The following is a 211,594-nucleotide window of genomic DNA, read 5'->3' as shown; positions in this document are numbered from 1 at the left end:
GCGACGGGGCGAACGGGCGCCATCGTTGCGATGGCCGTGACGGCGCTTGCCGTTGCCGCTGCGGCAATTGAAGTCATGCGCACTGCACTGCCCGGATTCTCGCATCTGCTCTTCGATTCGCTAGCGGTGCTAATCGGTCTTTGCGCGGCGCTCGGCATTATCTATACGTGCACGGCCAGCGCGCTGGTCGGCCGTTTCTTCGCGCGTGAGGTGGCTGCGCCGCGCGACTTTCCGGCAATCACGATCGCCAAGCCGCTGCACGGCGACGAATGGCACCTCGAGGAACATCTCGCCAGCTTCTTCGAGCAGGATTATCCTGGACAAGTCCAGTATCTCTTCGGCGTTCACGACGCGCGCGATGAAGCCCTCGAAGCCATCGAGCGGCTACGCGTGCGCTACCCCGGCGCGCACATCACGGTCGTCGCCGACTCGCGCCTGTACGGTCCCAACCGCAAGATCGCGAATCTCGTGAACATGCTGGAGAAGGCCGAGCACGACGTGCTGTGCTTTGCCGATAGCGACGTGCTCGTCGATCGAAACTACCTGCGCCAGGTGGTCGGGGCGCTGCAGCAGCCCGGCGTCGGTCTCGTGACCGCCGTCTATCGCGGCCTGTGCGCGCCCGGATTCTGGCCTCGCGTGGCGGCGGCGTTGACGAACTATCACTTCCTGCCCGGCGTTGTCACGGGGCTCGCAATCGGGCGCGCGCGGCCGTGTTTCGGCCAGTCCATTGCCATGACGCGTGACACGCTCGAACGCATTGGCGGTCTTGCGCAATTCGCGCATCACCTCGCCGAAGATCATGCGATCGGCGAAGCCGTGCGCCGTGCCGGCGCGGAAGTTTCCGTTCCGCCCATTCTCGTGCGACACGCGTGCGTGGAAAATACGTTCGCCCAGCTCTTTGCGCATGAACTGCGCTGGAGCCGCACCGTGCGCGCGGCGGACCGCTCGGGGCATCTGGGCGCCGTGCTGATGCATCCGTTCGCGCTCGCCATGCTGGCGGTGGCGTTGTCCGGCGGGGCCGCGCCGGCATGGATGCTGGCCGCCGTGGCGCTCTGCGCGCGCGCGTGGCTGATCTGGAGAACCGATCGCGCGACCGGTGACAAGTCCAGCGGACTGTTATGCTTACCCCTTTGGGAAATGGTCCAGTTCGCGATCTACGTTGCGAGCTTTTGTTCGTCTGGCGTCGTTTGGCGCGGCACGCGCTTTCGCGTCGACAGGAATGGCATGCTTTCGCCAGTCCACGAGACCTGAGCGTCACAGTTGAGGGGGGCACAATGAGACGGGAGCAGAGCCTGGAGAGCACCCGCAGATGAAGCACATGGGACGTATCGCCGCCCTGGTCGGTCTCGCGATCGCCGTGTGGCTCGTATGGCGCGAACATCCTGCGGCGGTGCTGCAACTGTTGCGCGGCGCGGGCATGGGCCTCGTGCTGGCGGCCGCCGTGCATATCCTGCCGATGTGCGCGAATGCGTGGGACTGGCGCAGCCTGATTCGCGCGGCGCAGCGTCCGTCGTTCGCGGCGATGCTCAAACTCGTATGGATACGCGAGTCGATCAACGGTTTGCTGCCCGTTGCGCGTGTGGGCGGAGAGCTCGTTTCGTTTCGCCTGCTCGGCCGTGCGGGCGTGCGGCCGGCCACGGCGGTCGCGAGCCTGATCGCCGACATGCAGCTCACGCTGATCAGCCAGGTTCTCTATGCGCTGATCGCTGCAGGCTATCTGCTCGAACATTCCTCTTCCGATACCGCGCGCTTCGTGGGGCGTTTCGCATGGGGCCTCGCGGGGTTCATCCCATTGCTCGTGCTCTTTGCGCTCGTGCAGCACGCGCGGCCGTTCGAGCGGGCGGCACGCACGCTCAACCGCGTCACGAGCGGCAAGGTCGTGGATCTCGTGGGCAAGTCGGTACGCGTCGACTTATCGCTCAAGCTGATCTGGCGGCAGACCGGCGTGGTCGTGCGCTACGTGCTCATCTGGCAAACGCTTCAATGCCTCGGCTACGCGCTTGAAATCTGGATCGCGTTGCGTGTGCTCGGCACGGATGCGACCTTCATGCAGGCGTTCGTAATCGAAGCGCTGATCCAGATGCTCAGCAGCATTGCGTTTCTCGTGCCCGCCGGCCTTGGCGTGCAGGAAGGCGGTTTCGTCGTGATAGGCGGACTGCTGGGGTTCGACGCGCCCACCTGCCTCGCACTCGCGGGCGCAAGGCGCGTACGCGATCTGATGTTCTATTTGCCCGGGCTGCTTGCCTGGCAGGCCGCCGAATATGGCTGGCCGTCAAGGCGCCGCACAGAGGGCGCGGCCACACGCGCCCGGCGCGTCCAATAAGGCACTGGCCGCCGGGCGAGGGTGAAGGAACGCCGGATTCGGCGTGCGCCGCGCAGTCGACGCGCAGTCGACGCGCAGTCGACGCGCAGTCGCCGTTCAGTGCGCTTCGTACACGGTCAGCTTGCTGGTGACCGACTGAACGCCAGGCACCTTCGCCGCGGCGTCCTGCGCGATCTGTTCCTGCGAAGCGTCCATGATCATCCCCGCGAGAATGACCTTGCCCGTACGCGCTTCGGAAAACACGGCGATGTCCGTGTCTTCCAGACCCTTCGTCTTGTAGACGGCGTGCCAGACGGTTTTGGAGAAGGCCTTGTTCGCTGCTTTGTCAGCCTTCATTTGCGCGCGAACCTGCTCCTTCGTGGGAGCCGCGGGCGCCGCGGTTTGCGCGAGAGCGGAAGTAGAAAGCAGCACGGCGAATACGCCCGTGAGGGCCTGGTTACGAAGGTTCATGGTTCACCTCTTGACGTTGCGGTTGGACTAACGTGTTCAGTCAAACGACCTTGGGAAAGCGTGATCAATGTGGAATGCATTAGAACTGCAGGACGTATCGCGCATGTGTCGAGAAAAGTGGCCTGTGCAATCTTGCGTATCAAAAAGGGCCTTATATACACTGGGATACAAATCAGACTCACGCGCTGAGCCTCAAAGCCCAACCCGATAGCGATGGAATAGTTTTCCGCGCCGGGCTGTTGAGCAAGAGCGCACCGCACTGGGTCGGCCGCGCAGCCTAAAGGAGCCTCTCCATGAATCACCTTTCACGCGGGAAGCCGATTGCAATCGGGGCAGGGCTGGTTTTGATCGTGAGCGCGGCGCTCGCGCAAGCGCAATCGTTCGATATCCCGGGCGCACAGCCGTTTCTGACCGCGAATGCTGCGGGCGTGCAGATTTACACCTGCGAATACGGCGCGGATCACACGCTCGGCTGGGTGTTCCAGCAGCCGCGCGCAACGCTCTACGACGCGCACGGCGCGGCCGTGATCGAACATTCCGCCGGACCCGCGTGGCAAGCACGCGACGGCAGCCGCATCGAAGGAAAACTCGTCGCGCAAAAGCCCAGCGATACGCCGGATAGCGTGCCGCAACTTCTGCTCGCGACGCACTCCACAGGCGCGCAGGGCCTGCTCGAAACCGTGCGCTACGTGCAGCGGATCAGGACGGTTGGCGGCGTCAAGCCCGCTGCGCCGTGCACGGCCGAACACGAGTCGGGTAGTTCGCCTTATCTCGCGACTTACCTCTTTTATCAGTAAGACGGCTCATCACTGAACGGTCTTGCTGGCATGACGCGTTGCCGTTATCCGTTACCCGCTGCGCGTCGGCCCGGCTTGCTGCGCCTCGCTGAATAGCGCCGACGTATCGAGGTTGGAAATGCGTTTGCCGATTTCCGCCAGATCGACGTCGCTTGTCTGCCCGATGAGTGCGTACGTCAACTCGTTCTGCCGCCATGTGGTGACGCCCATCGAGTCGACGGTGCGGGACGCGACCGCTTCGTCCGGGCGCGCGTCCTTCATCACGCACAGCGCGACGGGCGGCCCGCTGCGCGGCAGATAAACGATCTGCACGAGCGGCTTGTTGTGAAAATGCAGGCGCTGCACCGATTTGAAGGTGAGCCCGGCGCTGCTCAGGTCGGGCACGCGCAGCGCGAGACGGTCGTCGCGGCGGATGTCTTCCACGACCTTCGCGGCGAGCGCTGGATCGTCCTGCCAGTACGCAACGGTCTCGCGCGTATAAAGCCTCTGGTAGCCAACCGCCGCCTGCACCCACGGCGACATCTCCGAGGCGCTTGCCAGGTGTGCGGAGCCGGAGCCCGGGCCCCCAGGCCCGAGCAGCGAGTCGAAGCGCACGAGCTGGCCGGCCACGAACGCACCCGCCACGCACGCCGCCGCGAGCCAGACCGGTACGCGGCGCAGGCGCGATTTCACGGGCGCGGAAGCTTGCTGTTCGGAGAGCGGCGTCGTCTTGTCGTTTGCACTCGCAGAAGGTTGCGCGCGCACCATTTCATCGATGCTCAGGCGCAGCGATTCGGGCACGGGCGGCAGCGCTTGCTCAGCGAAGGCACCTGCGAAATCGACCTGCGAGGCGCGCAGCAGCGAAACCTTCTTGCGCGCCTCGTCGGACTCGCGCAACTGCGCTTCGATCGCGGCGCGCTCGTCGGGCGACAGGCGGCCGTCCACGTAGGCGAGTAACTGGGCGTCGTCGGCAATCATGCGATTGAGTCCTTTTGCTGCGGGGCGGGCGGAGCCTTGGGCGCTCTCCCACTGAACATGACGCCGACCGATTGGCGCGCCCGCGAAAGCCGGCTCATCACGGTGCCGATGGGTACCTTGAGCACGTCGGCGGCTTGCTGATACGTCATGCCTTCGACCGCGACGAGCAGCATCACCACGCGCTGAGCTTCGGGCAGGCGCTCGACCGCCTCGATGATCTGGCTGTGCATCAGTTGCATTTCGGGGCCATTATCGACGGGATTGGGGAGATTTTCGAGGAAATCGTCGTCCCACTCGAAGCTCGCGCGCTTGCGCACACTGCGGGCTCGCAGCTCGTTGATCCATGTGGAATGCATGATGGAGTACATCCAGCTCAACGCAGCCGTGCCTGGTTGAAGCTGATGCGCGCGTTCCAGCCCGCGCAGGCAGGCGCGCTGCACGAGATCTTCCGCGTCGTGCTGATCCCCGCAGAGGCGCAGCGCAAACGCCCACAGCCGCGGAATCATCGCGGGTAGCATGGCCGGTAAGTCTGTACCGCTCATCGAAGGGTTTTCTCCACGATCCCCGTTCAATCCGGACTGGCGCGCGCGATGCGGTCGTGTGCGACCGTCTGATCAGGGGGCGCGGCTCGGGCCTTTTGGGTGAACTTGTAACGAAACACGTGGGCGACGCGCTTTATTCCATGCCGGCGTTTGCGTTGTGAAGGGGCGACGCTCAACGGCCTTCAGTGGCCTTTCACGCCAGCTTGCGTTTCTTCGCTCGTACGCCGGTCGAACGACACTGCGTAAGCGGCGGCGCGCGCGGCGAGCAGCGGGTCGTCAGAGGGCGCAATGCCCACCGGCAGCACGGTTGGGTCGAAATTGATGTCGCGGCAGGCGCCATCGATCTGCGCTTGCGCATGATCGATGACGATCGTACCCGCGTCGACACGATGCCGCTCGCGTTCGGCGGGCCAGGCGCGTGTGGCGTCGTCCACCGGGTCGCCCGCGCCCGCAGGCGTCAGCATGAGATGCCAGCTGACCGGCCCCGACTGCAATCGCACCCGCAGGCCGTGGGCGAGAAAGTCGGGGTCGCTTGCGTTCGGACTGCGCGTGTCTACCGGCGCGTAGAGCGCATCGGGCACGACGCTCCAGCGCACGAATCGCACGTCGCCGCTTGCGCTCGTGAAACGGAACGCATCGATGCTGTAATAACTCGCGTTATAAAACTCGGAAGCCGGCGGATGCGCGGCGAGCCAGTCGCGCAGCGCGTTGGTTTCGGGGTGCTGCGCGAAGAACGCGTTGAGTTTCGCTGCGTCGGGGCGGCCGGTGCGCTCGTCGTTCTGCATGGCTTCTTGCAGTTCGTACACCGCTTGTGGCGTGCGCACCGCGAATACTGGCGCGGAATTCATGCCGGTGCGCCATTGCTCGCCGTCGCGCATCGCGAAAAGCAGTGCGAAACTGCGCACGGTCGTGTTTGCGTCTTCTTCGGCGGGATTGCCGCCGGGCGCGGAGAAGCGGCCAATCAACGGCGTACGTCCACGCTCGAATACGCTCGCGCGGGACAACGCGGCGCCATTGCCGTTGCTGTCGAAATAGCCGCTCACGCAGATACCTTTCGCGTGGTTGCGGCGAAAGCCGGGGTGCTTGCCCGCGCTGCGTTCGAACGCGTCGATGAGCCGGCTGGACGTGAGCGCGGCCTGGGCGCCGGGCCAATGTATCCAGCCCGCGGTCCAGGCGAACGCCGCGGCAAGCGCCGCAAGCGTGAGCGCAATGCATGCGTACCGGAAAAGAACTTGCGAATGCGAAAGACGGGACATAAATCGGCGCAGGAGCCTCGCGCAGCCGCCGGCGAATTGAAAGGCCCGCTATGCATCTCGTGCTTTGCCGTTGTGCGGCGAGGCCGATATGTTAATCCGCTTCCTGCTATTCAGTGCGTACTGAAGGTTGAATGTATACCAAGGTATGGGGTCGCCATCCAAAAGCGTCACTAAGTCTATGCGTGGGAAGAATACCTGATTGCCGCGCTTCTCCTTAAGCTTCAGCTATTAGAAATCGGTCGGCGCAATACACAGGACGTTTCGGCTTCGCGAGACGGGGCACGCGTGACAGTCACGCTCATCCAGAACATGGGAGTTAGCCGTGGTGAGATTGGATTCGTGGAGGTCGACATACGCGGGAACCGCGCTCGATGGCGCAGGCCCGGGCGAAAGCATGCGTCTCGCGCGGCCCCGTGGTGTGGACGATGCCAACGACGAAACCCATGCACCACGCGACTGCGCGGACGCGGCAACGCCCGACTGCCCGCACAATCCGTGGGCGCACGTGGTCTCCGGCTTGCTTGCCTCGCCAGCTTCGCGGACGAGCGTTTCGCGCCGCGCAAGCGCGACGCGCACGCGAAACGACCTCCGGCCCGCGGATGACAACACCTACGCAAGCTGCACGGTCACAATCGAAGAGCGACTGGCCAATTCTTCGTTCACGCTGTCGTGGAGCGATCCGACGCGCTGCAGCTACCGCGAACAGGTCTGGAAACGGGCAATCGCCAGAAAATCGGGCATCTGCGTACTTTCCGGCGAGCGTATCAAGCGAGGCGATGTGGTTTTCCGGCCGTTAGCGCGGCGCTACATGGTCCCTTTGAATTCTGGAGCGATGATACTGGCCGTGTCGCTGGAAGCGTTGAGCGCTCGCCTGGCCGACCCCGAATAAGCTCAAATAGCGAGCATTGCGCCGTATAAACAATAAAACCAGCCGCCTGAAACTCATTATTTGGGATTTCTTCTTCCCGTCAGTGTTTCCCGCCAGTGATCGGGCTGCATCGCCGCAGCCGGACTTCCCCAATACCAAAGTACTACAGCCTCGCATGAACGCGCGATGTAAGCTTCAGGCTTGGCATTGCAAGGATTGCGCTAGCTAGCGGCTGACGTCGGCCGCTCGGCTGGCGTTTCAGCGGGTGAGCCGGCCATTGGCGTCCCATGGGTATTGGGCGGTGTCCATGTTGGTTCAATTCGCACAACGTAACACTGCAGAACACTATCGTAGATGCTAAACACTGTGACCGACCGGTCGGCTGCCCTTTGCGTCAACACTCCTGCCGGAGTCGTCTATATCGTGGACGACGACGATTCGGTGCGCGGCGCACTCACGAGCCTGCTGCGCTCGATCGACCTGGACGTTCACGCCTTTCACTCCGCCGAAGCGTTCCTCGCGGCGCCCAGGCGAGCGGGGCCATCGTGTGTTGTGCTTGACGTACGCCTGCGCGGTCAAAGCGGCCTGGCGCTGCAGAAGTCGCTCCTCATGCAGGAACGCTCGCCCATGCCGGTCGTTTTCATGACGGGCTACGGCGACATTGCCATGACGGTCGAAGCGATGAAGGCGGGCGCAATCGACTTCCTCACCAAGCCCTTTCGCGATCAGGACATGATCGACGCCGTGGTCGCCGCGCTGCAGCGCGACGCGCAACGTCTCGAAGCGGACAGCTCGCTCGTCGAAACGCGCGAGCGCTGGGACGCACTGACGCCGCGCGAGCGCGAAGTGCTGCTCAACGTTGCGGCGGGGCTGATGAACAAGCAGATCGCTTCGAGAATGGGCATTGCGGAGGTCACGGTGAAGATCCACCGCGGACAGGCCATGCGCAAAATGAATGTGCGCTCCGTTGCCGAGTTGGTGCGCAAGATCGTCGCACTCGGGATCGAACCGTCCGGGGAGTAAGTAATACCACGGTTTATATTCTCCCAATCTTCTGGATGCGTTCATCACCCAATGATCTAGCGTTTATTTTCTGCCTTTGCCGTTATCTTTTGCACTCCACCTTGAAATTATCCAATTGGAGAGAGTGCGATGGAAAAGCGTGACGTCTACGAGACGATCAAGTCAATGGGCATCGAGTTGCCGCAGGTCAGTTCGCCGGCTGCGGCCTACACCATGAGCGTTCGCAGCGGAGGTACCGTCTATCTGGCAGGCCACCTTGCCCGCGATGCCGGCGCGGTCGTGACCGGCAAGCTGGGCGCCACGCTGAGCACCGAAGCGGGCCGTGAGGCCGCGCGCAAGATCGCCATCGATCTTCTCGCGACGTTGCATGCGAAAATCGGCGACCTGAACCACGTCAAGCAGATCGTGAAGCTCACGAGCTTCGTCAATTCGGCGGCGGGATTCTCGGAGCAGCATCTCGTGACGAACGGCGCTTCGGAATTGCTTGCGCAGGTGTTTGGCGAGGCGGGCGTGCACGCGCGCTCGGCGGTGGGCGTTGCGGAGTTGCCGCTCAATGCCTGCGTCGAGATCGAATTGACCGTCGAAATCGCCGACTGAGCAATCAGGCCATTGCGGCCCCGAGGCTGCGCCGCGTGGCGCGGCGTCCGTCCGATGCGTGCGCAACGAAATTAGCCGGCTTTTCCGGAACAATGGGCGGTTGCGACGCCTGTTTTCGCATGCAATAATCCCAAAATCCTCTGGTCAGACCGGATAATCCGCGTAAAACATGCCTAAGCGCGAGCTTTTGCGTATGTTTGAAACGCTGACGCCTGCTCGTAATTATCAGAAAAATGATGGGATCGGCCCTTGATCCCGGCCTCGTGCTGGATGCGCTGTCTGTTATGGCATGGACTGCGCTGCCCGACGGCCGGATCGACTTCGTCAACCGGAAGTGGTCCGAATACACGGGCCTTGGCCTTGCGGCGTCATCGGGCTCGCAGTGGCTGGACGCGGTAAGCGCCAACGACTTGCCGGAACTGCTCGAGCAGCGCCGCGCCATTCTCGCTTCCGGCGAGCCTGGGGGCATCGCAGCGCGCCTGCGGCGCTTTGACGGCCAGCATCGCTGGTTCGATATTCAAATCAGTCCGGTTCGCGACGCCGAAGGGCAAATCGTTCGCTGGTGCGCGACGTGCAGCGATATCGATGACTTGCGGCGCGCGCAGGAAGCGCTCGACCGGCAAGCGCTCGATCTGCAGTTGGTCGTCGAATGCATTCCCGTACCGGTTACCGTGACGTCGCCGACAGGCGAGGTCGAAGGGCAAAACCAGCTCACGCTCGATTATTTTGGCAAGTCCTTCGAGGAACTCAGGGACTGGCGCAATCACGAGATCGTTCATCCGGACGATCTCGACGAGGCGGTTGCGGCGCAGGAAGCCTCGCTTGCCAGCGGCAAAACGTACAACGTCGAAAGCCGCCATCGTCGCGCAGACGGCGTGTACCGCTGGGTCAACGTGCGCGGATTTCCGCTGCGCGATCGCACCGGCAGCATTCTGCGCTGGTTTCTGCTGTGCATCGATATCGAAGACAGAAAGCGAGCCGAGATCACGCTCGCGGAGAGCGAGCGCCACCTCAACGAGACCATCAACGCACTGCCCGCGCTCGTCTGGTCAGCGCGCCCGGATGGGACGGGCGAATTTTATAACCAGTACTACCTCGACTATCTCGGGCGAACGCTCTCGCAGGTGAAGGACCACGAGTGGACCAAGGCGGTTCATCCGGACGACCTGCCGGGGCTCATGGCCGCGTGGACCGACATCATGGCGAGCCGGATGCCGGGCGCCGCGGAAGCGCGCATGCAGCGCTACGACGGCCAGTACCGCTGGTTTCTGTTTCGCACGAGCCCATTGCGGGACCAGGATGGAAACGTCGTCAAGTGGTATGGCATCAACATCGACATTGACGATCGCAAGCGCGCCGAGGAAGAGTTGCGGCGCAGCGAGGCCTTTCTCGCCGAAGGTCAGGCGCTGGCCAGAATGGGCAACTTTTCGTGGGACGCCGACACGGATGAGATTGCCTGGTCGGAGCAGATCTACCACATCTTCGAGTTCGAGCCCGGCACGCCCGTGACGCTCGCGCGTATTGCCGAGCGCGCGCACCCGGAGGATATGGGGTTCGTCGCGCAGTTCATCGAGCAGGGGCGGCGCGGCGAAAGCGATATCGAATGCCAGCACCGGCTATTGATGCCGGACCAGCGCATCAAGCATCTGCATCTGATCGCGCATCGCGTGACGGACCGCCCGGGTCGCAAGGAATATAGCGGCACGACGCTCGATATCAGCCAGCGCCGCAGTTCGGAAGAGGCGCTCGACCGCGCACGCGCGGAGCTTTCGCATGTCGCGCGGGTGATGAGCCTTGGCGCGTTGACCGCTTCGATTGCCCATGAAGTCAATCAGCCGCTCGCCGGTATCGTGACCAATGCGAGCACCTGCCTGCGCATGCTGGCGGCCGTGCCGCCCAATATCGAAGGCGCGCAGGAAACGGCGCGGCGCACGATCCGCGACGGCAACCGCGCCGCCGACGTCATTACGCGGCTGCGCGCGCTTTTCACGAGGCGCAGCGCCACGATTGAACCGGTCGATCTCGCTCACACCGCGCGGGACATCATCGCCCTCATGCAGAGCGATCTCGACCGCGCGCGTGTCGTCATGCGCATGGAGTTCGCAGAGGGCCTGCCTTGCGCGGGCTGCGACCGCGTGCAGGTGCAGCAGGTCATCATGAACCTGTTGCGCAACGCGGCGGACGCCATGCGCACGGTGGACGACCGACCCCGGCACGTGACGGTGAAGACGGAGGCCGGTTCGGACGACACGGTCCGCCTGAGCGTGCGGGACTCGGGAATCGGCTTCGACCCGCAAGACGCGGAGCGGCTTTTCGATGCCTTCTATACGACGAGGCAAGACGGTATGGGCATTGGTCTCGCGATTAGCCGGTCGATCATCGAGAGCCAGAACGGGCGTCTTTGGGCCGAGATCCCGACGGATGGTCCCGGCGCAATCTTTTCGTTCTCGCTGCCCATCTATGGCGCGTAAATGACGCCTGCGCGCCCGCGAGCGGCGCGTATACATACCTCCGTATGATGGACGCGTACGACGGGATCGGGCATCGTGCGGTGTTTGCTTCACGGGCGTCTGGCGCCTTTACGTATATGGGGCGCGGAGATTAGCGAGGAGGCCATGCAAAGACCTGGCGAAACTGAAGGACAGGTGTGCGCGAACGTCTCGCAGGCGCTTCCGGTCGTGTTCGTGGTGGACGACGACGTGTCCGTGCGCGAATCGCTGGAATTGCTCATTCGCAGCGCAGGATGGCAGCCGCAGGTGTTCGGCGCCGCGCAACAATTCCTTGCTCACCCTCGCGTTTGCGGGCCGAGTTGCCTGCTGCTCGATGTTTCGCTTCCGGATCTGCACGGCCTGGATCTGCAGCGCCGGATCGTGGCCGAGCGTGCGGACATACCGATCATTTTTATCACCGGCTACCCCGATGTACCGGTGACGGTGCGGGCCATGAAAGCCGGCGCCATTGAATTCTTCACCAAGCCGTTCAACAGCGAAGCGTTGCTGGACGCCATTCGCGACGGTATCGAACGCAGCCGTGAGGCGATCGACACGCAGAGCGAAAACCGCGTGCTGGAGGCGCGCTATGCCGCGCTCACGCCGCGCGAACGGGAAGTGATGTCGCTCGTGGTGCGCGGTTTGCTCAACAAGCAGGTGGCGGCGGAACTAGGCATTAGCGAGATCACGGTCAAGGGGCATCGCGGCAGGCTGATGGAAAAAATGGAGGCAGGGTCCTTGCCTGAACTCGTGATCATGGCCGCGAAGGTTTGCCCGCAGGCCCCGGCTGCGTGGCAGCCCGGCGGTACGCGTGCAAGGGGCCGCCTTGCGGCAGCCGTCGCTTCAGCGCGGCTTTGACGCGGTGCATGGCGAGTGTTAGCGCTCCTTGCGGACAGATTTTGAGTTGAGTGATACCAAGGTATCGTAGATTCCCCACGCGGCCTGGTGCATCCTCAGAGGGCGGAGTAGTGGTCTCAACGAGACTTGATTGCGGGCAATCATGCTGGTAACGTTGGTCGATGATGACGAAGCAGTGCGGGAGTCGCTTCCAGATCTGGTGAGAGTGTTCGGCTATGCCGTGAGTGTGTTCTCGTCTGCCGAGGCTTTTCTTGCGTCTGAAGCCGTCGATCAAACCCATTGTCTGGTTCTCGACATCAACATGCCCGGTATGGGCGGCCTGGGGCTTTTTCGCGAGTTGAAGCGTCTTGGCAAGAACGTGCCGGTCATTTTCATTACTGCTCACAAAGACGCAGCCGTTCGCGACCGTCTGATCGCGCAGGGCGCGTGCGATTGCCTGTTCAAGCCCTTCAGCGATACTGCGCTTCTCGCGGCGCTCAAGGTTGCGCTGGGCGAGAACTGAGCGCGATTCAGTGCTTCGGGGCATTAAAGAGGAATAACGTGCCTCAAGGTCACGCAGGTGGAGCAGGTCAGGGCGCCATGCCGTCGGGCGGTTCGCAAGCCGAGCCCATAGTCTTCGTTATCGACGACGACATTTCCGTGCGCGAATCGCTGGAATTATTGCTGCGCAGTGCAGGTCTGCACGCACAGATATTCGCTTGCGCCGAAGATTTCCTCGCCCACCCGCGCGTTTTCGCACCCACTTGCCTCGTTCTGGACGTATCGCTGCCGCAGGTCAACGGTCTGGAACTGCAGCAGCGCATTGCCGCCGACCGGCCCGATATGCCGATCATCTTCATCACCGGTCACGGGGACGTGCCCATGACCGTGAAGGCGATGAAAGCCGGTGCAGTCGAATTCCTGACCAAACCGTTCAACGGCGAAACCTTGCTCGACGCCATTCACGACGCCATCGCGCGCAGCCGTGAAGCCCTCGAAAGCTATCTGGCGTTGCGCGCGCTCCACGACAGCCATGCAACGCTCACGCCGCGCGAGCAGGAAGTCATGGCGCTCGTGGTTTCGGGGTTGCTGAACAAGCAGATAGGCGCGGAACTCGGTATCAGCGAAATTACCGTGAAGATGCACCGCGGCAAGGTCATGCAGAAGATGAGCGCCGATTCGCTGCCGGAACTCGTCAATATGGCGGCGATGCTGCGCTTGACGCCGCCGCGCGATCGCAAGCGCTAGCAAGCCATTGCGCAGATATACCTGCGTATAGTGCGCTAAACCGATCGCCGTATCGTGCGGTCTCTTGCCGGGGTGGTACGCTATCGCGTCTCTTGTTTCCCCGCTTCGAGCTGCGCCGCGCGAGTAAGCTCAAGGAAATTATTGGGGACAACGAATGAGTCGCCAGTTAGCTTACGAGCGGCGAATTTGCGTGAGCACGCGCAAGAGTTTTCCCTTGACTTCGATTATCAGGAGAAAAGCGATCATGTCGGAACCGATCAACGAACGCCGCCGACGTATTCTCGGAACGGGCCTTGCGGGCGCTGCGCTAGTGGGCGCGGGTTTGAGCGAACTGGCCCGTGCGCAATCGGCGGCGGGTGCAGCTTCATTCGGCGAGATCAAGCAAGTGCAGGCAAACGGCTTGAGCATCGGCTACGTCGATGCCGGGCCGAAGGACGGGCCGCCCGTTGTGCTATTGCACGGCTGGCCCTACGATATCTACAGCTTTGCCGAGGTCACGCCAATACTCGTGGCGGCCGGGCATCGCGTGCTCGTGCCGTATTTGCGCGGCTATGGCTCGACGCGCTTCCTGTCCGCCGATACGCCGCGCAACGGCCAGCAAGCCGTTGTTGCCGTCGATATCGTCGCGTTCATGGACGCATTGAAGGTCAAGCAGGCCGTGTTCGGCGCGTTCGACTGGGGGGCGCGCACCGCCAACATCATCGCGGCGCTGTGGCCCGAACGTTGCAAGGCGCTCGTTTCCGTAAGCGGTTATCTGATCGGCAGCCAGGCCGCCAACGCGAAGCCGTTGCCGCCGCAAGCCGAACTGGCATGGTGGTATCAGTTCTACTTCGCCACGGCGCGCGGCGTGGCGGGCTACGAGCAGAATCGACACGATTTCAACAAGCTGATCTGGCGCCTCGCTTCGCCGCAATGGCATTTCGACGACGCCACCTACGATCGCACGGCCGCTTCCTTCGAGAACCCCGATCATGTTGCGGTGGTGATTCACAACTATCGCTGGCGGCTGGGTCTCGTCCAGGGCGAGGCGAAATACGACGACATCGAAAAGAAGCTGGCGCAGTCGCCGGCAATTTCAGTACCCACGATCACGATGGAAGGCGATGCCAACGGTGCGCCGCATCCGCAGCCGGCGGCTTATGCCGGAAAGTTCACGGGCAAATACCAGCATCGCGACATCAGCGGCGGCATTGGCCACAATCTGCCGCAGGAAGCGCCGAAGGCGTTTGCCGATGCCGTGCTGCAAGTCCAGCATCTGTAGCGGCTCGTGAAGCGCTGTGGGCCGCGATGAGGGGCTCGACGTACCGTAAGGAGGCAAGGTTTTGGGTATTCGCAATCTGCGTTTGCATCGCTATCCGGGATTGAGCAGTGCGCGTGCGGCGTGGAACGCTGGCGCCGGGCGAGCGCGGCGACCGCACGATTCGGCGCAGTTCAGGGAGCGCGTATGACGAAGCTGATTCGGCGCGTCGTCAAGACGTCGCATGGCGATATCGCGCTGGAGGAGAGCGTGCAGGAAGGCTTGCCGGTACTGCTCATTCACGGAAATTCTTCGTGCCGGGGCGTTTTTCGCCATCAACTGGACGGTCCGCTTGCTGCGCGCCATCGTTTGATCGCATTCGATCTGCCCGGTCACGGCGAGTCGAGCAATGCGCCGGACCCGAACCGAACCTATTTGCGCGGTGGATTGGCTGACGCTGCGGTCGAATTGCTTGGCGAACTCGGCATTGACGAAGCGGTGGTGCTGGGCTGGTCGCTGGGCGGTCATATCGGCATCGACATGATTGCGCGTTTTCCGGGCTTGAAGGGCTTGATGATCAGCGGCACGCCGCCGGTTGGGCGTGACACCATGGCACAAGGCTTCACGGGTCTCCCGCAGGCGGGCGCGGCCAGCCGGGAACACCTGTGCGGCGCGGAAATAGACGCGTTTGTTCAGGCGATTTTCGGCGACTCGGCCGAGCCATTCCTGCGCGACGCCGTAGCGCGTGCCGATGGACGCATGAGAAAGCGCTTGTTCGAGGGCCTGCGTGCCGGGCTCAATGCAGACCAGCGCGAGATCGTGGAAACGAGTGTGATACCGCTCGCGGTCGTGAACGGTGGCGCAGATCGAATCGTCAATCTCGACTATTTCGATTCGGTATCCTATGAGAACCTGTGGAGCGGCCAATGCGTGCGCTTGCCCGGGCTCGGTCATGCGCCGTTCTGGCAGTCGCCGGAGACATTTGACCCTGTTCTTACGCGTTTTCTGGCGGACATTGAGGCAAACCGGGCCGCCGGGTAGCAAGCGATTGCAGCCCGGCGCACGGTACTGCGTCAGCGCGTGTGCACGCGCAAGGACGTCACGCCGCGCAGGTTGTTGCGGCGATGCCAGACCAGTCCGTCCAGATTCACAGGACGGATCTCGGGGAAGCGGGCAAGCAGGGAGCGCATCGCGACATCCATTTCGAGTGCGGCGAGCCGCGCGCCCAGGCAATAGTGAATGCCCGCGCCGAACGCGACCGCTGGCGTGCTCGTGCCGCGCGCGAAGTCCAGTGTGTCGGGCGCGGGAAACGCGGCCGGATCGCGGTTCGCCGAGCCGATCAGCATGAACACGACGGAGCCGCGCGCGAGCGAGGCTTCGCCAAGCGTGATGTCTTCGAGCGCGGTGCGAACCAGCATTTGCACCGCGCCGTCGTAACGCATGCACTCCGCGATCGCCCGGGGCAATAGCTTCGGGTCATGCTTTAACGCCTCCATTTGCTGCGGATGGCGAAAGAGCGCGATCATCATATTGCCAATCATGTTCGACGTCGTTTCGTGCCCGGCAATGAAGAGCAGCACCGCATTCGACACGACTTCTTCGTCCGTTAGCCGCGAACCTTCGTCTTCCACGCCGAGCATGGCGGAAATCAGATCGTCGCCGGGGTGGGCGCGGCGACGCTCGATCACGCCGTGAAGGTAACACTCGAGCGTGAGCGCGGCTTCGTTGGCCGCGCGCAAGCCGTTTTCGTCGAGCGGCGCGAGATCGAATGCCGCGACGAGCTGGCTTGCTGCGCCGCCTAGCGCGGTCGCGTCCGCAACGGGCACGTCGAGCAGCCGGCAGATGATCTGCACGGGCAACGGGAACGCGTAGTCGCTGACCAGATCGAACTCGGCGTGCGAGGCCACGCGTTCGAGCAGTTCATGCGTTGTCGCCTCGACAATCGATGTGAGTTTCTCGATGCCGCGCGCGTTGAAGGTCTTCATCAACAAAGCGCGTAACCGTGTATGCGCGGGCGGATTCATCATCAGCAAGGTACGGCTGAGCGACTGGAACACCGGTTGCGCCGTCGCCTCGGCGCCATAGCGCGCGGCCACGCTTTGCAGATAGGTCTTGCCCATGCGCGGGTCGCGCAACAGGGCGTCGACGATCTCGAAGCGCCCGGTCACGAAGGCTTTGGGGCCAACCGGCAGAATCGGCCCTGCTGCGCGAATCTTTTCGTAGAAGGGATACGGATTGGCGAAGAAGGCAGGCGAGGAGAAGTCGGAAAATTGCATGGGTGTGAGAGGCCGTCAGGCGTGAGTGGCGGGTTTTTCGAGCAGCTTGACGAGCGTGTGGAGTAGGCGATTGGCAGGCGTCGCGATGCCCGCGATCATACCGCGATCGCACGATCGCGCCGGCGCCGAGTACCGCAAACCGCATCATGCCTCCCATCGCGCCCGAATGCGCCGATCTCACTGGAACACGCGAGCCCCGGCGTTTATTCCGTGCCGCGTTTGCAGCGGGCGCAGCGTCGGTCAGGCGTGCGCGTAGATCGGCTCGAGCCCGACGACGTCCGGCCAAGCGGTTAGGGCCGCTAAACACAGAGCGCTTCGCTTTCAACGCTTGCCCGGTTGCCGGGCGAGGCTTCGTGCGCGTCGTGGTGAACCGTCACTGGCGTGGAAAGAATATAGCCCTCGTTGCGCAGTGTCTTGATGTACCGGGCCGCGCGTGCCGTGTCGTTCAACTTCTGCCGCAACCGGCTCACCAGCAAATCGATCGAGCGGTCGAACGGGTCGGCGTTGCGCCGCTGCGTGAGATTGAGCAACTGGTCGCGCGTCAATACGCGTTGCGCGTGGTCGAGAAACACGCGCAGCAAGCGATATTCGGCGCCGCTGAGCGCGACAACCGTGTCGTCGGATTCGAGCAGATGGCGCGCGGTGGTGTCGAGGCGCCAGTTCCCGAAGCCGAGCACCGGCGTGTCGTCCACGGGCTGCAGGTCGGGCGGCAGCATGCGCGTGCGGCGCAGCACCGCGCGGATGCGGGCGAGCAGTTCGCGCGCCTGAAACGGCTTGGCCATATAGTCGTCCGCACCCATTTCGAGCCCGACAATGCGGTCGGTGACATCGCAGCGGGCCGTGAGCATGACGACGGGCAGTGCGCGATGGCGGCTTTCGCGCAACCCGCGGTAGAGCGCGAGGCCGTCTTCGCCGGGCAGTATCAAGTCGAGCAGGATGAGGTCGGGTGTATGTCTTCCCAGATACTCATGCAGCTCCCTGCCGTTGCACGCGGTCGCGACCTGCATGCCGTTTCGCTGGAGATAACCGGCAACCAGTTCGCGTATGCCGCGGTCGTCGTCAACAAGCAGTATGTGATCGATTTTTTCCATGATCGTCATAAGCGGAGCAGCGGCGCCTATTTACCGCTGCCAGCAGCGTAACCGGATGCAGACGATCGGACCATTCCATTCTGGATTGAGTCGACAGATGATTAGGGATAGTAGGTCATATACCTTGGTATATGGGGTATTTCACCGTAATGAAAAATATAACCGGGCGGACTGCGTTGATGTGCGGCTTACGAATGATTACATTGCCGACATACACGAGATACATTGCCTGACTTTAATGAGGGACGATTTTCCGGAAACGATCGTCAGCGCGAATAAACATGCGTTGCCGTGTCGCCGCGTCAATTTGACTATCCCTCATGAACAGGAAGCCAACGATGTCTTCGAATGATTTTTCTCCGATGCGACGCCACCTGCTAGCCGCATCGGCGGCGGCTGGTGCATTTGCGCTCTTTCCCAAGGCAATTTACGCCGACACGCAGAACGCAAGAATCCGTCCATTCAAGGCGAACATTCCTGACGCTGCGCTGGTCGATTTGCGGCGGCGTCTTGCCAATACGCGTTGGCCCGGAAAAGAAACCGTGGCGGACGAATCGCAAGGCGTTCGCCTCGCGCGCATGCAGCAGCTGGTCGAGTATTGGGGCACCGATTATGACTGGCGCAAGGGCGAAGCGAAACTCAATGAATTTCCCATGTTCGTGACGGAAATAGACGGGCTCGATATTCAGTTCATTCATGTGCGCTCGAAACACGAGAATGCGTTGCCGATGATCATGACGCACGGTTGGCCCGGCTCGATTCTCGAACTAACCAAGGCCATCAAACCGCTGACCGATCCCACGGCTTTCGGCGGCAGCGCCGACGACGCTTTCCATGTGGTCGTACCGTCCTTGCCCGGCTTCGGCTTTTCGGGCAAGCCGACCACGCCGGGTTGGGGCTCCGATCATATTGCGCGGGCCTGGGGTGAGCTGATGGCGCGCCTTGGCTACGCACGTTTCGTTTCCCAGGGAGGCGATTGCGGCTCGGTCGTCTCGCACCGTATGGCCATGCAGCACGTGAAGGGCTTGATCGGCATTCACGTGAACATGCCGGCAACCGTGCCGCCGGATATTGCGCGGCTGCTTGCGCTGGGCGAGCCCGCGCCCGCGAACCTTTCCCCGGACGAGACACGTGCGTACGAAAAGCTGAATGTGTTCTATCGCGACAACTGCGGCTATTCGGCCATGATGGTGACGCGCCCGCAGACGGTGGGCTGCGCGCTCGCCGATTCGCCCGTGGGCCAGGCGGCATGGATGTACGACAAGATTTCCCAATGGACTTATAGCGGCGGTGTTCCAGAACGTTCGCTGACCCGCGACGAGATTCTCGACGATATTTCGCTGTACTGGCTCACCAACAGCGCGACGTCGTCCGCACAGATTTACTGGGAAGATCACTCGAATAACTTCAACGCGGTCGATATCAGCTTGCCAGCGGCGATTACCGTGTTTCCGGGAGAGATTTATCAGGCGCCGCGCAGCTGGGCGGAGCGCAGTTATCACAATCTCGTCTACTTCAACACAGTCGATAAGGGCGGTCATTTCGCGGCCTGGGAAGAACCGCTCCTGTTCGCACAGGAGGTTCGCGCCGGGTTCAGGCCGATGCGCAAGCTCGCGTAAAGGCCGCCGTGTCCCGCACGCTCGTCGCTCCTGGCGCGCGGGACGCGAACCGCGCCGTTTTACCCATCCGTAGGTTTGAAGATATACGTTCATATAATGGCGTCGTACGCCTGAGGTGGCCTATTCTGGCGCTGCCGGGCAGGGCGTACCGCGAAGCCGATGTTTCCAGGCAGCGTGCCGGCTGTCTGTCTAATACGCGCGTTCCCCTGTGGTGCAAAGTGGGCCGGCCGGGTGAGGCCCGGCCAGTACAGGAGAACGAATATGAACGCGCACGTCATCGACCCATCGAATACGCCTAAGGCGCCGCTGCACGCAAGCGCGGTGCGCGCTCCGTCGCCCGGCGGCGCGTGGCGCTCTTTCGAGGCATGGTCGCGGCCTTTATGGGTGTTGCTTGCGGCGGCCTGCGCCTACGCCTCGTACGCAACGCATGCCGTGCCGTGGCAGGAGCTTGCGCGCTACGGCTTGCCCATGATGCTGCCCGCCATACTCTTGGCGGCGCTCGTGGCGCTGAAGTTCGCCGAGTTGCAGGTAGCCGTTCAGCGCATGGCGGCCATGGTCGAGCGCGGCCTCGGCGAAGATGCTCAAGCGGTCCTGCCCGAAGACGCGGGGCCTGCTGTCATTGCGCGTCTCGCTCGCGCGTTCAATGTGTGCGCGCGCCATCGCGCGCGCCGCCAGGCCGAGTTGCTTCACGTGCTTGCCGCCTATGCGCACGATTTGCGCACGCCGCTTACGCGCATGACCATGCGCTCGGAACTCGTGGAGGAAGCGGCAGTAAGAGACGCGCTCGCCCGCGATCTTGCGGAGATGACCGAGCTGGTCGAGGGCAGTCTTTCTTGCGCGCGCATGCAATGCAGCGCCCAGGAGCCCATGCGTTCGGTCGATGCGGACAGTTTGCTCGGCGCGCTGATTGCCGACTATCGGGACGCCGGGCGCACCGTCGAACTCGAGGGGCAGGTGGGGCGTCCCGTGGTGACGTGTCCCCATGCGCTGCGCCGCGTGCTTGTGAATCTCATCGACAATGCGCTGCGCTACGGCGTGGATGTCCGCCTGAGCGTGAGAGTCGAGGCGCAGCGTCTCGTGCTGGCCGTACTCGACTCGGGGCCGGGCATCGCGCCCGCCCGCCTGGAAACGGTGTTCGCCGCCTGGTATCGCGCGCCCGAAACGGCGGCTTCGGCGTCGGGATCGGGGCTCGGGCTCGCGATTGCGCGACGCCTCACGCTCGCCATGCGCGGCGAGCTGGAACTCGAAAACCGGCGTACAGGCGGCCTCGAGGCGCGCCTCACGCTGCCGTTGACAGCAGCGTGAGGCGGGCAAGTCGAATTGCCGGGGCATCGGCGCTGTGTTGCACATGTCTAGGCAGACGCCAGCGTCACAGTAACGATGGTCGTTCCGCACAAGCGCTCGGCGAGATCGACATGAGCGGGACGTACGCTCCACCACCGCGAGCGGCCGGCTCTCGAGCGGTGGCCGAGCACGATGAGGTCGGGGTTGAACGTTTGCGCGTGGCGCGCCACGACATCGGCGATTCGCCCGAATTTGACAAAGCCGTTCGCGGTAATGCCGATATTGGCCAGCCGCGTGACGGCGTCGCTGAGCGTGTTGCGGGCCATTTCCTCGAGGTGGGTATAGGCAACGTCGGTAAGCAGGCCAGCGCAGCTTGCGTTCACGCTTTCGGAATCGACGACGGCGACGACATCGACGAGAGCGGACAAGGCGAGCGAGAGTTGCGAGCAGCGTTGCAGAGCGGCCTGGGCCTCGCTCGTGCCGTCGTACACGAGCAGCATGCGGGAAAAGGAAGACATGGTGTGCCGATAACGTAACGGAGCCGCTGGCGGCGCCTGATTGAACATGAAGGTCGGCCAGCGCAATCGTCCCAAAGGGTGAATTGTCCGGCCGCGCAATCAGAACAGTCCGTTATCGGTGTTTATTCCCGGCAGCGTGCTCGTTCGCGTGACGCCGAGATGTTTGCGGCAACAGGATTATTTCGGAATATTTCGGAATCCAGAGCGGTCGACAAAACGTGCAAGCCGTCAACCCGAAGCATGGCCAGCAGGCGCAACCTGGCCCACGGTTTCGACCCTCTGGCCCTTTGCAATCTCTGTGCCGATTGCGAGCAGCTGATCGTCGTCGAGCGACGCAATTAACGCGTAGCTGAGGTTGGCGCGCCGCCATGTCAACACATTCATGTTTTCAACACGCTCGTGCGTCATGCTCGCGTCCGGCTTTGCGTCCTTCATCACGCACAGGGCAACCGGCAAACCCGTTTTGGGTAGATACACGATCTGCACGAGCGGTCTGTTGTGAAAACGCAATCGTTGAATACGCGTGAATGTAAGCCCCGCTGGACGCAGGTCCGGCACGCGTATCGGTACGCCGTCGTCGACGTGAATCTGCGCGATCACCTGCGAGACCACTTCCGGCGTAAGCGCGTCGAAGGCAACCGTATCACGCGTGTAAAGCTGTTGATAGTTCACCGCCGCGGCAACCCATGGCGAGACGCTCGCGGCCGCGGTGTGCAACGCGCCGGTGCCTGCACCACCGTCGCTGCGCGCCCAGTCTGTTGCATGGCGCAGCACGAGCGCGCAACTCAGCACGCCAGCGGCGAATGTCATGGCTAAACCCGGCAGCGAGAGGTTCGGCGCAACGCGAAACGGCCAACGCGAGAGAAGCCGCGCAAACCAGGCAGATTCCGTGGCGCCGCGGCGCGCGGTGTCCGTGCTGCTCGCCGCCTCGGGCATGCCCGAATGCGCGCGGCTGAGCTGCTCGATCTTGAGCCTGAGCCGCTTGGGAACGGGCGGCAGTTTCTGGTGTGCGAAGGCGTGCCGATACCTCAGCGCCGACGCCGTGAATAGCGCCATGCGCTCCGCGATCTCGGGCGACGCGCTAATTGTCTTCTCCACATCTTCGCGCTCACGCGGCGTGAGTTCGCCGTCGACATAAGCCATGAGCAGGATGTCATCCATAGTCATGCCCCAATTTCCTTGCTGTTCTCCGCGCTTGGCGCGCGCTTTTCTTTTTTCTGATCGTTGAACAGGGCGCCGATCGCCTGGCGTGCCCGCGAAAGGCGACTCATGATCGTGCCGATCGGTACGTCCAGCACCTCGGCGGCTTCGCCGTAACTTAACCCTTCCACCGCGACAAGCAGCATGACAATGCGCTGCGCCTCGGGTAATCGCTCAACGGCGCGGATGATCTGTCCGTTCATGACCTGTTCTTCCGGCGTTCTCGCGGAGGGATCGGGAACGGTTTCGAGAAACCCGTCATCCCATCCCATGCCCGAACGGTTGCGCACATTGCGGGCGCGCAGTTCGTTGAGCCACGTGGACTGAACGATGGAGAACATCCAGCTGAGCGGCGCGGTTCCGGGTTCGAGTTGATGCGCGCGTTCGAGCGCGCGCACGCATGCCCGCTGCACGAGGTCTTCGGCATCATGCTGATCGCCCGAAATGCGTAGCGCGAACGCCCACAATCGCGGAAGCATCGAAGGCAGGAGCGCCGACAATTCGGCGACAGTCATCGTCTCGGTAGCTTTCATTTTTCGACGATAGGGTTAAGCGGCAAAACCGTCGCCTTGACGAGAACACCCGGCGGGCGATTGAAATTCCATACGCGCAGATATCGCCGGCCGCCTTCATCTTCTTGACGGGCCGGGCGCCTCGCGGGCAGGAGACAAGACGAATTACAACCGGAGAAGGTATCTGCCATATTTCCGGCCGGATGCTGATTGAAAGTGTTTGTATCAATGCCGGAAGCCATACACACTGCGACACAAAACGTCGTGCTGATCGGCGCATGCATCGTGGAATGCGGCGTGCTTTACAGGTGTTCTTGTTGGGGAAGCGATTGCGTTCAACGTTTCACTCCCTTTTCAAAAACACGGAATTCACATGCGAAATCAGCAAGCGGATAGCGAAAACACCATGAAACAGGAGCCCGCTTGGGTGCGGGCGCTTGGCGGTACGGAACACTTGTTCTGGCTGCTCGACCGCAATCGGGCGATTCATTTCGCGCTCGTCGCGGAAATCGACCGCGTGTTCGAGCCCAGCGCGTGGCATGCGGCATTGCTTGCGATCCAGCAGCGGCATCCGTTGCTCTCCACGCGTATCGTCGCCGGCCGTGACGGCGCCCCTGAGTTTCATCGCGATCCCGATGCGCGAATTCCCCTGCGCGTAGTGGAGAATGCGAGGGCTTCGTGGCAAGTCGAGGCGGCGAGCGAAATGAACGCACCGTTCGACTGGGCAACTGCACCGCTTGTGCGTGCAACCTTGCTGCAGGGTGAGCGCGGCTCGACTGTCATTCTCGCGGCGCATCACTCGGTGCTCGATGGCATGGGCGGTGCCTATGTGATGGAGGATCTGTTGTGCGCGCTTGCGGGCGGCTCGCTCATGAGTCTGCCCCTCGTGCAGCCGCTGGAAAGCCTGTTGAGAGCACAAATGGCAACGGCCACCGTGCCTGGCGCGATGGCGCCGGCGCCCGAGGCCAAGGTGTTCCGCGCGGCTTCGGGCGCGCGTGCCGAGGTTGCTGCGCTCGCGCTCAGCGCGCCGCTCACGCGGGCCGTTGTGGAGCGATCGCGCATGGAGCGCACGACGGTGCACGGCGCGCTCGCGGCGGCGGTCAATGAAGCGGGGCGGCGCTTGTCGCGGGCGTGGCGCGAGCGTCCCGTACGTACCGTTTCGCCGATCGACGTGCGCCGAACCGTGGGCGGCATGGGCCAGGCCAACGGCGTGTACATCACGCAGACCGTGACGGTCGACGATCGTCCGCAAGGCGCACCGTTCTGGGACGCGGCACGCGAGGTCAAGGCACTGCTCGCACCCGCGCAAACGCACGCATCGGTCGTACAGGAAACGAAAGCGCTGGATGCATTCATGTCGTCGAATCCTTCCGTTGAAGACACCGCGGGATTTCTTTCGCACATGCTGGCGTTCGACGTGCTGCTTTCGAACCTGGGCCGCGAGCCGGTCGCTTCGGCCTACGAAGGTTTTGCGCTGAAGGCGCTATGGGGGCCGATCGTGAGTTCGGGCTTCAAGGACGATCAGGTCGTGGGCGTCTGCACGCAAGGGGGGGTGTTGCGTCTCACGCAGGCGAGCTACACGGCCATGCCAGGACTGCTCGATGAAGTGTGCGTCGTGCTGAGCGAGGCCGTTGCTGCCTAGTGTTGCGACCGAGGTGAAACCTGAAGTGCGCCGGCATGGCCGGCGCACTCGCTTACGGTGAAACCGGGAGCGTTGGGGTAGTGCTTATCACGGTGCTGCGTACAGCGTCAGTTTGGTTGCGACCTGCTGAACGCCCGGCACTTTCGATGCGACGTCCTGAGCAACCTGGTCCTGCGATTCGTCGAGAATCGTGCCCGCCAGGATGACCTTGCCCGTACGCGTATTGGCGAACACGGCGATGTCCGTGTCGTTCAGGTCGTGGTCCTTGTAGAGGGCTTCGCGGACCTTTTTCGCCAATGCGTGATTGGCGGCGCGGTCGGCGCGCATTTGCGCGCGGATCTGCTGCTTGGTCAGTGCGGGCGTGTCGCCGGTCGTGGTGGTTTGTGCGAGAGCGGCGGAGGAGAGCAGCACGGCGAGCGCGGCCGTAAGCGCCTTGGAGCGAAGCGTCATGGAATCACCTGTTGACGTTGAGTATGAACGAGGAGTTGTCGATGCGGGTCTTGCCCGGTGGGAAGCATAGACCGCTGGCCGTCCTGGCTCTATCAGACGTTAGGTGGTTCGTCCTATACGAATGTCAACGGCGCACTATACCTTGGGATGCTCCGGCGATCCGCGACGATTTACGCTGCGCTACCGGCTGCGACGGCGACGGCGGCGGCGAGATCTCTGGCCCTGACGGGCTTGATGAGGAATGCGCTCGCGCCATTGTCCAGCGCCAGGCTCTGGAGTTCGGGCATGGGGTAGGCCGTGACGAAAATCGTGGGTATGCGAATGCCCGCGCCAATCAGGCGCAAAAACATGTCGACGCCGGTCATGCCGGGCATCTGGACATCCGAAATGATGCAGCGCGGGTGCCGCTCGCCCACGGCGGCCAGCAGATCCATGCCGGACTCGAATGTCACGACGTCGTAATCGAGCGAGCGTAGCAAGCTGGAAAGGCCGGAACGGACCGAAGGGTCGTCGTCAACCACCCAGATGACTTGTGGCGTACACAATGAATATCTCCCGTGGCGTGCTGGAGGCGGTATGGCTGTGATCCGTCGCGTGTACGCGGCATAAGCTTACCGGAGCCCCCAAGCCGCCGAAATCATACGGAGGTATAGATAGGGTTTGCCGCAATCCGTAGGTAAGATGCAAGGGGGAAGTGAGGGTTCACCCACCGCACGCCCCTCGCCGAGCACACAACGCTTACCAATCATTGCGCAATCGCGCGCCTCGCGCGCGGCATTCCCTTTGGGTTGACGCCTGAAATCAGCAACCGGTGGAGTTTGGCATGTACCAAATCGAGAGCGATCGTGGCGAGCGTGCGTCCGTGGAGGCGAGCCGGGCTTGCACGGAGCACGCTGCATCGAAAGTCTTTGTCGTCGACGACGACGAAAAGCTTCGGGAAGGACTCAAGAGCCTGCTCGAATCGGTGGGGTTTCATGTCGAGACCTTTCCGGCCACGGCGCAATTTTGCGAGCGCGTGCAGGCCGATATTCCGAGCTGCCTGATACTCGATGTGCGGTTAAAAGGCGAGAGCGGTCTCGAGTTTCAGGCATGGGCGGCGGAAAATGAAATCGTCATGCCGATTATTTTCATGAGCGGATATGGCGATATCGAAATGTCGGTTCGCGCGATGAAAGGCGGCGCCATCAATTTCCTGACCAAGCCGTTTCGCGAGCAGGACATGATCGAGTCCGTGACCGAGGCGTTGCAGCGCGACGCGGCGCGTTTGATGAGGCTGAGCCAGTCGAGCACGCTCAGAGAGCAGTTTTCGACCTTGACGCCGCGAGAGCGCGATATCGCCGTGCTCGTTGCAGCGGGGTATATGAACAAGGCGGCGGCGAGCAAACTCGCACTCAGCGAGATGACCGTGAAGATTTACCGCGCGAGAGCGATGAAAAAGCTTGCCGCGCGCACGACGGCGGACCTGGTGCGAAAAATCCGGACGCTGCAGATCGAAGGCGATACCGGGTCGATAGCCGATCCGATTACCCACGATTGATGAACGATTCGCCGGAGATAACGTGCATGGTTGCAGGGGAACGGTAATGGAGAAAGACGCGGTTCGTATTGCGCCAGGGGGGGAGGGTGCGGTTGTCTATGTGATCGACGACGACGAGTCGATTCGCGCGGCGCTTTCGAGCCTGCTGCGCTCGTCCGGCTTCGCCACGCGCACGTTCACGCGCATCGACGAATTCCTGCTGGCGCCGAAAGAAGACGTGCCGGGCTGTTTGCTGCTGGACGTGCGCCTGCGCGGCGAGAGCGGCCTGACCTTTCAGCAGAGCGCGCACCGCTATGAAGTGGACATGCCGATTATCTTCATGACGGCGCACGGCGACATTGAAATGTCGGTGCGGGCCATGAAGGCGGGTGCGATCGACTTTCTTACGAAACCTGTGCGCGAGCAGCGCGTGATCGACGCCGTAACGACTGCCATCGCGAGCCATGCCGCGTGGCGCGAACGCGCCCGCTCGGAGGCGGCGCTGCGCGCGCGCTACGACCAGTTGACCGCGCGCGAGCGCGAAGTCGTGTCGTACGTGGTGGAAGGCTTTCTGAACAAGCAGATTGCGGGCGAATTGAAGCTGAGCGAGATCACGATCAAGATTCATCGCAGTTCCGCCATGCGCAAGCTCGAAGCGCAGTCGGTCGCCGATCTCGTGAGGAAGATGGAGGTCATAAGCGCCGCCGGGCACGCGCGCAATTAATGGCGCACCGGCACGACATGGATGGGGAGAGGCATGGTAGCTAGAGCGGGGCGGCACTCGACGGCAGAGATCCCGGGCTGGGAGGCGACAGGCGCCGCGGAAATTCACGGGCGCATTACCTGTGCGCAACGGCTTCATCGCGACGACGACCTGGTGCTATACCGCGTGAGCACCGAGGCGTGCGAGCAGCCGCTCATCGTGAAAGCGCCGTTCGAGGCACGCGCTTCGCGTGAACTCCTCGCATCGTTCGAGAAAGAATACAGCCTGCGCGAATCGATCGACGCGCAATGGGGCATTCGTCCGCGCGAGTTGTTTCGTTCGGGCGGCCAGTTTCTGCTCACGCTGCACAATTGCGAGGGTGCATCGCTCAGCGGCGACATGGCGCATGGCCGCTCGCTGCGGCGCTTTCTTGCGCTCGCGGTGTCGCTCGCCTCGGCGCTCAAGGACATGCACTCGCATGGACTCGTTCATCACAACCTGAGCCCCGCCAACCTGTTCGTGGATCGCGAGCAGCGCGTGTGGATCACGGGCTTCGGCAGCGCTTGCGGTATCGAGGGCAGCTATGCGGGCGGCGGCGAGATCGGTATCGTGCCCATGAGCCAGCTTCCGTATCTCGCGCCCGAGCGCACCAGCGCCGCGAGCCAGCGTAACGATCCGCGCAGCGATCTGTATGCGCTGGGCGTGCTGCTTTACCAACTGCTCTCCGGGCAGTTGCCCTTTGACGCGCGCGAGCGCGAGGAATGGGTCTATTCGCATCTCGTGAGTACGCCGCGGCCGCTCGGCAATCTCGTTCCTGAAATCCGTCCCGAGATCGAATTCATCATCAACAAGCTGCTGGCGAAAGCCGCCGACGACCGCTATCAGAGTGCGGCGGGCGTCGAGGCCGACCTGCAGCTTTGCTTTGATGAAGTCACATACGGCGCGCAGATTTCGCCCGCACTGCTCGGCCGGGGCGACCGTCAATCGCAGGCCGTGTTTCCCATGCGTACGTACGGGCGGCAGCGTGAACTCGAACAGCTGCACGGCGCGCTGGAACGCGTGCGCCAGACCGGCGACGCCATGGCGGTGATCGTCGAGGGCGAGCCCGGCGTCGGCAAGACGTTTTTCATCGAGGAATTCAAGCGCAATATCGGGTCGGCCGGCGTGCATTTCACGCTCGGAAAATTCGATCAGTACAACGACAATGTGCCGTATGCGGCGTTTGTCCAGGTGCTGCGCGGGCTCGTGCGCCCGCTGCTCAGAAAGACCGGCCCGGAAATCGCGCTATGGAAGGGGCGCTTCGAGGAAGCCGTGGGCAAGGGCGGCCAACTGATCGTCAATCTGGTGCCGGAAATCGGCGCGATGGTGGGGCCGCAGCCCGCAATCGAAACCCTGCCGCCGCAGGAAGCGACCAACCGTTTTCTGCTGATCGTCAAGCGCTTTCTCATGCTGTTTTCGGACAAGCAGCGGCCGCTCGTGCTCTTTCTGGACGATGTGCAATGGCTCGATTCCGGCACGCTGGAAATCATCGATGGCCTCGCAACGGACGCTGAGCTGAAGCACCTGCTGCTCGTGCTCGCGCACCGCAGCATCGATCTGGGCCGCTCGCGGGTGGCGAGCGAACGGCTCAACGGCATTCTTTTCGGCAGGAAGGTGACCGAAAAGATCGGCCTGTTGCCGCTCACGCTCGCGGACATCGTGACGATGATTGCCGAAACGCTGGTCGAGCCGCCCGAGGCCGTCGCGCCGCTCGCTTCGGTGATCTTCGAAAGGACGGGCGGCAATCCGTTCTTCACGATCGAATTCCTGCGCGAGTTGATGCAGGATCGGCTCATCGTGCCGGACGCATACAGCGTGGGTTGGACGTGGGACATCGACAAGATTCGCGACAAGGGCTACACCGACAATGTGGTCGACCTGCTCACGCTGCGTCTCACGCGCCTGAACGATGAAACGAAGCATGTTCTGGCGGTTTTCGCGTGCGTGGGGGGAACGGCGCGCGTGGGGGCGCTCTCCCGCGTGCTCGGCACCGATAGCCGCCGCGTGCTGGCGACGATGCGCGAAGCGGAGACGGCAGGCCTCGTTTCGCGCAAGGGGGAAGCCTACCGCTTCGCGCACGACCGCGTGCAGGAAGCCTCGTACGCGATGCTCGGCGAAACGGCACGCGAACTCGCGCACGCGCAGATCGGCACCAACCTGCTCTTTGCCATGCCAACGGCCCCGAGCACGGCCGAAGTGTTCGAGGTGGTCGGCCACCTGAACCGCGCGCAGCGCATTCTTTCGCAAGCCGACCGCACGCGACTTGCGGAGCTTGACGTGCTGGCGGGCAACGCGGCGAAAGCGGCGGCTGCGTGGAGTTCCGCGCGCGAGTATTTCGCCCAGGCGGAAAAGCTTATCGAGCAGTACGGCGTGAGCGGGGCGCGTATCGACGTATTCCGGCTGCTGCTCGACATGGCGGAGTGCGAGTATCTCACCGGCGGTTTCAGCCAGGCGCTGGAAACGGCGCGCAAAGCGTGCGATCGCGCGGGCGGCCTGCTCAAGCGCGCTAGCGCGCTGCGCATGGAAATTCGCATTCACCAGGCGTCGGGCGATTATCGTCAAGCGGTCGAAACGACGCTCAGCGCGCTTTCGTTGCTGAATGTCGAGGTGCAGGGCGAAGGCATTGACGATGCGCTAGTCGCGCAAAAGCTCGCGGCGTTGCGCGAATTGTGCCCGCCGCACCGGGTCGCGGCGCTGCTCACGCGCGGCTGCCTCGACGACCCCATGCACGAGGCCGTGATCGGCCTCATCATCGACGCGATTCCGAGTGCGTATATCGGCGTACAAAAGCTGTTCCCGATTCTCGTGCTCAAGGCCGCCGAGTTGTGCCTCGCGCACGGCAACACGCGGCTGGCAGGCTATGTCTACGCCATCTACGCGCTGCTGCTGGTCGGCACCACGCGCGACTTCGATCTTGCGCTACGCTTTTCCGAGCTTGCGCTTGCCGTGAACGAGCGTTATGGCGAACCGCGTTTGAGCGGCACGCTGCTGCATTTGCACGGCGACCATATCCTGATCTGGCGGCGGCCGTTTCGCGCGGCCATTCCCGTGCTGGGCCGCGCGATGAGCCAGTGCGTCGAAGCAGGCGACTTCATCTACGCAGGCTATATCGCGTTCGAGAGTATCTGGCAGGCCTATGAGCGCGGCGAGCACCTCAACGAGGTGACTAACCTGTGCCGCGAGAATCTGCGTTTTGCCAACGAACTGCGCAACAAGACTATCAGCGTCACGATCGAACTCGAATTGATGTTCCTGTTGCGCTTGCAGGGCGTCGATGCGGCAGACCTGGGCATTGCCTCCACGCACGAAGCACTCGTCTCGTTCGTGCGTGAGAGCCAGTTCGGCTGCGGTATCGCCTATGCGGCGATCATGGAAATGAAGCTGGACTTCCTGCACAGCCGCTTCGCTGCCACGATTGCGCGCGCAAGAGAGATCGAGCCGCTGCTCGGCGCGGTGATGGCCATGCCGATCGAGGTGACGTACTACTTTTTGCGGGCGCTTGCGCTCGTGCGCGTGATCGACGAATTGCCGCAGGAAGCCGGGCAGGAAGCCGCGCACGAATTGATGGAGCGCGAACTGATCGGCGCCATCGAGCGGCTTGAATCGTGGGCACATAGCGCACCGGAGAACTTCGGCAGCCGCTGCGCGCTCGTCACGGCCGAATATGCGCGGCTCGTGGGCGATTATGCGCTGGCCGAGCAGGAATACGAGCGCGCGATCGAACTGGCGCGTGAGAATGGGCAGCCGCACTACGAGGCCATGGCGCGCGAATGCTCGGCGCACTTCTACCAGCAACGCGGTTTGAGTTCGGTGTCCCAGGCGTGTTTGCGCTCGGCTCGCGACGCCTATGCGCGCTGGGGCGCCGACGCCAAGGTGCGCAGTCTCGAGCAGGCCTTTCACCATCTGCGTGACGGTGCGCCTGCCGCGCGCAGTTCCGGCGCTCACGCGGCGCCACAGGGCACGGTCGATGTCGCCGCAATGGTCCAGTTGTCCCAGGCCGTTTCAAGCGAGATCGACCTCGACAAGCTGGTGCAGGCGTTCATGCAGATTGCCGTGCGCCACAGCGGCGCGCAGCGTGCGCTGCTCATTCTCTGGTCGGGCGAGAGCTTTCGCATCGTGGCCCAGGCCGGTTCCAGGGAGAACGGCATAACCGTGGAAGCGAGCGACATGGGCCTGTGCGAGTCCGTGGTCCCGCTTACCGTGATTCGCCATGTCATGCGGGTTCACGAGAACGTCGTCATCGACGACGGCGCGGAGCCGAACGACTTCCGCGACGACCGTTACCTGAGCGAGGGCCGCTGCCGTTCGCTGCTCTGCCTGCCCCTGTTGCGCCACGCGGGGCTGGTTGGCGTGCTGTATATGGAGAACAGCGTCACGCCGTATGTGTTCGATCTCGCGCGCATCAACCTCATGAACATGCTGGCCGCCCAGGCCGCCATATCCATCGAGAACGCGCGGCTCTATTCCGCGCTCAAGCGCGAGAACGTGGAGCGCCGTCAAACCGAAGCGCGGCTGCGGCGCAGCGAGGCGTTCCTCGAAGAGGGCCAGCGCATCAGCAAGACGGGTACCTGGATCTGGAACACGACCTCGGGTCAATTGCTGTGGTCGCGTGAGAATTACGAGCTGTGGGGCGTGGAATTCACGTGCGAGCGGCCGACCATCGAAATGTGCCTCGAGCGTGTGCTGGAGGCGGACCGGCTGCGCTTCAAGGAAGTCTTCGTCAACGCAATTTGCGAAGACGGCATGCATAGCCACGAATTCTCGACACGGCAAGGCGACGGCAGCGTGCGCCGCCTGCAGGTGATTTTCCGGCCGTGGTCGAGCGACGAGAGCGGTGCGCGCGAATATATCGGCGCGACGATCGATGTCACGGACCGGCGCGCCTTCGAAGACGCGTTGCGGCGCGGCGAGATGTATCTCTCCGAAGCCCAGCGCCTCAGCAATATCGGCAGCATTGGCTGGAATGTCGAATCGCGCGACTTGACGTGCTCCGCGCAAACCTACCGGATCCTCGAAATGGACGAGCCCTCGCGGCCGCATATGGATCTCATGCTGGAACGCATTCATCCCGACGACGTCGATCAGGTGAGGCGCGCGCTGTGCGAGGGGGAGGCAGGCGCGTCGATCATCGAGGCCGAGTATCGCGTGCGCGTGGAAACGGGCGCGGTGAAGTACCTGCGCATGGTGGCGAGACCAATCGCTTCGGCGAGCCGTGCCGTGGAATACGTCGGCGCCCTTGCCGACATGACCGAAATTCACCAGGCGCAAAACGCGCTGTTGCGCGCGCAGGCGGAACTCACGCACGTCACGCGCGTGTCGACGCTGGGCGAATTGACGGCATCGCTTGCGCACGACCTCAAGCAGCCGCTCATGGCGATCATCACGCATGGCGAGGCGGGCATGCGCTGGCTGGACCGCGCGGTGCCTTCGGTTGCCGAAGCGCGCAACAATCTCGCGCGTATCGTGAGCGACGCGGACCGCGCGAGCGAAGTGATCAACCGCCTGCGCGCGCTCGCGCGCAAGGAGCGCCCGAATCGCGCCGCGATCGATTTGACGCAAACCGTCAGTGAAGTCGTTGCACTCGTTCGGCAGGAAATGGAAAAGAACAACATTCGCCTGCGTGTCGTGTCGGAAGACGGTTTGCCCAAGGTGGCCGCCGACAAGATCCAGATCCAGCAGGTGGTCATGAACCTGATCTTCAATGGCATGCATTCGATCCTGAAGTGTCCGGGCAGTACGCGGGTGCTGAAAATCTCGGCCGAATTCGCTGGCGCGGAGTCCGTGCGCGTGTGTGTGTGCGATTCGGGCACGGGTATCGATGCCGATATCGTCGAGCGGCTATTCGAGCCGTTCTTCACGACGAAGTCGGACGGCATGGGGCTTGGCCTGTCCATTTGCCGCTCGATCATCGAGGAACATCGCGGTTCGATCTGGGCGTTCAATAATCAGGACGCGGGCGCGACGTTCTGCTTCGAGCTTCGCGCGGCAGGAAGCGGCGCCGAAGGCACTGTCGCGGCACGCGCGAACGGAACGACCGCATGAGCCATTACGCGCCCATTCTCGACCAACTCGCCGATTACGATGTCACGCAACTGGTCGCGGGGCCGCCGGCGCTCTATCGCGGCGTGAACAAGGAAGGCGCGCACGTGCTGTTCATGGTGACGGAGGACGGCCCGAAAGAGCACGAGCGGTGCGCGCGGTTAGAGCACGCTTATGCGTTGCGCACGCGCCTCGCAGCGCCGTGGGCTGCGCGGCCCTACGCGCTATTGCGGGAAAACGGCTTCGTCGCGCTCGCGCTGCGCGACCCCGGCGGCACGCTCTTGCGCGCGCGCTGGCGTTCGCCGCAAAAGCTCGAGCGCTTTCTGCGCGCCGCAATGGCGATTGCAGCCGCCGTGGAATCGCTCCATGAAGCCGGGCTGGTCCATTGCGACCTGAATCCCGATTGTATTCTGCTCGATAACGCCGACGAATCGGCGTGCCTCCTTGGCTTTGGTCACGCGATGATGGCCGATCGTTCGGACCGCGAAACCAATCTTCACCGTGCCAGCAGCGGGGCGATCGAATACATGGCGCCCGAACTTTGCGGCCGGATGGAGCGCCTGCTGGACTGTCGCGCCGACCTCTATTCGCTGGGCTGCCTGTTCTACGAAATGCTCACCGGCGTGCTGCCGTTCACGGGCGTCGACAGAATGGCGCTCGCGCATGCGCAGCTCGCCAAGCAACCCATGCGTCCTTCCGCTTACGCGCCTGGATTGCCGCGCCAGGTCGAAGCGGTCGTCATGAAACTGCTCGCCAAGAATCCCAACGACCGCTACCAGTCGGCGGCCGGGCTGCTGGCCGATTTTTTGCGCTGCCTGAACGCCGGGCCGGAGCGCAACGCCGCTGCCGTGTTTCCGCTGGACTTGCACGCAAGCGTTGCGATCAGCCGGCACGCCGGGGCGCTATACGGCCGCCGTGGCCAGATGGATGTGCTCGACGCAACCTTGCGCCGCGTGAGCACGAGCGGCGCGGTCGAGCTGGTCTTCGTCGCCGGCTATTCGGGTAGCGGAAAGTCCGCGCTGGTCGATCAATGGGCAAGCGCAATCGGCACGACGTCGATCTCGTATGCGCGAGGCGTGTGCGAACAGCTCGATTCGACCCAACCTTATGGGGCGCTGGCCCGCGCGTTCGAGCGGCTCATCCGCCCGATTCTCGGTCAGGAAGACGCGAGCTTCACCGCGACGCGCAATCGCCTCACGGCGTGCATGGGCGCTCGCGCGGAAATTCTCTATGGTCTTTTGCCCGACCTGAAACTGATACTGGGCGAACTGTCGAGCGACGACGAAACGCAATTCAATGTCGACAGAGCGGTTTACTTGCGCACGATTGCCGATCTGCTCAAAAGCGTGTTGCAGCCCGAGCGCCCGCTCGTGCTGTTTTTCGATGACATGCAGTGGGTCGATGAAGGCACGCTGACGGTCCTCGACTATCTGACGCGCGACAGCGACCTCTCGCATGTCATGCTCATCGCAGCGTTTCGCAGCAACGAAGTGACGCCGGGGCATGCGCTCGAGCGGCTCATTACCGAGACCAAAGACCGGCATCAGGTCATTGCAGTCGAGCCGCTTGACCGCGGCGACATGGCGCGCCTCGTTGGCGACACGCTGGGCTGCAAGCTCGACGCTTCGCTGCCGGTGATCGACATCATTCGGGAAAAGACGGGTGGCAATCCGTTTTTCACGATTCAGCTGGCTGCGGAACTCGCGAGCGAAGGGCTGATTGAATTCGAGGAAAAGGGCGCGTTGCGCCTGCGCGACGTCGATCGCATTCGCGCCAAGCTGTATTCGGACAACGTGGCGGACCTCATGCTGCTGCGCTTCGCGCGGCTGGGCGAGGCCGCGCGTGACGCGTTGCAGGTCTTTGCCTGTCTGGGAGCCGCTGCGAAGATCGCCGATCTCGCGGCGGCGGCGAGCCTCACGAAACAGGCGCTGGAGGCGAGCCTGCGCGAGGCCATCAACGCTTCGCTCATCGACCGCGATGCGGACAGGCTGCGCTTTACACACGACCGCATTCGCGAGGCCGCCTACGCTTCGATGCGCGAAAGCGAACAGGCGGCCCTGCACCTCGAGATCGGGCGCAGGCTCGCCACGCGCTTGCGTGAAGACGAGCCGAGCGACGAACTTTTCGTCGTCGCGAATCAGATCAATCGTGGGGCTTCGCGTGTCGTTTCGCCCGAGGAGCGCAAGCGCTTTGCCTACCTCAATCTGCTCGCGGGGGAACGTGCGAAGGCGGCGACCGCGTACACGTCGGCGCTGGTCTATTTCGAAACGGCTGCGGCGCTGATCGACGAAAGCACCGACGAAGACACGGCACAATGGACGGAATTTCACCGCGCCGACGTGGAATGCCTGATCGGCACGCTCGCGCCTGCCGAGGCGCGGCTCGCGGCGCTCGGCCGCAAGCCGGTGAGCATGGCGCTGCGGGCGGAATTGACGCGCTTGACGGCGAGCCTGCAAACCGCGCAGAACCGGCAAATTCAGGCGCTGACCACGGGGCTCGACTTTCTGGCCCGGCTCGGTGTCAACATCGAAGAGCGCCCGTCGGACAGTGAAGTCGATCGCCTTTATCGGCAGTTGCGCAGCGAGTTGGGCGACAGGTCGATTGCCCAGCTTGGCGAAAGCGCGTGGGTCGAAGACCCGGTGTGGCGCTGCGCGCTCGACGTGCTCGCCGATCTCATTCCGCCCGCGCTCTTTTTCAATGCCAATCTGCTCGACGTGATTCTGCTGAACCTGACCTTGCTGAGTTTGCGGCACGGTCTTTCCGATTCCGCGGCGTATGGTTTCGTTTGCCTGAATCTCGTGTTCGCCGAGCGCTATGGGGACTACAGGACGGGCTATGAGTTTGCGCAACTGGCCGTCGACGTGGTCGATCGTTGCAAGCGCTCGCGCTACAAGGCGCGCATCTACATGCGCTTTGGCAGTCTCGTGATTCCGTGGAGCCGGCCGGCCCAGGACGCCATGCCGTATATCGAGCAAGCGAAGAAGGTGGCGAAAGCGGACGGCGATCTGGTATTCGACGTGTCGGGCGCGCGTAATGTCGTGAGCGTGCTGCTTCTTGCCGGCCGGCCGCTGGACGAAGTTCTCGCGGAGGCGAAGAACGGTCTGAACGTCGCGAGGTTGTCGCGTTTCTTTTTGTATTCTGGCGTTTTCCGCGCACAGATCCAGCTCGTCGAACAACTCGGCGACGCGGGGCGGCGCGACACGGCGGATCATGCCGGCGACGAGGAATACCAGCGGGATATCGACGCGGTGCGCGCGAACAACACGAGCGTTGGCTTTGCCTACTGGACGTGCATGCTGCAGGCGAGCTTCATTTCCGGCGATTTCGAAGCGGCGCTCGAGGCAGAAGTGGCGGCGAGGCGATCGATCGGCGCGTCGAGAATGTTCCTCGAATTGATCGAATATCGCTTCTTTGGCGCGCTCACGCGAGCGAAGCTGTGCGAAATGGCCGCGACGCAGCACGAACGGGCCGCGCACCGTGAAGCCCTCGACGCGCATTGCGCGGCACTGAGCGCATGGGCGCACGTTGGTCCCGCGAATCTCACGGGCCGTGCCGCGCTCGTCGATGCCGAAATCGCGCGGCTCGACGGCCGCGCCCGCGAAGCGGAGCACCTCTATAACAAGGCGATTCGTCACGCCCACGAACGGCGGATTCTGCATGTCGAGGCGCTGGCGTGCGAACTCGCGGCGGCATTTCATCGCCAGCAAGGGCGCGGCACGATTGCCGACGCCTACTTGCGCGATGCTTCGCATGCCTATGCATGGTGGGGCGCGAACGCCAAGGTGCGCGCCATGACGGAGCGCGGCCTGAAAACGGAGCCGTCGGCCAGTGCGCCGATGCCGGCTTTCGACTACCCGTCGCAACAGCTCGATATTGCTGCGATCATCAAGGCTTCGAGCGCGTTGTCCAGTGAAATCGTGCTGAGCCGCCTGATCGAAACGCTCGCGCTCGTGACGCTCGAGCACGCAGGCGCCCAGCGTTGCGTGCTCGCGCTGAACCACGAGGGCGGCTTGCAGATTCATGCGGAGGCCGTGACGCGCGCCGAACTCGCCGAAGTCAATGTCGTGCGGCGCGAGATTTCGAGCGAGGACTTGCCGCTTACGCTGGTGCGCACGGCGATCCGCACGGGGCAGCCGCTCGCGCTCGGCAGCGCCGCGACAGAGGGCGGCTATACGCGCGATGACTATGTGCGAAGGACCCAGGCGAAGTCGGTACTCTGCCTGCCGCTGCTCAAACAAGGCGGTCTGGTGGGCGTGATCTTTCTGGAGAACCGGCTTAGCGAAAGCGCATTTACCGAGGACAAGATCGCCGTGCTTTCCGTGCTCGGCGCACAGGCCGCCATCGCACTCGAAAACGCGCGCCTCTATCAGGATCTCGTGGAGCAGAATCGGCGCATCGCGCATACGGAGGAAGCGTTGCGCAACGCCATGGCCGAGCTTGCGCGCGTGACGCGCCTTACGACCATGGGCCAACTTGTGGCATCCATTGCGCACGAAATCAGTCAGCCTGTGAGCGCGATTCATTCATCGGCCTCGGCGGCCGTGCACTGGCTCGAGCGCGAACCGCCCGCACTCGAGGAGGCGCGCAAGATGCTGACGCTCGTGGCGGGCGAGAGCCTGCGTGCATCGAGCATCATTCACGGCATACGTGAATTGGCGAAGAACGCGCCGCCCACGCTAACCGTGTTCGATTTGAGGCGCGCGGTCGCCGAAGCGCTGCTGCTTGCGGGCGCGGAAGTCGAGAATCACCAGGTCGAAGTCGATAACGCCATCGCGCCGGAGTTCTTCGTGAAGGGCGATCGCGTGCAGGTTCAGCAGGTCGCGCTCAATCTCATTGTCAACGCCGTGGAGGCGATGGCCGGCGTCGATTCGCGTGCCCGCGTACTCGAACTTTCCAGTCGCCATGTGGGCGGCGGCCGGGCGGAAATCACCGTGGCCGACTCGGGGCCTGGGCTGCAAGCCTGCGTCGAGGGGTCGCTGTTCGAGCCGTTCGTGACGACCAAGGCAACGGGCATGGGTTTGGGCTTGTCGATCTGCCGTTCGATTATCGAGCGGCATGGCGGCACGCTGGAGTTCGAGCCCAACACGCCGCATGGCGCGCGTTTCGTTTTCTCGCTCGCCGCCGCGTTTGAAGCGGCGGGGGGAAACGCGGTGCTCGAGCGCTAGCCGGCCCGATTCACCGCCTGCTTGACGTGCATGGCCAGCGCCTGTGCGCTGACCGGTTTGGTGAGGAACGCGCGAACGCCGATCGACATGGCCCGCGCCTCGGCTTCGGCAGTCGGATACGCCGTGATGAGCACGAACGGCGCATCGACGCCCATGTCGATCATGCCCTCGAACATTTGCAGGCCGGACATGCCGGGCATCTGGAGATCGGAGACGACGCACGCAGTGCGATTGTGCGCAAGCCATCGCAGGAGGTCATTCCCCGATTCGAAGGTTTCGACTTCATAGCCGAGCGAACGAAGCAAGCTGGCAAGTGCAAGCCGAACTGACTGATCGTCGTCGACCACACAGACGTGATGAGCGGCGGACACGCATGATCTCCTGAGCAACAACGGCGCGATGGACCAGCACTCCAGCGCGGGTCGACAGCGCTGATAGTAATGACGGAATTCGCCGGGCGGAATCATACGCTTGTATAGCGGGTGTGATTATTTACAACACCGGCAACCATGCGTGTGCTTGCTGGAGAGAACGCTGCGCCGTGCACGTAGTGAGCGTGCAGGCCGCGCAGGTTACCGGTGATTCATTTCGAGTCATTTCGGAATGGAAAGTTATTTTGCCGTGGCGCCGGACGCGCGAGGCAGCGCAAGACTCGTCAACGCGCCGATGACGCACAGCGCGGCCACATAGAGCTCGGGGGCGGACGGGTTCCACTTCAGCATCAGCGAAACCAGAACGGGCGTGAGGCCGCCAAATACCGCGTAGGCCACGTTGTACGAGAACGAGATGCCGGAAAAGCGCACGGCGGGCGGAAAGGCGTTGACCATTGCCACAGGAATTGCCGCAACCGCGCCGACAAAAAAACCTGCTACGGCATAGAGCGGCAGCAGCGCGCCCGGATCGACGGCAAGATGCCGGAGCATCGCGAAGTACGATGCGCCGAGCAGCAGGCATCCAACGAAGATCGTGCGCCGCGTGCCGATGCGGCCCGCAATCGATCCCGCCACCATGCAGCCGATAGTCAGGCAGAACGTTGCCGCCGAATTCGCCTGTAGCGCGGTGGCGGCGTCGATATGAAAGCGCCTCGCCACGAGCGTGGGTGTCATCAGGATCACGACGACGATCGCGGCGGTGAGCGTCCACGTGAGCAGCATCGAGACGACTACAGCGCGGCCGTGCTTGCGCAGCACGGTCTTGAGCGGCACTTCGGTGGCGAGCGAGCGGCGTGCCTTCATTTCGACGAATACCGGCGTTTCGTTGAGCCAGCGCCGCAAGAAGGCCGCGAGAATGCCAAACAGGCCGCCAGTCACGAAGGGAATACGCCATGCGTAGGCGGCGATTTCCGCCTGCGAATAATGTTGATTGATGCCTGAGGCGAGCAACGAGCCGAGCAGGATGCCGAGCGTCAGGCCACCGGTGAGCAGGCCGCACGCATAGCCGATATAGCGCGGCGGCACGTGCTCGGAAACGAAGACCCATGCGCCCGGCACCTCGCCGCCCACGGCGGCGCCTTGCAGCACGCGGCACAACAACAGCAGGACAGGCGCGGCAATGCCGATGGCATCGTAGGTCGGCAGCAGCCCCATGAGGAGCGTGGGCAGCGCCATCAACATCACGCTCAGCGTGAACATGCGCTTGCGCCCGACCAGGTCGCCGAAATGCGCGAGGATCACGCCGCCGAGCGGCCGCGCGAGGTAGCCTGCCGCGAAAATGCCGAACGTCTGCAGCTGGCGCAGCCAGTCGGGAATCGCGGGGGGAAAGAACAATTGGCCGATGGCGGCGGCGAAAAATACGTAGATGACGAAATCATAGAACTCGAGTGCGCCGCCAAGCGCGGCTAATGTGAGCGTGCGGTGATCGCTACCCGCCAGCGGGCGGTGCGGCACAAAGGGAATTTGAGGCGAATTTAGGGAATTCATCGGCGAGGCCAGGTTGGGTTGATGGAGGGCACGTTCGGTGCGCGCGGGCGCAATGGGCGAGCAATGAACCGACCTCGGCTCCGATAACGTCCCAGGCCATCAAAACACCTGAGCGATTCGCGCTATTCCCGCCGCGGGACAGGCGGAGTTGACGCTTTGTGTTGTGTACAAAAAGCAGAGAAGCGCATCGAGCGAGCGCGCATTGTTGCGCGACGGCGCAGTGCAGGTTGATGGAGTGGAAAAGTGGCGGGACGTTGCGTTTCAAAACGCCTGCGCCGAGCGCGTCGGGCTGCGTCTGCGCGAACAGGGAACGCTCAATGTCGTTGCGCTGGCAACTATCGGCAATGGTGCGAAAGGCGGGGATGTCTAGCGCGCGACGTTGTTATCGGCAACTTCGCGACACAGGCGTGGCTCATTGAAGGCGACCGCATCCGGCATGGCGGACAGATCGAAGCGACTTCGCAGATTGGGCAGGGGACGTGCTTGCGGTTTTCACTACCGTAAGGCAAGGACAAGTGCGCCGACTTGCTGCCTTGATCGCAGGCGGATGGCCCGCCTGGGTGCTGGAGCGGGAGACGAGTCTCGAACTCGCGACCTCAACCTTGGCAAGGTTGCGCTCTACCAACTGAGCTACTCCCGCATGTGTGGCTCCCCGACCTGGGCTCGAACCAGGGACCTACGGATTAACAGTCCGGCGCTCTACCGACTGAGCTATCGGGGAATCAAGGAGGCCGGATTGTACAGGAGATTTTTCGAAGTTGCAGCTTTTTCCTGACAAATTTCAACACGGGCCTTTACGGGCAATTAAGGTAGGAATCTAACGGTTTATGGTGTATTACCTACTAACAGAGAAAGTTCGGCCCGCTTGTGGCTCCATTACGCAATGGAAGTCTGGATCTACCCATGGGGCCACAGCTTGTCTATCGTAGACGGCATCTCAACCCCAACCGTAGAGGAAGCACAACGATGTCCCTCGCCGATGCCGTCAACGAATCCGCCGCCGACACCAGCGCGGCACCTTCGCAACGCACGCGCGTGCGCCGGGTCGCGCAACGCGCGCACTACGACGCGGCAACGTTGCACGCGATTCTTGACGAAGCCTACGTCTGCCACGTGGCGTTCGCCGACGAGCACGGCGTGCATTGCATTCCCACCGCATGCTGGCGCGAGGGCGATCATCTCTACATTCACGGTTCGAACGGCAGCCGCATGTTGCGCCTCGCAGCCGAAGGCGCCCAGGTTTGCGTGACCGTTACGCATCTGGATGGGCTCGTGCTCGCGCGCTCGGCGTTCAATCATTCGATGAACTATCGTTCCGCGGTGATCTACGGCGTGTTCGAGGTGGTGGCCCATGAGCACAAGGCTGCCGTGCTCGATGCCTTCATGGGGCACATTGCGCCGGGGCGCAGGCATGAAGTGCGGGCGGGCAATAGCAAGGAGCTGGCGGCGACCACGGTCATGCGCATTGCGCTCGCGGAGTCCGTGACGAAGATCCGCACGGGCGGCCCGAAAGACGACGAGGAGGACATGGACCGGCCCGTCTGGGCAGGCGTGCTGCCGCTCACGCTCGCACCGTTGCCGCCCGAGGCCGACACGGCAGCACCGGAGCGTGAGGCGCCTGCGTATGTGAAGGCCTGGGCAACGTGAAGGCCAGGGCAAACGGGAAGCGCGCGGTCGCGCTCAGGCGATGGCGGACCAGAGCATGCTGGCAATGGCGAGGGCGTAGATCACCGCCGTGATGATGGCCGCTACGCGTAGCGGCCGGCCAACTGTCGAAGTGCTGGTGATAATGACGAGGCTTATCCCGATGCCGATCAGGGCGAGCACAAGGAGCCGCGGCAGAAGACTCCAGCCATCCAGCCCAACCTTGAAGATCGACCAGACTACGGCAGCGGCGAACATGGCGAAATACCACCAGAGTCCCGCGGAGCGGTTCCAAAGCATGAGGATGCCGGCGCCGATCAATGCAACGCCGGCAACGAAGTAGTAAGGCGCGTGGCCCATCCAGGGGATCCACCCGCCCAGCACGGCGAACGCTGCGCCGACGAGAATGATCCATTCTGCCGTCTCGGCAGGAGAGGTCCAGCGGCGGTAAGACATAAAAGTCCCCCAAAATGCGGAAAAACCGGGCTTTGCTGCGAGCATGGCTGGAGTCTGAATCTGACTGCGCGGCCTGACCAAGTGGCTCATTGATGAAGAACCTGAGAGCAAAGTCCCTCGTCGAGCGTAAGCAGCCCCTGTGCCCGGGTCAAGGGAGATAAGTCCTTGAATTTGTAAGCACTTCGCAACGTATTCACATTTAATTCTCTCGCGCGAAAGAAATGCGCCCCGACGACATGGGCGATAGTCGACATTACCGGATCGTGGCAATTAACCCGGCAAGAGTTGCGACGCAAGTCACATGTGTGACGAGGCGTGCGTCAACATTACTTGCGCTTCCTGTAGAAAGAATCGGGTCGCAACGTCGCTATATCCCTGTGCTTATAACGTGGCGCCCCCCACGAATGCAGCACTGTCCCAGCGGTCCATATCGCCAGTAGCGCTTTCGATCTGAGAAATGCTTGGTTCCTTCGTGCGCGTCATACCGATAGCCTGCGTACTTCGCCAGCGCGAATATTCAGTGGCAGCGCAAGGGCAACAAAAGAAGAAGGAAACTCAATAATGAAAAGCAGCATCTGGGGCGCAGTGCCAGGCGCACTGTTGACGGCACTTCTGGTCGTGGCATCGACCGCCGCGCATGCGGATCGTCTGGACGATATCAAGCGCGCGGGCGTATTGCGCGTGGCTGCATTCGACAGCAATCCGCCGTTCGGTTTCGTCGATCAGAAAGACAATCAGATCGTCGGGCTCGACGTGGACTACGCGCGCGCCGTGGCCAAAAGCCTTGGCGTGAAGCTCGAAATCCAACCCACCAACCCCGCCAATCGCATTGCGTTTCTGAAGTCGGGTAAGGTCGATCTGGTCTTCGCCAACTTTACGATTACCGACGACCGCAAGAAGGAAGTGGATTTCAGCACGCCGTATTTCGCTTCCGGCACCCAGTTCATTGCGAAGAAGGGCGTGCTGACGTCTGCGGAACAGATCAATGGCCTGCGCATTGGCGCAGACAAAGGCACGACCAACGAACAGCAGGTGCGCGCGAAATTCCCGAGCGCGACGATCGTGGCCTACGACGACACGCCTTTCGCTTTCGCCGCGCTGCGCACGGGCAACGTGCAGGCCATTACGCAGGATGGTCCGAAACTCGTCGCGCTGCTTGCACGCGCGCCGGACAAGGCGAACTACGAGATTTCCCCGTTCACGATCTCGAACGACTACGAAGGCGTTGGCGTGCCCAAAGGCGAAACGCGTTTGCTCGATGCGGTGAACAGCACGCTGACGCACCTGGAAACCGACGGCGAAGCCGCGCAGATTTATGATAAGTGGTTCGGCCCGAAGAGTGCGGCGCCGCTGCCCCGTCTCTTCAAGATCGGCGATCCGCAAAAGAACAGTTGAACGCCGCGGTTGATTCATGCATAACTGGCTTGAACCGAAGTATCTTGCGTGGCTCGAACAGGGTTTCTTCGTTACGTTGATGCTCTCCGCCTGCGCGGCGTTGTTCGCGACGCCGCTGGGCTTTTTGCTGGCGGTCGCGCGCAGCGCCCATACCCGTGCAATTGCGCGGGTGGCGGCGCTCTACGTGTTCGTCTTCCGCAATTCGCCGCTGCTCGTTCAACTGCTGTTCTGGTATTTCGGCGCCGCGGCTGTGTTGCCGTCCGGATTGATGGACTGGCTCAACACGCCGCACCTGGCAACGTTCGGGCCGCTCACGCTGCGCTGGCCGAGTTTCGAACTGTTCGCGGGCTGGGTCGGACTGACCTGCTACACCACGGCGTTCATCGGCGAAGAGTTCCTGGCCGGCATGCGCGGCGTGAACCCCGCACAGTGGCATGCCGCTGCGGCGCTCGGCATGAGCCGTTACGCGACCCTGCGCTATGTGATCCTCCCTCAGGCGTTGCGCATTGCGACGCCGCCGCTCGCCGGCCAATACATGAACGTGATAAAAAACTCGTCGCTGACGATGGCGATTGGCGTTGGCGAACTGTCGTACATGTCGCGCCAGGTCGATACGGAAAGCTTCAGGACGTTTCAGGCATTCGGCACCGCCACTGTGTTCTACGTGCTGGCTATCGCGGTGATCGAGGTCGCGCTGGTGTTGTGGCAACGCGCCGGTCTGCGCGGTTTGCAGCGAGGTCGCGCGTGAACGGGTTCGAGTGGTTGCCCGCGTTGCGCTACCTGATGCTCGGCGCGTTTCCGGCTGGACCGCTGGGCGGCATTGCGCTGACGATCGCGCTCTCCGTGATATCCGCGCTGCTCGCGGCGTTGATCGGACTCGTGCTTGGCGTTGCGCTCGCCATGACGCGAGGCGCCGTGCGTCTCGCACTGACCGCCGGCGTCGCGTTCTTTCGCGCGATACCTGTGCTCATGCTGATTTTCTGGACTTTCTTTCTGATGCCGATCCTGCTGCACGTCGACGTTCCAGGCCTCGCGACTGTCGTGTGTGCGCTGGCGCTGATTGGCGGCGCGTATCTGTCGCATTCGGTTTATGCGGGCATCACGTCGATCAGCGAAGGGCAGCGGCAGGCCGCGCTTTCGCTTGGCTTGACGCGCTGGCAGGCATTACGCGAAGTCATCCTGCCGCAAGCGGTGCGCGTGATGATGCCGTCGTTCGTCAATCAGTGGGTCGCGTTGATCAAGGATACGTCGCTCGCCTATATCGTCGGCGTGCCGGAATTCACGTTCCTCGCCAATCAGCTCAATAACCGGCTGCTGGTGTATCCGGCGCAGATCTTCCTGTTCGTCGGGCTCGTTTATCTGCTGCTGTGCGGTGCGCTGCAGTGGGGTGCCAATGCGCTGCTCGTGCGGCGCAAGCTGCCGGGACTGCATGGGCGTAAAGGCGCGCCATTGTAGTTCGCCGGGTTCAAGGCGCTCGCCCTATGAGGGGTGAGGAGGGCGGCACGCCAAGCTCGCGATCCAATACTCAACGATTCCGGCGGCGCGGAAAGCCTACGGTCAGCGTCTTTGCCGCTATCCGTAAATTTCAGTTTAATTGATACGTAAACGCGGCGAACTAGAATACCAAAACCACTTAGGATAACAAATAATAATCCTGTCCGATGCATGCTCAACGGTCAGGCCATCGCCGGACTACTCAGGTCTTTTCTCCCCATCGTTGTTAATGCAGTGAATGGCGAATACGCCGAGGGAGGCTACCGTGAACGTCCAGACCACGCAGCAGTGGGCTATTCCAGACCCGCGTCCTTTTACGCATTTCCCGATTAAAATTGCGGCGCAAATAATGGCAGCCGCACTGTATCTCACTGTGGGTTGTGCTTTTGCTGCCTGCGAAAAAGAGGCCGCAGCAATGTGCTTACAGGGTGATGCGCGCTGTCTTGATGGCGCAGCAAAATCGGTTGAGCAAGCAGCCAACGACTGCAAAACTCCGGAAGGGCGAATTCAAAGCGCCTCCTTGTGGCAGGCAACGCCAGGCTTCTTCGACAACGCACCGCACGAGCACGAGTTCTGGCGATGCGTGGCCCGGCTATGTGACCCGCCGCAAGCCCCCGGGCAATAGCGTCAAGCGTGGTTTTGCGGATGCGCTGACAGAAGTCGCTTGTCGGCGCTGGCGCTTCCATGTCGCGCGATTGTGCAGGTCATCCGTCGAGTTCGCTCAGGAAGGAGAGCAGCAACCGGTTCACTTCCTCGGCGCGCTCGCGCTGCAGCCAGTGGCCTGCGCCTTCCAGCACGTGAGCGCCGCGCAAACCCGGCAGCACTTGCGGCAACGCGGCGACGCGCTGCTGCATGCCGGGAAACTTGAGTACGTCGTCCCGCGAGCCGCCAATGAAGAGCGAAGGCTGACGAATAGGGCAACCATACCAGGGGGCGAGCAATTCCGCGCTCCTGCGGATCGCGCGGTACCAGTTCAATCCGCCACGGAAGCCGGTGCGCCGGAACTCCCCGACGACATAGTCGAGGTCGTCCTGAAGAAGCCAGTCCGGCAAGACGTCGGGGTCCACGGTGTTCTCGAGGAGGCCGGCGCCCGGCGCGAGGATGCCTGCGACCATGCGGCCCGGGCCGTCGCCCGACATGCTGAACGTGACGCGGCGTAGGGTCGCTTCGACATCGGCTTGAAGCTCCTCCTCGGCCACACCCTCTTGCTGGAAGTACTGCATGTAGAAGGTCGTCACATCCTGCCGTTCGAGTGCCGTCAGCAGGTCGATTTTCGCGGGCGGGACATACGGTACGCTCAGGCCGACGACGGCACGGAAGACATCGGGCCGTAGCAACGCACTGTTCCAGGCTGCAGGCGCTCCCCAGTCGTGGCCGACGATCACCGCCGTATCGGCACCAAGGACGCAGACCAGTTCCACCATGTCGCCTGCGTGGTGCAGCATCGTGTACTGTGCGGGGTCCGCCGGCGCGTCGGTGCCGCCGTAGCCGCGCATGTCCGGCGCCGCGGCGCGATAGCCAGCGTCCGCGACCGCAGCCATCTGCGCGCGCCACGATACCCACGACTCCGGAAATCCGTGGCAAAACACCACGAGTGGCCCAGCGCCCTGCAGCGCGACACGCATGCGGATGGCACCGACCTGTAGCGTTTCGAGTTGCAGCTCGCGGGGGCCGCTCACGCTGCCTCCGCTGTTGCCAGCAATTGCGCAATGCACTGCGCCGCATCCGAAGCTTTGGCCCCGACGGTCTTGAGAAGGTCCTGCACGGCAGCGTCTAACTCCACACCTTTGAGAATCACAACCTGCCCGTTGAGGCGACACTGTCTGAGCCAGGCGCTCAGGTCGGGGTTCTGCTGCCAGTGCGCGGCATTGGCGAGAGTCGGCAGCCACATCCGTAGGTAATCGATCGGCAGTTCGGGCACGGGCACGGGCATGCACATCGCGTTCTGTTCCTGCAGATTTTCCATGTGCGCCTCGACCCAGGCGATCACGCTGCCTGAGAAGAGCGGCTGGCACCAACGGACCATCAGGAGGTTGATGGCTTCTTCCTGGAACACCGGTACGCCCGGCAATGGCTGGATCGCGCAGGCAGTGCAGTCGATGTACAGCGTGTCAGGATCGGCGCTGAGTTCGCCTTTCTCCAGCACGATGCGCGACGGCTCGATTGCGCGCACACGGCCCAGCCGAACGATTTCACCAACCTTGCGCAACTGGGCCATCTCGCCTCGCGAAACGAGTGCGCAGCGGTAGGTCGTGGGTTCGATGGCCGGGTCGATCCGCATGAGCGCGCCGCCCGCTTCGAGTCGCCGGAACAGGTCGGGGACGTCGCGTGCGTCGCGGATCGCATCGAACTGCACCACGCTGTTCTCGAAATAACGCCGCCAGCCGGTCGGGCCGGGCTGCATGTTGGCACGATCCATCACCCATGCGTCGCGCGGCATGATCCAGCGGATGCGTTCGTGCGGCACACCGTTCTCGACCAGCCAGATGCACGCATCCATGCCGGTCTTGCCGGAGCCGACGACGGTATAGCACGAGTACGGCCGCGTAACCCTCGGCAATTCGTTGCAGGCAATGCACTGCACACCCGCGGCCAAGGTGTATTTTGGCGGGTGAGTGGACGGTACCTCGGTTTTCGCATGCGTGGCATTCACCCATTTGCGCCGCGCACGCACCTCGTGCTCGGCGCCGGTCAGCAGCGAGCGGAAGCGGTGCGTGCGGCCTTCGCTCGCGAAGTGATCGCATTTCGGGAACCACTGCACGCGGCCAGAGGGAATGAAGCGCTGTTTCATTACCTGCTCAAAATGCGCGAGCACCTCGGCTCCCGAGGAAAGCCCAAGCATCCCTTCGTTAAAGCCCGTCGCTTCATGCGACCAGTCGCTCAGTTCACGCGAGGCCACGCCATACCAGGCAGACGGCTGGTGCAGCCGCACGTACGAATAAGTGTCATTCCAATGGCCGCCGGGACGGTGGTGGCGATCCACCATCACGACTCGCGCATCGGGCGACTCGGTGAGCAGCGTGTCGACGAATGCCATGGCGGTAGCGCCCGTTCCTGTCACGAAGTAATCGGACTCGATGCATGCCATGTCACTCTCCTAAATGGGAGACATTGATGTGGATTTCCGCGCCAGAGGCTTTCTGCCGGCTGTCAACCGACTTGGTCAAACAGGTGGGAAGCAATGGGCGTTCGACGTAAGGGTGGGAAAACTGGGCCGCCGGCTTCTCGAGCGTTCAACGGGAGAGCGTTTGAATTTTTAAAGTCGCGGGATGCTCATCCAAAGTAGAATTGCGCCAACGCATTCGTCAAGGTTTCCTAACGATATCTGTTATCGAATGAGGTCCCTGCATTGCGCGCAGCGATCTTTGCAAAATGGAAAGTCCTTGGGATGGTTATAACGCCTTATACGGTTGCCGGGGTGCCGGGGTTACATCGTGTCTGTACGCTACCGCACACACTTTTGATGTGCACGCGTTCATTCGATGGTCTGGGGCAAGGTGCCGGGCTCGTTACTGCGCGTCGCCATATCTGGAGACACGTGACTGCTTCCCCGCACGGCGTAGGCTCGAACCCGGATTCATGAAGGAGACGGTGTGCCGTTCAGACGAGCGTCGCCTTTTGGGGGAAAGCGAATGGGTCTTGTCGACCCGTTGCGGACGGTTGACCTATTGCGGTTGCAAGGGAGGGTACTGGAGTCGAGCAGTCAAACGATTCGTGAGCCAGGAATTGAGGGCAGTGTTCGCTGCCGCACACGTGAAGTCGCTTCGTTCGCGATACGTTGGGTCGCGCTTTGTCAATCTGATCCAGAATTAAGTAGCCGACGGCAGAATTTATGAGCTTCGCTTATTTGGCAAGCATGTCTTAGCAACGACCTGGTTTGAATGGCGAGGAATAGTCAATGTCCGACGGCGAATTCGAACGCGCAACGGATTTTCATTTTAGAGAGGTCGACGCGCTAAGGGATGAAATTCAGAACCAGCTTGAATATAGCCGGAAGATCACACTATATGTTGTCGTTGGAATGGCCGCTTTCCTGGCATGGTTCTGGAAAGATGGCTGCTCGGTACAACACGGAAATTGGGTCCCTCTACTGATCGTAGTCGGAGGAGCAACTCGGTCCCTGGCCGCATCTTACGGGACAAAGCAAATTGCCAGCTATCTGAGAGCGCTGGAAGCCGAATTCACCTTGCATGCGCTAAGGGGGCGCGGGCCGGCGGGTTGGGAAACGTATCTTAATCCGCGTGGGAGGACTGGTCTGATTGCTAACGTGACTCGCCCGCGAACTTTAGTTAATGCGATCTTCTGGCTTTTTGTTACTGGTGTGGCGATTTTCGTGGCCTTCGCTCCGATAACTTCATCGTGCGGCGGCGCCTCACTTCAGTTCCATAAATGATGTCTGCGGCGGATTCTGTGGGCGCAATTGACAGACTGCCGCTGTGATTGCCCTGTCAAGCCGAATCTCTGACTGCAGGCTGGTGCATTCCCTGGACCCCAGTTGCGGCGTTTGAACCGCTGATGCGAGAAGCTGCCATCTGGCTGCTCGGTGCCGCCAGCGTCAGCAACCTGCCACATTGCTGACGTAGAATCCAGCCCGCCGCAAGCAAAGGCCGATATGAGCGTCACGTATCGGGCGGGTTTCGTAGTGGATCAGCCGTTCGAGCAATCACTGCCTGGCTTGCTTGAGCGGCGGAAACTGGCCGACCACTACCCCACGCGGTCGCAGGAAATCGAGCCATCTGGGACGTTCGCGAATTCGCCGTCCAGGCGGCAAATCATGAGCCCATACCGCCGCTGACTCGTAGTAGGCGGGTTCGGTCTCGCCTCAGACATGGCCCTCGGCACCTTTCCCGCATACAAGCGAATCGTCTCAGCAGTTTCCTTTCTTGGCCTGTCCGGGCGGACAGAACCCGTTGCCAGGACCGCCTTGCGGCGGCGGGGCCACGGCGGGTTCGCCCGGCACGTACACGGCACACCCGGCCAGTGTGCCGGAAGCAATCGCCAAAGCGATGATGATTCTTTTCATGACCGTCCCCCGAAGAGAAGAGGCGATTCGCCCCTTCGTTATTCCTGCCGTTATCAGAAAGTGAAATTCACGCTGGTCTGACTGCCGCTCGTCACGTTGACGGCCGTCGATTGCGTGGTGCCGGAAGCCGCATCCGCTTCGATTGTGTACTGGCCCGCCGCTGAGGTCACCGCGGTCAGGCTAACGGGCAGTGTTCCGTTATAGGCGCCGGCCATCGGCGCCGCAACGGGCAGGCTCGTTGTATAGACGCCCGTGTCCAGGTTGGCATTCGCCGCTGCGATTTCGTAGACGCCCGCTGATGTGGTCTGAATCGCACGCACACTGGCATCCGCCGACACCGTGACGGTGCCGCTCACGGTATTCATCGCCGAGGCGGGAAGCGCAATGGGTTGGCCTGCCGTTGACACGTGGGTCGTAGCGCCTACGATGACAGGCACTGACGAAATGATCCCCGTTGTCTCGTTGGGTTGCACGATCACGATATCGTAGTTGCCGTTGGTCGAACTCTGGACCAGCGTCGAAAACACGAAGTGGCCTGTGCTGTCCGCCACCGTGCCGCTCACCACCTTGCCGTTCTGCTCGGCATACACCGTAGCGCCAGCTTCGGCCGCTGCGACGTAGCCATCAATCAAGCCTGTGACGGTCGTCGGCGTGGCGGTAATCACCGGCTTCAACGCATACGAGCCGTTGCCCTTCTGAACGACTGACTTGCAGGCGTTGAAGTCGAGCACGAGATCGACGGTCGAGTTCGCGGCCACGTCGAAGGGGCGAATGATCTTGAGGCCGCTTTGGGTTGCGCTTGGCGTCGCCAGTGGCTGTTCGTTGGTCGTTCCCGACACCACGACCGAATTGGCCACCGTGTTCCCCTGGTTCTGGGCAAGGACAAGCCGTACCTGCTGATATTGGCCCGCGGTCAGGGTTGCTTGACCGAGCGTCGCCATCGTGCCGTTCGTCAGCGAAAGTAGATCGATTTTCTGCGGGGCAGCGAGCGTGATGTTGGTCCATCCGCTGTCGTTGTCGCCGGCGCTCGAGCTTGCGTTAATGCCGACCTGGCTCACCGTTACGTAGACGTGGTCGAAGCCGCACGATGGGGCGTCGGTCATCTGGACGTTCACGGTGCCGGTCGGGTTGCCGCCGCTACTGCTACTGCTGCTGCCGCCTCCACCGCCGCAAGCCGTGAGAGCGGCCGCCCCGAAAACAGCGGCCATTAGTGTTTTATGCATGCCGTTCATATCGAGCACCTTTTGTTTTGTCCCTGGTGCGCGAAGCATACGCTCGACGGGTTGCAAGTTATCTTGCGACATTGAAACAATTGGTAATTTTTGTGCTCGCTGTTTAAAGTTCGTTGCGAGCCTTTGTACAGCACGAGACGTGTGCTCGAGATCCGTCGTCGCGACCCGCAACGACGGCCGACTGTCACGGCGAAGTCGCCGCGGACAAACGCATTACCAGTTGAACCGGTAACCTGCCTGCCCGAACACGTTGTGGCGATAGTCGCCACCCAGGCTGTGTCCGTATTTCACGTTCGCGTACACCTGCGAGTGCTTGCCGAATCCGCCCATGATGCCAAAGCCAACGGCATACCAGGTCTTTTGCATTGCGTTGTCAAAAGGCGTACCGCCGACCGTGGTCTGCCCCGGCGAGAAGAAGTCGTGCAGCACGTCGGCGGTGAAGTAGGGCGTCACGCTCGACGTCTTCGAGTCATTGCTCAAATTGGCCTTGAACAACCGCAAGCCGAGGCGGCCTCGCAACGCGTTCGTCGTGTCGAGCCAACAGGCGCGATGCCGTCGGTCGAAGCCATTGAGGTGCAGATATTGATAGAGCAGTTGAGCCTGCGGCTCGATCGCCACGCCACTCGAGCCGAGCGCGAACGGCTTGCCCACTTCACCGGAAGCGCCTGCGCCGAAGCCGTTCTGGCTAGCGCTGCCGCCGTAAATGTCGCCGTACCGGTTGTGATAGTGCGTGAGTTGACCCACACCGTCGAAATAAGTGCCGTCCCGCAAATACTTCGTCCAGTAGCCGCCAAACGATTGGGCCTGCGTTTCCACGCTGCCCGTTGAACCGGACGTCCCCATCACGCTTCGCGCGCTGTCGGCGAAACTCGCGGACGTGGAACCGATCGTGATCGTTGCGCCGGCGTGCGTGCTGGCGCCACTGGCGTGGCGCGAGAGCGTCCAGTCTCTGCCGAACTGCGCGAAGAACGTACGCTCGTCGGTGGAGAATCGCTCGCCTGCGTCGGCGTCGAGATGCTGTCCGCCAATGCGGCCTCACACACCGTTGCCGTGTGCAGGTTCCGCCGAATCGACGCTTGCCACGTCTCCAACGCGCTCCTGCAGGCGGTCGAGAATGCTGAAGCCATAGTCCGCGTTGAGCAGCGGCGTGACGGAATAACCGACCACTGCGGGACGGTACGCAACCGGACCTGTCGTGGCCGGTGCCGCGGCCGGGTCGCCGGGGTTCGACGATGCCGCCTGGGCCGTCGCGAACTGCGAGCGCAGGTACCAGCCGTTCGCGTCGGTCGCGCCGCCCTGGTACAGCAGGTATTGACAGGCACCGGCCTGAACGGGCGCCGCCAGGCGGAAGCTGTTCGCCGCCGACGTGCCGTTGACCTGGACGCGCAGAATGCCGTCGCCCGTGACCGTGCCCGTGCCCGTGCCGGTCACCGTCACGTCGGCCGTGGCCTGCACGCCAGCGCCGCCGCCGCCATTGCCGCCGTCGCTGTTCACGTTCGCGACAGCGGCTTGACCAGCCTGTCCCGTACCGCCACTGACGGTTGTCGAGATACTCGTTTGTGTAGTGACGACCATCCCCACGGTGCCGGCAGCACCCGCTGTGCCGAGAACGACGCCCGTTCCATAGACGCCCCGCGCGCCACCCGCGGCGCCGTCCTGACCCGTGGCGCTCGATGGACTGCCGTCCGTGCCGCCTGTACCACCCAGTCCAACGCCCAGGACAGTGGCGCTGTTACCGCCGTTCGCTCGAACTGAGCCGCTGCCCAATGCGAAGCTCCCTGCAACGTCCAGCATGATCGCGATGGAGATTCGGCTGCGCGAGAGGAGGAAAAGCTCACCTCGCTTGATGCCCCAGCCAGTTTCCACCGGCGGATATTGTTTCACTCCATTTCTCGATGCGGCCGCATTGACGCCATTTCGCATCTCCAGAAACTCCAATTCGCAACCTCGTGCACGATTACTTACGTTAATTGTCTTAATACTTTCGGCACGAAAGATATAAGAGGAATTGGTAATTTTTAAGCGAAAAATGAGCTTGCGGCGGCTGCACAACAGTGCATGCGCAATGAATTATTGATTGGGGGATTTTCGAGCGCTTTGCTGTTCAGGCCCGTCGCAGCAAGGGTGGCGGCCAACATCTGGTTCGCGGATCAGGCCACTTTGGCGGTGCCGGGCATGCGCGACTGGTTGAACGCATTCGTGGCCAGTCAATACCGCCGTTTAAGATGGGATTTAAGTTTTTAACTTCTTTTATCGTCCGGTGCACGCATGTTAAATGGAGTGAACAGCCAGACTAACGATCGTGCTAATTTAATCATAACTTTCGTTGCGCGAACAACTGACTATATTTAAAGATTGTCAATTCAAATTTGCAGTGGACAAATGTTTAGCGTTGTGAGGTGGCCCTATACTTCCAGTGGTCGCTGAACGACCCATTGCCGCTATTGCCCGCGATGTGGCTCGTGTGACGGCTTCGCGGCACTAAGCGGCCGTCCGGCGAATTCTTTGAATTGACGATCCGCTAAGAAGCACCGGGTTTCCGCCGTGCAGGACTGTGCAACATGTCGCGACAGGTGCAGACGCCATTGCCAACGAGGGGGCTGCTGGTGTAAGTTCGACAGCTTGCTGATACGGGAACGTCCCGCAGGCCCTGAACGCCTGATATCCAGGATCCAATGAATTCAATCTCCCTGGCGTTGTTCGACATGGACGACGTTCTCTGTCACTACGATAGATCGTTGCGGGTCCGCAGGTTGGCCGCGCTCTCCGGCCGAACCGAGCGAGAGGTTGCGAATGCGATCTGGGATTCCGGGCTCGAAGCAAAGGCCGACGCTGGCGCGGTGACCGATGCGGAATACCTGATTGCGACGGGAAAACTGCTTGGGTGCGAGATCTCGGAGAACGACTGGTTGAGCGCCCGCAAGGCAGCGATGTCGCCCAATTACGAGGTCTTGAAGTTGGCGAAGGAAGCAGCGAATCGTTGTCAGATCGCCGTATTGACAAATAATCCGGAGATCGTGTCGTCAAACATCGAGTACCTTTGCCCGGAAATCGCCAGCGTATTTGGCAATCATGTGTACGCATCTGCATCGTTCTCGGCCGCAAAGCCGGACGTCGAGGTATTCCATCGATGTCTCGAGAAGCTTCGTGCTTTGCCGCACGAAACGCTTTTCGTCGACGACCTTCCGGACAATATTGCAGGCGCCGGGCTAGCTGGCCTTAACGCTCATCACTTTACTGGTCATCGTTCACTTGCCGACGCTTTGGCACTTCGTGGACTAATTTGCGCGGCATGAGGTCCAGCGGACCTCACTCACCCCGTTGCTCTGCCCGCAAACCAAGGGCGGCGATGACATCGGCGAAATCAGACGTAACAAGCGCGCCCACCTCGCGGGCTACGGGCTCAGGGCCATCGACCTCGCAGCGATACGTGATCCGGGTGCCGCGTTCGGTCGGCGATAGCTCGTGACGAACGCGAACCACCACGCCAGCGTCGGGTACTTCAGTGATATCCTCGAAACCCTTGTCAGCCTCAACCCACCCGAAGCGGAACGGCAACCTCGTCAAGTCTGGCAGAACCATCACCGCAGTTGTGCCAGCCTGGAACGGTCCGTGCATTTCGATTCTAAGGACACCTTTGTTCCACTCCGACCACTTCTCCGGTTCCGCCAGGACGCCAAAAACCTTTGCTGGTGTCGCTGTACATTCACCCGTGACCTCGACTGACCACATGCCAGCTCCGTTCAAAGAATAATATGTGCGCATATTATTCTTTGAAAAGATACGTCGTCAACATTGCAATGGCCAGGATTGCGAAATGAAAGTTCCCGCCGGCCGAGTCCGATACCAAGCAATGGAAATCCGCCGTCGTGGCCGCGGCGCGTTATACCGTTGTGCAAGTAACCATCAAGCTTGCACAAACAATCAGAAATAACTGGACTGGCTGCTGTCGGCAGTGAGGCAGGAATCATACAACCGGCGAATCGATAGGCACGTGCTGTAGTTCACCGTCGCGAATGGTTCGGTCGCTTGCTTGATGCGGAGCGGACATCTGAGTCTCTGGGCGACGGTGCCGGTGAATGACGTCTCCTGGCCGCATCGCGCGCCGACCTCATGCGTCCATTGCGTGTGCCTTTGTAGAGATTTGTACAGATTTGTACAACGTCTAAAGTTAGATGAAATGCAATCGTAATCCAGAATGAATGTCTGCACGCCCGTACGGCATTTTGCGGCCCACCAAACACAATTCGTCAAAGGATTCTGTGATGTCCATGTCCTCAGTGAACGGTTCGACTTCTGCGCTCGCGGTTGCATGGGCGCCCCAGATGTTCGTGCAGGGCGACAAGAACAACGACGATGCCCTGTCGCTCGACGAATTCCAGGCTCAACTTTCGCGCGCCGGCGTAGGGGCCGACGACGCAAAGCAGTTTTTTAGCAGCTTCGACACGTCCGATGACGGTCAGGTATCGCTTACCGAGTTCGTGACGGGCGTGAGCAAGAGCATTTCGAGCGGAAGCCAGGTGTTCAACGATCTTCCGGATTCCTATACACGCGATGCAGACGGCAATCTGGATCAAACCAAAACCGATAATTTCCTGAGTGCCGGCCTGAGCCTGGCCGAAACGTTCTGGAAAAATCTCGGCTAGCCACAAAAACGCGCCGGCCGCATACCGACCCGGATCGCGCGCAATAGACATTGCGATGCCGTTCGAGCCGGCGCAGCCTTAAATGCAACCGTAAAATCATTGCCGAATAACGACGATCGCGCCTTGTTGGGCTTCAATGCAGATTCAAGCGCTTGTCAACGTTGGTAACTGGGCGAACGCGGGCCGACGGCGACGCACCAAGCCGACCCGATAAGGCCGCACGGGTAGTTGCGGCCTCAAGGACGATGCGAGCGACTTCAGATCTTCAGCCGGGAGACCTTGGTGCCGGACAGCGACACATCGCCCATCAGCCCGGCGTTGGTCATCACAATGGCTTGAACCGGTGCGCTAGCCGTTGTCGTATCGATCTGGCCGTTTGCTCCAACCTTCAACAGCGCAACCGATCCTTCGCCACCGACTGACCAGCCTTTCGAGTTGCGGAAGCTGTTAAGCGAATCATGGGTCATGAAAAGGAAGATGACAGCCTTGGATTGCGCACCTGCCTGCAAGCCGAATGAGCCCGCCGCGGTGCTGTAGTAGCCAACCGTTTTCCCGCCCACCCGCAAAGCGCCTTGACCGTATTCTCCCCCGGCGACGAAGCCAGCCTTGATCACAGCCGGGAAGACAAGTACGCCATCCGCCTTGGCGACAAGTTCCTTTGAGCCTTTGACTGTCTCGTACAGCCTCGACAGCGTCGCGTTGACCTTCGCGTCGATTTCGTGACGCTTCGCTGCATTGGACTCTGCGGCAACGGCCTCAGTCATTGCCGCCGGGAATCGGGTCAGCGACAGTCCCGCAATGGCTAGCGTTGCAGCACCGGTCTTCAGAACAGAACGTCTGCGCATCATCACCTCCAACAAGGGTTACGGTCGAATTCGCTGCCTCCGGCAATCATCCGGCGTGGTGCAAGCAATCCATGCGTTGGCTATGTCGAGAGCATGACATGGTGGAACCTGCTCGTCATTTTTCGTCGGGAAACGAGTCACGCGAAGCTCGCTGGTTGACCGGCGGCTAGCGGCCTGCGCCGAACAGAACGGTCTTGTCACGGATTTCGGCGAACGACGGCTTCGGGTCGAGCGCAACGACCATGGATCGAGCTGGAACCTTCAATTCTATTCGCTTCACAACGTTCGGCAACCCTCCCGTTGTTTCGAACGCAACACCCGCCTCGGTCGCCCTGCAGGCTTGCTCTGGATATGCAACGATAGACGTGCAACTCGCACTTGTCTGAAGACTCAAGACAACCCAACGGGGAGGGAAGATGAGAGAAAACGCCGAGACGCTATTCGTCGCTTCCGAGGACATGGCAACAGCGCTGAATCTACTGGAGAGCATTGAGATCGAGGTCGGTTTCGATAGCGATGACCCTGAGAGCATCGAGCAGGCGATCCTCGCCGTCGAGGAGGCGATCGATACTCGCCTGAAGGGCTATCGCGGCGACGCTCGTGTTGAATCGGCGATCCTTCGCGTCAAGTTCGACTTTAGGTGCGCGATCCTCGATCAAGCCGCGTCCGATGACGCCGATGGGGAGGCCGTCAGCAGCGTCCAGACGCTGCATTGATCATTTCGAGCCGATGTCGCGTTTGCGGGAAGGCGAATGGGCCATGTCGACCCCGCCCTGATGCCGGCGCTCGGCTGGGTCGTCGGCCAACCCGCATTCGCGCCACGGGGGGATCACTTCTTCCAGGTTATTGCAAGCGCCATCCTGACAATTCCGTCTAGCGACGATGTCAAGAAGGCAACGTAGCAGAGTGCGCCTGGTCGTGCGGAGGAGGGGAGCGGCTGTTGACGAAGGCGGTGAGACCTGGAAGCGGCCGAGCTGTCGTGCTACCTGGCGACCGCAATGGCCAACGCCTCAATCCCGGTCCAAACGAATTCGGTGAACGCCATTCGCAAGAATTGCCGAAGCCTCTCGCACGGTCCTCTCGACGACCTCCTGGGCAGTCGGGATATCCTGAATCAACCCGGCGCTTTCGCCCGCAATCACGGCGGCGATGTCGAAATCCCCAGCATCGCGGGCGTTCGCGTATTTCGCTGACTCCTCGTCGAGGTGACGCAGCAACTCAATCTCCCGGCCATACCAGCGCTCCAGATGCCCATTGCGGAGGCAACGGCCGGTGAACGGAGCGGGCCAAACGTTGCGACGGGAAACGTCGAATACGATGCTTCGCAAGGTGTCGTCGCCAGTCGCGGCGAGAATTCTCGCTTTCCCACCATCTTTTCCTGCGGACTCCCGGGTTGCATAGAAGCGGGTACCCATCAGCACGCCTGACGCGCCAAGGGCTAGCGCGGCCGCGAGGCCCCGCCCGTCAGCAATGCCACCTGCAGCTACAACGGGAATCGTCGTGCCAAGCGCGTCGACGATTTCCGGCACAAGCGAGAACAGCCCACGTGAGGCGCCGTGACCACCGCCTTCCGTGCCCTGTGCAACGAGGATGTCCGCGCCCGCCGCGAATGCCTCCTTTGCATAGGCCAACGACTGAACCTGGCAGATGAGGATGGATCCGGCGCCTTTGATCTTCGCTGCAAAGGGCGCCGGGTCCCCGAAGGAGAGCACGACCGCCAAAGGCTTGTGTTCCAGGGCAAGCTCAAGCAGATGCGGACTTTTCGCGAGGCTCCACGTAATGAAGCCAACACCGAAGCGCGTCCCGATGTGCCGTAGCGACTCCAGTTCCCGGCGTAGCCACACCTCATCTCCATACCCGCCGCCCAGAATCCCCAGCCCGCCGGCAGCGCTGACCGCCGCGGTTAGACGCGCGTTGGCAACGAGGTCCATTGGCGCCAGCAGAACGGGGTGTCGAATTCCCAGACGTTCTGTCACTGCGGTGGCGATTGACATATAGCACCCCACATCGATGAGGAAGCGGCTCCTGTCAATGGTGGAACATCGAAGCTTCAAGCGTCAAGGTCAGTCGACTAGCCGGCGCTACCCACTCGTTAGCCGTCCAGACACGCGCGCAACGTCCGCGCGAGACTGGCCGCTTCACCCGGATCGGCGATGTTTGCGAAGCCCATCACAAGGCCGCGCGGCGTGCGCCGCGTGCGGCCGTTCGCGTACCAGATCGAAAGCGGCAGTACGGCCAGTCCTGCTTCGCGGGCGCGCGCAGCAACGGCGACGTCGTCGACCGGGCCATCAGGGCCTTCGGCGAACTGCGCCGCGAACTGGATTCCCCCTGGCGGCAATTCGACGATCAGCCGTTCGCCGAATGCCCGTTCCAGTGCGCGCACGATCAGCACGCGCCGCTCGGCGTATAACGCACGCATGCGCTTCAGATGCCGTGCAAAATGCCCCTGCTCGATGAAGTCCGCCAAAGCGGCCTGCAACAACGTTGGCGAACCAGCGTTCATGCTGCGAGCCACGCGCCCGACACGCTCGACGGCCCGCTCCGGCACCACCGCGTAGGCCAGCCGCAAGCCGGGGAACATTACCTTGCTGAATGTGCCGCAATAGATCACATGATCGTGCCGGTCGAGGCTCTTCAAAGCCGGCAACGGCCGGCCCAGATAGCGGAACTCACTGTCGTAGTCGTCCTCGACGATCCAGCTAGATGCTTGCTCAGCCCAGTCCAGCAGCGCCATACGACGGGCGAGCGACAACGTGTGGCCGAGCGGGCTCTGGTGCGACGGCGTGACCAGCGCGAAGCGCGCCTGCGCGGCTAGCTGTGTGCCGCGCTCGACGTCGATCCCTTCGTCATCGACCGGCACCGCGACGAGCTGTACGCCGGTTTCGGCCAGAAAGCCGCGCGCGAGAAGATAGCCTGGGTCTTCGTACCAGACGCTGTCATTCGGGCGGGCGAGACTGCGCAACACGAGTTCGAGCGTTGCACGGTAGCCGCTGGTGACGAACACCTGGTCCGGCAGGCAGGTTACGCCGCGCGACAGCCCGAGATACGTGGCGATGTGTTCGCGCAGTGGCCGGTAGCCGGCTGGGTCCGGGTACGCGAGCATCGCGCGCTCGCCGCTGCGAGCGCGATGCGCAACGAGCCGGTTCCACGCCTTGACCGGAAACGCGTCGAGCGCGGGCAGCCCCGGTTGCAACGGCCGGGGCTCGCCACTCATCGCGGCCGCAATGGCAAGCTGGCGCGGCGGAGGTTGAACGCCGCCCGATTCGCCTGATGTTTGAGGGGTGATGGCGCGCTTGATACTTTGCGTCCCGCTCGAATCCTTCGCGCCTTGTGCACGTGAGCGTGTTACCGATGGCGGCAGCGAGGGCGATACGAACGTGCCGGCCGCACCGCGCATCTGGAGGTAGCCCTCGTCGACCAGGATCGTATAGGCCAGCTCGACCGTGCCGCGCGCCGTGTTCAGCTGTGTGGCGAGACTGCGCAGCGCGGGCACGCGATCGCCTGGACGCAGATGCCCTGCGGCGATCGCGGTTCTGAAGCGCGCGCAGATCTGCTGGTAGACCGGCAACTGCAGTTGCCGATCGATGTCGACGGTGAATGCGGTGGGCGGCGCGGTCATGAAGGTTTGCCGGCGAGCGGAGCGGAATTGGGATGTCCTGGTCCAATCGCCATTTCTTGGCACTTTTCGGTAGTTCATGATCTTCCCACAATAGCCTCACGCAATGCGATGGCGGCGTGTCCTTCACGCGATTCGACACCCGCCAGCCGCTCTTTCGCGTGTCGACTGACTCTCATCTGGAGAATGTGTCATGAAGATCGTCGTAATCGGTGGTTCCGGCCTGATCGGCTCGCGTCTCGTCACGCTGCTTCGCGAGGCGGGTCACGAAGCGCTCGCTGCGTCGCCGCGTAGCGGCGTGAACGCCGTGACGGGCGAGGGCTTGAGCAACGCGCTGGCGGGCGCGGACGTCGTAGTGGATGTGGCGAATGCGCCTTCGTGGGAGCCTCAGGCGGTGCTCGACTTCTTCCGTACCGCGACGCGCAACCTCGGCAAAGCCGAAGTGGCCGCAGGGGTACGCCATCACGTCGCGCTTTCCATCGTCGGCTGCGACCGCACGCCGGAGAACGCGTATTTCGTCGCCAAGGTCGCGCAGGAAGAGGGGGTTGAAGCCGCGGGCGTGCCCTACACGATCGTGCGCGCGACCCAGTTCATGGAATTCATCGGCGCCATTGCGGACTTCGGCACAGAAGGCGGGACGGTGCGTGTTGGCGACGGACTGTTTCAGCCGATAGCCGCGGATGACGTCGCGGCGGCCCTAGCGCAGGTCGCGCTCGCCGCGCCGCTGAACGGCACGATCGATATTGCGGGCCCGGACCGTGAGCCGTTTGCCGGGATCGTCAGGCGCTATTTGAAGTCGGTTGGCGACCCGCGCCCAGTGATGACGGATCAGGATGCGCTGTATTACGGCGGTCGCGTCGAGGAGCAGTCGCTAGTCCCGCTCGGCGACGCGCGAATCGGCCGTCTGAGTCTGGACCAGTGGCTGGCGCAAGCTAACCAGGGTTGATTTCGGAGCGATACAAAACCTGAATCAACATGTTCGCAACTGCCGTGGCCGGGACCGTCGAATCGACAGGCGTCGAAGCCAGGAGAAAAAGCTTTGGGTGAAGCATGAGCACATCAAGAAAAGTTGTCGTCGTAACCGGCGCCTCACAAGGCATAGGCGCTGAAATCGTCAAGGCGTTTCGCAAGCTCGACTATCGCATTGTCGCGACCGCACGCTCGATCAAGCCGTCGCACGACCCGGACATTTTGAGCGTCGCGGGCGATATCGGTGACCCGGCAACCGCCCAACGCGTGATTTCCGAGGGCATCGCCCGGTTTGGACGGATCAACACGCTGGTCAACAACGCCGGCATATACATCGGCAAACCGTTCACCGAACACACTGCCGAAGACTACGCTGCGGTGATGAACGTAAATATGGCGGGCTTCTATCACATTACACAACTCGCCATTGCTGAAATGGAGAGGCATTCTGGCGGCCATGTGGTCAGCGTGACCGCCAGCGTCGTCGATGCAGCGCACAGCGGCGTGTATTCGGTACTGGCGGCGCTGACGAAAGGCGGTCTGAACGCCGCCACAAAGTCGCTGGCGATCGAGTATGCGAAGAAAGGGATACGCGTGAACGCAGTCGCACCGGGGATCATCAAGTCGCCGATGCACGCACCGCAAACCCATGAGGCACTGGGCGCCTTTCATCCACTGGGGCGCATGGGCGAGATGAGCGATATCGCCGATGCGATCCTCTTCCTTGATCGCGCACCGTTCATCACGGGCGAAATTCTGCACGTCGACGGTGGCCAGAGCGCAGGCCACTGAAGTCTGCGGGCCTCGCAAGCCGGTATCGCTTTTCGATAAGGCCTGCTGATCAATTGTCGTGACGCCGCCAAAGTCAGCCCAGTTCGCTGTCGCTCTCCGCGCGCAGCACTTCGACGAAAGTCTGCTGGACGGCGGTGCCGAGCCAGTCGGTGCGCACCGTATAGCCGACCTCGCGGCTTGCTCCCGGCAACGCCAGGTCCAGCGCGACCAACTCGCGCCCCGGGTAAGCGTCGCGAATCTGCGCGCGCGAGAGCAGCGTCAGGCAATCGCTTTCCATGAGCATGGCCAGCATCATGGCGAGCGAACTCGTTTCGAGCACCGGAGGCGGCTTGACCGGCAACTGCGCAAAGATCGAATCGATCACCGCGCGGCGCGGTACGTTGTGCTGCGGCATGACCCAATCGTGGTCGGCGAGATCGGCCAGGGCAACGGTCTTGCGCCGCGCCAGCCGGTGCCCCTTGCGCACAGCTACCACATAGGGGTCGGCAAAGAGCTCCGTTTCCTGCACCGAACCCGCGAGGCGAGGCTCGCGCAGCCCGCCCACGATAATGTCGATCCCGCCGCCGCGCAGTTCGCGCAGCAATTGTGCGTGGGAGCTTTCTTCGACCGTGACGCGCGCGGCGGGGTAACGCTCGCGCAGCCTCTGGATGGCTCGTGCAACGAGGCGCGGCGGCAACAACGGCAAGACGCCAATCGCGACCTTGCCGGTCAGTTGCCCGCGGGCGTACGCCAGTTCGTCCACCGCCTGTGCGACTTCATAGAGCGCAAGGCTCAAACAGCGGGCGAACTCGATGCCCGCGGGGTTCGCCGACACGCTATGCACGCGCCGCCGGTAAAGCGCCACGCCGACGTTCTGCTCGATTTGCCGCGCGGCCCGATGCACCGCGGGCTGCGAGATCCCCAGTGACAGTGCGGCCTCGGCTGCCGAACCCGCCTCGGCGATCGCGATGTGACAGCGGACCTGCGCGTCGGTCAGGCGGCGGCAGATCTTTGCTGCGCTCGCCTGTGGCGCATCGGTCAGGTTCATCACGGCGCGCTCCATCTGATCGAGCATGCGGCGCACGCGCCGCTGCACGATGAGGCCCTCGCCGGTCAATTCGCTGCCGCCGAAGCCGCGTTCGAACAGTTGACCGCCAAAGCTTGTCTCGAGCTTGTTGATCGCCATGCTTACCGCCGGCTGGGTGCGTCCTGCGCGCACTGCAGCCTGTCCGATTCCACCGGCTTCGCACACCGCATCGAACAGAAAAAGACGCCTTAAACGCGCCAGATCATCGTCCGATGATGCCTGTCCGTCCGCCCCCATCGCGCCTCCCGATTCACCATTCCAAAACCCTTAGCTTAACGCAAATTTATGGGCTGGGCCTTACTTCCAATTGAGGTCTCGGACCCGATCGCGATTACAGTTACGTTCAATTCAGCAGGGCATTTCCAGCCAGGAGCACTTCATGTCCGTCGTCATCGACACGCACACGCACGCAATTTCCCCGGATAATCAACGCTATCCGCTCGCGCCGGTCGGCGGCCACCAGTCCGAGTGGTCGGCGAAGCGCCCAGTCAGCTTTGAAGGTCTGCTCGCATCGATGGACGAAGCGGGCATCGGCCGCGCCGTGGTGGTGCAAGCGTCGACGGTCTACGGCAACGACAATAGTTATGTGGTCGAGGCGGTGCGCAGCCATCCGGACCGGTTCGCCGGCGTATTTTCGATCGACGTGCTGGCGAGCGACGCCGTCGCCCAGATGCAGCGCTGGCTCGACGCGGGTCTCTCCGGTCTGCGTCTTTTCACGACCGGCAGCACGATGCCGGGGCAGGCGGGGTGGCTGGACGACGAGCGCTCGTTCCCGGTTTGGGACTACGCGCAGCGTCACAATGTGTCGATTTGCCTGCAAATGACCGCGCAAGGCATTCCGGCGCTCCTGAACATGCTCGCGCGCTTTCCGGACATCCGCGTGCTGCTCGACCACCTCGCGCGTCCCGAACTCGCCGGGGGCCCGCCCTATGAAGCCGCCGCGCCGCTCTTCAGCCTCGCCTCGCATCACGGCGTGTACCTGAAGCTCACGAACCGCACGATCGCGGAAGCGGGCCGTGGCGCCTCCACGCCGGCCGCGTTTTTCCCGCGCGTGCTCGACGCATTCGGTGCGAACCGCATTGCGTGGGGTTCGAATTTTCCGGCTGCGGAAGGTGCACTGCCGGAGTTGCTCGCCCAAGCCCGCGAGAGCCTCTCCATGCTGCCCGCCGACGCGCAGGAGGCGATCTTCGGCGGCACGGCGCGAACCGTCTATCCGGCGCTCGCCGCTTGATTCGCCGATTTCGTTTGCAACAGGAATACCCGATCGTGAGCACTCCAACGCAACCGCTGGTCTTGAAGGCCGCGCTGAAAACCTATCCGCATACGCGAGCGCTGAAAGCGGGCGAATTGACCGATCCGGCCGTCGACCTTCGTTTCGAGGACGTCGAGCCCATTCATCGCGCGTTCGCACCGATGGCGCGCCGCCAGGTGTTCGATGTCAGCGAATTGGCCATCGTCACCTATCTTCAGGCGAAAGCGTACGGCAAACCGGTTGTGCTGCTGCCCGCCGTGGTAGCCGCGCGTTTCCAGCAAGGCTGCCTCATTTACGATGCGCAGCGGGCCAAACCGGACATCGCCCAACTCGCAGGGAAGCGCATCGGTGTGCGTACCTATGCGCAGACCACGGGCATGTGGGTGCGCGCCATTCTCGGCGAAATGTACGGCGTGCCGCTCGAGAAGATCGAATGGGTGACAATCGAGGGCGGGCATCTGGAAGAGTATGCTGATCCCGCCTTTGTGCGCCGCGCCGAAGCGGGCAAGCAGTTGTTGCCGATGCTTCGTGCGGGCGAGATCGACGCAGCGATCCTCGGCAACGATCTGCCGGAAGGACCGGAATTCAAGCCGCTGATCGACAACGCCGCCGCCGCCGACCTCGAGTGGTACGGGCTTCATCGCTATGTGCCGATCAATCACGTGGTCGTGGTGACGCGTGCGCTGGCGGAGTCGAACCCGCAAGCCGTTCGTGCGGTGTACGACCTGCTCAAGCGCGGCAAGGAATCGGTCGCCGCGGAAAACGCCGGGAAAGCCGACAAGCTGCTGTTCGGCTATGACGCACTGCGCGGGCCGCTCGAAGAAACCCTTGGGTTTTGCGAGCAGCAGGGGCTGCTGCCGCGCAAGCTGACCGTCGATGAAATATTTGCCGACAGTATGGCCATTCTGGGCGACGCCGCGTACTAATGCATTGTTCGTCCGCTTCACGAGTTTTGAGCGAATCTGAATTCGCCGCAGTCTGTCAAGGAGACACCATGAGCCTGCCGGGCAAATCCACCGCCGCGAAAACGGGGGAATCCAGGGAACGTCGTCCGTTCTATCTCGACCTGTCGTTCCAGGTGCTGGCCGGCATGGCGCTGGGTGTGGCCACGGGGTACTTCTTCCCGAAGTTCGGCATCAATCTGCAACCCGTAGGCGACGCCTTTATCCGCATCATCCAGATGCTGATCGGCCCGATCATTTTCTGTACCGTATGCAGCGGCATTGCGGGCGTGAATGACTTCAAGAAGGTCGGCCGTGTTGCGATCAAGGCGCTTTTCTACTTCGAAGTGGTGACCTCGCTCGCACTGGTGCTGGGCCTCGTGGTCGTCAATGTGCTCAAGCCCGGCGTGGGCATGAATGTGGATTTGCACGGCATCCACTCGGCCGCTGTCGATACCTACGTTGCCAAGGCGCATCACGTCGTCACGACCAGCGAGTTTTTGCTCAACGTGATTCCGCACACGGCGATCAGCGCTTTCGCCGGTGGCGACGTGCTGCAGGTGCTGTTCTTTTCGGTGCTGTTCGCGTTTGGACTGGCCGCAATCGGCGAACGTGCGCAGCCCGCGCTGAATCTGATCGAGTCGGTGTCGGGCGCGCTCTTCTGGATCATCGGGCTGACGATGAAGATCGCGCCGCTCGCGGCGTTCGGTGCGATCGCATTCACGGTCAGTAAATTCGGATTCGGCACGCTGATCTCGCTCGGCAAACTCGTGCTCGAGTTCTATCTGACCTGTGCGCTGTTCATTCTGCTCATTCTCTGGCCGATCGCGAAGGTCAATGGCTTCAGCCTGCTGCGGCTGATGCGCTATATCGGTGCGGAGTTGCTGCTCGTGATCGGTACGAGTTCGTCGGAAACCGTGTTCCCGCAACTGATCGACAAGCTCGAACGCCTGGGCTGCGAGAAGTCGGTGGTCGGTCTGGTTCTGCCGACGGCATACACGTTCAATCACGACGGCACGTGCCTGTATTTCGCCGCAGCGGCGGTGTTCCTCGCGCAGGCTACCAATACGCCGATGAGCTGGCACGATCAGCTCGTGCTGCTCGCTGTGTTGCTGCTCACGTCGAAGGGGGCGGCAGGCGTGTCCGGTGCGGCCATTGCGGTGCTCGCAGCGACGCTTACCGCATCGAACACCATTCCGGTCGAGTCGATCGCATTGATTCTCGGCATCCATAAGGCGCTTTCCAGCGGGTTTGTGTTCACCAACATCGTCGGGAACACCGTGGCGACTATCGTTGTCGCGAACTGGGAAAAGGCGCTGGACCGCGTCGCACTGCGCCGGGAACTGAAAACAGGCTTCAAGCCCCTTGTCGCCTCGTCGGGACGCCTGAATCAGACCAGCAGCGGTCACGCAGGCAATTAGCCGCGTGTGAGCGCGTGCGCTGGTGGAGCCGGCGAGCCGGTGCCGCCAGCGCAAAGTCACCGTAACGAAGGGTAGAAGTCATGTTATGTAGTTAGTTATACGAATCGTATGGGAGATTTCGCGTATCTCATGCGATGCAAAAAAATCACAATCTTGGAGACATACGATGAAAATAGCCGCATGGAGAAGCGTTGGGGTTGGACTGTCACTGGCCGCGGGCGCGGTGCCTGCCTATGCACAGAGCAGTGTCCAGATTTATGGCACGGCAGACGGCGGCGTGCGTTACCAGACGAACGCGGTAAAGGGCGGTGGCACGGTGGTGACCATGAATTCGAACGGCTACTACAGTTCGAACAAACTGGGATTCCTGGGCACGGAAGACCTGGGTGACGGGTGGAATGCTCACTTCCGGCTGGAAAGCGGCTTCAACCTTGGCAATGGACAACTGGACAACACGACTAATACCTTGTTCAATCGCCAGTCCTATGTCGGCATCGGAAACAGAAAATACGGGTCGATCGACCTCGGGCGCCAGTACACGATTTCGCACGACATCATCAGCATTTACGACCCGTTCGGCTTTCACTACACGCCGATTCTGCCGCTGACCCAGGCGTCGGACGGCACGCGCAACAACAACGCCATCAAGTACAAGAACGACTTCGGGCCGCTGTTGTTCGAGGTAGACAATTCGTTTGGCGGCGTGGCGGGAAATTTCGCCAGCGGCGCAACGCGCTCGGTCGGCATGAGTTATAGCGCGGGCCCGGTTAGCGTGGGCGGCGTGTACGGACATCGCAGCATTCTGACCGGCACGGCTTATGTTCCGGACAGCTACTACATGGGCGGCGTGGCCTACAGCATCGGCCCGGTTCGGGTGTCGGGCGGCTTCATGTCCGAGGACCTGCAAAACCCCGCCGCACCGCATCAGGTGACAAACAACGCGTTCGGCGGTCTGTCCTGGACGATCTTGCCGAACCTGATTTTCGACGGCGGCTACTACCAGACCACCGTGTCGACCGACAAGGCGAGCCGCCGCGGCATTTCGATCATTTCGCTCGCCTATCTGCTCTCCAAGCGCACGACGCTTTACAGCGCAATCGACTACACGTCGTACAAGCACGCGGTGGTCAGCACGTTGAACCCGGCCGGCGCGTCGAGCCAGACCGCCGTGACCGTTGGCCTGGACGTGCTGTTCTAGCCGCGCAGTGACACAGCAGGGCGCGTGTGAGACACGCACGCGTCGAATTCCCCAGGAACCCATCATGATCATCGACATCCACGGCCACTACACGACCGCGCCCAAAGCGCTGGAAACCTGGCGCAACAGGCAGATCGCGGCAATCGGTCAATCGTCGCGCGGCCCGAGTCTCTCCGAGCTGCATATCAGCGACGACGAACTGCGCGACTCGATCGAAACCAACCAGTTGCGGCTGATGCGCGAACGCGGGCTCGATCTCACCGTGTTCAGCCCGCGCGCGAGCTTCATGGCGCATCACGTCGGCGACTTCGAGGTGTCGAGCACCTGGGCGGCGATCTGCAACGAGTTGTGCTATCGCGTGAGCGAGTTGTTTCCGCGGCATTTCATTCCCGCCGCGATGTTGCCGCAAAGTCCCGGTGTGGATACGGCGACATGCATTCCCGAACTCGTGAAATGCGTCGAGCAGTACGGCAACGTCGCGATCAACCTGAACCCCGATCCTTCCGGCGGGCACTGGACGAGCCCGCCGCTCTCCGACCGCTACTGGTACCCCATCTACGAGAAGATGGTCGAGTACGACATTCCGGCCATGATTCACGTGAGCACGAGCTGCAACGCGTGTTTTCACACCACCGGTGCGCACTATCTCAACGCGGATACGACGGCATTCATGCAATGCCTGACGTCGGACCTGTTTCACGATTTTCCCACGCTGCGTTTCATCATTCCGCATGGCGGCGGTGCGGTGCCTTATCACTGGGGCCGTTTTCGCGGCCTCGCGCAGGAAATGAAAAAGCCGCCGCTGGAAGCGCATCTGCTCAACAACGTGTTTTTCGACACCTGTGTCTATCACCAGCCCGGAATCAATTTGCTTACCGAAGTGATTCCCGTCGACAACATCCTCTTTGCGAGCGAAATGATCGGTGCGGTGCGCGGCGTCGATCCGTACACGCAGCACTATTTCGACGACACGAAACGCTATATCGAAGCCGCCGACATGACACCCGATCAGCGCTTCAAGATTTACGAAGGCAATGCACGCCGTGTCTATCCGCGGCTGGACGCCGCCCTCACTGCCCAAGGACGTTGAACATGTATGAACCCGGAGTGGTGTATCGCAACATCGCGCGTGCGGACAGCCGTGCCGTCGAGGCGCTTGGCGCGCTCGGCAGCGCCACGGTGCACGAAGCCATGGGCCGCAGCGGCCTGCTCAAGCCTTATATGCGGCCGATTTATCCCGGCGCGAGCGCGTCGGGCACCGCTGTCACCGTGCTGCTGCATCCCGGCGACAACTGGATGCTGCATGTGGCGGCCGAACAGATTCGGCCTGGCGACATCGTAGTGGCCGCGCTGAGTGCCGATTGCACGGACGGCTATTTTGGCGATCTGCTCGCCACCAGTTTCAAGGCGCGTGGCGCGCGCGGACTCGTCATCGATGCGGGCGTGCGCGACGTCAACGTGCTGACCGACATGCGCTTCCCGGTATGGAGCCGTGCGATCTCGTCGAAAGGCACGATCAAGGCCACGCTGGGCTCGGTCAATGTGCCGGTGGTTTGCGCGGGCGCGCTGGTCACGCCCGGCGATGTCGTCGTGGCGGATCATGACGGCGTGGTCGTGGTGCCGCAAGCCATGGCGGCGCAAACGCTCGAGAACGCAAGCAGGCGCGAGGCGAACGAAGGTCAGAAGCGCGCTCTGCTCGCCTCCGGTGTACTGGGACTCGACCTATACCAGATGCGCGAGCCGCTGGAAAAACTGGGGCTGCGCTACATCGACTGACCCGCACGGCCAGCAGGCGCAACAGATCCTCCCGCCGTGACGAACAAGAAAAAAGGAAGCAGGAACATGACTGGCCGACGCAAGTTTCTGAAAGAGGCAATCGTTACGGGCACGGCTGCCGTGCTGGCAAAGCCTGGCGCCAGCGCTGCGCAGACCGCGGCAGACAAGGCTCCGGCGGTGGAGCGCCCGCACGCTGCGCTGGCCGCGGCCGAGACACTGGCGCCTTCGCTCGATGAAGCGCCGGCCGCCGATTCCGCGCACATCGGCAATCCGGGCTCGGATTTCATGGTGGATTTGCTGCGCATCGCCGGTATCGACTATGTGGCGGCCATGCCGGGATCGACCTTTCGCGGCATCCACGAGTCGATCGTCAACTACGCGGGCGACACGCGTCCGCAATTGATCGTGTGTACGCACGAGGAGGCGTCCGCGGCGATCGCGCATGGTTACGCGAAAGTCGCGGGCAAGCCCATGGCGTGTCTCGTCCATAGCACGGTCGGGTTGCAGCACGCCTCGATGGCGATCTACAACGCGTGGTGCGACCGTGTGCCCATGATGGTGCTCGCGGGCAATATTGCCGACGCCACGAAGCGCCGCCCTGGCGTGGAGTGGTATCACACGGCGCAGGACCTTGGCGCGCTCGTGCGCGACTATACGAAGTGGGACGATTACCCCGTGTCGCTCCAGCACTACGCGGAGTCGTTCATGCGCGCGTACACGATGTCCGTCACGCCGCCGATGGAGCCCGTGTTGATCGTCGCCGATACCGAACTCCAGGAGCAGCCCATTGCCGATCCGCGCGATATGCGTGTACCGCCGCTGCGCGAAGCCACGCCACCCGTTGGCAGCCCGGATGCGCTCGCGGCGGCCGCGTCGCTCCTGTGCGGCGCGAAAGCGCCGGTCATCGTGGCCGATCGGGCGGTCAGAACGCAGGACGCGATGGACACGCTCGTCCAGATCGCCCAGGCGCTGAATGCACCCGTGATCGATCTGCTCGGGCGCATGAATTTCCCGACCAACCACTACCTCAATCATTCGTCGCATCAGGCGCGGCTGCTCGCTCAGGCGGACGTCATTCTCGCGCTGGAAGTCGCCGATGTCTGGGGATTGACGGCAACGGTGCCCGACACCATCAGCCGCCCCTCGAAGCCGCGCGCGAAGGGCGACACCCAGGTCATCAGCATTTCCACGGCCTACCTGTACGGCAAGTCGAACATGCAGGACGCGGAGCGCTATTTCGCGGCCACGCTACCCATAGCCGGCGACGCGCAAGCGTCGTTGCCCGGATTGTTGCGCGCCGTCCTCGCAGCGATGACACCGGCGCAACGCAGCGCCGCCGCCGCACGCGAACAGCCACTGAAACTGGCGTTCGAAAAGATGCGCAACGATGCACGCGAGGCCGCGACGCGCGCATGGGATGGCAGCCCCATCAGCACCGCACGGCTGTGTCAGGAGGTGTGGAATGTGATCCGGCATGATGACTGGGCAATGGTCTCGCCGCCCAACCCGATCAGCATGTGGCCGCAACGGCTATGGGATTTCACGAAGACCTGGCAGTTCATCGGTTCCGGGGGCGGCTACGGCGTTGGCTATGGCGCGCCCGCCGCCGTCGGCGCAGCGCTCGCGCATCGCGACGCTGGCCGTATAGCGGTCAATATCCAGACCGACGGCGATCTGATGGTGCTGCCGGGCGCCCTCTGGACGGCAGCGCATCATCGCCTTCCGTTGCTCACCGTGATGCACAACAATCGCGCCTGGCATCAGGAGACCATGCATATCCAGCGCATGGCGAGCCGCCGCGACAGGCATCCGGAAAGAGGGGTCATCGGCACCGTGCTTCACGATCCGCCAATCGACTACGCCGCAATGGCGCGAAGCATGGGCATGTGGGCCGAGGGGCCGATATCGGAGCCCGCCGATCTCGGACCGGCACTCGCGCGCGCGATGGAACAGGTCAAAAGCGGCAAGCCCGCACTCGTCGATGTGCTGACTCAACCCAGATAACCGAGGTGCCGATGAAAGTGCATGACCGTTCAACCGTGCGCGCGGCAATGACACTTGCAGCAGCGATTGGCTGCGCATGGCCGATTGCGTCGCGTGCCGATTCAAATGCCGAAATCGAGGCCGGGCGCGCGCTATACATGCAGAAGGGCTGCTACGAATGCCACGGCATGTTCGGGCAAGGCAGTATCACGACCGGACCTGCGCTGGCGCCGCATCCGATACCGCTGTCTGCCATGCAGGCTTATGTGCGCAATCCCAAAGGCCAGATGCCGGTCTTCAGCGCAAAGATTCTCTCCGATGACGATATTGCACGCATTCACGTATATCTCGCGTCGCTTCCGCAGAATCCGCCTGCCGACAGCATTGCGTTATTGAGCAACGGAGCGTCTATAGCAAGCCGCCCCGGCAGCGAAGCATCGGTTGCCAAGCCGTCTGAGCGAGGCCCATCGATCTATGCAGCGAATTGTGCCGCGTGCCATGGACAGAGCGGAGAGGGCGGAATCGGTCCTGCGCTGATCGGCATTTCGCGCCGTTTTCAAATATCGGATATCGAGGCGCGTATTCGGGAACCATCCGGCATCATGCCCAGATTGTTTCCCGCGCCTCTCAATGCTGGAGATGTTCGGGAGGTCGCACGTTATGTGGCGTCCTTGAAGGGCTCGCAATAAGGCACCCGGTACCGGGAATGTGCGCCAACGTCGCCGCGTCGTGATCTTGCCGGTGCTGCGTGCCGCACGGCAATTGAGTAAACTGGCTCCAGACTTAACCAGAACGTAAAAGCGGAGGTGAGCGACGTGTCGGAGCTTGACTGGTACCTGCAGGTCAACCTGAAGGCACGGCATTTACACCTTCTTGCGGCAATTGATACCTACCGCAATCTGACTCAGGTGGCAGAAGTTACCCATGTGACAGTGCCAGCCGTTTCGAAGGCGCTGACCGAACTCGAACGGGGGCTTGGACTCACGCTCTTTTCGCGCACTGCGCAGGGTCTTGTCCCCACGCCGTATGGCGAATGCCTCATTCGCCACGCGCGGGACATGCTGGCCATCCTCCATCAAGCTCGCGACGAGTTGAAGGCCCTGAGTTCCGGGACCGAGGGCAAGATCCACATCGGCATGCTGCCTGCCTCGGCTTCCGTATTGCTGCCACAGGCGCTCAGCCTGCTCAAGCAGCGCTCGCCCGGCACCAACGTGGTGGTGGTCGAAGGCACGACGGCTTCGCTCCTGCCCGAACTCTGGCAAGGCCATCTTGACCTGGTGGTGGGCCGCCTCCCCGCGCCGGATACGCTCGGCAGTTTCGAGGAGAAGGAATTGCTCGAGGACCCGGTCACGCTGGTGACAGGCCGTCATCACCCATTGGCACGCAGGAACGCCCTGAATTGGTCGGACCTGCATGCTTATCCGTGGATCTTGCCGCCGCCTGGCTCGATATTGCGAGACCCGCTGGAACGCGCGCTCGAAGCGCACGGCGTGCCGTTGACCACCAATTACATCGAAACGCTTTCGATTCACGTGGTGCGCGCGCATTTGCAGGTCTCGGATTTCATCGCCGTGATGGCCGACACGCCCGCCAACGATCCCGCGCAGCCGCTCCATACGCTGCCGCTGAGCTTGCCGCGGCTCCTGCGTCCGGCAGGCGTGCTTTGGAACCGCAATCGCGGCCTCACGCCAGGCGCGCAACTCATGGTGGCTTGCCTCGAAGAGGCCGCGCAACGTCTCGCCGCGAAGGGTTCCGCTACACAGTAGGCGTCTTTCCAAGGATCCCGCCTTGAGCCCGCATTGCCACGCGGGCAAGCCCGACTCCAGCGCTAACCCCCGCTGCGCCTTAACCAATTGCTCAAACTCAGCGCAGATTTTCTCAATTGACCCACATCGGTGGGCTGGCAGAATTTCACTGCGTTCACTCGATCATGCCGATCGTCTATGTCGGCGCTTTCCGGGGCCAGCGCAACTGGGGCGATCATTCGTTCTGCTGCATGACGCTGCACGCGCTCGAGCCAGGGACTCACGCGAAGGATCGGACGGGGCGCGCATCGCACAATGTGCCGCCGCCCGCGAACGTTGCTTCCATGAAATCGCGCAACCGCGGAGGTACACGACGTGTCAGCTCTCGACTGGTACCTGCAGATCAACCTGAAGGCGCGCCACTTGCGCCTGCTCGTGACGATCGACACCTACCGCAACCTGACCCAGGTCGCCGATGTCACGCATGTGAGCGTGCCGGCTGTCTCGAAGTCGCTGGCCGAACTCGAACGCGGCCTTGGCCTCACGCTGTTTTCGCGAACGGTGCAGGGGCTCGTGCCCACGCAGTATGGCGATTGCCTCATTCGTCATGCGCGGGAAATGCTGACCATCCTGAATCAGGCGCGCGACGAGTTGAAGGCGCTGAGTTCGGGATCCGAGGGCAAGATCCATATCGGCATGCTGCCCGCCTCGGGTTCAGTGTTGCTGCCGCAGGCGCTGAGCCTGCTCAAGCAGCGCTCGCCGGGCACCAACGTGATGGTGACGGAAGGAACGACCGCGCTGCTGCTGCCGGAACTCTGGCAAGGTCATCTCGACCTCGTGGTGGGGCGCCTGCCGCCGCCGGACACACTCGGCAGCTTCGAGGAGAAGGAACTGCTCGAGGAGCCGGTGACGTTGATGACGGGCCGGCACCACCCGCTCGCTCGCAGGAAGACGCTGACATGGGCGGATCTGCGGCCCTTTCCCTGGATATTGCCGCCGCTCGGTTCGATACTGCGCGACCCGCTCGAGCGCGCGCTCGTAGCGCATGATGTGCCGTTGACCAACAACTACATCGAAACGCTCTCGATTCACGTTGCGCGCGCGCATTTGCAGATTTCCGACTTTATCGCCGTGATGGCGGGTACGCCTGGCGGCGACAACGTTCATGCGCTGCACACGCTTCCGTTAAGTCTGCCCCGCCTGCTGCGGCCGGCCGGCGTGCTGTGGAATCGCATTCGCGGATTGACGCCTGGCGCGCAGCTCATGCTGTCGTGCCTCGAGGAGGCCGCCGAACGGCTTCAATCGGACCTTGGCACGGCTGCACGCGCGGTGACGGCGCCAACGGCCAGGCAGGGCAAACCCCATGCGCCTGCGCAGGCGCGCTGAGCGCGCCGTGTGGCTTAGCCGCTCAGTCAACCTAACCGAATCATCAAACAATGCGCAGGCGCGGCAGGCAAGGACGACGCACGCGCATCGTCAACCCGACGTACCTCACGCTCCACGCCAGTCAAGGCAACCCGCCGCCGTTTTACCGAATGGTTAATGCACCCGCAGGTTTATTCAATAGACGGAAAAGCGGCACGGAAAGATCATTCACTGAACGAGATCGCCTGAATCGCCATGTAACGGCCCCGCAGTGGGCATGACGCAGCGATAAGAGGCTGATTCGATTGCCCAGGTCCAAGGAGACTAAATTGACCAAGAAGGTCCACCTCAAGCTCGCTATCGCCGAGCATCCCCATACCGCTGCGGTCCGTGATGGTTCCATTCCTATCGAGGGCGTGGATCCCGAATTCATCACGGTGCACCCGCAAATCGGCGCGTTCCGCCGCATGGTCCGCGACGTCGAGTTCGATGTATGCGAGCTGGCGCCGACAACCTACATCATCGCGCGTGCCTATGGCGCTCCCTTTGTCGCGCTGCCGATTTTCGTGCTCCGCCGTTTCCATCATTCCGGGCTGCTGGTGCGTCCGGGCGCCGGCATCAAATCGCCCAAGGACCTCGAGGGTAAAAAGGTCGGCGTGCGCGCGTATTCGGTGACGACCGGTGCATGGACGCGCCAGATGCTGATCGACGACTTCGGTCTCGATTCGTCGAAGGTGACGTGGGTGGTGGACGACGAGGAGCACGTCACGCAACTCGAACTGCCGCCGAACGTGATCCACGCTCCAAAGGGCACTTCGCTTGCCGAAATGATGGCCAAGGGCGAACTCGTCGCGGGCTTTCACGGCAACGCGGGCATCGGCCGAACGGGTGACCCGAATGGCGGCTGGAAGGAAGTCGAGGCCGACTATCCCGACATGTTCCCGAACGCAGCCGAACTGGAAGCCGAATACTACGCGCGCACCGGCATCTACCCGATGCACGGCACCATCGTCGTAAAGGACTCGGTGCTGGCCGAGCATCCGTGGGTGGCCAGGTCGATCTACGACGCGTTCGACAGGGCCAAGAAGGACTGGCTCGCCAGGCTCAACGCGGGCGAGCTGACCGACAAGCAGAACATGAAGTACGTAGAACTGCAAAAGATTGTGGGCAACGATCCGCTTCCCTACGGCATCGAGGAAAACCGCAGGACCATCGAAGCGCTCGAAGCCACGGCGTTCAAGCAGGGCCTTACGCCGCGCCGCATGTCCCTGAGCGAGCTGTTCGTCGATCCCCGCGCTTGAACATCCGACGGAAGAAAAAATGATCGTCGATTGCCACGGTCACTTCACGACCGTTCCCGCGTCGTTTCGTAACTGGCGCGCCAAACAGATCGATTCCGCCAACGATCCGGCTAATGCGCCGCCGCTCTCGGGCGCGCACGTCAGCGACGACGAGATCCGCGAAGGCGTGGGCAACGGCCAGTTGCGCCTGCAGAAAGAGCGCGGCGGCGATCTCACGCTGTTCTCGCCAATCGCGGGCCTCATGAGCCACCACCTCGGCAACGAGCGCACGAGCCTCGAGTGGGCCGAGGTCTCGAACAACCTCGTGCGCCGCGTATGCGACATCTACCCGGACAACTTTGTGCCCGTATGCCAGCTGCCGCAGTCGCCTCTCGCGCCGCCGAAAAATTCCGTGGCCGAGCTGCGCCGCTGTGTCGAGGAGATGGGCTTCGTCGGCTGCAATCTGAATCCAGACCCGAGCGGCGGCTACTGGACCGGCAAGCCGATGACAGACCGCGAGTGGTACCCGCTTTACGAAGCGCTGTGCGATCTCGACGTGCCCGCCATGATCCACGTTGCCGCTTCGTGCAACCCGTGTCATCACGGCACCGGCGCGCACTACCTGAACGCCGACACCTCGGTTTTCATGCAGTTGCTGCAGGGTAATGTGTTCAAGGACTTCCCGACGCTGCGCTTCGTGATTCCGCACGGCGGCGGCGCGGTGCCTTATCACTGGGGCCGTTATCGCGGCATGTCGCTGGAAATGATGGATCGTCCTCTCGAAGGACTCTTGAACAACATCTTCTTCGACACCTGCGTGTATCACCATCCGGGCGTGGAGCTACTCACCAAGGTCGTGCCGACGGGCAATGTCCTGTTCGGCTCGGAAATGATCGGCGCCGTGCGCGGGCGCGATCCGGACACCGGCGAATACTTCGACGACACCCGGCGCTATATCGACGCCTGCTCCGCGTTGAGCGACGCCGACCGGCACGCCATCTTCGAGGGCAATGCGCGCCGCGTCTATCCGCGCCTCGACGCACTTCTCAAGTCAAAGACACTGTAATGGAGCCGATAGCCGGAAGGACGCAATGAACTTCATCGACATTCATCCTCACATCATCTCGGACGATGAGAAGCGCTACCCGCCCGCGCCGCTGTTCGGCAAGCGCTCGGACTGGTCGCAGGAGCGCCCCAATACCGTCGAAGCGCTGATCGAGGCGATGGACGAAGCGGGCGTGGCGAAAGCGGCTGTCGTGCACTCGTCGACGACCTACGGCTTCGACAACAGCTACGTGGTCGACGGCTGCAGCCAGTACAAGGACCGTCTCGTGGCCGTGGGCTCCGTGGACATGCTGGCCGACGACGTGCCCGCCGTGATCCGGGGCTGGACGCACAAGGGGCTTGCGGGCCTGCGTATCTTCACCGGCGGCTCGACCCGGGACTTCGATCCCGGCGAGCTCGACAACCCGAAGTCTTTCAAGGCGTGGGAGAGGCTCGCTGAACTGAAACTGCCGATGTGCATCCAGACGGGGCCCATCGGGCTGCCGCAGGTGCGCATGCTGGCCGAACGGTTTCCGGGCGTGAACATCATCCTCGATCACCTGGGCCGCCCCGACGTGCTCGACGGGGCCCCCTATGCGAATGCCGCAAGCCTCTTCGCACTGGCCGATCTGCCCAACATCTACCTGAAGCTCACGCCGCGCATTTTCGGCGACGTGAAGAAGGAAAAGGCCAGCGCGGAAACGTTTTTTCCGCGTCTCGTCGAAACCTTCGGCGCGCAGCGCATGGCGTGGGGCTCGAACTTCCCGACTTCGCCCGGCACGCTCAAGGAGATCCTCGCGACGGCACAAGCGGGCCTCGCATGCCTTCGCGAGGAAGACCGCGCCTGGATCTTCGGCAAGACAGCGCAGAAGCTGTACCCGGCCCTGAGCTAGCCGAACATTGCTAACCGCGCGAGCGGGCGCCAGACGCGCCGCCGCGCAGCGAGAAAGAGAGATTCACATGTCCACGAACCGCCTGAACAGCATCATCCGCGCGTTCGAGTCGGGAAAGGCCGCGCACGCGGCCTTCTCGAAGCTCGACAAGCAGACCGCCATCGAGATGAGCGACTCGCCCTATGACGGGATTGTCTTCGAGATGGAGCACAACCCGTACGACGTGGCCGCGCTCGGCGATGCGCTGCAATACATGCTCAACCGCAAGCAGATCGCGGAGTCGGGCTCGGTGGCGACACAGGTCACGCCGGTTGCGCGCATTCCGGCCAACGGCGTCGAGATGAACCAGAGCTTTGCCAAGCAGGTTCTGGATCGCGGCGCCTACGGCGTGATCTGGCCGCACGTAGCGACCGTCGAGCAAGCGTATAACGCGGTTGCGTCGTGCCGCTATGCCCGGCCCAAAAACGCGCCGCTTTACGAGCCGAAGGGGGTGCGTGGTGACGGCCCTGCCAACGCGGCGCGCTACTGGGGCCTCAGCATGGCCGACTACTACAGGAAGGCAGACGTGTGGCCGCTCGTTCCCGAGGGCGAGATACTCGTGGGCCTGATGTGCGAGAGCACGCAGGCAATCGAGAACCTCAACGACATTCTCGCCAACGTCCCCGGTATCGGTTTCATCCTGATCGGTGAAGGCGACCTCAGCCAGGAACTGGGCTTCCCGCGTCAGTACGAGCACCCTGAAGTCATCGACGCCATGCGCCGGATCATCGAGACTTGCAAGAAGCACAACGTGATCGTGGGCCATCCGCACGTCACGGCCAGGAACCATCGGCGCTTGAGCGAAGAGGGCTACCGCTTCCTGATATCGGCGCCGCAGCGCACTTATGGCGTGGTCGGCCTCGCTCGCGACATGGCAGGCTATTGATGAACGGCGCCGAAAGTCTCGTTGCGACGCTGGTCGATCAGGACGTCGACATCTGCTTTGCGAATCCCGGCACGTCGGAGATGCATTTCCTCGCCGCCCTGGGCAACAATCCGGGGATGCGCAGCGTGCTGTGCCTGTTCGAAGGTGTGGCGACCGGCGCCGCCGATGGCTGGTACCGGATGAAGGACAAGCCGGCCTCGACGCTGCTGCACCTGGGCCCGGGCCTTGCGAACGGCCTCGCGAACATCCACAACGCGAAGCGCGCGTCGTCGGGCATGGTCAATGTCGTCGGCGAGCATTCGGTGTCGCATCTCAAGTATGACCCGCCGCTGACCTCGGACATCGAGGGCCTTGCGCGGCCGCTGAGCCACTGGGTGCGCCGCGCCGAATCGGCGGACACCGTCGCGTGGGATACCGCGCAGGCGGTGGCGAAGGCCAGCGAGCATCCGGGGCAGATCGCCACCCTGATCCTGCCCGGCGACACTTCATGGCAGCGCTCGGCGGTGCAGCCCGTGTTGCCGCCAACGGGCGCGACGCGTCGCAGGACGCCGTGCGCTGCGCGCGTCGAACATGTCGCCCGCGTGCTGCGCTCCGGCGAGCCGACGCTGATCATCCTCGCCAACAAGGCAACGCGCGGCGTGGCACTCGAGAAAGCAGGCCGCGTGGCTGCGGCAACCGGCGCGCGGCTGGGCTCGCAGTTCTTCACCGCACGCATCGAGCGCGGTGCGGGTCGCGTGCCAATTGCGCGCATTCCTTATGCAGTGCCGCAGGCCACGGCGTTTCTCAAGGACTTCAAGCACATCGTGACGGTCGAGACGACCGAGCCCGTGGCCTTCTTCGCATATCCGGACAAGCCGAGCCTGCTCAAGGCCGAAGGCACGTTGGTGCACGCGCTCGTCGAAGCCGACGAGGACAGCGAACTCGCATTCGACATGCTGCTGCAGGCACTCGGCGCCGCCGGCGCCACGGCGCACGTGCAGGCGCACATCGAAACGCCGGTGCCGACGGGCGCGCTCAACCCCACGAGCATCGCCCACGCGCTGGCTGCCGCCTTGCCCGAGGACTGCATCGTCGTGGACGAATCGCTCACCACGGGCCGCGAGTCCATGAGCCTGACGATGGGCGCGCGGCCGCACGACCTCATCAACAACATGGGCGGCTCGATCGGCTACTCGACGCCGGTGGCGACGGGCGCCGCGCTCGCTTGCCCGGACCGGCGCGTGTTCTGCATGGTCGGTGACGGCAGCGCGATGTACACGATCCAGTCGCTGTGGACCCAGGCGCGCGAGGGCCTGAACGTTACGACGATCATCTTCGCCAACAACAGCTACGCCATTCTCAAGGCCGAGTACGCCAACATGGGCGCGGGCACGCCGGGCGCGCGCGCGCTGTCCATGATCGACATCGACAAGCCACGCATCGACTGGCTGGCGATGGCAAAGAGCATGGGCGTGCCGGGCATTGCCGTCGAGACGGCGGAAGACTTCCACAAGGCAATGGTCGATTCGACGCGCGAGCCGGGCCCGTGCCTCATCGAGGTTCGGCTGTAACGGGTTTCCACGCGCGATTCACACGATACAAGCATCAGGAGAGCCATTCATGACAACGACGCTGAGAGGCGTGCCGACCTTGCGCACCAATCTGGCCGAATACGCGGTAACGAAGGCGATGCGCGATGGGCGCGTAGCATCGGATCTCGTGACGCTGGACTTCTGCGGGCCGACGCCGGCGCACAATGGCTTCAAAGCGATGGTGCGCGAGGACAAGTTCGACGCCGGCGAACTCGCCATCGTCACGTTCCTGCAGGCCAAGGCCTACGGCAAGCCGTACGTGCTGCTGCCGGCGCCGATTTCCGGACGCTTCCAGCACCACTGCGCCGGCTACAACATCGACTTCGGCCACCTCGATCCCAAGGATATCGAAGGCAAGAAGGTGGGCGTTCGCACCTACACGCAAACGACCGCATTGTGGATTCGCGGTATTCTGCGTCACGAATGCGGCGTCGACCTCGACAAGGTGACGTGGATGACGCTGGGCGACGGGCATCTGGCCGAATACAGCGATCCGCAAAATTGCCAGCGCCTGCCGGCAGGTTCGTCGATTCCGGAAATGATGCTCAAGGGCGAGCTTGCCGCCGCGCTGCTTGGCGAAGACATGCCGAAGGACGACCGCGTGCGCACCCTGGTGCCGCACGCGCACGCGGCCGCCAAGGACTGGTTCTCGCGCACGGGTGTCGTGCCGATCAACCACATGTTCGCGGTGCACGAGGATCTGTCGGTAGCGCGGCCGGACATTGTCCGTGAGCTGTACCGCATGATCGTGGAAAGCCGCTCGCTTGCTGAAGGCGTGCCGGCGATCTTTCCGCCGATCGGGCTGGAGGCGAACCGCAAGGGTCTGCAACTGGCGATCGATTGGGCGCTCGATCAGAAGATCATTGCGCGCCGTCTGTCTGTCGACGAGTTGTTCGACGATGTGACGGGCAGCCTTGGCTAAAGCGTCGAACGTTTGGGTCGAGTGAAGCAGGGCAGTCAACGGAGACGATCAGGTGGACATCACAGTACACAAAGCAGCACGCCAGGAAAATCGCTGGGGCATTCTCTTGCTGCTCGCGCTTGGGTTGATGATTTCCTTCGTAGACCGAACCAGCATGTCGGCGGCGCTCGCCGACCGCCAATTCGTGCACGAGTTCGCGCTGACGCACGTTGAGCGCGGCTGGCTCGGCTCCGCCATGTTCTGGTCCTACGGGCTGCTGCAGATGCCCATGGGCTGGGTAGTGGACCGCTATGGCGTGAAATGGCCGTACACGGTCTGCTTCCTGCTGTGGTGCCTCGCCGCCGCGGCGACAGGCATCGTGACCACGCTGTCCGCGCTGATCCTCGTGCGTCTGCTGATCGGCGTGGCCGAGGCCGTGGTGGTGCCCGCCACCTACCGCTATCTTGCCAATAACTTCGACGAGGCGCACAAGGGCACGGCGCTCGGCATTTACTCGATTGGCGGCAAGATGGGCCCCGCGCTCGGCGCGCCGATTGCGGCGTGGCTGATCGCCATCAGTTCGTGGAAGACCATGTTCGTCGTGACCGGGCTTGCCGGCCTGGTGTGGCTGCTGCCGTGGCAGGTGATGCTCAACAATGATTTTCCGTCCAGGGCCGAGCTTGCAGTGGCCAAGCGCCGGGCGGCCTCGGTTCCGCTTGGCAATCTGTTGTCGAGTCCGGTGGTGTGGGGCGGCTTGATCACCAACTTCTGCTACAGCTATTTCGTGTTTTATTGCATGACGTGGATGCCGGCGTATCTGGTCGAACAACGCGGGCTCTCACTGCAGCAGTCGGGACTTTACACCTTCTTTAGTTTTGCTGGCATCGCCATTGTGGCCGCGCTGGCGGGCTGGGCGGCGGACCGGTTGATCGCGCGCGGTCATGATGCGGTCGTGGTGCGTAAGTCGTTTATCGTGGCTGGCTTTATCAGCGGCACGACCGTTTTATTGGGCGCTTATGCGCCCTCGCCGCAAATGGCATTGTTCTGGAACATCGTCTCCCTTTCGCTTCTGGGCCTCGTTACCGCGAACAATCTTGCGCTCGTCAAGCTCACCTTGATCCCCAGGCAGGCGGTGGGTTTGAACACGGGCTTGCAGCAGGTGGCCACCAGTCTTGCAGGTGGCGTTTCGGCCAGTCTCTCGGGCTGGTTGCTGCATGTCGGGCGCAGTTACACGCTGCCCATGTTGGCCATTTTCGTATTCCTCCTTCTAGGGGCCACGAGCACCGTGGTGTTGCTCCAGCGGAAATGGGCGCCGAAAGTCAACGAGGGTGTGCGCGAAGCGTAGCAGGCGGATGCGGCGCACTATCAGAGCGATTCGTGAGGCCCGGAATTGCGCAGCATCTGCATTTCATTTGACTTGCTTGCGTCATGTTTTGCGTCATGTTTGGCGGCGCCGTCGCACTCTTTGCGCGGCCAGCCACCGACGATGAGTACCGTACTGACTTCCCCAGTTGAAGAGAATATGAGCGGTGTTATGGATTGAACCGGTTGTTCGCCAAGGCGGCGCGCTATGTGACGCCGTTCAAGCTTTCCGTGCGGTTTCACGCCAACGCGAACGGCGCCAACCGCGCAGGCGCGCGTGCCAGTTCCGTGCACGCTTCATCGGCCTCCTGGTCTGTCGTGAAGCCGTTCACGATTTCGCGCAACTTGCTCGCCTGGTCTTCCAGCGACATGGCGGCAGCCGCGGCTTGCTCGACTAGCGCGGCGTTCTGTTGAGTGACGCTGTCCATCTGCGCAATCGCTTGATTCACCTGCTCGATGCCGCGACTTTGCTCCTGCGAAGCCGCGGCAATTTCGCCGACGACGTCATAAACGCGCTGGATGGTTAGACTTATCTGCTCCATCGTATTGCCGTTACGAACGACCAGTTCGCTACCCATTTGCACACGCTCGACCGACGTGCCAATCAGGTCCTTGATTTCCTTTGCCGCCGTGCTCGAACGTTGCGCCAGCGAGCGGACCTCCGACGCCACGACAGCGAATCCGCGGCCGTTTTCGCCGGCGCGCGCGGCTTCCACCGCGGCATTCAAGGCAAGGATATTGGTCTGAAATGCAATGCTCTCGATCATGCTGGTGATATCGTTAATCTTGACCGCGCTATCGCTAATGCCGCTCATGGTCTCGATCACTTGTGCCACTAACCGGCTGCCGGCCAACGTCACGTCACGCGCGGTGGACGCCATCTGTCGCGCCTCGTGCGCGCTGTCACCATTGTGCTTGACGGTAGCGGTCAATTCTTCCATGCTCGCCGCGGTTTCCTCCAGCGAAGCGGCTTGTTCTTCAGTGCGTGCTGACAGGTCCTGGTTGCCCGCCGCGAGTTCGCCGCTGGCCAATGCGATGGCCTCGCTGCCCAGGCGCAGGCCGCGAACGGTCTGGCGCAAGCGCTCTCGCATGTCCGCGATGCCGCGTAGCAATTGGCCCATCTCGTCGTGCGATTTGACCTCGACGGCGCGCGTCAGATTGCCCTGTGCAATGTGCTCGAAGTGAGCGAGCGCCTCCGCGAGCGGCTGAGAGATGGCGCGACGCAAACTCAAAAAACTGCCGACGGCAGTTGCCAACCCTAACGCCAGCGAAGCCATGGCAACGACACGCAACACGGCATACCAGTGCTGCTGGGTTTCGAATGCTTCCTGGGCTTCCTTCACCTGCAACTCGCGCAAACTGGCGCTGCTGCTGTGATATTTGCCGTATAGGGTGTTGTTTTCCAGCGCAGCTCTCATAATGCGAGCGCTATCCTTGGCCATCAGAGCTTGCGCAAACTCGTCGAGGCCCTGGTCCATTGCCGTGCGCTGAACCATCAACTCGCGCGCGAGTTCGGATTCGCGTGCGGAGTGCGGCAACTTCATGTACCCATTGAGGGCCTTGCGAGCCATGGCGCGAAAGTTTTTCTCGTGCTCGACAGTCTGCCGGATGTTGTCATCCGAAGAGACGTCGCTGGCGCCTCGCAGCAGTGCCGTGCGCTCACGCTGCAGGCTGAGTTCGGCGTCGCCAATGAAATTGGCACTCGGTAGTTTGTTGGTGTAAGTATCGAGATTGCCGTCGTTACTGTAGGTCATGCCGGCAATGCCAATGATCCCGACAGTGAGCAGCAACGCGGATAACAAACCCATGGTCGCTGCCAATCGCGATTTTATGGAAAGACCCATCACGGTGTTCCTTTAAGGCTGGTTCTGAAAACCCAACTGTTTCGAACGGGCCAGGCGTGGCCGACCGTTCAAAACGTGCCTCGAATGGATATTCGTCGTCGTTTCCCGGTGGGTGAAGCGTATCGACGATAGCGGACTTGCCGTGTCTCCAGACGTCAAGCTTTTTGCAGGTTGTGCGCTAGCTTACGTGCGCCGCAAGCTAGCGCCCTAATATGAATTGCACCACCGGACATAAATTTTGACTAAGTTAAGGGTTTTCACATGATGGTTTTCGAGGCGAACGCTGAATGGCGTGCGCCAGTCGATCCGTTCACGTGGCAGCCAGCGTCTTTAGCACGCAACGCGAAGTTCACGGCGTTTCCCGATCAGTACTTTACCTGGCGCGCCGCCGTTTCCCTCAGTGCGCCGGATGCCTGATGCGCGCCTGCACAAATTCCGCAAGCGCTTGCTGGACGGCGCAAAGGGGCTGAATGCATTGCACGCGTAACGACATCAGAGTTTACCGAACGGTTAACTCGGCGCGGTTTTTATTCAATGGACGCTGCAGAGTCCCGATGAGAGGATGTTTCCACGGAAAGCAGTCCTGCAACGGGATAGCGCCGCGAAACTTCATCGGCAATATGAGGTTATCCGTGCGCAATCCCCTTCCGGCGACGTTTAATACGTTGCGTAAAAGGAAGCGGGATCGTGCTGCCGTGCCGGTACTTCAGGTGAAAAACAAAAGTGCGGGTCCGAGACGGCCGCACCCACAGATCAGGAGACGACATGCCTCGCGAGATAGCGCGCTATCTGCGGCTGTGTACTGCCGTGCTGTGCATTTCTTCATCACTCAACGCGTTTGCCGACGACTACCCAAGCCGCACGGTCACGATTGTCGTGCCCTACGGACCCGGCGGCGCGGGCGATCTCACCGCCCGCGTCTTCGCGCAGAAAATGACGCAGCTCACGAAAGCGAACGTCATCATCCTCAATCGCCCCGGCGCGGGCTTCGTCAACTCGGCAACACTGGTCGCGCATGGCAAGCCCGACGGCTACACAGCGTTTCTGCTCGGCAACGGAACCGCAGTCGCCACGCAGCTATTCAAAAGCCTGCCGTACAAGATGAGCGATTTCAAGCACGTGTCGACGATCTCTACCTTCGATCTCGTGCTGCTCGTCAACGCAAATTCGCCCTACAAGTCGGTTGCAGAGTTGATTGCCTACGCAAAAGCGCACCCCGGCAAGATGAATATCGGCACGATCGCCACCGGCAGCACGCAGAATCTTGCTGCGGACTTATTCAAGTCGATGGCGGGCATCGACGCCCAGGTCGTTCCCTACGACTCGACGAGTCAGGTTGTCACGGCCCTGCGTGGGGGTGAAGTCGAGGCTGCATTCGAAATCATGCCATCGGTGATTGGACAGATTACCGCGAAGGCGCTGGTTCCGCTCGCCGTGACGAGCAGCAAACGCTTCTCTGGCCTGCCGGATGTGCCGACGCTCAATGAAGCGGGCTTGAAGGGTTACGAAGCGACCTCATGGAATGGCCTGAGCCTGCCCGGCAATACGCCAGACGCTGTTGTCAATGCGCTGGCCAAGGACGTGGCCACCGCGGTTTCGTCGCCCGACGTGAGGAAGAAACTGCTCGATCTCGGCGCAGAAGCGCAGGCGAGCACGCCTGCGGAAATGACCGCCCGCGTCCAGTCCGACGAGGCGAAGTGGAAGGGCGTCATCGAGAAGGCAGGCATTCCCCGTCAATGAACGCCTGAAAGATGCTGGTCCGCCGAAAACGAACCGGCCAAAAATGATAGTACTCCGTATTACTTCGAGCGAAATCGACGCAGTGTGCCGCGAATCGGCATACCGCATTACTCATTCCTGATAGAGGAACAAACATGCCCAACGGAACGACCGAAAAATTACCGCTAAAGATAGCGATCGCCACATATGGACACACGGCAGCGCTGAAAGACGGTCGCGCGCCGATCGAAGGTGTCGCGCCCGAATTCGTCGAAATCAATCCGATCATCGCTGCGTTTCGCCGCATGGTGCGGGACGTCGAATTCGACGTGTGCGAAATGGCGCCCGCAACCTACATGATCGCGCGTGCAGCGGGTGCGCCGTTCAAGGCGTTGCCGGTGTTCGTATTTCGTCGCTTTCATCATGGCGGCTTCGTGTATCGGAGCGATGCGGGCATTGGCAACCCCAAGGATATCGAAGGCAAAAAGGCAGGCGTGCGCGCGTACTCGGTCTCGACCGGTATCTGGACACGCGGCATCTTGCAGAACGACTGCGATGTCGATATTTCGAAAGTGACGTGGGTGGTGGACGACGAGGAGCACGTGACGTCGCTGCGTTTGCCGTCGAACGTCGTGCATGCGCCGCCCGGACAGTCGCTCGTCGGCATGATGGCCGAGGGTGCCTTGCAGGCCGCCTTCACGGGACCCGCGGGCATCGGCCGTTCAGGTGCGCCCAAAGCAGGCTGGGACGCGGCGGAGCCGGCACCGGACTATCGCGAGATGTTCCCGGACACTGTGGCCACGGAAAAGGACTGGTACCGGCGCACCGGCATTTATCCGACGCACGGTTTGATCGTCGTGAAGGATGCGTTGCTCGCAGCGCACCCGTGGCTAGCCAAGTCGCTCTTCGACGGGTTCGTCAAAGCCAAGGCGCTGTACCTCGACCAGCTCGATCAGGGCATCGTCGAAACGGATATCGACCACCACTACCAGGCGATGGCGGAAATAGTGGGGGACCCGTTGCCGCTTGGTATCGCGCCGAACCGGCCGGCGATCGAGGCGCTGATCAAGTACTCATATCAGCAGGGTCTATTGCCCAGGCATTACAGCGTCGACGAGTTGTTCGTCGATCCGCAAGCCTGATCCAGGCACCTGCATTCAGCGGCTCCAACCAGAAGGACAGACTGGCATGATCATCGATTGTCACGGGCACTACACGACGGCGCCCCATCAACTGGACGACTTTCGCAAGCACCAGATTGGCTGTTTGTGCGGCCAGCACCCTGAGCCCGCGAAAGGCGACCTCAAGATCAGCGACGACGAGATTCGCGAGAGCCTCGAAAACGCGCAACTGAAAATCCAACGCGAGCGCGGCACGGATCGTACGATCTTTTCGCCGCGCGCCGTCGGCATGGGCCATCACATCGGCAATGAAACGACGAGCCGCCATTGGACAGAGCATTGCAACGAGCTGATTCATCGCGTGTGTGAGTTGTATCCGGAGAACTTTGTCGGCGTATGCCAGTTGCCTCAAAGTCCCGGCGTGAAGCCCGACACCTGTATTGCGGAACTCGTGCGCTGTGTCGAGGAGTTCGGATTCATCGGCTGCAATCTCAATCCCGACCCCTCGGGTGGCCACTGGTCAGATCCGCCTCTTTTCGACCGCTGGTGGTATCCGTTGTTCGAAAAGATGGTGGAACTCGATGTGCCTGCCATGATTCACGTGAGCGGCTCGTGCAATCCGCATTTCCACGCAACAGCTACGCACTATATCAACGGCGATACGACAGCATTCGTCCAGTTCCTCACGTCGAACATCTTCAAGGACTTTCCAACGCTGCGCTTCGTGATCCCCCATGGCGGCGGCGCGGTGCCCTATCACTGGGGCCGCTATCGCGGCATTGCGCAGGACATGGGACTTCCCCCCTTGAAAGAGTTGCTGCTCGAGAACGTCTACTTCGATACCTGCGTGTATCACCAGCCAGGCATCGACCTCCTCACGAAGGTCATTCCGGCGGACAACATCCTCTTTGCATCCGAGATGGTGGGTGCGGTACGCGGCATCGATCCGGAGACCGGCCATTACTTCGACGACACGCGCCGCTATATCGACCAGGTTCCGTGGCTCTCAGGCGAGGACAAGGAAAAGATTTTTAGCGGCAATGCGCACAAGGTGTACAGCAGGATGAAGGTGTAGCGAAACCGTCATGGCTGGCAGCCATGCATGGCGCGCAGCGGATGCACGATGGGTGGTCTTTCGCCCGCAAGCTCGCGCTTACAACGAAAAGAACGATCTCGGAGACAAACGATGCAGAGCGCGACGACGAGTACGGAGCAAGCCGATATACCGGCCGGGAGGCCAAAAATGCGCAGGATTGCGCTCCTTGCGGCCCTCGCGCCGCTTGCGGGTGCAGCCCACGCGCAAACGAGCGTCACGCTCGCGGGTGCGATCGATGGTGGCATTCGCTATACGAATTCGAAAGCCGGCTCCGCATTCTCGATGAATTCCAATGGCCTCTTCACGTCAAACCGCCTCGACTTCGTCGGCAGGGAAGACCTGGGCGGCGGCTATGACGTGCACTTCCAGCTGGAAAGCGGCTTCAACCTTGGCAACGGCGCGCTGGACAATACCTCGGGAGTGCTGTTCAACCGGGGCGCGTATTTCGGCATGAGCGGTTGGTTCGGTACGGTGAATCTCGGGCGTCAGTACACCGTCGCGCACGACATCATCTACGACTACGATCCGTTTAACTTCTCGTATCCGTCGATCACGCCGGTCACGCCCGCCACGGACGGCTTCCGTTTCAATAACGATGTGAAATACATCGGCAGTTACGGACCGGTGAACTTCCGTGCGGAAAACTCGTTTGGCGGTGTAGCGGGTGACTTCAACGCGGGGTCGGCACGCGGGGTGGGCATGCAGTACAAATCGGGCTGGCTGAATGTCGGCGGAGTGTACGAATATCGCACCGTCCAGGTGAACAACGTCTATCAACCCGACAACTTTGTCGCATTCGGTGCGGAGTTGGTGTTCGGCTCGCTACGTTTTGCAGGCGGCTATATGAACGAAAACCAGAACTCGGCTGAACCGGCTGCCGATGTCCGCACACTGAACTATTGGGGTGGCGTGACGTACGACGTGAATCCGTTCATGCGCCTGGGCGGCGCTTATTACATTACCGATCTGCCGAATTCCGGCGGCAAACGCAGTCAAGGCATTGTGAGCGTGACGTATTCGCTGTCGAAGCGAACGCGGCTGTACGCCGAAGCGGACTACACGAAATTTTCGGGCAGCTACATCACGAACAAGACGCTCAATCCGAACAACATCCCCCATCAATCGGCATTTTCAGTGGGTATCAATCACTTGTTCTGACCTTCTATTGCGGTACCGATCAGGAGCGTGAACGTATGAAGTACGTCAATTTCGGCAACAGCGGTTTGCAGGTGTCGCGTTTGTGTCTTGGGTGCATGAGCTTCGGCGATCCGCAGTCCGGCACGCATGAGTGGACGCTCGATGAGTCACGAGCGCGGCCCATCTTTCAGGCCGCCCTGGAAGCGGGCGTCAACTTCTTCGATACGGCCAACAGCTATTCGGCGGGTACCAGCGAAGCGATGCTCGGCAGGATGCTGCGCGACTACGCCCGACGCGATGAAGTGGTGATCGCGACAAAAGTATATTGGCCGATGCGAAAGGACGCGAACGGACGCGGTCTTTCGCGCAAGGCGATCATGACCGAAGTCGACGCGAGCCTGCGTCGTCTCGGTACCGATTACATCGACCTCTACCAGATGCACCGCTGGGACAATGCGACACCGATCGAGGAAACGCTCGAAGTGCTCCATGACGTCGTAAAGGCGGGCAAGGTTCGCTACCTTGGGGCGTCGTCGATGCATGCGTGGCAGTTCAGCAAAATACTTTACCTGGCGCGCTTGAATGGCTGGTCGCGTTTCGTTTCGATGCAGAACCACCTGAATTTGCTGTATCGCGAGGAAGAGCGCGAAATGCTTGGCCTCTGCAGGGACCAGGGCATTGCGGTCATGCCGTGGAGCCCGCTTGCGCGCGGCAAGCTCACGCGGCCGTGGCACTCGGAGGCCACGATACGGGAGCGCACGGACGCGTTCTCGAAGAAGATCTATTCCGCCACCGAGGAGCAGGATCGCAAGGTAGTCGAGGCGCTCGGCGCGGTGGCGGACGCACGCGGCTTGCCCTATGCGCAAATCGCGCTCGCGTGGCTGCTGCACAAACAGGGCGTGACGTCGCCCATCATCGGCGCGACAAAACTTCAGCATTTACAGGACGCGATCGCCGCGCTCGACATCGAACTGTCGGGTGACGAAATCGCGGCATTGCAGGCGCCGTACGTACCCCACGAGGTAAGCGGATTCGGATCGTGAAAGCGGCAGATTCGGTATCCAACGTCAATGTGCTTCGGCGAGAACACATGGCGCAGGAAAAGCGCTCGCGGGAAGGAGACATCGAGATGAGCACGACGAGTGAGCGTCGTTGGTTTGGCGTCCGCGCACGCGAGTATTACGGCGGTGCGCTGATGATGCTGATAGGCCTTGGCGCGGTCGTTCAAGGGACGAGCTATCAAATCGGCTCGCTTACCGCGATGGGCTCGGGCTTTTTCCCGGTCGCGCTTGGTGTGATTCTCGTGCTGCTCGGCGTCTGGATCGCGGGCACGGCGCACCGGGTATCAGCCGAAGAGGAAGCGAAGGAGAGGCGTTCGCCGCTGGAATGGCGCGGTTGGGTCTGCATACTGGGGAGCGTGGTCGCATTTGTCGTGCTCGGCAAATATGGAGGACTGCTGCCCGCTACGTTCGCCGTTGTGTTCATCTCGGCGCTTGGCGACCGGCAAAACTCGTGGATCAGTGCGCTGCTGCTCGCCGTTGCGATGACTTGCGTGTGCGTGGTGGTGTTCTGGTGGGCATTGCAGGTGCAGTTTCCATTATTCACGTGGGGGTGAGCCATGATTGGGCAGTCGCTTGCTGCTTTGTGGCAAGGTTTTGGCGTGGCCTTCGAGCCGCACAATTTCATCTGGTCGTTCGTGGGCGTGCTGATCGGCAACCTGATCGGCGTGTTGCCGGGCATGGGCCCGCTTTCGGCTATTTCCATCCTGCTGCCGCTCACGTATTCGATGCATGCGGTGCCGGCCATCCTGATGCTCGCGGGCATCTTCTACGGTTCGCAGTACGGTGGCGCAATCGGCGCGATTTTGCTCAATCTGCCGTGCCATCCGCCGCACGCTGTGACTTGCGTGGATGGCTATCCGCTCACCCGCATGGGAAAAGGCGGCACCGCGCTCGGTATCACGATGGTGGCCTCGTTCGCGGCGGCATCGTTCGGCATTGTCGTGATGGTGTTTGCGTCGCCCCTGCTCGTGAGCGTCGCGTTCAAGTTCGGGCCGCCCGAGCTTTTTTCGATCATGCTGCTAGGGCTGATCGCGGGTGGCACGATGTCGAGCGGGTCGCGCGTGAAAGGCATTGCGATGACGGTGGTCGGCCTGCTGCTCGGCGTGGTCGGCGCGGATTCGACTTCGGGTACGGTGCGCTTCACGTTCGGATTCACCGAACTGGCCGACGGAATCCAGCTGGTCGCGCTGGCACTGGGCTTGTTCGGCGTGGCGGAGTTCCTGCGCAACGTGAACCGCATGCAGGTGGTGGGCACCGGCATGAAGCTGCGCCTGCGCGACATGCGGCCAAGTAAGGCCGAACTGCGCCAGGCGTTTTGGCCCATCGTGCGCGGCACCGGCGTCGGCACGCTATTCGGCGCCATGCCGGGCACCGGGCCGACCATCACCACGTTCATCGCCTATGCGCTCGAAAAGAGGATCTCGAAGCAGCCTGAGCGTTTCGGTCATGGCGCCATAGAAGGCGTGGCGAGTCCGGAGGCGTCGTCGCATGCGAAGACGCAGATCGATTTCATCCCGACGATGAGCCTCGGCATTCCTGGCGATCCTGTGATGGCGCTGTTGCTCGGTGCACTGCTGATTCAGGGCATTCAGCCTGGCCCGCAACTGCTGGGCGACCACCCGGATATCTTCTGGGGCTTGATTGCGAGTTTCTGGATCGGCAACGTGCTGCTGGTGCTGCTCAACGTTCCGCTGATCCATGTCTGGGTGCGCGTGCTTCGCGTGCCGTATCGCTTTCTTTTTCCCGCCGCACTGTTCTTCATCGCGGTCGGTGTGTACAGCACCAACAACATGTTGTTCGAAGTCGGCGAGGTGCTCGTGTTCGGGCTGATGGGCGCCGTGTTCGTCGCGCTGAAGTTTCCCATCGCGCCGATCATGCTCGGCTACGTGCTGGGGCCCATGGTCGAGCAAAACTTCCGCCGCGCGCTGCTGCTTTCGCACGGCAGTCTCGGCATCTTCGTCGAGCAACCGATTAGTGCGGCTTTCTTGCTCGTTTCGTTCCTGTTGCTGTGTTTGCAGGCGTGGTTCGCGCTGCGAGGCCGCTCGGCTGGCAGGCCTCGCACCGTTGCATTGCCGCGCCCGCCAAAGATGGCGGAATCGCAGGGTGGTGAGCGGGACGCCTATTGCGCGGCGCCGGCCGGACGCCACGAAAAATAGCGAGCACGCGGTTCGGCCCGAATCGGCCCCGGAGGGACAATGAGCCAACTGGACTGGTATTTGACGGTCAACCTGAAGGCGCGGCATTTGCGTCTTCTGGTCGCCGTCGACGATTTTCGTAATTTGCGGCAGGTCGCGTCCAACTCGTATATCACCGTCCCCGCGGTGTCGAAGGCGCTGGGCGAAATTGAAAGTGCGCTCGGTGTGAAGTTGTTCGAGCGCACCGTCAACGGGCTCAGGGCGACTGCGTATGGCGAATGCGTCGTGCGCCAGGCGCGCACCGTGCTGAGTCATCTCAGTCAGACCGCCGAGGAAATCAAGGCGCTGCAAACCGGCAGCGCGGGCAAGGTCCATGTCGGCGCGCTGCCCACGCTGATCTCGACGATCATGCCCAAAGCGCTCGCGTTACTCAAACGCGATTCACCGCACACCAATGTTTCCATTTCCGAGGGGCGCATGGTCTCGCTCCTGCAGGACTTGCGCCGCGGTGACCTCGACATGATCGTCGGCCGCCTGCCGAACCGCGCCGACACGGTTGGCTTGCAGGAGAAGGCGCTGCTCGACGCGCCGCTGAAGCTCGTGACCGGCCCGCACCACCCGCTCGTGAAGAGAAAGAAGGTCGAATGGCGCGATCTCGACGGCTTTCCGTGGATCCTGCCGCCGCCCGGTTCACTGCTGCGCGAGCCGATCGAGAATACGCTCGCGCGTCACGGACTATCGATACCGCGCAATTACATCGAAACACTTTCGACGCACCTGATACGCGCTTATATCCAGATCAACGACGCAATTGCGTTGCACACGGCGGACATGCTGTATTCGTACGAGGACGTGAGCCCGATCCACGTGTTGCCCCTCGACCTGAGGGTTGTTACGCGGCCGCTTGGCGTCGTGTGGCGTGCCGACAAGTCACTTGCGCCAGGCGCGAGCCTGCTGCTGCGCTGCCTCGAGGAGGTCTGCCCGGCCTTGCCTTCCAGCGGCGACCTCGACGCTGAGCTGCTAACGGGAAAAGACGAATGATTCATGTATTCGCCGTTAAAAATAATTTGGAATGCGAAGTCATGATTTGCCACGTTATCCGGAATCGTCTTCGAATCGGGCGGATCATTAACTCGCTGGTTAACGCGTCAGAGCGTTATTTCAATAGACGAGCGTGCTTATCGGCAGGATGATGAAGATACGCAAATCCTCCGAGTCGTACAGGATCGGGATCGTTGATATTAGCCTGTCGCGCGCGATGCGCGACAGGTGAGGCCGGCAGGAACAAGAACAGGAGACACAGCATGCAGACCAGGATCAGGAAGCTGCTGCATTGGGCGGCGGCCCATTGCCGAACGGTAATTGAAGCAGGCTTGACTTGCTTGGAACATATCCCGGAACACATCGTTGTATTGAACGATATCTATGGCGTCGTAGACCTGGGACAGGTCCGGCGCTAAGGCTTCGCCTCGCGCGCGGCGCACGCTTCTTTCATCCGATAGCCGTCTCTCCAATTCCTCGAGAACGAACTCGCTGTGTTCATGCGGGAATGGTGCGCGCTGTCATTTCGAAACTGTCCAGGAGACACACTATGCCGACCAGAATCATCGATATTCATCCACACGTCATCTCGACCGACGAAAAGCGATACCCGCGTAATCCACTGGGCGGGAAACAATCGGTCTGGTCCAGAGAGCGCCCGGTGTCGTACGGGCAACTGCTCGCGGCGATGGACGACGCGGGCGTCGCGAAAGCCGCCATCGTGCATTCGTCGACCTGCTATGGCTTCGACAATTCATATTGCGCCGACGCAGTCGCCGCCCATCCGGACCGCTTCACAGGTGTGTGCTCGGTCGACATGCTAGCGCCGGATGCGGCCGAGAAAATTCGCTACTGGGTCGGGCGCGGAATGACGGGGCTGCGCCTTTTCACGGCGGGCAGCACGATGGAAGGACAGGGCGACTGGCTTGCCGATCCGAGTTCGTTTGCGGGTTGGGAGTGCGCAGCAGAACTGAATATGCCGGTATGCGTGCAAGCGCGCATTGCGGGAATTCCGCAGCTGAACGTGCTAATTGAGCGCTTCCCCACGGTTCGTATCATCGTCGACCACCTGATGAGCCCGAATCTCGAAGGAGGCGTGCCGTATCCGGATGCCGAACCGCTCTTCGATCTTGCGAAGCACAAGAACGTCTATCTGAAACTGAGCAGCGTGATCATTCGTCTTGCGCGCGCCGGCAAGGCCACGCCCGAATCGTTCTTCCCGCGCGTCGTGGAGGCGTTCGGTGCGAACCGCATTGCGTGGGGATCGAATTTTCCGGCATCGCCCGGTTCGCTGAAAGAGATTGTGACCGACAACCTGCAGGCAGTGGAATGGCTGCCGGAGGAAGACAAGGAATGGATCTTCAACCGCACTGCAGCGGAACTCTACCCGGTCCTCGCATAAAGGAGCCCCCAGTGAACGCCAGGCAACCGATTCCCCTGCACATGCTGCTCGGCACGTATCCGGGCACCGAGGCGCTGATCACAGGCGCGGTCAAGTCGGAACTCGTCACGTTGGACTTCGCGAAGGTGGCGCGCGCGAACAACGGCTTCAAGCGTGTCGTGCGCGACATGGAATTCGACGTGGCCGAGCTCGCAATCGTCACGTTCCTGATGGCGAAAGCGCGCGGCAAGCCGCTCGTGCTGCTGCCGGCCGTCATGATCGGCCGCTTCCAGCATCCGTACATCGTCTACAACGCCGCGCGCGGCGAGCTTTCCCCCCATGAGCTCAATGGCAAGCGCATCGGCCTGCGCTCGTATTCGGTGACAACCGCCACGTGGGTGCGCGGCATTTTGCAGAACGACTTCGGCCTCGATCTGGCGAGCGTGCAGTGGACTACGTTCGAAGAGCCGCACGTGAAGGAGTTCGTCGATCCGCCGAATGTCAGCCGCGCCGCCGAGGGCAAGGACCTGATTCAAATGCTGCTCGACGGCGAGATCGACGCGGCGATCGTCGGCGACGGCGCCAAGGCCGATCCGCGCATCAAGACGCTGTTCCCCGATCCCGCCGCGCAAGCACACGCCTGGCAGGCGCGCAACAACGCTATCCAGATCAACCACATGATCGTGGCGAAGCAGTCGCTGGTCGATACGCATCCCGATGCCGTGCGCGAGGTGTTCCGTCTGCTGGAGGAAAGCCGCCGCGCGGCCGCGGCGAAGGGCGGCAAGGCCGAACCCGCGTTCGGGCTCGAGGCGAACCGACGCAACATCGAGGTGGCAATCGACTACTGCGTGGATCAGAAACTGATCGACCGGCGTTTGACCGTTGACGAACTGTTCGACGATACGACGCGTGTTTTGGGAGCGTGAGCCAGTGAGATCCGTTCCAGTCAAACGAAGACGGCGTGCGCTGGCTTCGCTCGCCGTTTTCGCGCTGTGCTTCGCGCTGTGCTTCGCGTTTGGGCAGCAGGCGATTGCGGCCGATGCCGATAGCGACTATCCGTCGCGCACGATCACGATCGTCGTGCCGTTCGCGGCGGGTGGTGCGGGGGACCTGACGACGCGCGTGTTCGCGCAGAAGCTTGCACAGGTCGTCAGTCATCCTGTGATCGTGCTGAACCGGCCCGGCGCGGGCTTCGTCAACTCGGCGACGATGGTGGCGCACGCGCGACCCGACGGTTATACGGTGTTTTTAAGCGGCAATGGCGCGGATATTTCATCGGTGCTCTTTCGCAATCTGCCGTACAAGCTGAGCGACTTCAGACACGTGTCGTCGGTGGCGTTTTTCGACCTGGCGGTTTTGGTGGACAGCCATGCGAAGTACAGGTCGATGGCGGAATTCATCGACGACGCGAAGGCGCATCCCGGCAAGCTGAACATCGCAACCGTATCGACCGGCAGCACGCAGAATCTTGCGGCGTCGTTGCTGAACATGAAGGCGGGGATCGACGTACAGATCGTGCCGTTCGAAACGACCAGCGAAGTGCTGTCGGCGCTGCGTGGCGGTTCGGTGCAGGCCGTGGTCGAGGTGATACCGTCGGCGCTCGGCCAGGTGTCGTCCGGTGCGCTGCGCGCCCTTGCGGTGACGTCGCCCGTGCGATTCGCGGGCTTGCCGCAAGTGCCGACGCTCGCCGAAAGCGGCTTTCCCGGCTTCGACGCGACATCCTGGAGCGGCCTGAGCGTGCCAGCGAAAACGAGCGACACGGTGGTGAGCCGCCTTGCCGCCGCAACGGCGACCGCGCTCAACGATCCCACAGTCAAGCAGAAGATGCTGATGCTCGGCGCGGACGCGCGCGCGGACACGCCGGAGCAGATGACGCGACTCGTGCAGAGCGACACAGCGAAATGGCAGCAAGTGATTCAGCAGGCGGGCATACCGCAACGTTGAGTCCGCAACGAACCGGGTGCACGAATCGAGCACCACGGTCATGTGTACAAACCTGACTACTCGAAAGATTGGATTCGCGATGAAACTGACCAGTTTTCGCCACGCCGGGCGCGCCACGTACGGCGTCGTAACCGATGATGGGATCGTCGACGCTGCGCCCTTCGCGGCGGAATGCGGCGCTACACTCAAGGAAGCGCTCGAGCGCGATTCGCTGGAGGCCGTCGCCAGGCACGCTGCGCGCGCGGGCCGCACGCTCGCGTGGCGCGATGTCGAACCACTGCCGGTGATTCCTGACCCCTCGAAGATTCTGTGTGTCGGCATCAATTACCTCTCGCATGTGAAGGAAACGGGACGCGAGGTGCCGGACAAGCCAATGCTCTTTACGCGGTTCGCGCAATCGCAAACGGCGCACGAAGGGCCGATCACGCGGCCGCGCGCGTCGGAGCGCCTGGACTTCGAAGGCGAGCTTGCCGTGGTGATAGGCAAGCCCGCGCGTCATGTGCGTGCCGCCGATGCGTTCGGCGTCGTCGCCGGCTACGCGTGCTACAACGACGGCAGCGTGCGCGACTGGCAGCGCCACACGTCGCAATTCACGCCCGGCAAGAACTTCCCGCAGACCGGTGCGTTCGGGCCCTGGCTCGTCACCGCGGACGAAGCAGGCGATCCGTCGAAACTCGCGCTCACTACTCGGCTCAATGGCGAGATCGTGCAGCAGGCCACGATCGACGATCTCATTTTCCCCGTGCCGCAGCTCATCGAATACTGCTCGACGTTTTGCGAGCTTTCGCCGGGCGACGTGATCATCACCGGCACCACGGGCGGCGTGGGCGCATTTCGCAGTCCGCCGCTGTGGATGAGAGCAGGCGACGTCGTGGAAGTCGAAATCTCGCGCATCGGCATACTGCGCAATATGGTCGTCGACGAGGTATGAACGCACTGTTGCGCCACGCGTCGTTCACGCGCTTCTGGGCGGCTCGTGTCAGCTCCATCGCCGCGCAGCAGATGCTGATGCTCGCAGTGAGCTGGCATATGTATGACCTGACGGGCAGCGCATGGGATCTCGGTCTCGTTGGGCTATTCCAGTTCGTGCCCGCGTTCGCCACGACTTTTGTCGCCGGACATTGTGCGGACCGCATGCATCGCGGGCGGCTCGTTGCGCTGTGTCTTGGCGCTCAGGCGGCGGTGGCGACGCTGCTCGCTGTTTCGACAGCAATGCACACCGTGTCGCGCGATGTGCTGCTGGGGCTTTCGCTGCTGCTCGGGGCGATACGGCCATTCCAGATGTCGGGGCAGCAGGCGCTGCTGCCCATGCTCGTGCCGTCGTCGCTGCTTGCCAAGGCGACGGCGTTGAGCACAGTGGGCCAGCAGGTTTCGGTGATTGCGGGGCCGGCGCTGGGCGGACTGCTGTTCGCGGTTGGCGTGAATGCCGTGTACGGAACGTGTGCGGCGCTCTTTTGCGTGAGCGCGGCCATGTGTGCGTTCGTGCACTACGAGTACGTGCCGCCGCCGCGCGAGCCCGTCACCGCGGAAACGATACTCGCGGGCCTGCACTTCGTATGGCGTAATCCGTTGTTGCTCGGCGGCGTGTCGCTCGATCTTTTCGCGGTGCTGTTCGGCGGCGCGACGGCGCTGCTGCCGATCTACGCGAGAGAGATCCTGCAAGTCGGCCCACAGGGCCTAGGCCTGCTGCGCGCCGCGCCCGCGGTTGGCGCATTGGGTGTTGGGCTCTACCTGTCTCGCCATTCGATTGGCGACGGCGTGGGCAAGAAGCTGCTAGCGGCGGTGGCCTTATATGGTGTGTGCATCGTCGCGTTCGGACTGTCGCGTGTGTTTCCGGTTTCACTGCTGCTGCTTGCCATTGCAGGCGGCGCCGACACGGTCAGCGTCGTCGTGCGGCAGACACTCGTACAACTCGAAACACCGGATCGCATGCGCGGGCGCGTCGCTGCCGTGAATGGCCTCTTTATCGGCGCGAGCAACCAGCTTGGTGAATTCGAATCGGGCGTTGCGGCAACGGCGCTTGGGGTGGTTGGCGCGGTGGTGTTCGGTGGATGTGCGACGATTCTCGTCAGCATTGCGTGGAGCCAGCTTTTCAAGCCGCTTGCGCAGCGTGAGACGTTGTAGCGAACGTCGCGCTCCGCGCCCAGGCTACGGCGAGACAATGTTTTAGCGAGGAATGCTAGTTCTCTTCGCAGAGTGAGTTATGACGACCCGGCGCGAAACGTCGGCATTCTACGAATTTCGTTCAGCACCCAGATCGCGCGTGACGAGAGCGGCCACTCGGCACGATGGATCAGCCACAAGGTATCGACGACTGGCGCGCCACATTCGATCACGCGAATGGCGCCTGCCTGTGCGAACGCTTCACGCGCGTGCCGGGGAATCACCGTAAATCCCAGTCCGCGCGCGACAGGTTCGAGGATCAACGAGATCTGGTTGCTGAACCCATGCTGCGGCAGGCTCAGCACACCCGGATTGGCGGGAAAGTGGCGGGCCAGGAGTCTGGTGGCCATGGCTTGTCCGTCCGGATGATCGATAAAGCCCAGCCGCTCGAGATCCGCCCAGCCTTTCACGTCCTCACCGGCGGGAACCACGAGTTCGAGCGGCTCCTCGGCGAAGGGTTCGGCGGCAAGGCGTGCGTCGTCGGGCCGGAGCGTCACCAGGCCGAGTTCGTATCGCTTGTCGAGCACCGCTTCGCGCGTTTCGGGATCGGGTGCGAAACGATGGCGGATCACGAGGCCCGGATGGGCCCGTTGCAAATCGAGCAGCAACGGATAAAGCGCCAGTCCCACGCTGCCCGGCGTGATGAGGCTGACTTCACCGCTGTCGACCGTGGCGTCGGACAGCCGCGCCTGCAGACGCTTATGTGACGCCTCGACCTCGTTACAGTAGTCGAGCAGCGCGGCCCCGGCCGGCATCAGTTCGAACTGGCGACCGCGCCGGATCAGCAGCGGCCCCAATTGTGCCTCGAGGTGCTGCACGTGCTGGCTGACGGCTGCCTGCGTCAGTCCCAGCTGGTTGGCGGCGCGCGTGAAGCCGCCCAGTTCCGCCACGCAAGCGAACGAGCGCAGCCATTGGGGGTTGAGCATAACGAATTCTTATCCAATCGATAAGAATGCATTAGAGCAGATTTTGGCGGGCAGGGGCTACGCTTGTTGAATCGACGTTTCAGGAGCTTTGATCATGTCTCGACCCTATCCGCGCAGTTTTTCCCACATTGGTCTTTCCGTGACCGACCTCGACGCCGCCGTCCGCTTCTATACCGATGTCATGGGGTGGTATCTGATCATGCCGCCGACCACGATCACGGAGGACGACAGTGCGATCGGCGTGATGTGCACCGACGTGTTCGGTGCGGGCTGGGGTTCGTTCCGCATTGCGCACCTTTCGACGGGGGACCGTATCGGCGTGGAAATCTTCGAGTTCCGCAACGCGCAGAAGCCTGAGAACAACTTTGAGTACTGGAAGACGGGCGTCTTTCACTTCTGCGTTCAGGACCCGGATGTGGAGGGGCTGGCCGCAAAGATCGTCGCCGCCGGCGGCAAGCAGCGCATGCCGGTGCGCGAATATTTCCCGGGCGAGAAGCCCTACCGGATGGTCTACATGGAAGACCCGTTCGGCAACATCCTGGAAATCTACAGCCATAGCTACGAGTTGACCTACTCGGCCGGCGCCTACCAGCAATGACAGCGCCGGGCATGCATGGCGCGATTGAACGCGCGGAGCACCGCGCGTGGACCTGGCACACCAGTCCGGAGCCGCTGAGCCTGAAACTGGAACGGGTTCCTGTGCCGGTGCCTGCGGCGGGCCAGGTGCTCGTGCGTAATGCGGCGATCGGGCTGAATCCGGTGGACTGGAAAGTGCTGGGCGGCGCGCTCGTGAACTGGCGGGCAGGCCACGTGCCGGGCGTCGATGGCTCGGGCGAAGTGGTGGCGCTCGGCGAGGGCGTCAGCGCCGAGCGGCTCGGCCAACGCGTGGCCTATCACACGAGTCTGCATCGCGACGGCAGCTTTGCGGAGCACACGCTCGTGGACGCGCGAGCGCTACTGTGTCTCCCCCATGCGCTCGACTTCGAAACGGCAGCGGGCTTTCCCTGTCCGGCGCTGACCGCCTGGCTCGCGATCGACAAGGTGCCGGTGAAGCCCGGGCAGCCGCTGCTCGTGAGCGGTGCAGGCGGCGCGGTCGGACAGTACCTGATTCAACTCGCCGCCGCGCGTGGCTTTGCCGTGACCGCCATGGCCAATGCGCGGCATCGGGACCGTCTGCTTGCGCTCGGGGCGAAAGATTGCGTCGACGGGCCGCTACCCGATGGTGAAGCATGGACGGGTGGCCGGCGTTATTTCGCAGTCCTCGACACGGTCAGCGGCGATCACGCCACGCGTATGGCGGCCGCGCTGCGGGCCAACGGTCATCTGGTCTGCATCCAGGACCGCGTGCCGCAATGGCCGTGCGAGCCATTCGGTTTGACGTTGTCGATGCACGAAGTGGCATTGGGTGCGCTGCACGTGCATGGCGACGACGGTGCATGGTTGCAGTTACGGCGCGCGGGCGAACGGATGCTGGGTGAAGTGTCCGAGGGACGCATGCAGCCACAGGGGCGCGTCGTGCACACGTTCGACGAGCTGGCCCAACTGCTCGATACGCTGAGGAACCGGAATTTCTCCGGCAAACCGGTGATCCGCGTGTCGTAGTCGCCATCACTCGACCGCAAGGAGAATTCGATGGATGTTCGAGTCACAGAAGTTCTGGCGCTGTACCACGCCCGTATGCAGCAAGAGCGCAGCCAGCCGAGAGCCGAAGCGCCTGGCGGGCGCGACGGTGGTCACGACCAGCGCATGCGGGCCGTTTCGCCGGAAGCCGGGCAACTGCTCAACACTCTCGCGAAGAGTCTTGCTGAACCCGTCATCCTCGAACTCGGCACCTCGTTCGGTTATTCCGGCATCTGGCTGGCCGAAGCAGCGCGCGCCAGCGGTGGCCGGCTCATCACGATGGAGCTGCACGACTACAAGTCGCACTACGCCCAGGACATGGCGGCGAGAGCGGGCCTCGCGGACTGGATCGACTTCCGGATCGGCGACGCCGTGCAGTTGATTGGCGAGCTTGCGGGTAAGGTCGACTTCGTGTTCGTGGACCTGTGGAAGGATCTCTACGTGCCTTGCCTCGAAGCGTTCTATCCGAAGCTCAATCCCGGCGCGATCGTCGTCGCGGACAACATGCTGCGCCCCGGGTCCGAGGACGTGCGCGCCTACGGGCAGGCAGTTCGCGCGAAGCCCGGCATGCGCAGCGTGCTGCTGCCTGTGGGCACTGGCATGGAGGTCAGCCGCTACGAAGCCGGCTTCTGACGATAGCCGGCATGCCTCGATGTAGCGATCGGACCCGTTCTCCGCCGTTCCTAATTTCTTGCGAATTTGATTTGCATAATGCCGCAATCGGGCGTGGACCGCGCTCTCGGTATTAAGGCCTTTCCTATGCAAATCCTGCTTTCCGTGCCTCGTTGGACCAGCGTTCTGTTTCTGGCTTGTGCGTTGGCGGCGTGTTCGCACGAGCAAAAGAGCGCTCAGAAAAAAGTTCAGACGGTGTCCGTGGAAACGGTCAAAACCGTGCCTTTTGCGCAGTCGGCGTCGCTGCCGGGGCGTGCGACGTCGTTCCTGACCTCGCCGGTCACGCCTCAAGTGACCGGCGTGATCCAGAAGCGTCTGTTCACCGAAGGCAGCGTGGTGCACGAAGGCCAGGTGCTCTATCAGATCGATCCCGCGCCGTATCAGGCGACCTACGACGCCGACAAGGCCAACCTCGAAAAAGCGCAGGCGGCATTGCTGTCGGCCCGGCCGATCGCCGAGCGCGACCGCTCTCTGGCCGCCATCGACGCGATCAGCAAGGAAACGCTCGAAGACGCGGAAGCGACGCTCAAGCAGGACGAGGCGACGATCGACGAGGACAAGGCCGCGCTGGAAAGCGCGCGCATCAATCTCAACTACACGCGCGTGACGGCGCCCGTGACGGGCACGATCAGCGCGTCGACCTATACGCCCGGCGCACTGGTGACGGCGGACCAGACCACGGCGCTCGCGACGATCTACGCCTACGACCCGATGTATCTCGACGTCACCGAATCTAGTACGGACGTGCTCGCGCTGCGCAAAAAGCTCGCGAGCGGCACCTACAAGACCGACGCGAACGGCAACGCCAAAGTCCGGATCACGCTGGAGGACGGCACCGCCTACGCACACGAAGGCACGCTGCAATTCGCGGGCGTGGGCGTCGATGAAACCACGGGCACCGTGACGTTGCGCGTGATCGTGCCGAATCCGGAAAAGCTGCTGTTGCCGGGCGAGTATCTGCACGCCGTCATCGATCAGGGCATCAACGAAAACGCAATCCTCGTGCCGCAACAGGCGGTGGCCCACGATCAGCGCGGCAACGCGACGGCGCTGATCGTCGACGGCGAGAACAGGATCGAGCAGCGTACGCTGATGCTCGCGGGCACGGCGAACAACAACGAGTGGGTCGTGACGGGCGGCCTCGCGGCGGGCGAGCGCATCGTCGTCGCCGGGTCGCAGTTCGTGAGCGTCGGCGATACGGTGAAGGCGGTTGAGGCATCCGAATCCAGCCAGGAAGCCGCGGCCGACGCTGCGTCCACGCCCGTGGCGAACTGAGGAGCGAAAGCATGCGTATCGCTCATTTCTTTATCGATCGGCCGGTTTTTGCGTGGGTGCTCGCGATTCTGGTGTCGTTGGCCGGCGCGTTTGCGATCACGCAATTGCCGCTCGACCAGTATCCGGACATCGCCCCGCCGACCATCCAGATCACCGCGACCTATAACGGCGCGTCTGCGCAGACCAATCAGGATGCGGTCGTGCAGGTCATCGAACAGCAGATGGTCGGGCTCGACAATCTGATGTACATGTCCTCGTCAGCGAATTCCGAGGGCAATATCTCGATCAAGCTGACGTTCTCGGCGGGCACGAATCCGGACACCGCGCAGGTGCAGGTGCAGGACCAGCTCCAGTCGGCCAATGCGCTGCTGCCGGAAGAGGTGCAGGAAAGCGGCGTGACCGTGCGCAAGGCGTCGCCCGATACCTTCCTCGTCTTCAACCTCGTGTCCGAGGACGGCAAGATGAGCAAGGCGGCCATTGCCGACTACCTGTACAGCAACCTCGAAGAGCAGATCGAGCGCCTGCCGGGCGTCGGCCAGGCGCAGCAGTTCGGTTACGAATACGCGATGCGGATCTGGCTCGATCCGAACAAGCTGCAAAAGTACGCGCTGATGCCCTCCGACGTCGTCACCGCGATCGACGCGCAGAACACCGACGTGGCGGCGGGCGAGGTCGGCAATACGCCGGCGGTCAAGGGCCAGGAACTCGACGCGACGATCACGGCGCGCAGCCGCCTGACGACCGCACAGCAGTTCCGGGACATCGTGCTCAAGACCGAGACCAATGGCTCGCAGGTGCTGCTTGGCGACGTCGCGCGCGTCTCGCTCGGCCCGCAGGCCTACACGGTGGAAACCAACTTCAACAACAAGCCTGCTTCGGGTCTGGGTCTGCAACTCGCGCCGGGTGCGAACGAAGTGCAGGTCGACAAGGAAGTGCACGCCTTCCTGAACAAGCGCGCGGCAAGCTTTCCGGCGGGCCTGAAGGTCGAATATCCTTACGAGATGGTGCCGTTCATCAAGACCTCGATCGAGGAAGTGGTGAAGACGCTCGCCGAGGCCATCGTGCTCGTGGTCGCGATCATGTTCCTGTTCCTCCAGAACCTGCGCACCACGCTGATTCCGGCCATTGCGGTGCCGGTCGTGCTGCTCGGCACCTTCGGCATCCTGGACGTGCTGGGTTATTCGATCAACATGCTGACGATGTTCGGCGTGGTGCTCGCAATCGGTCTGCTGGTGGACGACGCGATCGTCGTGGTCGAGAACGTCGAGCGCCTCATGACCGAAGAGCACCTCTCGCCGCGCGACGCGACGAAGAAGTCGATGACGGAAATCAGCAGCGCGCTGGTCGCCATTGCGATGGTGCTGTCCGCCGTGCTGTTGCCGATGGCGTTCTTCGGCGGCTCGACCGGCATCATTTATCGTCAGTTTTCGGTGTCCGTGGTTTCGGCGATGGCGCTTTCCGTGGTGGTGGCGTTGACGTTCACGCCCGCGCTGTGCGCAACGATTTTGAAAGACGGGCACGAGAAGCCCAAGGGCCGGTTCTTCAGCGGCTTCAATCGCGGCTTCGACGCCTCGACCGGCAAGTACCGCCGCGCCGTCGACAAGATGCTCCACCATCGCAAGCCCGCGATTATCGTCTACGCGTTGCTCGTTGTGGGCGCGGGGCTGCTGTTCGTGCGGTTGCCGACGTCGTTTCTGCCGACCGAGGATCAAGGCGTGCTGATGGTGACGGTGACCGCGCCCGTTGGCGCAACGCGCGAGCGCACTGAAGCGACGATGGCGAAAGTCGAAGACTATCTGCTCAAACAGCCGGCCGTGTCCGAAGTGTTCAACGTCGCCGGTTACGCGGTCGGCAGTAACGGCCAGAACGTCGGCATGATGTGGGTGAAGCTCAAGGACTGGAGCCAGCGCACAGCGGTCAACGACACGGCGCAGGGCTTCGTCTCCAAGGCTTCGCGCGATCTGTCACAGCAGATTCGCGACGCCAAGGTGTTCGTGCTGCAACCGCCGACGGTGCGCGGGCTGGGTATCAGTTCGGGCTTCGATATGCAGCTCGTCGATGAAGGCGGTCTTGGTCACACGGCGCTGGCCGCCGCGCGCGACAAGCTCATCAGGATGGCGAATCAAAGCGGCGTTGTGCGCCAGGTGCGCTTCAACGGTCTGGCCGACACGCCGCAACTGTCGCTCGACATCGACGACCACAAGGCGAGCGCAATGGGACTCACGCTCAGCGACGTCAACACGACGATCGAAGACGCGCTGGGTGGCGAATATGTCGACGAATTCCTCGATAACCAGCGCATCAAGAAGGTCTATGTGCAGGGCGACGCGCCGTTTCGCATGACGCCGGAGTCGCTGGAACAATGGTACGTGCGCAATGCGTCGGGCACGATGGTGCCGTTCTCCGCGTTCGCGACTTCGCACTGGACCTTCGGGCCGCCCGAACTCGACCGCTACAACGCCGAATCGTCGTTCGAGATCGTCGGCGATCCGGCGCCCGGCGTGAGTTCCGGTCAGGCAATGAAAACCATGGCGGATCTCGTGGCCAAACTGCCCAAGGGTATCTCGTACGCGTGGACGGGGCTGTCGTATCAGGAGCAGTTGTCGGGCGGCCAGGCGCCGTATCTTTACGCGGTTTCCGTGCTGTTCGTGTTCCTGTGTCTCGCAGCGCTCTATGAAAGCTGGTCGGTGCCGCTGGCCGTGCTGCTGATCGTGCCGCTCGGGGTGTTTGGCGCGGCGCTCGGCACGACGCTGCGCGGTCTGTCCAACGATGTTTACTTCCAGGTGGGGCTGCTCGTGACGGTGGGCCTGTCGTCGAAGAACGCGATTCTGATCGTTGAATTCGCCACGATGCTCGAAAAGCAGGGCGCCAGCACGCTCAAGGCGGTCGAGCAGGCGGTCGCATTGCGGATTCGGCCGATCATCATGACCTCGCTGGCATTTCTGCTTGGTGTCGCGCCGCTGGTCGTGGCGACCGGTGCGGGCGCGGCCGCGCGCCAGTCGATCGGCACGGGTGTGTTCGGCGGGACACTGGTTGGCACGGTACTCGCCATTTTCTTCACGCCGCTGTCGTATTTCATGGTGCGCAAGCTGAGCGGCAAGGGCGGCTCGCCAGGCGGCCGCGGTGGTCCGGGTAGTCGCGGCGGGGCCGGTGCGCCCGAAGGCGATTCGGGTTCGACGGGCGCGCAAGCTCAGGCGGGCGTCCCCGAGCACGCCGCGCAGGAAACCGAAGACGGCGAGGCATACGCGTTGTCGGTGAACGGAGGTGAGGCATGAAGCGCGCAGTCCACTGGATGCTGGCAGGCGCGGCCGCCGCGGCGCTGAGCGCGTGTATCGACCTGTCGCCCTCGTATCAGCGGCCCGCCGCGCCGGTCGCGGCGGCGTGGCCGGATGCCGCGTCTGCGGCAGCGTCCGGTACGCCCGCCGCCGATATCGGCTGGCGTACGTTCTTCGTCGATCCGCGCCTGCAACGCACGATCGCGCTCGCGCTGACGAACAACCGCGACCTGCGTATCGCGATTCTCGACATCGAAAAGGAGCGCGCGGAGTACCGGATCGAGCGGGCTGCGCTGTTTCCGGAAATCGACCTAGGCGGCTCCGAGGACGCTGGCCGCACGCCCACCTCCGTGAGCCGGGCGCAATCCGGCGAGTCGGCCACGACGAGCGGCGCGACGGGCAAGACCTCGCACATCTACAGCGCGAATCTGGGCTTCACCTCGTACGAACTCGATCTGTTCGGACGCGTGCGCAATCTGAGCCAGGCTGCGATGGAGACTTACCTCTCGTCGATCGAAACACGCCGCAGCACGCAGATCAGCCTGGTTTCGGATGTGGCGAGCGACTGGCTGACGCTCGCCTCGGACAAACGCCTGCTGGTGATCGCACAGGAAACCCTGACGAGCCAGCAGCGCACGTTCGATCTCGTGGATCGCGAGCATGCACTCGGTGCGGCGAGCGCGCTCGATGTCGAGCAGGCGCAGGCGAGTCTGCAAGCCGCGCGCAACTCAGTCGCGCAGGCGCAGACTACGGCGGCGCAGGCGCGCAACGCGCTCGAACTCGTCGTCGGCGCACGCGTGCCGGACGCCGATCTGCCGGATGCGCAGGTCGATCCGGTCTCCAGCATCACGACCATTCCCGCGGGCATTCCATCGTCCGTGCTGCAACGTCGCCCCGACGTGCTGGCCGCCGAACACACGTTGAAGGCCGATAACGCCGACATTGGCGCCGCGCGCGCGAACTTTTTCCCGACCATCAGCCTGACTGCCGCGCTGGGTTTCGAAAGTCCCGCGCTGGCGCAGCTTTTCACGGGCGGCAATCGCAGCTGGTCGTTCGAGCCTTCGGCGGTCATTCCGATCTTCAATGCCGGCGAGAATCGCGCCACGCTCGACGCCGCCAAGGTGACCGTGAAAATCGATATCGCGACCTACGAGAAGACGATTCAAACTGCCTTCGAGGAAGTGGCGAATGCGCTGGCCACGCGCGCGACCATCGACGAACAACTCGACGCCCAGACGCGCACAGTGAAGGCCGATCAGCACGCCTACGACCTGACGATGGCGCTATACCAGCAGGGCGGCGACAGCCTGATCGACGCGCTGACGCAACAGCGCTTGCTGTATTCTGCGCAGCAATCGCTGGTTGCCACGCAGCTTTCGGCGCAAACCAGTCTCATCACGCTTTACGCGGCGTTGGGCGGTGGTCTCGATCCCGCGGATTCCGGTGACGCGACGGCCGCTGCGGGCCAGCACTAAGGAGCATGAAGACGCACTGAGTGGCGTCTGCCGAGGTAGGTATGATGTCCGGACGTTTCCAGAAAGAACGGTGGGGTAGCAAGGTCATGTGCCAGGAGTCGATGTCATGCCGCAAGCACTGACACGCGTGATGCGCGCGATTCGCCGGGCGAGCCTCACCGGCAAGCTGTTTGCCGCCATGCTCGTCGTCAACGTGCTCGTGATCGGCGCGATGACGGTGGGCGCGCGGCTGAGCTTCGAGCGCGGCTTCCTCGGTTATCTCGAACAGCAGGAAATCAAGCGGCTCGAGTCGAGTGTCGGACCGCTGGCCACGGCGTATCGCGACCACGGCAGCTGGGATTTTCTGCTGCAGAATCGCAGCCTCTGGCACGAGATCATGCGGCCGTATGCGCCGGCATCGTATCCGGTTTCGAGTCGCGCGCCACTGCCGCGCCTTCCGGTGTCGTCGCTGATCGGCACCAACACGCGTTTTACCCTGCTCGATGCGAACGGCGCGTATGTGTTCGGCAATCCGGCCTTCGCGGCGGCTTCGCCGCGCCGTCCCATCGTCGTCAATGGCAAGACCGTTGGCTGGCTGCTGATGGTGCCGTTCGAGCGCGCCACGGAAGCGGGCGACCTGCGCTTCCAGAAGACGCAGCGCGAGTCGAGCTGGATCATCACGATTGTGGCGACGCTGCTGGCGGTGCTCACGACCTTGTGGATGGCGCGCGCACTCGCGTCGCCGCTGCGCCGCATCGCGAACGCGACGCACACGCTGGCGGGCGGCGATCTGAGCGCGCGCGTACCGACGGTCTCCAGTGGCGACATCGGCCAGCTCGAGCACGATTTCAATCATCTTGCGCAAACGCTGGAAAGCACCGAGCGCATGCGCTCCGCGCTGGTCGCCGATATCTCGCACGAACTGCGTACGCCGCTCGCGGTGATGAGCGGCGAGATCGAAGCGATCGAAGTGGGCGTGCGGCCCGTAAGCGTGGAGGCCGTGCGATCACTCGGCGGAGAGGTCAAGCGCCTGAGCCGCCTCGTGGACGACCTCTACGATCTTTCGCTCGCCGATGTCGGCGCGCTGCGCTATCACCACGAGCGGATCGACGTGTGCGAAACGCTCAGATCGGTGTTGCGCCGTAGCGCACGGCGGCTCGACGATGCGGGTCTCGTCCTGCGCACCGATCTGCCGGATGCGCCGTTGTGGGTGCGCGGCGACGAGCGGCGGCTGCAGCAGGTCTTCACCAATATTCTCGAAAACGCGGTGCGCTATGTCGATGCGGGCGCCTTCGTCTATGTGACAGCCCGCGAAGATGCACACACGGTGCGTATCGATTTCGACGACAGCGGCGCGGGCGTACCCGACGCGACGCTGCCGTCGCTCTTCGAGCGTTTCTATCGCGTCGAGGCGTCGCGTAGCCGCGCGACCGGCGGCGCGGGTCTCGGCCTGCCGATCTGCCGCGGCATCGTCGAGGCGCACAACGGCCGTATCGAAGCCGCGCACGCGCCGCTGGGCGGTTTGCGCATTGCCATCGAATTGCCGCGCCTGAAGGACAGCATCAGGAACCGACTTGATCATGAGTAACGAAACGCCAATCGACATTCTCATCGTCGAAGATGAGCCGAAGCTCGCGAGTGTGATGGCGGATTTTTTGCAGGCGGCCGGCTTCACGACGCGTTGCGTGAGCGACGGGCGCGAGGTGGCGAACGAAGTGGCGCGGCAGATGCCGGGTCTGATCGTGCTGGACCTGATGCTGCCCGGCCGCGACGGGCGCGATATCTGCCGTGATTTGCGGACCTATAGTGACGTGCCGATCATCATGGTGACGGCGCAGGTCGAAGAGGTCGATCGTTTGATCGGCCTCGAACTCGGCGCGGACGACTATATCTGCAAGCCCTTCAGCTTGCTCGAACTGGTCGCGCGCGTGAAGGCGATCCTGCGCCGCGCGCGCTTCGAGCGCTTTCCCGAGAGCGCGCCGCTCACGCTCGACGAAGAACGTTTTCAGGCGACGTTTCGCGGCGTGGCCATCGAATTCACGCCGATCGAATTCCGGCTGCTCAAGACGCTCGCGGGGCGGCCAGGCCGGGTGTTTTCGCGCGACGTGCTGATGGACCGGCTTTATCCGGACGGCCGCATCGTAGAGGATCGGACGATCGACAGCCACGTCAAGAAGATCCGCCGCAAGTTCGAGGCGGTTGCGCCTGGCGAGGACGTGATCCAGTCCGTGTACGGCGCGGGTTTTCGCCTGGCGTTATAGGGTGCTCGCGCACCGGTCGATCGTGCGGAAAGGAGCGCAGTCGAAGTTCGCCGGACTTTCTCCTGACCCGCGCGACTACCGCAGTGCGCACTACACCCAGGTTGCGTACATGAAATTGTCGTGATAATTTTTCATGAAATTAAGCATGATAATTTTCACGTACGCGCTCCATGTTCGCCGAATCGACCCGTCATATCGAAAGCTATTACGCGCGTCACTACGCCGAAAGCGGCGCGCTGCCCGAGCGCCCCGCGCTGGCGGGCGACTACAGTGCGGACGTCCTGATCATCGGCGCGGGTTTCAGCGGGCTGCACACGGCGTTGCGGCTGGCGCTAGCCGGGCGGCGCGTGGCGCTCGTCGAGGCGAGCCGTGTGGCGTGGGCCGCCTCGGGGCGCAACGGCGGTCAGGCGCTGCTCGGCTGGTCGTGCGACATGCCTCCGTTCGAACAGGCGCTGGGCTTGGCGGGCGCGCGCGAGTTGTGGGACAGCATGCGCTGGGCCGCCGCCGAAGTGCGCGAGTTGCCCGCGCGGCACGGCTTTGACATCGACTACCGGCCAGGCAGCCTGTGGGCGGCGGTCCGGCGCTCGCGTGTCGCGATGCTGGAAGCCGCGCGCGACGAGGCTGCGCAAAAGTGGGGTTACGAGCGCCTGCGGTTCATACCCGAAGCGGAGATGCCGGAGTGGATCGGCAGCCGCCGTTATCGCGCGGCGCTCTACGATCCCGAGGCGGGGCATCTCGATCCGCTCAAGCTTGCGCTTGGCCTCGCGGACGCCATCGAGCGCGCGGGCGGCGCCATCTTCGAGCAAAGCCGTGTGCTCGCGTATCGCGAAACGCCGAGCGGTTATGTGGCGGCCACACGGGAAGGCACGGTGCGCGCCGGCACCCTGGTGCTCGCCTGCAACGCCTACATCGACCGGCTCGATAGCGATCTCGCGGGGCGCGTGCTGCCCGTGGGCACCTGGCAGGTCGCCACGCGCAGGCTCGATCCTGAGCTTGCTCGCTTGCTGCTGCCGCGCAACAGTTGCGTGATCGACAATCAGTTCGTGCCGGACTACTTTCGGCTGAGCCCGGACCATCGCCTGCTTTTTGGCGGTGCGTGCACCTACCTTGGCGGCATCCCGAAGGACATTGGCGCGGCGATCCGCCCGAGCCTCGAGCGGGCGTTCCCGCAGTTGCGCGGCGTCGAGTTCGACTATGCGTGGGGCGGTCATATCGACATCAGCATTCGCCGCACGCCCGACGTTGGTCACGCACGCAATCGCTACTGGCTGCAGGGCTTTTCCGGGCACGGCATCCTGCCGACGCTCGCGGCGGCGCGCGCCGTTGCCGACGCCATCCTCGGCGAGCCGCGCTTGCTTTCGCTCTATGAGCGCATTCATAATCCGCGTTTTCCGGGCGGCGAGCGCTTCGCCGCGCCGCTCGAAGCGCTCGGCAAGTTGTGGTACCGCCTGCGCGACGTCGTGTGACAGAGAGAAACGCATGGACCGGCAGGACGAAATAGAAGGCCTCGCGATCCTCATTCGCGATCTGCGCAAACACAAGAAGGTGACGCTCACCGATCTCGCACGAAAAATCGGCCGTTCGGTGGGCTTTCTTTCGCAGGTCGAACGCGGTCTCTCGCGGCCCACGGTGGCGGATCTCACCGCTATCGGCGAGGCGCTGCAAACGCCTACTACGTACTTCTACAACGTGAGCATGCCGCGCGAGTTGCCGTGGGTCACGAGGCCAGGCGAGCGGCGCACGCTCTACTATGGCGGCGGCATTACGGACGTGCTCGTGTCGCCCAGCATGTCGTCGGGGTTCTCGATGCTGGAGAGCCGGCTCGACCCCGGCGCGACAAGCGGCGAGCGCCCCGTGGACGACAGCGACGAGCAAGGCGGCTTCGTGCTCGAAGGCGAGCTGACGATCTGGCTGGAGGATAACGAAGAGCCCGTGACGCTGCGGGCCAACGACAGCTTCCAGCTGCCGTCGCGCTGCCGTTTCCGTTATGCCAATCTCGCCGATGCGCCCGCGCGCGTGCTATGGGTTTTCACCTGAGCGGCGACTCGATAGATAATCAGTATGACTGAGCAATATATCGATTGATTATGCCGTAAAGTTACGCGTTGACGACACGCTGGGCGAAAGGCGTTTATGCTGCCTTACGTTGCGCAATTGAAAGACAGGACGCGATTCGGCCGGGCGCCTGGAACCTTGCTGGCGGCGTTCCCGCAGGGGAAGTATGACCGGCGGTTGCTCCGGCGAGGCATTTTTTCTGGCCTGGTCCAAATCGGAAATATCGCTGATTTTCGTTATCCGCCAGCGGCCATCTGCACGAATCGTTCCTGTATAAACCCGCTTAAAACCGCCGTAATGTCGTTTTTGTGCAGTTTTGCCAATTTTTAACGTAATTTTGTCTACACAGTGACTCCGCGTTGTGCTATTGATTCGGCTTTCGCCCTCATGCGCGGCAACCGCAAAACACGTGCCGGGCGGGCGATCGAGGCGTTTCCATATGCAACGCGATTTGCCTGTTTTGCCCGCGTGAGGTAGGGTATGCAGGTTTTCTCAACTCAACACAGGTAGCAGATGAACAAACAGGAACTCATTGACGCAGTCGCCGCTAGCACGGGCGAGACCAAGGCAGCCACGGGCGCCGCCATCGACGCGATTCTCGACGTCGTCACGCGTGCGGTCACCTCGGGTGACTCCGTGCAACTCGTCGGCTTCGGCTCGTTCTCGACTGGCCAGCGTGCCGCCCGCGTGGGCCGCAACCCGGCCACGGGCGCGGAGATCCAGATTGCCGCTGCCAAGACGGTGAAGTTCACCGCCGGCAAGGCATTCAAGGACGCTGTCAACGCGTCGTGATGCCAGGTCCGCCGTCATGGCGGATACGCGCGCTGCTGGCTCCGCTGGCTCATTGGCTGGTGCGCGGCGCAGTATCACGCCAGGGCGGTGGCACGCGCTTGGGCACGTGGCGTCACGCCGCTCGCCCGAGTGTGTGAGACGAGGGCGCAAAGCCTTCGGCAAGCCGGCATGCTCACATGCCGGCCGCTTTTTCTTCCCCGATTCTCCTACGGTGTCCGAAGCGTTTCTCACGCCTCGTGTGTCGAAGCTCACGCATCGCGCGCTGCGTCGGCTTCCATCGACGTGCGGCTCATTTCGTTGCGGCGGCGCTTGGCCTCGTACATCGCCGTATCGGCTTCACGCAGCATCGCTTCCACGCTTTCGCCTTCCTCGCAGCTCGCAAAACCCATTGAAAAGCTCAGTTTCGGTCCGCCGTAAAACTGGTTGTTCAACTCCACGAGTTTAGTGATGCTGTCCGCCACGGTTTCCGCATCGCGTGCGTCGGCGCCGGGCATCAGCACGGCAAATTCGTCGCCGCCGATGCGCGCGGCCTGATACGGCTTCTGAATCGCTTTCGCGAGCACTTCGCCCGCGCGGCGCAGCAACGCGTCGCCGGCCGCGTGGCCAAGCTGGTCGTTCACCGTCTTCAGGTTGTCCATGTCGACGACGATCGCGCTCACCGGGAACGGCCCCTTGCGATGCAAACGATTGAGTTCGTCCACATAGAACGAGCGGTTCTTGAGCTTCGTGAGCACGTCGTGCTTGCCGAGGAATTCGAGGTAGGCCTCGGCTTTCTTGCGCGCCGTGATGTCGGTGAGCGCGAGCAGCACGAGGTCCCATTGCGCCTCGTGACCCGGAAACACCGAAAACTGCAAGTGCACGTTGACTTCACTGCCGTCGAGCGCATAGTTCACCACCTCGCGCTGCTGGAAAAGCCGGCCTTCCCATAGATCGAGCAATTGCTCGCGGAAATGCGGGCGCATTTCGTCGCGGAACACCTCGGGCAGGCGCGCGAGCAGCGTGGCTTTGTCCGGTGCGCGAAACATGCCCAGCGTGTAGTGATTCACATCGAGCACCTCGATCTCGCTCATGCAGCGCTCGACGAATTCGGGGTGGACGTCGGTGAAGGTGCGAAAGTCGATGATGCCCTGTTCGCGAACTTCATTGAGCAGTTCGCGAATGGCGGAGAAGTTTTCGACCCACAGCGAAACCGGCGCGTGCTCGAAAATGCCGAGCGCGTATTGCTCGCTCGCGGCCGCGCGATGACGCGCTTCTTCGAGCGCCGAGACGTCTTCGATGGCCACGAGCACGCGACTCCAGTCGGCTTCGTGGCCCGGCAGGATCACGCCGCGCAACAGGATGTCCATGCGCCGGCCGCGCAGCGTGTAGTTCACGCTCTTGCTCTCGAACGTGCTGTGGCCCTCCCACATCTGCTCGAGTTCGCCGACGTGCGCCTGGAACATGTCGTCGCGCAGCACCTGCGCCAGGTGCGCGGCGAGTTCTTCATAATCGCGCGCACCGTAAAGATCGAGCGTATGGCGGTTGACCTTGAGCACGCGGATGCAGGCCGAGCATTCGGCCACGCGGCGCGGATCGTCTTCGAGGAAACTGCGCAGGTTGGTCACGCCTTGCGCGCGCCAGCGATCGAAGAGCGCACGCAACTGGCTATAGTCTTCGAGCCACAAGGAGGTGGGCGTCACGTCGAAGAAGTCGAGCAGATCGACGCCCATGTTGGCAAAGCTGGCCGCGGTGGCCGGGGTGCCTTGTTGCATGTCGGTTGGATGTAAGGGAGCAGGGCGCGGCGGGCTGCGCCGCACGAATAACCGAATCCTGGCACACCTTGGGGCCCGGGTGGGCATCAGCGCTGCAGATGTTACGTCGCTGCGGCGTCGGTTGTGTCCGATTCGTTGTCCAGTATGCCAACATGCATAACGGCCGGTGCGGGCGAAAACTTGAGCGGATCGCTGCGCGCGCCAATGTGTTTCGCATCGCAAGGTCGGCGCGCTTAATCGGACGTTTCGATCGAATCGACGCGATCCGGGTAGAACGCAAGGTGATCCTTGATCGCTGACACCGCTTCATGCGGCGTTTCATAGGTCCATATCGCGTTCACGGCTCGCGCGCCGCCTGGCGTGATCGAGTAGTACGAAGCCTCGCCCTTGTATGGGCACCAGCTTTTATGTTCCGTGCGCGAGAGCAGCGACAGGTCGGCGTCCTCTCGCGGTATGTAAAACACCGCCGGATAGCTCGCCTCGCGCAGCGTGAGCGCGCGGCGCGTGTCGGCCACTACGCGCCCGCCTGCTTTCACCACCACGCGCGTGGGCGCCGGTTCGACCGTGATCGGATGATCGGGGCCGGGAATCTTGACGGTCCGTGTGTCCATGACTGTGTTCCTCGCGCAAGGTGTGGAACGGGGGGAAGGGTTGAAGAGGCCGGCGTTTAGCCGAATACATGATATGCAATTGCAGATTAACTGGTAGGGGAAAGCGCTGCAGGCTGTTTCAATGAGGGCGCGACTGAATTCGACGCACGGGCGGCGATAGTCACGCGATTGCGCCGCCAGCCTGCGCGCTTCAAGTCACCAGCCGCGCCTTTATTTACCCGCAGCAGGATCACTGATGAGCCTCGATATTTTCTGGTTCTTGCCGACTTCCGGCGACACCCGCTACCTCGGCAAATCCGATTTCGGCCGCGCGCCGACCAACGCCTATATGCGCCAGATTGCCGTTACCGCCGAAGAACTCGGCTACGACGGCCTCCTTATTCCCACCGGCAGCAGTTGCCTCGACCCATGGGTGACAGCAGCGAGCCTTGCGCCCGTCACGCAGCGCATCAAGCTGCTCGTCGCGCTGCGCACGTCGCTTGGCGGTCCCACCGCTTCGGCGCGCCAGGCGGCCACGCTCGATCAGGCGCTGAACGGCCGTTTGCTGCTCAACGTCGTGCCGGGCGGCGACGCCACCGAACTCGCGGCAGACGGCGTGTTCCTCGGGCACGACGAGCGCTACGAAGCCGCCGACGAATTCCTCACGATCTGGCGCGACCTGCTGCGCGGCGAGACGGTGAACTTCGAGGGCAAGCATTTGCGCGTGCAGGGCGCGCAGAACTTTCACGCGCCGGTCCAGACGCCGCATCCGCCGCTGTATTTCGGCGGCTCGTCGCCGGCGGCGCACGAACTGGCGGCAAAGCATGTGGATGCCTATCTCACGTGGGGCGAACCGCCCGAGGCCGTGGCGCAGAAGTTCGCCGATATCCGTGCGCGGGCGGCGCGCCACGGGCGCACGCTCAAGCTGGGCGTGCGCCTGCACGTGATCGTGCGCGAGACCAACGACGAGGCGTGGGCCGCCGCTGAGCGCCTCATCAGCAAGCTCGACGACGACGATATCCGCCGCGCCCAGGAAAACTACGCGCGCATGGATTCGGTGGGGCAGCGCCGCATGGCCGAGCTGCACGGCGGCAGCCGCGACAAGCTCGAGATCAGCCCGAACCTGTGGGCCGGCGTGGGCCTCGTGCGCGGCGGCGCGGGTACGGCGCTGGTGGGCGACCCGCAAACCGTGGCGGCGCGCCTTAAGGAATACGTGGACGCCGGCGCGGACAGCTTCGTGCTCTCCGGCTATCCGCACCTCGAGGAGTCGATCCGCTTTGCCGAACTGGTGTTCCCGCTGCTGCCGGGCAAGCAACCGGTGACGTTACGCGATCAGGCCTTGACGGGCGGCGCGTTCGACGTGCGCGCGCGCTAGCGGGCGCAGGACGCCGCGCGCGTGAGGGCCGCCGTGCGCGGCGACCGGTTCGCATACCGGAGGCTCACCGGCCAATTATTCGTGTGAGCGATAATTCGGTTTTATTCGTGTGAGTGATATTGGCGAAATATTCCCCACAGGCATATAATCGGTTTATGCCTCACAGGAATATGCCATGAACATCATCGTCCAGACACCCGGCGGGCTTGGCGAAATTCTGCAATCGGCGCGCAAGGCGCGCGGCATGACCCAGGCGCAGGCCGCGGCGAATCTCGGCATCGGCCAGCCGCGCCTCTCCGCGCTCGAAACCACGGGTGCCGCCAGCCTCTCGCTCGAGCAGATGCTCGCGCTTTTCGCGCTCTACGGGCTGGAACTCTGCGTGCAGTCGCGCGACGCGGCAGCCGGCACGCCGGAGTGGTGACGATGGGCCGCAAATCGCATTCGCGCGCGCTATCGGTCTGGGCCAACGGCGAGCGTGTGGGCACGTGGGTCATGACGCCCTCCGGCGACACCGAACTGCGCTACGACGATGCCTGGAAGCGCTCGGCCCTGGGCCGCCCGCTTTCGCTCTCGCTGCCATTCGGCATTGGCGATGTGCCATTGCGCGGCGAGCGCGTGCAGTACTACTTCGACAATCTCCTGCCCGACAGCGAGCCTATCCGCCGCCGCATCGCCGCGCGTTTTCGCACGGATACGCTCGACGCCTTCGACCTGCTCAAGGCCATCGGGCGCGATTGCGTGGGCGCGGTGCAACTGCTGGGCGAGGACGAAATGCCGGGCCGCGTCGACCGCATCGAAGGCACGGCGTTAAGCGATGCCGTCATTGAACGCCTGCTGCTCGAAACGGCTGGTGCGCTGCCCGGTGGCGCGCTGGAGGCCGACGATCTGCGCATTTCGCTGGCGGGCGCGCAGGAGAAGACCGCGCTCTTGCGCCACCGCGGCAAGTGGCTGCTGCCGCGCGGCGCCACGCCCACTACCCACATTTTCAAGCTGCCGCTGGGGCTGATCGGCCATCGCAAGGTGGACTTCAATACCTCGGTCGAAAACGAATGGCTTTGCCTGGCACTGCTGAGGGCCTACGCTTTGCCCGCTTCGCAGGCGCAGATCCTCAGGTTCGGTGCGCAGAAGGTGCTGTGTGTCGAGCGCTTCGATCGTACGCGTTCGCGCACGGGCGGCTTGCTGCGCCTGCCGCAGGAGGACTTCTGCCAGGCGCTCGGCGTGCCGCCGCATCGCAAGTACGAAGCGCATGGCGGTCCCGGCGTGCGCGAGATTGCGGGTCTCTTGCGCCAGTCGCAGCAGGCGCGGGAGGACCTCGACACGTTTCTCACGGCGCAAATCGTCTTCTGGATGCTCGCGGCACCAGACGGACACGCGAAGAATTTCAGCATCCGCCTGTTGCCGGCAGGGCGCTTTCAGCTCGCGCCGCTCTATGACGTCATGTCGATCTGGCCCGTGGAGGGCGACGGCGGCAATCAATGGTCGTGGCACAAGGCGTCGCTCGCGATGGCGGTGTGGGGCAAGGCGCGCCACTATCGCATGCGCGACGTGAAGCGTACGCATTTCGACGCTACCGCGCGCCTGTGCCACTACGGGCCGGACGCAGGGCCGCTGATCGAGCGTGTGCTGGCGCGTACGCCCGGCGCAATCGAAGAAGTCGCGGCCGCGTTGCCTGAAGGCTTTCCCGAGCGGGTAGCCGCGCGTCTGTTCGACGGCCTGCGTTTTTCCGCGGAGCGGCTCGCGGCGCAATAACGGCGCAAATAACGGCGCACCCAGTTCACGCGTTCTTTTTCTTCGCCGGCAGCCACGTTTGTGGCTCGGCATACATTTCCTTGACCAGTTGCTTCACGAGATCGACGTAGACCGAGTTGTCGTTCACACGATGATTCAGGATGATCGGCGAAGTCGCGTGGTCGCTGTCTATCAGCCGGTAGTGCACGTCCTGGCGCAATTGCCGCGCCGAAGCCGGGATCACGCATATGCCGAACTCGGCCGCGACGAGACCCAGCGCCGTCTGGATTTCCCGCACCTCCAGCACTTCGCCCGGTTGCACGCCGTCGCCGTGCAAGATGCTGAGCACCTGGTCGGCGAAACTGGGGCGGGGCTCCTTGGGATAAACAATCAGCTTTTGCCCGGCCAGTTGCTCGATGGGAATCGGCGTCGACTCCTGTGCCATCTCGCTGCCGGTCGGCACCACCACGGCCAGCGGCTCTTCGCGCAGGATGATGCCGGCCACATTGGGGTCGCTGTGGCGCACGCGTCCGAAGCCGATGTCGATGCGGCCTTCCTTCAAGGCCTCGACCTGCTGCACCGACATGAGTTCGACCATCTGGATGTCGAGTTCCGGCGCGTTCTGGCGCAGCTTGCGCATCAACGGCGGCAGCCCTGAGTAGAGGACGGAGGCGACGAAGCCGATCGACAGCACGGTGCGGTGATGCAGCCCCACGTGCTTGGCGGTCGCTTGCAGTTGCTCGACGCGCCCAAGGATCTGCATGGCCTGCTCGTAGACGAGACGCCCCGCATCGGTCGTGCGCACGGGCCTCGTATTGCGAATCAGCAGAGGCACGCCGATCTCCTGTTCGAGCAGTTGAATCTGCCGGCTCAGGGGCGGTTGAGCGATGCAAAGCTGTTCCGCCGCGCGCGTGAAATTGCGCTCGCGGACAACGGCAACGAAGTAACGAAGCTGGCGAAGATCCATGGTCTGTTCCCGGAAAAAGCATCCAATTTTCAATACTCTGAAAATATGATGCACCGCAATATTGGCCGATTTATCGGCGATTGCGGGTGCTTCATATTATAAAGGTATGGAATTGGACGCAAATAGTATTGGATCTTGCTCAGGCGCGGCGTGTATAAAACGACCATACCTTCTTCACTTACGCAGCATCCGACATGACTTCCGCGACGATCGAACGTATCGAAACCCGCCTGGTAGATCTGCCGACGATTCGCCCTCACAAGCTATCCGTCGCCACGATGTACGGGCAAACCCTGATGCTCGTAAAGGTGTACTGCAGCGATGGCGTGACCGGCATCGGCGAAGGCACCACCATTGCCGGCATGGCTTACGGCCCCGAAAGCCCGGAAGCGATGAAGCTGGCAATCGACGCTTACTTCGCCCCCGCGATGATCGGTCAGGACGCCACGCGAATTCAGGCGCTCATGGCGCACCTCGGCAAGCTCGTCAAGGTCAATCACTTCGCCAAGTGCGCGCTGGAAACGGCGCTGCTCGACGCGCAGGGCAAGCGCCTTGGCGTGCCGGTGAGCGAACTGCTGGGCGGCCGCCGCCGCGAGCGCCTGCCGGTGGCATGGACGCTGGCATCGGGTGACACCGCCAAGGACATCGCCGAAGCCGAGGCCATGCTCGAAGTGCGCCGCCACAAGATCTTCAAGCTGAAGATCGGCGCGAAGGACCTCAAAACCGACATCAAGCACGTCGCCGACATCAAGAAGGCGATGGGCGAGCGCGCCGCCGTGCGCGTGGACGTCAACATGGCCTGGAGCGAAACGCAGGCGGCGTGGGCGATTCCCGCGCTGGCCGAAGCCGGTTGCGAACTGGTCGAACAGCCGGTCGCTTCACCCGCGGCGCTCGCGCGCCTCATGCGCCGTTTCCCGGTGGCGTTGATGGCCGACGAAATCCTGCAGGGGCCGGAAAGCGCGTTCGAGATCGCGAAGAACGAGGGCGCCGACGTGTTCGCCATCAAGATCGAACAAAGCGGCGGGCTGTTCGCGGCACAACGCGTGGCCACGATCGCGGATGCCGCGGGTATCGAGCTGTACGGCGGCACGATGCTCGAAGGCGCGTTCAGCACGGTGGCATCGGCGCACCTGTTCGCCAGCTTCGCGAACCTGCAGTGGGGCACCGAGCTGTTCGGCCCCTTGCTGATCACCGAAGAGATTCTGACTACCCCGCTGGACTACAGCGACTTCGAGCTGACGGTGCCGAACGGCCCGGGTCTGGGCATCGAACTGGACGAAGCGAAGGTCAAGCGCTTCACCCGCGATGGCCTGCTGAAAGTGACGAAGTCATCCGGACACCTGACAAACGGAATTTGACGATGCTATTCCACGTACGAATGGATGTGAACATCCCGGCCGACATGCCCGCCAACGTCGCCAATGAAATCAAGGCGCGCGAAAAGGCGTACTCGCAGGAGCTGCAGCGCAGCGGCAAGTGGCGCCATATCTGGCGACTGGTGGGCGAGTATGCGAACTACAGCATCTTCGATGTAGAGAGCAATGCAGAGTTGCACGACATTCTCACCGCCTTGCCGCTTTTCCCGTACATGAAGATAACGGTCACGCCGTTGTGTCGCCACCCGTCCTCCATCAGGGACAACGACGCTTGAGCTGATTTCCCCCCAATACCAGGAAGCACCAGCCAGTATCAGGAGACAAATACCATGAGCGCAAAAGTATTCGAAACGAAGGAAGTGCAGGACCTGCTGAAGGCCGCTGCGAATCTCAATGGCGGCAGCGGCAACGCGCGTTTCCAGCAGGTCGTCTATCGACTGCTGGGGGATCTGTTCAAGGCCATCGACGATCTCGACATCACGCCCGATGAAGTGTGGGCCGGCGTGAACTATCTGAACAAGCTCGGCCAGGACGGCGAGGCTGCGCTGCTGGCGGCCGGCCTTGGTCTCGAAAAGTACCTCGACATCCGCATGGACGCCGCAGACAAGGCGGTGGGTCTCGAAGGCGGCACGCCGCGCACGATCGAAGGACCGTTGTATGTTGCGGGCGCACCGGTGCGCGAAGGCGTTTCGCGCATCGATCTCAACCCGGACGCCGACGCGGGTCCGCTCGTCATTCACGGCACCGTCACGGATCTCGACGGCAAGCCGCTCGCGGGCGCCCTGGTCGAATGCTGGCACGCCAATTCGAAGGGCTTTTATTCGCACTTCGACCCGACGGGTGCACAGGACGACTTCAACCTGCGCGGCGCGGTCAAGACCGGCGCAGACGGCAAGTACGAATTCCGCACGCTCATGCCGGTGGGCTACGGCTGCCCGCCCCAGGGCGCGACGCAGCAGCTCCTGGACGGCCTTGGCCGCCACGGCAACCGTCCGGCGCACGTGCACTTCTTCGTCTCGGCGGATAACAGCCGCAAGCTCACCACGCAATTCAATATTGAAGGCGACCCGCTCATTTGGGACGACTTCGCCTACGCGACCCGTGAAGAACTGATTCCGCACGTGACGGAAAAGTCCGGTGGCACGGCGCTCGGCCTGAAAGCCGACACGTACAAGGACATCGAGTTCAACGTCACGCTTACCCCGCTGGTCCAGGGTAAGGACAACCAGCTCGTTCACCGCCTGCGCGCCGAAGCTACGGCGTAACCGTCCTGCGAGGCGGCGGTGTGAAGACACAGCCGCCGCCAGTTTTACCGCGATCATCATTCGACACCGATGCAGGAACTCCGTACCGCGTGTGGAGTATGCATAGGAGAGCTAATATGTCAGCCATCATCGACAAAGCCAGTGACCTGGATCACCTGCTGTCCACCGCCGTGCAGGACGACAAGCAAAACGGCGTGTTCCGCTGCCGCCGGGACATTTTCACCAATGCCGACCTGTTCGAACTGGAGATGAAATACATCTTCGAGAAGAACTGGGTGTACCTCGCGCACGAAAGCCAGATTCCTGAAAACAACGACTACTACACTACGTGGCTGGGCCGCCAGCCGGTCGTCATCACGCGCGACAAGACCGGCGCGCTGAACGCCGTAATCAACGCCTGTGCACACAAGGGCGCCATGCTGTGCCGGCGCAAGCACGGCAACAAGGGCAGCTTCACGTGCCCGTTCCACGGCTGGACCTTCTCCAACACCGGCAAGCTCCTGAAGGTGAAGGACGAAAGAACGACCGAGTACCCCGTGCAATTCAACAAAGAGGGGTCTCACGACTTGAAGAAGGTCGCGCGCTTCGAGAACTATCGCGGCTTTCTGTTCGGCAGTCTGAATGCCGACGTGCAACCGCTCGAAGACTACCTCGGCGAAGCGAAGATCATCATCGACCAGATCGTCGACCAGTCGCCGAACGGCCTCGAAGTGCTGCGCGGTAACTCCTCGTACATGTACGACGGCAACTGGAAGATGCAGATGGAGAACGGCTGTGACGGCTACCACGTCAGCACCGTGCACTGGAACTACGCCGCGACCATGGGCCGGCGCAAGGAAGACGGCACCCAGGCGGTGGACGCCAATAGCTGGAGCAAGTCGGTGGCGGGCGTGTACGGCTTCGACCATGGCCACATCCTGCTGTGGACCAATACGATGAACCCGGAAGTGCGGCCGGTGTACAAGCATCGCGAGGAAATCAAGGCGCGCGTGGGCGAAGTGCAAGCGGATTTCATCGTCAATCAGACGAGAAATTTGTGTGTCTACCCGAACGTGTTCCTGATGGACCAGTTCAGCACGCAGATTCGCGTGGTGCGCCCGATCAGCGTGGACAAGACCGAGGTGAACATTTTCTGCTTCGCGCCGAAGGGCGAGAGCGCGGAAGATCGTGCAACGCGCATTCGCCAGTACGAGGACTTCTTCAACGTCACGGGCATGGGTACCGCCGACGACCTCGAAGAGTTCCGCGCATGCCAGACCGGTTATGCAGGCACCACGGCCATGTGGAACGATCTCTCGCGCGGCGCGCCGCTGTGGGTCGAAGGTGCGGATGAAAACGCGAAGAAGATGGGCCTCAAGCCGGTCATTTCCGGCGAGCGCAGTGAAGACGAAGGTCTGTTCGTGGTCCAGCACGAGTACTGGGTGCACGCCATGCGCGACGCCCTCAAGCAGGAGCTGCATCACGAACAGGCAGGAGTGCAGGCATGAGCAACGACTACCAGAAAATCTGCGCCGCGCTGTACCGCGAAGCGCGCCTGCTCGACGATCGCCAGTGGGAAGAATGGCTCGCCTGCTACGCCGAAGACGTCACATACTGGATGCCCGCGTGGGACGACGATGACCAGCTCACCGACGACCACCAGTCGCAGATCTCGCTGATGTACTACCCGGATCGCGGCGGCCTCGAAGACCGCGTGTTTCGCATCAAGACCGAGCGCAGCGGCGCCTCGATGCCGGAGCCGCGCACGAGCCACAACGTGACGAATGTGGAAGTGCTGGCGGATCGTGGCGACGAAGTGGAGGTGCGCTACAACTTCCACACGCTCAGTCATCGCTACAAAACCACGGACAGCTTCTTCGGCACGATGTTCGTCACCTTGCGCAAGCGCGGCGACGACTTCCTGATTGCCAGCAAAAAGATCGTGCTGAAGAACGATTACATCCGGCAAGTACTCGACGTTTATCACGTTTGAAGTCTCGTTTAAGTCTTATTTGACATCGAGACCCGGTTTCAACATGGGTATGAAGGAGACACCATGTCCAGCTACAAGATTGCACTGAATTTCGAAGACGGCGTGACCCGTTTCATCGAATGCAAGGCAGGCGAGAAGGTCCTTGACGCCGCGTTTCGCGCGCGGATCAACCTGCCGATGGATTGCTCAGATGGCGTGTGCGGCACCTGCAAGTGCCGCGCGGAAAGCGGCAACTACGACCTGGGCGAAGACTATATCGAAGACGCGCTGACCGAAGACGAAAAGGACAGCGGTCTCGTGCTCACCTGCCAGATGGTGCCACAGAGCGACTGCGTGATCGCGATTCCCGCGTCTTCAACGGTGTGCAAGACCGGGCAGAGCAAGTTCGCGGCCACGGTGACGAAGGTCGAGCAACACAACGACGCAGCGGTCGTGCTCGAACTGGACGTCGACGCAACGGGCCCCGTGTTCCTGCCGGGCCAGTACGTCAACATCGACGTGCCGGGCAGCGGCCAGCATCGTTCGTATTCCTTCTCTTCTGCGCCGGGCGAATCGAGAATCAGCTTCCTGATCAAAAAGATTCCAGGCGGCGTGATGAGCACCTGGCTCGAAGCCGCGCAACCGGGTACGAAGCTCGATTTGACGGGGCCGCTCGGCAGCTTTTATTTGCGCGACGTAGCGCGTCCGCTGCTGTTCCTCGCGGGCGGCACGGGTCTCGCGCCGTTCCTCTCGATGCTGGAAGTGCTCGCGCGCACCAACGCGCAGCAGAAGGTGCACCTCATTTACGGCGTGACGCGCGACCTCGACCTGGTGCTGGTGGAAGCCGTCGAAGCCTACGCGGCGAAGCTGCCGAACTTCAGCTTCGCGACCGTTATCGCCGACGCGGATTCGAATCATCCGCGCAAGGGCTGGGTCACGCAGCATATTCCCGCCGACGCCTTGAACGATGGCGACGTCGACGTGTATCTGTGCGGGCCGCCGCCGATGGTGGACGCCGTGCGCAAGTATTTCGATGACGAAGGCGTGAAGCCCAACAGCTTCCACTACGAGAAGTTCACCCCCAACGTCGTTCCGAAGGCGGCATGATCATGCAACGATTCGCAGGCAAGGTCGTCGTCGTCACTGGGGCGGCGCAGGGAATTGGCCGCGGCGTCGCGCTGCGCGCGGCGGCCGAGGGCGGCAAGGTCGTGTTCGTCGATCGCGCCGATTTCGTGGCCGAAGTCGCGGCAGAGGCGAAGGGCGCCGAAACGGCGGGCTTTGTCGCCGACCTCGAAACGTATGAAGGCGCGAAAGCGGCCATGGACTTCGCCGCGAAACACTTTGGCGGCATCGACATTCTCATCAACGGTGTGGGCGGTGCCATCCGCATGCGCCCGTTCGCGCAATTCGAGCCCGCGCAGATCGATGCGGAAATCCGCCGCTCGCTCATGCCTACGCTCTACACGTGTCACGCCGTGTTGCCGCATTTGCTCGCGCGCGGGCGCGGCACCATTGTCAATGTTTCCTCGAACGCCACGCGCGGCATTCGCCGCGTGCCGTATTCGGCGGCGAAGGGCGGCGTAAATGCGATCACGCAATCGCTGGCGATGGAATACGCGGAGCACCATATCCGCGTGGTCGCCACGGCGCCAGGCGGCACCGAAGCGCCGCCGCGCCGCATTCCGCGCAACGCCGCCGGTGACAGCGAACAGGAAAAGGCGTGGATGGGCGAGGCGGTGCGGCAGGTCACCGAGTCGACATTCTTCAAGCGCTACGGCACCCTCGACGAACAGATCGCGCCGATCCTGTTTCTCGCTTCGGACGAGGCAAGCTATATCACCGGGTCGGTGTTGCCGGTCGCCGGCGGCGATACGGGCTGAGCGAGGCGCGCACAAGCGGGGTGCGCGGCCGGGGTGATATGCTCGAAGGCTCCTGATTGTCGTGCCGCCATCGCCATGAATATCGATCCCGCTGTCGTCAAAGCCTTCGCGCCCACGGGCACGTTGCGCGCCTCCATCAACCTCGGCAATCCGATTCTCGCGAATCGCGATGCGGCGTCGGGCGAACCGTTCGGCGTTTCCGTCGATCTCGCGCGCGCGTTCGCGCAGCACCTGGGTGTGCCGCTCGAACTCGTCGTGTTCGACGCGGCGGGCAAGTCCGTCGAAGCCGTGAGCGACGAGCGCGCGGATTTCGGTTTCTTCGCCGTCGATCCCAAGCGAGGCGAGACGATCGCGTTCACCGCGCCTTATGTGTTGATCGAAGGCTTCTATCTGGTGCGCAACGATTCGCCCGTGCGCACCAATACCGAAGTCGATCAGCCGCATAACCGCGTGGCGGTGGGCAAGGGCAGTGCGTACGATCTCTTTCTCACGCGCGAATTGAAGCAAGCGGAGATCGTGCGCGCGCCGACTTCGCCAACCGTCGTGCAGACCTTCCTCGATCAAGGGCTTGAAGTGGCCGCGGGCGTGAAGCAGCAACTCGAAGCCGATGCCGCGAAAGTCGGCGGATTGCGCCTGCTCGACGAACGCTTCATGGTGATTCGCCAGGCGATGGGCGTCGCGAAGAGCCGCGGTCCGCAGGCGGCCGAAGTGCTCGGCGCGTTTGTGGAAAGCATGAAAGCGTCGGGATTTGTGGCAGAGGCATTGAAGCGTCACGCAATAGCGGGCGCATCGGTTGCACCGGCTGCCTGAATGAATGACGTCAAGTCAAAATGAGCGCGCATTAATACAAGAATCAACGCGCTCTGAGGGCCGATTTCGGCGACAGTTCTCAATGCGGTTAATCGGTCTTTCTCGCCGGCTTTAATGCTTCACATCGAAAGCATTATGTAATTTGTCCGGCAATATTCACGCCCCGCACATTCCTCGACGCGCGTCGAGCCTTGCCCGGCGCGGCTGTGCCATCGACGCCACGCCGCTCGAATTTCGACACCATTTTTATTTTCTACACCCTATGATGCGGGTGTTCGATTCGCGCCGTACTCGCCGCTCGATTCCCATTTCGTCATTGCATTATCAACATCGATGAATTGCTCAATTCGCAATAATCATCGACGGGTAGATTTTTTCTTTTGAATCTGCACCGAAATGGAATGCGCGCGTATGAGATTGCACGCCGATGGTGCCGGCTGCCTGAATTCGATGCATTAACCCACCGCCCAATCCGGAGCTTGAAAACATGAAAAAATCGCTACTCGCCGCGGCCCTGCTGAGCGCCTTTGCCATTTCGGCACACGCGCAAAGCAGCGTGACCCTGTACGGCCTGATCGATACCGGTCTCGTCTACACGAACAACCAGTTCGGCCACAGCAACTGGCAGCTCAACAGCAGCTCCACGCAGAACACGGTATTCGGCCTCAAGGGTTCGGAAGACCTGGGCGGCGGTCTGCATGCGATCTTCAAGCTCGAACAAGGCTTCCTGCTCAACAACGGCGCGCAGGCGTTCTCGGGTCTGGGCTTCGGCTCGCAAGCCTGGGTTGGCATGCAAAGCGATCCGTACGGCACGCTCACGTTCGGCCGCCAGTTCGACGTGATGAACGACCTCGTGGGCCCGCTCACGGCGGAATTCAACACGTGGGGCGGCAGCCTCGCGGCTCACCCGTTCGAGAACGACAACCTCGCGGCGAACTCGGTGGTCATCAACAACTCGGTCAAGTACGCGAGCCCGACCTGGTACGGTGTGACGTTCGAGACGATGTACTCGTTCAGCAACAAGGCCGGCGACTTCGCGAACAACCGTTCGTACGGCTTCGCCGTGTCGTATAGCCAGGGCCCGCTGAACCTCGCGGCCGGTTACCTGCAGTTCAACAACGCGGGCACCGGCAGCGGCGCGGTCACCACGAGCGACACGAGCGCGAACTTCCTGGCTGAACGTCAGCGTGTCTGGTCGCTCGGCGGCAACTACACCTATGGCCCGGCCACGGTGGGTCTTGTCTGGAGCCATTCGCAGATCGACAACGCCGCTGGCGTCTACTCGTTCGGCACGGGCACCTACCTCGGCTCGAACGACGACTCCGCAGGCTCGCTCGCCGGTTCGCTGCGCCTCGACAACTTCGAAGCGAACGTGAAATACGCGCTCACGCCGGCATGGAGCGTGTCGGGTGCGTACACGTACACGCACGGCGCGTACAACGGCTCGAGCCCGGGCTGGAACACGGCAATGCTGCAAACGGACTACGCTATCAGCAAGCGCACCGACTTCTACCTGGAAGGCGTGTACCAGAACGTGCATGGCGCACCGGAAGGCTCGGTGCTCTCGCATGCCATGATCAACACGCTCTCGCCTTCGTCGACCGATACGCAGGTCGCCGTCACGGTGGGCATGCGTCACGCGTTCTAAGTCGGTTCAGCGAGGCTGACCTCGGCGGGCATCTGTCCCCGCCGAACGTTTTCCCCTGCGCGGCGGTTCTCCTCTCAAAAGGAAGCCGCCGCGTTGTCACATCTGCGCCCGCTCAATCGTGCTTACCGGTTCTAGATAGTTGAAATTTTCAACTATTTGACTATACTGGCGTCCAGTTGGCGCACTGGACGGGAGCACGCATTTGTATTCAGATTTCCTCACATTCAGGCTCGATCAAACGAGTGCCCTGCTGATGGATCGCGCCAACGCGGTCTACCGTGAGCGTTGGGATCTCGACGTGCGTGCCATGCGCGTGCTGCGCATCATCCGGGCCGAACCGGGCATCACGCCCAAGGCCGTTTCTCAGCTCGCGCTCATCGAAAAAACGCTGCTTTCCAAAACGCTCGGCGAACTCGAGTCGCGCGGTCTGATAGGTCGTGGCGCGCACGCGACGGACCGGCGCAGCGTTACACTGCGCGTCACGCCAGAGGGCGCGAAGGTGGCGAGCGCCTCTGAAAAAGCAGGCTCGAAGCTCGAGTCCGAACTTGCTGCCGTGCTCACCGACCACGAGCGCAAGACGCTCGACCAGTTGCTCGCCAAGCTTGCGCAGAGCCTGATCGAGCGCGGTTGAGACCGCGCCTTGCCTACCTGACGAAGTGATTGAATCAAGCATGAAGGAGTCGTCCATGCCGAAGCTGGTCGAAACCGTGGCGCCCGCCATCGGCGCGCTGCTACCCGAACTCGAAGCGCTCTACAAGGATCTGCACCAGCATCCCGAACTCTCGATGCAGGAGTTCCGCACGGCGGCGCTCGTGGCGGAGCGCATGGAAAAGCTCGGCTACGAAGTCTCGCGCGAAGTCGGCGTGACGGGCGTGGTGGGCGTGTTGCGCAACGGCGAGGGGCCGGTCGTGATGCTGCGCGCCGACATGGACGCGCTGCCCATGGCCGAAGCCACCGGCCTGCCGTATGCGAGCACCGTGACGGCCAAAGACGAAGAGGGCGTGCAGGTGGGCGTGGCGCACTCGTGCGGGCACGATCTGCACGTGACCTGGCTGCTAGGCGTGGCGCAGTTGATGGCGGCGCATCGCGACGCATGGAGCGGCACGCTGCTTGCCGTGTTCCAGCCCGGCGAAGAAGTGGGGCGCGGCGCGCGCAGCATGATGGACGATGGCATGATCGAGCGCTTTCCGAAGCCCGACGTGATTCTCGGCCAGCACGTGATGGTGGGCCCGGCTGGCACCGTGGGCTATCGCAGCGGCGCGATCCTCTCGGCGGGCGACAGTCTCAAGGTGAAGCTGTTCGGCCGCGGCTCGCATGGCTCGCAGCCGCAAACGTCGATCGACCCGGTGATCATGGCGGCTTCCACCACGCTGCGTCTGCAGACGATTGTCTCGCGCGAAATCGCTCCGAGCGAGCGCGCGGTGCTCACAGTGGGCTCGCTCCAGGCAGGCACGAAGGAAAACATCATTCCCGACGACGCCACGCTCAAACTCAACATGCGCACGTTCGACGAAGACGTGCGCGAGTACATGCTGGGCGCGATCCGCCGTATCTGCTGCGCCGAATGCGCGGCTTCGAATGCGCCGCGCGATCCGGAGTTCACGACGCTGTCGAGCTACCCGCTCACGGTAAACGACGTCGCCACCACGGCGCGCCTGCGCAAGGCGTTCGAAGCGTGGTTCGGCGAGCGCGCTTACGAAACGCCGCCGGCCGCCGCCAGCGAGGACTTCAGCGTGTTCGGCCGCGAATGGGGCGTGCCGTACGCGTTCTGGTTCGTGGGCGGCACCGACCCCGAGGTCTACGCGCAAGCGAGGGCCGCGAAGAAGCTCAACGAGATCCCGAGCAACCACTCGCCGAAGTTCGCGCCGGTGCTCGATCCCACCTTGCGCGCCGGCCTCGAAGCGATGCTGTGCGCGGCCGGCGCGTGGCTCGGCCGCGAAAGCGAGGCGGCGTGAGCGTGGCAATCGGCGCGGAAGTGGGCGCGCATCTCAACGCTCACACGGCCTATACCGCACTCGACCTGATCGGCACGTTCGCCTTCGCGATCTCCGGCGCCGTGGCCGCGCGGCAGCGGCGGCTCGACCTGTTCGGCATCGTCGTCGTGAGCTTCATGGTGGCGTGCGGCGGCGGCATCATCCGCGATCTGTGTATTGGTGCGGTGCCGCCGGCAGGGCTCGCAAACTGGGCCTATCTCGCGGTGACGTTGCTGGCCACGGGGCTCACCATTGCCGCGTATCCGCAGGTGCGGCGGCTGCGTCACCCCGTGCTGCTGTTCGATGCGATCGGGCTAGGCCTCTTTGCGGTGGCGGGCGCGCAGAAGGCGCTTGCGTATAGCCAGAGCGCGGAGCCGGCCATCATCCTTGGCATCGTGAGCGCGGTGGGCGGCGGCGTGATGCGCGACATGCTGCTCTCGCGCGTGCCGGCCATTCTCGATCGCGAGATCTATGCGTCGGCGGCGCTGCTTGGCGCCGCCGTGCAGGTGGGGCTCACGTATGCGGGCTGGTCAACGTTCTGGACGCCCTGGGTGGCCGTGATTTCCTGCGTGGCGTTGCGGCTGGCTTCGCTCTATTTCGGCTGGCGTTTGCCGGTTTTCCACACTGGGCGGCCGGCTCAACCGCAGCCGACACAGGGCGGCGACGCCGCGAAGGCAGACTCGCGGCACGACGCGCGCTAACTTCAGCCGTCTTGTGCGGGCGTGCCGAATGCAATTTCGGCGGTGCGCACCGCGCTGATCTTCGGGCCGAAGCTGCGGATATTCGACAGCGTCGCGTTGTGGTGCGCGCGGATCGACGCCGCATTTGCGTGGGCCTTGTCGTGGGTGGTGTGGGCGTCGGCGGCGAGCGTGACCGCGAGGCCGTTTGCAGCGGCGCGCCGCACCGTCGTGTCCACGCAGAATTCGCTCGCATAGCCGCAGATCACAACGTGGTTCACCGCTTGCGCGGCGAGCAGGGCGCCCAGGCCGGTGCCGAGAAACGAATCGGGCGTGCGCTTGCCGATGAGGTGATCGGCCGGGTCCGTCACAAGCGTGGCCGACAGCGCCCACGCGTCGGACCCGCGAACGAGCGCCGCGTCGTCCTCATGCTGGATCAGCACGACCGGCGCACCCGCATGCCTTGCGCGCTGCAGCAGCACGTTGATGTTGGCGCTGACCATGGCGATGTCGCCGGGCAGCGGTTCGGTGTCGACAAGCGTCTTCTGAAAATCGATGACGAGCAGCGCAGTGGTCATGGGGAAACGTCCATGAAAAGCGCTGATTCTATCGCGTGGCCGGCCCCCCTTCGCGAGCCCTCGCAATGGCAGGCGCGCCGATACGTCGCCCTGAAATCCAACGGCAATCGTGCTGAACAGACCACGCATGCGTCGCGCATGGTGCCGCGCGGCACGCAATATGCTTTGCGCCCCGCGCCGTCGCGGGCGTGCAACTGTGCGTCATTCGCCGTCCAGCCAAAATACGGGATTTCTCACCACGCGCTATGCTTTTTAGTGCGCGATGTGTCCGGCATGCAACCGGGCGCGCCGGCTTGTCTGCACGTTAAACCACGTTATCCGCCCCGGCACGGACCGGACCAAGAAAGAGGACTCCACAAGGGAGCCAACGTGAAAACGACTCTGGGCGCAGTGGTGCTGCTCGCCGCCAGTTCGGCCGCGTGCGCACAATCAAGTGTCACGATGTACGGCCGCGTGGATGGCGGTATCGAGTACCTCAATCACATCGCGAACGGCAACGGCGGCAGTTCGAGCCGCTGGAGCGCCGAAGGCGGCGACTGGGGCACCAGCATGTTCGGCCTCAAGGGCACCGAGGACCTGGGCGGCGGCAGCGCCGCGATCTTCAACCTCGAAACCGCCGTGCAGATCATGAACGGCACCACGGGCGGCGGCCGGCTCTGGTCGCGCCGCGCGTACGTGGGGTTGAAGAACGATACGTGGGGTCAACTGCAAGCCGGCCGTAATCTCTTCATCGACAGCGACGGCGTGTGGGCATTCGATCCGTTCGTGCAGCAGGCGGTGTCGTCCGCCTCGCTCGTGCGCGGGCGCAACTGGCAGCAGACGAGCAACAACGTCGAATATCACAGCCCGGTGTGGAACGGCCTCGACGTGCAGGGGCAGTATTCATTCGGCAATCAGCCGGGCAACTTCAATGCCGGCGCCGAAGGCGAGTTTGGCCGCTCGGACGGCATCATGCTTTCGTACCACTCGACGCTTTTCGACCTGCGCGGCATCTACGACGAACTGCGCGATTCGAGCGGGCGCTTTTCAAACATCTTCACGGCCTCGAAAGAATACTTCGTGGGCGGCAACCTGCGCGTGCAGAAGTTCAAGATCCAGGCTGCGTACACGCATTATTCCGCGCCCGATACGCCGCCCGGCATTTCCGATACTGCCGACCACTACTGGCTGGGCGCGACCTACCAGGCCACACCGAAGTGGGCCGTGACGGCCGCGGGTTTCTATATTCACGTAGGCGAGGGCGGCGGCGACGCCTCGCACGACCCTGCGAGCCACGCCATGCTCTACGCGCTCGGCACCACGTACAACCTGAGTGCGCGCACGTTCCTGTACGGCACGCTCGCGTATGTGAGCAACAGCAAGAACGGCACGTTCTCCGTGTTCGCCACGCCGCGCGACTCGAGCACGCCGACCAGCCCCTTGGCGGGCCAATCGCAAACGGGCGCCTACGTCGGGATGATGCACGTGTTCTGACGCCACGTTTTTCCGCCATCGCAGACGACATTCTTCGAGGAAGGTTGAGATCATGGCCAGACTATCGAAACCGCTGGGCTTCATCGGAGTCATCTCCGTGCTGTTCACCTTGCTCACGGCGGTCTATCTGCTGGCTGGCGGCGCGTGGCTCATTTCGCTCGGCGGCTCGCCGTATTACGTCGTGACGGGCGTGTTGCTGCTCGTGTTCGCGTGGCTGTTGTGGCGCGCGAGTCCCTCTGCGTTCGTGCTCTACGCGATCGTGCTGATCGGCACGGCGATATGGGGGCTCTGGGAGTCGGGGCCGGACTTCTGGGCGCTCGTGCCGCGCTCGGGCGTGCTGGTGGTGTTCGGCATCTGGCTGCTCGTGCTCATGAGCTGGCACCTGGAGCGTCCGCGCCAGTTCGGCGTGCTTTCACTCGTGGTCGGGCTGCTCGTGTGGGGCGGCGTGCTGGTGTACGCGCACTTCAACGACCCGCAGCAGATCAACGGCTCGCTCGCGGCGGTGAGGACCACGCCCGCGCCGAACGTCGATGGCATCGAGCCATCTGAATGGCCCGCTTACGGACGCGACCAGCAAGGCACGCGCTATTCGCCGCTGCAGCAGATCACGCCCGACAATGTGCACAATCTGCAGGTGGCCTGGACCTTCCGCACCGGCGACACGAAAGGACCCAACGATCCGGTCGAGATCACCAACGAAGTCACGCCGATCAAGATCGGCGACCTGCTTTACCTGTGCTCGCCGCACCAGATCCTGTTCGCGCTCGACGCGCAAACCGGCGAACTCAAATGGAAGTTCGATCCGAAGCTGCAGGCCGATCCCTCGTTCCAGCACGTGACCTGCCGGGGCGTGTCGTTCGTGGATCTTTCGGCGAGCGCGAATGCGAGTGCGGGTGATGCCGCAGCGGCGTCGACGCCCGCGGCCGCATCGGACCCCGCGGCGGCTTCCGCAACCGAGGCGGCCGCGCCCGCGAGCGACGCGGCCTCGGCGACAGAAGCCGCCGCGCCGGCGAGCGAAACCACGGCCGTCGCGATGCCTGCCGCCGTGAACGGCGCCTGCACGAAGCGCATTCTGCTGCCCGTGAACGACGGCCACCTCTACGCACTCGACGCGCTCACGGGCGAGCGCTGCGCGGGCTTCGCCAAAAACGGCGATCTCGACCTGCAGCACGCCATGCCGGTAACGACGCCGGGCATGTATGAGCCCACCTCGCCGCCCATCGTCACGAGCAAGGTGATCGTCGTGGCGGGCGCCGTGGAAGACAACTTCTCGACGCGCGAACCTTCGGGCGTGATTCGCGGCTTCGACGTGCGCACGGGCGAGCTGCTGTGGGCGTTCGATCCGGGCGCGGCGGACCCGAACAAGATTCCGGGCCCAGGGGAGCACTACTCGTGGAATTCGCCGAACTCGTGGGCGCCGGCGGCTTACGATGCGAAGCTCGACATCGTTTATCTGCCGATGGGCGTGAAGACGCCGGACATCTGGGGCGGCGACCGCACGCCCGACATGGAGCGCTACGCAACGGGCCTGCTTGCGCTGCACGCGTCGACGGGCAAGCTCGCCTGGTTCTACCAGACCGTGCACCACGACCTGTGGGACATGGATCAGCCCTCGCAGCCCACACTCGCCGACATCACCGACAAGGACGGCAAGACCGTGCCGGTGGTGTATGCGCCCGCGAAGACGGGCAACCTGTTCGTGCTCGACCGCCGCACGGGCGAACTCGTCGTGCCCGCGCCCGAAATGCCGGTGCCGCAGGGCGCGGCGCCGGGCGACCACGTTTCGCCCACGCAGCCGTTCTCGCAACTCACGTTCCGGCCGTCGAAGGACCTCACCGACGCCGACATGTGGGGCGCCACGATGTACGACCAGCTCATCTGCCGCGTGATGTTCCACCAGCTGCGCTATGAAGGCACGTTCACGCCGCCTTCACTGCAAGGCTCGCTCGTCTTCCCGGGCAACCTCGGCATGTTCGAGTGGGGCGGCCTCGCCATCGACACCGACCGGCAGATCGCCGTGGCGAACCCCATCGCGCTGCCGTTCGTCTCGCGGCTCATTCCGCGCGGGCCGGGCAACCCGATGGAGCCGCAGCCGGGCGCGAAGGGCAGCGGCACGGAGGCGGGCATTCAGCCGCAATACGGCGTGCCTTACGGCGTGACACTCAATCCGTTCATGTCGCCGCTCGGACTGCCGTGCAAGCAGCCGGCGTGGGGTTACATCTCCGCTGTCGACCTCAAGACCAACCAGATCATCTGGAAAAAGCGCATCGGCACGACGCGTGACAGCTCGCCGATTCCGGTGGCCTTCCGCACGGGCATGCCGATGCTCGGCGGCCCGATGGTGACGGCGGGCGGCGTGATCTTCATCGGCGCGACGGCGGACAACTACATCCGCGCCTTCGACGTGAACAATGGCGCCCGGCTCTGGCAAGCGCGGCTGCCCGCGGGTGGTCAGGCCACGCCGATGACCTATGCGGTGGGCGACCGTCAGTTCGTCGTGATCGCGGCGGGCGGGCACGGCTCGTTCGGCACGAAGCTCGGCGACTACGTGATTGCCTACGCGCTGCCGAAGCAGTGAAGCGCGCGGGAGCCGCCCGGCAGCACAGGGCGGCCGCGGCTAGCGGGTTTTTCAGGCGGCGGCAGGGACTCGCACAGCACCTGCCGCCTCTCATGCAGCATGCGACGCACCGCTCGTGCGCCTCACCCGTTTTTCCTCCATGAATCGAACATTGCGCGCCGCGCGCGCCTGGGCGGTGGTGTGTGCGGCAACCTTCGCCACGTTGCATACGACAAGCGCACGCGCGCAAAGCTCGGTCACGCTGTACGGGACGCTCGACACGAGCATCGAAGTGACGAACCCGGGCGCGGGCTGGGTCGCGCGCATGGACTCGGGCGCGTATCGCGGGTCTCGCTTCGGACTGCGCGGCGTGGAGGATATCGGCGACGGCATCAAGATCCTGTTCGAGCTGGAAAACGGCTTCGGGTCCAACGACGGCACCTTTGCCGTGGCCAACACGATCTTCAATCGCCAGGCGTGGATTGGCCTCGGCACACAGTGGGGCACGGTGCGGGCGGGGCGGCAATACTCGCCAATCTATATTCCGTTCAAGGGGCAACTCGACGCGTTCGGCGCGGGCACCATCGCTTCGGGCCTGAACAATCTATCGAAGATCACGCCTTACGAATCGAACGCGATCACGTATCTGTCGCCCGATATCTACGGTTTCTCGACCACGCTGATGGCCTCGCTGCGCGACCCCGCTACGGGCAGCAACGGACTTGCCGGCAACATTGAAACCGTCGAATGGCGGCACGGACCGTTTCGCATTTCGTACGCGCATCAACAGCAAAACGGCGCAGGGGCACTACGCGCGAATCTCGGAGGCATGTCATATGTATTAGGGCCTGTGACAGGCTTTTTCGCGTATTTCAACGGCGACGGCGGCACGCCGCGCAACCACAACAACGGCTTTTCAGTCTCCGCGCGCTACGCGATCACCTCGCAATTTCGCGCATCGCTCGGCTATGCGTGGGTGCACGACCTCTCGGGCGCCGACAACGACGCCGACCAGTTCAGCGCCGCGTGCGAGTACGACCTCTCGAAGCGCGTGCTGCTCTACGCGAGCGCTGGGTGGCTGCGCAATCGTAACGATGCGACCTTCACGCTGCGCGGCGTGAACGTGACCGGGCTGCCGCCTTCCTGGCCAGGCGCGCCAGTGCGCGGCGTGCAGTTTGGCATGATCGACCGCTTTTAGAAGGCGTTTTCTGGTAGATCGATCCGCTGGCGGCGTGGTGCATGGCCAACAATTCGGCCGGCGTATGGCTTGTGCCTGGCATCTCTCGTTGTTATCATGCGCCTTCCAATCCTGCATACCGGACTCCAGCCAAAGTGGACAACTAAGCTTTCCCCAAAAAATGTTTTCGCGTCAGCGTCGAACACGTTGCGCGAGAGGTTTCATACATTCGGGAGAAGCTTATGGCTCGAGTCACGCCAGCCGCGGCGCTTGTCGCACTCCATCACGTCTCATTGCGTTTCGATAGCGGCATTACGCTATTCGATTCGCTAGAACTCATTGTCGATCGCGTGCCCACTGGTATTGTCGGCCGAAACGGCATTGGCAAAAGCATGCTCGCGCAACTGATCGCGGGAAAAATAGAGCCGACGTCCGGCACGATCGATCGGCACGTGCGTGTCGCGTACGCGGCGCAGCAACACCTTGACGCGTCCCACGATACGCGCACCGTTGCACAAGTCATGGGGATCGACGCGCCGCTCGCCGCGCTGGCGCGGCTGGGAAACGGTGCGGCCGACGCCGTCGATTTCGACGTGATCGGCGAGCGCTGGGATCTCGCTGCGCGCCTGCGTGCTGCGCTCGACGCGGCGGGTCTCGATCATCTGGAGTCCGACACATCAGCGCACGCACTCAGTGGCGGTGAACTCGCACGCGTGACCATGATAGGCGCGCTGCTGAGTGAAGCCGGTCTGCTCGTGCTCGACGAGCCGACCAATCACCTCGACGCGGCTGGCCGCGCATGGCTGCGCGGCGCGCTTTGCGCATGGCGAGGCGGCCTCGTCGTGGTGAGCCATGATCGTGCATTGCTTGGAGACATGCAGCGCATTGTCGAAGTCACGCCCACGGGGCTTCGAACTTATGGCGGCAACTATGCCAGCTACCGCACCCAGCGCGATGCGGAGCACGAAGCGGCGAAGAGCGCGCTCAGCCATGCGCGTACCGAACGCGAGCGCGCCACGCGCAAGCTCCAACGCGAACACGACACGATCCAGCGGCATGCCGCTGGCACCTTGCGTTACGCGAAGACGGCCAATTTATCGTCGATGGCGAAGGAGGGGATCAAGGGCGGTGCGCGCAATGTGATGGGGCAGGTCAGGGCCGAGCAGCGCGAGCACAAGGAGGCGCTCGACGAGCGCGTTACCGAGGCGGCGGCACGCGTCGAACCCGAGGCGCCCGTGCTCGTGGCGATGCCAGGCGCAGAAGTCAGCGCGCGCCGCCAGGTCTTCACGCTCGAAGAGGCCCGGCTGCCGTGGCTTGCCCACGACGATCCCGCCGCCACGCTCACCTGGTCGTGCAGCGGCCCTGTGCGCGTGGCGCTGAAGGGGCCAAACGGATGCGGAAAGTCGACGCTGTTGCGCCTCCTTGCTGGGCAACTCGCGCCCCATACGGGGCGCAGCGTGACGCATGTTCGCTGTGCCTACCTTGACCAGAAGCTCGTACAGCTCGATCCCGACTGCTCGATCGTCGAGCAGCTTGGGTTGCTCGAAACACCGCTCGCAGAAGGGGCGTTGCGCAGCCGGCTCGCGCTGCTGCAGCTCGACGCCAGGCGCGTGACGCAACCGGCGCGCTACCTGAGCGGCGGGGAGCGGTTGAAGGCCGCGCTCGCCTGTGCGCTCTGGCGCGGCACGCCGGCACAGTTACTATTGCTCGACGAACCGACCAACCATCTCGACCTCGAATCCGTGCGTGCGATCGAGGGGGCGCTAGCGGACTTCCCGGGCGCGCTGATCGTGGCTTCACATGACGCGGATTTCATCGCCGCGCTGGCGCCGACGCATACCATGCAATGGAGCCGCGAGGGATGGCGCTACGATCCTGTGATCTGATCCGACGATGCGACCGAACCTGTCGTCGTGCGGCATGCGGCGAGGCGGGCTGTGACCGTGACAACGGACAGCGAGACAAATGACTACGGCGAAGCGCTGGCGCGCAGCGATTGCATGGCGGATGTCGGCGTTACCTAGTCGAAGGCTGTGCAGAGGCGTTCGATCGGAACTGCAATCAATATGCAGATCGAAAAGGCGAGACCGAAGGTGAAGGCCACGGAAGCCGTCGCGCCGCACCACGCGATGAATCGCCGTGCATCGCGCTTTTCCTTCGCGACGTAGGCAGTCTTGCGCCAGGCGCGGCCTGCGGCGTAGGTCATGACGAGCGCAAGCACGAGCGCGCAGACCGAGGCGATGCCGAGGATCCATTGCGTGCCGTGCCAGCCCGGCATCGGGTCCTGCTTGACGGCGTCGGCGCAGGCCGTGGAAACGAGCGTAACGCCGAGTGCCAGATGCAGCAGCCAGATGAGCGGCACTGCGCACAGACCGAGCCAGCCGGCGACGCGCTGCGCGAGCGTGGGTTCTGGATTCGAACTGGCGCGGGTTGGTTGCCCGGATGACGGGGCGGACGTCATGGGTTCCTCCTGCAGGACGCCATCGGATTGGCGGCGCAGGAGGTGTGCCTGAGGTGGCTATCGAATTTGACATAATACTAATTGCCGAAATTTCATCTTGTTCAGGCTATTTTCAGATGTCCGCTTCGGACATCTGAAAATAGCTTTGACAAATTTCGTATTATTACGGGTGGTTCGAATATATTCGAGCTACTTATCTTCTTGCACATCAAGCCCATAGCACCTCCACCCACGATACCGAATGCGGAAAGATTGCGACGTCAGACGGCTGAGCGCCCCGAGGTCAGATCTCGTCCTCAGCGAACACGCTGTGCTCGGCAAGCACGGAGTCCTTGTCGACGCACTGCACGTGCCAGTGCCCAACAACGCTTGATCCGCTTTCGCGTTCAGTGCAGCACCAGAGTGCCTCGCCCGATTCCCCCTCGAACGGGCCAGTTTGGGCTTCCATGGCGAGGCCGTCGAGGATGAACAGGGGGCGCGCATCATGCTGATCGCACACCACCGTACCGCGCTCATCGACCCGCAGCTTGCCCCAGTCGGGAAATTGGAGGCCGGCATGACCTTCGCGCGACCACTTGTGGGTGTCGTTGTCGAGCCAAAGGATCGCATAGGCATTCGGGTCAAGACGGTCGAAAGTGCCGAGATGGAGCGTGATTCGCATGAATTTCTCCGGTCGTGTTCGCGGCTTCGTGATCTGCTGCAGCAGTCGGCGGACATATCGACTGTACGTGCAGCGGCAAGCTTGTACATGCGTCAGGGTGTCGCTTTTTGCCGCTTTATACTTACTAGGGCGCCGCGGCGGTTCCTCGTCTACCGATTTGAATTCGGCAGGGCTCACGATTTTGATGTACTCGATGTCTGGCTCGTGTTCGAAGAGGACGGCGCCTGATGCACGCAATCGCCCGCTTCGACGAGCGTTTCCTTGTCGCCGTACACGAAGCGCGCCCAGTCTTTGAGCATGCTGACGATATGAAAATCTGCCTCATGCCGGTGCCAGCCCGCGCCCAACTTCGGCGCAAGATTTGCCCTAAAAAGTTGCGTGACCACCTGTGACCCTCACGATTTCCAGATCACGATAGACAAAGAAATAGCGCAGCCCAGTGCGCGTGAATGACGTGTCCTGCGGCTTGACGTGCGAAAAACCCGTGGTAAGTCCGGTTTGCATGGCAGATCTCCCGAGTGCGATGGAAGAAGAGGCACCAGGTTTGGCAAGCACGACGCGTTCCAGCATCCTAATTTTGGCTTGGCACCGGGTGGTGGGTGCCCTGTTTCCCGATTTGTGACAGAACTAGATCGGCTTCGAGCTATCCGTGGGCTGGCTCGCATCGACGCCTCGCTTCTGGCTGACGTACACCGTTTCCGCGAGAGCCAGCCCTCGTGGCACTTCGCCTCATATGTGATACGTGATGAAAGTTCGCGAGAGCGCCCCGGTCAACGGCGGCAGAGTACGAGCGCAGCGTCCACCGTCCTTGCTGGCGCAGGGCGCTTCGGGCGGCATATCGACTGCACTCATTCAGGTGGGCCGTACTGCTTGCTTCGCGGTGTGGGTCACGACGCGCAATGGCGGGGGTGCCGCGATCGGCGAGCGCCTCGGCGCCAACCGTATATCCCACCACGGCGATCAGTTGCCGCGCCGCGCTGGGCAATCGTCGACAACATCGGGACCGTGACCTGGACGGACAGCCTGAGGGCGGTCACACGCGGCGGCGTCGTGGTGGTCAACGGGGTGACGACCGGCCGTGCAGCGGAAACCGATCTGCTTCGCATCTTTGTCGAGCAGATCGGCATGTGCGGCGCCATCATGAGCACGCTTGAAGAGATGAAAGCCATGACGCAGTTCATCATCTGTAAAGACATCTAACCGGAGGAAGGCGCTGTCGTGCCGATGACGGAGGCTCGTGCGGCGATCGCCGAGATGATCGACGGCCGCACGCGGGGAAAGGCCGTCTTCACACGATGAGCGCTCGGTCGGATGCCGCGTGATACTCTGCTTGACCGCGCGCGACAGCGAGTGCGGGGCGCCGCCGCTGACGTACTGAGACTTATTCATGTCCATCGTGAAGACACATTATCTGGACCTGCCTGTTGTACTGGAGCCAGCTCACCAACTCGAGATTTCACATCAGCGGTTCGATGTATGCGCGCTGCCCGCTCATCAGCAGCTCGGCGCATGGTGCGATCGAATGATCGGTGTCGTCGACCTGCTAACAACGCGCGATAGACGTGGACAGCCGTTTCGCGGCCGGATCGACCGCTATGCCGTGGGCGAATTCCTTTTCGCGGACTGCTACACTGATCGCATCACGCAGGACCGCACGATCGCGAGAATTTCCAGGGACGACGCTCGCAGCATCGTGTTCCACATATTCTTCGACCGCGCGCCCGACAACGAGCTTATCTACGCCGGCAAAAAGCGCACTGACCCGGCGCTCGAGGGCGGCATCTTCGCGATCGACCTCGACCAGCCAATGCAGTTCAGGCGAGCCGCCTGCCGGCACGTGACAATCTTCCTTCCAGGCCTGTTGCTGTGCGACGTTTTTCCGGACCCATCGGCGCTACATGGGCGCATGCTCTCGCCCCTCCTGCCGGTCGTGCGCTTTCTCACGGACAGCGTCATGTCACTTGCTGCGCAGATCCACCACATGGCTGCAGGTGATGCGCACCGCGTACTGCGGGAACTGGTGCTACTGATCGCGGATGCGTTCGCCGACCAGGCGGGGTTGAAAGGCAGCAAGTCGTCGCTTGGACGTGCGATCGCATTCGATCAGGCGCGGCGCTACGTACGCGAGAACCTGCATGATGACAGCCTCTCGCCTGACAACGTCGTGGAATCGCTTGGTCTTTCCAGACCAACGGTGTACCGACTTTTTCAGCATGACGGCGGCCTCGCCGCGTACATCAGACACGTCCGCTTGCGCGCTGCCGCCCGCGAACTGGTCGCGTGGCCGGGAGTGCCCGTCAAGGACGTCGCGTATGCCCACGGCTTTACGAGCGCGTCCGACTTCACACGTGCCTTTAGACGCGCCTATGGTATGGCACCTCAGGACGTGCGGGTGCATAACTCCCGAGCGAGCGAGGATGGATTGATCGATTGATCGATTGATCGCGCGGAGACCGTCATTAGCAGATTGACTCAGTGGTGCATTGGCGGCGCCGCGAGCTGGTGTGCGGAGAGCCAATAATGTTCACAAACATTCGTACGAATGCGATAAATAACCTTATGTTAAATGATAAAAATTGACGGTCGGCATCGTTCGCCAGATGTTCCCGCGCCTCGTCGTCCCGGTTCTGATAAGCGCTCAATCATCGCCGCTATAGAACGGCGCACCGCCGCCCTGAAGAGCACATACGCCTCTGCTACCGCTAAATCGCATTGTTTCTGCGTATTAGGCGCGGGACGCCCACCAGGCGTTCGCTTGTTCAGGGTGTGCGCCGCGTTTAGGGTCCACTGATGGCTTGCGCCAGCACTCCACTTCACGATTTCCTTCTGGCGTCGTCGTATGCCAACAGCGCTTCACCAAGGGCAGAGGTCTCAACTTCCTCAGTACCACGTGGCTCCATTAGGCCTAGACGTATTAGCTTTTTGGCCCTTGCCTCGGCACGCTCCTTCGATTCCTTCTCCCAAATCTCTCCGAACGGCGCTTTCTCTACCGTATCGTCACTTAAAACCCAGTCGTACGTGGCGCGTTTCTTCCCCACGCGAAGAAAGATGACGTCGCGCTCGGTCGTTTGTTGACGGAGCAAGTTGAGGGTTTGATCGTCGGCAACTTCTGCGGGGGGCGCGTCTATGCTGCAATCCCGAATGAAGTCAACGAGCGAAATGTGAATTTGTTCGCGGCGATTTTCCGGCTTGCAAATTGAAAGGTGATCTGCCTCAATTGGAATCGGTTTTTCCCCGGGCACGTGGGGATCAGCGCTCCCGGACTTGACTACCATGATTCCGTGGGTGGGTTTGGTTTCCACAAAGGTACGAACATGGAACCCGCGCCATTTAAACTCCCCAAGAAACATATAGTCGAGGATCGGCAAATACGGGTTGTCGGCGTTGAGATCACCTACCTGCGGATTGGTGCGTGCCGATTTAAGAAAGGAAATTGCATTCGCGATTTCTGATCCATTATGTGGTGTGGCGATAAACACAACACCTCGAACCCTGCCCGCAAGGTTGGCATATTGTTGAAGCTTCATTGTCGACGGCTGAATGATGGCGGCCTTGATGACAAGGCCGCCCAAGCTGTGTCCGACGAGAACCAGCGGGCGTCCCTTCAGTTCTGGCTCTGAATCCAGGCGGTCCAGCACACTCGTTCCTTGAGTCGGTAATGCCATCGCGGTATCACTCCAGCGGGAGATCTTGGCGCCGTAGCCCAACACCCAAGTGTCGCAATTGCAATCCTCACCCACCCACGTTGGCCAGAAGGTGGCTTCGTTCTTCGGATCGCACATCCACGTCAATCTGGGATCACCGCCCAATCCGTGGATAAAAACGATGGAAAAGCGCCCTCGCGTTTGGGGACGGTAGGTGCATTCGAGAGTCGCCATGGTTCATCTCCGATTGTGTGCCCAGCTACTACCAGCCTTCGGCGCAACCCGGTTGGTGCCGGGCTCCAAGTACCAGCGATCAAGCAAAGGGGGGCACGCGCAGGCGCTGCGCGTAAGGCTTCTGGCCAGTCGACGCACCCGCCGCCGTGCCACTTCACCCTCGGTAAGTTGACAATGCCCGACCGCCATATCCTGGGGTTCGTCGGCACAGTTTTCATCACGGAGACGCGACTCCTCGCTGAACTTGCGCACAGGCGGATCGCGCAACGGAACCATTAGCCAACTGCATCGGTTATCGCATCAATAAATCCGTTGGCGCGAGCGGCCGGTAGCCGAGGGCGCCGCCCAAGCCCCCCGCCCACCCGATCACGGCTTCTTCGCCATGCAGGAGTTCAGAGTGAGCCCGCCGTCCGCCGCTGTAATCAGCGCCAGCGGTGCATAGTGATGCCGAACCCCACGCGGTGGCATGGCGACTGGATTGGTCACGCGATTGCCCTGCGAGTCGACTGCGCCTTCCTGCGGCCACAGCACGTCGCCTGTCGCAACACGCGCGGGAATCAGCCAATAGTCGCCCGTTCGATACACAACGCCCGGCACTTTGTCGAACAGGATTTCAATGCCGTCTTCAAGCGTCAGCCACGCGGCGTCGCCGTCCGCGAGGGTGTCCGGCTTGACGATCGCCGCGCCGTCCTTGCCGATCGTCAGGCCGCCCTGCGCTGGGTCACCCGCGCGATGATCCCAGCGGCGCAGCAGCGGATGTAGCGCCGGATCGGTGCCGACGCCCTGCGTCAGGCCACCCGCGAGCACGACAACACACTGCTGACGGTCGATCGACTGCACCTGCAGCAACTGGCCCGGCGTCTGGCTCAGTGCCGAGTTGTCGTCCTGGATTTCGACGTAGTCGCCTTCGACAAGGCCGAAGCGCGCGTCGCGGCCGAGGTCGCCGAGCGTCACCGTCGTCGTCGCGGCTGCCAGCTGCACGCTCAGCACCGGAAAAATCGCAACGCCGTTGTCGCGCGACCACTTGAAGGTCGGCCCGTTGTCCGACGCGTCGTCGCTGCTCGTATTGATTTCCACCCGGTAGAGCTGATTTTCCGCACCACGGTAGCTTGCATCGGGCGACACGGTACAAGGATCGGTGATTGTCGCACCCTGCTTCGCCCGCGCACGCAGCAGCGGCGCGATGCCGCCTCGGATGGCATTGGCCAGTTGCTGTTGCGTCATGCACAAGGCCGCCGCATTCTCGGTAACCGACAGCGCCTTCACCTGCCAGACGACATGCGCGCGCGTCGCGGTGTCGGCACCCGCTAGCGCGACTTCGCGGATCGTGTCGTCTTCAAGGGGCGTGAGGAGCCTCTCCCAGACGTCGAGATACAGCTGGCAAGGCGGCTTGGGCAGCGTGGGCGGTTTCAGCAGGTCGCGCTGCGTCAGATACGTGACGAGCCGCCGTGCCCGCAAGGCGGCCGTATCCTTACTGAACTTTGAAATATCGGTATCGAGCGTCAGCGTGCGCGAGTCGTAGTCGGCGTTCGTGATGCGCGCGACGACCGGCGACGGCGACGGCGACGACGACGAAGCGGGCGCGTTATCGTCGATGAGCCGCAGATACTGGCCAATCTGGCAACTCGTTCCATCCACAGTCCACTGCGCGAGCGTGATGGTCCTGGTCGGGGCGTCCCATGAAACGACCGGCACCGGCGTCGCGTCGAGTTCGCACAGGATGCCATCGACGTAGCAGTTGCCTGGGGCGATCTCGAAGTCGTCGGTGTGGCCTGTCAGCGCGGCGATATCGAAGCCACCGGCCGGGCTTGCCACGGCACCGAAGCCGTCGGCCGCCATCGTACGCAAGACATGCAAGAGGATCTCAGCCTGTTCGTTCCAGTCCGCGTCGAGTTGCACGCGACCCTGTTGCATGACGACACGGCTGAAGTGCTTGAGCGGATCGAAACTCACGCGGGTCAGGTCGGCTTTCACGGCGATCTCCTCAGCTTGCGAAAATGAGGCCGGCATCGGTCTGCGCCGGCGTATATTCGGCCAGACGCTGGCGCAGATTCGCGGCGCGCTGTGGCTCGTACAGGTGGTGCAGGACGCCCATCTCCGATCCGTCGTCCGCGCCGGTGCGCAACTCGATCGCGCAGGTGTCGGCGAGGCGGCCGTAGCGCGGCGAACCATAGCGCACGTTCGCAAACTCGGGCGCGACGCGCAGCCGTTCGGCCTTCAGCAACGCATCGCGTTCGGCGAGTGTCAGGTCGCCCGCCAGATATTGATCGCCGACCGCGCGCGCCACGCCGTCCGGCTGGCACTCGTAGCGGCGCGGCGTGCGCGAGCCGGGCGGCACGTAGCAAAAGCGCAGACAACCGGTCTGGCGCCGGCAGGCGAGCACGACGCCGCCAAAGAGCGTGTTGAGCGCGAGATCGATGCGCTGGGCCTGGACCCTGCCGATCACGGTGCTGCAGCGAATCTCGAGCACCGCGTCGGCGCATGGCGCGTCGCTCGCACCCAGTGCGACACGTTCGGGGCCGAGGGCGTCGATAATGCTGTCGCCGACGACGATCCGCAACGGATCCTCGTGCACCGCGTCACGCTCGACGCGGATGGCTCCGACGATGCTGCGCTCGACGCGCAGGCAGCGCACCCCGCCCGCGACGACGATGCTCGGCTCGCTCGACCGCTTCGGTCCGCAATCGCACGCGATCCCCCAACCGGGGACGAGCGTGCTGTGCCGGATCGTCACGCCCGATACGCTACCGCCCGCCTGCAGCCCGCGGCCCGTGACGGTCACACCGTCGAGGGCGAACCAGCTCGGCCCGTCGCCGCTCACGTCAAAATAATCGGGCGCCGACGTCTGCCAGTCGAGCAGTCGCAGCACGGGCCGTCGACGGCTCGCAGCGCGCAACTGAAGGCTCTGCCCGGCGCGCAGCGTGATCGAGATCGGCTCGACGTAAACACCGCTGTCGACGATCTCGATGACCGCGTTGACGGGTGCATCCGTGCGCCACTTCGCGAGCGCCTCGCCGATGCTGCTGAATTCACCGCCGTCGCCGACGGAGTACGCCGACGCGTCTGGCGGATCGTCGAGCGTGCGCGCGTATTCGCCGCCGCCCAGGTCCGCGCTGAAGGCGTAGGTGTAAGACACGCGCACCACCTGCTTGCGCGCCTCGCCGGGCGGGAACACGATGCGCCCGAGCACCGGGTCGAGAGCGACGTAGCCAGGCTGCGGCCGGTAGCGCCAGTCGGTCAAATCCGCGGACACGATGCGGCTCGCGTCCACCAGCACGGCTGGCGTGCCGGTCCAGATCGAAAGGCTGGCGTCCGGCCCGTAGAGTGCGGGTGATGCACCGGCGGCAACCGTGTCAGCGGCAACGAGCGCGTCCCGGCCAATCGGCATCGGCAGACGTGTCGTGCTCGCCGGCGCGGCCGGATCGACGTGCAACGGTGTATCGTTGCCGAGCGCGCTGAACAGAAAGCAGTTCGGGGCTTCCTCTTCATAGCAGTACGCGCTCGACATCGTGACCGTGTACGCGCGCAGGCGCCAGACGAACACGCCGACTTCGGGGATGTTGTCCACGCCACGCGTGCGCGCCGAATCGACGCGCCTCACGTCGATCGTGCGCGCGCGCCGGTCGAACGCCGGCCCGCGCCAGTCCGGCCTCGCGCGCAGATCCACGACATGGCCGAGCTGCAGGTGCAGAAAGTCGATGTTCTGCGTGAGCGCGAGCCGGCGGTAGAACTCGACCGCCTGCGCGGGCCAGCCGCCGACGGCCACCGCGATCGCGTCGAGCACGCCGAGCGTACCCTTGCGGCGCCGGTAGCGAATCGTGTTAGCGACTTCGCGGCGCGCGGACGGCAGCGGCGACGCTGTCGGCGCCCCACTCTCCCCGCCGCAATCGCAGCCACAGCCGCAACCGTTGCCGGGCAGGTCGGCGGCATGCGCACCCGCGAGCGGCGCGTAGCCGATCAATGCGCCGAGGTACGGCACGACCCAGTCGTCGCAGGTCTCGATGAACCAGTTCTCGTACAGGCCGTCGATGTCGCGCTCGATCACCGCGGCCTGCTCGGCGACGATGCGCAGCAGCGCGCGCAGCGGATAGCCCTGGTCCGCGTCGCGAAGCCGGTACACGACCGGCACGCGCTCGTAGAGGAAATCCGGGTCGTCGTTCATGATCGCGTCCTCATGCGTCGAGTTGCGTGAGCAGCAGCGTGTCGGGGATGTCGGGTGTCAGGATCACGAGCTCCGCCGGCAGGATATCCGCACGTTGACCAGGTGCGGCGCCCGGCTCCGGCTGTGCGAGCGATGACGCGACATAGGGATGGAGTGCGAGCGTGTCACCGAGCGCCGCCAGCTCCGTGGCCGTGATGTCTTCCGCCACGCTGTCGAAACAGGTCACATTGAGCCAGGCTACACCGGGCACGCGCTGCGCAGCCGCGAACGCCTCCGAAAGGTACGCGCTCTGGCCGAGCGCACGTGCATCGAAGCTGAACAAGTCGAGCAGCGCGGTGCGCACCGCCGGCGCGACGTCTTCCCACGCGTAGTCGGTCAGCAGCCCGACGCCCGCGGCAATTACGAGCAGCCGCACGCGCCGCACCGCCAGCGCGAGCGCGAGATGCGGGTCGCCGTTGCGCTGCAGCGACGCGAGCAGGTTCGCGTACGCGTCGGACGTCGGGTCGATCGGCGTGTCGGCAGCGCCGGCGACCGTCACGTGGACGAGCTCGCGCGTGCCGTCCGACAGCTTTAGCGCGGACGCCTTGCCGACACCGGCGAAGGCCCGGGCGAAGTCCGCGTAGTCGCGCACGGACACGAGCCGGTCGAGCGCCATCACGGCCGCGGGTGCGTTCGTACGCGCGTCGCCGATGCTATCGGCGTCGGCGCCGCCCGTCGCCGGCAGCGGATTGATGACGCCTTGCGCGCCGAGCGGATGCGTTGCGAGCTGGCTGATCGACCAGGCGTCGACGTTGCCGGCCTGGCCCAGCCCATAACGGTAGGTCGCCTTAACGTTCGCGGTGCCGGTCGGCAAGCGCGCGCCGTGCGCGCCGTTGCCGAACGTCAGCGACGTGACGCCGTCGTCGCTCTCGTCCGTCACGTAGCTTCGCTGCTGCGCGGCGGCTTGCGACAGATTGTCGACCTCATGCCAGAGCAGATCGTTGACGCGCACGTTCAGCGTGCTGGTGACGCCCGACGCGCTCGGCGCGCTCACGTAGGTGAGCGGCGCCTGATGCAGCGCAAAGTCCGCAAAATCGACCGTCGCATCGCCATTGCCGAGCACTTCGCCAGTGCTCTGCCCGTGGGTCGCGTCGGCGACGTTGCCGTACACGGTTGCGGTGCCGCGATCATATGTATAGGCAAGCGGTATGGCCAGATCGAGCACGGTGTGTGGCGCCTGCGTCGCGATGCGCCACGCAAATACGCCGTCCTTCTGCCAGTTCAGCGTGCCGCCCGGATACGGGAGCTGCGTCGCCGGATCGACGAGCAGGCCGTCGAACGACGAGAAGCTGCCCGCGCGCTCGCCGGCCGTCGGCACGTAGGCGTTAACGTAGAAGCCGCGCGCCAGCTGCACCTGATCGCCGAACTGCTGATTGAGCGTCCTGGGAAGTTCAACGCCGCTGAAGAGCGGCGGTTCGGTCGCCTGCGTATTGAGCGCCTGCGCGACCATGGCGTCGGGCAGTTGTCCGACGACGAGCCGGTCGCCATACACGTCGGCGTCCGACGTGTACCAGATCTTCACGAATGGCGGCGACGCGAGCGGCCAGTCGGCGCTGCCGGGCGCTTCGATCCCCTGACGGATGCCGGCGATCATCGCGAGCTCGCTCGTCTTCACGCCCGTCGTATGCGGGATATCGGTGCGCTGCCCGGACACGATCACCCAGCGCCCTGCCTTGAGCCCGTCGTAGAGCCCGTTGAGATCGATCGAACGCGCGCCGACGTCCACGTCGAGCGGCTCGTCGGTGAGGGTCATCGCTTCGCTTTGCGCGTACACCACGGTCTCGCGCAGCAGCGGCGGCGTGGCGAGGCCCGAGCGGTCGGCGAGATCGCTGAGCCACGGCGGATCGAGCCGCAGCACTGTCACCTTCGCCGCGAAGCCGCTGCTGGGCTGCGTCGCACCCGTGCCGGTAGACAGCGCGCTCGTGCGCAAACCGGTGACGATGTGAAACGTCGTCACCGGCGCATCGCTCGCCGCTCCCGGCGCGGCGGGCCGGCGAATCGCGACCCAGCTACCCGGCTTGATCTGGTCGTACACGGCGTCGAGCGGCACTTCAGGGAGCGGCTGCTGGTGCAGATTCGGGAACGTCGCGCTCCACGCGTTCTCGATGGTCGGCTGCGTGTACGTCGTTTCGAAATCTTCGTGCGCCCCCCTCCTGGTGGCCGGCGTGCCCGCCCAGTTCGCGGCGAACAGCGAGGCCTTCACGCGCGCCGCGTATACGTCGACGCGCCCACCAGGCATCGCGGCCGCCGCCCAGCCCTTGTACACGCCGGCTGCGGCCGGCCGTAGCGTCGCGAGCAGGCGCGGCGCGAGATCTGATTGCGGCCCGAAGGTCGCGGACACCGTGCGCGGCAGCCGCAGTGCGTTCGCAAACTGCACCGAGACGGGCTTCGCGAGCGCGTCGGCAATATCGCCGAGCGTCTGCAGCGCCGAAGCCGGCGCGCCAGCGGGCAGCCCCTGCAGTTGCTTGATCTTGCGCACACCGCCAGCTGCGCCGAGCGCTGCTGGCGTGATCCCGATCGTCCCGATGCTGATCCACTGCATGCTCTGAATCAGCATGTTGAGCCACGCGGCGAGCCGCGTGAAGCCACGCTGCACGGCAATGTCGCGCTTGAGCGCGACCCGCGAGATGGCCGGTGCAACGAGCTGGCGTGGGCTCACGACGGCGCCGTTCAGGCCGACGGCGCCAGCGTCAAGCAGATTCCTCGCGACCCGCGTGACGATCTCGATCACATCCGCGCACAGCGCGCTGCCCGGAAACAGCAGACTGCCCTTGTCGATGTAGAGCAGCAGTTGCCGGACCGCGTCGCGCTGTGCGGGCACCTCGAGGCCCAGCGTGACTTCAGTGCGCGCGAACGGTTGCTGTTCGTCGACGTCGGCGGCAACTCGCAGATACTGCAGTGGCGGAGAGGTTGCGGACGTGTCGGGCGCGAACACGAAGAAGAGCGCGTCACCCGCCCTGATGTGCGTGGACACGCCATCCAGATAGACGGCGTCGATCACGTCGGCGCCCGTCACGAGAATGCCGCTTGAGTCAGGCAGCGGCGGCCCTTCTTTGAACGCGTCGGCCGTGGCTCCCGGCGTGATGACCTGCGCGCGCGTCAGGCGAGGCTGCAGCGTGTTCCACTCGGCGCGCGTGTCGAGATCCGCTGATGTTTCGTAGAACTGCGGCAGCTGCCCGGCCCCCGGCACGCTTTGCGCGCGCGTGCCGGCCGGAAGCGCGCCTTCGAACCCCGCCGCGACCGTGAACGCGAGCCGCACGCTCGCGGCTACGCCGGGCCGCGGCCGATAGCCGATCAGCCGCGCGAGCTCGAGCACCGAGCGCCGTTCGAGCGCGGTATCCAGATAACCTTCGTTGGCCGTGCGCTCCTGATAGAACGTCAGCACGTCCGCGACGACCGCCCAGGCGTCGAGGAGCGCAATGCTCGGGTCCGACGGATCGCGCGTGGTGAGGCCCGCCAGCGGCCGCAGCGTGTCGGTTCCCGTGCCGTTCGCCGACGGCACGTCGATCGTGATCTGGCCAAGGCGCGCGAGCATCGTTTCGTAGAACGTCGAGTAGCGGCCAACCCGGTACTGCAGCGACGTCATCCCCGGCGGATTCGACTCGGGCTCGGGCACCGCTGGCTCGATGCCGGTGCAGCAGTCGCAGCTTGCGCCATCGTGCGTCGGAGCATGCTTCATGGCTGGACTCATAGCCGATCTCATAACCCACCTCGCACCAGCACCGTCAGCCGGCCCTGGCCAGGCGCATCCGGATCGTTGTCGAGACGCGCGATCTGCGACGCGCCGAGCGCCAGCATGCCGCTCGCCGGCACGTCGTCGGGCGTCGCGCTCGGGGCGTTCGTGCCTGGCACGAACGCGCGCAGCCGCGTCACCTCCGCTTCGATCACGCCGGACACCGCCTGGGCCGCTGCGACGATCTGGCTCACGAACACGCGTTGCCCGAACGTCTGGTTGTCCGGGTTGAACATGGCGAGCCGGCCGCCGGGCAGCGTGCCCGTGCCGAACACAGCCAGCAGCGCCGCCTTCACGTGCGCACGCTGATAGCCGGGTTGCACGCACACCGATAGCCCCAGGTCGAGCGGTACATTGTCGGCACGGACAATTCGCAGGTCGTGGCCGATCCGCCGGTAGGGCGTCAGGTACGCCCCCATCTGCGCGGTCAGCGCGGCGTCGACGGTTTCGCTACCAAATGGATCGAGAGCCACGCGCGCTTCGTACCAACTGCCGTTCCAGCACAGCGTCGCCTGCGCGCCCTGCACGCTGGTGAATGGCGTGCCGCACAGCGCGGCGGCGCGTTCGGCGAGGCGGCGCGCGTTATCGTCGGCGAGCGTTGCGTAGTCGTCGGCGGTAATCGCGCGCTCCAGCTTCGAGCGGAACGCATGCGGCGCGAACATCCGGACCTCGGCCGCGGTCTCGGGTGCCGTGCCGCCCGTTGCGGGTAGCGGATTGCGCGGCGCGAGCCCGTCGTCGCCGGGCTTCTGTGTGTACACGAGATAACGGATCGACTCCGCGCCCACGTTGCCGGCCGGGCCGTTGCCGATCCGATAGCCTGCTTCGAATGTCGTGCCCGCGTCGGGCGCGCGTCCTTCGGTGCCGTCGCCGAAACGCAGATGTGCGGTGCCGATGTCGTCGATCTCGACGACGAATCGGCGATCGTCGGGTCCGCAGTCGAGCAGGTCGGCGGCGGACGTCCAGATCAGCGCGAGCGGTGCGGAGCCATCCCTGACGTCCGCCGCGCTCGCGAGCCACACATACGGTAGCGCCCCGCGCGGGTCCTGCGCGATCAGGTCGACCGCGCAGCACGCACCGTTCAGCGGCTCGGTGAACGTGAGCGGCGCGCCATCGAGCGACGGCGCGAAGCGCACCGGCACGCGCACCACGCGCGGCGGCCCGCATTCGCTTGCGCACGTCACGCTGCCGGGCGCTTGCGGCACGGGGCCGAGCGTCTGCCCGACGTGCGCGCCGTGATCGACGAGCAGGACGTTGCCGCGTGCGACGCTTAAGCCATCGCGGCACGTGCAATCGGGTGCTGGCATCACGGCCGAGAGGCACAGCGCAAAGCCCAACGCATCCTGCGTGCACCATTCGATCTCGACGACGGGCCGCCCGCCCGTCTCGGGTTCGTAGAGCGGATCGACCGCCGGCGTGACGCGCGTGAGCCGCACCGCCTGCCGGTGCGTGGGATCCGCGTCGGCTGCGTTGCCCGTACGCGGGCCGATCACCTCCTCGAAGATCAGCACGTCGCCGGCTTTCAGGTTCAACGCGCGAGCGCGTGCGCTGTCAGCCTGCACCCAATGGTCGAGCAGCGTCGCACGCGTCGCCCCGGCGGGCAGGCAGCACGCGCAGTCGCCCCACGTGTAGAACGCGATCTCGTTGCATGCCTCGCGCAGGCCGAGCGTCTGCGACCGGTCCGGCCAGAGTGGCTCGAACCACTCGAAGCTCTGCGCAGGGACGCTCGCCAGCTGCGCGAGTTGCAGCACGCGCGTTTGTGGCGCGCCCGGAAACCCGGTGCAGAACGCGACGCCCGACAAGTCGAGCGGCATGTCGTGCGTCACCGCAATGCTGACCCAGGCGCGCGCGTTGCAGCCTTCATGCATCGCATAGTCGACGAGCCGCGCATGGCGACGCAGCGAAATGCGTTGCCGCGCGGTGTTCAGGTACGCCTCGGTCGCAACGGCATCCTGGTAGTAGCTGAGCTGGTCGCCAGCATACGCGAGCAGTTCGACGAGCATCACGCCGATGTCCGGCACGTGCGTTTCCTGCCAGGCAGGCATCGTGAGCGCGAGCCGGTCGAGGATCAGCCGCCGGAAGCTGTCGTAGTCCTTCGCGAGATAGTCGATGTCGGGGGCCGGGCGTGCGGGAGGCGGACAAACTGGCGTCGCGCAGCAATCGAGATCGGACGGGCACGACGCCTTGAAGCTGAACGTCACGCAGGCGAAGCACGGATCGAATCCCGTCATGCGGCTGCCGTCTTCCGGATTCACGACTGCCAGCGTGTAGGTCGACCAGTCGCCCGGACGGCCGACGTCGATTTCGAGCCAGTCGTCGAACGCCGGATCTGGCTCACGGTTCAGCCGGATCGCGGAGATGCTCACCGGCGCGCCGCCCTCGATGCGCAGATTCGTCGCGTTAAGATCTGCAGGTGCCTTACCGAGAAAATGCACGTCGAGCGTGGTCTGGCTCGCGCCCACTTCGACGAAGTCGATTCCGTAGAGCGCGGAGCGTCGAACGTCTTCGCGACGGCGCTCGAGGTCGCAACCTGCTGCCGCCCCGTTCATCATGCACTCCTCACGAAGGTTTGCGTCGCCGGCTGCTGCGTCGCGTGAATCACATAGTTGACGACCACGGTGAGCGTCGCATCTTCGGCGCTTACCGTCAGCTGCTGCAGATCGATCAGTTCGCCGAGATAGCGCTGCAGCGCGGCTTGCGCGGTGAACTGTAGCGCGGCCGCCAGCTCGGCGCTGTTCGGCGCGAACACCATCTGCAGCAGACCGCTGCCGAAGTCAGGCCGGTTCACGCGCTCGCCCGGCGCGGTGAACAGCAGTTGCTCGATCATGTCGCGAATGTGGTCCGCATCGCCGGTCGCGGCGGTACGGCCACACGCATCGATGCGAAACGGAAAATCAATGTTCATTGTGTCTCTCCCGTGGCGTGGCAATCGGGCCTCTGGTGCTATTCAGGTATCCTATATTTTTACCTCACGTGACCTTCACGTGGCTGTCACACGGGTCTGCGTCGCAGCGACGACGAGCGGCGTGCCGGTCGGCGCGCAGATGGCCTGACTGTCGAGCAGCAGCAGAGGCTGGCCGGTCGACGTGACGCGCACCGCGCTCGTGACGAACTGCGCGCTCACGCACGGGCCGTTGCCCGAAGGCGGCGGCGGGAATGCGCAGCCCGCGACGACGTAGGGCGCGGCGATCGTCACGGTCGGCATACCCAGCACCGTGACGCGCGGATTCGGCGTAGTCGGCTGCGCCTGTCCGCCGTGGCTGCACGTGATCGTCGCGCCGACATGGAGCAGAAAGCCCGGCATCACGTCACCACCAGTGCGCCGGCATTGATCGTCACCGAAGGCCCGACGAGCGCAATGCTCGCGCCCTTGCCGTTCTGGATGTAGATGCCCGTATCGTTGACGATGATCGTCGCGCCGGTCGTGCTCTTGAGCATGATGCCGCCCGTCGGCCCCGGCACATCGCTAACGACGACCGCGTTCTGCAGCGTCGTTTGCATCACGATGTTCGGGTCGCCCGGCACGCCGGCGAGCGCGAGCGCCGGCACCTCGGCAGCGTTGCCCCACCAGCCGCCGATCCACACCGGGTAGTCCGGGTCGCCGCCTTCGAACTGCAGCCAGACGCCCGCGCCGACTTGCGGCACCATGAACGCGCCCATCTGCTTGCCCGCGAACGGCGCGCACGGCATCGCCCACGTCGAGGGCGTGACGCCCCCCACGTCCGGCACGATCACCATGATGCGGCCCATCTGCATCGGATCGACGTTGTTCATAACGGTGCCGCGATAGACGCCGTAATACCGGTTTTCCTTGCCGCTCATACGCTCACCCTGTTCACTGAGGATCCCGTGCCGCCACGCGCGAGCGTGAAGCTCTGCTTGTACTGGCCGCGCTTGATGTCGTGCGTGACGCTTTTCACGTAGTAGAGCCCGTCGTAGTACTGGCCGCCGCCGCGCACCGCGCACAGTTGGCGCGCCTTGAATACGCGACCGTAGCGCAGCACATCGAGTTGACCGCTCGCGGTCGCCACATCGGTGCTCTCGAACAGCTTGCCGAGTGCCGCGAGTGCCGCACCGATCGGATCCTGGTTCGCGATCGGCTTCAACTGCACGTACTTGAGCGGCGTCGGCGCATGCGCGGCCTGCGACGCCTTGATGAGATCGATGCTCGGCAGCGGGATCGGAATCGGCAGCTGCGAGTTCTGCTCGATGATCGTCACGAGATAGTTCGTCGCGAGCGTGCCGTCGTACGAGAAGTTCAGCGAATCGAGCGTCGTGCTCGAATCGAAGTCGATGCTGAGCGCGGGCTGCGTGCCGCCCAGCAGCTTCGTCAGGTCCGGGCCCCAGTACGCCAGGCTTTTGCCGGGTGTCGGGCCGGGGTCGAGATAGAACACGGCGCCCACCTTGCTCGCGAGCGTCGTCACGTAGCGGTAGTCGGTGCCGTCCTGCTTCATGAAGCGCTCGATCGGGTTCTGGATCAGCGCGAGCAGCGGCGGCAGCGCGAGCGGCACGACGCCGAGCACCGCATACTTCGCGAGGATCAGCTCGACGATCACGAACATCGGCAGCGCCGGATACGGGATGCCCGTCAGGTCGATGAAGTCCATCAGCGCGGTGAGGTCGAGGCCCGTGACGGTCAGCGTCGACTTGCCCGCCGCGTTGCCCGGCGTCAGGTCCTGCTTCGTGACGATGCCGTCCATCAACACTTCGGTCGCGCCGTTGACGGTGACCGCGATGATCACGCGCTGGCGCGGGTCGAAGAAACCACTCGCTTGCAGTTGCGCGAGCGGCCCCACCTGGCTCCACGTGAACTTGAGCTGAAAGCCGCCCTGGCTGCCAACCGTCGTGCTCACCTGCACTGAGACGAGCGCGTCGATTACCGCCTGCGGCACCGGACTGGCCGAGAAGCCGCCCATCATCAGCGTCAGGTAAAAGCCGCGATTCATAGCGCTGCCCCCGTGACGCCAGGCGGCAGCGTGATGCGCAGCACGGCGCCCGGCGTTTGGGTGAGCGTCCACGGCCGCATCGCGCGATTCGCGTCGCACAGGCGCCAGAAGAGTGTCGGGTCGCCGAGGAACTGCGCGGCGAGAACGTCGAGCCGGTCGCCCTGCCTGAGCGTGTACTGCTGCACGGTCTGCATGGGCTCGGGCGGCGGCACGAAGCGGCGCTTCACATATGCGAGCGGCAGGCCGTTCTGCTCGATTGTCGCGATGTCGATGCCGCAATAGCGGCTCGTAGGCGCGAACAGCGACGTCGCCAGCGCCGTCTGCGCGAGCATCGCCTGCACCGGGTCGAGACGCGGATCGCTTCCGTTCATGGCAGCCCCCTGATACCGAGATCGCCCAGCGTGCCGTAGCGGTACAACTGCGCGAGCGCTTCCTTCTGCCGCTGATAGGCCATGTACAGGCCGCCGCCGCGATCGGAGAAGAACAGGTCGTCGATGCTAAGCACGCGAAGCCCAAGGCTGACTTTCGCACGCAGCGGATTGAGCTGCGGATCGAAGGCTTCCTCAGTAATACTGAATTCTGTGAGCCTCACCGGCACGATGCGCGTCGCGCTCCAGACGAACAGGCTCATGGGTGCGAGCACCGGCATGATCTCGAGTGTGCCCTGCTGCGACAGCGCGAAGTTGTTCTGCAGCGCCGCGCTCGACGGATACACGAGCATCTCGAGGGCGGCGAGCTGCGGCGTGATGCCGTAGCGCGCGGTGGTCTGGTTCTCGTCCGGGTGTTCGAGCTGGTCGGCCGCGTCGATCTCGGCTTCGAGCTTGAAGGTCTCGACGGGCGGCCCCGTGAGACGCAGTGCCTCCGAGCGGTCGCCGCCCTCTTCCACGCCCTTGATTTTCAGCGTGCGCGTTAGCGTGTCCGGGTTGTACTGCATCACGATGATGCCGTTCGCAAGCACGGTGAAGCTGTCCGGGTCGAGCAGTACGATGCCGCCCTTGAGCACGCGCGGGGAACCGGGAAAGGCGCTCATGTCTGTTCTTTGCCGAGATAGCGTTTGATCACACCGGCGCCGATGCCAGCCGCCAGCCCCACGCCCGCGCCGATCAGCGCGCCGACGCCACCGCCCGCGAGCGCCCCGATGCCCGCTCCGAGCGCCGCGCCGGCGGCGCCAAACAGCAGCTCCGGCGGCACCTTCGCAAGCGCTTTGGCGAACGCGGAGGCGCCCCGTCCGATCACGGTGCCCGCGCGCACGATGCCCTTGCCGATCCACGTCGCCGCTTCCGCGAAAAAATGCCCGACCGCCGCCGCGAGCTCGCCGAGTGCCTCGAACGTGAACGTCGCGCTCACGGCGACCTTGCGCTCGGGCGTGCCGGGCGGCTCCGCCCGGTCGTGAACGAGATCGCGCAACAGCAACGGCAGCTCCGATCCTTTCGCTGACACATCGAACTTGAGCGTAATGCCGTGGCCGACCGGAATATCCGGCACGCTCGGCAGCTTCGGATCATTCGCGGCCAGAAACGTCGCGCCCACCGTCGTCACCCAGATCACGAGCGGAATCCCGTCCTTGCTGAACACGTACTCCTTGACCGCCTTTTCGAGTTCGCGGCCGAGGCGCGTCTTGCGGAACGTTTCGAACGCGGCGCCGAGCGCTTTCATCGCCGCCTCGTCATAGTTATCGCCATGCGGCGGTGGCTTGCGCGGATCCGGAATCGGCGCCGGTCCCGGCGCGGGCCCCGGAAAAATCGGCGCGGCCGGTGTGCCGGCCAGCGCCGTGCCGCCATGCGCAAGCGGCTTCTCGCCCGCAACCAGCTTGTCGAGCGCCGCGGGGGCGTTCAGGTCCGGCGCGCCCGACTTGAGCAGCGGGCGCAGACGCGCGATGAGTTCGCTGGCCGTCTCGAACGTGGCATACGGGCTCACAGGGGCATCCATCCCGAGAATCAGGTGCAGTCCGTCTAGCACATTCGCGCTCAGACGCAGCGGCTGCTCGCGGCTCGATTGCGCGTCCCACATCCGGTTCAGGAAGCTTTCGAGCACGAGCTCGGACGCGGACTGCTGCGAGGCGATCGCGGCAGACGGGAACAGCGAAGGGCGCACGGGCAGCAATGGTGTCGGCGCATCGCCCGCGCTCTGCCGCTGCACGCCTGCGTGCGCTGCGCCGAGCCTCGGTATACGGGCTTGGGCGACATCGTGAATGGCTTGCTGCGCGGCGCTTTCATCGCGATCGCCGGGCGCGCTGACCCGGTTCGGATCGCCGCGCCCGTGGCGCTGCTGCACGACGTGCGCGAGCTCGTGCGCAACGAGGCCGCGCCCAGCGGGCGTATCGGGCAGGTAGTGGCCGGGCGCGAAGGCGATGTGCTCGCCCGCCGTCAGCGCATGAGCGCCGCTTGCGCGCGCCGCTTGCGCGTCGGTGTGCACTCGCACGCCGCTGAAGTCGTGGCCGAAGCGCGGCTCCATGTACGCCCGCGTCGCGCTGTCGAGCGGCCGGCCGCCCGTCTTGAGCGACAGTGCCGGATTCGCATGGGGCGCCGTTCGCGATGCGCCGGTCCGCCAGGTTCGATTCCGCGCGCTCATCGCTTCGCCTCGCGGGATTGCGCGCGACGCCTGCCGTCGTGCTCGCGCTTCACGGCCGCGAAGTCCGCGTCGCCCCAGCGCAGCCGCAGCGCGAGCAGACATGGTTCGACCCAGCTGCGCGCGACGTCGGGGCCCAACAGATCCGACAGCGTCGCACAGGCGGTCGCGAGCGACGTGTAGGCGTCGACGCGCTGCCCGAGTGCGTCGAACACCTCGGCAAGCTCGACGCTCGACGCGAAATACGGCACGGGCGCCACCGCCTCGAGCGCCTTCGCACGCGCTTCGCCAGCGGCGAGCCGGGCCGCGTCCCAGTGGCCGGCCGCGCGTTCGAGCCGCGCGTGCTCGACAGCGACTTCGGCGGTCAATTGCGCATCGTTCGGATCGGGCAGCGGCAGCACGTTGCGCACGGCGTCGAACGCGCCGGCGTTCGACAGCAGGCGCGCGTGCTCGGTCTGCAGGAAAGCCGCGATGCGCGGCCCGGCGAGCGCGCACGCGGCATCGAAGTCGGCGGCGGCACCGGCGAACTCGCCCTCGGCGATCAGGCACGCAGCGCGCAATCGCAGCAGCGCAATCTGCGCGTCGGCGCCCAGTTGCGTTGGTCGTGCCTCGCGTATTTTGGCGAGCGCATCCCCGTAACGCTGCGCGGCGTCGCGCCAGCGCGCGGCAGCCTCGTCCTCTTCGGCTTGCCGCGCGAGTGCCGCGCCTTCGGACGGAACGTCGCCCGGCAACACTGCCGCCGCCTGCCCGGCCAGCGCGCTCGCGGCCTGCGCCTGCCCGAGCGCGCTGCGCAACGACGCCGCGAGCTGCAGGCTGCGCGCGCGGTCCAGCGGACTCGCGGCCTGCGCGCCGGCCGCCTGCTCGAGCGCGCGCGCGGCGCCTTCCAGATCGCCCTGGCGCAGTTGTGCGATCGCGGCGGCGAGCCACGCGTCGGCGCTGTCGGGCGTGCTCATCGCTCGCGCACCTCCGTGATCCGGTAGCCCATAGCCGCGAGGCGCTTGCGCGTCTGCTCGAGCGCATCCGCGCGGGCCCTGGCATGACCTTGCGCCCAGAACTGCATCGCCGCAGCGAGGCTCACCGCCTGCTGCTCTTTTTGCTTCGCCTGCGTCGAGAGGCTGTTCGACGTCTGCTGCGCGCCTTTCTGCTGGTTCGCCGCATCCTCCTTGCGCGCGAGGTTGTTCTTGTCGAAGTCCTCGGTCGTGTCCTTCGCGTCGTGCAGGTCCTTCGACGACCGTTCCGCCTGATCGCCCGTCTGCTTGATGGTCCCGGCGTCCGCCTGTATGCCATTATCCCGCTCGCCCTGTTGCGTCTTCTGGTCCTGCATGGTCTGGTCCATCTGGTCAAGCTGGCCCAGGAACTTCGTCGCGTCGCTGTTCACTTTCAATACACCGTTCTTGAAGCGCTGCACCGGGCCCGGCTCGTTCGGCAACGATTGCGCGAGGCCCGTGAAGCGCGCGAGCCCCTTGAGCGGCAGGGTCAGCGACGTCAGCTTGCCGGCGCGGCTCGCGTAGTCGTCGATCTTGCCGCGCGCGTCGCCTTCGCTCTTCTTCTTGCGCTCGTTCGCCTCATCCCGCTCGGCGATCGCCTTCTGATGGGCTTCGGTCGCGGTGATCGCGTCGCCCGTGCCCTGCTTCATATCCGCGAGCGGCTTCTCGTTCGCTTCGTGATGCGCCTTCTGCTTGCCCATCATCTGCGCGAACTGCTCGGTCTGTGCGCGTGCCGCGAGCGTGTCGATGATCTGGTTGCGCAGGCTGACGAGATCGTCGGGCGTCGCGGGCGGGGGCTGGTAGGCGGGATTGACATGCTCGACGATCGGCCCGCCGCTTTCGGCCGCAGGCTCGGGTGGATGCGGTTGCGCGGCGGATTCGGCGGCGGGTGGCGGTGTGCCGGGGGCGCCCTGGGCCGATGGGGCGGGTTCGTCGGCGGTGGTTGGGGTGGCAGGCTCCTTGCCCGCCTCGGCACTCGCCGATGACGGAGCGGGCGCCTTGCTCGTGGTCGATGCCGCGCCCTGGGGCGCGGCCCCGGATGGTTTTACGTCACCCGCCCGAGGCGCTTCGCCGGCAACGGCCGGCGTCGCCGCTCCACTCATGGCGGGCGGCCTGTCAGCTGAGGACCCGGAGACCGCGGCCGGTGTTTGCGTCATGGCCGCAGCCGAGCCAGGGGCGGGAGTTTGCGCTGCGGTAGCAGTTGGCGGCGCCGCGGGCTCCCCAGTTGCGGTGGCGGCTTGCGACACCTTTGGCGCCAATGGCGTGAGACTCGCCGGTTCGCCGGCGGGCTTGTCGGTCGCTACGGCCGGCGTGGCTTCGGCGGGCGGCACTGCGCTCGCTGCCGCGCCGCCGCCCGATACGCCCTTGGGTCCCGGCGCGGCAGGCGCCGAAGCGGGGCTCGCGGGCGGCCCGCCGCTTTTCTTTTGCGCGATCAATTGCTCCATCGTCGAAACCGCGTCTTCCCATTGACGCAGTTTTGCGATGTCCTTGGGTGTCGGGTTGGGTTTGCGCTTGAGCTCTTTGATCGTATACCGGTATTGCTTAAGCAGGTCGGCATCGACCCCGCCTCGCTTTTCCGGCGTCTGCCACGCACCTTCGGCGATGCCCTTTGCCGTGGCCCGCTCCCGGGTTCCCTTTTCGGCGCGCTTGTCGATCGTGAATCCGGGCCTGTCGTGCGCATCGTGATCGACATACGTGGCCGCTTCGACCGGGCGCGTAGTGTCGCCGCCGTGCCCTGCGCGAAGATGCACGTCCTTCGGCAAAGCGAGTCCGCTTTCGGCGAGATGCCCGAACTCGGGGTAATCGGCGATCGTCATCAGGTGATGGAACTCGAATCCTTTCGGCATCTTGCCGGTCCGGCGCACCTGTTTCTGCTGCGCCGGACTCAGGTGAGAAAGTGTCTCCTGGGTAAGCGGCGTGTGTTTGCCCTCGTCCTGCAACACCTCGCGCATCTGGCGGCCGAACGCCTTCGCGGCTCGCCGACGCAGCGACTTCTTCACCGGGTCAGCGACCTGCGAACGGTCGAGCAACTTGCTTTCGCCGGGTCGCAGCGCCTTTGGGCGCTGGGTTTCGATACCCGCCGCGACTTCCCGCTCGACCGGTGGACCGCCGATCATGGCGGTCTTCTCGGCGACCTCTTCTGCGAAGGCTTGCCGGGCCTCGCTGACTTCTGGCGCGCTCTCGGGAGCCGCGCTACCTGCCTTTGCTGGCGCTTGCGGGGTCTCGCTGGGTGGCTTGGCAGCGGCGGATTTTTCGGCAGCGCCGGTTTGCGGCTGTGCGACCTCGGGAGCCGCCGCGCCTGCGGGCGTGGATGCAACTGGATTCGGGGGCTCAGGTGTTGGCGTAACGGGCTCGAGTATTGGCGTAACAGGTTCGGGGGTCGGCGTAACGGGTTCAGGTGTTGCCGGCTCAGTCGCAGCCGGGGTTGTCGCTTTGGCCGGTTCAACGCTACTGTGCGCTGCGGGCATTTCCGCAGCAGGTGGCTGTGCAGGGGCCTTCAACTTCTTTGTAAACGGCGTAAGCTCTGTGGCCGATACACCGCCCGACTGCTTCTTGAATCCCGGTTTGTCGGGAATCCGGCCACCGCCCAGCTTCAGGTCGAGCGCCTGCTCGAAAACGTCAGACCCGCCCTTGCCCTTCAGTGATTCCCATTGCTTTGGCGAAAGCGGCTCTTTGGCAATAGTCACATCGGCGGTACGGGCTCCTTTCGGTTGCCCACCCGGCTCGACGCCCACCGTGATGACCTTGCCCTCGTGGAAGCCGACCTCCGGCACGAGGCGGCGACTCGCTTCGCCAAAATGCCCGCCCTTCGCGCCCGTGCTTGCCGCCTCGGACCGTGTCCTCACGTTTGCAAGCAACGCCTTGCCCGCTTCGCTGCCCTGCTTCGTTGCGTACTTGAGCCGCAGTTCCTTTGCTTCCTTCGAATTGCCGGTCAGCTTATCCAGAACCTCTCCGGTCGGCGGCGGCAATTCCTCACCGCCACGCGTCGCCTTCACTTTCCCGGTTTGCAGTTTCTTTCCTGCCTCGAACGCAGCTTCGCGCGCTTCGAACTCCGCGACGTCTCGCGGATCAGCGCCCGGTGCTGCCGGTCGCTCGCCCCGGACGGGCGGCTCTTGCTTACCTCCGCCACCCTTTTTTTCCGCCGACCGCTCTGCCGGCTCGGGTCCAGCCTTCGCTTCGGGCTCCGCCGCGGCCGGCTCAGGCGCAACCTTCGTTTCGGGCGCCATTGCCGCCAGTTGAGGCACGGCCTTGACCTCGAGTTCCGCCGGCGTGGCGGACGGCCCGCCATGCGCCGCGATTTCCGCAGGCGGTTTTGCCGCGCTCGCCGGCATCTCAACCGGCACTTCTGTCGGCTTTGCAGCCGGCGCTTCCACCGGCGCGGCGGCCGCTGGCTTTGCCGCCACCGGAGCCTCGGCGGCGGCCCCCGCACCCAGCGCCGGCTTCGCGGCGTCGGGCGCCCCCGGTGCCGCTTTCGGCGGCTCCGCGTTCACGACCGGCCCTTCCCCGCCCGCAGCCGGCGGATTCGGATGCCCGGGCAGTTTGGGCGGCGGCTTCGGCGTCGCGAGGTGCATGCCTTTCTCAGCCGCCTTCGCGCCAACGAGCCCGCCGACGAAGCCCACGGCCCCCCCTGCGGCACCCTTGATGGCCTCGCCCTGCTTGACGACGTCTTGCGGGTCCGCGTCGCTCGCGAACGCGTGCAGCGCCCGGAACGTCGTGATCAATTCCTTTAGCACAACAGAATTGATCGCATCGAGCACCATCGTGCCGCCGCCGATCGCGAGCGAGACCGTCGTGAGCGTCGCGGCCAGGGGTGAGATCACGCCCGCGGTCGCCACGGCCACGATCCACATGATCACGGTGATCAAACCGAGAATGCCGACGATCACGTTCGCGACCTGCGACGCCACCTCGAGTACCGTGCTGATCGCCTCGATCGAATTGGCCAGTTGCTCGTAGAGGTCCGCGCCTTTTCCGAAGCCCTCGATCGTCTTGCCGGTTGCCGACCAGTCGCGCTTCGCGAGATCGATGCCCGCCATCACGCCGCCGATCACCGCGCCGATGCCCGGCAGCGGTGTGAACTTCGCCGCCTGCGCGCCGAGCCGTGTCGCGATCGCGACCGCGGCCTTCTCGACCGCCTTCTCGGCGATCTTCATCGTGACCGCCATCTTCGCGCCCTGCACGACGCCTTCCTCGAAGCCGTGCGCCGCGCCTTCGCCCGCGCTCTGCGCGATGAATGCGGCGCGCTCTTTCGTGGCCGCCGTACCCACCTGCTTCGCCGCGGCGCCCCAGCGCTCGTGTTCGGCCAGCTCGTCGTCGATCAGCGCGAGATCGCCCGTCGGCAGCTCGCCGGGCGTCTTCGGCTGCGCCTTCTTTTCGGCTGCGGCGCCCGCCGCGGGTGCAGACTTGAGCGCCGTCGAGCCGGGCGCGGACGCGGCAGCCGCACCGGCGGTGGACGGCTGCTGAGCGTGAGTCGGGCTCGGCGCGGGCGGTGTGCCCTGACCCACCGAGGGTCCCGCTTCGGCAGCCGCGCCAGGCTGCGCGAGGTCGGTCGGCGCCGGCAGGTCCTTGTCGTCGAGCTCGCTGTCGGCCGCGGTCGGCGGCAAGTCCTGCGCCGCGAACGCCTTGCGGAACAGCAGGCCCTTCGCACGCTGCGCGACGTGCGCGATTTCGTGAGCGAGCAGCCACAGGCCGTCCTGCGTGCCCGGCCGGTAAGCGCCTTCGCCGAACACGACGTCGTCGCCCAGGGTGAACGCCCGGGCGCGCAACGCACGCGCCGCCGCGCTCGCCGCCGGGCCCGCGTGCACCCGCACGCGGCTGAAGTCGGCCGCGAACGCGGGCGCCGCGAACGCCGAGGGTGTCTGCAACGCGCGATCGGCAGCCTGGTCCGCCGCGCGCTCGTGCGGATCGTCCGTGCGCGCGATCGCGAATCGCGCCGGCGCGCGCAGCGCGTCGACGACGCCCGACGCCGAACCGGCCGCGCCGACGCGCCGTTCCAGAAAACGCCGCGTCGCCGGATCGAGCGGCCGCCCCGAGCCGCGCAGCGCGCGCGCGACAGCCTCGCCGAGCGGATGCTCGCGCAGCGGCGCGTCCGCGTGCCGGGCGTCCCGCAAGAGTGTGCGCCCGTCCTTCGCGAACGCCGCGTTGCGGGCGAGCGCCGGCGCGGCGGCGCGCTTGAGCGTGCTCATCGCCGCCCCAGGATGCCCGCGTACACGCCCTCGGCGATGCGCTGCCCGCTCGACTCGGGGGTGTCGCCGCGCGCGGTACGAACGTTCGGCGCGCGCACCACGGGCGTCGCGCGCGAGCGCCAGTCGGCCGCGCGCGAATCGCTGGCGAGCCGCGCGAGCTCGCTCTCGAGCGCGGCGCGCAGACGGGCCGGCTCGCCGGGTTGGTCCGCGAAAGTGTCTAGCACGAGACGCTCGATGCGCACGACGACTTTCATACGGCCGCCCCCGACCAACGGAAGTCGGTCTCGTTGACGGGACGATCGAGCTTGCGAAACTCGACGCGCGCCGCGTTGAAGACGATCGGCATCGTCACCGGCGTGCCGGCCCGGGCGGCCTGAAATGCGGCGTTCACCGCGATCACCGCGATGTGCCCGCCCGTCAGGTTGAGCCGCGCGAGCCGTGCGTAATCGAGATCGGCGATGGGCGTCTCGCCCGGAAATGCCTTGCGCCACATCTGCTCGCGCTCGGCCGTGCCCGGAAACGAAAAATCGACGACAAAGCGCAAGCGGCGCAGGAACGCCTGATCGAGCGCGGCTTTCATGTTGGTCGCGAGGATCGCGAGCCCGCTGTAGGACTCCATGCGCTGCAGCAGGTAGTTGATCTCGATGTTCGCGTAGCGGTCGTGGCTGTCCTTCACTTCAGTGCGCTTGCCGAAAAGCGCGTCGGCTTCGTCGAAGAACAGGATCGCGCCGCCGCCCTCGGCCGCGTCGAACAGGCGTCGCAGGTTCGCCTCCGTCTCGCCGATGTACTTGCTAACGACGGCCGACAGATCGATGCGGAACAGATCGAGCCGCAGGTGATTCGCGAGCACTTCGGCGGCCATCGTCTTGCCGGTGCCCGTCGCGCCCGCGAACAGCACGCTGATGCCGAGTCCGCGGCTCATCCGCTTGGCGAACCCCCAGTCGCGATAGACGGTGCCGCGATGACCGACCTGATCGGCGATCTGGTGCAGCAGCGCTGTCTCGGCCGATGGCAACACGATGTCGTCCCACGTCGATTGCGAGATGAGACGCCGCGCGAGCAAATCGAGGCCCGGCCGCGTCAGCGCGCGCGCCGCGTCCCACAGGCGCCGCTCGAGCGCCGGCGCCTCCGCCCCCTGCGTGGCGCTCTCGCGTTGCGCGAGTTCGCGGATCGCGTTCGGGTTCAGATCGAACTGGTCGGACAGCGCATGGGCGAGCGCCTCGCCGATCGCGGGCGACGCCGCGCGCCAGCACGCATTCTGCTCGGCGGTGCTCGGCCGCGCGACTTCGATCGCGAGCGGCGTCTGCGCGACGTTCGGCCAAAGATGCCGCGTCGCGAGAAACACGACGCCGTCGAGCCGGCTCAGCAACAGATCGACGACGGTCTGCACGCCGTCGGCATGCTCGGCCTCGATGTAGAGCGCCACGGGCAGCAGCAGGCTTTCGCGCCGCCACAGTCGCGCCAGCGCGTCGAGCTCGCCTAGTGCGGCGGGGAGCATCGCGCTGTCGAGCCGGTACGCGTGGCGCTCGAGCGCCTGGGCGGCCGTCGCGGCGACCTCGCGCTTGCTCGCCGTATCGCTGCCCAGCAGCCAGATCACGGGGGTCGCGCCGTCGTCGGCCTGGCCGATACCCGTGACGATCGCTTCGACCGCCGCGTGCTGCGACGCCGGCAGCGCGGCGCCATCGCCGGCAGAGGCGGCCGGTTCCAGCGCCGGCAGCGGCATCACGAGCGGCGCGAGACGGTCATCGAGGCACATGACGCCTTTGATGAAGTTGACGATCCGCTCGTCGGCCCGCAGCGGGCTCGAAATCAGCGTGCCGCCTGGCGCGCCGAGCTCGACGAGCCGCCAGTAGCGCAGCGGACGATCGGGGGCAAGCGCTTCCCATCTGCCGCCGTCGAACAGATCGAGCGCGAGCGCGAAAGTCGGCCAGGCGAGCGCGCGGTCGCCTTGCGCCTGCGCGCACAGGCCCGCGATCGACGTGTCGATCTCCATCGCCGCGCACAGCAGCATCACGTCGCGTTCGAAGTCGCTCAGGCCGAAGCGCTGCACGATCAAGCGCAACGCGGGCGGCGGCGTCATGTCCTTGCCGAGCTCGTCGAGCTCGTCGAGCGTGGACGGCGCTGACGCCGCCGGCGGCCGCGCGTCGCGCGACGCCGGATTATCGTCGGGCTTGCGCCGATGCCAGAAACCGAAGGCGGAGCCGCGTTCGTCCGCGCGTTCGCCGGCTTGTGCGCCGCCTTGCACACCGGCTTGCGCGCCCTGCTGTCCGGCCGCGTACTGCTGCAGCCGCGCGCGCACACACGCGAGCGCATCGCCCAGATAGCGCGCATTCGCATTGAGCCACTCGCTCTCGGTCATGTCACGCTCACCTTTTGCGTTTTGTCGAACACGGGCGGCGTCTTGTTGCGATCGACGAGGAAGCTGTCGACGCCATCGACACGCAGCCGCACCCAGTAGTCGCCCTTCACGAGGGCGCTCGCGTGAAACGTCAGCGTGCTGGTCTGGGCCAGATGCGCGTCGGCGACGACTTCGTTCATGCCGAGCAGCAGCGAGGCGCGCTGGCTGGGCCAGACCTGCGGCGACACCGTCACCGTATAAACGACGTCGCCCGCCGGGGCGCTCGCCGGCGTGATCGTGATCGATGGCGCGATCGCCAGCACGAGCTGATTGGTCTGCCGCCGGAATGTCTCGCCCGGGCGCTGCACGAACACACTGAGCGCATAGAAGCCCGCCGGCCAGACGGCGGGCTGCACGGGAAGCGTCACTTTCACGGACGTCGCCGTGCCACCGGCGGCGGGCGGCACTTCGACGGGCGCGCTCCATAGGGGATGCATGAATTGCACGCCGACGTTCGCGCCGTCCAGATGCACTCCGCTCAACGTGAGCACCGCGCCAGGCAGCGCGGAGGGCTGCAGGTCGGGCAACGCGAGCGCGTCGAGCGTCGGCACGGGCGGCATCAGGTCCGGCTGCGAAGCAACGCCGTCGTCCTTCGGGCCGCGCGTCAGCACCGGCAGCCCGGCGCGCGTCGCGCGCGTGCTCTCGATCAACGTCACGCCGACTTCATAGGCGGCCGACAGCCGGTACTGCATCGCGAACCCGGTCCACAGTTTCGAGAGCTCGTCGATCGTCAGCGGATGGAACGTCACGCGCACGTGCTCGATCTGCTTGTCGAGGTCGGAGCCTGGCAGCGACGCCGTCGCCGCCACGATATCAGCCGCGCTCAGCACCGCATGGTCATGCAGCACGCTCATCGCCTTGCCGAGCAGCACGTGGCCCGAGGGCGCCGTTGCGTCGTCGTTCGCGCCGAATGCGGTGATCAGGTAGTAGAGATTGAGCGGCAGCGGCGGCATCGCCATTTCGCCGGAGCGGACCTGGCGCGGCATGTCCGCGTTCACCCACGCGGCGTTGCGCACGACCATGTAGAGAAACAGGTTCAGCTGATTGTTCGTGTTGCTGCCGCGCGCCTTGTCGAGCGGCAGAATCGTCACCGTCGTGTCGTTGAGACCTTGCTCCTGCGTCGCGCCTTGCTGCAGTATCGACTGCAGCGTGGCGGTGACGGCGGCGATGGCGTTCGAGTTGCTCATGGCGGCGGGCGTCTGGGCGACGAAGCGTCAATAGGACGTTAGTGCTGCGCGTGATGCCGCAGGTACTCGTCGAGCGTCATCACGTGCGGCCCGCCGTCTTGCGCGCGAGGCCGCGCGTCGCGCGCGTCCGACATGGCGCGCACTTCGACGCGCCCGATGCTGACGACCACCGTGGTTTCGGTGCTCGCGGCACGGCGACGCTCGATCACGCCCTGCGACGCGCGCGCGAACAGCGTGGGGCTCGTGGGCGGCGTGCGCAATGCGGCGGGGTCGGGCAGGCGCGGACGCAATGCGGCGGGGGCCGGCTCGTTACGCGTGAAGCGCCGCAGCATGGAAGGCGGCGCAGAAAGTGACGGCGCCGCGGCGCGCGAATTGCTGCCCCTTGTCTCGCCGGCGGTTGCCCCATGCGGTCGCGCTGAATGGAGCGGCGCTCTCATCGCCGCGTGCTCGTCGTAATCGCCGGCGTGACGTGCTCGATGTTCGGCCACTTCCCTCGCGGGCGCCACCGGCGTCGCGGCCCGTGCAATCGCCGCGCGAAGCGCCGGCAGCGCCCCGGCGGCGTCCGGGATCGCGTCCGACTGTGCGACCGATGCTGTCGCCGCAAACGGATTCGCGGCATCTTGCGCATGCCGATCGCCATGCGGTGCGTGCGCGAACGATTCGAACGATGCGCTCGACAGGGGCGCCGCATCGCGGCCGGCCACGTCCGTCACCTGCTGCGACTCGAACTCATTCGCCGCGTCGTGCGCGCCCGGCACCAGCGCGTCAGGCCAGGCTTCGAACAGCGAAGGCAAACGCGGCCGGACCTCAGCCGGCGTGGCACGGCCGCGCGCGCGCGACACCAGTGTGGCGAAATAGCCGTTCATCCGAACACCATGCTCAAGTAGGTTGCGCGACGCATAGGGCCGAGCGCGAGCACGTCGCACTCGCGCCAGCCATATGCGGACGCGAGCGTGTGGATCTCCCAAAGCATCCGCCCGGCCCAGGCGTCGAGTTCCGCCCACAGGTACGCAACGATGTCGAGCGGTGCATGCCACTGTGTACCACACGCCGCGCAAGTCAGCGCGAGCTTCAGATCCGCGTGCGAATCCGCTTGCATAATGCGCCGCGCGGCTTCCTCGACCAAGTCGCCGGACAACGCGGGCACCTCGACCGGCTCGCCCGCCCGTGACGCCGAGACGACACAGCGCCGCATCAGCATCGGAACCGCTGCGTCTTCGTCGGCTTGCGCCGCCGCGCGCAGATCGCCACTGTCGGGCACGCGCATGCGCAGCTCGAGGCCGTCGTCGCACCGCCAAGTCAACGGATCGCCGCCGTTGCGCCGATCCGGCGCGACCAGCAGGTCGTCGATCGGCACGTCAAGTTCGAGCTGCTCGCCGCACGCGTCGCACGACACCAGCGCCGCGAGGCGCACGCCGAACATCGCGCCGCGCAGCGCGAGCAGCCACCGGTCGCGCTCGCCGATCGTGGCCGCGCTCAAGGCGTCGGCCGGCCAGTCGGGGCACGCGAGCGACAGCAGGATCAGCCCGCGTTCGACGGGATCCTGCGCGTGTCCGTGCTCCCACGCGGCGAGCATGGCGGCCGCGCCGGGGGGGCGCGTGGCAAGCGCCACGGTTGCGCCGTGCCGCTCGGCTGAGAACTGATCGAATTGCGCCGACTCCATCGGATACTCCGTCTTCGACGATCGGTTGCCGCGCGTTTCAGCCCGTGACCGGCGGCGTGAAGCTCGGTTCTGTCGGTTCGGATACCGAAATATCGCGCTCCCACCCTTCGTTTTCGAGTTTGACATGCTGGATCGCGACAGCATTCGCGTTCGCGTCGAGATCGGGCAGCGCCTGATATTCGGACACCCAGCAGCGATACACCTTGTACGCGATCGCGAGCTGGCCGGCCTCGTTGTAGACCTCGATCAAGATGTCCTTGCGGAAATCCTTCAGCGACACTTCCGTGCCGAGCCCATTGTTGACACTCCAGACCTTCGACGCCCACGCTTCGAATTCCGGATCGTGCGTGACGCCACGCTCGAGCGTGATCGCATCGAATTCGGTGCGCCCCGGCGACTTGCGGCTGCTCGACGGATCGCCGCCTTCGCGATGCTTGACGACCTCGGTCGTGCGCTTGAGCATGCCGACCTTGCTGATGCCCGCGACGTACTTGCCGTCCCACTTGACCCGGAACTTGAAGTTCTTGTACGGATCGAAGCGCTGCGCGTTGACAGTGAATTCGGCCACGATGGTTCCTCCTCAGGTCGCCAGTTGCCCAGCGAGCTGCTGGATGGTGATCACGACGAACTCGGCCGGTTTGAGCGGCGCGAATCCGACGACGATGTTGACGATGCCCTGATCGATCGTCGCCTGCGGATTCGTCGTGGCGTCGCATTGGACGAGGTAGGCCTGCTGCGGTGTGGAGCCCTGGAACGCGCCCTGCCTGAACAGCGTCTGCATGAACGCGCCGACGTTGAGACGGATCTGCGCCCAGAGCGGCGCGTCGTTCGGCTCGAAGACGACCCATTGCGTACTGCGGTACAGCGTCTCTTCGATGAAGAGCGCTAGGCGCCGGATCGGAATGTACTTGTATTCATCGGCGATCTGGTCCGCGCCCATCAACGTGCGTGCGCCCCAACAAACGGCTCCGTAGACCGGGAACGTGCGCAGGCAATTGATCGCGAGCGGATTGAGCACGCCGTTTTCCGGATCGGTCAGCGTGTATTCGAGTTTGCCCACACCCGCGAGCTGTGCTTCGGTGCCGGCCGGCGCCTTCCACACGCCGCGCGACCCGTCGGTGCGCGCCCATAGGCCCGCGACCGTGCCGCTCGGCGACACCTTCCGCGCGCGCAAGCCGTTGATCGGATCGGAAACGTCGATACGGGGAAAGTACAGTGCCGCATTGCGACTGCGCAGCCCCGCATTCATGTCGAGCCACTTCATGATCGCAGGCACCGTATCGCGATTGACGTCGGCCTGTGGCACGTCGAGCAGGTACATCGCGCGCCGCGTCGTGCACAGGCTGATTGCTGCGGTTGCGACCGCGAGCGCACTGTCGTCCGGCAGATTCATCGTCGCCGGCAAGCAAAGGATGTTGAACAAATCGACGTTGAGCAGCGCGTACATGCCACTCTTCGCGTTCGGATCGCCGATCAGACCACCGGCAAATCCGGCCGCATCATCTTTCATGTCGATCGTGCCGTCGCTGCCGGCTTGCTGCGCGCGCGCGGGCGGCTTGGCCGTCGATGTAGGATCGACGGGCAGGAACTGATCCTGGCTGGCGGCGCCCGCACCAAGCGCGTACTGCTGAACGTTCTGGCCCGCGGCCGCAAAGCCCAGTTTCTTCGCGATACCATCGGCCGTGTTCGACAGCCCGACCACGTCGCTTGCGGCCGACGTGCCGGACTTCACGACCAGATACTGCTCGGTCGCCGACACGCGCACCACGCCGACCGTCGCGCTCGCGAGCGGCGTCGCCTTGTTCTGCGTCACACCGCGCAGCAGGGTCTGCAGTGTTTGCGCGATGGCGTCGACGGTCGCGGGCGGCGGATCACCGAGTGCGGTGGTCGTGCCAACCAGGGCGCCGTTCAGGCTCACGTCGACCGTGTCGTCCTTCGTGAGCTTGAGCGCGCTTACGTCGCCGATCGGCGTGCTCACTGTGCCCGTGCATGCGGGACGCTTACCCTGCCCGCTCGCCGTCGCGGCGAGGCTCACGAGCTGCGATGTGGCGTTGACGGTCGCGACCGCGTCGTTCGGCTTGCCGGCCGCGACGATCAGATTGACGAACGCTTCCTTCGCCGCGACGCTACCATCGGGATTGAGTTGAGTGATCGTCAGATTGAACTGCGTAGCCGGATCGACCGTTGCGTAATCGACGGCGATGCGCAGTCCGTTGCCGCTGGCGCCCGCGTTCGCGGCGGTGGCGCTCAGCACCTCCTCCGGATCGCCGGGAAGCGCCGCCATCGCAATCGCCGCCTTCGTTGCCGCGTTGCCGGCAGTGCTCGACGAAACTCGCACGACATACGCCAGCGTGCCCCCGTTCAGGAAGAATTGCTGGATCGCGTAGCTCGCTTCGCTGCGCGTATCGAGTCCGCCGAACTGGCGCTCGAAATCGGCGAAGCTGAAAATCTGCACGGCCGTGTTCATGGGGCCCGTAGAAAAGAAGTCCACAAACGCAGCAATCGATGTCGCAACACCGACGATCGTGTGCACGCCGCTCGAGAGTTCCTGCACGTAGACGCCCGGATACGAAACTGCAACAGGCATGACGCACCTCCATTCAAAGCCGGCGTCCATCCACGTCGAAGCGCGGATGCCGTACGGCGACTGACGATTCAATCCGACTCGGCGCCGGCCGGCTTGCGCCGATCGATGCCAGATAGTGCGTACTTGCGAAGCGAAGAAACCGGCCGGCATGGTGGCACCGCACCCGCTCGCGCCCGGACGTTCTCCGTGCGGCGAAGCAGTGGCGCCGACGCGAATTGCCGAGACGGCATGCCAATACGACTGGCGTGGCAGGAAAGCATCACTCGGTGAGCAACACGATTGCCTGACGACGCTGCGACCGTCAAACGCGTGATGCACTCCTCACCAGCCCGCCAGATGTCGACCGATGAAGTCGATACTGACAATGAAGCTTTTGGTTTTGAGATTAAGCTAGGTGGCATGCTTTAAATAGTCAAGAACGAGCTGATAAAACAAGCAGCTATCGATCTGCTACGTCATGGATTCGATACGCATACAGGTGGAGTCATCCCATTGATGAACGTTGAATAAATGATCGGAAACGATCATGACGCAATGGAAGCGATTTCTCCGGTCGCGTCGTTTCTGGTTCTCATTTTTATTCATCCATCATCTAGCGTTTTGATTGGCATTTGATAACAAGTAGTTTGGGTGCCTTACAATGCGAATTCGGTTTTTTCAACCGATGCTCCCTTCACATCCGAGATGAGTGAACCTAGTCCAAATGCTGCTACTTGACGCCTTGCGCGAAATTCTGACTCTATCGAACCACGGGCACCTCGACCAAAACGCCGGCACAGAATGGGTAACGTTAGCAACGTTTCCACTCGCTGCTACGGCGCTCCGTCAGTGAATGTGCGCAAGCGCACGTAGACCGCTTTGAATCGGTGCATTTCGTTTATACGATTTTCGATATGCTGAACTGAAGCACACAAAGAACGACGATAGATTCCTTGATTTGACCTTCTCGCGCCTCCACGCAGAAGCGCCGATAGTCCATACCCGCCAACGTCGAACCTATGCTGCGTCGAGCATTCCGTGCATCCTCCTGCATCAAGTGCGATCCACGTACCACCTCGTCCGCTAAAAGGTTCCCCCGCACCAGGTGTCCCGCTTGTCTGTCGACATCGTTGAAGGAGATCCTGTCATGGCTCGCTATGTCCCACTGCCCGGAAGTCGGAAAAGCCTGTTGCCCGATTCGCGGCCGGCAGGTCCCGTCGATCCATCGGAGCTCGCTAGCGTGACCGTGCGTCTTCGTTCGGCGGGCGACCCCGCGGCACCGGTTCGAAAGGCGTATGAACTCGGCAATACCGCGCTCGCGAATCGCAGTTACCTAACGCACGACGAACTGGCAAACCAGTACGGCGCAACCAAAGAGGACTTGGACAAGATCGAGGATTTTGCACAACGGCATGACCTGACGGTGGTTCATCGCAACGCAGCCGAGCGGGCCATCGTGCTGCAAGGAAAACTGGGAGATCTGTTGGGCGCCTTTCACGCTGATGTGCAGATGTACCACCACGCCGCTGGCACGTATCGCGGAAGACGCGGCGAGATTACGTTGCCGCAGGAGCTCAGCGGCATCGTAACGGGCGTGTTCGGTTTCGACACACGCCCGAAGCACCCCGCACCGCATCGGCAAAAAAAAACGGCGCAAAACGGGCCGGGTGGCGGCAATGGCCTCGCGGCAACCGAATTCGCGAAGCGCTACAACTTCCCGCAACAACTCGACGGCAGCGGGCAAACCATTGCCATCATCGAACTCGGCGGCGGCTTTCGCAGAAGCGATCTCAATGCGTTTTTCGACGAGATCGGCATGCCAACGCCACAGCGGGGCGCGGCATGCCGGACACTGCGATGAGCACGACGAACTATTTTACGCGTGTCGATACTGCCGTGGGGCCGTCGGGCGGAACGAGCGCCGTCGCACCGTCGATGGCTGCTCTGGTCGCACAACTCAATCAGGGCAAAGGAAAGAACGTGAGCTTCCTGAACCCGTTCCTGTATGAGAACGCATCGAACGGTATCTTTAACGATGTCACCCAGGGCACCAATGCGCTCGCCAATACCATTAAGAGCTACGAAGCGGCGCCTGGCTGGGACGCCTGTACCGGGCTCGGCACGCCGCATGGCACAGCGATCCTGAATCAATTGCCGTAACGCCTGTATCACGATCAATGCGACGAGCGTTTCGAAGATGAACACTGATACCTCTGCACCAGGCACGACTGGCTCAGGCACCAACCATGCCCCAGGTGCATCTTGTGTCTATGGTCTGGCACGCGACGTCTCCGCCTGCCGGCGGCTGCTTTCGTTTGCTGCACAGCATGGCATCGAGATTCGGAAAGAGCATCTCGGTGCAGTGGGACGCGCAGTCGATGCACGTTCAAAAAATGCTTGGGATGGAGAAGATATCGCTTCTTTTTATGCTGCCTATGCGGCGATCGCGAAGGCAGTTTCTCCCGTGACGCGGGAGACACTCAACCGTCAAGCGCCAGTCATAGCGCAAAGATCGATGTATTGGTACGGCGGCGTTACCACCTTCATTGCCCTTCTGGTGATCGCTCTGTCGTGCCTTATGCTGATCTTCAACCAGTTTGCTGCTGATATCGACAAGCAGGTTGAATCGAACGACAAACTTGCCCTATCGATCCACGACGAAACACAAGCCTTCATTCTGCAGGTCTGGGACTCACGCGAGGACGTAAATGACAAGGAGCACGCGATCGATCACCTCGTCGACTCACAGAACGCGCGCGAACTTAAGGAAAATGTCCAGAAGTTCGCCATTAGCATGCGCCAACTCTATTCGGATATCGGCGGCCTGAATGCCGTGATGAATTTTCTAGGTTACTTGCGGTTCGACAAAAAGACGGAGATCTGGGAACGCGCCGCATACTTGGGCGATTGCAAAAACAGGGATGTCGGTGCAGTGAAACCCGTACCAAACCCGAATGCAAACTTCTGGATGTGCACCGCAGATGGCCGGCGAGCCGGGCTAGAGATCAAGTTACCGCTGCTGCATGTCGGGACCACTGAAGTGCCGGACAATCAAAAGAAGTCCGACGCGCGCCCTGCGCCGACACCGCCCGTGGATCAGGTGCAGGAAGGGTTCCAAAAAATAGCCGTGTATCAGGATATCCGACAGATTGCGTTGAAGCTCAAGTCGGAGGCGGATAACTTTGGCGGGGCGATCGTCGGTTTTGTTCTTCCGGTGCTATACGCGGCGCTCGGTGCTTGCGCAGCTGTCTTGCGGCGAATCTGGTCGGAAACCGCGACGAGCACGTATCACCTTCGCAAGTCGCCGGTTGCAAATCTAGCGCAAATCGCAACAGCCGTAATCATCGGCATCACGATCGGACTGTTCACCAGCTTTCTGGAGGGCAGCAAGACGCTTCCGCCCCTAGCATTGGCATTTGTCGCAGGCTATGGCGTCGACAAGTTCTTCGAATTCATCGAGCGCATTGTTGATGCGATCTTGCCTTCGGAGAAAACACGTTCTTCACCGGACGCAGAGTCGAACAAAGGGTGAGTGCGAGCGCCCAACAAAAAGGTCTCATGGATTCGGCGCGCGGCGTGACCCTCGTGCGAGAGCCGCCTCGCAGCAGGGCAGGCACCGGGCCGTCGTAGAGCTCGCGACAGCCGACTCGTCGAGCGTCGATATGTTCACCCGGCCGACCCGTAACGCAGCAACGGAGAGTCCCATCTCGGCCACGAGCGCACACCCTTCACACCGGCCGGCCCTACCGCATAGAGCAGGCGCTCGCCGCGCGTACTCGTGTGCGCGTCCATCGATCTCCAGTTTTCTGAAAAAAGGTGAATCAATATGTGACTATTTGGATAAGTATTCTTATCACAAGATATATTTTTTATCACTTAACTCCACTCGCACAACAATCGCCCACGCCTGAGACTTTCCCGTTCCGCTCAAGCCTCTCGTTCGGGCAACGCTCTAAACGGAATGGCTATCCAACCACTAACGCCAACCGGTAATCCCGAACCGGCGTTCAGCATTGAACACCACGCGACAATGACGAGATGTTTTCAGTTGTTGCTCGCCTTCGTTACAAGCGACAAATGCCAATGCAGTGTTCGGTATCAGACATACAAATACCGCCTGCGGTCATAACACTGCAGTCCAAAGTACCGGTGTGGGACAGTTGTGAATGGGTTTGCGTTAGTTTGCAAAAGTCAATCTGCTGTGCCGGACAAAGCTCGCGCACTTCACGGTGAGGAGACGCAAAAATGTCTGAGGACGAAATCGCACTGCCGGTCGCCGTCAGCGAGGCGTCAACCGAGACCCAGGTCAACACGACCGATCCAGTCGCTGCCTATGTTTCAGAAGAGAGCGCTCCACAAGATGGCGTGTTTGAAATAGGGCTCGTGCTTGCAGGCGCGATATCCGCAGGGGCGTTTTCCGCCGGGGTTCTCGATTACCTCATCGAAGCGCTCGATGAATGGGAGGCCATGAAGGCGCAGCAAGGCAGCGAGTCCGTGCCAATGCACCAGGTGCGCTTGCGGGTTATCGCCGGCGCCTCTGCCGGTAGCATGAACGGCGCAATCGCTGCAATAGCGCTTCAATACGACTTTGAACACGTCCGACCGACTACACCTGTCAATAACTACACCAATCCATTTTACGAATCGTGGGTCAAACGCATTGACATCAGGAATCTTCTCGAACACAAAGACCTTGACGCCTCACCGGTCTTGCAGTCGATCCTGGATTCGACCGTGCTCAACAAGATTACCGCTGACGCATTGAATGCGGCTGGCCAATTGAAGTCGCGGAGCTATCTCGACGGTCGGGTCCGCTTCATTTTCACGCAAGGCGGGCTCCGCGGAATCCCGTACTACATTTCAATGAAAGGCCCTGCCTACGGCGGACTAACAATGACGCTCCACAAGTCGTTTCGCAGTTTCTCTGTGGGATACAGCGGCAAGGTTTTCGCACGCCGACCAGACGATATGAGACTCGACGCAACCGTCTATCCAAAGGTATCTACGAGAGGCTGGAGCGAGCTTGGCAATGCAGCGCTGGGTTCTGGCGCATTTCCGATCGGACTGACACCCAGATTCGAGAGTCGAAGCGTCTCTGACCTGGATTACCGATATGTTGCTATCCCTGATGACCGGACAGGAAAACTCAGGTACTGTCAAATTCTTCCTGCGTGGACGCAAACGGTCAACGGCGTCAACCATCCAGCCCCGGATCCTTATTGTGAGTATGTAGTCGACGGAGGAACAATGGACAACGAGCCATTAGATATGGCTCGTACAGAATTAGCGGGTCTCGTCGGCTTCAATGATAGAAACGGTGAAACAGACTTGCGAGCGCACGGGCCAAGGCCACACGCTGTTGCTGCCCACCGGACAATTGCCACGGATAGCGCCCGGCGAGATCCGGCAATTTGATGAGTTCCAGCATCTCTGCAACACGCCCGCCCGTCTCCTTCTCTGAACGCTTTGCGACCTTCAACGCGAAGCCGATGTTCTGCGCCACCGTCATGTTCGGAAACAACGCATAGGACTGGAACACCATGCCGACGGCGCGATTGCGTGTGCGCACACGCGTAACGTCACGACCGTTCAGACGGACCGCGCCGCGCGTGGGCGTTTCGAATCCGGCGATCACGCGCAGTACGGTCGTCTTACCGCAGCCCGACGGGCCGAGAAAGGTGATGAATTCGCCTTGGGCGATGCTCATGTCGAACTGATGCACCGCAACATTCGCCCCAAACGCCTTGTGGAGATTGTCGATCTCGAGAAGTGCCATGGGTTGCGGCCTCACCGGCTCAAGTTTTATGGCCGGCCAGCGCGCGCGCCGAGCCGAACACCTGGATCAAACCCATCGATCCCCACGTGACAATGAAGGCGATGATCGCCAGCGCCGAGGGCTCGTAAGCGTGGTTCGCGCCGATCAGCTGCAAATACGGTCCGAACGCCGGGCGATCGAGCAGGCTGGCGATCGTTAACTCGCCGATCACCACGGCGAACGTCAGGAACGCGCCAGACAGAATTCCCGAGCGTACGTTAGGGAAAATCACGCGGAAAGGATCGTGGTCCAGCCCGCGCCGAGACCACTCGGCAGCCTCGGTCAGCGAGCGTACATCAACGGCGCGCATACCCGAATCGACGGCGCGGTACATAAAAGGCAGCGATAGCGTGACGTAACCGAATACGAGTAGTAGATCGGTTGCGCGGACGCCAGGACTCCAAGCTGGGCCGTCCCCGGCACCTCGTGGCTCAGGTAGAGCGGTGGCCTAAACGTTGACCAACGCGGCCAGACCAGGAAGATTGGCTGAATTTGACAAAGGCGGAGGCCCCTTGACTTGATATTCAGGCCAAGGCCAGCGCATCGTTTCCTGCGCTACGAACCCGCCTGATGCCATGCTGTGCTGGCACCCAACAGCTTGCGATGAACAAGGACGAGAAGTGGCGTCGTTGCCATTGATAGTGCAACGACGACAGTGACAATCGACAGTTGCTCGGCATGGATCAGGTTGGCCGACTGTGCCACCCCCATCACGACAAAGGCGAACTCGCCGCCCTGCGAAAGCAGGATGGCGAAGGGGGTTCGAGACTCATTCGGCAGGTTGACCCGCTTCGCCAGATACCTGAGTGCCAGAAACTTGCCTCCGATCACGGCAATCACCAGTAGCGCCACAAGCCATGTCTTGTCCGCCAGGACACCAAAATCGATCGTCATCCCGACAGCAATAAAGAATAGCCCAAGGAAGATGCCTTTGAAGGGCGCCATATCGGATTCGATCTCTTCGCGGCATTCGGATCCAGCCAGCAACAGTCCGGCCATAAAGGCGCCAAGGGACATCGACAGTTGAACGACGTGCATCAGCAGTGCGATGCCGATGACCCAGAGCAGCGCAAAGATGGTGAAAATCTCGCGCGTTCCGCTCCGCTGAATCACGCGCAGGATATATTTCAGCAGGAAACGGCCGCCGATGAGCACCGCGGCGATCATGGCAAGTGCCTTCCCGGCGGCGAGCCAGCCGCCCGACGTGCTAGCTTCCTCTGGGACCGGCGCCAATAGCGGCAACAGGGCAATCATCGGAATGGCCGCGATATCCTGGAACAGGAGGATGCCAAAGCACGCTTGCCCAAGCGGCGAATCCATCAGGCGATTCTGTTCGAGGATTGCGATCACCATCGCAGTGGAAGACAGCGACAAGGCAAATCCCGCTGCCACACCCACCCGCCAAGCGACGCCAAAGGCGATGAAGATCGCTGCCAGCAATGTCGCACACAAGACTACCTGGGCCGCGCCATAGCCAAAGATGGCGCGGCGCATCGCCCACAGTTTGTCAGTTTCCATCTCGATGCCGATGATGAACATCATCAGCACGATGCCCAGTTCGGATATGTCCAGGGTAGAGCGGACATCCGTGACGAGCCGCAGCCCCCACGGGCCGATCACAGCCCCAGCGACCAGGTAGCCAAGCACCGAACCGAAGCCGCAGCGAACGGATAGCGGCACCGCGATTAATGCCGCCGCCAGGAATATCACCGAGTCAGCCAGCAATTCTTCCATCACTACGCTCCTCATTGGGCCGTAGCCGAAGGCGTTCCCTCGCCCGATACCGCTTTCTGCATGCGGTTGTCCTGAGTGATCCTAGATCATTCTTTATTCGAGCGCGCACTAGTGTGACGCTTCCCGCGCGATGGAGGCTTGTCCAACGGCCTTGTCGGCGTGAGCAGCGGTACTCGCGTTCAGCGATGATCGTCGATCACCAATGCCGAGTATGATTTTTTACAGAACGAGACCATGGTTGGGACTGCTTCACCACGTTGATGGGATTGCTTGAAGTTGCTTTTTCAAAAGCGCATCAAAATGCGCTTTAAGAAAAAAACTTGATGTGCGTTCGGGATCTTTCGTAACTCCCTCTCCATCCATGGCAGACACAATAGTCTACGGCGTTCATCGTCCTCGCCAGTGCTTGATACGTCGCGTCACCCGCGGTCAACTTCATTATGCTGGGCTACGCGCCATTGGCATGTCAAAGCAATGGCACATGCTTGGCCAAGTCGAAGCTGCCAACGGCATTCTTATGTTCGGAGTTTCTGCCTCGGTGATGGCGGCTGCGATCATGGATGTGATTGAGTACCATCATGCCCGGCCGCAGAAGGAGTAGCCGCGAAAGCAAGTACACGCCGGGCGCCGGGACGCCAAGCTGTGCCGTACCTGACGACTCGCGGCTCAGGTGCATCAGTGGCCTAAACGTTGGCCAACGTGGTTCGAAAAAAATTCGCGAAGGGCCGAAGTGGCCGCGCAAGGCCGCTACCTCCCTGCATGCTGTAGGACCAAGGTCCAATTGACACCGAATCCGCGCATGACATCATCCATTCATCGTCTTTTCGGCCTGCTAGCGGGCATTGTGTCGAGCGAGCGCCATTTCGGCATTATGCTTGACCGCGAACTAACACTCTCAGCCAATGCGTTCCAATCGCAGAACGAGGCTGAATGCGTCGACATGGATTGCACTATTGTTACCGCATTGATTGGTCTTGTCTCTGCACCCTCTTCGGTCCGGGACTTGACGCTTTACAGGGCGCCGCGCAGCGACAGCTGATCGTGGTTTCAACCAGGCGCGAAGGAGAGTGACAATGGTCGAATCAGGAAACGGACTTTGGAAGCGGGCGGGCGCAATGCTGGCTACCGCCGGACTCATGGCGCTATCGAGCGCTGCTTTGGCCACCACACAGTCGCAGCAGCGCCAACAAGGCAGGAACGTCAACCAGGCTGCCAAACAGCAAGCGCGAGCGGGCAAGGTCGACTGCCGGGCTGCAAACCAGAAGAGCAACTCCCAATGCCGGCAGGACAAACGCAACGCGAAGCAGGAAGGTCGCCAGCAGAAACGGGACATCAAGTATTAGCGCTGGTTGCGTGAGTATCCAGCAGCAGTGTGGTCGGGTCCTGGACGACGAGAAACGGCAACGCGACCGGAAACGTTCCCAGAACAACAAGCAGAAAGATGCCCAGCACGCCGACAAAATCCCCCTGACGAAATTCGCCCGAGGTGGCAGCGTCGAGGCGGCCGCGAGGCGCACGCGGAACCGATCAAGGTCGGCATCTTCGACGAGCGATGCCAGTTTCTCGGTCAATGCATCGCGCAACGCCCATACGGCGACCGCCTGGTCCTGCTCGCGCTTGACGGTCTGCGCGAGTTGCAGACGCTGCCCCCGATCAGCGAGCGTACGGACGAGATACATCACAGCGTCGGCGAGGCCCCACGCAAGATTGCATCCGAGTGCGGCGAAGAACATCTTGTACCCCTCGTCTTCGCCTGCGGTGACCGCCTTGACGGCGTCGACGAACGTCAGCGCCATGAACAGATCAAAACATATTTCGCAGACACGGTCGACCGTATTGAGAATCGGTTCGCGCCGTTCGGGTTCGGCACGACCCGCCGGCATGATAGTGCTCATATGGCCTCGACTCGATGTAGACAACGAGACGTCGCGCTAGCTGCCAACGAGGGATGTTGGTGCGAGCTGTATATGAAAGAGTCGATAGTTCGGTACCCAAGTTTTGATGGACTGGCAGCGCCGGGGGGCAGCGCAAGGGCCCCAATGCCGGCTGGATACTGCCGCACGTCGGCCGCATACGGGAGTGGATGTTCGCAAGCACTTCACGCTTCGCCATATGACCGTTGCGCGTCCTGCGAGTCGCACAGTGTGCTTTCTCCGATCCTGAATTTAGCCAGTAGAGAGAATCCCCGGCAGCCGGCCATTCGACATCGATATGCGAGCTTTCCTATGATTGGACGCGTTTGCGCGTTTCAAACTTGCGATCTCCGCGTCCCGAACGGGGCGCTTTTTTTCCTGCACGCTTCCCCTGAAGACGGAGTCAACCATGCTCCACAATATACTGGCCGCCGCTCCGGCCATGATCCTGTGCCTGCTGTTGCAAGGCGTGGTGGTAGCCATCTGCCTGCGCCGGTACGCGCGCTTCCGGCGCAACGTCAAAAATCAAGACCTGCTATGGGTGGACGTTCTGCTATTGATAAGCGTGATGCTGCTGACCTTGCTCTGCAATTTCGCCCAAATGGCAATCTGGGCTGCGCTGTTCATGTTCCTGGGTGAGTTTTCCGATTTCGCCACAGCTCTGTATCACTCCGCGGTCAATTTCATCACGCTGGGCTACGGCGACATCGTCATGTCCAAGCAATGGCGCATGCTGGGCCCAATCGAAGCTGCCAACGGCATCCTTATGTTCGGAGTCTCGACCTCGGTGATGACGGCGGCGGTCATGGATGTGATCAAGTACCATCATGCCCGGCTGCAACAGGAGTAGCCACGAAAGCAAGCCTCAAGGCAACCGATGACATCAACGTGGCGATTTGTCGTGTCGCCGCGCCCCGCAGCACCAGTCGTCAACAGGGCAATCCGACCAAGGTCCTATTCAACCGTGTGTGCAGCACTGCTATGCTTGCGCCGACTTTTCGGGTTCGCGGTGCAAGTGCGCCACGCGCAATGCACGCTGCTGGCACATCGGACTCAACCACCATGAGCAGGCGATTGGCTCACGGATGTCAGCCTTCACGTCCCTATCGTGCTGACTCGTCACGTTGAGCGTATGAAAATTCCCTGCCCCAGTGCAATAGCTGGCGCGATCCCGTCCGACCGCATGGGGCAGCAGGCGGCCAAATGGCACCGCTCACCTGTGCAGTCGCGCAGTCATGCGCGTGAGGTTCCGCTCGCCTGAGCCGGCCTTCATGCGTGAATGCGTTGGTCAAGCTGTTGACCAGAGCCGTCAGTCGCGCAGTGGACCACCCTCACGACGGTGCCGCTTTGCACGGCGCACAAGCATGTTCATGCTTTCGACGAATGCGGAGAATGCCATTGCCGCGTAGATATAGCCCTTCGGGACGTGCGAGCCGAATCCTTCGGCAATCAACGTCATACCGATCACCAGAAGAAAACTCAGCGCGAGCATCACAATGGTTGGATTGCGGTCGATGAAACGCGACAACGGACCCGCTGAAAACAGCATCGCGGCAACAGCCACGATCACAGCAACATACATGATTGCCACGTGCTCGGTCATCCCGACTGCTGTCACGATGCTATCGATGGAAAACACCAGATCCAGCATCAGGATCTGGGCAATGGCTGCTCGCTCGGTGAGTCCGGAAAGCGCGGCGCCACTCGGGTGATCGTCCTCATCTCCAGAGACGTTATGGTGGATCTCTCTCGTCGCCTTCCAGACAAGAAAGAGGCCCCCGCTCAGCAGAACGAGATCGCGCCAGGAAAAAGCATGGCCAAACAGCGAGAGTGCAGGCTGCGTCAAACGCGTAATCCATGCCACAGTGCCAAGCAGCGCCAGGCGCATCACGAGGGCAAGGCCGATGCCGATCCGCTGGGCCCTCGGGCGCTGCGTCACCGGCAACTTGTTGGTGAGAATCGAGATGAATACGAGGTTGTCGATGCCGAGCACGACTTCCATGACCACAAGCGTCACAAGTGCAATCCAGGCAGCGGGGTCGGAAATGAGGGTGACGAGGGAGTCCATGGCTACGAGATTCTCCGAAGAACGGGTATCACGTCTTGTAGGGCCGTCTGCTGATTGCAAGGCTCCTTGCACTCGGGGAGCCGACTATTGAGCATCAATTGGGGGAAGCGGTTCGCCACAGTGCCTGCAATACGCTGCATCCACTTCGTGCCCTTCACTATGGCATCGCAGGCAGACGCGGGGATGCCGCCGTGGTTGGCGCGTCGCCGTCGCCACTTCGGCACCAACCATGGCCGCCGGGAAGGCTATTACGCCGTACCCCAGCAGTATGGCCAGCGAAGTGATGAATTGCCCGAGCGGCGTCTTCGGATGAATGTCACCGTAGCCTGTGGTGGTCATCGTAACCACCGCCCAGTACATGCTGACCGGGATGCTGGTGAATCCGTTCGATGGTCCCTCGACAAGATACATGACAGTGCCAAGAACCACGATCAGAATCAGCACGACGCCAAGGAATACCATGATCCTGTGCCGGCTCCTGACGAGTCCGCGCCAGAGAACCTGGGACTCGTTGAAGTAGAGCGGCAGCTTCACGATCCGGAAAATGCGCAGCATGCGCAACAACCTGACGTCGACAAGGACATGGAAGCCTGGCAGGAGTAAGCCAAGATAGGTTGGCAGGATCGACACGAGGTCAATGATGCCGAAGAAGCTCAGCGCGTAACGCAACGGACGCTCCACGCAGAGGAGCCGGACAATGTATTCGGCGGTGAACAGGAGTGTAAAGAACCACTCCAGAATATCGAGGAGCAGGAGCTCACGGGCACGAACAGCCTCAACACTGTCCAGCATAACGACTGCGACGCTGAATATGATTGCCGACAGCATCGCGGCATTGAAGCGGCGTGCGGCATCCGTCTCGGCATCAACCAGGATGGCATACATGCGCCGCCGCCAACCATGATCGGGTCTGCCAAAATCACGTTTAAGTGGGCGAACGACGTTCATGGTCGAGATCAAACCGCTGCGAGTGTGTACGCGACAGTCAACGAAACCGTCGCCACCAGTGCACGTACGAAGTAGCCGATCGCGAGCACAGTCAGCCGGCAGCGGTAATTAGACTTCACGTAGCGAAAAGCATGAAATATTACCGCTTACGGTGATTGCGTCTCGCCGTGCAATGAGTAGCCGTGACGTGACTGCCGTCACAAGGTCTGAATTGCATCTGAAAGCACGTCCTTCGCGCAATACAACAGCGCACCGTCAGCGGCCCATACGCCGGTCGTAGCTTTGCGAAACACGCCGGAGCAATGTGGGATCTCCCTCGTCGCCCGAGTGGAACTGGACGACTACGCTACCGTCGGCTTGCTGGCGCACGCTCGCAGTCACGGTGTTGCCATCACGTCCACCGACGATGACTCCGCTGGCTGAATCCTGGGTCGTGATGGTTAGTCCTTCGTCGCGCATTGCGCCGGACGCGGCGGCAAAGGACCGGTCGAAACTGGCCGGGATCGTGACGACGGTTCCGGCCGGCGCCACGTAGTACGGGCATCCCGCGAGAAGCACGAAAGAACCAAGGAGGCTGACATTCAGAAGGCGCTTAAGAGCCGTCTGGCCGCCTATCGCTAGACCTTTTCGCATGATGCCCTCGCCGACGGTGCGAGATTGCCGCTTGCCACATGTGAGACTCATTGCATTCTCCCCTCGACGAAGAATGCCTCGAGTGGATCTACGTCAATGCTGCGGTTCGCCATCGCCGCGTGGCTTCTACTTCTCATCGGCGCTCTCCCCGAGGGGCGTGCCCCGCGAGCCAGGCTGGTCATCGGGGCTGTGTGATGCGAAGTTGGGGGCTGCGGCTCTACCCCGGCCGTCGGGACCCGGAACGCGAGTAACGCGACACGTCCGGAAAAGGCCGCAACCGGACTCGTGAGGCCGTTGGACCGTGGACGCATCGCAACCTTGATCGAAGTAGCGGACATCCAGATTAGAGCCACTCGATCGACGGCGATATCGGACCTTCGTCCGATAGCCAGGCGCCACGAAACTGACTCTGAGCCCCGACGCTTTGGGTAACGATCCGTTGCTCAAGCACGATGTATGGAGTGAACGGCCATACAGGAAAAGAGCCGCCAATTTGGCGTCCAGGAGTGCAGCTACTGTACTGGGAGGTAGATTCCGCACAGCATTGGTTGCCTGCCAAGGAAGCCGCTATTCCCGAGTCGACTGTGTATGTCACCGGCTGATTCGACGCGGCAATACGCATGAAGGGTCCCGCCGCCGGATCACCTCCATCGGGCTTGATGATACTGGTTACGGCACCCACGCGATGCGTCGCCCAAAAGCGCCATTGATAGACCGCCGAACAGGGAAACTTCGGGCGTTGCGGTGACTGCCATGTTCGCCGCACGGAGGTTTGCCGCCATCAGACGTACGTCAGCTATTTTGCGGAAACGCGCGCATCATGAGCAATGTACGTGGCCGCGCGCAGACGTCTGGACGGTCGAGAGTCGACGCTGTGCATAGGAGGACGCCATGTCTTTCGCACCTATGTTCAGGCTCGTCGTCAGCCTTGTGTACACGATCGCCCTGCTCGGAGAGGCATCGGCTGGTGCGCTGCAGCACCAGGCCCCGGCATCAGCGCTGCGGCCCGCGCCCGTGCATCGGCTCAGCGTGCCCAGCACCCCGTCGCAGGGCGACTTCAATGCGATGCTCGAGCGGCACCAGCTTCGCGTGCTCGTGCCCTATAGCCGCACTCTCTATTTCATCGACAAGGGGCACGAGCGCGGGCTGACCGCGGAGCTCATGCGTGACTTCGAACGCTATATCAACAAGACCTACGCGAGCCGCCTTGGCAAGCGCCCTTTCACTGTGTTCCTGGTTCCGACGACGCGCGACCGGCTACTGCCTAACCTGAACGCCGGGCTGGGCGATATAGCCGCGGGCAATCTCACGGTCACCGACGAACGGTTGAAACTGGCCGACTTCTATGTGCCGCCCAACCGCAAACCGGTGCGCGAACTGGTCGTGACGGGACCGCGATCGCCCACGCTCGCAATGCTCGACGACATGGCCGGCAAGACAGTCCAGGTGCGGCGCTCGTCAAGCTACTATGAGAGCCTCACTGCCCTCGACAGACAACTGCGCGCGCGCGGCAAGCCTCCCTTAAAGATCGTGCTTTTGCCTGATGCACTCGAAGATGAGGACGCGCTCGAAATGCTCAACGCTGGTCTGCTGCAGATTCTGGTCGTTGACGAATGGAAGGCCCGGCTGTGGGCTCAGGTATTACCGAACATCAAGGTTCACAACGATCTCGCCGTGCGAACCGAAGGCTATACAGGCTGGGCGATGCGCAAGAACAGTCCGCAACTCCGGGACGCGATGGCGGACTTCTTTCTCAATCATGTAAAGAAGCAGAGCATCGAAGAATATCGCCTCGAGAGGTACATGCGGCGCTTCAAACAGATCCGCAACAACGATGAGTCTGAAGAGCTTCGGCGCTTCGAGCAGACGATCGCGATTTTCCAGACGTACGGCCGGCAATATGGCTTTGATCCGCTGATGCTTGCGGCTCAGGGCTTTCAGGAGTCGCAGCTTAACCAGAGCGCCCGCAGCCGCGCTGGTGCAGTCGGCATCATGCAGATCACGCCTGCTACTGGCAGGCAGATGAATGTGGGCAACATCATGGTCACGGAGCCCAACATCCACGCTGGTGCGAAATACATGGATCAACTGATGACCCGCTATTTTCCGGACGCGCACTTCAGCGAAAATGACCGGTCGCTATTTGCCTTCGCGAGTTACAACGCGGGCCCATCAAAGATTGCCAGAATGCGCGACGAAGCATTGAAACGCCGGCTCAATCCGGACGAATGGTTCAACAATGTCGAGATCGTCGTCGCCGGGAAGATCGGCATGGAGACGCCCACATACGTGCGCAACGTCTATAAGTATTACGTATCGTATCGCTTGATTACAGAGGCCCAAGCCGCACGCACCCAGGCGGTCGGGACGGTACGCAGGTAAGCAGGGCTGTGCCAATGACCGCTAGCGCCAGGTAAGCGCCATCGAAACTCGGGTGGGTCGACTGAAGGCTGTGGGTCGATCGGAACTGGCCAAGATAGGCACAGGTCAGCCTGAAGAACACCGGTAGCGGCGCTCATGGCGGCGGCTGCGCTATCGCCGCACCGGCAAAGTAGCGGGCCCGTCGTTCGGCTACGCCATGATGTGAACGCCGCCGTCTACGTATAGCGTCTCACCGGACAGTCGTCGTGCATAGGGCGTCGCGAGAAACGCACAGGTATAGCCGACGTCCATGATATCCACCAGTTCGCCAAGCGGTGCACGTTCCGCCGCTTGTGTCAGCAGCAGATCGAAGTCCTTCAAACCGGATGCGGCTCGGGTTTTCAGCGGTCCCGGTGAGATGGCATGCACACGAATCTGCTGCGGACCCAGCTCAAACGCGAGATAACGCGCGCATGCCTCCAGTGCCGCCTTGACCGGCCCCATTACGTTGTAGTTGGGCACCACCTTGTTCGCACCGTAGTAGCTCATCGCAAACATGCAGCCGCCGTTCTTCATCAGCGGCGCGGCGAGCCGGGCCATCCGCACGAATGAATGGCATGAAACGTCCATGGCTGCTGCAAATCCATCAGCGGAGCAGTTGAGCAGCCCGCCCTGCAAATCGCTCTTCGGCGCCCATGCAACGGAATGAACGAATATGTCGAGTTGGCCCCATTCATTCGCGATGCGCTCGAATACCGCCTCCAGCTCATTTTGTTGTGAAACGTTCAGCGGCATGAAAACGGGCGCCTCGAGATGTTTTGCCAGTGGCTCGACGTAAGACCTCGCCTTCTCGTCGGCATAAGTGATCGCGAGATCAGCGCCCAGTTCATGGAACGCCTGGGCGCAGCCGTAAGCGATCGAATGCTCGTTGGCGATACCCGTGACCAGCGCCTTTTTTCCCTTCAGGACCGGATGTTCAGTGCTCAGGCTCATCTGTCTCCTCCGTTCGCAATCGGGCAGATTCACGCAATGCCCGCCACCTCCCGCGTGTGGCGGGCGATCATCAGTTCTTCATTGGTCGGGACAACCCATACGGCGACCTTGCTCGATGCGGTGCTGATGCAGGGGCCGCCCGACGCGTTCGCGCCGCTGTCGATTTCCACTCCGCACCAGCGCGCCCGTTCGCAAGCCCGGCGCCGCATCTCAGGCGAGTGCTCGCCGATGCCCGCTGTAAAAACCAGTGCGTCGAGCCCCTGCAGCGCGGCGGCGAGCGACCCGAGCTCGCGTCCGATTCGATACGCGTACAACTCGATCGCGAAGGCCGCACGCGCGTCGTCACTGGCAAGCAGCGCGCGCATGTCGCCCGATATGCCCGATACGCCCAGCAGCCCAGAGCGGCGGTAGAGCAAGTCCTCGACACCCCGCGTATCCATTTTCAGCTCATCGAGCAGATAGAGGATCACGCCGGGATCGAGATTGCCGCTACGCGTGCCCATGGGCAATCCATCGAGCGCGGTGAAGCCCATCGTGCTCGCGACACTCCGGCCTGCGTCCATCGCACACATGCTGGCGCCATTGCCGAGGTGCGCAACGACGGTACGGCCCTTCGCTGCATCGGGAGCAACGTCGGGCAGCGTTCGTGCGATGTACTCATAGGAAAGGCCGTGGAAGCCATATCGCCGCACTCCTTTCTGCGTCAACGCGGCCGGCAGCGCAAACGTCGAAGCGAGTGGAGGCTGTGTAGCGTGAAATGCCGTGTCGAAACACGCGACCTGCGGCAAGTCCGGGTTGCGCCCGGCGATGACACGAATCGGTTTCAGGTTGTGCGGCTGATGCAGCGGAGCGAGCGGCGTGAGCTTGGCGAGTTCATCCAGCACACCTGGCGTGACGGCCACGGGTTTCGAGTACGCCTGCCCCCCATGAACCACACGATGCCCGACTGCAACGACCTGGTTGCCGTCACGATGGCTGCGCAGAAACTGGGCGATGTAGACGACCGCCTCTTCATGCTCGAGGCTCGCGCCCCAATCCTCCTCTCCGGTTTGATTGCCCTTCCCGTCGAATGCGGCGAAATGCGGCGCCGAAAGCAGGCCTTCCATCTGGCCGCGCATGATGAGCGCCAGGTTCTCCGACTGGGCATCGAATGCGCTGAACTTGATGCTCGAAGAACCGGCGTTGAGAACGAGTATGACGTCGGCCATGGCGTCACCCCTTTACCCGCGCATCTTCCCTTCGCTTCGCGGCCACGAGCGACGCCACGGCACACGAGGCAAGCCGCGTGACAACGGAATCGGCGCGGCTCGTCAGGATGACCGGCACCCTCGCGCCAAGCACGATGCCGGCTGCGTCCGCTCCAGCGAGGAAGGAAAGACTCTTGGCCAGCATGTTGCCCGCCTCGAGGTCGGGCACCAGCAGCACATTCGCGCGTCCCGCCACCGGTGAATCGATACCCTTGATCCGCGCGGCTTCGGGATCGATGGCATTGTCGAGCGCCAGTGGACCGTCGACCAGCGCGCCGGTTATCTGGCGGCGGTCGACCATCTTGCACAAGGCAGCAGCTTCGACTGTGGATGGCACCTTGGGATTGACCGTCTCCATCGCCGAAAGGATTGCCACCCGCACTTCGGGCAGCCGCAGCGCGTGCCCCAGATCGATCGCGTTCTGCAGAATGTCACCCTTCTCGGCGAGCGTGGGCGCGATGTTGATCGCGGCATCGGTGATGATCAGCGCGCTCTCGTGTCCTGGCACATCCATGACGAAGCAGTGGCTCACGCGGCGTTCCGTTCGCAGGCCGCCATCGCGGCTCACCACTGCGCCCATGAGTTCGTCCGTGTGCAGGCTGCCTTTCATCAGCGCTTCGGCGCGCCCTTCGCGCACCAGTGCGACCGCCCTCGCCGCCGCGGCATGACTGTGCGGTGCGTCCTCGATCGCGCAGCCGGCAATGTCCAGGTGCTCGCGCGCGGCGATCTCTTCGATGCGTTCGCGCGGCCCCACGAGTATCGGCGCGATCAGGCCGAGTTCCTTCGCCTGCAGCGCGCCTTCGAGAGCACTTCGATCGCAGGGATGCACGACCGCGGTGGCCAGCGGCGGTAAGGACCGGCAAACGGCGATCAGCGCCTCATACTTCTCGTGTTCGCGATTCACGATGCCTCCTTGAGTCCGGGTGCCAGGCGTGAGGGCGGTGCTTCCGAAACGTGATGCACCGACGCCGCTGACCGTGGCGCGGTTGCACGCTCCAACGGCAGGCAAGCGCGGATCGAATCGAGCATGCTGAGCTGGGTTGGGGTCGGCTCCGTTGCCTGAACGCGCCTGTCAGCGAGAAGCTTTTCAGCCAGTTCCAGCAGCTTCTCCCGGTCTTTCCGGTCTCTTAGCAGATTCGGGAGCGTGGCGAGTGCCTGATCCGGCTCGTAATGCACGATGATTTCCTGCTCACCGCGCACACGCCTCCATTGGTCACCTGGAAGCTGGGGCAGATAGGCGGCATAGTCCTTCGCGAGTTCATGCCGCAGGTTCAGCCGCGCCAACGGAAGCGGCTCTCCGTGACGAGCGAGCAGGCAAGCGGCGCGAGCCAGCGCTTCTGTGTAGCCGCCCTCGTTGATCGACGCCAACGCATCCCTCACGAAGGGCAGATCACGCCGATCTCCTGCTGCCTCAGCGGTTTTCGCTTGCGCCTGCTCACTTTGATCGGCGGAGAACAGATTCCCGTAGAGAGAAAAGAATGCGCCTTCCGTCATGGCGTCGCGCATCGCGCGATAGAAGTCGAGCGATGCACTGATCATTGCCGAGCCATAGTGCTCGAACTCCCTCAAGCTGGTGTCCTCGTGGGCTTGCGCATGCCGTTTCGCCCTGACCGCTTCCGCCGTTGGCCCAAGCCACGAAAGCCACGGGTTCATGTCCGAAAACATCCAGCGTTGCGCGCGCAGTGGATGAAACTGCCGCTGCAGGTTCGCTGTCGCGTCGTTCGACACGGCGCGTACCCAGGGTTGCAGGAATAGCTCATACGCCCGCTGATTCAGCTCCGATACGCGATTGACGGCCTCGAACGGCTGCTCGTCAATGCGCTCGAACCGGTTCAGGCGCGCGGCGATATCTTCGAGCCAATACTCCTGGAATGAGACGTCATACTCCGTCTTGCCGTCCTCGCCGGTGTGCTCGGCGATATGCATACCGTAGAGACCGGGCGGGAACGCCTCGATCGCTTCGAGCACGGATGCGATCTCACGGTGTTCCTTCTTCGCGACCTTGCCCGAAACAAAAATGCCGAGGTGGCCGATGCTCTGGTGCACGAGCCCGACAATCACCTGACCGCGCGCCTTGATCTCCTCCGTGCTTCCGTAGATGTCGGCGACCCAGTTGAATGCCTGCTGGGGCGGCGTGATGTTGTCGCCGAGCGACGCGAACAGGATGATCGGCGACTTGATTTGCCGTAGATCGAACGCCGCTCCATCGAGACCCCGAACCTCGCCCGACCACAGCTTGTTACCGACGAACAGGTTGCGCGTGATCCATTCGATCTCCTCACGGTTCATCAAGTAGTAGCCGCCCCACCAGCGCTCGAAATCAAGGAAGCGCGGCGGCTCCGTATCGATGTTGTCGAACAGGTGATAGTACTTGTCCCACAGGCTGTTGGCGGGGTTGAGGTTCTCGAAGTTCTGCACGAGATGCGCGCCGTCGAACTTACCGTTGCCGAGATCCGCAGTCAGCGACGCGAGCCAGGTGCCACCCAGCATCCCGCCGGAGTAGCGCATGGGATTGTCGCCCTCACCTTCGCTCCATGCGCCGCTCCAGTAAGACATCGGAGCGCCATTGATGACGAGCGGCCCCGTATGGTCCGGGTCGGAGCTTGCCAGCATCATCGCGGCCCAGCCGCCCTGGCAATTTCCGATGATTGCTGGTTTCGGGCTGTCTGGATGCAGTTCGCATACCTTTCTGATGAACTGTTCTTCGGCCGCGCAAACGTCGAGCAACGTCTGGCCAGGCTCAGGGTCACGAAAGAAGATGATGAAATACACAGGGTGGCCAGCTTTGAGCGCAACGCCCGCCTGCGAATCGTCCTTGAAGCCGCCTATGCCGGGACCGTGGCCCGCACGAGGGTCGATGATCACATAGGGACGCTTGCTAACGTCGATGACCACGCCATCGGGAGGTAGCAGACGCACGAGCGCATAGTTGACTGGCCGAGGCAGCTTCCGACCATCGACCACGAGTTCATGACCGAAATGCAGGACCGGTTGAAGACCCTCGCGCGCCCGATCGACGAAAGCATTTCCGCGCTGGCGCAAGGTGTCCCAGAAGAGGACGGAACGCTCGGCCACATCCACTGCGTAGCGGTAGCCGGCCCAGGGGTCCAACGCCGTTGTCCATGCAGGATTGCCAGGCGCCGGCGCACCAGTGCCTCCGATTCGCCCCGCCGCATCCGCTAGACGCTGATTGAATTGCGAGCGCGCGACTTCGGAACGCTTTGCGAAAAGCCGGGCAACCCTGCTGCCGACCTCCTGGCAACGTACGTACTTATGGGCTACGTCTGTCATGGCATCACCTAGTCATTAGCGAACGAACGGGAAAAGACACGCGCTCTACCTTAAAGGTACAGGCAGACACAGGCGTCTGCGAGGTGCGTGGAATGAGATGATCGGGGCGAGTCTCTCCTCAAACAGGCAAGCTATCTAAAGCAAATCTTCGGGAAGACAAGTCGTGATACCAAGCGACGACCCGAAAACGAGCACAGCCACCTCTTGACGACACAATGAAAGGAATACTTATGAATATTTTCGACAATGATTTCGTTTCAGCCGATGCCCACATGCACATGGATACGATCTCTTAAAACACTGGCAGATGCACGTGACAGATTCGTTACGGGGTATCCGGACGTCAACTTCGTAGCAGGTAGCGGCCGTTCGAGCATCGGCTGAGGTCGATAAGTCCTGGGTCCGGGCGGTCACTTGCCGGGGATACGCCGTCTAGCGCTAGCATTCACGTTTTGAAACAGAAAGCATTGTCATTCACAGGAATTGAAAAAAATGCGTGTGGGAACGACAACGACATACGGAGCAGTAAATTCTCTCGGTGTCCTCCCCTCCTGGTGTCCTCCCCACTATAGTTAAGTCGCGAGGTTAAAATCGTCGTTGCGGAAAAGTGCTTCCCTGTGAAGAAGGCTACGAGAACCGTCAAAGGACGTTCGACATGAAAACGACCTGCATTGCTCTCGCTGCCGCCGCGTGCGGCGTGCTCGCCGCTTGCTCGGGGATGAGCCTTGATCCCAATACCCTCGCGCAATCCGGCTCACAGGCATTTCAGGCCGCGTCGCTCAGCGATGCCGATGTGCGCACGCTGTCCGACAAGTCGTGCGCACAGTTCGACTCGGAAAACCAGATCGCGGCCGCCGACAGCCCGTACACGCAGCGCCTGAACAAAATCGCCGCGCAACTTGGCAATAACATTAACGGCGTGCCCGTCAACTACAAGGTCTACATCACGAAGGACGTCAACGCGTGGGCGATGGCGAACGGCTGTGTACGCGTCTATAGCGGTTTGATGGACATGATGACGGACGACGAAGTGCGCGGCGTTGTCGGCCATGAGATGGGGCACGTAGCGCTCGGCCACACGAAGAAAGCGATGCAGGTCGCGTATTCGACGTCGGCGCTGCGCTCGGTGGCGACGTCGGCGGGCGGCATGACAGGCGCGATTTCTGCGTCGCAAATCGGCGACTTCTCCGAGAAACTGATCAACGCACAGTTCTCGCAATCGCAGGAAATGGCTGCGGACGACTATTCGTTCGATATCCAGAAGAAAAAGGGCTTGGATCCGTCCGGTCTCGTCACCGCGTTCAACAAACTCGCGAAATTTGACGGCGGCAAGTCGAGCATTCTGAGTTCGCACCCGGCGTCGGCGGCGCGCGCGCAACACATCCAGGAGCGGCTCGCGTCGAATAAGTAGTGCGGCGGAAGGTGATCAGAACGCGCGCGCTGGATTCAAAGCGAGCGAGGGTTTTTTCATTGCGGTTGTCGAAGACCGCCGACATGACAGTCCGGATGTCCGCTGTACAGATGGAAGCTGCCGTCACGCTAGCGCCGCGCAACGGGTTGCCCTCGGCCAACTGCATCAGGCGCTAGTGGGCCAGGTCCGGACGGTCGCCCTCACGGTCAGGCGGACATCTAAACGGCAGTTCAGCTGCACATAACAGACCTTCGTGCATGGAGCATAGCCGGAAGGTTGCCAGACATTCTGGCCACTACTGCGCCCTGTCCGCCGAACTCTATGATTCAGGTACAGGCACCTGGTCTCCAGGCCGGCAGCCTGAGCGAGGCCCGCAACTCATATTCCGCTGCACAACTCGCCGACTGCCGGGTGCTCGCAGTCGGGGGATTCGATGGCACACACGCGCTCGCAACCGCTGAAGTTTGCGATCCGGCGCCGGGTACGTGGTCAATGACAGGCAAAGTGGATTTGGACATGGATTCTTGTCCTACACCGGATCGGTTCTTTAGCCTGGGGACGTCGGGGTCCGCTTACGGAACTGGCCGCAGTGTATCGACTATGCCCATGCAAGGGTTCGAACCGTCAGCCTCTTCGATGATCAGCTGATGAGTATTCAATACACATGGTAGACCGCGTGTTTCCGCTACGGTCCGGGCTAGCGACGCGCCCAAGTTCAAATTGCGCACTATATTGATCTGGCGCTGTCGCGATATCCCGGCCGCGCCACTCGAAACCGGCCACGCCATGCGCATCGAAGACGTCGACCCAGTTCATTTCCGGCCGTTTGGAGCCGGGCCAGGGCTACTCGGCATCCGCGGCTTCGGTTGCGCCCTGGTTGTGGCCACTGCATGGCTTGCAGGCGAATGGCCGTTTGGCCCGTGGAAGCGGTCCTTGCAGTCGCAACTGCCCGAGCGGCTGGATCGGGTCGTCTACGGAAGCTCAAGGTCACGGTAACTCCGAAACTTGAATCGTCAACCATCCTGTTTCCTGGTTCGGCCACTTCCGGCCGTTCATCAACACTGAGGCTTAGCCATTCAAAGGTCTCTCCGGCCCAACGAGCAGTCGCTCAACCAGTTATCCAGGTGATGCATGCTTCAGATCGGGCTTGATCCGCCGCACCCGAATCAAGTCATTTTTTTCGCCACCGGGTCCGCCACCGCGATCTTGACGTCGAGTCCGTGCATAAACGTCCCGATCAGGTCATCCACCGAAACGCAGCGGCCGATATCGCCAACCTGCTGCTCCAGTCCTTCCGCACGAAGCATATCGCGCACGCTGCCATGAGCGGCAACGATCCGCAGGATCCCTCCCGCTTCGGAGAGGTCAGCATGCAGGGTAGCCAGCATCCGCGCTCCGGCGATATCAACCGCCGGAGAATTGGACAGATCGACTATCACCAGCTTGACCGCGCACGTTGCCGCCCGGATTGTCTCCCGTACCGTTGCCCGCACATGGTCCGTGTTGAAGTAGACCAGCGAAGCCTCGACTCGGAACATGAGCACGCCAGGTATCGGCTCATTGTCGGGATGACGCTCGATGTCCGAATATTGATGCGTTCCTGGAATGCGTCCGAGCACCGCCACGTGCGGATGCGCGGCGCGGTGGATGAGCAATAGCATCGACGCAAGGACCGCGAAGATCACCCCTTTGAGAATGCCCAGCAGCAGTACGGCAATGAAGGCGACCATCGACACCATGAACTCGTAACGGCTGGCGTGCCAAACGTGGCGCAACTCGCGAATGTCAATGAGGCCCTTGACCGCCACCAGCACGATGGCCGCCAGCACGACGTTGGGCAGGTTGGTCAGCAGACCCGTGAGGAACATCAGGCACAGGCCGATAGCAAATGACGCGAACACTAGCGCCAGCGGGGTCTTCGCGCCGGCCTTGTCGTTCACGGAAGACTGCGACAAACCACCCGCCACCGGGTACCCATGAAAGACGCCCACGGCGAGATTCGCCGCGCCGAGCGCTAATAGCTCCTGACGCGGGTCGATTTCATATCCGTGCTTCTGCGCGATAGCGCGTGCCGCCGATACGCTCTCCACGTACGACAACAGCAGACACGCGAACGCCAGCGGAACGATGCCATCGACGTCACGGACCCTGAGCGGCGGGAAATGAAAACCGGGCAATCCGCGCGGCAAATTTCCGACGACCGTGAACCCCATGCCGCCCAGTGGCGTCACCGACAGCAGCACGATGGAGAGCGCCACTACGAACAAGGCGACCGGGCGCCCCGGCAAGTATTTTTCGCCGAGCAGCAGCAGGACCAGCGCGCCAAGCCCGAACGCAAGCACGACAAGATGGGTGCCAGGAAGCTGCCCAACCAGGATCGCGACACGCTCATAGAACTGCTCACCGCCCCCTTTCACACCAAACAGCTTTGGCAATTGAGTCAGTGCGATCGTCAGCGCGGCTCCGGCCTTGAAGCCTAGCAGTATCGTTTCGCTGATGAAATTGACGAGCGAACTGAGCCGCAGGATCCACCCCAGCAGGCACATGGCGGCGATCAGTACCGCCGTCAATGCGGCAATGGACGCGAACCGTTCGGCATCGCCGCCGGCCATGTCCACGACCGTCACGCCGACGAGCATCGAGATTGCCGAAGTGGGTCCAATCGCCAGCTGGCGCGACGAACCGAACAGCGCGTAGAAGATTCCCCCCACCAGATAGCCGTATATGCCGTATTGAGCCGGCAATCCAGCGAGCGTCGCGTAGGCTAGTGAAACTGGAATTCCATAGGCAGCAAGCGTCACCCCGGCCACGAGATCGGAAGAAAGCCACCGCAGTCTGTAGTTCGTCAACCATTGAGCCGGCACCAATATCGCACGCCAGCCTCTGGCGGTCGCCGCCCCGCTGGCGCTGACGGCAGGAACATGCTCTTCAACCATTGCACCCTCCCTCCCGACGATTGGTCCGAATTCGCCTGTCCGGGATCCGCAACTCAAGTCAAACTACGACCGGCCATGAAGCGTCGGGCCTCTATCAAGAACAGATGATCCAGATTTCCGACTCGTCATGGCTACCACGGCCGGGATGTGGAGCGCGTCGCGAGAAATTCGACTTGTTTGGGACTAGCAGTCAGCTCATTGGCATGCGCCAGTCTGAAAGGCTGTTCACAGTTGGCTACGGCCGACCACGGTGGACGTTGGTCGGCCATGAAGCAACGCTCGCACAATTTGACCGGATGGCCGTCGATCGTCCAGGTCCCGGCACTATCCACGCACCGAACAGTGGGTGCTGAGACCGGGTACTTATCTACTGACGGTCGCCCGCCTGTGGCACGTCAATGTCCAGCTGCATCAAGCATCGCACGAGTTCCGGCACCGACCTGGCATGCATTTTTTGCATCATCCGTCCTCGATAGATCTTGATAGTACGCTCAGCAATGCCGAGCGTATTGGCGATCTGCTTGTTCAACAGTCCGTCCGCGACGAGCGTCATAACCTCTTGTTCTCGCCTGGTCAGCTGCGCTACGCGCAAGTGAATTTCGGAGCTTCGTGTGTGTTGTGCGAATACCTTTATGCCATGCTTGAGAGCACGCGCAACGGCAGAGAGAAGCAGTTGTTCATCGACAGGTTTCTCGAGAAAATCGAGCGCACCCGCCCTCATCGCTTCAACGGCGGTGCTCATATCACCGTGCGCTGACACGAACACGATGGATGCGATAGCACCCAGGGCGCGCTGTAGATCGAGACCACTTGCGTCCGGCAACGCCAGATCCAGCAAAATGCACGTCGGGTGTCTCATCAAGGCAGGATGAGCCAGGAGTTCACCGGCACTCCCGACGGTCTCAACCAGATGGCCAGCGGTTCGAAGCAGCCGCGCAATGGCTTGACGCACGTGCTCATCGTCATCGACAACAAATACCACAGGTGAAACTTCGCTCATTGTTCCGCTTCCTTCACTGCTTCATGAGCCGCTCGATGGAAACTGAACGATCCGCACCGCATGCGAACGGATTACTCGCTATCGCGATCAGGCACCTTGCTCCAGCCCTGCCCCGGGTCAAACGTCTTCGTCGACTGCGCTTTCGTGGTGCTGTCCGGCCCGAGGTCACGCTCGTAGACCTGACCGGAATGGCTCACCATGAACGTCTTGATGCCCGTCTCACCGTACTTCACCGGCCAGGCGATGACAGCAAAGCCCCCGAACAGCTTGCCCTTCACGACGTAGTCATAGGCGCCACCGGGCGCGTTCGGCCCCTGTGACTCCAGCAACTTGAAGTGGTATCCGTAGTAGCCGGCGCTCTGGGCGTTCCGCGAACTCGCATCGACAAAGGCCGCGCCGAGCGGACTTGCCGTCTCGTCCGGCCCGGTCGGCCAATACAGGCCGTCTTGTTTGCCGGGCGAACTTACCAGCTTCGAGGCGTAGGCGAGCACCCCTTTCCCGTCGTGATTGGTCTGCGCGTATTCGCGCTGCGCGTCGAAGATCGCCATCATCGTCTGGATCACGGCCAGTTCGTTGCGGCCGATGCGCCGCAAGCGTATCTCTTGCGCGCCGGCCCGCGTATCGAAGTGCCACCCCTGGTCGCCTTTGACGAGCGGAACCGGAAAGGTCCAACCCTGGTCGCCCACGACGATTTGCGCATGCCCGGCTTCGCCGGGCTCGATGCTGTGTGACTTCGCCCACTCGGCAATGAAGGTATCCCGCACCGGCGCGCCGAAGGGAGGAATCAGCTCACGAAAGTCATTGCCGAAGATCGTGCGCAGCACGTCTTCCCGGTCCTTGACGACGGCGTCGCCAAAGGCATTCATCGCGGCCTCTGGTGAACTGAAGTTCTTCTGCGCGTGCGCGGGTACCATCGCGACCGACAGCGCAACGGCTGCCGCGAAATTCGTGCAGGTCAGCATCAGCAGTCTTTTCACATCCTGTGGATGAACTTTCATGGTTCACTCCCTAGCGCCTGCCACCGCGTCCACCGCCGCCTCGCATGCCACCTCCCGAAGGCCGGTTGAAGCCCGAGCCCTGCATGCTTCGGTTGCCCCTGTCGAAGTTGCGCTGCGAGGCAGTGCCGCTCCCCCCGACGCCAGAAAACGCGCCATCACGCCCAGCGCCGTATCCGCCACCATTCCCACCGCCGTAGCTCGCGCGATTGCCGCTATTGACCCGGTTCACATTGCCGGGAGAACTGCGATCGGCCACGTTGCCCCGGTTCGCGCCGCCGGACCGGTCCGCAGCACGATTGCCCGCGCCCGGCCGGTCGGCCGTGGCCACGCGGTTGCCTGCATCAGCACCGCGCCCACGATACTGGGACCGCCCGTCGGCCCCTCTCGACCCGGCGAACTTGTCACGCGTGGCGTTATCCCGGTAGGCGACGCCCTGACGATGGCCTGCATCGTGCTGCCAGCGGCCACCACGCTCGCCGTTCTTGCGCTTTGAACTGTCGAAGTTGCGGTCAACGTTCCGGGCCCGGTCGGAGTTGATGTTGACGTCGCCTCCACCCCAGCACGAGTTACAGTCGGCGAAGATCGCGCCGGCGGCAATAAGGCCCACGCCAAAGGCGAGGCCCGCGCCTGGGTAGTAACCGGGGTAGTAGGCCGGATATGGCGGCCAGTAGTACGGCGGATACGCCGGGTAGCCCCAGCCGCCATACACGACAGCCGGGTCGTAGGCCGGCACATAGATCACCTGCGGGTTAGCGGGCTCGATCTTCACGATGGTCTGCCCGCCGCCAGCAGGTGCCGGTTCGACCATTACGTTTTGCTGTTCGTTCGACTTGAGGTTGCCCGACTCCCGCGCCCGTGCCCGCAAGCGCTGCACGGCATCGAAGACGTCTTTTTGCTGCGCAAGAAAAGCGTCGCCGAGCTTCTGGGTCCAGTCGATCTTGTCATTCATCGGCTCGAGTATCTGCGGGAACGCCACCAGCGATTTCACACTCGTATCCCACGGCTCGTTCTGCACCGCCTTCACGGCGGCGTCGCCTTTCACATTCGGATTTGCTTTCACCCAACGCGCCGCGTGCACGATCTCCAGCGGATAGGTCGACGCCATCAATACCTGGGCCAGTAACGAGTCCGGGTAAAGCGCAATCGGCGCAAGCAGGGCATCGATCTCCTCTGGCTCGAAAGGCGCTGGGCCCAATGACTCAGGGGACGATGGCGCGGGAGCCGAGGACGCGGCAGCTGTTGGCGCAGCGCCCGATGGCGGCACCTCCGGCCCGTGCGTTGCACACGCCGAAATGGCCGCCAGCAGGACCAGCCATAAGCATAAGGCCCTCGCCCAACCGGCTTTCCAGCTGTTCATGGCCACTCCTTCCGACGGTTGTTTGTTGACGCCGACAAAGGACCTTTCCTGACGTTCAGAGAACCGTCCGGTGCTTGCGTGGTTCTCTGCCCGGATGGCTTAGGCATCGACAGGAACATAAGACAAACGAAAGCGACAACTTGGCGCCACAACACAACCTGGTCGAATTTCGCGAAGTCATGTTTAGTGAGGTCGAAACAGATCGCCCGTCCGCGACCAGGGTCCGGACGCGTGAACCGTCCCTATACGATAAAACACCTGAACTTCAGGCCGGTCAATGAGACCTTGGTCCAACACGTCAAGGACGAGGATGGCGCTTTGAATTAGTAAGCACTTTCCCGATCTCGTGGCATGCGGTCGTCCAGCGACCACTGGCAGTCGCGCACGCTGGATATCCCTTCAACTCGAAGGAGATCGTCATGGAAACTCAGCATCGCTCCACTGGCGCCCGCGTACCGTGGAACAAGGGCAAACCGACTGGACAAAAGCCGCCGTTGAAGCTCCCGGAAATCCGGGCAATCCGTACCAGGCTCCAGATGTCTTCAAACGTCCACGAGCTGGCTATGTTCAACCTCGCGATCGATAGCAAACTACCGCGTACGGCACGCACACCATGCGTCGCACAAAGGCTTCATTGATTTACCGCCGAACGAAGAACCTCCGCGCGGTACAGTTGCTGCTCGGCCATACCAAGCTTGAGAGCACGGTTCGCTACCTCGGCATTGAGGTGGATGACGCTCTCGCAATGGCGGAACAAACCGAAGTTTGAAGGTGAGACTGGCCGGCGAACGACCGCTCGCCGGCCAGTTTCAGCCTTTCGTCGGGGCATTTAAACGGATAGTCAGAGGTTAGTTCCTCACGTGCCAGCGGACGTTCGAGGTCGCGCGGCGCGCACTCGCTCTCGCAATATGGTGATAAGCGCCGCGTCCGTCCGTAGTCAGAGATCGGCGGTCGAAAACGTGACCCGTTCGCCAGTGCCTGGCAACACTTTCTTCTCCACAGCCTGCAAAAGACGGCGCTGACCAAGTTTGAAGGCGAGCATCAATTCTTTCGGGTTTTCGTTCGCCGCGCCGAGCTTTGTACAGACCGTTACAGCAGGGAGCGCAAAGGCACAGTAACCCCAACCGAAGCCATAGGCCGAAAACAATAGGGTTGCATCGGCGGACAGCAGGGGCGCCGTCAGGTTCGTGCGGGACTGGTTCATAGCTGTGACTTCCTGACCTATAGGAGTGAATTCTGATTTTTGCAGAGCGACCTACTCGACTTGGCTCGCCGGACGAGATCGGTTAGGAGCCACTTCGCGACTACTTCCGGGCGGTCCATGCCAAACGAAGCAACCTTGATCTCCCCTCCGTAGGTGACGATGACCGACCCTGTCATCACCCGATACGTGCCGCTGTGCCTAACGCCGTCAATAAGGACTTCGAGGGGATTCAGAGATTCGTAAGCTGGGGAACTCATGCCTCTTGCCCATTGGCTACGTGTCACCACATCAAACCCGCTCTAACATGCGCCGGTTCAATCGCGAGGATTCCGCGAGCCCGCCAGGAATGACTTCGTGAAACATCGGTTTCGCTATCAAGGTTGATTTGCATCATTGACAAGTTGATAAATCAACTATACGGAATGTGAAAGCAATTTGTATGCGTCAAGACGTCGCCAATGCCCGTTTAATTCACACCGTCCAGCAGTTCGACAAACTATGGCGAATAGAGTGAGGTGCTTTCGAAATGGCTGACAAGGAGCACGCAATCTCGGGGGGATTCAGCGGGCTGTTGCACTACTACGGGAAGCAGCCATCGATGTCCGGACAACCTGAGCGGGCGATGTGGGTCGCCATGCGCCATCCGCTCGATCGGGCACGCCGTGACAACAGGGCGACCCTGTCCGTTCGGATAGGTGCGCGCCTCCACGCCGCGCGCTACAGTGGTCTGGAGGGTATTCCCGTATCCCTCGGTCTCCAAAGGAATTGCGCCCGCCTTGTGCGGGCTTTTTTTCTCTCCGCAACGAAGGTCGTTTCACTCACGCTCTCGTGGCGGCAATCGCATTCGCTCGATCTCTCTCCATACCGACCGCGGACCTGGTTTGCATGTTCGCGAGCCATATATTTTGAAACCTTCGCTCAGTGCACTCGGGGCGAAATAGCGGATAATTCGATCATACCGCCCCTCCGATGTCTGGAGTTGCGCTCACCTGGATCGCCATCCAATCCGCATAGATCTCGATCAAGCCCCGCTGACGAGCGTTATCACGGTCCCGTCACAATGAGCTGCAGTTCGCGCACAGCGTTTGCTCAGGATTCCCGTTCAATTACCACTCACCACCGTCAGCCTTCGGGAAACGCATTTTTTTCGCGAAATTGCCTATACTCTATCCGACGATTGGACGGCGCATCCTCGCCCAATCTATTCTGCGCCAGATGCGGTTCCATTTAATTCCGCTCTCTCCTTAGAGAGCGCGCAATTTACGAAGGATATCGTTATGTCATGGGTCTCGTTAATGGTTCAGAGCGCGTCTTCGGACAGTGGTAGCACGACCTGGTCAGGCTTCGGGGGCCATGCGCTGATTGCGGTCTATCAGGGCGATGGGGACGATGGCATTTACGAAGTTTTTCACCTCGTCGGTGCAAGAGGATCGTCCTCTGGCGGAAGTGGCCACGCCTTTTACAACTCCTATACGTCGATCGAACGCTACAGATGCCAGACCGACGGAACTGCAAGATCGTGTGGCGGTCGATCCGGTAGATCCAGCTCCGCAGAATCTTCGTTTCCCGAAGTATTAGAGGGACACGACTACACCATGTGGTACGACACACCCGCTAACAAAAGGCTCAACATTAGAGAAACACCACGATTTCAGATATCAAGTGAGACTGCTGGAAAAATCATTGAAAAGTGCATGGCGCTTTGTGACACGGCAGATGTCAGCAAATCGGTCGGCACGTTCTCGTTGATTGGGGGGCAAATAAATTTGGGAACGAATTGCATAACGTGGGCGTACGGCATCCTGAAAAGCGTAGGCGTCACATTCGACTGGAAGCTATACGCAATGTCGTTCGTATCACCTCGAAAGGCCGTGGAAAGCGGCGGAGGCCTTCAGATGGCCTGATTGGAATCAGCCGCTGTTGCAGCTCGCAATTTCCGGGAGCGGACGAAATCAGGGGAGTCAAACGCATCGCCTACACTGGACGTTGACCTGTTGGGGAGACGGCCATGGAGTTGCGTTGGAAAGTCTACCTTGAGTGACAAGGAGCGGGAGAAAGGGACACTGTTTGCGCTGTTCGGCGGCCGCTGGATCGCGAAACGGTTGCAGATTTTGGCCTATCGCTGGCGGAAGGCCGTCAATCTCTGGCGGCCCTGCAACGGCTGATAGTACAAGATCAGATTTACGCCTACGACGCACTCCACCGAACCTGCAGGCACTGCGGCGGGTACCGGCGGATCAAGGATTGACGTACCCGAACTTATGCGACTGCTCTCGGCAAAGTCGCAGTAAAAGGCACAACGGCAGTTTCATGCTTGTGTACTCCCGAGCCATTTGACGACAACGACAACTCCGCTGATCCAAGATTCTCCGAATGTTCAGCTCACCCCTTCTTCCTGCGCGCCGCACGGCCGAAGTCACGTATCTGTGCGCCAAACACGGAGCTTTCGTCTCTTATCGTGAGGCGGCCCGTAACGTCGCTGATCTAACCGGCCTTCCGACTTTGTCTCACACCACAGTCCGAAAAGATACCGTTGAGTATGGCTAATAGTTCGAGAACGAGCAGTTCCGGATTGGATGGCTAGCCGGAGGACGCAAGTGCCACGGGGCGAGCCACCTCCGGGTCGCGATCGACGGAACTGTGCTAACCGCAGTGCCGCTGGAAGAAGTGCGAAAATTCGAAGTGATCTCTGGTCACGTCGAACGAGATGGAAAAGTCACGACACGATTTCTGTCTGCGGCCTGGTCCGCCTTCAGCGAATCTGGCCCCGCGCCACCGACACATACTGTCCGGCCTTGCCATCCCAAACCAGATAGCGTACTTGATAAGCCGACGTCACTGGCGTGCTGGTCTTGTAGCTATTGCCGCGGGTAGCCCACTGCCAATTGTCGCCGCCGATATACTCGGAGTCCGGCGCCGTGTCATTCGGATACAGACCCTCCCAATCATCCGAGCCGGTGATGGAAGCGCTCCAGCGGAACTCGTAAAAGCCGCCGTTATCTTCCATCCAAACTTGATACTGCGTGGCCTCGACTTGCTTGTTCTCACTCGACAAATGGGGATTGGTACGCAGCAGGTCCGCTTTCACAGTGGGATTTTCAGCTTGAACAAGATCTCGACTCGTGATCAGTTCCTTTTGTGAGCGTAAAAAACGAAGTGCCAACCTTCACCATGGTCGGCACCCATCGTCTTACGCAATGCGCATAGAGCCGAGCGTCGTGGGATCAGCGTTGATTCCCAAGCGCTGCATCAAACTGAGCGGGATCTTCCCGATAGCGGGCGACGGCGGCATTCAGCGTGTCGGCGCTATGGTGCTGCGCCAGTAGCACTCGGCTGGCGACCACGGGGATGCCCTCCAGCAGTTCCAGCAAATTCGCCCGCGACCCTGCCGGATGGCTTCCGTCGGGCACGGCGGACATCGCCGACAGCGGGGGACCGACAAAATTAATGGCGCCATCGTTGACCACATGGTCGACAAACACGCCCTCAAAGGTGGGCGCCTGCGGCATGCGCTTGCCAAGGTTCACCGTGGACAAGTCAATGCCGGCCCACAGCAGCAAGGTCTTGACGAAGGACGTGTGATCAAAAGGATAGTGGCTCGTTTCGGGCGGTCGGAACACCGACCTGGTCGGTACGTAAGGCGAAATCAGGATCGTCGGCACGCGCGCTCCAAACAGGTCGAAATCGAAGAAATTCTCGCCGTGAAGTCCGTCCGGGTTGATCGCGCCCCAGGGCGGCGCAACATGGTCGTAGGTGCCCCCATGCTCGTCGAAGGAAACAATCAGCAGCGTGTCATGCCAATCCGGGCTGTTGCGCACAGCCTCGTAGACTCGTTGAAGAAACTGTTCCCCGCCATTCGACGGCGCGCTGGGCGGATGATAATCCGAACCTTGGTCGAAGGGAAAAACCGATGTCCATTTCGGCTCCAGATAGCTAAATTGGGGCAGCGTACCTGTCTTGGCATGACCGAAGAACTGCGCAAGCGGCGCCACCTCGTTGTCCTGCTGCGCAGCTTGTATTTGCGGAAAGGTATAGGCGGTATAGCACTGATTGCCGTGCCATTCGCGCTCATAGTAAATGCCCCAGCTCTTTTTCGCATGCGTCAGATAATTGAAGATGGTCGGTATATTGAACTGCTCTACCGCATGGATGTTTTGATTGCTGGAGCGCCCGATTGACGTCCCGCATATTGAATAGGCTCGGTTTGGATTGGTGTTCGATGGAACGGACGCGAACCAGCAATCGCTGACGGCAAATTGCTTGGCCAGATGATTGATCACCGGCAATTGCTGCGGCGTGTAAGTCCAGAGAATATCGTGTCCTTTCCACACCGTTTGCAGGGGATAGTAATAGTCATTGAAAAAACCTAACATGGGCGGCGACCCGGACTCGCTGGTCGGCATACGGTCTATGGTCTGCACCCCACCAAAGAACTGGTTCATGACGCCCTTCCACGGATTGTTTGGTGGCCGCGGATCGTCATCAAATGGATGCAGCATCGATTCAAAAGGATCGGCCCATGGAATGGCCTGATAATTCTTCCAGACGTCGTCGCTTATCGGCTGGACGAATATCTTCTCGCCATTGCCATCGAGATTGAAAAATGTCTGCGGGCGCAGGCCATTGAATTTCGGACTGCTCTTGTGCGGGAAGACGACGGCGGGCTGCTCGTCGCCCGCATACAGCCAACCAAGCAGATTGTCGAGGGAACGGTTTTCAAGCATCAGATAGACAATTTTCTTGATTTGCGGCAGAAGCGGCTGCTGAGACATAGCGTTCTCCTGTGTGGGGATTCGCTTCGCTTGGGGGGCGTCGACCCTCCAAAGAGGCGGCAGCAATGTGCTACCTCATTCCCCAGAATGCCCGCAGCATCACCGTTACCGAATCAAGCGCAATCGATCTGACTATTTCACAGTCTATATTATATTCGCATTACTAATCATATTTTCATGAGTAAGGTGCCGTCACCGACTGCCTTCAATACCCGTCACGTTGCACGCAATGCAACAGAAGTGTGTCAGCACCAAGGCGGGACTGCTCCCACATTTTCCTGATCATGTATTGACGCTGCAGCGCAAATTCACAATGAAAAATAGCCGATGTGCAGACAATTACAAGTAAATATTGCCGCGGCAAACGAAGGAAATCTGTCTCCGTCGCACCACGAAATGTGTGGGAGAAACACCACATCCACGTGTTAACTATCTTGCGTATTCCGCAGTCTGGAACGGCCGGACCGTCACGATCGGCCCACGATTTCAGGTACCGCTGGATGCAAAGGGTCCGCGGCCGATAGTAATCATTCATGCATGGAACGTCGGGCGTCAGCTATCGCGGCGTCTACTACGCGGCAGCGCTCAATCGCACCAATCTCGTCACATCCTGAGATTGACCTATGGAGTGGACGCGGTCTGCCAGGTGGGGCTTCCAACGACAACTTACCTCCGATTCGCCGGGGCTTGCCAGCTGCTTTTTTCGCCAAGACGCGCCGCGCTCACGCTCCAAGGTCGATGACCTGCCGCTTCATGGGCGCGACCGGTCGTTTTTAACTTAGTAGCCGCCGTTGATATCTCACAGGATCGACGGTCCGCTCCGGGTCCATCAAAAGACATCCGATATGCATAATCGAATGACCGTAGCTCGGCGCGGATTTGACGTTGAACCTGCGCGGGGAACACGAGAAGTCTGATTCCCACAACCACATTTCTTCAATTGAGCGCCCCTTCATCCCCAGTGGGTTGTTTGCACCCTGCGGCCAATCGCGCTCAAGAAATTAAAAGCCCGTCTGTTATACAGGTAACACAACAAAAAGGAAAATTCACTGGAAAATTCGGTGTTTATTTTTATACTTCACATCAATTCCCCCACCTCCATTCAGTCAATTAAAAAGAAATGCCAGCATAGTTTTCAAACAACAGGAAAGCGACTTATGAATGGGAGATTGATGTATAGAGGTGAAAAAATGACCGAAAGCTAGGGAGACAGGCACCGAGGTTGGGGCGAATAACTGCGCCCCGAAACAAAGTCGGGATTAAATTCAGCTCGCTCTTTTAAATAGCCAAACCGAAACACCTTCGATAAAGGACAAGATATGTCTCAAGACAATTCGCAGAATTTTCCGGTCCCAAGCCCGGATAATGCCCCTGCTGGGCCAACCGGAACCCAGCGCCAGCTCGCTGCAGAAGAATCAGCTTTGATAAGCCGCAGTTCCAGAGAATGGTTTTATCTCGAGGTGACCTATACCGATGGAGGTAAGACTGCCAAAGGATATTTATCTCAATATACGGGCGGAGCAATGTATTGGGATAGTTACGTCATAATCACGGATACGCCGCAAACGAAATTCAGAAGCGTCGAATCCGGAGCATGGGAAAGCGATGCGAGTCAGGTGACATATAAAAATCCACCATTTTACCTATGCGTAACAGCCGGGCCTAGATATTGGGTTTACCTATCCAATTATTATATTGATGTAAAATGGTGGCTCGCGGAAGGCAAACTATACAACAGCTATGCGGGCGGCCCTGCTGGTTGTGTACCCCAAGATCCGCCATTCTACAGTCGGCAACTCTGGGCCTGCTTTAACTCAGACAATCCTCTGGTCGATTGCAAGGCGATTCCTGCATGACGAGAGCGGCAGCAAACCGGGAGCCCAGGAAATTCGCAAGGTGAATTCGGCGCACAAGCGACAATCCGCCGCACTGGAAGGGGCAAAAAGCGAAAACTAAGCAACTCCGGAGTGCTCTCCCAACGCGGCTGCTCAACAACGCCACTAACGCGGGCAATAAAAAGCGGCGCGCCGCTTTTTATTGCCGGTTATTGCAAAGGTTTCTGACCGTGAACTGAACCCCAAGAGTTGGACATAGATCCGACCCTTGGGGTCTTTTCATGGCGAAGCAAGACGAGAAGTTCAAGCTCAAAGTAGAAAGGCGCTACTCGGCAGGAGGTATCGGAATCGGTTTTCGCTACGTCGTTTCGCGAACGGCAGACTCGCGCTTTCATTTCAACGCCAGCCCAAACGCCAGAACCCCGGCTCTCTTTCGGAGACACCGGGGTTCTGGACATTACAGCATA

173 protein-coding genes, 2 tRNA genes and 5 pseudogenes are annotated in these 211,594 nt (G+C 62.6%); 106 read left to right on the top strand and 74 right to left on the bottom strand.

The window, feature by feature from the left end; all coding sequences use genetic code 11:
- A partial coding sequence (gene hpnI, locus U5A58_RS27490) for a bacteriohopanetetrol glucosamine biosynthesis glycosyltransferase HpnI (protein ID WP_415774299.1) occupies window positions 1–1,251 on the top strand: 1,251 nt, incomplete at its 5' end.
- A 58-nt stretch (window positions 1,252–1,309) separates the two neighbouring features.
- Complete coding sequence (locus U5A58_RS27485; protein ID WP_321916165.1) at window positions 1,310–2,323, top strand: lysylphosphatidylglycerol synthase domain-containing protein; 1,014 nt, start codon at window positions 1,310–1,312, stop codon at window positions 2,321–2,323.
- A gap of 96 nt (window positions 2,324–2,419) precedes the next feature.
- Here U5A58_RS27485 and U5A58_RS27480 read toward each other — a convergent pair whose 3' ends face one another.
- Window positions 2,420–2,773, bottom strand: coding sequence for a BON domain-containing protein (locus tag U5A58_RS27480; protein ID WP_321963753.1), 354 nt, complete (start codon window positions 2,771–2,773; stop codon window positions 2,420–2,422).
- 293 nt (window positions 2,774–3,066) lie between these two features.
- Between U5A58_RS27480 and U5A58_RS27475 the strand changes: the two genes are divergently transcribed.
- Window positions 3,067–3,570 (top strand): DUF3455 domain-containing protein, encoded by a 504-nt coding sequence (locus U5A58_RS27475; protein WP_321963752.1) that lies wholly within the window; start codon window positions 3,067–3,069, stop codon window positions 3,568–3,570.
- Window positions 3,571–3,621: 51 nt separating this feature from the next.
- On the opposite strand, the gene U5A58_RS27470 is transcribed toward U5A58_RS27475, so the two are convergent.
- The 3 genes from U5A58_RS27470 to U5A58_RS27460 all read right to left on the bottom strand — a co-directional run bounded on the left by U5A58_RS27470 (window position 3,622) and on the right by U5A58_RS27460 (window position 6,325).
- Entirely contained in the window at window positions 3,622–4,527 is a 906-nt protein-coding gene (locus U5A58_RS27470; RefSeq protein ID WP_321963751.1) for an anti-sigma factor, read from the bottom strand.
- Window positions 4,524–5,069 (bottom strand): RNA polymerase sigma factor, encoded by a 546-nt coding sequence (locus U5A58_RS27465; RefSeq protein WP_321963750.1) that lies wholly within the window; start codon window positions 5,067–5,069, stop codon window positions 4,524–4,526. Before U5A58_RS27465 ends, U5A58_RS27470 begins: the two co-directional genes overlap by 4 nt.
- A gap of 182 nt (window positions 5,070–5,251) precedes the next feature.
- Window positions 5,252–6,325 (bottom strand): catalase family peroxidase, encoded by a 1,074-nt coding sequence (locus tag U5A58_RS27460; RefSeq protein WP_321963749.1) that lies wholly within the window; start codon window positions 6,323–6,325, stop codon window positions 5,252–5,254.
- Window positions 6,326–6,743: 418 nt separating this feature from the next.
- Here U5A58_RS27460 and U5A58_RS27455 point away from each other — a divergent pair, with 418 nt between their 5' ends.
- The 9 genes from U5A58_RS27455 (at window position 6,744) to U5A58_RS27415 (ending at window position 15,665) form a co-directional block, all read left to right on the top strand.
- Window positions 6,744–7,214, top strand: coding sequence for a DUF3331 domain-containing protein (locus U5A58_RS27455; RefSeq protein ID WP_321963748.1), 471 nt, complete (start codon window positions 6,744–6,746; stop codon window positions 7,212–7,214).
- A gap of 333 nt (window positions 7,215–7,547) precedes the next feature.
- Entirely contained in the window at window positions 7,548–8,216 is a 669-nt protein-coding gene (locus U5A58_RS27450; RefSeq protein ID WP_321963747.1) for a response regulator transcription factor, read from the top strand.
- Window positions 8,217–8,345: 129 nt separating this feature from the next.
- Complete coding sequence (locus tag U5A58_RS27445; protein WP_321963746.1) at window positions 8,346–8,813, top strand: RidA family protein; 468 nt, start codon at window positions 8,346–8,348, stop codon at window positions 8,811–8,813.
- A 233-nt stretch (window positions 8,814–9,046) separates the two neighbouring features.
- Window positions 9,047–11,284 (top strand): PAS domain-containing protein, encoded by a 2,238-nt coding sequence (locus tag U5A58_RS27440; RefSeq protein WP_321963745.1) that lies wholly within the window; start codon window positions 9,047–9,049, stop codon window positions 11,282–11,284.
- Between the two features lie 144 nt (window positions 11,285–11,428).
- Window positions 11,429–12,160, top strand: coding sequence for a response regulator transcription factor (locus U5A58_RS27435; protein ID WP_321963744.1), 732 nt, complete (start codon window positions 11,429–11,431; stop codon window positions 12,158–12,160).
- A gap of 130 nt (window positions 12,161–12,290) precedes the next feature.
- Complete coding sequence (locus U5A58_RS27430) at window positions 12,291–12,662, top strand: response regulator (protein WP_321916176.1); 372 nt, start codon at window positions 12,291–12,293, stop codon at window positions 12,660–12,662.
- Between the two features lie 77 nt (window positions 12,663–12,739).
- Complete coding sequence (locus tag U5A58_RS27425) at window positions 12,740–13,387, top strand: response regulator transcription factor (protein ID WP_321916238.1); 648 nt, start codon at window positions 12,740–12,742, stop codon at window positions 13,385–13,387.
- Between the two features lie 244 nt (window positions 13,388–13,631).
- Window positions 13,632–14,648: an alpha/beta hydrolase gene (locus U5A58_RS27420; RefSeq protein WP_321916177.1), complete on the top strand. Its 1,017-nt coding sequence runs from the start codon at window positions 13,632–13,634 to the stop codon at window positions 14,646–14,648.
- 183 nt (window positions 14,649–14,831) lie between these two features.
- Entirely contained in the window at window positions 14,832–15,665 is an 834-nt protein-coding gene (locus tag U5A58_RS27415; protein WP_321963743.1) for an alpha/beta hydrolase, read from the top strand.
- A 32-nt stretch (window positions 15,666–15,697) separates the two neighbouring features.
- Here U5A58_RS27415 and U5A58_RS27410 read toward each other — a convergent pair whose 3' ends face one another.
- The gene (locus U5A58_RS27410) at window positions 15,698–16,900 is read right to left on the bottom strand and encodes a cytochrome P450 (protein WP_321963742.1); all 1,203 of its coding nucleotides are present in this window, start codon (window positions 16,898–16,900) and stop codon (window positions 15,698–15,700) included.
- Between the two features lie 299 nt (window positions 16,901–17,199).
- On the bottom strand, window positions 17,200–17,991 hold the full coding sequence (locus U5A58_RS27405; protein ID WP_321963741.1) for a response regulator: 792 nt from the start codon (window positions 17,989–17,991) through the stop codon (window positions 17,200–17,202).
- Between the two features lie 338 nt (window positions 17,992–18,329).
- Here U5A58_RS27405 and U5A58_RS27400 point away from each other — a divergent pair, with 338 nt between their 5' ends.
- Together U5A58_RS27400 and U5A58_RS27395 are read left to right on the top strand one after the other, a co-directional pair.
- Window positions 18,330–19,610 carry an epoxide hydrolase family protein gene (locus U5A58_RS27400; RefSeq protein WP_321963740.1) on the top strand — a complete coding sequence of 427 codons (1,281 nt, stop codon included), beginning with the start codon at window positions 18,330–18,332 and terminating at the stop codon, window positions 19,608–19,610.
- Window positions 19,611–19,871: 261 nt separating this feature from the next.
- Complete coding sequence (locus U5A58_RS27395) at window positions 19,872–20,915, top strand: sensor histidine kinase (RefSeq protein ID WP_321963739.1); 1,044 nt, start codon at window positions 19,872–19,874, stop codon at window positions 20,913–20,915.
- Window positions 20,916–20,962: 47 nt separating this feature from the next.
- Here U5A58_RS27395 and U5A58_RS27390 read toward each other — a convergent pair whose 3' ends face one another.
- The 4 genes from U5A58_RS27390 to U5A58_RS27375 all read right to left on the bottom strand — a co-directional run bounded on the left by U5A58_RS27390 (window position 20,963) and on the right by U5A58_RS27375 (window position 23,366).
- Window positions 20,963–21,412: a universal stress protein gene (locus U5A58_RS27390; protein ID WP_321963738.1), complete on the bottom strand. Its 450-nt coding sequence runs from the start codon at window positions 21,410–21,412 to the stop codon at window positions 20,963–20,965.
- Between the two features lie 228 nt (window positions 21,413–21,640).
- Window positions 21,641–22,579, bottom strand: a complete 939-nt coding sequence (locus U5A58_RS27385) for an anti-sigma factor (RefSeq protein WP_321963737.1) — start codon at window positions 22,577–22,579, stop codon at window positions 21,641–21,643.
- Window positions 22,576–23,127 carry an RNA polymerase sigma factor gene (locus tag U5A58_RS27380; protein WP_321963736.1) on the bottom strand — a complete coding sequence of 184 codons (552 nt, stop codon included), beginning with the start codon at window positions 23,125–23,127 and terminating at the stop codon, window positions 22,576–22,578. Before U5A58_RS27380 ends, U5A58_RS27385 begins: the two co-directional genes overlap by 4 nt.
- Before the next feature lie 14 nt (window positions 23,128–23,141).
- Window positions 23,142–23,366 carry a hypothetical protein gene (locus U5A58_RS27375; protein WP_321963735.1) on the bottom strand — a complete coding sequence of 75 codons (225 nt, stop codon included), beginning with the start codon at window positions 23,364–23,366 and terminating at the stop codon, window positions 23,142–23,144.
- Window positions 23,367–23,530: 164 nt separating this feature from the next.
- On the opposite strand from U5A58_RS27375, the gene U5A58_RS27370 reads away from it, so the two are divergent.
- Window positions 23,531–24,766, top strand: coding sequence for a condensation domain-containing protein (locus U5A58_RS27370; RefSeq protein WP_321963734.1), 1,236 nt, complete (start codon window positions 23,531–23,533; stop codon window positions 24,764–24,766).
- 87 nt (window positions 24,767–24,853) lie between these two features.
- On the opposite strand, the gene U5A58_RS27365 is transcribed toward U5A58_RS27370, so the two are convergent.
- Together U5A58_RS27365 and U5A58_RS27360 are read right to left on the bottom strand one after the other, a co-directional pair.
- Complete coding sequence (locus U5A58_RS27365; protein ID WP_321963733.1) at window positions 24,854–25,216, bottom strand: BON domain-containing protein; 363 nt, start codon at window positions 25,214–25,216, stop codon at window positions 24,854–24,856.
- 170 nt (window positions 25,217–25,386) lie between these two features.
- Window positions 25,387–25,761 (bottom strand): response regulator transcription factor, encoded by a 375-nt coding sequence (locus tag U5A58_RS27360; RefSeq protein ID WP_321916188.1) that lies wholly within the window; start codon window positions 25,759–25,761, stop codon window positions 25,387–25,389.
- Between the two features lie 278 nt (window positions 25,762–26,039).
- On the opposite strand from U5A58_RS27360, the gene U5A58_RS27355 reads away from it, so the two are divergent.
- The 4 genes from U5A58_RS27355 (at window position 26,040) to U5A58_RS27340 (ending at window position 38,678) form a co-directional block, all read left to right on the top strand.
- On the top strand, window positions 26,040–26,753 hold the full coding sequence (locus U5A58_RS27355) for a response regulator transcription factor (RefSeq protein ID WP_321963732.1): 714 nt from the start codon (window positions 26,040–26,042) through the stop codon (window positions 26,751–26,753).
- A gap of 46 nt (window positions 26,754–26,799) precedes the next feature.
- The gene (locus U5A58_RS27350) at window positions 26,800–27,456 is read left to right on the top strand and encodes a response regulator transcription factor (RefSeq protein ID WP_321963731.1); all 657 of its coding nucleotides are present in this window, start codon (window positions 26,800–26,802) and stop codon (window positions 27,454–27,456) included.
- 153 nt (window positions 27,457–27,609) lie between these two features.
- On the top strand, window positions 27,610–33,516 hold the full coding sequence (locus tag U5A58_RS27345; protein WP_415774301.1) for an AAA family ATPase: 5,907 nt from the start codon (window positions 27,610–27,612) through the stop codon (window positions 33,514–33,516).
- Complete coding sequence (locus U5A58_RS27340) at window positions 33,513–38,678, top strand: AAA family ATPase (protein WP_321963729.1); 5,166 nt, start codon at window positions 33,513–33,515, stop codon at window positions 38,676–38,678. The genes U5A58_RS27345 and U5A58_RS27340 overlap by 4 nt, the downstream gene beginning before the upstream one ends.
- On the opposite strand, the gene U5A58_RS27335 is transcribed toward U5A58_RS27340, so the two are convergent.
- Together U5A58_RS27335 and U5A58_RS27330 are read right to left on the bottom strand one after the other, a co-directional pair.
- On the bottom strand, window positions 38,675–39,049 hold the full coding sequence (locus U5A58_RS27335; protein ID WP_321938662.1) for a response regulator: 375 nt from the start codon (window positions 39,047–39,049) through the stop codon (window positions 38,675–38,677). The two genes, U5A58_RS27340 and U5A58_RS27335, sit on opposite strands and share 4 nt — an antisense overlap.
- A 240-nt stretch (window positions 39,050–39,289) precedes the next feature.
- On the bottom strand, window positions 39,290–40,597 hold the full coding sequence (locus tag U5A58_RS27330) for an MFS transporter (protein WP_321963728.1): 1,308 nt from the start codon (window positions 40,595–40,597) through the stop codon (window positions 39,290–39,292).
- A 163-nt stretch (window positions 40,598–40,760) separates the two neighbouring features.
- On the opposite strand from U5A58_RS27330, the gene U5A58_RS27325 reads away from it, so the two are divergent.
- A complete protein-coding gene (locus U5A58_RS27325) occupies window positions 40,761–40,967 on the top strand; it encodes a hypothetical protein (protein ID WP_321963727.1) in 207 nt (68 codons plus the stop codon).
- A 194-nt stretch (window positions 40,968–41,161) separates the two neighbouring features.
- Here the strand turns inward: U5A58_RS27325 and U5A58_RS27320 are convergent.
- A tRNA-Gly gene (locus tag U5A58_RS27320) sits at window positions 41,162–41,237 on the bottom strand.
- Window positions 41,238–41,242: 5 nt separating this feature from the next.
- Window positions 41,243–41,318 (bottom strand) — tRNA-Asn (locus U5A58_RS27315).
- Between the two features lie 182 nt (window positions 41,319–41,500).
- Here U5A58_RS27315 and U5A58_RS27310 point away from each other — a divergent pair.
- Complete coding sequence (locus tag U5A58_RS27310; RefSeq protein WP_415774298.1) at window positions 41,501–42,244, top strand: pyridoxamine 5'-phosphate oxidase family protein; 744 nt, start codon at window positions 41,501–41,503, stop codon at window positions 42,242–42,244.
- 33 nt (window positions 42,245–42,277) lie between these two features.
- Here U5A58_RS27310 and U5A58_RS27305 read toward each other — a convergent pair whose 3' ends face one another.
- Window positions 42,278–42,742: a hypothetical protein gene (locus U5A58_RS27305; protein ID WP_321963725.1), complete on the bottom strand. Its 465-nt coding sequence runs from the start codon at window positions 42,740–42,742 to the stop codon at window positions 42,278–42,280.
- A gap of 516 nt (window positions 42,743–43,258) precedes the next feature.
- On the opposite strand from U5A58_RS27305, the gene U5A58_RS27300 reads away from it, so the two are divergent.
- The 4 genes from U5A58_RS27300 (at window position 43,259) to U5A58_RS27285 (ending at window position 46,211) form a co-directional block, all read left to right on the top strand.
- The gene (locus U5A58_RS27300) at window positions 43,259–44,092 is read left to right on the top strand and encodes an ABC transporter substrate-binding protein (protein ID WP_321916197.1); all 834 of its coding nucleotides are present in this window, start codon (window positions 43,259–43,261) and stop codon (window positions 44,090–44,092) included.
- 16 nt (window positions 44,093–44,108) lie between these two features.
- A complete protein-coding gene (locus U5A58_RS27295) occupies window positions 44,109–44,840 on the top strand; it encodes an amino acid ABC transporter permease (RefSeq protein WP_321963724.1) in 732 nt (243 codons plus the stop codon).
- Window positions 44,837–45,547: an amino acid ABC transporter permease gene (locus U5A58_RS27290; protein WP_321963723.1), complete on the top strand. Its 711-nt coding sequence runs from the start codon at window positions 44,837–44,839 to the stop codon at window positions 45,545–45,547. Before U5A58_RS27295 ends, U5A58_RS27290 begins: the two co-directional genes overlap by 4 nt.
- A 304-nt stretch (window positions 45,548–45,851) precedes the next feature.
- On the top strand, window positions 45,852–46,211 hold the full coding sequence (locus U5A58_RS27285; protein ID WP_321963722.1) for a hypothetical protein: 360 nt from the start codon (window positions 45,852–45,854) through the stop codon (window positions 46,209–46,211).
- Between the two features lie 79 nt (window positions 46,212–46,290).
- Here the strand turns inward: U5A58_RS27285 and U5A58_RS27280 are convergent, their stop codons facing one another.
- A complete protein-coding gene (locus U5A58_RS27280) occupies window positions 46,291–47,265 on the bottom strand; it encodes an alpha/beta hydrolase (protein WP_321963721.1) in 975 nt (324 codons plus the stop codon).
- The gene (locus tag U5A58_RS27275; protein WP_321963720.1) at window positions 47,262–48,674 is read right to left on the bottom strand and encodes a hypothetical protein; all 1,413 of its coding nucleotides are present in this window, start codon (window positions 48,672–48,674) and stop codon (window positions 47,262–47,264) included. The genes U5A58_RS27280 and U5A58_RS27275 overlap by 4 nt, the downstream gene beginning before the upstream one ends.
- Before the next feature lie 810 nt (window positions 48,675–49,484).
- Between U5A58_RS27275 and U5A58_RS27270 the strand changes: the two genes are divergently transcribed.
- Complete coding sequence (locus U5A58_RS27270) at window positions 49,485–49,979, top strand: hypothetical protein (RefSeq protein ID WP_321963719.1); 495 nt, start codon at window positions 49,485–49,487, stop codon at window positions 49,977–49,979.
- Window positions 49,980–50,662: 683 nt separating this feature from the next.
- Here U5A58_RS27270 and U5A58_RS27265 read toward each other — a convergent pair.
- Entirely contained in the window at window positions 50,663–51,841 is a 1,179-nt protein-coding gene (locus U5A58_RS27265; protein ID WP_321963755.1) for a DUF4382 domain-containing protein, read from the bottom strand.
- Window positions 51,842–52,054: 213 nt separating this feature from the next.
- Window positions 52,055–53,416, bottom strand: a pseudogene (locus U5A58_RS27260) (autotransporter outer membrane beta-barrel domain-containing protein).
- A gap of 1,100 nt (window positions 53,417–54,516) precedes the next feature.
- Between U5A58_RS27260 and U5A58_RS27255 the strand changes: the two are divergent.
- Window positions 54,517–55,137 carry an HAD family phosphatase gene (locus tag U5A58_RS27255; RefSeq protein WP_321963718.1) on the top strand — a complete coding sequence of 207 codons (621 nt, stop codon included), beginning with the start codon at window positions 54,517–54,519 and terminating at the stop codon, window positions 55,135–55,137.
- A 13-nt stretch (window positions 55,138–55,150) separates the two neighbouring features.
- Here the strand turns inward: U5A58_RS27255 and U5A58_RS27250 are convergent, their stop codons facing one another.
- The gene (locus tag U5A58_RS27250; protein WP_321963717.1) at window positions 55,151–55,573 is read right to left on the bottom strand and encodes an SRPBCC family protein; all 423 of its coding nucleotides are present in this window, start codon (window positions 55,571–55,573) and stop codon (window positions 55,151–55,153) included.
- A gap of 470 nt (window positions 55,574–56,043) precedes the next feature.
- On the opposite strand from U5A58_RS27250, the gene U5A58_RS27245 reads away from it, so the two are divergent.
- Window positions 56,044–56,487 (top strand): EF-hand domain-containing protein, encoded by a 444-nt coding sequence (locus U5A58_RS27245; protein ID WP_321963716.1) that lies wholly within the window; start codon window positions 56,044–56,046, stop codon window positions 56,485–56,487.
- Window positions 56,488–56,744: 257 nt separating this feature from the next.
- Here the strand turns inward: U5A58_RS27245 and U5A58_RS27240 are convergent, their stop codons facing one another.
- Window positions 56,745–57,335, bottom strand: a complete 591-nt coding sequence (locus tag U5A58_RS27240; protein ID WP_321916241.1) for a YSC84-related protein — start codon at window positions 57,333–57,335, stop codon at window positions 56,745–56,747.
- Window positions 57,336–57,748: 413 nt separating this feature from the next.
- Here U5A58_RS27240 and U5A58_RS27235 point away from each other — a divergent pair, with 413 nt between their 5' ends.
- Entirely contained in the window at window positions 57,749–58,048 is a 300-nt protein-coding gene (locus U5A58_RS27235; RefSeq protein ID WP_321916206.1) for a hypothetical protein, read from the top strand.
- Window positions 58,049–58,342: 294 nt separating this feature from the next.
- Here the strand turns inward: U5A58_RS27235 and U5A58_RS27230 are convergent, their stop codons facing one another.
- Both U5A58_RS27230 and U5A58_RS27225 read right to left on the bottom strand, forming a co-directional pair.
- Window positions 58,343–59,326 carry a nitronate monooxygenase gene (locus U5A58_RS27230; protein WP_321963715.1) on the bottom strand — a complete coding sequence of 328 codons (984 nt, stop codon included), beginning with the start codon at window positions 59,324–59,326 and terminating at the stop codon, window positions 58,343–58,345.
- A 98-nt stretch (window positions 59,327–59,424) separates the two neighbouring features.
- Window positions 59,425–60,951, bottom strand: coding sequence for a PLP-dependent aminotransferase family protein (locus U5A58_RS27225; protein WP_321963714.1), 1,527 nt, complete (start codon window positions 60,949–60,951; stop codon window positions 59,425–59,427).
- Between the two features lie 190 nt (window positions 60,952–61,141).
- Between U5A58_RS27225 and U5A58_RS27220 the strand changes: the two genes are divergently transcribed.
- Window positions 61,142–61,894, top strand: a complete 753-nt coding sequence (locus U5A58_RS27220; RefSeq protein ID WP_321963713.1) for an SDR family oxidoreductase — start codon at window positions 61,142–61,144, stop codon at window positions 61,892–61,894.
- Between the two features lie 104 nt (window positions 61,895–61,998).
- On the top strand, window positions 61,999–62,709 hold the full coding sequence (locus U5A58_RS27215; protein WP_321963712.1) for an SDR family oxidoreductase: 711 nt from the start codon (window positions 61,999–62,001) through the stop codon (window positions 62,707–62,709).
- A gap of 73 nt (window positions 62,710–62,782) precedes the next feature.
- Here the strand turns inward: U5A58_RS27215 and U5A58_RS27210 are convergent, their stop codons facing one another.
- Complete coding sequence (locus U5A58_RS27210; protein ID WP_321963711.1) at window positions 62,783–64,012, bottom strand: LysR family transcriptional regulator; 1,230 nt, start codon at window positions 64,010–64,012, stop codon at window positions 62,783–62,785.
- Window positions 64,013–64,154: 142 nt separating this feature from the next.
- Between U5A58_RS27210 and U5A58_RS27205 the strand changes: the two genes are divergently transcribed.
- The 17 genes from U5A58_RS27205 (at window position 64,155) to U5A58_RS27125 (ending at window position 83,415) form a co-directional block, all read left to right on the top strand.
- Window positions 64,155–65,006 carry an amidohydrolase family protein gene (locus U5A58_RS27205; RefSeq protein ID WP_321963710.1) on the top strand — a complete coding sequence of 284 codons (852 nt, stop codon included), beginning with the start codon at window positions 64,155–64,157 and terminating at the stop codon, window positions 65,004–65,006.
- A 35-nt stretch (window positions 65,007–65,041) separates the two neighbouring features.
- On the top strand, window positions 65,042–65,953 hold the full coding sequence (locus tag U5A58_RS27200) for a hypothetical protein (protein WP_321963709.1): 912 nt from the start codon (window positions 65,042–65,044) through the stop codon (window positions 65,951–65,953).
- A gap of 68 nt (window positions 65,954–66,021) precedes the next feature.
- On the top strand, window positions 66,022–67,389 hold the full coding sequence (gene dctA / locus U5A58_RS27195; RefSeq protein WP_321963708.1) for a C4-dicarboxylate transporter DctA: 1,368 nt from the start codon (window positions 66,022–66,024) through the stop codon (window positions 67,387–67,389).
- Between the two features lie 166 nt (window positions 67,390–67,555).
- Complete coding sequence (locus U5A58_RS27190) at window positions 67,556–68,587, top strand: porin (RefSeq protein ID WP_321916216.1); 1,032 nt, start codon at window positions 67,556–67,558, stop codon at window positions 68,585–68,587.
- A 64-nt stretch (window positions 68,588–68,651) separates the two neighbouring features.
- Window positions 68,652–69,677 carry an amidohydrolase family protein gene (locus tag U5A58_RS27185; protein ID WP_321963707.1) on the top strand — a complete coding sequence of 342 codons (1,026 nt, stop codon included), beginning with the start codon at window positions 68,652–68,654 and terminating at the stop codon, window positions 69,675–69,677.
- Between the two features lie 2 nt (window positions 69,678–69,679).
- Entirely contained in the window at window positions 69,680–70,363 is a 684-nt protein-coding gene (ligK, locus tag U5A58_RS27180; protein ID WP_321963706.1) for a 4-carboxy-4-hydroxy-2-oxoadipate aldolase/oxaloacetate decarboxylase, read from the top strand.
- Between the two features lie 66 nt (window positions 70,364–70,429).
- Window positions 70,430–72,367, top strand: coding sequence for a thiamine pyrophosphate-binding protein (locus U5A58_RS27175; RefSeq protein WP_321963705.1), 1,938 nt, complete (start codon window positions 70,430–70,432; stop codon window positions 72,365–72,367).
- Window positions 72,368–72,378: 11 nt separating this feature from the next.
- A complete protein-coding gene (locus tag U5A58_RS27170) occupies window positions 72,379–73,035 on the top strand; it encodes a cytochrome c (protein WP_321963704.1) in 657 nt (218 codons plus the stop codon).
- 126 nt (window positions 73,036–73,161) lie between these two features.
- The gene (locus tag U5A58_RS27165) at window positions 73,162–74,112 is read left to right on the top strand and encodes a LysR substrate-binding domain-containing protein (RefSeq protein WP_321963703.1); all 951 of its coding nucleotides are present in this window, start codon (window positions 73,162–73,164) and stop codon (window positions 74,110–74,112) included.
- Between the two features lie 354 nt (window positions 74,113–74,466).
- Window positions 74,467–75,477 (top strand): LysR substrate-binding domain-containing protein, encoded by a 1,011-nt coding sequence (locus U5A58_RS27160; protein ID WP_321963702.1) that lies wholly within the window; start codon window positions 74,467–74,469, stop codon window positions 75,475–75,477.
- A 308-nt stretch (window positions 75,478–75,785) separates the two neighbouring features.
- Window positions 75,786–76,757: an ABC transporter substrate-binding protein gene (locus tag U5A58_RS27155; RefSeq protein WP_321963701.1), complete on the top strand. Its 972-nt coding sequence runs from the start codon at window positions 75,786–75,788 to the stop codon at window positions 76,755–76,757.
- Window positions 76,758–76,776: 19 nt separating this feature from the next.
- Window positions 76,777–77,802: an amidohydrolase family protein gene (locus tag U5A58_RS27150; RefSeq protein ID WP_321963700.1), complete on the top strand. Its 1,026-nt coding sequence runs from the start codon at window positions 76,777–76,779 to the stop codon at window positions 77,800–77,802.
- 25 nt (window positions 77,803–77,827) lie between these two features.
- The gene (locus tag U5A58_RS27145; RefSeq protein ID WP_321963699.1) at window positions 77,828–78,673 is read left to right on the top strand and encodes an amidohydrolase family protein; all 846 of its coding nucleotides are present in this window, start codon (window positions 77,828–77,830) and stop codon (window positions 78,671–78,673) included.
- A 67-nt stretch (window positions 78,674–78,740) separates the two neighbouring features.
- Window positions 78,741–79,598 (top strand): HpcH/HpaI aldolase family protein, encoded by an 858-nt coding sequence (locus U5A58_RS27140; protein ID WP_321963698.1) that lies wholly within the window; start codon window positions 78,741–78,743, stop codon window positions 79,596–79,598.
- Window positions 79,598–81,148, top strand: coding sequence for an acetolactate synthase large subunit (locus U5A58_RS27135; protein ID WP_321963697.1), 1,551 nt, complete (start codon window positions 79,598–79,600; stop codon window positions 81,146–81,148). The genes U5A58_RS27140 and U5A58_RS27135 overlap by 1 nt, the downstream gene beginning before the upstream one ends.
- Before the next feature lie 49 nt (window positions 81,149–81,197).
- Window positions 81,198–82,091 (top strand): phosphate ABC transporter substrate-binding protein, encoded by an 894-nt coding sequence (locus tag U5A58_RS27130; protein ID WP_321963696.1) that lies wholly within the window; start codon window positions 81,198–81,200, stop codon window positions 82,089–82,091.
- A 58-nt stretch (window positions 82,092–82,149) separates the two neighbouring features.
- Window positions 82,150–83,415: an MFS transporter gene (locus tag U5A58_RS27125; protein ID WP_321963754.1), complete on the top strand. Its 1,266-nt coding sequence runs from the start codon at window positions 82,150–82,152 to the stop codon at window positions 83,413–83,415.
- A 256-nt stretch (window positions 83,416–83,671) separates the two neighbouring features.
- On the opposite strand, the gene U5A58_RS27120 is transcribed toward U5A58_RS27125, so the two are convergent.
- Window positions 83,672–85,276 carry a methyl-accepting chemotaxis protein gene (locus U5A58_RS27120; protein ID WP_321963695.1) on the bottom strand — a complete coding sequence of 535 codons (1,605 nt, stop codon included), beginning with the start codon at window positions 85,274–85,276 and terminating at the stop codon, window positions 83,672–83,674.
- 765 nt (window positions 85,277–86,041) lie between these two features.
- Between U5A58_RS27120 and U5A58_RS27115 the strand changes: the two genes are divergently transcribed.
- From U5A58_RS27115 to U5A58_RS27055, 13 genes are all read left to right on the top strand, one after another.
- Complete coding sequence (locus U5A58_RS27115) at window positions 86,042–87,016, top strand: tripartite tricarboxylate transporter substrate binding protein (RefSeq protein WP_321963694.1); 975 nt, start codon at window positions 86,042–86,044, stop codon at window positions 87,014–87,016.
- 134 nt (window positions 87,017–87,150) lie between these two features.
- Entirely contained in the window at window positions 87,151–88,137 is a 987-nt protein-coding gene (locus tag U5A58_RS27110; RefSeq protein WP_321963693.1) for an ABC transporter substrate-binding protein, read from the top strand.
- Window positions 88,138–88,183: 46 nt separating this feature from the next.
- Window positions 88,184–89,191, top strand: a complete 1,008-nt coding sequence (locus U5A58_RS27105; protein WP_321963692.1) for an amidohydrolase family protein — start codon at window positions 88,184–88,186, stop codon at window positions 89,189–89,191.
- A 168-nt stretch (window positions 89,192–89,359) separates the two neighbouring features.
- Window positions 89,360–90,370 (top strand): porin, encoded by a 1,011-nt coding sequence (locus U5A58_RS27100; RefSeq protein WP_321963691.1) that lies wholly within the window; start codon window positions 89,360–89,362, stop codon window positions 90,368–90,370.
- A gap of 35 nt (window positions 90,371–90,405) precedes the next feature.
- Window positions 90,406–91,392, top strand: a complete 987-nt coding sequence (locus tag U5A58_RS27095) for an aldo/keto reductase (RefSeq protein ID WP_321963690.1) — start codon at window positions 90,406–90,408, stop codon at window positions 91,390–91,392.
- Window positions 91,393–91,478: 86 nt separating this feature from the next.
- Window positions 91,479–91,964, top strand: a complete 486-nt coding sequence (locus U5A58_RS27090) for a tripartite tricarboxylate transporter TctB family protein (protein WP_321963689.1) — start codon at window positions 91,479–91,481, stop codon at window positions 91,962–91,964.
- 3 nt (window positions 91,965–91,967) lie between these two features.
- Window positions 91,968–93,566 (top strand): tripartite tricarboxylate transporter permease, encoded by a 1,599-nt coding sequence (locus U5A58_RS27085; protein ID WP_321963688.1) that lies wholly within the window; start codon window positions 91,968–91,970, stop codon window positions 93,564–93,566.
- 39 nt (window positions 93,567–93,605) lie between these two features.
- Window positions 93,606–94,586, top strand: coding sequence for a LysR substrate-binding domain-containing protein (locus U5A58_RS27080; RefSeq protein ID WP_321963687.1), 981 nt, complete (start codon window positions 93,606–93,608; stop codon window positions 94,584–94,586).
- A gap of 550 nt (window positions 94,587–95,136) precedes the next feature.
- Window positions 95,137–95,988: an amidohydrolase family protein gene (locus U5A58_RS27075; RefSeq protein WP_321963686.1), complete on the top strand. Its 852-nt coding sequence runs from the start codon at window positions 95,137–95,139 to the stop codon at window positions 95,986–95,988.
- A gap of 11 nt (window positions 95,989–95,999) precedes the next feature.
- Complete coding sequence (locus U5A58_RS27070) at window positions 96,000–96,893, top strand: phosphate ABC transporter substrate-binding protein (protein WP_321963685.1); 894 nt, start codon at window positions 96,000–96,002, stop codon at window positions 96,891–96,893.
- A gap of 4 nt (window positions 96,894–96,897) precedes the next feature.
- Window positions 96,898–97,911 carry a Bug family tripartite tricarboxylate transporter substrate binding protein gene (locus tag U5A58_RS27065; protein WP_321963684.1) on the top strand — a complete coding sequence of 338 codons (1,014 nt, stop codon included), beginning with the start codon at window positions 96,898–96,900 and terminating at the stop codon, window positions 97,909–97,911.
- Between the two features lie 79 nt (window positions 97,912–97,990).
- A complete protein-coding gene (locus U5A58_RS27060; protein ID WP_321963683.1) occupies window positions 97,991–98,842 on the top strand; it encodes a fumarylacetoacetate hydrolase family protein in 852 nt (283 codons plus the stop codon).
- Entirely contained in the window at window positions 98,839–100,035 is a 1,197-nt protein-coding gene (locus U5A58_RS27055; protein WP_321963682.1) for an MFS transporter, read from the top strand. The genes U5A58_RS27060 and U5A58_RS27055 overlap by 4 nt, the downstream gene beginning before the upstream one ends.
- Window positions 100,036–100,112: 77 nt before the next feature.
- Here U5A58_RS27055 and U5A58_RS27050 read toward each other — a convergent pair whose 3' ends face one another.
- The gene (locus tag U5A58_RS27050; RefSeq protein ID WP_321963681.1) at window positions 100,113–101,000 is read right to left on the bottom strand and encodes a LysR family transcriptional regulator; all 888 of its coding nucleotides are present in this window, start codon (window positions 100,998–101,000) and stop codon (window positions 100,113–100,115) included.
- 94 nt (window positions 101,001–101,094) lie between these two features.
- Between U5A58_RS27050 and U5A58_RS27045 the strand changes: the two genes are divergently transcribed.
- From U5A58_RS27045 to U5A58_RS26995, 11 genes are all read left to right on the top strand, one after another.
- Entirely contained in the window at window positions 101,095–101,598 is a 504-nt protein-coding gene (locus U5A58_RS27045; RefSeq protein WP_321916221.1) for a lactoylglutathione lyase family protein, read from the top strand.
- Entirely contained in the window at window positions 101,595–102,602 is a 1,008-nt protein-coding gene (locus U5A58_RS27040) for a zinc-binding dehydrogenase (protein ID WP_321963680.1), read from the top strand. The genes U5A58_RS27045 and U5A58_RS27040 overlap by 4 nt, the downstream gene beginning before the upstream one ends.
- Before the next feature lie 30 nt (window positions 102,603–102,632).
- A complete protein-coding gene (locus U5A58_RS27035) occupies window positions 102,633–103,253 on the top strand; it encodes an O-methyltransferase (protein WP_321963679.1) in 621 nt (206 codons plus the stop codon).
- A 240-nt stretch (window positions 103,254–103,493) separates the two neighbouring features.
- The gene (locus tag U5A58_RS27030; protein WP_321963678.1) at window positions 103,494–104,567 is read left to right on the top strand and encodes an efflux RND transporter periplasmic adaptor subunit; all 1,074 of its coding nucleotides are present in this window, start codon (window positions 103,494–103,496) and stop codon (window positions 104,565–104,567) included.
- A gap of 17 nt (window positions 104,568–104,584) precedes the next feature.
- The gene (locus U5A58_RS27025) at window positions 104,585–107,842 is read left to right on the top strand and encodes an efflux RND transporter permease subunit (RefSeq protein ID WP_415774300.1); all 3,258 of its coding nucleotides are present in this window, start codon (window positions 104,585–104,587) and stop codon (window positions 107,840–107,842) included.
- A complete protein-coding gene (locus tag U5A58_RS27020; RefSeq protein WP_321963676.1) occupies window positions 107,839–109,317 on the top strand; it encodes an efflux transporter outer membrane subunit in 1,479 nt (492 codons plus the stop codon). Before U5A58_RS27025 ends, U5A58_RS27020 begins: the two co-directional genes overlap by 4 nt.
- A gap of 106 nt (window positions 109,318–109,423) precedes the next feature.
- Window positions 109,424–110,884 (top strand): ATP-binding protein, encoded by a 1,461-nt coding sequence (locus U5A58_RS27015; protein ID WP_321916227.1) that lies wholly within the window; start codon window positions 109,424–109,426, stop codon window positions 110,882–110,884.
- Window positions 110,877–111,557 (top strand): response regulator, encoded by a 681-nt coding sequence (locus tag U5A58_RS27010; protein ID WP_321963675.1) that lies wholly within the window; start codon window positions 110,877–110,879, stop codon window positions 111,555–111,557. Before U5A58_RS27015 ends, U5A58_RS27010 begins: the two co-directional genes overlap by 8 nt.
- A 170-nt stretch (window positions 111,558–111,727) precedes the next feature.
- Window positions 111,728–113,023, top strand: a complete 1,296-nt coding sequence (locus U5A58_RS27005; RefSeq protein ID WP_321963674.1) for an FAD-binding oxidoreductase — start codon at window positions 111,728–111,730, stop codon at window positions 113,021–113,023.
- 13 nt (window positions 113,024–113,036) lie between these two features.
- Window positions 113,037–113,594: an XRE family transcriptional regulator gene (locus U5A58_RS27000; protein WP_321963673.1), complete on the top strand. Its 558-nt coding sequence runs from the start codon at window positions 113,037–113,039 to the stop codon at window positions 113,592–113,594.
- Window positions 113,595–114,125: 531 nt separating this feature from the next.
- Complete coding sequence (locus U5A58_RS26995; RefSeq protein ID WP_028207645.1) at window positions 114,126–114,404, top strand: HU family DNA-binding protein; 279 nt, start codon at window positions 114,126–114,128, stop codon at window positions 114,402–114,404.
- Window positions 114,405–114,652: 248 nt separating this feature from the next.
- On the opposite strand, the gene U5A58_RS26990 is transcribed toward U5A58_RS26995, so the two are convergent.
- A complete protein-coding gene (locus tag U5A58_RS26990; RefSeq protein WP_321963672.1) occupies window positions 114,653–116,155 on the bottom strand; it encodes a GGDEF domain-containing protein in 1,503 nt (500 codons plus the stop codon).
- Between the two features lie 233 nt (window positions 116,156–116,388).
- On the bottom strand, window positions 116,389–116,766 hold the full coding sequence (locus tag U5A58_RS26985) for a DUF427 domain-containing protein (RefSeq protein WP_321963671.1): 378 nt from the start codon (window positions 116,764–116,766) through the stop codon (window positions 116,389–116,391).
- A 235-nt stretch (window positions 116,767–117,001) separates the two neighbouring features.
- Here U5A58_RS26985 and ssuD point away from each other — a divergent pair, with 235 nt between their 5' ends.
- The 3 genes from ssuD (at window position 117,002) to U5A58_RS26970 (ending at window position 119,869) form a co-directional block, all read left to right on the top strand.
- Window positions 117,002–118,120 carry an FMNH2-dependent alkanesulfonate monooxygenase gene (gene ssuD / locus U5A58_RS26980; protein ID WP_321963670.1) on the top strand — a complete coding sequence of 373 codons (1,119 nt, stop codon included), beginning with the start codon at window positions 117,002–117,004 and terminating at the stop codon, window positions 118,118–118,120.
- 175 nt (window positions 118,121–118,295) lie between these two features.
- Window positions 118,296–118,541, top strand: a complete 246-nt coding sequence (locus U5A58_RS26975) for a helix-turn-helix transcriptional regulator (protein WP_321916234.1) — start codon at window positions 118,296–118,298, stop codon at window positions 118,539–118,541.
- 2 nt (window positions 118,542–118,543) lie between these two features.
- Window positions 118,544–119,869 (top strand): type II toxin-antitoxin system HipA family toxin, encoded by a 1,326-nt coding sequence (locus tag U5A58_RS26970; protein ID WP_321963669.1) that lies wholly within the window; start codon window positions 118,544–118,546, stop codon window positions 119,867–119,869.
- A gap of 25 nt (window positions 119,870–119,894) precedes the next feature.
- On the opposite strand, the gene U5A58_RS26965 is transcribed toward U5A58_RS26970, so the two are convergent.
- A complete protein-coding gene (locus U5A58_RS26965; protein WP_321916236.1) occupies window positions 119,895–120,815 on the bottom strand; it encodes a LysR family transcriptional regulator in 921 nt (306 codons plus the stop codon).
- A 194-nt stretch (window positions 120,816–121,009) separates the two neighbouring features.
- Here U5A58_RS26965 and U5A58_RS26960 point away from each other — a divergent pair, with 194 nt between their 5' ends.
- The 12 genes from U5A58_RS26960 to U5A58_RS26905 all read left to right on the top strand — a co-directional run bounded on the left by U5A58_RS26960 (window position 121,010) and on the right by U5A58_RS26905 (window position 132,419).
- Window positions 121,010–122,173 carry a muconate/chloromuconate family cycloisomerase gene (locus U5A58_RS26960; RefSeq protein ID WP_321963668.1) on the top strand — a complete coding sequence of 388 codons (1,164 nt, stop codon included), beginning with the start codon at window positions 121,010–121,012 and terminating at the stop codon, window positions 122,171–122,173.
- A 2-nt stretch (window positions 122,174–122,175) separates the two neighbouring features.
- Window positions 122,176–122,466 carry a muconolactone Delta-isomerase gene (catC, locus tag U5A58_RS26955; protein ID WP_321963667.1) on the top strand — a complete coding sequence of 97 codons (291 nt, stop codon included), beginning with the start codon at window positions 122,176–122,178 and terminating at the stop codon, window positions 122,464–122,466.
- Window positions 122,467–122,520: 54 nt separating this feature from the next.
- Window positions 122,521–123,456 (top strand): catechol 1,2-dioxygenase, encoded by a 936-nt coding sequence (catA, locus tag U5A58_RS26950; RefSeq protein WP_321963666.1) that lies wholly within the window; start codon window positions 122,521–122,523, stop codon window positions 123,454–123,456.
- 116 nt (window positions 123,457–123,572) lie between these two features.
- A complete protein-coding gene (locus U5A58_RS26945) occupies window positions 123,573–124,943 on the top strand; it encodes a Rieske 2Fe-2S domain-containing protein (RefSeq protein WP_321963665.1) in 1,371 nt (456 codons plus the stop codon).
- On the top strand, window positions 124,940–125,428 hold the full coding sequence (gene benB / locus U5A58_RS26940) for a benzoate 1,2-dioxygenase small subunit (protein WP_321916244.1): 489 nt from the start codon (window positions 124,940–124,942) through the stop codon (window positions 125,426–125,428). Before U5A58_RS26945 ends, benB begins: the two co-directional genes overlap by 4 nt.
- 63 nt (window positions 125,429–125,491) lie before the next feature.
- Entirely contained in the window at window positions 125,492–126,514 is a 1,023-nt protein-coding gene (gene benC / locus U5A58_RS26935) for a benzoate 1,2-dioxygenase electron transfer component BenC (protein ID WP_321963664.1), read from the top strand.
- The gene (gene benD / locus U5A58_RS26930) at window positions 126,511–127,287 is read left to right on the top strand and encodes a benzoate diol dehydrogenase BenD (protein ID WP_321963663.1); all 777 of its coding nucleotides are present in this window, start codon (window positions 126,511–126,513) and stop codon (window positions 127,285–127,287) included. The genes benC and benD overlap by 4 nt, the downstream gene beginning before the upstream one ends.
- Window positions 127,288–127,362: 75 nt before the next feature.
- A complete protein-coding gene (locus U5A58_RS26925) occupies window positions 127,363–128,097 on the top strand; it encodes an ABC transporter substrate-binding protein (protein WP_321963662.1) in 735 nt (244 codons plus the stop codon).
- A 487-nt stretch (window positions 128,098–128,584) separates the two neighbouring features.
- On the top strand, window positions 128,585–129,745 hold the full coding sequence (locus U5A58_RS26920; protein ID WP_321916249.1) for a porin: 1,161 nt from the start codon (window positions 128,585–128,587) through the stop codon (window positions 129,743–129,745).
- Window positions 129,746–129,998: 253 nt separating this feature from the next.
- The gene (locus tag U5A58_RS26915) at window positions 129,999–130,376 is read left to right on the top strand and encodes a MarR family winged helix-turn-helix transcriptional regulator (RefSeq protein WP_321940267.1); all 378 of its coding nucleotides are present in this window, start codon (window positions 129,999–130,001) and stop codon (window positions 130,374–130,376) included.
- 55 nt (window positions 130,377–130,431) lie between these two features.
- Window positions 130,432–131,700, top strand: a complete 1,269-nt coding sequence (locus U5A58_RS26910; RefSeq protein WP_321963661.1) for a M20 family metallopeptidase — start codon at window positions 130,432–130,434, stop codon at window positions 131,698–131,700.
- A complete protein-coding gene (locus U5A58_RS26905; protein ID WP_321963660.1) occupies window positions 131,697–132,419 on the top strand; it encodes a trimeric intracellular cation channel family protein in 723 nt (240 codons plus the stop codon). The genes U5A58_RS26910 and U5A58_RS26905 overlap by 4 nt, the downstream gene beginning before the upstream one ends.
- 2 nt (window positions 132,420–132,421) lie before the next feature.
- On the opposite strand, the gene U5A58_RS26900 is transcribed toward U5A58_RS26905, so the two are convergent.
- A complete protein-coding gene (locus U5A58_RS26900) occupies window positions 132,422–132,973 on the bottom strand; it encodes an isochorismatase family protein (RefSeq protein WP_321963659.1) in 552 nt (183 codons plus the stop codon).
- A gap of 369 nt (window positions 132,974–133,342) precedes the next feature.
- Here U5A58_RS26900 and U5A58_RS26895 point away from each other — a divergent pair, with 369 nt between their 5' ends.
- The 4 genes from U5A58_RS26895 (at window position 133,343) to U5A58_RS26880 (ending at window position 140,066) form a co-directional block, all read left to right on the top strand.
- Complete coding sequence (locus U5A58_RS26895; protein WP_321963658.1) at window positions 133,343–134,446, top strand: porin; 1,104 nt, start codon at window positions 133,343–133,345, stop codon at window positions 134,444–134,446.
- 52 nt (window positions 134,447–134,498) lie between these two features.
- Window positions 134,499–137,024 carry a glucose/quinate/shikimate family membrane-bound PQQ-dependent dehydrogenase gene (locus tag U5A58_RS26890; protein ID WP_321916255.1) on the top strand — a complete coding sequence of 842 codons (2,526 nt, stop codon included), beginning with the start codon at window positions 134,499–134,501 and terminating at the stop codon, window positions 137,022–137,024.
- A 139-nt stretch (window positions 137,025–137,163) separates the two neighbouring features.
- Window positions 137,164–138,201, top strand: coding sequence for a porin (locus tag U5A58_RS26885; RefSeq protein ID WP_321940270.1), 1,038 nt, complete (start codon window positions 137,164–137,166; stop codon window positions 138,199–138,201).
- A 221-nt stretch (window positions 138,202–138,422) separates the two neighbouring features.
- A complete protein-coding gene (locus tag U5A58_RS26880) occupies window positions 138,423–140,066 on the top strand; it encodes an ABC-F family ATP-binding cassette domain-containing protein (RefSeq protein WP_321963657.1) in 1,644 nt (547 codons plus the stop codon).
- Between the two features lie 134 nt (window positions 140,067–140,200).
- On the opposite strand, the gene U5A58_RS26875 is transcribed toward U5A58_RS26880, so the two are convergent.
- The 3 genes and pseudogenes from U5A58_RS26875 to U5A58_RS26865 all read right to left on the bottom strand — a co-directional run.
- Window positions 140,201–140,641, bottom strand: a complete 441-nt coding sequence (locus U5A58_RS26875) for a hypothetical protein (RefSeq protein ID WP_321963656.1) — start codon at window positions 140,639–140,641, stop codon at window positions 140,201–140,203.
- A 283-nt stretch (window positions 140,642–140,924) separates the two neighbouring features.
- On the bottom strand, window positions 140,925–141,302 hold the full coding sequence (locus tag U5A58_RS26870) for a DUF3564 family protein (RefSeq protein WP_321918041.1): 378 nt from the start codon (window positions 141,300–141,302) through the stop codon (window positions 140,925–140,927).
- A gap of 135 nt (window positions 141,303–141,437) precedes the next feature.
- Window positions 141,438–141,806 (bottom strand): annotated as a pseudogene (locus U5A58_RS26865) (cupin); the annotation flags it as partial.
- Between the two features lie 501 nt (window positions 141,807–142,307).
- Here U5A58_RS26865 and U5A58_RS26860 point away from each other — a divergent pair.
- Complete coding sequence (locus U5A58_RS26860) at window positions 142,308–142,502, top strand: hypothetical protein (protein ID WP_321963655.1); 195 nt, start codon at window positions 142,308–142,310, stop codon at window positions 142,500–142,502.
- A gap of 187 nt (window positions 142,503–142,689) precedes the next feature.
- Window positions 142,690–143,736, top strand: coding sequence for an AraC family transcriptional regulator (locus U5A58_RS26855; RefSeq protein ID WP_321918040.1), 1,047 nt, complete (start codon window positions 142,690–142,692; stop codon window positions 143,734–143,736).
- Window positions 143,737–144,115: 379 nt separating this feature from the next.
- Here U5A58_RS26855 and U5A58_RS26850 read toward each other — a convergent pair whose 3' ends face one another.
- From U5A58_RS26850 to U5A58_RS26750, 21 genes are all read right to left on the bottom strand, one after another.
- A complete protein-coding gene (locus U5A58_RS26850) occupies window positions 144,116–145,180 on the bottom strand; it encodes a lipase family alpha/beta hydrolase (protein WP_321963654.1) in 1,065 nt (354 codons plus the stop codon).
- Between the two features lie 366 nt (window positions 145,181–145,546).
- On the bottom strand, window positions 145,547–147,154 hold the full coding sequence (locus tag U5A58_RS26845) for a DUF6519 domain-containing protein (protein WP_321963653.1): 1,608 nt from the start codon (window positions 147,152–147,154) through the stop codon (window positions 145,547–145,549).
- Window positions 147,155–147,164: 10 nt separating this feature from the next.
- On the bottom strand, window positions 147,165–149,342 hold the full coding sequence (locus U5A58_RS26840) for a hypothetical protein (RefSeq protein ID WP_321963652.1): 2,178 nt from the start codon (window positions 149,340–149,342) through the stop codon (window positions 147,165–147,167).
- Window positions 149,343–149,352: 10 nt separating this feature from the next.
- A complete protein-coding gene (locus U5A58_RS26835; protein WP_321963651.1) occupies window positions 149,353–153,060 on the bottom strand; it encodes a putative baseplate assembly protein in 3,708 nt (1,235 codons plus the stop codon).
- 20 nt (window positions 153,061–153,080) lie between these two features.
- Window positions 153,081–155,660 (bottom strand): putative baseplate assembly protein, encoded by a 2,580-nt coding sequence (locus tag U5A58_RS26830; protein WP_321963650.1) that lies wholly within the window; start codon window positions 155,658–155,660, stop codon window positions 153,081–153,083.
- Window positions 155,660–156,016: a GPW/gp25 family protein gene (locus U5A58_RS26825; RefSeq protein ID WP_321963649.1), complete on the bottom strand. Its 357-nt coding sequence runs from the start codon at window positions 156,014–156,016 to the stop codon at window positions 155,660–155,662. Before U5A58_RS26825 ends, U5A58_RS26830 begins: the two co-directional genes overlap by 1 nt.
- A gap of 75 nt (window positions 156,017–156,091) precedes the next feature.
- Window positions 156,092–156,415 carry a hypothetical protein gene (locus tag U5A58_RS26820; RefSeq protein ID WP_321963648.1) on the bottom strand — a complete coding sequence of 108 codons (324 nt, stop codon included), beginning with the start codon at window positions 156,413–156,415 and terminating at the stop codon, window positions 156,092–156,094.
- Window positions 156,415–156,933: a phage baseplate assembly protein V gene (locus U5A58_RS26815; RefSeq protein ID WP_321963647.1), complete on the bottom strand. Its 519-nt coding sequence runs from the start codon at window positions 156,931–156,933 to the stop codon at window positions 156,415–156,417. Before U5A58_RS26815 ends, U5A58_RS26820 begins: the two co-directional genes overlap by 1 nt.
- Complete coding sequence (locus U5A58_RS26810) at window positions 156,930–158,057, bottom strand: hypothetical protein (protein WP_321963646.1); 1,128 nt, start codon at window positions 158,055–158,057, stop codon at window positions 156,930–156,932. Before U5A58_RS26810 ends, U5A58_RS26815 begins: the two co-directional genes overlap by 4 nt.
- Window positions 158,054–158,428 carry a LysM domain-containing protein gene (locus U5A58_RS26805; protein WP_321963645.1) on the bottom strand — a complete coding sequence of 125 codons (375 nt, stop codon included), beginning with the start codon at window positions 158,426–158,428 and terminating at the stop codon, window positions 158,054–158,056. Before U5A58_RS26805 ends, U5A58_RS26810 begins: the two co-directional genes overlap by 4 nt.
- Window positions 158,425–159,087 carry a hypothetical protein gene (locus U5A58_RS26800; protein WP_321963644.1) on the bottom strand — a complete coding sequence of 221 codons (663 nt, stop codon included), beginning with the start codon at window positions 159,085–159,087 and terminating at the stop codon, window positions 158,425–158,427. The genes U5A58_RS26805 and U5A58_RS26800 overlap by 4 nt, the downstream gene beginning before the upstream one ends.
- Window positions 159,084–160,628, bottom strand: coding sequence for a DUF4157 domain-containing protein (locus U5A58_RS26795; protein ID WP_321963643.1), 1,545 nt, complete (start codon window positions 160,626–160,628; stop codon window positions 159,084–159,086). Before U5A58_RS26795 ends, U5A58_RS26800 begins: the two co-directional genes overlap by 4 nt.
- Window positions 160,625–161,578, bottom strand: a complete 954-nt coding sequence (locus U5A58_RS26790; protein WP_321963642.1) for a hypothetical protein — start codon at window positions 161,576–161,578, stop codon at window positions 160,625–160,627. Before U5A58_RS26790 ends, U5A58_RS26795 begins: the two co-directional genes overlap by 4 nt.
- Window positions 161,575–166,797: an eCIS core domain-containing protein gene (locus U5A58_RS26785; RefSeq protein WP_321963641.1), complete on the bottom strand. Its 5,223-nt coding sequence runs from the start codon at window positions 166,795–166,797 to the stop codon at window positions 161,575–161,577. The genes U5A58_RS26790 and U5A58_RS26785 overlap by 4 nt, the downstream gene beginning before the upstream one ends.
- Window positions 166,794–167,051, bottom strand: a complete 258-nt coding sequence (locus U5A58_RS26780) for a hypothetical protein (RefSeq protein ID WP_321963640.1) — start codon at window positions 167,049–167,051, stop codon at window positions 166,794–166,796. Before U5A58_RS26780 ends, U5A58_RS26785 begins: the two co-directional genes overlap by 4 nt.
- Entirely contained in the window at window positions 167,048–169,156 is a 2,109-nt protein-coding gene (locus U5A58_RS26775) for an ATP-binding protein (protein WP_321963639.1), read from the bottom strand. The genes U5A58_RS26780 and U5A58_RS26775 overlap by 4 nt, the downstream gene beginning before the upstream one ends.
- Window positions 169,153–170,382, bottom strand: coding sequence for a DUF4255 domain-containing protein (locus U5A58_RS26770; protein ID WP_321963638.1), 1,230 nt, complete (start codon window positions 170,380–170,382; stop codon window positions 169,153–169,155). The genes U5A58_RS26775 and U5A58_RS26770 overlap by 4 nt, the downstream gene beginning before the upstream one ends.
- Window positions 170,383–170,420: 38 nt before the next feature.
- Window positions 170,421–171,248 carry a hypothetical protein gene (locus U5A58_RS26765; RefSeq protein WP_321963637.1) on the bottom strand — a complete coding sequence of 276 codons (828 nt, stop codon included), beginning with the start codon at window positions 171,246–171,248 and terminating at the stop codon, window positions 170,421–170,423.
- Window positions 171,245–172,045: a hypothetical protein gene (locus tag U5A58_RS26760; protein WP_321963636.1), complete on the bottom strand. Its 801-nt coding sequence runs from the start codon at window positions 172,043–172,045 to the stop codon at window positions 171,245–171,247. The genes U5A58_RS26765 and U5A58_RS26760 overlap by 4 nt, the downstream gene beginning before the upstream one ends.
- Window positions 172,046–172,082: 37 nt before the next feature.
- Window positions 172,083–172,613, bottom strand: a complete 531-nt coding sequence (locus tag U5A58_RS26755) for a phage tail protein (protein WP_321963635.1) — start codon at window positions 172,611–172,613, stop codon at window positions 172,083–172,085.
- A gap of 12 nt (window positions 172,614–172,625) precedes the next feature.
- Window positions 172,626–174,632 (bottom strand): phage tail sheath C-terminal domain-containing protein, encoded by a 2,007-nt coding sequence (locus U5A58_RS26750; protein WP_321963634.1) that lies wholly within the window; start codon window positions 174,630–174,632, stop codon window positions 172,626–172,628.
- 1,126 nt (window positions 174,633–175,758) lie between these two features.
- On the opposite strand from U5A58_RS26750, the gene U5A58_RS26745 reads away from it, so the two are divergent.
- The 4 genes from U5A58_RS26745 (at window position 175,759) to U5A58_RS26730 (ending at window position 180,026) form a co-directional block, all read left to right on the top strand.
- Window positions 175,759–176,472, top strand: coding sequence for a protease pro-enzyme activation domain-containing protein (locus U5A58_RS26745; protein ID WP_321963633.1), 714 nt, complete (start codon window positions 175,759–175,761; stop codon window positions 176,470–176,472).
- Entirely contained in the window at window positions 176,469–176,771 is a 303-nt protein-coding gene (locus U5A58_RS26740) for a hypothetical protein (RefSeq protein ID WP_321963632.1), read from the top strand. The genes U5A58_RS26745 and U5A58_RS26740 overlap by 4 nt, the downstream gene beginning before the upstream one ends.
- Window positions 176,772–176,808: 37 nt before the next feature.
- On the top strand, window positions 176,809–178,143 hold the full coding sequence (locus tag U5A58_RS26735) for a hypothetical protein (protein WP_321963631.1): 1,335 nt from the start codon (window positions 176,809–176,811) through the stop codon (window positions 178,141–178,143).
- Between the two features lie 713 nt (window positions 178,144–178,856).
- Window positions 178,857–180,026 carry a patatin-like phospholipase family protein gene (locus U5A58_RS26730; protein ID WP_415774297.1) on the top strand — a complete coding sequence of 390 codons (1,170 nt, stop codon included), beginning with the start codon at window positions 178,857–178,859 and terminating at the stop codon, window positions 180,024–180,026.
- On the opposite strand, the pseudogene U5A58_RS26725 reads toward U5A58_RS26730, so the two are convergent.
- The 3 genes and pseudogenes from U5A58_RS26725 to U5A58_RS26715 all read right to left on the bottom strand — a co-directional run.
- A pseudogene (locus U5A58_RS26725) lies at window positions 179,941–180,387 on the bottom strand (ABC transporter ATP-binding protein); the annotation flags it as partial. The gene U5A58_RS26730 and the pseudogene U5A58_RS26725 sit on opposite strands and share 86 nt — an antisense overlap.
- Window positions 180,388–180,406: 19 nt before the next feature.
- A pseudogene (locus U5A58_RS26720) lies at window positions 180,407–180,814 on the bottom strand (ABC transporter permease); the annotation flags it as partial.
- A 167-nt stretch (window positions 180,815–180,981) separates the two neighbouring features.
- Complete coding sequence (locus tag U5A58_RS26715) at window positions 180,982–182,160, bottom strand: monovalent cation:proton antiporter-2 (CPA2) family protein (RefSeq protein WP_321963630.1); 1,179 nt, start codon at window positions 182,158–182,160, stop codon at window positions 180,982–180,984.
- A 463-nt stretch (window positions 182,161–182,623) separates the two neighbouring features.
- Between U5A58_RS26715 and U5A58_RS26710 the strand changes: the two genes are divergently transcribed.
- The gene (locus U5A58_RS26710) at window positions 182,624–182,761 is read left to right on the top strand and encodes a hypothetical protein (protein ID WP_321963629.1); all 138 of its coding nucleotides are present in this window, start codon (window positions 182,624–182,626) and stop codon (window positions 182,759–182,761) included.
- Window positions 182,762–182,959: 198 nt separating this feature from the next.
- Window positions 182,960–183,199 carry a hypothetical protein gene (locus tag U5A58_RS26705; protein WP_321963628.1) on the top strand — a complete coding sequence of 80 codons (240 nt, stop codon included), beginning with the start codon at window positions 182,960–182,962 and terminating at the stop codon, window positions 183,197–183,199.
- A 103-nt stretch (window positions 183,200–183,302) separates the two neighbouring features.
- Here the strand turns inward: U5A58_RS26705 and U5A58_RS40895 are convergent, their stop codons facing one another.
- On the bottom strand, window positions 183,303–184,055 hold the full coding sequence (locus U5A58_RS40895) for a hypothetical protein (protein WP_415774296.1): 753 nt from the start codon (window positions 184,053–184,055) through the stop codon (window positions 183,303–183,305).
- A gap of 427 nt (window positions 184,056–184,482) precedes the next feature.
- On the opposite strand from U5A58_RS40895, the gene U5A58_RS26695 reads away from it, so the two are divergent.
- The gene (locus U5A58_RS26695) at window positions 184,483–184,923 is read left to right on the top strand and encodes a potassium channel family protein (protein WP_321913430.1); all 441 of its coding nucleotides are present in this window, start codon (window positions 184,483–184,485) and stop codon (window positions 184,921–184,923) included.
- 459 nt (window positions 184,924–185,382) lie between these two features.
- Here the strand turns inward: U5A58_RS26695 and U5A58_RS26690 are convergent, their stop codons facing one another.
- The 3 genes from U5A58_RS26690 to U5A58_RS26680 form a co-directional block, all read right to left on the bottom strand.
- A complete protein-coding gene (locus U5A58_RS26690; protein WP_321963626.1) occupies window positions 185,383–186,141 on the bottom strand; it encodes a TerC family protein in 759 nt (252 codons plus the stop codon).
- Window positions 186,142–186,225: 84 nt separating this feature from the next.
- Window positions 186,226–187,089, bottom strand: a complete 864-nt coding sequence (locus U5A58_RS26685) for an ion transporter (protein WP_321963625.1) — start codon at window positions 187,087–187,089, stop codon at window positions 186,226–186,228.
- Window positions 187,090–187,344: 255 nt separating this feature from the next.
- Window positions 187,345–187,773 (bottom strand): hypothetical protein, encoded by a 429-nt coding sequence (locus U5A58_RS26680; protein WP_321963624.1) that lies wholly within the window; start codon window positions 187,771–187,773, stop codon window positions 187,345–187,347.
- 840 nt (window positions 187,774–188,613) lie between these two features.
- Between U5A58_RS26680 and U5A58_RS26675 the strand changes: the two genes are divergently transcribed.
- Window positions 188,614–190,104 carry a transglycosylase SLT domain-containing protein gene (locus U5A58_RS26675; RefSeq protein ID WP_321963623.1) on the top strand — a complete coding sequence of 497 codons (1,491 nt, stop codon included), beginning with the start codon at window positions 188,614–188,616 and terminating at the stop codon, window positions 190,102–190,104.
- Window positions 190,105–190,293: 189 nt separating this feature from the next.
- Here the strand turns inward: U5A58_RS26675 and fabI are convergent, their stop codons facing one another.
- Genes fabI through U5A58_RS26655 form a run of 4 tightly spaced genes read right to left on the bottom strand, consistent with a single transcriptional unit; the run spans window position 190,294 to window position 195,614 of the window.
- Window positions 190,294–191,076: an enoyl-ACP reductase FabI gene (fabI, locus tag U5A58_RS26670; protein WP_321963622.1), complete on the bottom strand. Its 783-nt coding sequence runs from the start codon at window positions 191,074–191,076 to the stop codon at window positions 190,294–190,296.
- Between the two features lie 29 nt (window positions 191,077–191,105).
- A complete protein-coding gene (locus U5A58_RS26665) occupies window positions 191,106–192,284 on the bottom strand; it encodes an acetate/propionate family kinase (protein ID WP_321963621.1) in 1,179 nt (392 codons plus the stop codon).
- 4 nt (window positions 192,285–192,288) lie between these two features.
- Entirely contained in the window at window positions 192,289–193,227 is a 939-nt protein-coding gene (locus tag U5A58_RS26660) for a phosphate acetyltransferase (RefSeq protein ID WP_321963620.1), read from the bottom strand.
- Window positions 193,224–195,614, bottom strand: a complete 2,391-nt coding sequence (locus U5A58_RS26655) for a DUF3141 domain-containing protein (RefSeq protein WP_321963619.1) — start codon at window positions 195,612–195,614, stop codon at window positions 193,224–193,226. The genes U5A58_RS26660 and U5A58_RS26655 overlap by 4 nt, the downstream gene beginning before the upstream one ends.
- 655 nt (window positions 195,615–196,269) lie before the next feature.
- Between U5A58_RS26655 and U5A58_RS26650 the strand changes: the two genes are divergently transcribed.
- Window positions 196,270–197,025, top strand: coding sequence for a M48 family metallopeptidase (locus tag U5A58_RS26650; protein WP_321963618.1), 756 nt, complete (start codon window positions 196,270–196,272; stop codon window positions 197,023–197,025).
- Window positions 197,026–198,191: 1,166 nt separating this feature from the next.
- Here U5A58_RS26650 and U5A58_RS26645 read toward each other — a convergent pair.
- The 4 genes from U5A58_RS26645 to U5A58_RS26630 form a co-directional block, all read right to left on the bottom strand.
- Window positions 198,192–199,961 (bottom strand): sulfate permease, encoded by a 1,770-nt coding sequence (locus U5A58_RS26645; protein ID WP_321963617.1) that lies wholly within the window; start codon window positions 199,959–199,961, stop codon window positions 198,192–198,194.
- Window positions 199,962–200,328: 367 nt separating this feature from the next.
- The gene (locus U5A58_RS26640) at window positions 200,329–200,961 is read right to left on the bottom strand and encodes a response regulator transcription factor (RefSeq protein WP_321963616.1); all 633 of its coding nucleotides are present in this window, start codon (window positions 200,959–200,961) and stop codon (window positions 200,329–200,331) included.
- A gap of 71 nt (window positions 200,962–201,032) precedes the next feature.
- Window positions 201,033–201,923 (bottom strand): DUF2950 domain-containing protein, encoded by an 891-nt coding sequence (locus tag U5A58_RS26635; protein ID WP_321963615.1) that lies wholly within the window; start codon window positions 201,921–201,923, stop codon window positions 201,033–201,035.
- Between the two features lie 46 nt (window positions 201,924–201,969).
- Window positions 201,970–203,316, bottom strand: a complete 1,347-nt coding sequence (locus tag U5A58_RS26630) for a DUF3300 domain-containing protein (RefSeq protein WP_321963614.1) — start codon at window positions 203,314–203,316, stop codon at window positions 201,970–201,972.
- A gap of 419 nt (window positions 203,317–203,735) precedes the next feature.
- On the opposite strand from U5A58_RS26630, the pseudogene U5A58_RS26625 reads away from it, so the two are divergent.
- A pseudogene (locus U5A58_RS26625) lies at window positions 203,736–204,085 on the top strand (tyrosine-type recombinase/integrase).
- Between the two features lie 168 nt (window positions 204,086–204,253).
- On the opposite strand, the gene U5A58_RS26620 reads toward U5A58_RS26625, so the two are convergent.
- Complete coding sequence (locus U5A58_RS26620) at window positions 204,254–204,520, bottom strand: hypothetical protein (RefSeq protein ID WP_321963613.1); 267 nt, start codon at window positions 204,518–204,520, stop codon at window positions 204,254–204,256.
- Between the two features lie 2,033 nt (window positions 204,521–206,553).
- Here U5A58_RS26620 and U5A58_RS26615 point away from each other — a divergent pair.
- The gene (locus U5A58_RS26615; protein ID WP_321963612.1) at window positions 206,554–206,685 is read left to right on the top strand and encodes a hypothetical protein; all 132 of its coding nucleotides are present in this window, start codon (window positions 206,554–206,556) and stop codon (window positions 206,683–206,685) included.
- A gap of 587 nt (window positions 206,686–207,272) precedes the next feature.
- Here U5A58_RS26615 and U5A58_RS26610 read toward each other — a convergent pair.
- Together U5A58_RS26610 and U5A58_RS26605 are read right to left on the bottom strand one after the other, a co-directional pair.
- A complete protein-coding gene (locus tag U5A58_RS26610; RefSeq protein WP_321963611.1) occupies window positions 207,273–207,683 on the bottom strand; it encodes a hypothetical protein in 411 nt (136 codons plus the stop codon).
- 61 nt (window positions 207,684–207,744) lie between these two features.
- Complete coding sequence (locus U5A58_RS26605) at window positions 207,745–209,292, bottom strand: alkaline phosphatase family protein (RefSeq protein WP_321963610.1); 1,548 nt, start codon at window positions 209,290–209,292, stop codon at window positions 207,745–207,747.
- A gap of 1,319 nt (window positions 209,293–210,611) precedes the next feature.
- On the opposite strand from U5A58_RS26605, the gene U5A58_RS26600 reads away from it, so the two are divergent.
- Together U5A58_RS26600 and U5A58_RS26595 are read left to right on the top strand one after the other, a co-directional pair.
- Window positions 210,612–211,148, top strand: a complete 537-nt coding sequence (locus U5A58_RS26600; RefSeq protein WP_321963609.1) for a hypothetical protein — start codon at window positions 210,612–210,614, stop codon at window positions 211,146–211,148.
- A gap of 260 nt (window positions 211,149–211,408) precedes the next feature.
- Window positions 211,409–211,594, top strand: a 186-nt coding sequence (locus U5A58_RS26595; protein ID WP_321963608.1) for a hypothetical protein, incomplete at its 3' end; no start/stop codon positions are given.

The organism is Paraburkholderia sp. J7 (assembly GCF_905220155.1).
Taxonomy (GTDB): domain Bacteria; phylum Pseudomonadota; class Gammaproteobacteria; order Burkholderiales; family Burkholderiaceae; genus Paraburkholderia.
This window is presented reverse-complemented; position numbering and strand designations above follow the sequence as displayed.

Coding starts and splice junctions, on each gene's coding strand:
- U5A58_RS26830 (WP_321963650.1), bottom strand. CDS start 155,660: ATGAACGGGGCGGCAGCAGGTTGCGACCTCGAGCGCCGTCGCGAAGAC.
- U5A58_RS27240 (WP_321916241.1), bottom strand. CDS start 57,335: ATGATGCGCAGACGTTCTGTTCTGAAGACCGGTGCTGCAACGCTAGCC.
- U5A58_RS26870 (WP_321918041.1), bottom strand. CDS start 141,302: ATGCGAATCACGCTCCATCTCGGCACTTTCGACCGTCTTGACCCGAAT.
- U5A58_RS27270 (WP_321963719.1), top strand. CDS start 49,485: ATGTCCGACGGCGAATTCGAACGCGCAACGGATTTTCATTTTAGAGAG.
- U5A58_RS27305 (WP_321963725.1), bottom strand. CDS start 42,742: ATGCTCGCAGCAAAGCCCGGTTTTTCCGCATTTTGGGGGACTTTTATG.
- U5A58_RS27135 (WP_321963697.1), top strand. CDS start 79,598: ATGAACGGCGCCGAAAGTCTCGTTGCGACGCTGGTCGATCAGGACGTC.
- U5A58_RS26965 (WP_321916236.1), bottom strand. CDS start 120,815: ATGGATCTTCGCCAGCTTCGTTACTTCGTTGCCGTTGTCCGCGAGCGC.
- U5A58_RS27085 (WP_321963688.1), top strand. CDS start 91,968: ATGATTGGGCAGTCGCTTGCTGCTTTGTGGCAAGGTTTTGGCGTGGCC.
- U5A58_RS27175 (WP_321963705.1), top strand. CDS start 70,430: ATGACTGGCCGACGCAAGTTTCTGAAAGAGGCAATCGTTACGGGCACG.
- U5A58_RS27310 (WP_415774298.1), top strand. CDS start 41,501: ATGGGGCCACAGCTTGTCTATCGTAGACGGCATCTCAACCCCAACCGT.
- U5A58_RS27395 (WP_321963739.1), top strand. CDS start 19,872: ATGAACGCGCACGTCATCGACCCATCGAATACGCCTAAGGCGCCGCTG.
- U5A58_RS27010 (WP_321963675.1), top strand. CDS start 110,877: ATGAGTAACGAAACGCCAATCGACATTCTCATCGTCGAAGATGAGCCG.
- U5A58_RS26620 (WP_321963613.1), bottom strand. CDS start 204,520: ATGAACCAGTCCCGCACGAACCTGACGGCGCCCCTGCTGTCCGCCGAT.
- U5A58_RS27350 (WP_321963731.1), top strand. CDS start 26,800: ATGGAGAAAGACGCGGTTCGTATTGCGCCAGGGGGGGAGGGTGCGGTT.
- U5A58_RS27145 (WP_321963699.1), top strand. CDS start 77,828: ATGAACTTCATCGACATTCATCCTCACATCATCTCGGACGATGAGAAG.
- U5A58_RS27420 (WP_321916177.1), top strand. CDS start 13,632: ATGTCGGAACCGATCAACGAACGCCGCCGACGTATTCTCGGAACGGGC.
- U5A58_RS26730 (WP_415774297.1), top strand. CDS start 178,857: ATGTCTGAGGACGAAATCGCACTGCCGGTCGCCGTCAGCGAGGCGTCA.
- ssuD (WP_321963670.1), top strand. CDS start 117,002: ATGAGCCTCGATATTTTCTGGTTCTTGCCGACTTCCGGCGACACCCGC.
- U5A58_RS27435 (WP_321963744.1), top strand. CDS start 11,429: ATGCAAAGACCTGGCGAAACTGAAGGACAGGTGTGCGCGAACGTCTCG.
- U5A58_RS26790 (WP_321963642.1), bottom strand. CDS start 161,578: ATGAGCACGCCCGACAGCGCCGACGCGTGGCTCGCCGCCGCGATCGCA.
- U5A58_RS27390 (WP_321963738.1), bottom strand. CDS start 21,412: ATGTCTTCCTTTTCCCGCATGCTGCTCGTGTACGACGGCACGAGCGAG.
- U5A58_RS26775 (WP_321963639.1), bottom strand. CDS start 169,156: ATGACCGAGAGCGAGTGGCTCAATGCGAATGCGCGCTATCTGGGCGAT.
- U5A58_RS26680 (WP_321963624.1), bottom strand. CDS start 187,773: ATGAGTCTCACATGTGGCAAGCGGCAATCTCGCACCGTCGGCGAGGGC.
- U5A58_RS27300 (WP_321916197.1), top strand. CDS start 43,259: ATGAAAAGCAGCATCTGGGGCGCAGTGCCAGGCGCACTGTTGACGGCA.
- U5A58_RS26605 (WP_321963610.1), bottom strand. CDS start 209,292: ATGTCTCAGCAGCCGCTTCTGCCGCAAATCAAGAAAATTGTCTATCTG.
- U5A58_RS26920 (WP_321916249.1), top strand. CDS start 128,585: ATGAAAAAATCGCTACTCGCCGCGGCCCTGCTGAGCGCCTTTGCCATT.
- U5A58_RS27040 (WP_321963680.1), top strand. CDS start 101,595: ATGACAGCGCCGGGCATGCATGGCGCGATTGAACGCGCGGAGCACCGC.
- U5A58_RS26810 (WP_321963646.1), bottom strand. CDS start 158,057: ATGAATCGCGGCTTTTACCTGACGCTGATGATGGGCGGCTTCTCGGCC.
- U5A58_RS27375 (WP_321963735.1), bottom strand. CDS start 23,366: ATGGCTTCCGGCATTGATACAAACACTTTCAATCAGCATCCGGCCGGA.
- U5A58_RS27380 (WP_321963736.1), bottom strand. CDS start 23,127: ATGACTGTCGCCGAATTGTCGGCGCTCCTGCCTTCGATGCTTCCGCGA.
- U5A58_RS26695 (WP_321913430.1), top strand. CDS start 184,483: ATGCTCCACAATATACTGGCCGCCGCTCCGGCCATGATCCTGTGCCTG.
- U5A58_RS27185 (WP_321963707.1), top strand. CDS start 68,652: ATGATCATCGACATCCACGGCCACTACACGACCGCGCCCAAAGCGCTG.
- catC (WP_321963667.1), top strand. CDS start 122,176: ATGCTATTCCACGTACGAATGGATGTGAACATCCCGGCCGACATGCCC.
- U5A58_RS27170 (WP_321963704.1), top strand. CDS start 72,379: ATGAAAGTGCATGACCGTTCAACCGTGCGCGCGGCAATGACACTTGCA.
- U5A58_RS27450 (WP_321963747.1), top strand. CDS start 7,548: ATGCTAAACACTGTGACCGACCGGTCGGCTGCCCTTTGCGTCAACACT.
- U5A58_RS27020 (WP_321963676.1), top strand. CDS start 107,839: ATGAAGCGCGCAGTCCACTGGATGCTGGCAGGCGCGGCCGCCGCGGCG.
- U5A58_RS27050 (WP_321963681.1), bottom strand. CDS start 101,000: ATGCTCAACCCCCAATGGCTGCGCTCGTTCGCTTGCGTGGCGGAACTG.
- U5A58_RS27295 (WP_321963724.1), top strand. CDS start 44,109: ATGCATAACTGGCTTGAACCGAAGTATCTTGCGTGGCTCGAACAGGGT.
- U5A58_RS26850 (WP_321963654.1), bottom strand. CDS start 145,180: ATGGCGACTCTCGAATGCACCTACCGTCCCCAAACGCGAGGGCGCTTT.
- benB (WP_321916244.1), top strand. CDS start 124,940: ATGAGCAACGACTACCAGAAAATCTGCGCCGCGCTGTACCGCGAAGCG.
- U5A58_RS26685 (WP_321963625.1), bottom strand. CDS start 187,089: ATGAACGTCGTTCGCCCACTTAAACGTGATTTTGGCAGACCCGATCAT.
- U5A58_RS26900 (WP_321963659.1), bottom strand. CDS start 132,973: ATGACCACTGCGCTGCTCGTCATCGATTTTCAGAAGACGCTTGTCGAC.
- U5A58_RS26800 (WP_321963644.1), bottom strand. CDS start 159,087: ATGAGCGCCTTTCCCGGTTCCCCGCGCGTGCTCAAGGGCGGCATCGTA.
- fabI (WP_321963622.1), bottom strand. CDS start 191,076: ATGAGCCTGAGCACTGAACATCCGGTCCTGAAGGGAAAAAAGGCGCTG.
- U5A58_RS26880 (WP_321963657.1), top strand. CDS start 138,423: ATGGCTCGAGTCACGCCAGCCGCGGCGCTTGTCGCACTCCATCACGTC.
- U5A58_RS26990 (WP_321963672.1), bottom strand. CDS start 116,155: ATGCAACAAGGCACCCCGGCCACCGCGGCCAGCTTTGCCAACATGGGC.
- U5A58_RS27205 (WP_321963710.1), top strand. CDS start 64,155: ATGTCCGTCGTCATCGACACGCACACGCACGCAATTTCCCCGGATAAT.
- U5A58_RS26910 (WP_321963661.1), top strand. CDS start 130,432: ATGCCGAAGCTGGTCGAAACCGTGGCGCCCGCCATCGGCGCGCTGCTA.
- U5A58_RS27275 (WP_321963720.1), bottom strand. CDS start 48,674: ATGGCATGCATCGAGTCCGATTACTTCGTGACAGGAACGGGCGCTACC.
- U5A58_RS27035 (WP_321963679.1), top strand. CDS start 102,633: ATGGATGTTCGAGTCACAGAAGTTCTGGCGCTGTACCACGCCCGTATG.
- U5A58_RS26745 (WP_321963633.1), top strand. CDS start 175,759: ATGGCTCGCTATGTCCCACTGCCCGGAAGTCGGAAAAGCCTGTTGCCC.
- ligK (WP_321963706.1), top strand. CDS start 69,680: ATGTATGAACCCGGAGTGGTGTATCGCAACATCGCGCGTGCGGACAGC.
- U5A58_RS27080 (WP_321963687.1), top strand. CDS start 93,606: ATGAGCCAACTGGACTGGTATTTGACGGTCAACCTGAAGGCGCGGCAT.
- U5A58_RS27245 (WP_321963716.1), top strand. CDS start 56,044: ATGTCTGCACGCCCGTACGGCATTTTGCGGCCCACCAAACACAATTCG.
- U5A58_RS27210 (WP_321963711.1), bottom strand. CDS start 64,012: ATGGGGGCGGACGGACAGGCATCATCGGACGATGATCTGGCGCGTTTA.
- U5A58_RS26600 (WP_321963609.1), top strand. CDS start 210,612: ATGTCTCAAGACAATTCGCAGAATTTTCCGGTCCCAAGCCCGGATAAT.
- U5A58_RS26705 (WP_321963628.1), top strand. CDS start 182,960: ATGACATCATCCATTCATCGTCTTTTCGGCCTGCTAGCGGGCATTGTG.
- U5A58_RS27250 (WP_321963717.1), bottom strand. CDS start 55,573: ATGTGGTCAGTCGAGGTCACGGGTGAATGTACAGCGACACCAGCAAAG.
- U5A58_RS27120 (WP_321963695.1), bottom strand. CDS start 85,276: ATGGGTCTTTCCATAAAATCGCGATTGGCAGCGACCATGGGTTTGTTA.
- U5A58_RS26915 (WP_321940267.1), top strand. CDS start 129,999: ATGGATCGCGCCAACGCGGTCTACCGTGAGCGTTGGGATCTCGACGTG.
- U5A58_RS26665 (WP_321963621.1), bottom strand. CDS start 192,284: ATGGCCGACGTCATACTCGTTCTCAACGCCGGTTCTTCGAGCATCAAG.
- U5A58_RS26995 (WP_028207645.1), top strand. CDS start 114,126: ATGAACAAACAGGAACTCATTGACGCAGTCGCCGCTAGCACGGGCGAG.
- U5A58_RS27100 (WP_321963691.1), top strand. CDS start 89,360: ATGCGCAGGATTGCGCTCCTTGCGGCCCTCGCGCCGCTTGCGGGTGCA.
- U5A58_RS27105 (WP_321963692.1), top strand. CDS start 88,184: ATGATCATCGATTGTCACGGGCACTACACGACGGCGCCCCATCAACTG.
- U5A58_RS27480 (WP_321963753.1), bottom strand. CDS start 2,773: ATGAACCTTCGTAACCAGGCCCTCACGGGCGTATTCGCCGTGCTGCTT.
- catA (WP_321963666.1), top strand. CDS start 122,521: ATGAGCGCAAAAGTATTCGAAACGAAGGAAGTGCAGGACCTGCTGAAG.
- U5A58_RS26970 (WP_321963669.1), top strand. CDS start 118,544: ATGGGCCGCAAATCGCATTCGCGCGCGCTATCGGTCTGGGCCAACGGC.
- U5A58_RS26735 (WP_321963631.1), top strand. CDS start 176,809: ATGAACACTGATACCTCTGCACCAGGCACGACTGGCTCAGGCACCAAC.
- U5A58_RS27015 (WP_321916227.1), top strand. CDS start 109,424: ATGCCGCAAGCACTGACACGCGTGATGCGCGCGATTCGCCGGGCGAGC.
- benC (WP_321963664.1), top strand. CDS start 125,492: ATGTCCAGCTACAAGATTGCACTGAATTTCGAAGACGGCGTGACCCGT.
- U5A58_RS27465 (WP_321963750.1), bottom strand. CDS start 5,069: ATGAGCGGTACAGACTTACCGGCCATGCTACCCGCGATGATTCCGCGG.
- U5A58_RS27000 (WP_321963673.1), top strand. CDS start 113,037: ATGGACCGGCAGGACGAAATAGAAGGCCTCGCGATCCTCATTCGCGAT.
- U5A58_RS26760 (WP_321963636.1), bottom strand. CDS start 172,045: ATGGAGTCGGCGCAATTCGATCAGTTCTCAGCCGAGCGGCACGGCGCA.
- U5A58_RS26820 (WP_321963648.1), bottom strand. CDS start 156,415: ATGCCGGGCTTTCTGCTCCATGTCGGCGCGACGATCACGTGCAGCCAC.
- U5A58_RS27005 (WP_321963674.1), top strand. CDS start 111,728: ATGTTCGCCGAATCGACCCGTCATATCGAAAGCTATTACGCGCGTCAC.
- U5A58_RS26835 (WP_321963651.1), bottom strand. CDS start 153,060: ATGAAGCATGCTCCGACGCACGATGGCGCAAGCTGCGACTGCTGCACC.
- U5A58_RS27235 (WP_321916206.1), top strand. CDS start 57,749: ATGAGAGAAAACGCCGAGACGCTATTCGTCGCTTCCGAGGACATGGCA.
- U5A58_RS26770 (WP_321963638.1), bottom strand. CDS start 170,382: ATGAGCAACTCGAACGCCATCGCCGCCGTCACCGCCACGCTGCAGTCG.
- U5A58_RS27475 (WP_321963752.1), top strand. CDS start 3,067: ATGAATCACCTTTCACGCGGGAAGCCGATTGCAATCGGGGCAGGGCTG.
- U5A58_RS26945 (WP_321963665.1), top strand. CDS start 123,573: ATGTCAGCCATCATCGACAAAGCCAGTGACCTGGATCACCTGCTGTCC.
- U5A58_RS27265 (WP_321963755.1), bottom strand. CDS start 51,841: ATGAACGGCATGCATAAAACACTAATGGCCGCTGTTTTCGGGGCGGCC.
- U5A58_RS27400 (WP_321963740.1), top strand. CDS start 18,330: ATGTCTTCGAATGATTTTTCTCCGATGCGACGCCACCTGCTAGCCGCA.
- U5A58_RS40895 (WP_415774296.1), bottom strand. CDS start 184,055: ATGAGCACTATCATGCCGGCGGGTCGTGCCGAACCCGAACGGCGCGAA.
- U5A58_RS27130 (WP_321963696.1), top strand. CDS start 81,198: ATGACAACGACGCTGAGAGGCGTGCCGACCTTGCGCACCAATCTGGCC.
- U5A58_RS26985 (WP_321963671.1), bottom strand. CDS start 116,766: ATGGACACACGGACCGTCAAGATTCCCGGCCCCGATCATCCGATCACG.
- U5A58_RS26875 (WP_321963656.1), bottom strand. CDS start 140,641: ATGACGTCCGCCCCGTCATCCGGGCAACCAACCCGCGCCAGTTCGAAT.
- benD (WP_321963663.1), top strand. CDS start 126,511: ATGATCATGCAACGATTCGCAGGCAAGGTCGTCGTCGTCACTGGGGCG.
- U5A58_RS26740 (WP_321963632.1), top strand. CDS start 176,469: ATGAGCACGACGAACTATTTTACGCGTGTCGATACTGCCGTGGGGCCG.
- U5A58_RS26630 (WP_321963614.1), bottom strand. CDS start 203,316: ATGAACAGCTGGAAAGCCGGTTGGGCGAGGGCCTTATGCTTATGGCTG.
- U5A58_RS26780 (WP_321963640.1), bottom strand. CDS start 167,051: ATGAAAGTCGTCGTGCGCATCGAGCGTCTCGTGCTAGACACTTTCGCG.
- U5A58_RS27355 (WP_321963732.1), top strand. CDS start 26,040: ATGTACCAAATCGAGAGCGATCGTGGCGAGCGTGCGTCCGTGGAGGCG.
- U5A58_RS26650 (WP_321963618.1), top strand. CDS start 196,270: ATGAAAACGACCTGCATTGCTCTCGCTGCCGCCGCGTGCGGCGTGCTC.
- U5A58_RS27140 (WP_321963698.1), top strand. CDS start 78,741: ATGTCCACGAACCGCCTGAACAGCATCATCCGCGCGTTCGAGTCGGGA.
- U5A58_RS27150 (WP_321963700.1), top strand. CDS start 76,777: ATGATCGTCGATTGCCACGGTCACTTCACGACCGTTCCCGCGTCGTTT.
- U5A58_RS27055 (WP_321963682.1), top strand. CDS start 98,839: ATGAACGCACTGTTGCGCCACGCGTCGTTCACGCGCTTCTGGGCGGCT.
- U5A58_RS27485 (WP_321916165.1), top strand. CDS start 1,310: ATGAAGCACATGGGACGTATCGCCGCCCTGGTCGGTCTCGCGATCGCC.
- U5A58_RS26645 (WP_321963617.1), bottom strand. CDS start 199,961: ATGGTTGAAGAGCATGTTCCTGCCGTCAGCGCCAGCGGGGCGGCGACC.
- U5A58_RS26785 (WP_321963641.1), bottom strand. CDS start 166,797: ATGAGCACGCTCAAGCGCGCCGCCGCGCCGGCGCTCGCCCGCAACGCG.
- U5A58_RS27075 (WP_321963686.1), top strand. CDS start 95,137: ATGCCGACCAGAATCATCGATATTCATCCACACGTCATCTCGACCGAC.
- U5A58_RS26710 (WP_321963629.1), top strand. CDS start 182,624: ATGTCAAAGCAATGGCACATGCTTGGCCAAGTCGAAGCTGCCAACGGC.
- U5A58_RS27415 (WP_321963743.1), top strand. CDS start 14,832: ATGACGAAGCTGATTCGGCGCGTCGTCAAGACGTCGCATGGCGATATC.
- U5A58_RS26855 (WP_321918040.1), top strand. CDS start 142,690: ATGTCCATCGTGAAGACACATTATCTGGACCTGCCTGTTGTACTGGAG.
- U5A58_RS26890 (WP_321916255.1), top strand. CDS start 134,499: ATGGCCAGACTATCGAAACCGCTGGGCTTCATCGGAGTCATCTCCGTG.
- U5A58_RS27230 (WP_321963715.1), bottom strand. CDS start 59,326: ATGTCAATCGCCACCGCAGTGACAGAACGTCTGGGAATTCGACACCCC.
- U5A58_RS27045 (WP_321916221.1), top strand. CDS start 101,095: ATGTCTCGACCCTATCCGCGCAGTTTTTCCCACATTGGTCTTTCCGTG.
- U5A58_RS26885 (WP_321940270.1), top strand. CDS start 137,164: ATGAATCGAACATTGCGCGCCGCGCGCGCCTGGGCGGTGGTGTGTGCG.
- U5A58_RS27460 (WP_321963749.1), bottom strand. CDS start 6,325: ATGTCCCGTCTTTCGCATTCGCAAGTTCTTTTCCGGTACGCATGCATT.
- U5A58_RS27225 (WP_321963714.1), bottom strand. CDS start 60,951: ATGACCGCGCCGCCCACCGCATTCACCGTCGACATCGATCGGCAACTG.
- U5A58_RS27220 (WP_321963713.1), top strand. CDS start 61,142: ATGAAGATCGTCGTAATCGGTGGTTCCGGCCTGATCGGCTCGCGTCTC.
- U5A58_RS26750 (WP_321963634.1), bottom strand. CDS start 174,632: ATGCCTGTTGCAGTTTCGTATCCGGGCGTCTACGTGCAGGAACTCTCG.
- U5A58_RS27115 (WP_321963694.1), top strand. CDS start 86,042: ATGCCTCGCGAGATAGCGCGCTATCTGCGGCTGTGTACTGCCGTGCTG.
- U5A58_RS27470 (WP_321963751.1), bottom strand. CDS start 4,527: ATGATTGCCGACGACGCCCAGTTACTCGCCTACGTGGACGGCCGCCTG.
- U5A58_RS27190 (WP_321916216.1), top strand. CDS start 67,556: ATGAAAATAGCCGCATGGAGAAGCGTTGGGGTTGGACTGTCACTGGCC.
- U5A58_RS26960 (WP_321963668.1), top strand. CDS start 121,010: ATGACTTCCGCGACGATCGAACGTATCGAAACCCGCCTGGTAGATCTG.
- U5A58_RS26765 (WP_321963637.1), bottom strand. CDS start 171,248: ATGAACGGCTATTTCGCCACACTGGTGTCGCGCGCGCGCGGCCGTGCC.
- U5A58_RS27440 (WP_321963745.1), top strand. CDS start 9,047: ATGATGGGATCGGCCCTTGATCCCGGCCTCGTGCTGGATGCGCTGTCT.
- U5A58_RS26805 (WP_321963645.1), bottom strand. CDS start 158,428: ATGAACGGAAGCGATCCGCGTCTCGACCCGGTGCAGGCGATGCTCGCG.
- U5A58_RS26975 (WP_321916234.1), top strand. CDS start 118,296: ATGAACATCATCGTCCAGACACCCGGCGGGCTTGGCGAAATTCTGCAA.
- U5A58_RS26795 (WP_321963643.1), bottom strand. CDS start 160,628: ATGAGCGCGCGGAATCGAACCTGGCGGACCGGCGCATCGCGAACGGCG.
- U5A58_RS26715 (WP_321963630.1), bottom strand. CDS start 182,160: ATGGAAGAATTGCTGGCTGACTCGGTGATATTCCTGGCGGCGGCATTA.
- dctA (WP_321963708.1), top strand. CDS start 66,022: ATGAGCCTGCCGGGCAAATCCACCGCCGCGAAAACGGGGGAATCCAGG.
- U5A58_RS27255 (WP_321963718.1), top strand. CDS start 54,517: ATGAATTCAATCTCCCTGGCGTTGTTCGACATGGACGACGTTCTCTGT.
- U5A58_RS27365 (WP_321963733.1), bottom strand. CDS start 25,216: ATGACGCTTCGCTCCAAGGCGCTTACGGCCGCGCTCGCCGTGCTGCTC.
- U5A58_RS27445 (WP_321963746.1), top strand. CDS start 8,346: ATGGAAAAGCGTGACGTCTACGAGACGATCAAGTCAATGGGCATCGAG.
- U5A58_RS26635 (WP_321963615.1), bottom strand. CDS start 201,923: ATGCTGACCTGCACGAATTTCGCGGCAGCCGTTGCGCTGTCGGTCGCG.
- U5A58_RS27425 (WP_321916238.1), top strand. CDS start 12,740: ATGCCGTCGGGCGGTTCGCAAGCCGAGCCCATAGTCTTCGTTATCGAC.
- U5A58_RS26640 (WP_321963616.1), bottom strand. CDS start 200,961: ATGAGCGAAGTTTCACCTGTGGTATTTGTTGTCGATGACGATGAGCAC.
- U5A58_RS27095 (WP_321963690.1), top strand. CDS start 90,406: ATGAAGTACGTCAATTTCGGCAACAGCGGTTTGCAGGTGTCGCGTTTG.
- U5A58_RS27370 (WP_321963734.1), top strand. CDS start 23,531: ATGAAACAGGAGCCCGCTTGGGTGCGGGCGCTTGGCGGTACGGAACAC.
- U5A58_RS27060 (WP_321963683.1), top strand. CDS start 97,991: ATGAAACTGACCAGTTTTCGCCACGCCGGGCGCGCCACGTACGGCGTC.
- U5A58_RS26655 (WP_321963619.1), bottom strand. CDS start 195,614: ATGACAGACGTAGCCCATAAGTACGTACGTTGCCAGGAGGTCGGCAGC.
- U5A58_RS26840 (WP_321963652.1), bottom strand. CDS start 149,342: ATGAACGACGACCCGGATTTCCTCTACGAGCGCGTGCCGGTCGTGTAC.
- U5A58_RS27330 (WP_321963728.1), bottom strand. CDS start 40,597: ATGAATTCCCTAAATTCGCCTCAAATTCCCTTTGTGCCGCACCGCCCG.
- U5A58_RS26815 (WP_321963647.1), bottom strand. CDS start 156,933: ATGAGCGGCAAGGAAAACCGGTATTACGGCGTCTATCGCGGCACCGTT.
- U5A58_RS27410 (WP_321963742.1), bottom strand. CDS start 16,900: ATGCAATTTTCCGACTTCTCCTCGCCTGCCTTCTTCGCCAATCCGTAT.
- U5A58_RS27340 (WP_321963729.1), top strand. CDS start 33,513: ATGAGCCATTACGCGCCCATTCTCGACCAACTCGCCGATTACGATGTC.
- U5A58_RS27215 (WP_321963712.1), top strand. CDS start 61,999: ATGAGCACATCAAGAAAAGTTGTCGTCGTAACCGGCGCCTCACAAGGC.
- U5A58_RS26675 (WP_321963623.1), top strand. CDS start 188,614: ATGTCTTTCGCACCTATGTTCAGGCTCGTCGTCAGCCTTGTGTACACG.
- U5A58_RS26690 (WP_321963626.1), bottom strand. CDS start 186,141: ATGGACTCCCTCGTCACCCTCATTTCCGACCCCGCTGCCTGGATTGCA.
- U5A58_RS27110 (WP_321963693.1), top strand. CDS start 87,151: ATGCCCAACGGAACGACCGAAAAATTACCGCTAAAGATAGCGATCGCC.
- U5A58_RS27385 (WP_321963737.1), bottom strand. CDS start 22,579: ATGACTATGGATGACATCCTGCTCATGGCTTATGTCGACGGCGAACTC.
- U5A58_RS27405 (WP_321963741.1), bottom strand. CDS start 17,991: ATGGAAAAAATCGATCACATACTGCTTGTTGACGACGACCGCGGCATA.
- U5A58_RS26825 (WP_321963649.1), bottom strand. CDS start 156,016: ATGAACATTGATTTTCCGTTTCGCATCGATGCGTGTGGCCGTACCGCC.
- U5A58_RS26925 (WP_321963662.1), top strand. CDS start 127,363: ATGAATATCGATCCCGCTGTCGTCAAAGCCTTCGCGCCCACGGGCACG.
- U5A58_RS27090 (WP_321963689.1), top strand. CDS start 91,479: ATGAGCACGACGAGTGAGCGTCGTTGGTTTGGCGTCCGCGCACGCGAG.